This window comes from Thermogemmata fonticola (assembly GCF_013694095.1).
Taxonomy (GTDB): domain Bacteria; phylum Planctomycetota; class Planctomycetia; order Gemmatales; family Gemmataceae; genus Thermogemmata; species Thermogemmata fonticola.
Genome location: NZ_JACEFB010000006.1, coordinates 57,672 through 251,488, shown reverse-complemented (window position 1 = coordinate 251,488; position 193,817 = coordinate 57,672). Strand labels below are relative to the sequence as shown.

Genomic DNA, 193,817 nt, shown 5'->3' with positions numbered 1-193,817 from the left:
ACGTGATCTGGCTATCCGGTCGTAAGCCGCAAATTGAGTTTCCGTATCTAAAGCAAGCGGCCTTCAATTCATCCCGGAGCGCCCCTTGCATCTCGCGCGGCAGGGTGTAACTTGAATGCAGAAATGAGGCAGGCATGGCCTCGGTAGTCTCTCTGAGATTCCACACCTGGATTCGCTCCCAGCGATTCTCGTTACGAGCTTAGCTCCGGTGTAGCACGAGGGAAGATTCTGACAAAAGTCCCTTCCTCCCCCCGGTTCCACCTTGCAAGGAGCCATCAATGCGCGAAACGATTTCATTCCAGTGCCCCACCTGCCAGTCGTTAGTCATCCTGGAAAGTGTCGCCTGGCCGGAGGATTCGCTCCATTGCCCCCAATGCGGGCACGCATTCCCGGCTTTGACTCCGTTATCCGACCAACAAGAAGTTTATGCCGCGGAAATAGCCGAACCAACAGCACCCTGTGAAACCGCCCCACCGCCTGTCAACTCCCCCCTTCCCTGGTGGGGTTATGCCGCAGGCACATTAGTGCTAATCGGGGTGGTTGGGGGCCTGGCATATCTCTACTACCAGAAGATGGTTCCCCAACGGGATATTGCTGCTACCTCGGATAGCAACGCAACAGAACCTGTGTTCGGTCCTACCGATGATGGTTCCAATGCATCCAACAAATCCCAAGACCGTCCCGCTGCGAAACGGAGCGGCGGTATCCCGCCACCCCCGCCGATGCCCCCTCCGCCGAAGCTACCACCCTTGCCAGAAGATGTGGCACGGGCCATCATTGCCGAAAAACGCGAATTACTCCCCGGTACCTGGCACACGGACCTGCCTTATCCGATCACAATCGTATATGAGACGGACGGCCGCGTGAGCTTGACAATGTCGACACCGATGGGTCCACCTGACCACCGCTTTGAAGGCCGTTGGCGCATACTAGAAGCCATCAACCAGCGCACCCTGGCCATCGAATGGGAAGATAAGGCTCAGCGGCGTCAGCGCATGGAGGTGATCTTTGAATTGGATGGCGACATCCAACATCCCATTTGGGGACAGCCCCGTCTCATTCCCAAACTTAGCAAGCAAAAGTGAGGCCGGCCGGTAAGATGCCAGTGTGAATCCTCACCCCCTCCACCAAAGGCAGAGTGTAATCCCTACCTTTTTGTGCCCAGGAGGACGGGATCAATCCTGCGGGAATAAGGCGGTGGAGAGATAGCGTTCTCCGAGGTCCGGCAGGATGACAACGATCACCTTGCCTGCGTTTTCGGGTCGCTGGGCGACTTTCACCGCGGCAGCGGCGGCTGCCCCACAAGAGATACCGCAGAGCATTCCCTCTTCCTTGGCCAAGCGCCGGGCCATCTCAAAAGCCTCTTCATCTGTAACTGTCATAACTTCGTCAATGATGGACACATTCAAGACATCAGGAATAAAACCGGCGCCGATACCCTGGATTTTGTGCGGTCCGGGTTTGACTTGATCCTTGGGAATCCCCTGGACGAGATGTTGGGTGATGACAGGACTAGCCGCCGGCTCCACGGCAATGCATCGGACGCTAGGCTTCCGGGCTTTGAGCACTTCCCCGCATCCTGTGATGGTTCCCCCTGTGCCGACGCCGGACACGAGAATGTCAATCTGGCCATTGGTCGCCCGCCAGATTTCTTCCGCCGTCGTACGCCGGTGTATCTCCGGGTTAGCGGGGTTCTTGAACTGCTGGGGCATGAAGGCGCGCGGCTCACCTCCTAATTCTTCGAAGATCCGATTGGCCTCAGCCACCGCCCCGCGCATGCCCAATTCGCGGGGAGTCAGGACCACCTTGGCCCCGAACGCCTTGAGCAGTCGCTGGCGCTCCAAGGACATGCTCTCAGGCATTGTCACCATCAGCTTGTAACCGCGGGCAGCACAGGTGAATGCTAAGCCAATCCCCGTATTCCCACTCGTCGGCTCTATGATGATTGTCTCCGGCGTGATTTTCCCCGCCTTCTCCGCTGCATCGATCATTGCCACCCCGATCCGATCCTTGACGGACCACAGGGGATTGAAATTCTCCAGCTTCCCCAGCACCGTGGCTTTAGTATTCCCAACCACACGCCGTAGCCGGACCAGCGGAGTATGCCCTATCGTTTGGGTAATATCGTCGTATACTTGCGTACGAAAACCCGTTTCAACCGCCATGATCCCTTCCTCAGCTTTCCTGATACCCCAAATGCCACGCTAACCACACAAAGCAGACTAATGCTACTCATTTGGTGAACAATTTAGCAATCCAGGAGCCAAAAAACAAGACTAGTTTTTCCCAATGCTAGTTCGGCAGACCACGCGCCCTCGTGTCACGTGTCTTGTTTCCCATCCGTTTTCTTGGAAACCACAAAAAATTAGGAGGAAAATAGATTCACCAAGGCCAAAGACAAAGGATTAGGTTGGCCCACCGACTTCACCCGGTCTCCGCTTGTCAAGGTAGTGATGCTAATTTTCGGAAAAAACCGGAACGGGCAAACGAAATCCCAAGGTACCTCGTCAATACTATCGAGCATCGGTGAAAGGCAAGAAGCGGGCGCCCGGTAACAGAACAACTCATCCGTGCTCCGGCGTGTAATTTTCCCGAAGGTGAGCTACCCGCCGCTGTCCGTATGATTGAGGTTCAGGAGAAAAGCCATGTCAAAGACGTTGCGCCGTGCGTTGTTTGCCCTGAGTTTGGGAGCAGGTGTTCTGTTCGGAAGCAGTTATTGGCTGCAAGCCGACGAGAAGCCTGTGCGGCGTCCAGCACCGCCCGTAGCGCCGCGTGAAGGACCGCCGCCCCCGGCGGGTTACCCCTCCGGCGGGGGATTTGAGCTTATTCCCGGAGGGGGCGTAGTCGGTGAGCCTGCTCGTGAAGTATCGGATCACTATCTGCCCGAATCGAAGCCGGATAAATCCATTTCTCCGGTGAAAGTCACCAATGACATTGCCAAGACAGATTTTGCAGTCAAGCCGAAACCCCTCAGTCCTGCCGTCAAGAAAGGCTTGGAATACTTGGTGAGAAACCAACGGCCGGATGGCGGCTGGAATCAGGGGGGTGGCTGGCGCCAGAATATCGGCGGCGGACGAATTGAGGGACCCAATGTCGAGGACCCCTCCGATGTCGGCAATACCGCCTTTGCCCTGCTCGCTTTGATTCGAGCGGGTAATACACCGACCGAGGGCGAGTACCGGGAAGCCGTCCAACGAGGTCTGGAGTTCATCCTCAAGCACGTGGAAAAAGCGGACAGCGACTCGCTTTATGTCACCGATATCCGCGGCACGCAATTGCAGAGCAAGATCGGGCGATACGTGGACACCTTCATGGCGAACTTGGTGCTCGCCGAGTTGCGGGGGAAAGCCGGACGTTTGGAACCGCGGGTCGTGGCAGCTCTGGAAAAGACGATGACCAAGATCGTGCGGCATCAGGGACCAGATGGCAGCTTTGCGGGCAATGTCGGCTGGGCATCTACTCTCTCGATTGGAATTGCCAATAAGAGCGTAGCCCGTGCACGGGAGCGCGGCGCTCAGGTGGACGAGGTTGTGCTGAAGCGTATTGTGGCTCAGGCGAAAACGGCAGCCGACAACGCTGGCCGTGCGCCGGCAGGAGGCTTTGGCCTGGCAGGTGCCGACGGTGCTCGCCCCGCTCGCCCCGCTGCTGGACCTGCCGCGCCCTCCGACGCTGGCATTGCTCTCTACAGCGCGAGCCAGGGTGCTGGGAATCTGCAAGACGTGGTCAATAGCCTACGTCTGGATGCAGCCAAGGCCCGAGAAGTCCTCCAAAACAAAAATGCTCCACCCGCAGCCCGGCTAGCCGCGGAACGGAAACTGGCCGAGCTGGACCGCCTGGAACGGCAAAACGCCGCTGTCCAAGCCGACCTAACTCGCAACGCGAGAGATCAGCGCTTCCTGGCAGGCTTCGGCAACAACGGCGGTGAGGAATTCCTCAGTTTCCTCAACATCAGTGAAACCCTGGTGCTCAAAGGAGGCAAAGAGTGGGAGGAATGGGATGCCCGAATGACCAAGGGACTGGAAGCAGCCCAGGATCGCGATGGCTCTTGGCAAGGGCATCACTGCATCACGGGCCGCACATTCTGCACAGCTGCCGCTCTGCTCGTTCTCATGGCCGACCGTACTCCCTTCCCCGTAGAAGTCATTGCGGCGGAGCGGGAGAAACGGAGCCTTTCGCCCTCCCAAAACCAGGTGCCCAAATCGGACAAATAAAAGTCACCTGCTAACCGTAATGATTCGAGGGGATCGCCCAGTACACCAGACGAACTCCGCCCCTGGAGCGATCCCCTAAACCCAAATTCCATCACGTAGCCTACACCAAATCTAAATTCCATTAGGTCGGCGGGGTATCCCGCTACTCCACCCGATCCATCGCTAGCCATGACTCCGGCACGCCACTTGTTGCTCCTGACAATTCTGTCTTGGGGAGGGGTGCTGCTGACAGGATGTACCCCGCCGGGTCAACCCCCAGATTGTCCTGAATCCGCAGGTACGGATTCCCAAGCGGATCAATCCCCGCCAGCCAACTCCTTGTCCCAATCTGGAGTTGGAAAGGTGGAAGCAACCCGAACCGCGGCCGCCCTCCGTCAAGCCGTCATGTTCCTCCGCCAGCATCAGGACCAGGACGGAGCCTGGCGTTCCGATCTTTACGCTGTTTTCAAGGATGGCTCCGCTTTGACACCGTTGGTCCTCCTGGCGCTTCAGCACGCTTATGATGTAGACCCCGACTTGCCTGATGTGCTCCCCACATTGCAACGGGGATACCGCTTTTTGGCCCGTTGGAGTCAGCCGGATGGCACCCTCGGGCTGAAAGAGGACCAACTGGAATACCCGGTCTACACTGCGGCCTTAACACTGGAAGTCTTCTCCCACGCTACCGCTCAGGAAATGAAACCGTTACGCCAAGGTTGGGTCCGTTACTTGCTCCAACGGCAATTAACGGAGGCCAACGGCTGGAAACCGGAGGATGATCACTACGGCGGTTGGGGTTATTGCCGCCTCATCCCCTACAAACCGGAGCCGGGGAAGTTCGCACCAGCTCACACGGAGTCGAACCTGTCGGCCACACTTTTTGCCTTGCAAGGTCTAGCGCAAGCGGAGGCACTGGATACCGCCACAGCTCGCAAAGCGTTGGTCTTCATTCGCCGGATGCAGAATTGGGGCAGTGAGGTTCCCTCCCACGTGCGTGATGGGGGTTTCCGCTTCGTACCCGGCGACCCGGTCCGCAACAAAGCGGGTTTGGCTAACCCTCCGCTATCGACATCTTCGGCTTCCTCACAGCCCGCTGGCCCTGGCTTCCCTTCCTATGGGAGCATGACGGCAGACGGCTACCGCGCTTTGGCCCTTTGCCACAAAGTGCAGGCCACAGACCCTCAACTCCAGGACGATGCCCGCCTCCGAGCCGCTGCTGATTGGCTCCTGCGCCACTTCCAGGCCGCAGAACATCCCGGTGCCTACATCCCCGATCATGCCTCCAATCGCAACGCTGTGTACTACTATTACGCCAGTTCGCTAGCTCGCGCTTTCGCCGAGCACCGACTGGTCTTGCCGGGACAACGCCACTGGGCCCATGAGCTAGCACAGGCTTTGTTGAACCAGCAGAAACCAGATGGGCGTTGGGAAAATCCTCTGGAACTCGTGCGAGAAAACGAGCCTTTGGTAGCCACCGCGCAAGCTGTCATCGCTTTAGCATTGTGCCACAAGAATCTGCAAGTCCGGCGCTAATCTACCGGCCTTTGACCGACTCCCGCGGTTATCCTCCGGTAGGATCACGGTTTTTTCTTCGCCTGGCCGTAGCCGACGGCTTGCGCCGCGAGTGTGCCCACCTGCCGCCGCAAAGGAGTCACGTTCCCCTTTTCATCAGGATGGAGGCGATTGGTGAGCAGGATCACCGCGGTTTGTGTCGCCGGATCAAGCCACAGACTGGTGCCGGTAAAACCGGTATGTCCGAAGCTGCGGTCCCTGGGAAACAGATCACCTCGTGGTGCGGAATAAGGGGTATCCACGTCCCAACCGTAGGTTCGCAAGCCGGTGGTTACGGCACCTGAGGGGGATTGGCCCACTGTGACCTTGCGGGGAGTTGTCCATTGCCGGACGGTCGATTCGCGGAACAGTCGTTTCCCATCGAGTTCTCCGCCTTGCAGGAGCATGCGGCAGAATCGAGCCAGGTCCTGAGCTGTCGAAAACAAACCGGCATGGCCGGCGATGCCTCCGAGGAGAGCAGCTCGTGGATCATGGACCTCGCCCTGAAGCATCCGCTCTTGCCGGCGCCCTGTTCCAGCGGAGCGGCGCTTCTGATCCTCGGTTAGCTTATAGTCCGTGTCCTTCATTCCCAAAGGTTCCCAGAGCTGCTTGCGGCAAAAAACTTCCAAGGACTGTCCGCTGACAAGTTCCACCACGCGACCCAGGACGAGATACCCAACGTCCGAGTAACGGAACCGCTCGCCCGGCGGATTCAGCAATTTCAAGCGTGCAATCCGTTCCCAGGCTTGCTTCGCACCCGCCGCATAGTCCGCCAGGGGATTGTCCGCAATCAGCCCCGCTGTGTGGAGCAACAGGTGTTCGAGAGTGACCTTTTCCTTACCTTCTGCTGCAAATTCAGGCCAGTACCGGGCAACCGTGTCACTGACACGCAATTGTCCTGCCTCGACCAGATGCATGACGGCACTGGCTGTCGCCACCGGTTTGGTCAGCGAAGCCAGATCAAAGAGGGTGTCCATCGTCATCGGCTGCCGCTGGGGTTGTTGCAAGCGGTCGCCGAAGGCCTTGATATAAAGCGAGCGGTCCTTGTGTAAGATGTGCACGACGGCTCCCGCAGTTTCTCCCTGTTCGATGGCCTGCTGGACAGCTGCATCAATTTGCTTCAGCACCTCCGAGACACCGGATGGGAATAACCCCCCTGCCAAGCTGGAGATAGCGGTATAACCGATCGGTGCCGCGGTACCGCCCGATTTCCCACCTGATAGGTGAGCCAATACGGCAAACAATGAGCTTCGTAACCACTCACGCCGTTGCATGTCTCCGCCTCCCCCTCGAACTGAAGCATTGCTTCCCAATAACGGTACCTCCCCTAAGTCATACACTGCCCTGCTATTGGTTCCCCGATGCGGGCGTATCCCCAAAAGCAACGTTACGAGCACGCCTTGCCGCATGCCGAAAAGCCCGCGCGGTTCCGCTGGCGTTTAGCCGGCCATCACGGGGCCAGACGGCAGCGCTGCCAGGGAGCGCCTACCCGGCTGCGGGAAAACTGGATGCGGTCATGCAGGCGGTTGGGTCGTCCTTGCCAGAACTCGAACACGAAAGGCACCAGGCGATATCCCCCCCAATGGGGCGGGCGCGGAATGTTCCCATCCGGATACCGAGCCATCCACTCCGCATGCAGGCGTTCCAGATAGGTCCGATCCGGAATGACTGCACTTTGTTCGGATGCCCAGGCCCCCAGGCGCGAACCCAAGGGACGGGTTCGAAAATATTCATCCGATTCTTCCGCGCTGGTCAACTCTACGATTCCTTCCACACGTACCTGCCGCTCCAGAGGGTGCCAGGGAAAAACCAGGGCGGCCTGCGGATTGGCGGATAATTCGCGGGCCTTGCGACTTTGATAGCTCGTGAAAAAGGTCAGACCCCGTTCATCGAAACCTTTGAGCAGGACCATGCGGGCGGAAGGCTTTCCGTCTGGAGCCGCCGTTGCCAGAACCATGGCATTCGGCTCCGGCAAGCCTGCGGCCAAAGCCTCCTCGAACCACCGTTGAAATAATGCCAGGGGATCGTCTCCGGCTTGCTCTTCCGACAAACCACCCTGGCTGTACTCCTGGCGTAACTCTGCGAGTGAGCGGCCCAAACCCGATCCTGATGGATTGGTGTGTTCGACCATCGTGATTCCCTGAAGTCGGCATTTACCCCTTCGAGGAAGGGCGATTTTGACTCCGCCCCACCTAGCCGTAACGTCCTCCCTCCGGCTTGCAGCAACCTGCGCGACATATCATTCCTAGACATACCATCACTATATTCCCAACCCAAGAGGTGGAATACCGAGGGCCGTCCAGATGCCAGCGGAAGCAGCCACGGGACTGGTAGTCCGAGCCAGTGACTGGAGTGAAACCAGCCGCATCGTCACTCTTTTCACACGCGAATGGGGCAAGATACGCGCCTTGGCCAAAGGCGGGCGGCGCTTGCGCTCCAATTTCGAGATCGCTTTCGACCTGCTTACTGTCTGCCGGGTGATGGTCATTCGCAAAGGTCACGGCGGACTCGACCTGCTCACGGAAGCACGGGTAGAACAGCGCTTTGCCATCCTACGGAAAAGCTTGGCTGCTTTATATGTCGGCTACTACTTGGCGGAACTGCTCGCAGAAGGAACCCAAGATTACGATCCGCACCCGACCCTCTACGACACCGCCATTTCCGCCTTGGAATCCCTCGAAGCCGGTAGACATCCTGCCCTAGTCGCCACGGAATTTGAACTTGCTTGGTTGCGGGAAGTTGGTTATAGCCCACGCCTGGATGCCTGTGCTGTCTGCGGGGGGTCCGTCGGGGGGGAGGATGTGGTATGGAGTCCGGCAGCGGGTGGAGTGGTCTGCCCTCAATGCCGCAGCCGGGTTTTGGAAGGAGTACGCCTCTCCCCCGGTAGCTGGTTGTGGTTGCAGCGGTTGTCGCAAGGGGAAGCTTTACCCGCCTCCCTCCCCCCGCCCTGTGATGTCCGCCAGGCTCTGGGTCTGGCCGTTACCCAGGTACTGGGCCGGCGACCGAAAATGCTGAGGTATCTGGATGGCCAGTAACACAGCCAGAACAAAATATCACCGTCTAGGCGCTCCCCGCACGGTGCTCCTCCTCTGGTGTCTGCTAGCCGCCCTTTGGGTCGGCACCACTGGCTGCCACAGTTGGCAGAACTTCCGCGAGCGGGCTGTCCAGTTCCGCCATGCCGTCTTCGATAGCAGCTATCAGGACCCTAAAGCCCAGGAGAAAATGACCGAGGCCGACCGCCTCTTCGCCGAGGGACGTTACTCTCAAGCCCGCAAAATCTACAAGAAACTGGCCGACAACCAGGGCAATCCGACTGACCTAGCCGAACGGGCACGTTTCTTCCAGGCCGAGTGCCGCTTCCACGAAGGCCACTATCCGGAAGCTGTGGATACTTATCACCGGCTACTTCTGGACTTCCCTGCTGGGGCTTATCGCCGCGATGCCTGTAACCGCATGTATCAGATTGCCGACTACTGGCTCAACGATTTCCGCGATGAACTCGCTCGGCGCAAAGACGAATCCGGCATCCTCTACTGGCGCCCCCGCTGGCCGAACCCCTTCGATCGCACTCGGCCCGCTATCGATCAGGAGGGGCGGCTCCTGGAAACCCTCAACAACATCTGGGTGCAGGACATTTCCGGCCCTTACGCCGACAAGGCCATGTTCTGGTGTGGTTACATCAACTTCGTCCGGGGCAACTTTCAGGAAGCCGATCACTGCTTCAGCCAACTCGTCGAATTCCACAAGGACAGCCCCTTGCTGCCGCATGCGCTCCTCTATGCCGTGCAAGCCAAAAATGCCGCCACCGGAGGACCGGATTACGACATCCGCCGCGCCGCCGAAGCTCTACACCTGATTCACATGGCAGAAACGAGCTTGCCGGAATTCACTCAGGACCCGCAGCTCTCCGAACGCCTGCGCCGCGCCAAACAAGCTATTCGCCAGCAACAGGCAGAACACGATCTGCGCACCGCCGAATACTACGAGCGCACCGGCCATCCCGGATCGGCGGTTTTCTACTATGAACTCGTCCGCCGCCGCTATGCCGGCACCCGCTACGCCGACCTCGCCACACAACGCAAGGAACATCTGCTCGCGCTCGCCCAAGCGGGGCGGCCTGCACCAGGGAATGACCCTTGGGCCATTCTGCAAGCCAAATGGAAAGAATGGTTCGGGGATCCTCAACCGGTGATCACGCCAGCTTCTAGCCAAGTGCCCGCTCCCACGGCTCCCCCTACTCCCCCACAGCCAGCGTCCCCTCCTAGCCCATCCTCCCCTCAGCCTTCTGCCACGGAGATGAAGCCAGAGGCGCCCAACCCACTTCCCGGCGATCTTCCAGATCGCGGGGCTTCCGTTCCTCCTCCGGGGAAGATGCCATGAAGCCGATCCACGCCTTCCACCCTGCCCCCGCCCAGCGATGCCATCCTCGGCGCACATTCCTGTCTTGGCTCGGCGGAACCGCTCTCGCATTCGTTGGTTGCCAGAACACCGGCCCGATCCACATTTTCGGGTATCGCCTCGGTGCAGATGCACTTTATGATCCCAACATCCGCACTGTCTACGTCCCAGTCTTCGCCAACCGGGCCTTGCAAACGACCCCCTACCGCGGCTTTGAAGTGGACCTGACCCAGGCCGTCATTCGGGAGATTGGGCGAACCACTTCCTTCCGGGTTGTCTCCGATCCCGAACGAGCCGACACGGAGTTGATCGGAGTCATCGTCGGCATCCAGAAGCAAATCCTCAATCGTACCCAACAGAACATGGTCCGGGATGGCGACTTGATTGTCACCGTCGATGTGGTCTGGCGCGACTTGCGTGACGGCACTATCCTCTCCGCCCCCCGCAAAGGAGCACGTCCCCCAGCAGCTCCCTTACCAGGAGACATCCTACCCATCCCCGGCCCCTTTGATCCCAATCTCCCCCCTCCAGCTCCCTTGCCCGAAGCACCTCAAGTCATCCCCACGCGCTTGGTCGCCGCCGGACGATACTTGTCCGAATTGGGCGAAACCAGTAGCTCCGCTGCCAAACGGGTCCAGGATCAGCTCGCCACGCAGATCGTCTCCATGATGGAACGGCCCTGGTGATGACCGCCCCAGACACCATCCTTACTTGGACACAACCCACCGACCCACTGACGAACTTATTCCGCCCCAGCAGATAAGGCGCTTCCCGCACATCCTGCCTCGCTCCGATCGTATTTCCAGACGATTTCGTTGCCCGCTTGGGGGATGCTACCTCTTCGGACACCACAATGTTCCCAGACTTGAGAAATGTAGGATTCCTGGAGCACAGAGCTGCTTGCCAACATCCGTAGAACAACAACGACGATCTTCAGGCTGCTGGTGTAGAAGCAACCGGAGAGTCCAGACTGATTCGGCGGTACAAATCATCCACCACCCAATGGAAGGCGGTCAGATGGATGGATTCGACGATCCCCATGTCATCTAGGGGAACATGGAGGTTATGATGAGCCAATTCCTTGAGCCGTCCCCCCGAAAACCCCGTACAGCCGAAGGTGGTCAATCCATGAGCGTTGGCCCACTCGACCGCCCGCAAAATGTTTGGGCTGTTCCCCGAACCGCTGATGGCAATGAGGAGATCACCCGCGCTGGCCAAATTCTTCAACTGCTCAACAAAGACTCGCTCGAAACCCTCATCGTTCCCCCAGGCGAGAATGTAGGGAGTGTTATCCGTCAGGCTCAGCACCTTCAAGCGCCGTTTGCTGGAGTCGTCGAAAAATCGGCGGTGAAGCGTCCCTTTGCCTAAATCCTCGCAGAAGTGCGAAGCGTTCGACCCACTGCCCCCGTTACCAATGATGAACACGAATCGCTCGCGGCAATAACACTCATAAATCAAGTCGGACAACCGTTGCACCTGCGCTGGATCGATCCGTTGCAGTTCGGCCGCTACTCGGTCCAAAAATTGTCGTGGATTGAGCGTGACACCTAACATCGCTTTCCTCTCGCCAGTCCGTTTGTCCGAAATGGGATAGTTTGCTATCCGGTTACCGTGGTATATGGTCGATCCAGCCGTGGGGTTCCAAGTGCGTTCACTTGCTCGATGGCATTCTAAGAATCGGTGTGATAATCGGGAGAGGCTATGCCGTCAACACCGCTTTCCGTACGCCATCCCTTCCTGAAGTTCTGGCACGGGATCCGTTCCCGCCTCCTGTCGCTGCTAGTGGAGGGACGTCACTCGAAGGGTAACCTAAGCACGCTCCTGATCTGGATAGGACTATTCGCTCTGGTGACCTATGCCGCTCTGATAACGCATCGCCATTATGTGTCTCACCTGGATCTGCGTTGGTCCAGCATTTACCATGATCGCAATGCTCATTATCAAGCTGCTCTTTGCATCGCGTGTGAATTGCGGCAAGGGCACATCGGGAGGGCGTTGCTCGATTTGGATGCAGCGAGTGTCGCTTGGCCCGTTTTGCATCCCCTGCTACTGGGTCTGATTCTTACGGTTGTGGGACTGATTCCCGAAGCTGCTGTCCTACCGAGTTTATGCGGTTGGATGTTGACCGCCGTGCTGGCTTTCTGGCTCGTCCGGCGATTGGGGGGGCCAAGTGGATCGATCGGCGGACTTGTAACTGTTGGCTTGATCCTTACCAGCCCGGCTCTGCGGGTGATGGCCACCGATGTGATGCTGGAAAGCCTCGGGTTAGGTCTCACTTTGACCGCGGCGGTTGCTTATGCCGCATGGGTCCAACATCCGACGTCCAAGCACGCTTGTTGGCTGGGAGCTTCGCTCTCCGCTTTGTTCCTGCACAAGTACAACTACTGGGGACTAGTTGTCTTTTCCCTCAGCATACATGAAGCCATCCGCAACAGAAAAATTGTATTACAATATACTGTGCAGATATTGAATTATATCATTGATGAAAAATTTCTAGTAAGACAATCGAAAAGTTTAGTTAACTATCTGATTTTGGTCCTGCTAATACTCAGCCTAGTCATTATCTATTGCAATGGTATATCAATGACCATTTTTGGTCATCGGATAGGAATACAAAGACCAAGATTATTGATCCAAGCAGCCTACATACTAAGTTTGATACGTTTGGGAATGTGGTGGAGCACACGGGGACGGTACACGGTGGAACAGCAATGCGGCCTCCCCCAAAGGAAGCTCTTGGAGTGGGCCACGATTCCCCCCCTGCTTTGGTTAGCCCTCCCTTTCCGCTTGCAATTCTTCGTGTGGTACGCAGGTCCGGGAAACGATCCGGGCATCCTGCATCATACTTTCTGGCAAAAGTGCCATTACTATTTCGACGGTATTTATAATAATTACTTTATTCATCACTGGATAGCAATTATTAGCTGTATATTATCTGCTATCGGAATGGCACATTTTATTCTCAGGAACAATAATGATTTATGGAAATGGATTATACCTTTATTGTTTATTGTATCATGTATTCTAACACTATTACATCCCAATGAGCAGATGAGATTTGTTCATACTTGGTTTCCTCTGTTTTGGCTGATGTCTGGCATTGGTTTTGCCACCATGATGAACGGCATCATCAGAACAATTCCTCCGTTTATAAACACCGTTTTGGCTTCCGCGGCGGTGCTCTTGATCATCGGGGGTATACTGGCAGGAATGTTGGAGCCGCCGCAGGTCCGGCCCGACTTCGGACGTGGTTACGGTAATCCCTCCCAGAGCTTGCGGGTGGTGTACAACGCCTACCTGTCCCATTTGAGCGGTCAAGAAGAGACCGCCATCCTTTGCAATCTTCCAGAGGCTTCCTGGCGCTGGCCGTTTCTAGAGCGCTTCGGCCACAAAAACGGCTTGCGCCACAATCTGCGGGAAATCGGCTGCTTCGATCCCGTGTCGCTGGCAGACGCGCGACGCTGGCTTGCAGCAACCACCTCTCAAATCATCGTGTATGTCGAAATCCCTCCCCATAGTCCGCTTTACGAACCTCCACCTCAGGGGCGAGATAATTCGGCGATCAAGATGGCATTACTTGAACAGGATCGATTCCGCCAGGTTCACGCCATCACCCTGCCTCAGCTAGGAACTGTCTCCATTTGGCATCGCTGAACTTCCAGGCCCGATTAGCCTACCAGTACAATGAAAGATCGGGCAGAACCAACAGGGACAAAATCCATGCCACGCGACGTAATCCTGGGCACAGCCGGGCATATCGATCATGGCAAAACCACTTTGATCAAGGCGCTAACGGGTATCGATTGCGACCGCCTACCTGAGGAGAAGGCTCGCGGCATCACCATTGATATCGGTTTTGCCCACTTGGAACTCGGCGACTACCACCTGGGAATTGTGGATGTCCCCGGTCATGAGCGCTTTATTCGGAACATGCTCGCGGGTGCCACGGGCATCGATCTGGCTTTGCTGGTTGTGGCCGCTGATGATTCCGTCATGCCTCAAACCCGCGAACATCTCGCTATCCTCCGCTTGCTCGGTGTACGCCACGGCTTGATTGCGATGACGAAAGTCGATCTGGTAGATGCGACGACCCGTTCGGTGGTGGAAATGGAAATCCGGGATCTGGTCCAAGGCACATTCCTGGCGGACGCTCCGATTGTCGCCACTTCCGCCACCACGGGCGAAGGATTGGAAGAACTTAAGCGTCATTTGCTGCACCTCTGCGAACAGGTAGAAATCCGCGCTCAGGATCAGTGGTTCCGCATGCCCATCGACCGGGCGTTTGTCGTCCAGGGTCACGGGACAGTCGTCACAGGCTCTGTGCCGTCCGGACGTGTACGTGTGGGGGAGGAGTTGGAGTGGCATCAAGGCGATGGCAGGGTGGAGCGCGTTCGGGTGCGGAGCCTGACCAATCATGGCCGAGCGGTGAGCGAAGTGCAGCGCGGGCAGAGGGCTGGCATCAACCTGGCGGGCGTCCCCCATGAACTGGTCCGCCGAGGTCAGGAACTGTTCACACCGGGCTATTTGCGCCCTAGCCGCGTGCTGAGCGTCCGGGTCGAAGCAGCGACGTTGCATCCGCGGGGTTTGCGGCACCGCCTTCCCGTCCATTTCCATGCGGGTACTGCTGAGGTGATGGGAACGCTTGCGCTCTTGGATGCCGACACGGTGCGTGCGGGGGAACAAGCGCTGGCGCAAGTGTTCCTGGAACAGCCCATTACCAGTGTGTGGGGTCAACCCTTTGTCCTACGGGATGTCTCGGCCACCTACACTTTAGGCGGGGGAAGAGTGCTCCAGCCGGTGGCCCATAAAATTCGCCGCCGCCATGTCGAAGTCATTGAACAGTTGGAAAAGCTGGAATCATCCTCACCCCACGAGCGCATGGCCACGGTGGCCTGGTTTGCCGGGCTGAAGGGGGCGGAATTGGCGGATTTTATTCGCGATGCGGGGGTCACACCAGCGGAAGCCCATCAAGGCCTCGCCCAACTCCAACAAGACGGGACTCTGATATCTCTCGCTTTACCATCCCGCCATCAACCTTTGCTTGTGCATGCTGGGCGGCTTAAGGAAGCAGAAGAACGTATCCTCACCTTAGTCCAGAGCATGCACCAGCAGTATCCGCTCTTGACCAGCCTGGATCGGCAAAAAATTGTGGCACAACTCGGCTACTTGGGGGATGTTGAGCTAATTCAGACTTTGATCGACCGCCTGCTGGCTGCCCATACTTTGGTGGGAGATGCCCATCGCATAGCCCACGCTGCGTTCAAACCGAAACTGAGTGCGAATCAGCGCAAACTCAAGGATCGTATCGTGGCGGCTCATCAGGCCTCTCCCTTCCAGCCGCCGGAACCGAAGGAATTCATCCCCTTGGCCGGTGGGAATGCCCACGCGCTCAAGGATATTTACGAAGTCGCTGTGGCCGAGGGATTGTTAGTCCGCATCAACGACCAGTTATATCTAGCAGCGGAAGCGGAGGCTGAGATGCGGCGCCGTATCCTAGCTCGCTTGCAACAAGGTACCGGCATAACCGTCGCCGAAGTTCGCGACTTACTCGGTACGACTCGCAAATATGCTGTTCCGCTCTGCGAGTACTTGGATCGTTGCGGGCTGACCCGGCGAGAAGGGGACCTGCGTTATTTGGCCTCACCCGCGGAAGTGGAGGGAAAGGGCGGTATTCCCGCCACACCAACAATACTACCTACTACGCCATCCCCACGAGCGGTTTCTTCCCGCGAGGATAGCGACTGTGCGTCATGAAGTCGGTGGCAACCCGTGAAATACACTTAAGGGGGATACATCCAACAATCCCGCCCCGGTGTATTCACGGATCGTCATCCGCTGGCTGGATGGGGAATTAGTAGCGATCTCTGTCGCCGTAGCCGCCACGGCCGCCGCGGCCACCTCCATAGCCACCGCGACCGCCACCGTAACCCCCTCCATGACCGCCACGGGGGCGCTCCTCGCGCGGCCGCGCCTCATTGACAGTCAAGCGGCGCCCGCCATACTCATAACCATTGACGGCAGCGATGGCTTCCTCCGCACCACTGCTCATTTCCACGAAGCCAAAACCGCGGCTCCGTCCCGTCTCGCGGTCCACAATGACCTGGGCCTTGACGACCACACCGAACTGGGCAAACAGCTCAGTTAGGTCCTGATCGGTGGTCCCGAACGGCAGATTCCCGACGTACAAATTCTTGCTGGCCATAACAACTTACCTCCCCGGTCCTGTTTACGGTGCTGCCGGGATGCACACCACTAAACCTTGCTCAGTTGCTCGGAGCAACCGGGAAGCTCATAGCGACTGAAACTCTCCCCCAGACAACAGCACACCGGGGATGTGAACTACCGCAGCTCACCTCTCAACCCACGGAGTGGTTTCCGAGCAGAAACGTACCGGAGATAGGCCAGCGTGATACGCTTCAGAGCGAAGGCAAGGCAGGGAATGACCTGTCGCAAGGCTCGTCAAGCTAATCGTCCGCTTCATCCGACCGAGTACGCCAATTCAGTTCTGAGCTTCCTCGCCATCTCGGTCCACCCAAGATGGTTCATTGCAATATACGCTTCCTTTCGGAAAAAGGTAGTCGAAATCCAAAATTTTTTTGGATGGCTAGTGGTTCCAGGTACATTCGGTCCAAGTGCCGTCGGCGGAAAACTGGATAGAAACCGACTTCCAACGGAGACGGCCTACCCATCGACCCAGCGCCACCTCGACCATTGCTCCCGCCAAATTGTCCAAACAAGCGACCCGCAGTCCGATGTAGGACGTCGTCAAGCGCGGATTGATCTCGATGGCGTAATCTTGGCTGCCATCGGCGGCCTCGCCCAATACCACGTCCACTCCGACATAACCGAGCAGACCCGAAAGGTGTGCCAGCGCACGTTGACCCAACTCAACCGCTCGCTGGGCCAACTCCGCAGGCAATGGCAAGGCACCGCCCTGATAGCGAAACCGACCATCGGTGCTCAGGTGCTGATAGGCCGGAAGGAGGGGCAAGGTTGTCTGCGGCCCGCACAAAAACGCTACGCTGGCTGCTTGGCCGGGGACATAGTCTTGCACGATCATTTCGCACCCCTCCACTTGGGACTCCAAACCGCCCACCTCTTCCCAACGATGCACCAGGAAAGTGGCCTGGGAGCCACACCCATCCCGTGGTTTCCACACGAGGGGGTATCGGTCCTGCGGGCGAGGCTGGCCTAAGCGCACTAGTGGAGTCGGCACTCCCCTCTGACGCCAGTGTTCGGCCAACGCCCACTTGTCACTCGCCAGGCGGATGGTTTCCCGCGAAGGCCCCAATCGCCAAACGCGCCGGCGATCCCACCCTGCCGACAACTCGGCGAGCACCCCTCCTGTCTCCGGGGCGATCACCACCACCGCTTCCGCCGCGGCCGGATCATCCACAACGTCCAACCCCGAAACTTGACGCAAATCCGCCTCTAGTGCCGACCGCATCGCCCAGCCCTCCCGGTACATCCCGTGCTCTGCCGAGTCCGGTTCCTTCCCTAATCCTGTTGCTGTCAGATGCTCATAGACGTAGATTTTCATGACTGAATCCTCCAGTTTTTTCTGAATGCTTTCTAGCCCATCGCTCTCCTAATCTCTCAAATTTACAAAAATCCATGAGACATTACCTTATTGACGAAGGTTGTACCGAAAGCAATCGGCCGTTTGCCATGCCACTGCACGTGCTCTCGCCTCTCTGAATGGGTATCTCTCACTTCCATCGGCGGCACTTCCTGATAGCCAACTCCGGACAGTCTCTCTTTCACCGACAGATTTAGCCGTTGGTATTGTGATCTCCACATTCCCATCATCCTCCGTCATCCAGCATTCGATCGCTTCCCTTACCAGTCAGCTTCACCCCTCTTTCTCGCACTCTAACTATAAAAATGTACTATAAAATCCCGGAAGTCAAGTAAAAAATTCCACTTTTTTGTTTTTTTGTACAGATGGCCGCCCATGAGGAGCCTTTCCCGAGGTCGAGGGGGGTATTCTTCCCTTCTGATCCAGCCGGTGGAACACCGTCCCAGCCGATGCCTGCACCGACGCTTCTTCCCAGCCGGTTCAGGAAAATTGGAGTGGGTTCCCTCTTGAATTCCGGCGGGCGGGGGATATACATTAGGCAATGAACGGCATCGCATGCGGGTGTAACTCAGTGGTAGAGTACCTCGTTGCCAACGAGGCTGTCGTGGGTTCGAGTCCCATCACCCGCTCTGTAGCAATTATCATGTCCGAGAGGTGAAACAAAACCGCGAGGATCAGTTCTTTTTCCATCACTTAGTGAACGCCCACTTGCACCCTTCCCTTATGAGCACTAACCCATCACAGTGAGCACTGCCCCATCAACGCTCCAAGGATCATGGGGGCTTCTCCTGATTGAGGTCCATACGGCAAACATTCATCGAACGAAGATGATAACTTTTTCCGTAACCGGAACGCTGTGGGCGGCTTTCCGGCTTTTCGGGTTTCTCGTAAAATCCCCTTTCCTAGGCGATGGAGACTGTCGGCTTGCGGAGGATGGAAGGCACGCTGGCAGGAGCTAGGAGCAAGAACGGGTCGGTACAAGGAAGTCAGGGCGGATCGGAGCGTGGAGGGAAGCGCGTCCAATCCCTGACCGATCCTGAAGACACCGGGGGAGAGGCTAGCCCCAGTAGGGAGAACCAGCGATGTTACCTGACGACGCCCAGAGACAACAAGGAGAGGCATCCGAGGCGGTAAGCAATGATGCGCCGGGGGATGCGGCGTCGGTCGCGGTCGCCGAGGCAGGGACGGCAGACTCACCGGCATCCGGCCCCACGGAAATGGCACCGAGCGTTGGCAAGGACGATGGCGTGCCACCACGCTTGCAGCAGACTGTCGAAATCACCGACGTTGGGCCGTGCAAAAAGCATGTCAAGGTGATTGTTGATCGTGCTCAAATCGATCAGCGGATGGATGAAAAGATTTCCAAGCTGATGCTGGAGGAACGCCCGGCGGTGCGGGGTTTCCGGCCTGGCAAGGCACCCCGAAAGTTGGTCGAGCGCATGTATCGGGATCAAGTCGCGGAGGAAGTCAAAAACGAAGTCCTCATGGCCAGTCTGGAACAATTGGCTGAGGAGCAGAAGCTTGCACCCCTCAGCCCGCCGAATCTCGATCCCTACGCTTTGACCCTGCCGTCTGAGGGACCATTCATCTATGAGTTCGATGTGGAAGTGCGGCCGGAGTTCGAGTTGCCGGAATACAAAGGCCTCAAGATTCGTCGGCCGGTGCACACTTTCACCCCTGCCGAAATTGAAAAGGAAGCGAAAGCCTTTCTGGAACGTTACGGCCAGATTGTCCCCAAGGAAGGACCGGCGGGCAGTGAGCCAGTGGTCGAATTGGGCGATCATATCAGTGCCACCGTGGAGGTGTTCGCGCCCGACGGCAAGGAACTCGCCCACTTGGAAGCCCAAGTTTTCAAGGTGCAGGAACGCTTGCTGCTCCGACCGTTCGGCGTGGTGGAAGACTTCGGCAAGCTCATAGGCGGCCGACGAGCCGGAGATGTGATCGAAGCGGAGATTAAGCCAACAGACCGATTTCCGCTCGCCAAACCCGGCACCCGATTGCGCCTGAAGATTCAGGAAGTCAAGACAGTGCGCCTGCCGGAACCCACTCCGGAGTTCCTAGCCAGTACCATTGGCGTCCATAGTTACCAGGAACTGCTTGATATCATCCAGAATCTGCTGCAAGAGCGCTTGGAACAGTACCAGCAGCAGGAGGCACGTCGGCAGGTTCTGGAGCAATTACTGCAATCGGTGCGGTTTGACATCCCCGAGGACTTGCTCGAACGGCAAACGCGCCGTCTGCTCCAGCGTCGCATTCTGGAGTTGCACCAAGAGGGCAAGAGTGAGCAGGAAATACGGGCCCAACTGCGACAACTGCGCCGGGAAGCCGCATTGACAGCCCACCACGAATTGCGTTCCTACTTCCTCCTGCAAAAGATCGCAGAAGTGGAAAAAATCGAAATCAGTGATGAAGACATCGATCAGGAAATCCAGCGTCTGGCGAGGACACAAGGCATCAGCTATCGCAAAATGAAAGCACGGGTGGAAAAGGAAGACCTTACTGAAGCGATCGCCAACATTTTGCTGGAACGGAAAGCGTTGGAAGCCGTGCTCCGACACGCCCAATTTGAGGACTACGAATGGCACATGACCGGGGTGACGGAGCAATTGGTGACAGAAGAAGGGGAAACCGAGCAGGAGGCCAGTGAGACTGCCGGCCAGGCAGCAGACGGCGGGACCAGTAACCCTGCCAGTGCGTCTTCCGCACCGTCGTCCCAGACGTCGGCAGGTTAAGTTTCTCCGCCGCCCAAGTTCCGCGGCATCGTGAAAAAGCGGAGCCAATCCCCTCCGTCAGAGGCTGCATCAATCACAATCCGGCGGGGAACCCTACGTTGGGCCGATCATCACCTTGACCCTCTGGCTAATTGTTGGGGGGAGGGAGGAAGCGAGAGGATTCAGAGCGCGAGCAGGTCCAATCGTGGAGGCATGGCGAGGGTGGCAGGGACAGGTCTTGACGGACTCGATAGCATGCCAGGAAAGGGACCTGGATCTCCTGCACACGTGTGCGGGTCTAGAAAGGTAACACGGTTATGCCCACACTTTGGAACCCTATGGAAGCAGTAGCAGGACCGCTGCAACCGCTGTTGCAACGCAGCCAATACTCCCGGCAGCGGATGATGACGCTGGGGGACTTGCTGCTGGAAAACCGGATCATTTTTGTCGGTGCCAGCCCCGATACCGGGGGGAGTCCGGTGATCACCGACTTTCTGGCCAGCGTGATCATCCAGCGGCTGTTGTACTTGCAGTATGAGAACAAGACCGCCGACATTCACATGTACATCAACAGTCCGGGAGGGAGCGTATCGGCCACTTTGGCGGTATACGATACCATGCAGTTTCTGGAGGCACCGATCCATACGTACTGCATGGGTCTGGCCGCGAGCGGAGCCGCCATCCTCCTGGCAGCCGGCACAAAGGGGAAGCGCTATTGTCTTCCCAACTCCAAGGTGATGATCCATCAACCCTACGGTCAGGTGGCTGGGCAGGTGTCGGACATCGAGATTCAGGCCAACGAGATTTTGAAGGAGCGGCAACGCCTCAACGAAATCCTTGCCCGGCATACGGGCCAGCCGTTGGAGGTGATTGCCCGCGAGACGGATCGAGACCGCTACTTCCATGCCTATGAGGCCAAGGCGTTCGGACTGGTCGATGAAGTCCTGACGCGACCGGAGGACAAGAAGTAAGGTCAACGGCCGGCATATGCCGCACAAAAAGAGTCTCAGCAGTCTGGGCGGAAGAGCGGTGTTGCTATCCGCGCGCAAATTGCAGGGTTGCCATCCGCAGCATAACCGCTCCTGTTTCCCCAGCCCCTATCCCAACCTCACGGAAGTGTTGACCTGGGCCGCGTGTATACAGGTTGTTTCATCAAGGGCGGGCCGCCAATCCGATCTACCCTTCGGACGCGACGGCGGTTCGCAGGAGGAGTGACCTCAATGCCTTTGATACCGATCGTCGTGGAAAGCCATGGCCGCGAAGAGCGGGCCTATGACATCTATAGCCGCCTGCTGAAAGACCGGATCGTTTTCTTGCAGGGTCCTGTCACAGATGAGTCGGCCAACCTGGTGGTGGCCCAACTCCTGTACTTGCAGTTTGAGGACCCGAAAAAGGACATACACTTGTACATCAATAGTCCCGGCGGCAGCGTCACAGCCGGCATGGCCATTTACGACACAATGCAATTTGTGACCTGCGACGTGGCCACCTACTGTATCGGCCAAGCTGCCAGTATGGGTGCTATGCTGCTGACGGCGGGAACCAAAGGGAAGCGTTATGCTCTGCCCCACGCCCGGATTATGATCCACCAACCGTTGGGTGGCACGGAGGGAACAACCGAAGAAATCATTATCCATGCCAAGGAGTTCCTGCGGACTCGCGAGATGCTCAATGAGCTGCTCGCCAAACATACGGGCCAGTCGATCGAGACGATCCGCAAGGGGACCGATCGGGACAATTTCATGTCCCCGATGGAGGCCCTGAATTTTGGGCTAATTGACAAGGTGTTGGAGCGGATTCATCCGGAGCAGATCGGCGTCACACCGGGTGGAAGCGGCTGACCATCCTGAAACTACCAGCGGGGATCGCCGTGAGGGAGGAGATCAGCAACTGCCGGACGTTCGGGGGGTACTGCTATACAGGTTCCCAGGCGTTTTACCGGTGGTTGATCTTGGTATGCACGGCGGCGCTCCTCGTTTCCGCGGCCTGCCGTCCTCACAAACGTTACGACCTACTCGAAGCGGAACTGCGGCAGCGCGAGCGTGAACTGGCAGAGACCCGCAGCGCCTTGGAACAGGCCCGCCATCTCAACGAGGCGTACGCCCGCCAGCTACCGTGCCCGCATCCTGCCGGTGCAGTCACTGGTTCGACCGCTCCTCCGTCATCCATACCCCTCCGGCAGGTCACTCTGGCTCGCGGCACGGGGGGCATCGACGAAGACGGGGCACCAGGAGACGAAGCCCTTATGGTCGTGGTGGCCCCCAAGGATGAAGACGACGCGGTGGTGAAAGTGCCAGGCCGCGTGGAAGTTTGGCTCTGGGAGGTGGCTCCCTCCGGACAAAAAGAGTTCCTCGGTTCCTGGGCCATCTCCCCAGAACGCCTGCGCCCCACTTGGCGGCAAGGGTGGATTAGTAGCGGCTATTTTCTCAGTTTACCCTGGCCGCGTTATCCCCGCTACGAACGCCTGCGGATCGCCGTCCGCTTCACAGCACTGGATGGAAGAGTCTTTGAAACGGACCGGGACATCCGCATCAAGCCAGTTCCGACTCCCGTTTTACCGCCCCAACCTGGCTCTCCTCTGCCTCCTCCGCCGGTCTCTGGACAGCAACCGCTTTTTCCTGAGCCTTTACCGCCGGGCACACCTCCACCTGTCGAAGAGCTGCCGCCTCCGGGCAGTATGTCCTTCGATCGTGTACCGTCACCGCAAGGCGGCGTCGGAACGTTTCCACTTTTTTCCGTTTCCCCGCATTGTTTTCTGCATTCTCCCTCCTCCTGTCATTCGCTTTGATTGGATTTGGCAGCGAGCAACCGCAAATTTCCTAGGGTAGAAAGTGGGACCTTGACAGAAGGTTCATTGGAGTCCGGGAATCGGACAGGGCCAAGCGGGCACCAGCCCGGCAGAACTGATCGCGTTCCCAAGAGTGGGAGGGGCCATACGATGTCCGAAGCATCGTTCAGTCACCTGGATGCCCAAGGTGCAATCCGCATGGTGGACGTGGGCGATAAGGAGGTGACAGACCGGCTAGCGCGGGCCTCGGCACGAGTCAGGATGCAGCCCCAGACCCTCCAAGCCATACGCGAGCAGCAGCTTCCCAAGGGAGCTGTCCTCGAAACCGCCCGGTTAGCAGGGATTCTCGCGGCGAAAAAAACGGCGGAATTGATTCCCTTATGTCACCCCCTGCCGATCACTGCCATCCACATCGACTTTGCCGAAGAAGGAGAAGACTCCTTGCGAATCGAGGCCACAGTCCGGGTTCGCGGCCAGACCGGTGTTGAAATGGAAGCCCTGACGGCGGTTAGTATAGCGGCCCTGACCGTTTACGACATGTGCAAGAGCCTCGATCGAAGCATGAGCATCGAAGATATCCGCTTGGAGGAGAAGAGCGGCGGCCGGAGCGGCCACTATCAACGGGCCAAAACAGACGTCGAACCGCCAAGGGAGTAAACCATGCGTCCAGCAACCCGCAGCGGACTTCGCAGCCAACCCACGACCATCCACCGGGACACGGACACCCAGGTCAATCCGCACGACAGCCACGGCTCTCCCCCGCACGCATCTCCCTCTCCGATTCCGGCACCTCCCCCCAGGAAGATCGACTCCCTGCTGGCCCCACTGGCTGAGGAACTCGCCGCTGTGGAAGCGGTTCTGCACCAGGAGTTATCCCCTTATCGAGAACGCTTCCCAGAATTGCTGAACCACCTCCAGGCCTACCAGGGAAAGCGCCTCCGCCCTGCCCTGTTGCTGCTTGTGGCACGCAGTTGCGGGCATACCGTGCCGGCCCATTACACCCTGGCAGCAGTGGTCGAAATGATCCACACCGCCACGCTGATCCACGATGACGTGCTCGACGAAGCTGCGCAGCGCCGGCATCTTCCCACCGTACACGCTCGTTGGGGGAACAAGACAGCGATCCTCCTGGGAGACCTGCTTTTCACTCACGCCTTTCATCTGGCCGCTTCGGTGGATCAACGGGCTTGCCGGCTTATTGGATCGGCCACCAACCGCGTCTGTGCCGGGGAACTGCTCCAATGGGCCGAGCGCGGGCACTGGCATTTGCCGGAAGCGAAATACCTGAGAATCATTGATGACAAAACAGCCGCCTTGACCGAATGCGCAGCCCAGCTCGGCGCCGTTTACGCCGGGGGTACCGAGGAGATGGTCCAAGCGGCCTGCCTTTATGGACGTTCCCTCGGCCGAGCCTTCCAGATCATCGACGACCTACTCGATCTGACCGGCCGGGAAGATACCGCCGGCAAGACACTTGGTACCGATCTTATCCAGGGTAAAGCGACTTTGCCTATAATCCATGCTCTAAGTCAGATGCCACGGAACGAAGCCGAGGAGTTCTGCCAGATGTTGCAGAATGGCCAGTCCGAGCGCTACTCCTACATTCTGGCCGTTTTGCAACGCCAAGGTTCGCTGGAGTACGCCCGCCGCCGGGCTGAAGAGGCCCTTCATACTGCCCGCGCTGCTCTGCTAGCGTTTCCCCCATCCACTCATCGCGATCTCCTCGACTCCCTCATCGATTGGTCCTTGCAACGGAACGTTTGACGGCTGTCAGCCTCATCCCCTGCCAAACTGTTCTCCCCATCCCATTGTCGTTCCCTCACTGCTCAGATATGTTGGCGTCAACGGAAGATGTGAACCTGCCCCCCTGAACTCCAATTGTTCCCACCATGAATCCCCTTCTGATCCGGCGGCGTGTTGTCTGGACCATGGTGCTGCTCTTGATGGCAGGGATCGCCGGAGGATGGCGAGTTTCAGAAGTGCCCGCCGCTCCTTGGGAAGCATCCGCCGCGATGCAAGCACCGGCTTCCGATTCGCCCCTCCTCAAGGGCCAGTACGTCAAAAAAGGGAATCGCGCCGATACCATCCGTGCGACGCTTGCCGCCTTCGGCTTACCCAATTTGGAGGGGGAATGGTACCACATCGGCCCGTTTGACAACACGGACAACGCTGGTTTCGACACCCCGTATCCACCGGAAAAGAAATTTGATCCGACAGCCAGTTACTTGGGGAAAGGCAACCAGAAGGTCACCTGGCAAAAGTTGGAAGGTTTTACTCCGGGCCGGATTTTCGATCTCATCCGCTTGTATCCGCGTTATCGAACCAACACTGTGGCCTATTTGTACCACCGCTTCGAGTCTCCCTTGGCCTTCCGGTTGGCGGTGTCCTTGGGCAGCGACGATACACTGAGTGTGTTTTTCAATGGCAAGCGCTTGCTCCATGAACCGTATCATCGGGCGGCGGCTGCGGACCAGGACTTTGTCGAATTAGACATCCAGCGCGGCAGCAATGAGTTGCTTCTCAAGATTGGGCAAGCTGGCGGTGATTGGGCCGTTTATATCAATCCCGCTCAACTTCCCACGGTCCTACCGGCGGGAGTTCGTCAGCAATTGGACAAGGACTTTCCCTTCCAACGGACAGCTACTCCCGCTATTGCCCGTGGTGGACGCGAGGCGGAACATTACCGTTTGCTGACCATTCCTTTGCCCAGCGATTGTGTGTTGGAGGTCGGCGGGCTAGGGTTTCGGCCAGACTCGCAGCTTCTGGCCTGCACTCGGCGCGGGGAAATCTGGCGGATTGAGAATGCCCTGGCGGAGGACCCCCAGCAAGTCCGCTTCCATCGTTTTGCTTCCGGCCTCCATGAAGCCTTGGGACTATGGGTGGAAAGCAATCAAGTGGTGTACGTGGTCCAACGTCCGGAGTTGACCCGCATCCGCGATGTGAATGGGGACGGGCTAGCCGATGAGTATGTCACGGTGTGTGACCAATGGGGAGTTTCCGGCGATTACCATGAGTTCGCCTTCGGTCCAGCGCGTGACAAACAGGGGAATTTTTACATTACCCTCAACGTCGGTTTTGGCGGCGGGCATCAGGCCAAGGTTCCCTGGCGCGGCTGGTGCGTCAAGGTCACTCCGCAGGGGCGGCTTGAGCCGGTGGCTTGCGGATTGCGTTCGCCCAATGGCATCAACTTTTCTCCCGACGGCGAGTTGTTCTACTGCGACAACCAAGGGGAGTGGGTGGCGACCAACAAGATGCATCACATTCGCCCTGGTCGATTTTTCGGCCATCAGGCTAGCCTGCGCTGGGTCAAAGATTCCCCTTTCGCTGGTCTTCTGCCAGATAAAGCAGCGAGTGGCATGCGCTACGATGGGGTTGATGGATCGGGCCGCTTCACGGGCCGCTATCCCCCGCATGACCCTCCCGCCATCTGGTTCCCTTATGGCCGCATGGGCCAATCCGTAAGCGAGCCGGTTTGGGATACCACGGGAGGAAAATTCGGCCCCTTTGCAGGTCAATGCTTCGTCGGAGACCAAACACGTGCGACGGTCATGCGAGTGGCACTGGAGCAAGTCAACGGGGTCTATCAAGGGGCATGCTTCCCCTTCCGTTCCGGATTACAATGTGGTGTCAATCGGCTGTGCTTCGCACCCGACGGTAGCTTGATGATCGGGCAAACCAACCGCGGCTGGGGATCGCTCGGAGGCAAACCCTACGGCTTGCAACGCCTCATCTACACCGGTAAGGAGCCATTCGAGGTTCACCACATCACCCTCACCCCCCAAGGTTTCGATTTGGTGTTTACTCAACCACTCGACCCGGCCAGCATTGCCCCGGCTCAACCGCGTCCTCCGATCACGGTGAGTTCCTTCACCTACATCTACCACAGTAACTACGGCTGCCCGGAAATTGATACCCGTGCGGAAAAGGTCGGAGCGCTGGTCCTCTCGCCCGATCGCCGCACTTTGACCGTGCCGGTCGAGGGATTACGGAAAGGCCGCGTTTACGAGATCCGCCTGGAAGGAATTCGGAATGCCCAAGGTGAGGCCCTCCTGCATCCCGAGGCCTATTACACCCTCAACGAGTTGCGCCGTTAGAATGGCGCCGCTAGAAGAGAGAGGGAGAGCGGTACTTCACGGGGAGGAGAACCCTCCCGGATTACGTTGCAGTACCTTGGCTAGAGCCACATCTGGTTCCGCGTGTCGCAGGTTGGTTTCTGACACCAACTTGGATCAGTCATTTGCGGACAAACTCGTAGGCCCCCGCCGGGTAGTTCCCGTAGGCGGTGCTGTTGATGCCATTGCGGTAACTGGCGATAAATTGCGGGGGAGATTGCACAATGCGAACGTGGACGACGGCCGTCTTACCCGGCTGGACTACACCGGCATGGACTGCCGCCGCTGCCAAGTGGGAATCCAGAGTGTACACATCCGTGCCCCAGACATTGGCCTGACCGGTACCCGGCGTGTAGCCCGTCAAGGTATAGGTCAATTCCTTGCCAAACTGGTGCTGGAAGGCCATCAGATTGGTAGGAGCCGGGGGAGCGGTTGCGGTCTCACTCGCGGTACTACCAGCGCTAAGAACGCGCAAATCCGACAGGCGTAGCAACTGTTCGCCGAACTGAGTGGTATGGACGCGCAGGGCCGACGTGGTCAAGCGGCCGACGATCTTACAATCCTCGGTGGTGACCAGATCGTACTCGCGGGATTCCAGCAAGGCGGCCGGTACGCGGCTTTGAATGGCCCGGATCGCTTCCTCCGCTCGCCGGCTAACTTCCGGATTGTCGCTTTTGGTCGCTCGGAGCAGAAACGGATAAGCCCGTTCCCGGAATGTGAGCAACTCCGCCGAGGCTCGCTCCCGGATCTGGTAGTCCGGATGAGAGAGGCGCGAAATCGCCAAGGAGATCCGTTCAGCATCGGCGGGTGGAATCCGTGGGGCAAACTCGATGCGCCGGATGTCCGCCGCCGGAATACTCAGCACCCCATATTTGGTCTGCAGCTCCAGTTTCTCATCCAAGAGCCGCAATTTGAGCACACTGTCGTCGCAACACTTGACTTCGACCTCCACGCCGGCCGGAGTGGACCGATTCCCTCCCTCCGTACCCGGCGGTTGTGAAGCCATTCCGCCTTGGGAACTCCAAGCCGTTAGCCCCAAAGTTGCCACTGTTGCGCACACAATACCTGTCCGGCTCCACGTCTGGGGCATACGATTGCCCTCCGCTTGATCTACGGATCCCTCCGGTATAGGAAGTGACCGCTTCCTGCGGTGGAGAGGTCAGACGTTACCCTTACCCGAACGACCGCTCTCTTGCCAAGCCCAAATTTGAGTAGGGGGGAGAGAAAGGGCTTATACTATAATCTGGCCTCCAAAATGTCCATTGTCAAATCCAGAAATTCCCGCCTGCCGGGTCTGAAACGCATTTTTCCCCCTCCCAATCGGCAATCTCGCTCTCGTGATTTCCATCCGTATTGTTGGCGTTTGCTAATGCGAAAATATGAGGGACTATGAGGAGAAAGGCTTCGCCGAGAGATTCCAATCTAACGACGAGCTAATGTCCGGCCGCCGGAACCGTAAAGAAAAGTTGGCTCAAACCATATAGGACGATCAACAAGACCAATCCCAAAAGCAACGAGCCAACGATCAATTTCTTTTCCGCTCCCAGTAAGGGTTCATAGGGAATGCGTGCCATCTCCTGAGCGAAAGTGGGAGCATGCTCCGCCGCGGAAGGCTGAGACTCCGCCGACGATCTGCCCTCCCCTTCTCCTCCGGGATCCGGGGAAGTCACCAGCTTGTCCCCTGCCGGTGTATCGTGCGTCGGTGACATAAGTGTCGCTCCTAATAATCCGGCTTGTGCAATCTTCCGCCCACTGATTGATGCAGGCCGGTGTTGTTCCTAGTTCCCCTGCACGATCGGCGGATAAACTCCGTGGAAAAAGAGCCAGGAGATTGCCAATCCAATCCAAAGGATAAACCCAAATAAGCAGATCACATACACGAGGGCCAATCGCGCGAGTCCTTCCTCTCTCAGTTTGCGGAAATTGGAGGTCATGCCGATGGTGAAAAAGGTCAGGACGAAGAACAATCTGCGAAAAATATCCACCTGTTCGATGGCGGTTTTGAGTTCTCCTCCCCGGTGAGTGAGGGTGTGAGCCAAAATGAGGGCCAGTGCGAACGTGGCGAGGTAGCCGAGGACGAATTTCGGGAATCGCTCCCAGATCGCCCGCAGGGGAAGTCGTTCTCCCGGCTTGGGATCGATCGCACAGGTCCAGATAATTGCGAGCAGGAACGCCCAGATGCCGATGAAAATGTCAATGAAGACCTTGACGGTGGTTGTGGTCATGAGCATCCAACCGCGATCGTAGTAGAGACCGGAAGAGGAAGCCTGAGCGTATACCAGAGCTTCCGTAATCGCTCCACTGGCCACCGCTGCTCCATCCGTTTTGACGGCCAATCCCATCCAGGCGGCTGCGACCAGAGGTTCATGGACCAGCAGGTGGCTAGCGATCCAGGGGAGTATCAGCAATTCCACCACCGAAAAAATCACCACGAGCGAAGAGACCAAAATGGGGACCACGGGACGCGCGCGGATGGCTGCCCCTGTGGCGATGGCTGCTGAGACGCCGCAAATAGAAATGCCCGAAGCCAACGGCGCCGCCCATTCCCGGCTGAAGCCGAAGTAACGGCGGGCGACAAAGTACACCAGTGCCCAATAGATCAGATAGGCTTCGACAATTGCGGCGAAGCCCCGGAAGAGGATCGCCGCGGCCAACCCGCTAGCTTCGGCGGCCTTGACCCCCACCGCCGCTCCCATCACCACGATGGCCGTCTTGATGTACCACTCCGGGCGGATCGCTTCCTGCAGGGTCGCCGCAGCTTTGGGCCAGAAGTTGCCGAGGAGTAATCCCGCGATCAAGGCCAGCAAGTAACCGGCCTCGCCTGTCAGTCCTAAGGACCAAGATACCCCCCAAGCCGGTCGCTTATCCGGAGTCGCGGCGATGTAGACCCAATGCCCCAACCACCAGCAAAGAAAACTCAGGCCGAAGACCACAGTAAAAGCTGGCACAAAGCGGCGCACCTTCCCACCCATGAGCATCACGGCGACCGTGAGCACGCCGAGCAGGAACAGAAAGGTCAGCCCAAGCGCCGCTCCGCCGCCCCAGGAGGCGTATCCTTTCGACACCGGTTGTATGGCTCGAACGGGTTCGCGCCAAACTTGCGTCGCTACGGCCCAGCCCAGAACATCCATCCCCACGATCGGCCCCAGCGCGAGCAGAAAGAGGCCCAGTCCGAGGACGAGTGCCCAGCCGTCTTCGTTGTTCCAGACGCTTTTCATCGCCTGCCGTCGCCCCATGAGACCGGCTGTTTGCAAGAGAACCTACGCTCTGCCGTTTTACAGATCACCCTGAAGCGGCGGGTAGATGGGCGGTCTTGGCTCGTGCCCCTAACTTTTGCTGTTTGTCCAGTTCGTCTTGACCCCCTCTCTGGTAGGGCTATAATTCACGCAGCATCAACGGATTGATGCGCCGACCTTATGGTTCGTAAACGAGCCGCGGCATCGCTCGAGGTCCACCCCACCCCATATTTCGGCGCTCATTACGGCGATTCACGTGGGTGAATCGAAAGCAACCGTAACGCCACGCTCAGAATGCAGCCGGGGTAAAGGGAACCCGACTACCGACCGCAAAGGCCGATGTGCATTGAGGTGTCATGGATCCGTGAGGATGTCACGGGATGGGTTTCCAGAGGAAGCCGTTCCGAGACACGGATGTACGGACTTTGCAATAAGGGCGTGCTGTGCCGTCCGACCCGGTGGAGTTGACCAAAGCGATCAAGGCAGCCTGCGATATTGTTTCCGTCGTAGGCTCCTATCTGACCCTCAAGCCAGCAGGGGCCACGTTCAAAGGACTGTGTCCGTTCCACGATGACACACGTCCGTCTCTGGATGTGGACCCGCGACGGCAACGCTATCGCTGTTGGGCTTGCGGTGCCTACGGCGATGTCTTCCAATTTGTCATGGCCATGGAAAAAGTGGATTTCCGGGAAGCACGGGCTATTCTGGCCCGGCGGGCCGGTATCCGCTTGGAAGACGAATCCAGCTCCGGACCGGCTTCCCAGCGTCGCCGCTGGCTGGAGGTTCTCCAATGGGCCCAGCAGCGCTACCACGAATGCCTGCGGGAGTCCGATTTGGCAGAAACCGCCCGCAAATACCTGGGAGAACGGGGCCTGCATGGGGGCACGGTGCGCGATTTTGGCCTCGGTTATGCCCCGCTCGCAGGCGAATGGCTCCTCCAACAGGCCCGGCGTGATCTCATCGATCCGCAAATCCTCGTCGAAACCGGCCTGCTCTTGGCACGCCAGGAAAATCGCGGCTGGTTCGACCGCTTCCGCGATCGGATCATGTTCCCCATCCGCGATCCCCGCGGCCAAGTCATCGCTTTCGGGGGCCGTATCCTTCCAAGTTCGCCACTCGCCACCCGTGCCCCCAAATATTACAACTCTGCCGAAACACCGCTGTTCAGCAAAAGTGAAGTCCTCTATGGACTGGACCGCGCCCGCCCTGCCGCAGTTTCTGCCGGTTATCTCGTCATCGTCGAAGGATATACCGATGTCCTCATGGCCCACCAATGCGGCTTTGCCCAGGTGGTTGCCACGATGGGCACCGCTCTGACCGCCCGACATATCAGCCTGATCCGGCGCTTTGTCCCCAAGGTCATCCTGGTCTTTGATGCCGATGCTGGCGGCCTGACGGGTACCGATCGCGCTCTGGAGTTGTTCCTCACCCATGATCTGGAAGTCGCCATTGCCACGCTTCCGCCGGGACTGGACCCCTGCGATTTGCTAGCGCAAAGTCACGGTCCGACGCTCTTCGCTCAGGCTCTCGCTTCGGCCTGCGATGCCTTGGAATTCAAGCTGCACCGCCTCTTCCAGCAGTATGACACGACCACGCTCGAGGGAACCCGCCGGGTGCTCGATGCCATTCTCCAGGTCATCGCGGTGGTCCCAGAGCATTCCAGCCCAGAATTACGGGTCAAGAAGGAATTGATGATCAACCGGCTGGCCCACCGCCTGCGCCTGCGGAGCGAAACTGTTTGGGACCGCTTGGAGGAACTCCGCAAGCACCGGCAGACTACCCCACCGGCCGCCTGCGAGGAACCGGTGACTGCCTCGACGCCTTCTGCGGCACGGGTCGATCCGCAGGTCGTAGCCGAAAAGCAACTCGTGGAAATCCTGCTAGCGGACCCCGCCCTCCTTCCCCAAGCGTGTGCTGTTTGGCCGGCGGAAGCCATGCGCCATCCCCGCCTGCGCCGCATTCTGAGCGAGTTGTACGCCATCCACCACAGCGGCGGGATCCCGGACCTGGATGCTCTGCGCGAACGCTTGTTCGACCGGCCTGATCTCTATGATGACGCCTGCCGTTTGCATTTGGTCGGACAGCATATGCAGGATCGCGGCCAATGGTTGCAACGGGTCCTGCAGCGCTTGCAAGAGCTGCGACTGGCTGCAGAACGGCAGGCCCTCAAGGAACAACTAGCCGCCGCCGATGCGGAGCAAGCCGTAGCTCTGCTCCGCCGTTGGCAGCAAACCCATCGGGGAGTCCAGGGGTCACCGGGCCTTTGACTGCCCTAACCTCGGACCAGGACCCCAAGCCTGGACAGGAACAGGACTTCCGACCCTCGTGTTGTTTTGGGAGGCATGCGGATGGATAACACCGACGATCGAATCCTCAAAAATCTCATCGCCAAGGGGAAACAAACCGGCTCCCTGACCTACGACGATCTCAATGCCGCTCTGCCGGAGGGAGTCGCTGATCCGGACCGCTTGCAAGATATCCTCGAACAGCTTGACAAACACGGGATCAGTGTGATCGACTCCGAGGACGAAGAACCCTCTCCTGAAGGCGGCGACGCTGCGACGGAGGATTTGCTCGCGGACAGCGATAGCTTCCTGGAAGATGCCGACGGCGATGGGCGCCATGTCGATGACCCCGTGCGCATGTACCTGACCCAGATGGGTCAGATCAAGCTCCTCGACCGCAAGCAGGAAGTCCAACTGGCCATGCGGATCGAGCTGACGCGCCGGCGGTTCCGCCGCAAGGTCCTCGAATGCGATTATGCTCTCCGCCAAGTGGTCGAAACTCTCAAACGCGTACACCGCGGCGAACTTCCCTTCGATCGCACGATCAAAATCTCTCAAACGGAAAATCTGGAAAAGGACAAAATCCTCGCCCGAATGCCCCACAATCTGCGGACCCTCGAACCCCTCATGGAGGCTAACTACGAGGACTTCTGCCGGCTGATCGACGAGCGCACCCCACCGGAGGAAAAGGAACGCCTGCGCGAGCGACTCCGCCGCCGCCGCCGCAAAACCGCCACGCTGGTCGAGGAATTGTCCATCCGCACACAAAAAGTCCAGCCGCTCATGAAAAAGCTGGAACAGATCAGCCAGCGCATGGATGAATTGGAAGCCAAAATCGCCGCCTTAGGGCAGGATCGCGCCCGCCGGGAAGATCGCGCCAACGCGGAACGCGAACTCCATGATCTGATGCTCATGACTTTGGAAGAACCTGCCACTTTGCGCCAGCGGATCGCTGTCATTCGCAAGCGCTTCGCAGAATACGAACAGGCCAAGCGCGATCTCTCCGGCGGCAATCTCCGCCTGGTGGTTTCCATCGCTAAAAAGTATCGCAATCGCGGCTTGTCTTTCCTGGACCTGATTCAGGAGGGAAACACGGGCTTGATGCGGGCGGTGGACAAGTACGAACACCGCCGGGGTTACAAATTCAGCACCTATGCTACCTGGTGGATCCGCCAGGCGATCACACGGGCCATTGCCGATCAAGCCCGGACTATCCGCATTCCCGTCCACATGATCGAAACCATGACCCGTCTCCGCAATATCAACAAACGCCTCGTGCAAGAGCTAGGGCGAGAGCCGACCATGGAGGAGCTAGCCAAAGCGGCCAACATCCCCCCGGACGAATGCGTGCGGGTCCTCCGCATCAGCCGGCCTCCCGTCAGCTTGGACCGCCCCGTGGGCGAATCCGACGATTCCACTTTTGGCGAGTTCATTCAGGATGAAACCGCGGAATCCCCTCTGAACGCCGCCGCTCAGGAAATGCTCCGCGACAAGATCGAAGGCGTGCTGAAGACCCTCACCTACCGCGAACGGGAAATCATCAAACTGCGCTATGGCCTGGGTGACGGCTATTCCTACACCCTCGAGGAAGTCGGACGCATCTTCAAAGTGACGCGGGAACGCGTGCGCCAGATCGAAGCTAAGGCCGTCCGCAAACTCCAGCATCCGGTCCGCAGCCGGCAACTCGAAGGCTTCCTGGAGGCCTACCGGCAGCACTCCACTTGATTCCTCGATTCCACAAACGCTTCTCGATACCCTAGCATCCTCTTCCCGCGGGACATTTCCCTCAACCTAATCAGGCCGTCCCCTCGGTTCCTGTTGTAGCAGTTCCCGCGGCGGCCTCCTGCATCCGCTACAATATGCCGGGAAGGAGGTTCTCGCCATGACGCCTCTGATCACCGACATTATCCGGGAATGCCACCGGCTTCGCTCCCACATCCATCACTTGCAACAGGAGATCGACCGCGGACCACGGGTCCTGAAAAGCCGCCAGGAAGAACTCGAACAAGAACGTCGAGCTTACGAGGGGCACTTGGAAACCATCAAACGCCTCAAGCTCAAGCAGCGCGAAGACGAAGGATCCCTCAAACAGACAGAGGCCCGCCTTGCCCGCCTGGAGGAACAGCTCCTGAGTATCACCTCCGCGAAAGAGTACCAAGCCAAGCTATCCGAAATCGCCCAAGCCAAGGAGAAAAAAAGCGCCCTAGAAGACGCCATCCTGGCAACCATCATGGAACTGGAAGAGAAGACTGCCGCGACGGCAGAAGTGGAGAAGCGTTGGGCACAGGCTCAGGCAGATTATACTGTCTTCCAACGTGAAGCTGAGGAACGCTATGCTCGCCTGCAGCAAGACCTGCAACTGAGCCAACAGGAGTTGAACCGCTGGGAAGAACAGATTCCCGAGGATTTGCGGGAGCGTTACGACAAGCTGGTTCGTGCGATGGGTCCAGACGCCTTCGCCGCTGTCAAGCACCGCTACTGCCAGGGCTGCCACACGCAAATATCGGAGCAAACCATCCTGGAATTACGAAGCGGCATCTTCCACCGCTGTTTCAATTGCGGCCGGATGCTTTATTATGCTGAGGATGCCTGAAGCCACTCGTTATTCTTCTATCGGCCAACGTCCGGCGAAGCACTCTGCAGCCTGGCGGTGACGATTCGCACGCTCGTAGGCTCGACCCAGCAACAGTAGCGCCGAACGCTGCAATTCCGGCGCAGCGCGGCGCAGCCGTTGGGCGTAGTGAATACACTCCTCCACCTGACCCTGCTGCCAAGCAGCCTCGGCCAAACGCAAAGCCGCCCTTTGGCCCCAGCCGTCCGGATCCACCGCCAACAGGGCCAAGTCCCGCTGCCGGGATTGGGCAATCAGTCCCAATCGATGATAATGGTCGGCCACAGCATTCCACATCCGCAAGACCCACGGATTGCGACCACGGAGTGCTTGATTTTCATAACACCGGATCATGTGGTCCGGCTGTCCCAGTGCATACCACACCTGACCGGCCCAAAAGCGGCCCGCAGCACCGAAGGCTGAGGCTTCCGCAACCCGTTCCAGCGCATTCGCCACCGTCTCCGCCCGGCTTGGCGTAGGATGGCGTCGATAATGCCCCCACCCTTCCAGCAAGTCAGCCCAGGCTACGTATGGCTCTCGTCCCGGCAATCGTTGGTGCTGAAACAACCGCTGCACCTGATGCATATCTTCCCGCAGCAGAGCCACGAATGCTAATCCCAACAGGGCCGCTGACTGCCATTCCGCATTTTGGTCTCTGAGCACTGCCTGCCAATGGTGTTCCGCTGCCGTCAGGTCCCCGTTCTCGAGGGCGACTCGGCCTAACCACCAATGCGCCCGCGAAGCCCAGAGGGTTCCCGGCGCACTGTCCAGCAGGTCATACCACCTGGCCCGTGCTGCAGCATAGCGTCCCTGCTCCCACTCCAACACGGCCCAATTGTACAATGCCAACCGCTGCACCTCTGGCGTCCCCCGTTCCAGCACGTGGCGGTACAGCCTCCGGGACCATTCCCCCTCAGCAATATCCCGGTACTCCTGCGCCAGGAGCAGCCCAACTGCATCCGTCCAAGGATGTTCGCCTCCCCAGAACCAGGCACGCCAGAGGACAGCCGCCTCATCCCTTGTTTCCTTCCTCTGCACAAAACACCGCCATTCCTCCCGCCGCCAATGGAGACCCGCACAATCGGCCAGAGCCGAGAGAACTTCTCCCAATGGAACCGAGTTCACCTCCACCACAGTTCGGACGGTCTCGAGGCGACTCAGTGTGTCGGGGTCCCCTCTCAACTCCCATCCCAAGGTGGCGCAGAGCCGTCGCAACTGCTCTCCGACCGTCGCCTCGCCCCAACGTGCAGTTAGCATCAGTTCGGCCACTTCGTCCCGCAGTGCCATCTCCACACGTGCGAATCCCCAGGGCCACCTGACTGTACCGCTTTTGTGGGCCGTGCGTCCGGGATGATGCAAGTACCATTCGCAAAGCCGCTCGTGCACAGGGCGAGATGTTGGCCAAGCCCACTGTCCCTCCGTCAGGGGATCCAAAGGGTCAGGTTGTCCCTGGCGTTGATACCACTCCTGAGCACGCAGGATCAGGCACTCCTCCACAACACGGCGATCTCCTTCCCCAGACCGTAGCAATACCTTCGCCCTCCACCGCCGTGCTTCCTCCCAGTCACCTTTAGCCATCCGGCACCGCACCTTTCCCAAACGCATCCAAGCTTGCAAATCGCCATCCACTTTCCCTTCCCATTCGTCATACAGTTTCTCCGCCTCATCCCATCTTCCCAACCCTTCCAGGGCCAGCCCCTTGCGCCATTCCTTCTCAGGCACTCGTTCCTCACCACTCTCCCCGGCGTAGTGCTGGAGCGCCTTTTCAAACTCCCCCAACGCTAAAAGCAAGTCCCATGTCTCATCACCGTCGTTCGCCTTTCCCGGTAATGTTCCGGCAGTGGCCGAGGCGGTTTTGTGTAACGGACTCGGATGAGTGCCCCCCTCTTGAACCCTGGTGCCTGCCGCGACAGATGTCCTCTTTTCCCCAGGCTCATCCATCTCATTGGTGGAACTTGCTAGCACCTCGGCATCCGAGTCCGACGAGCTTGGCGTCCCAGCATGCGTTTTCCACCACCAACTCGCCCCAAGTCCCGCTGCAAAGCAGACGCCGAGCAACGCCCACCAGCGCCATATCCCCTGGCGCTGTCCATGTTGGACCGCCTTTTCTTCCGTTCTTATCACGACTGCCTCCACAAGCTAAGTGCCGTCAATCGCGCATGGCGACCTTGGTGGCATGCCCTCGGCAGCATTCCCGCTCTCCTGTCGTTGGCCAAACTGGAGCCAATGGACCTAGCTTCAACGAAAAAACTCCCTCAGCGAAAAAAATAGAGCAAAAAAACCGGTTGAAATGACGATAATCTTTTTAGCAGAGGCAAAGTTCCTTGCCCCCAAGCGAAGCGGAGTGCTAACATATGCAGGTTCACCCCTCCGGCTCTCATCCGTATGTGAACCGCCATCAGCCGGAATTGACTCCACCTGCCCGTGTCGGCGGAGCCGACACGGTGGGAAGTCCCGCTGCACCGTTAGCCAGCCACCCGTTTTCACCCACCGAACAATTCTCCCAGCTTTTGCTCGCGTTGCAGCAACTTCCCGATGTTCGCGCCGAAGTGATCGAAGCGGTCGCTGCTCGCTTGGCCAATGGTGAATTGGGATCTCCCCAAGCCGCTGCCGAGACCGCTCGCGCTCTTCTTCAGCATTCCGTGAACGAATCGCGCTCCTGAATCTCCGGCATGCTGTTTCCCTCATTGCTCGTGACGTTATGATGACACTTTCTGCCCTTCTTTCCGCTCCCGTGGTTACTGGCTTTCTCCCCGAAATAAGAAGGCCATTCGTCTCCATGCGTCGGGGGAATGTGTGGTGCTGGATCAGCCCCCTGTTCCGCTGCAAAAAGCTCGGTTGGACCAGCAAAAAGTCCCGCTCCACTTCGATAACCTCTTCAGACGGGACGGACGTTCCGGCCCGGAAAGTTCCGATGATCTCAGCATGAGGTGTGCGCCATGGGTTTGGCTCTCAACAACAATGTTTCCTCGCTCACGGCCCAACACAATCTGTTGGCCACCAACACCCAACTGTCCCGGTCGTTGGAGCGGCTCTCGACCGGTCTGAAAGTCAATCGCGGTGCAGACGGACCTGCTGCCCTTGTCATCTCCGAAAAGCAGCGAGCCCAAATCGCCGGCTTGAAACAAGCCATTGACAACACCAACAAAGCCATCTCCGTCATTCAAACAGGGGAAGGCGCCCTTAACGAAATCAACAGCCTGCTCAACAAGATCCGCCGCCTCGCACTTGATTCCGCCAACAGCGGCGTCAACGATGCCGACTCTCTGGCCGCCAACCAGGCCGAAATCAACAATGCCCTCAACACCATCACCGACATCGCCACCCGAACCCAATTCGGCTCCAAGAAACTCCTCGATGGCAGTGCCGGTGTTCGTGTGGTCTCCGCTCCTGCTGGTGTCAGCGTCTCTGCCACACCCGGCGCTGGTGCAGCCACTGGAAACTACACCATCGTTGTGGATACCGCAGCCGTGCGTGCCAATACCTCCGGCGCCGTGACTGCTTTCACCGGCACCCAATCGGCCACGCTCACCATCAATGGCGTGAATATCACCCTCAATGCTTCCAATGCCGGTAGCCTCAACGATATGGTCAGCACCATCAACAAGTACACGGGACAAACCGGGGTCGTCGCCTCCATCGACAGCAGTAGCGGCGACCTCGTACTTGCCTCGACAGTGTACGGTACCCAAGGCAACTTCGTCGTGGCGGCTAGTGGTCCCAATGCGGCCAACATCAGCAGCTTGGCTGGTACCGTGAACAATGGAGTCGATCTCGTTCTTGACATCACGGGACCAGGTGGCGCCTTGACCGGTGTGGTGGGACAGGGTAATACTGTCAATGCCATGGGATTGTCCATCACCATCGCGGATGATCCGACCACTCCCTTCACCACGCTAGATGCTTCTGTGGATAACGGAATCATCCAAATTGAGAACAACGCTCTGACTTTCCAAATCGGGGCCAACGCGAACCAAACCGCTACTATCTCCCTGGGGGATGTTCGGGCATCGGCGCTGGGTCAAGGAGTTGCAGGATCGCAATTCGCCAACTTGGCCATGATCAACGTGACGACTCAAAGCGGTGCTCAAGACGCCATCCGCGTGATCGATAAGGCGATCTCTGACGTAGCCAACCTCCGGGGTGCCTTGGGGGCCTTCCAAGCCAACACACTGGAATCAAATGTCAACAACCTGAAATTTACCCTGGAGAACACCGTTTTTGCCGAATCCGTCATCCGAGATACGGACTTTGCGCAAGAAATCTCGAACTTTACGAAGCTGCAAACGCAAATGCAAGCCGGCGCGACGGTGCTTGGCAACGCCAACCAGTTGAGCCAACTGATCGCCGGATTGCTCCGCGGCTAATGCGAGATTTGCAAACAAACTCGACGCGGGATGGCTGCATTCGAGTCATCCCGCGTCCCTTGACTTGGGCGAACGACTAGCTCTGAAAAATGTAGCGAGTTGGTGTCGTGGTGAGAGGACCAAGCCGTGGCATCCATCACAGGACTTAACACAAACGGCATCAATTTCAGCGGCCTCGCAACCGGTATCAATACGGATGTACTCATCGAAGGGCTGACTCGCATCAACCAGCAACGTATCGATCGTCTGAAGGCAAGACAGGCGGATGTCATGGCCAAGCAATCGGCCATCGCCACGCTGAAAGGATACCTCTACGATCTGCAAAGCAAAACCTCCCTGTTGGCTCGCTCCATCGGCAGCATCTTCGATACCACAACTGCCACTTCAAGTGACCCGAACACCCTCACTGTTGCCGCTAGTTCTAGTGCCACTCCAGGAAGCTACATTGTTAGTGTCGAGAGCATTGCCAAGGCGCATATGGTCGCCTCTTCTGGGTTCAACGACCCGAATACACAACTCAAACAAGGGACTATTACAATACAATTTGGAAATGGACAGTCAACAACAATCAATGTCGATTCTACGAATAATACTTTACAAGGCGTAGTCCAGGCGATCAACTCAGCGACTCAGGACCTGCGCGCATCAATTATCAATGATGGATCAAATCTTCCATACAAGATAATACTTACAGCAAAGAACACGGGCGTAAGTAGTGCTTTTACTATTACAAGCAACCTTACAAATGGTGACGGTGAGGATATCAATTTTCAGGAAAATACATTGCAGCAAGCCTCAGACGCTATCCTCCGACTTGGCAGCGGAGAGGGTGCTCTCACTATCCGAAGCTCTAACAACAAAATAGAAACAGTAATCCCCGGAGTCACAATCAACCTACTGAAGGCAGAACCAGGAAAGCCAATTAACATCGATATATCGAGAGATATAAAAAAAATCCAGGATGGAATTAAAGATTTTGTAGACACATATAATAAGGTAATGGATTATATTAATGAACAAAGCAAATATAACGTAGAGAATCAACAAGCCGGTGTACTACTCGGAAATCGCGAAATACAGGATCTAGTAAGCGATATAGTTACAACGCTGATGACGACTCTCGAATCATCAAGCACGGGAATCAACAGATTAAGTAAAATAGGAATTGCACTGACTGATAATAATAAACTAAATCTAGATCAAACTAAGCTAGAACAGGCATTATCAATGGGAAATACCCAAGTTATTGCCGACATAAAAAAGCTTTTCGCAATCACAGGACAAAGTACAAACCCTACTATCGAATTCGTCCAAGGTACCAATAAAACAAAGTTGTCCACAACAGCATACGAAGTACATGTCACTTCACCGGCAACACGTGCGAGTGTCACAGCATCGAATCCGCTGAGCGGAGTTATAACTATTCAACCGCCAGATAACACCTTAGTGATTAAATTGAATAATGTAGCACTGCTGAACATAATCGTTGAACCTGGTACATATACACCAGAAGAGCTGGCGGCACTATTACAAAGACTCATTAATACCCATCCAAACAATAATAATAATCATGTAAACGTAGTATTGAATAATTCCAATCAATTGCAAATAACATCACAAAAGTACGGATCATTGTCACATGTAAGTGTGGAAGGAGGCACAGTCCTCCCGCATCTAGGATTCATTGGTGGTGAATCCGCCCGGGGTGATGATGTGGAAGGTTACTTTGTGGTCAATGGGACATCAGAGCTTGCATCTGGAAGCGGACAAATCCTAACTGGAATGAATGGAAATCAACATACTGATGGATTGCAAGTCAGGGCAACCTCACCTACATCGACTATCGGGAACATATTTGTCACAATCGGAGTATCAGCAAAACTCAATTCAGTACTAGACAAATATCTAAATCCAGCATATGGAAGGTTAAAAGATACACAGGATAATTACCAAATACAAATTGATAATATTAATAAAGAAATAGATAAACAGAATCTTATATTAGAAAATCGTAAAAACGAACTCATTAAACAGTTCGCTGCAATGGAATCCGCTGTAAGTAGCCTCAAAAACCTGCAAAGTCAATTGGTAGCTCTCATGCCTATAACTCTGATGAACACTACACGTAAGTAAAGGAATATAATATATGTTTCAATATTATAAACAAACACTGTCTGATTTTACCAATTGGAATTATATTGACATCACATTAGAAGCTTACGATAAACTAGAAAATTTATTGGAAGAAGTAAAGAATACATATATAGAATATCCTACGATTGCACGTGGAAAAATAATCAAATGTCGCCTAATAATAATGACACTCGCATATACTTTAAATAATACAGCAACTAATAACATAATGTCTAATAGATTGAAGCTTATCTATAGTATTATTAATAATAAATTAGAGATGTGCGACATTAAACAAATTGATATAATAATTCGATCTATTCAGATATTACGAGAATCAATCACTAAATTGAAAGCAAATAGTATAAATAATAATATAGATATAGATGTCCAAGCATTTCAATCAACAGAATTTGAGGCATAATCGATTATACTAAAGATCTGCTACTAGTCATACCGATATATAAGGCGATAGTAATATGCGATATATAGGCAGGGATTACAGTGATGATAAGTGGTATCTATTCCGCAACATCTGGCTTGATAACAGCCTCAGAACAGCAGGATGTCATTTCTATAAATTTAGCGAATATTAATACTCCTAGTTTTAAAGAGATCCAGATGACATTTAATGAAGTAGATAGTGCTGCTTCTGCAAGTGAATTAAACGGTGTAAAAACGGGAATCATCTGGGATAGAAATGAAATAGGAGGATTTGTACAAACCGGGAGATCATTAGACTTAGCTATCGCAGAACCGAATCGTTATTTTTTACTTCTTAGCAATAATGGACAAGTTGTCAGTCGCTATGGTCACTTTATGCGTACACCTGACGGTTTATTAGTAGATTCTAATGGTTACCTATTATTGGGTGCCACTGGTCCAATCCGTATATCCGCTGATGCCAGCAATATTTCTGTAACTAGTAATGGTACGCTAATCGCAGATGGAGAAGAAGTCGACAAGATACGGATAGTAACAGCTATAAATAATAATTCAATTAAAAGGATAAGTGCCAACATATATAAACCTGATAGTGAGTTAAGTATCCAAGATACAGAATCTCGAATACTACAAGGATATCTCGAAACATCAAATATAAATATAAATGATATATTTGTCAAAATGATATTAGGTAGTCGCTATTATGAAGCTACGCAAAAAGCCTTACGTTTAATTGCTGATATAATACAACTAAACACTAGGGTATAATATACCGAGGTAAAAAATATGATTCGAGCATTATATACTAGTGCTACCGGAATGAATGCACAGACAACAAATTTAGATAACACCGCACATAATTTGGCAAATGTCAATACGACTGGTTACAAAAAGGGCGAGGTATCATTTCAGGATCTATTATATTACAACCAACAGACACCTGGAGGCGTTGTAGCACAAGGATTACAATCACCAATAGGAATTCAGATTGGTAGTGGGACTAGAGTATCAGGAATTACTAAGATATTTACGCCCGGAGCTATAATTAATACGCAAAATCCTTTAGATATAGCAATTGAAGGTGAAGGTTTTTTTCAAGTGCTCCTCCCCAACGGTGAGGTCCGCTATACCAGGGATGGCTCTTTCCGGATCAATGCACAAGGTAGCCTTGTAACAAGTGATGGCTTTTTGGTTTCACCACAAATTACTATCCCTCCACAAGCAGTTTCAATCACTATTGGTTCGGACGGTACCGTTTCAGTTCAAAATGCTGGGGCACTCAACACGACCACGGTAGTTGGTCAACTCACATTAGTACGATTCCAGAACCCAGCAGGATTGAGTGCCGAAGGGCGCAATCTTTTTGCCGAAACAGCTGCCTCAGGGCCACCGATAATATCAGTACCCGGACAAAACGGCACAGGCTTCACTCGACAAGGTTTCTTAGAGCGTTCAAATGTAGATGTAGTAAGTGAATTAATTAATCTGATTACGTCACAAAGGGCATACGAGTTCAATACACGTGCAATACGCACTGCTGATAATATGCTTGCCGCTACAACGGAATTAGTAAGATGAATTATATATATACTATAGTATCAATATTATGTATTGGAAATACAGTAGATTATTTGTATGTATCTAAACAGAGTATTACTTTAATTCTAAAAAAAAATATAACAATATCAAAGAAAATTGTAAATCTTTATGATGTGACAATTGTAAATAATTATATCAAAAATATAGATATAGCTGAATTGAAGCCTAATCAGAATACTCTAATTATTAGTAAGAAACATATATTACTGCGGCTAATGCTATATGACAATCGTTACAATTATGATATTCTCGGACCTGATTATGTCGAAGTTAAATATATAAGTGATTCTAATATTAACAAATATACATTTTTACCTGGGAAAAAAGTAACGTTATATTACAAAAAAAATGGAATTGAGATAATAACTACGGCTGAATTAATTCAGGCGGGCAAGATAGGAGAGATGGTAAAGCTACGCATTGGCGATACATCGAGAATTATAACAGCATTACTTATTGATGAAAATAATGCGATTATAGAGTAAATAAATAATATGTTTAATTCACTATTATTTATTTTAGCGTTTGCGAAAATATCTGGCAATTGTGATTCAATTTGGGATAGACACAATCCCAGATACGGATATTTATTTCAAGACAATAATGCTAGGCGTATAGGCGATCTTATAACAATTATTGTTGATGAAATAACCATCCTTCAAGAACAAGACAAGCGCGAGTTAGGAAAGAATAGTAGCGCAAATGCTGGGTTGACGTTTGGCAATACTAACAATCCTGCACAATTATTGACAACTGATAATAGATATGCGTTTAATGGCAATGCTGCTAATACTACTAATCATACGTTCACTGATAGATTAACTGCTGTCATAATTGATATATTACCCAATAATAATTTAGTGATAGAGGGATATAAGCGCAGAATAATAGCAGGTGAAGAACGAATTATATATATAACAGGTATAATAAGGCCTGCTGATATCCGTGTAGGAAATACTATAACTACTGATAAAATTGCTAATCTACGAATATATTATTTAGGTCGTGGTATAATATCCAGATCAAATAATCCTAACTACTTCAATAGAATATTTTATCAAATTTGGCCTTGGTGATTTATCATGAGAATGATTGCCGCTTTATTTATTGCTTTTATTAGTCCAGATATAATCTATGCTCAGGTGCGAGTAAAAGATATTACTGACGTCGCTGGTGCCCACCCAAATCAGTTATTTGGCTTTGGGCTTGTAGTAGGATTAGATGGAACTGGAAGCAGGAGCACATTCACGCAGCAAGTTGCCGTAGAAATGCTACAGCGTCTCGGAACAACCACGCAAATATTCAGCCAACTGCCAGCAGAATCGGTCATTAGATCTACTAGTATATCGGCTGTTATGGTAACTGCTGAACTAAGTCCATATTCACGTAAAGGAAGTAGGATCGATGTTACTGTATCTGCCATAGATGACACTCGTAGTTTACAAGGTGGAATCCTAATACTTACACCATTGCGAGGTGTGGATGGTGAAGTATATGCCATTGCTCAAGGTCCAGTATCCGTAGGAGGATTCTCAATCGCGGGACAGGCAGCTTCCGTTCAGAAGAACCACTTAAACGTCGGACGAATACCTGCAGGTGGTATAGTAGAAAAGGAGGCACTAGGGGACATTATTAAGCACGGGAAGCTTACATTACTGCTAAAGACGCCGGATTTTAACACTGCAAGAAATATATGTAATGTAATCAATAAAAAATACCCTGCGTGTTCGATACCAATTGATGCTGGAGCTGTTACAATCTTTATTCCTCGGAACAGGTTAAACGAGCCGATAAACTTTATTGCTGAGATTGGGCAACTCACTATATCACCTGATAATGCGGCAAAGGTAGTAATCAATGAAAGAACTGGAACAGTAGTTGCAGGCGAGCATGTAACTATATCGCCTGTTGCTATATCGCATGGGAACTTGTATCTTGGGATTAGCGAACGCCCCATTATATCCCAGCCGACTAGTTTTGCCACAGGTCAAACTGCAATAGTACCGCGTACGCAAATAGGTGCTGTGGAGCAGCAAGCTCGGTTCGTCGCCCTACCGCCCACAACAACCGTAGGTGATGTAGCTCGTGCACTTAATGCTTTAGGTGTATCACCAAGAGATATAATAGCTATATTTCAAGCGTTAAAGCAGGCAGGCGCACTGCATGCCGAAATCATCGTTATGTAACTAATAATTGTTACTACGAGTGAAATATGTTTGATCACTTACTGATTGGTCTTTCTGGCATTACTGTAGCTAATGAATCAACGTATGTAATTGGTCAAAATATTACTAAGTCTGATATGCCACAATACCATAGAAAAACGGCAAGGCTCTCAACTTTACCTAACGACAACGGCGTGATTTATAGCTATACACATAGAGAAACTGAAGATATTTTACAAAAACTATATTATAATAATTTAAGCGACTTTTCATTTTACGATGAATTATACAATTATTATTCATTATTAGAATCATATTTAACAATTGGAGATTATGTGGCAAAATTTAATGATATATATAATGTACTATCACAGTTAACTGGAAGTAGATATAGGATTAATGATCTTATATCTAACATGCACGATCTAGTGATGTCTATCCGGAGCACTAGCGATGCCTTAGATACCTTAAAAATTAACATTGAACACCAAATAACGTCGTATGTAGAACAAATAAACAATTACTTAACAAATTTAACTAGACTGGATCATAATTTATTGGATAATAGAGATCAAATTTTAGAACATTTATCCAATATTATGAATACAAATTTAGTACAAACTAATAAAGGTATTAACATTCTTTCAGATAACGGTTTGCCATTGATTTTAGATAATACAGTATATCACCTGAAAATACAGTATAATAATAACAATATTAATCTTATTAATGATATAGGAACTATAGATGTTGATTCTGGAAGACTTGGATCTTTGATTTATATGTACAATCAATATATACCAAAAATAAAAAACGAAATTAATTATCTTGTTTCTGATTTTATTAGGAATATAAATCAAATACAGGCAACAGGGTTAGGTATTGCTGGAGAATACGAAAGTGTAGACTCTCGTATCGCCGTTCCAGATGTCTTTGCGCCGCTAGCCACTCAAGATTTACCGCTAGAAATTTTCGAGGGCGATATAACTATTAGCATTACTGATATAAATTCATCGACAAGAAATAATTATACATTTCATATCAATCCTAATATACATAGCCTATATGATATTAGTAATTTTTTATCTTCACTTCCTGGCATATCTGCATCTGTCAACACTTCAACAGGATTAATTAGCATAAGTGCGTTACCTGGGTATAAATTCGACTTTGCAGGAAGGGATACAATACCAGCGACTAACACTTCTGTTACAAATCCTGATACTTCAGGTCTACTCTCTGCGCTAGGTATAAACGGCATATTTGATGGTTATAATGCAGATACAATAAGTCTTCGACAGCAGTTCATTGATAATCCAAACTTATTTGCATTCTCTAAAACTGGTGAGATCGGTAATAATGATAATATAATTCGTTTGTTAGATGTATTTAAATCTTCATTATTTACTCAAAACAATTTTATTCAGCGTATGTCGAAAATTATAACGGATATAGGAAACTTTGGTACAACTGTAACAAATAGCAAAAATTATTCAAAAGAAATTTACAATGATACGTATACCAAATTAAGTGAAATCATAGGTGTTGATACGAACGAAGAATTCATTAATCTTTTAAAATTTCAAAAAATGCTAGAATCATCGTCTAAATATATATCAATTGTTAACCAAACAATTGATACCTTACTTAATATGTTTTGATAATGTGGAGTGGTGGTATGAATCTACGAACTACACAGCTAAATATTACATCTCAAATTTTATCGCAAATACAAAGGTATTCATATACATTATCTCAACATTATAGAGACATATCATCTGGTGTTAATATAACTAGGCCATCAGAAAATATTAATAATTATAATAAGATATTATATCATAGTACAGAAAGCAAACGCATTTCATCAACGATCGATAATATTCATACGCTGAATAATACTCTCGATTATATAGTAAATTCATTGCTTGATATAAATAATGTATTACTACGTGCTTCTCAAATCGCTTCAACTGGTTCCGATACTACATTGGACCAATCTACAATGCGGGCATTGGCAGACGAAATAGACGTTATGATTAACAACATATTGAATATTTCCAATAGAAAAATGTATGATAATTATTTATTTTCCGGGGCGGCTCTAAATATAACTCCATTTGTTATTAGTTCTTACGATATAAATGGTAGAATTAATAACATCACGTATATGGGATCTACTAATAATAGTAATGCATTTATTAGTGATGATATCATTATACCTCTCTACTATACAGGTAATGTATTCCTACAAAACAATGGTAAAAATATATTCCAATCCTTAATAGATTTACGTAATGCATTATTAGCTGACTTACCCCAACGGTCGTCTCTATTAGGCTCAGCCATGCAAGACATCGAATTAGCTCGCGATCATATTACTGGTGTCATCGGAAGTATTTCCTCTCATTTATCTGGATTGCGTAGTTATTCTGAGCAGTTAGATAAACTTTTATACGACCATCAGGTCATGCAATCTGAATTGCAGAGTACGGATTATGCTGATGCTATAGTCAGAATGAATCAATCTCAATATTTATTACAGGCAAGTATGGCTATAATAGCACGATATTATAACTTTTCTTTTCTTGATTACATTACTTAATTCACTTTTTTTCTGTATTTAATATTTTATTCAGTATTTCTTGGGCAACTCGTCGTACATTCGTATCAGTATCATTTCTTAACTTGTCCACTTCATCGGCTACTATAGCAGATGGACTGCCAATTTTACCAAGACGGTATAGGGCCAGCAATCTTCGCAATGGATCAGACTCATTCAAGTCCTTAGCAATCGCGCGAATTATCGCATCGGGTATTTTTCTATCTCTTGAAATGGTCAGCAAAGCTTCTATTGCGGCATTTCTGACCGTGTAGTCTGCATCGTCTAGTAACTCCATCAATGCAGACGATGCCTCTTTTGCTTCATCACCTAACCGCCTTAAAGCGTCAACGGCACGAAGTCGCTGACTCGGATCGCTTGATCCTAGCTGTTTAACAAGTGATGTTACATCGTGCTCATCTGTTGTACTCAGTATGGCTTTTGTTGCGCGCTTGATCGCTAGATCTATATCTATGCTTCTGCCACTTGCCATTGTTAGTGCTGGGAGCGCGATACGTGCGGTATATCCCATTTGGGCCAATGAATCGATAATTGCAATTTGCAGTGGTTCTAATTCTCTGCCCTGAAGTCGTCTCAGCACAGTGATTAAGTGTGGAATAGCTTCCTTCGCTGATACTCCTAATTTTCCAATAAGGTATGCAGCCTCGATCCTCGTATCTAAGGGTTGACTTGGATCGTCGACTATTTTAATAAGCTGCTTAATTGGATTATTCTCATCACCTGATTCGTGATAAAAAAATACCACAAGTATACTAATCAAATAAAGCACAAATGGCGTGCGGCAGTATATTACTATATTCCTATACATAGCATTGGCCCAACAACTTTTACTAGACTTGTCCTTTTATAGACTCTCTGGCAACTTGCCGACGTTAGCTTCGATAATCTACTAGGAAGGCAGCTCCCTGGGCTGTTTACATCGGTTTTCATCCGAGGCTAGTCGTGGTCGTTATCGTAGGTGGAATTATCGTTCTCTCCGCAGTGGTGGTAGGATTCACGATGGCGGGGGGAAAAATTGGTGCCCTTATACACATATCAGAATTTATTACTATCGGCGGAGCAGCGTTTGGTGCGCTTATCATAATGTCCCCTCCTAAGGTAATGAAGGATCTTATTCGCGGATTTTTACAGGTACTTAAAGGATCATCATACGGTAAATCTACCTGTATTCAGATGTTACAGGTCATGTATGCGTTCGCACGTTTGGTGCGACAAAATGGTTTATTAGCCCTTGATTCTCACGTGACTAATCCTGAGCAAAGCGAAGTTTTGCAGCAATATCCGAAAATTTATAATAACCATCATATACGACATTTTCTATGTGATTCTTTGTCATTGATTATCGATGGTACAGTTGAATCGGAGCAGCTGCGTAAGTGGCTTGAGGAAGAAATTCTCGTTCTTGAGCGCGAGCATCATGCTGCGGTCATGGCTATGTTACGTACAGCAGATTCATTACCCGGTTTTGGCATAGTGGCTGCGGTTTTAGGTATTGTCGTCACCATGCAGGCAATCGGTGGCCCTGTCGAAACCATTGGGTACAAAGTTGGTGCTGCGCTAGTTGGAACTTTTTTGGGAATACTGATGGCATATGGATTCTTTGCTCCAGTTGGTGCTCGAATGGAAGCGTTAGGCGAACAGGAACTTTTATTCTATCGGGCATTATCTGAGGCTGTAATAGCTATTAATGACGGTGCAAGTCCCAAAGATGTTGTGATGCGTGCCCGCCGCATCATTGGGACAGATTGTCGTCCTACTCCGTCCGAAATGAAAGAGCTGTTTGGATAAGATAAGGAGTGGATCCCGAATATGGCTGCTGGAAAGTCCGGCGGATCATGGAAGGTAGCTTATGCGGATTTTGTAACCGCTATGATGGCTTTTTTTCTAGTTATGTGGATTGGTGCACAAGATGAGAAGGTGCGGCAATCCGTGGCCAATTATTTCATTGATCCATCTGGAGTCAGCAAACACGCTGTTCAGAGTGGTGCCGCCATGACCATCCCCACCTATGGCACCATACCGGATGAGAAAACGCTGCAAATGGATAACGGCCGCCATCAGTACACCCCCAGCGACCAGATGAGTCCTGCCACCAAGGCGATCATCAATTGGATTCAATCAGATCAAAAACGCTATCGTTATTGGAAGGCCCAGGCTCAAAAGGCGCGTGAGGCAGTAGCGTCTTCAGCACCCTCTCCAGCTATTGCAAAATCTCCAGATGAGTTGGCTACACAGCATCTCGCCCAGCAGTTGCGAGCCGAGTTCACCGGGGAAATTCCACCGGAGACACCGGAAGTTTATAAGAACTTGATTCTCTACTCTTTTCATGAAGTGAACTGGACTCAAATTGCAGAGGATTTGTTGCGCGCGTAAACCGGTGAGGCGAATTGATGGCGTTGGGGTGGTTAGCCATCACGATCCCCTGCTATACTGCTAGGGTAGTCCAAGGGACAGTGAGTGAAAGGAGGGTTGACGCACGCGATGGACAAAGTTAGGTGTGGGAAATTCCCCTCACAGGAGGATGAGTTGTGCAAGGATTGATACCTGCAAGGGTCATTTTGGGGGTTGCATTGGCGGCATTGGCTTGGCCAGTGGGCGCTCAAGAGCCGGCCCGAGATTCGAAAGCGGCGCTAGAGAAACTCAAGGCCGAGGTCGATGCATTGCTCAAACTCCGTGAGGGAATCGAGAATGGAAAAGCCGGCGTGGGTAGGCATTCTGAGCGCAACCGTCTGCAACAGGAACTGAAGGAGCTGTTGCAAAGGATCGAGTCCCGCCCTCCCGCGACTCCTCGACCTAAAGGGAGCGAAACACCGGCGAAAAAATTCGAGATCGGAGCGGGAGACAAGCCACTGGATTTACTTCGTTCTGCCACCAATCTTTATAAGGATGGGGATGTAGACGCAGCCTTGCGAACCTTACGGATGGTCGATACATCGGCGCTAGGTCGTGAAGACCGTGCTTACGTCAAGTACATGATTGCAACATGCTTGCGACGAACCGGCCGCGTCAGTGAAGCGGCAACCTTGTACCGGGAGGTGGCCGAAAGCCGCGAGGATGACTTCCTGGCCGAGTGCGCAATTTGGCAATTATCCATTATTCGCTTCACTCAGGAATTTCAGGGGTATCTGGATCGCCTGCGAAAAAAATGAGATAAGTTACGGAAGAAACACAAAAAGAGCAGAAAAAATAGCTTGGTTGGAGAGGCTAGCGCATGGGTGAACGATACACTCATCCGAGGATAATCCAAAAAATGCTCCAACAGCGCCTGCGCGAGGCTGTAGAGCGAACCCAGCAGTTAATGGAACTATGGAAAGGTGGCCAAGTAGCCCCCGAATTAGTTCAAACTGTTGTGGAGGCAGGACTAGAGCTGCGGGAAGTGCTAGTACACGAAGGCGGACACTTGCCGGAAGATATTCGAGAGGAAGCCATTAAGTTCCTAGGTTGTATCGAAGAAGTTATTCGCTGTGGTGAAGAATGGCTCAAAAACAGCGGGGGTCCACAATTGGCAGAGACGGCATGGCGTGAACGGCTCGGCAAAGCCTATGGTTTGACTTCAACGTTGCCAAACATGCCGCGATAGAGTTATGCCACCAATCGAAGCTGTCACGAGCGTTACCGATGCTCGCGGTGCTGGAGCCGCAGACAACGAATTATTGTCTGCTCTCACCATGACTGCGTCGTCGCCGTTCCGCACAGTACTGGAAGCGAACTCACTTCAGAGCACATCGCTAGCAGAGGCTCTTGAGGCAGTAAATCCCCTCGGTGAAACGAGCCTACAAACCTTGCAAGACCCTTCGGACGGGGAAACACCACCGGCTGAGTTACTCGCCATTCTTTTGAACATGCTCGCTCCTGCCGTGACAGGCCTCCCGTCTCAATCGAATACCGCAGATTCACCTCCGGTAGTGCTCCCCAGCGGTGCGAGTCAATCTTCAGAGAATCTGACAACAGCGGCTTTGGCTTTGGCAAACGACCGGCAAGACGGCGAGACAATTGCGGAGGGCACACCGGCACAAATATCCCTAGGTGCAAACCCATTTGACACCAGAACAGAGATGGCACAAGATGCAACTAGCGCAGTTATCACAACACCACCTCCAGTGAGTTTGTCTCCAAAAGGCACGGAAGGAATGAGGGAGGAAATACCCCAAGTTACCCTTCCTGGTGCAAGACATGCATTCATTCATATCCCTGCCCAAGCTCCTGTTGTTAGCAATCTTTTGCCGTCCTTAGGAATACCTGGAGAGGTGGTTCTCGAAGTTCCTGAGCCTGTGGGTGCTGTAGAAGTTCAGATTGGGCTACCTTCGATGCAAGTTGGGGAACGTCCCAGTGTAGCAGGCAATCGCATCGCCTTAGTGGCGGAAATGGGAGCGCAACTAGCGTCCTCGACTCCGGTCGATTCTTCCGCCTTCGTCCAGCAATTCCATCACCTCAGTTCTCATCTTCCCGAAAACTCCGCTGTTGCTGGAGGTATATCGTTCCCGACAGAACTACCTGACAGCCCTGGAAGTGAGGTGATTGCCGCTCAGGGGGGAGCGAACAATTCCGGCAGCGGACCTGTCGCTGCTAATCCCCAAGGGACATTGGGTTGGGCAGAGGGCACAACCCCAACCAGCACTGTCCTCCTCGCCAACAAGCCGATTACGGGGGGGGAGATACCCGAACAGACACTGACCGCGATCAAAGCGCATCTGCATCAATTGAATCAGGAAGGAGAAGTGGAGTTCCGCATGCATTTGCATCCAACGGAACTGGGACCACTCCGGGTCCATCTGAGCGTGCGGGAAGGTGAGATTCACGGCCAATTGTACGTACTGGACGACACTCTACGCCGCCTGCTGCAAGATCAGCTTCCGGAATTGCGTCACCGCCTCGAAGCGTTAGGATTAAGTCTAGGCCAATGGGAAATTGCTCCGGACCAAAGCAGCCACCAAGCCGACACGCTTTGGTCGTCATGGCAGGAATCTGACGCGACACCCAAAGAAACACCAAGTATGGGGGACAACCGAAAGGATTTCAACCTGGCCACTACCAGATGGACTTCCCATGGCCACGTCTATGCCGAAGATGATGGTCGGGAATCGAATCACGTCGATGTTATCGTGTGATCCAATGAGGGACACTCCAGGGGAATGGCAAATAAGGGACATGTAACACGTAAAGCTAGACGGTACATACATATGTGAAAAACGCTGAGGAGGAAGGCATATGGCAAGTGTCGCGGCCATCAATACCATCACGCAAGAGCAATTTCTGAAGTTGCTCATTGCGCAATTGCAAAACCAGAATCCGTTGGAACCGATAACTGACCAGCAGTTCATATCTCAATTGACGGCCTTCAGCACGTTGCAGGGGATTCAGTCCCTGAATGTCAGCTTTGAGCAGATGTTACGTTTGCAACAGTTGATGGGGGGAGCTAGCTTGATAGGCCGAAGCGTCACCTACGAGCGTACACCGGGCGGCCCGACATCGAGCGGCTCCGTCAGCGGTTTGAGCGTGCAAAACGGCCAAGTGGTTTTACTTGTTGGAGCGGATCGAGTTAGTCTTGATCAAATACGGTCTGTTTCGTAGGCTTGTGGAGTCGATAGCAAACAGATTTCACCTTTATCTTGGAGTACGACACCATGGCATTGACAGCTTTATTTACAGGTTCCACAGGTTTATTAACCTTTTCACGTGCGCTCGACGTCGTGGGTAACAACTTAGCCAATCTCAATACCACTGCCTACAAGGTTCAGCGCACATTGTTCAAGGATATTTTTTATCAAACTCTCAATCCCGGTTCCGCTCCAGCGGGAAACTTTGGGGGAACCAATCCCAGCCAACTCGGATTCGGATCAGCGGTGGGGGTTATTGATAGCCTGTTCTTGCAAGGTTCCATCAACCCAACAGGCCGAACATTGGATGCCGCGATCCAAGGGAAAGGATTTTTCGTAGTGACGGATGGCACTTCCACCTTCTACACGCGGGCCGGCTCGTTCACTGTGGATGCCGCAGGCTTTCTGGTGGACCCGATCACCGGCTTTCGTGTCCAGCGCATAGGCACTGTGGGTGAGCCACAACCCGGCCAACCGGGGTTTCAAACACCTGGAGTGCTGAACATTCGTGTGCCCTTTGGCGCAGGATTATCCGGTGTCCCCACAGCCAACGTGGTGTTGCAAGGTAATCTCAGCAGTACGCTCAACGTCGGCGACAGCATTTCCACTTCAATCCAGATCTACGATACGCAAAGCACGCTCCATGCCTTGACCATTACTTTTACTAAAATCGCGGTCAACCAATTTCAGGCTTCCGCAACCGTTACAGATGGTACGGCAACTGTCCCGCCCACGCCTATAGTCTTCGACACCTCTGGTTTGCTGGTATCCCCCGCTACCCTTACAGTCAACATTACCGGCATTCCGGGAGCTGCGGCTCAAAACATTGTGTTGAACTTGGGCACACCCGGCACATCATCGGGATTGACCCAATTTGGCGGTTCTTCCACCGCCGCCGCCGTTACTCAAGATGGCTTCGCCTCGGGCACGTTGATTAGTGTGTCTTTCAACCAAAGTGGTGAACTGGTCGGGCAATTCAGCAACGGGCGAACCCAACCCCTGGCCCAACTGGCCATTGCTGGCTTCAACAACGAGGCGGGTCTGCTTCGGAGTGGGAATAACTACTATGCCGCATCTCCATCCTCAGGTGAGGCCGTCATCGGAGCGGCCGGTACAGGAGGATTAGGACTCGTGCAAGGGTCGGCTCTGGAAGGCTCCAACGTGGATATCGCCACGGAATTCGCCCGGTTGATCATCGCTCAGCGGGGTTTCCAGGTCAATGCTCGCTCCATTACCGCCGCCAACGAGACTTTGCAAGAGTTGGCCAACTTGATCCGCTGAGCCATTTTTGAGAGCGTAACGACCTCCAAAGGACAAGCCGTTTCCTTAAAGAGGGTGGATTAGGCAGCTTTATTCTCCGCGGCTCCCGGTATGTTGGCCGGTGACGCTCCTTGGAAACTGAGGACCTCTGCCGACGAATGGATAGGTTCGGAATCCGCAGAACCTCTCAACGATCCGGAGGTTACCGGTCCGTCCCCCGTGGTGTGAGCTAAGGTATCGGTAAAAGTCGGACTGAGCAGGATCAAGGTGCGAAGGCCGCCCGCATCGCTGGCTACGGCGACAGTCTGTTCTTCTACTTGCACAAGGTACAACTTGGCCCGATATGAGAGCGGGACAACCGCTTGGAGACGGAGCGAGTTCGTCTGTGTAGCCAATCGAGAACGGCGCCGGGCTTTGCTAACGAGCAACATCAACAGACACATCGCCATTAGAAAAATCGTCCACATGACCAGGCGCCAGAGCAGCTCATAGAAGTGGAACGAAGGCGCAACGGGCGGGGTATACGTGTCAGGCAATGATAGATTCGCCAGTAGGATTGACATCATAGCGTGTCTCGCGACGGAGGCGGGGCATGCAAGCGGGTGATACGCACAGCGAAGTGATCATTGACAACCACAATTTCTCCTCGTGCGAAGGGAATCCCCCGGACGGTTAGCTCAACCGGCGTACCGACAGTTTCTTCCAGTTCCAGCACAGCTCCTGGCCCTAGTTTCAGCAAGTCACCAATAGACAACACCGTATGGCCCAATTGGGCCGTAATCGTAATCGGGACATCTCTGAGGGCCTCCAGGGGCGTAGGAGCAGAAGCAGCCGACGGACCTTGGGATTCCAAAGGTTCCAGTACTGCCGGCTGAACATCGACAGTTGGCTGAGGCGCAGTCGGTGAAGTAGCTTGAGGGTTCGCCATAGCGTTGGCTCATGACCGAGGAGAATCCGACCCAAGGGCATCGATGAGGATAGCGGTCCGTGCCCCGCGTCGGCCAGGCCAGGCTCGGAATTTCGGCACCCCACCCACCCAGGTTTGTAATGGCCGATGCACTGACTGCTCCAGGACCAGAACATCTCCCACTTTCAGTTCTGCCAGTCGCTGCATGGTGGTTTCCACCTGTCCCAAAATGACGCTCAGCTCCACGGGCAGGTTCTGCACCAGCAATTCTAATTGGGCACGCCAGGCAGCAGAGGGCGGAGTCGCTGGTACTGAAGGCTGAGAAGTACCGAGCTGCTCCCACCGTCCTTGGCGGGGGGCGCACAACCAGAAAGTCTGCTGTCCCCAGGGTGCCGTAATCTGGATTGCCGCGCAGAGTGCCAATTCCGCCTCGTGACGACGCAGGACTGCACGTAGGGTTTGACTCGTCCCTGCTGTCAGAGACAACGGAGCGTCGGGCCAGGATTGCTCCAGCGGGGTCAAGAACAGCTCCCGGAGCAGATAGTCGACAAGGGCGGCCTCTAAGTCCGTAGCCTCTCGATCCTCCGGCCATTTATCTGGGATTTCACCCAGCAACCCCATCAGCAAGGTGAGCTGGACAGACCGCGGCAGCACCAGCCAGAGAGCGCCATCATTAGGATCATCGGTGGTCAGGGGAAAGCATGCCGCTTCATCCGGCACAGCAGCCGTCAGGTGTGCGAGTGTCCCCGTTTCAACACTAGCCAGTTCCAAAGAGAGAGAAAAGGGCAAAAGCCGGGATGACTGGTGGGCGAAACGCCGGAGTGCTTGCTGTATCCATTGACCGAACTGGCGTTCCAGCGCTCCCGGCGGGGGGTGGCGGAAGTCCAAGGGCTGGGGTGTCGTCATTGCACTACGTATTCCTCAAACAAGATAGCCCGGAGGGGACTATGGCCATCGGGATAGAGCACCTCTTCAAAACGTTCGAGTATTTCCCGCTGCAACCGGTTGACCCCCACGGTACCGCTCACATCTTTGAGGGTTTTACCTGCCAGATGGCTGATCAATTTACTCTTGACAGCCGGCTTCTTTTTCGCCAACAGGTCGGCAACCTCCTTCTCTTGATCCGCATCGACGAGCACCGCTAGCTTGACCCGCAGGTAGCGCATGGCGCGCTCATCCGCGAGATTGACCACCATGTCTCCAAAAGGAACGATAGCGGTCTTGGTTTCGGCGTGCGGCTTGTCCTGAGTTCCCTCCTTTGGTTTGCCCAGTAACGAGGAAATATCCACTACGAGCGGTAACGCCGCGCCTGCTAGGATGGCTACCACTCCGACAGCGGCGAAGAGCAGTTTGCGGTTCTTCTTACCGCCAGGCGCAACGTCTTGGGCCGTGGCAACAGGTGCAGCAGCGGACATGGTGCAAACTCCTGGAGAATATCAGCCCCTGCGTCCTTGCTGCGTGCGGTCGATCCGCCATCCGTGCCGGACCTGGATTTACTCAGTCCCGTGCCTCATCGCAAGGTCAAATGCGCCTTCGGCTGAGTCCTACCAAAGGTGCTTCTCTTAGCGAATAGTTCCATCCTTCTCCGCAGGCTACATCCCCCGCAGTGCAGGATCATGGTGCGGCATTCCCTCACCCTCCGGAAAGGACGGCACCATCGGCGGCAAAGGTTTGCTATCCGTGCCATAAGTCACCCCAGGTACCCGGTAACCTAGGAGTATGATGGCGGCTTCCCAACAAACCCACCGCTGGAATAAGGTAGGAGAATCCAAGGCCAGTTCTTCCAGATAGATAGAATCGTGGACGATGAAATTGTTGCGGATGAAGGCAGGCAATGGCCGCGGGCGCTGGCGATAAAAGGCACGGCAGCGTTCCGCCAAAGTGGCATCCATGGTATCCCACAAACCATCAACCGAGGCCACGACCTTTCCGAGCTGCGGGGCCACGGCTTGCAGGACAAGTCCCAGGCGAGGCCGAGGATGGAGGGCATACTGGCTGACGATCCCATGGACGAGCACATCGGCACTGCTTAAGCGGGCAATATCGAGCAGAATCGCCTCATCAAACCGACCTCCCCGACGAACCGATGCCGCCAACGTCGCTCGATCGTCGGCGGGTGCCGGTATCACTTCAAATCGTCCCAAACGTTGCAACTCACCGAGGAAATTCTGCTGTACTTCATCTGCGACGCGAGAAAAGGCCGTCTCATTCAAAAACGGGAGCACAACAACGCGCTGGACCGATTCCCACGTCCAATCGGGCAGGTGATAGTAGCTGAATGTGGGTGGACCTGGCGGCGGTGGCCGAAAAGGCCGAGGCACACTGGATAACAATTGCTGGCATCCCGTCAGCAGGGAACCGCCGAGCACACTCAGACAGAATCCCCGGCGATTCATGGCCCCCTCCGTTCTCCGAGCAATTTCTCCAAAGTGCTGATCACCGCCCGCAGCAATTCGACATCCTCCTTTTCCATCTGTCGGATTTGAGCTTGTAGCATCGCCACTTCGTTTTGCAACTGTTCAATCTGGCTGCGGGATCGAGTGACTTCCTGGGTGGCTGTTTCCACCTGTCGCACGGCTTCGGCCAGAGCCTGCTCGCGCACCTGCTGTTGGGTTTCCAACTGCTGGATCCGTTCCTGAAGCGAACGATTGTAGAGCGATAAGGCCTCCAACTCGCGGGTCAACTCGACCACTCGTTCCAGAGGGTTTTCGCCTGGTCCCAATTCCAGCCGGTCCCCCAAAACCGTCGGGGTGCTGCGTTGATGAGGGTCGCCTCCCGGCCAGGGTGTCGGTGGTGGCAAGGGCTGGGGGGGCACCTGCGGACCTGGACGGTATTTGGTGTTCTCTCTGGCTAGCCAACGTCCGCCTGCTGGCATGACCTCCGGTGCATTCATTCCCCTTGAGGACAAACCCGCCTGAGCAACAATGCTCCCTTCGCCATTATCGATGACACGCTGGGAAAATTTGCCGGCAGCCTTCTCGTAGGGCAGCGGTACAGGAGCCTCGACATGATCTCCCTTAGGAGGAAGTCGGCAACCCGCCGTCAGCCCCATCAAGCCTAGGAATATCCACCTTGTCCTGCTCGCCCAGCGCACCCCAGCACTCCTTGCCCGTCCGCCCTGAACTCTCGGAACACTTGACATCCTTGCCGGAACACCGACCAGTTATCCCTAAGCCGTTATTCCCAAGTCGTTCGCCTAGCAAGCGATCCACGCACCCGCATGGCCCCTTTTGCCCCGTGTGTTGTTTTCCGGTAATTCCTGCGGGGAAAGAGAATCAATTCACGACACTCGAATGATTCTGCCTAACCGCGACGGTAGCCCATCTTCCCTTCACATAGGTAGCTCAGTCAGGCGATCCCCTCGTCCAGAGGGCGGTTCCTAGGAGGTTGTTACATTCGACAGCTCTTCCTCACACCAAATCCGATACGAGCGGCCGCACACACACGTCAGATCCACCGCGCGCACCACATCGTTTTCGCGATGCACCACAATAGTCGGCTCTTCTACTGCACCCTCCGGAGGAGGCGGTCCCACACGCACTGGCTCCGGAATCAGCCGCACACACTCGGCCGGGATCACCCAACCCCTGGCCTCGCCCCGCACTGCCATTGTGGTACTCCCCCAATGTACCCTGCCTCGCTAACCGCTTCTCCTCAGTCGGAGAAGTGATCCACAACACATTTTCACCCGCCAGGTTACGGAGACCATAACGTCGGGTCCTTTCGCAATGCTCGAAATTGCGCTGGGGAACCTGCTGTACTTTATCTTCTGCACACCGTCCCCTTACCTCGTCCTAAGTAACACAACGTCAACTTCTCTTGAGGTCGAGCACTTACGGTCATCTGCTACCATGTTCCCCCACGACGGCCTGCTATAAGCAGTTCATCAGATCATGTCAACGTAGCCCTGAGGTGGGAAAACCATGGTCCAGAACTACCCCCGCGATGCAAGAGTGCTTCTGGTCCAAGGCAATGATGAAATGATTCCTGAAGAGTGAGACAATCTAATATCACGGCCGCCGTCGTGAACGGTAACGGTAAACATCAGCCATGAGATTGTCCACGGGTGCATACTGATCCGTCAGGATGATTTTCGGTTCTGCCTCCAGATAGGGGCGAATCACCTCCGGATCGGCTCGCACAGTTCGGATTCGTGCGGGCACAGCGTCTAGCCAATCCCTTGTCAAGGCACACATCGGCGCACAAGACAACAGTGTCTGAGGGATTATGACTCCCCCGCTTACCCAGGCCGTGATCATCGCAGGCCGTGCTTTCTCCAAAAGCGGCGCCAAATGGCGTTGTTGGTGCGCTGTAACACCCTTCTGGACTGTTTGCAAATCCAGCGGCTTATTAGAAGCATAAATCACAAACACTTGCCGATCCTGGACATTGATATCGTCAGCTCCGAGCAACTCGACGTGAGGAAACGTCTGGCGGAGGGTATGCATGGCTGCTCGCCACAGTTGTCCATACTCCACAGCATCGATCACCGTCAGAAGGTAGACTCCATCCGGCTTGAGAGCAGCGCGGACCGCATCATTGTACTCTTTAGTCAGCAAATGAGCGGGTACCGAGAGATCGTTGACAGCATCCTGAACGATGACATCATAGCTTCCCGGCGTCGCTTTTTCTGCCACGTATTGCCGGCCATCCATGTGGTAGATATGCATGTTGGGATAATCTTTCAGGCCGAGATAATCACGGGCCACCTGAGTGACAGCCGGGTCGATCTCCACCACATCCATTTGGGCTTCCGGCATGACTTCCATCACATAACGAGGGAAAGTATATCCCCCTCCGCCAATCACCAAGACGTGAGGTTCTGGCGTGGACAAACGTGCCGCCTGGACAAACTCCATTTGCACATACTCGTGGGTGTAGTGCAGTATTTCGGGATGGGCGGGATCCACACTCGAATGCAGCAGCATATCCAACGATAGATTCAAAAACCCTGTGGGCCGATAGTAACGGTTTCCTTCTTCATCCACAAAGTATGTGCGATCCACAGTGACGCGAATGGTGTAATAATTCGACTCTGTCTTCACCACAAGGAAAGGATCATTATCCCCTCGATAGTTCAGAATGACCCCTCCCGTGACACCACCGATGACCAGACTGGCGAAATAAAGGAGCACGCTATGTTCCCAGATACGCATGATCAGGACGCTAGTCAGCGTCAAAGTGGCGGCAACCCCTAATAACGTCGCCGTCGCTCCAAATTGGGATAGCAGCACATACCCTGTAGCAAAGGTACCGGCAATCGCACCGCCCGTGCTCCAAGCATAAATCCGTCCGGCAACTCGCCCCGCTTGTGCCACGTCGGGCATCGCCAAACGAATCACCTGAGGCGACACCATCCCCAAGACGAACATGGGTAAAAAGAAGAGACTGAAAGTCCAGCCCAGAACCTGATACATCGGCTCCCAATCCGCGAAGGGACTAAACTCATTGACCAGAAACCGCGTGACAAACAACAGCACCGTCCCTGCCCCACCGGCGATCAGGGTCGCTGCCAAGGCCACGCGTGGATTGCGGGACCGCCCCGGTTTGTTCATAAAGTCTGCCAGAAGCCCCCCACTCAGATTGCCTAGCGCTGTTCCTGCCAGCATCACTCCGATAATACCCGTCCAGGTGAAGAGGGACACACCAAGTTCTAGGGCGAGCACGCGGGAAGCGGTCAGCTCCAACGTCATGCCGCAGAAGCTGGCCAGGAATACGATGAGGTAGGCCAGGCGAATGTTCCGGATCGCGTAAGGTGCGATACAGACCGTAGTGCCGTCCATGGGGTTCCCAGCAACCGCCTCTGTCCCTTCCACACGTCCCTCGGTGACGGGAGCTTCATGGGAAGTTGAGCGGCCGTTGCTTGCCTCCATCGTTGAGGGATTTCTCCGCATAGCCAGTCCCACCCAACCCGCAAGCACCAACAGGGATGCCGCTGACATGAGCACAAGGGTGGTAATTGTGAACCATCGCATCAGATAAAAACCGGTCAAATAATTTCCCAGAAGGCAACCGAGAGTGCTCAGCGCGAAAATGAGACCAGCCACCCGCCCTGTTTTGGACACATCGGGCAAGCCCAGCTTGATGGCCAACGGGGTCAGTAAACTAAGAGTAAAGCCAGCGGGCAGACACAACAGCACGGCTAAAAGAGGAATGCGTGGTCCGAGAGGAATTGCTTTGTACAGGCCGCTGAGTTGCAACAGAAGAGGCAACACCGCCATCCAGATGGCTGTCACCGCACTGATGAGCAGAACCAGCATCAAGGTCCGCGGTTGGGGAAACCGATCCGCCACGCGTCCGCCCCAACCGTTTCCCAAGGCAATACCCGTCAGAAACACCCCGATGATCGAGGTCCAGGTTTCCAAACTGGAGCCGACGAACGGCGCGAGCAGTCGGCTGGCGGTAAGTTGTAACACCAGCAGGGCAGCATTGGCTACAAAAACGATCAATCCTACCCCCGCCAAACGGCCGAGCGGCAGGGCAGAAACTCCGGCGATGGTTGCAGTGCTCATGGCTACTCATTCAGAGAAAGAAACTGTCACCTGTGCACCAGGTTATCCGATTCTACCCCTTTCGGCCATCCGCTTCCGTAACGCGTGTACAATTCTCAGCATACCGAGCGGAAAATTCCATCTGGGAGGGACCGGGCACTAACTTGGGGCGGACCGGGCACTAATTGCCCGAAGGGTAACGGAGCCTGACGCTTGATCAAAGGCATTTGTTCAGCCTCCGTCACCGCTCCTCCCTCCTAGCTTAGGAATCGCCCACAGGAGACGGGGATATGACTTCACGTTTTGTCGTCGGTATCGATTTAGGAACGACCAATTGCGCCTTGGCCTATGTCGATACAGGAGCCGCTAGCCCGCCTCGTGTTCAGGTTTTGCCCATCCTCCAATTGATCGCACCAGGAGAGGTGGCAGAGCGCCCCCTGCTCCCATCATTTCTGTATTTACCAGCCCCAGGTGAGCAACCTGCTGGAGCCTTACAACTGCCTTGGGACAAACAGAGGGACTACTGCGTCGGCGAATTTGCCCGGCAATTCGGGTCACAGGTACCGACCCGCTTGGTAGCATCTGCCAAGTCGTGGTTATGCCATCCCCATGTCGATCGCCGAGCTGCATTCCTCCCGTTGCGTGCTCCGGACTCTGTGCGGAAAGTTTCGCCTGTGGAAGCCAGTATCCGCTACCTCCGGCATCTGGCAGAAGCGTGGAATTATACGATCGGCCGCGATGTTCCAGATCACCGGCTGGAACTTCAAGAGATTATCCTAACCGTTCCGGCTTCCTTCGATGCGGCAGCCCGTGACCTGACCGTCGAGGCCGCACGGGCCGCCGGCCTCGAACATCTGACCCTCCTGGAGGAACCGCAGGCCGCCTTTTATGCCTGGATCGACCATTGCGGCGACACTTGGCGAGACTTGGTCCACGTCGGCGATCTGGTCTTGGTCGCAGACGTAGGCGGCGGCACTACTGACTTCACTCTCATTGAAGTTGGCGAAGAAAATGGCTCACTCGTTCTGACCCGGCTGGCGGTTGGCGAACACCTGCTCCTGGGCGGCGATAACATGGACCTGACGCTGGCCTATCATGTCGCCCAGCAACTGCAAAAAGAGCGCGGCCTGCGGCTAGATGCTGTACAACTGGCCCAACTTACCCACGCGTGCCGGATAGCCAAAGAGTCGCTCCTGGCATCCCCTCAATTGGGCAGTGCACCGGTCACCTTGCTGGGCAAAGGGCGCGCTGTTGTGGGAGGCACTATCACCTACGAATTGCCGCGATCCCTGGTGGAACAAGTGATTCTGGATGGTTTCTTCCCCTATTGTCCGCCCGATGCTACCCCACAAACCGGAAGTGCCGTGGGCTTGGAAGAGCTTGGCCTCCCTTATGCCAGCGATCCTGCCATTACACGGCATCTGGCAGAATTCCTCCAGCGTCACGGGGAAGCTCTCGCCCGCCGGGAAAGCAAGGGCCGCAAAAAGACGGGGCGGCTCCTCCCCACGGCTTTACTCTTCAACGGGGGAGTCTTCAAATCCGACTTACTCCGGCAACGACTTTGCGAGGTGCTTCACCGTTGGAGTGAGCCAGAAAACTCCGAAACGCCACGAGAACTTCCCGGAGCGGATTTTGATCTCGCCGTCGCACGGGGAGCTGCCTACTACGGATTGGCACGCCGCGGCAAAGGGGTACGCATCCGGGGCGGTACCGCCCGTGCCTACTACATCGGTGTCGCTGCCAATCTACCGGCTGTGCCGGGTTTTCCCCCACCCATCAAGGCCCTGTGTGTCGCCCCCTTTGGGATGGAAGAAGGGAGCCAGACCGATATTCCCGGTTATGAAGTCGGACTGCGAGTTGGAACCGAAGCTGAGTTCCGTTTCCTCGGCTCCACCACGCGCCGTGAAGATGTCCCCGGCACTCTCGTCGAGGATTGGGAAGGACAAATCGAAGAGCTGACACCGATCCGCGCCACGCTCGATCCCCAAGGCGCTGCTGCCGCCGGCCAGATCGTTCCCGTCCACCTTCATAGCAAGGTGACACCTGTGGGCCAACTCGAACTGTGGCTCCACTCCCGCGATGGTTCCCACCGCTGGAAGCTTGAATACAACGTGCGGGAAAAGCCTCGTTCGGGCTGAGGAAACGCAATTGTCCTTCCCGCCTCTCTATCGCCTCACCCGCATAAGTCAGCGGAGATGAAACACGGAGACAATCGGCCTCTGCTGCGAACCGACTGTCGGTGAAGAACGCCTAGCTAGGGAACATTTCCGCGGACTAGGAATTGAGGACCGGCTTGCCGGCCCCGTTCGTCACACCGGCCTGATCCAATAGCTCACACTCGTGGCATCTTTCTGGCTACCCGGTACCGCCCATGCCCTCTCACCCTCATTTCGGCAGGCCGTAGAACTTCACCGCATTATCGTGGAACAGCTTGCGTTGCACCTCTTCTGGTCGATCGCGGATGACTTCCTTGAGAGCGTTGACCCAGTCGGCGTACTTCTCGACCCCCAACAAGCACACCGGCCAATCTCCACCAAACATAACACGGTCCGGTCCGAATACATCAAGGGTGTGATGAACGATATCCGCCACATCTTCCAGTTTCCACTCACCTCGTTTGGGAGCCGAAGCCAAAAAACCACTGACCTTGCAAACGATATGCTTGCGCTTGGCGATCTCCGCCATGTCTTTTTTCCACTTTTCCCGCTGCTCACGGGTGTGTTTCAGGTCGGCGTTCCCACAGTGATCCAGAATGAAACGTGTATGCGGACATTGGTCAATCAGCTTGACGTAGTCAGGCAATTCGGCTGGGCGAATGCACAAGTCGAAACTCAAACCTAGCTCCCCCAGCAATCGGATGCCCCGAATGAAAGCGGGCTGCAAGCAGTACCCTGGTGGCGTATCTTTGACATGCAACACCTGGCGTAAACCTTTGACATACTTGTGATCCTTAAACTGGCGCACGTAGGCAGCGAAATTGTCGGCTGCGGGACGTCCAGAGACCACAGCGGCACATGTCGGGGTCTTGCCACTCTCACACAACGCGATGATATAGTCAGCCTCTGCTTGCTGTTGTTCCGGCACTACATCGACCTCCATATACACAGCTTTGACCACATTCAACCCCCGCGTCGCTTCCTCGTATTCCTTGGGCGTGAAATTACGGCCTAGTATTTTCCCGGCATCCGTGTTAGGGTCTAACCACGCCAGCCGGAACTTGCTCAAATCCCACAGATGCTGGTGCGTGTCCACGATCGGAATCATGGCGCTCTCCTTGGATGAGGATGTCGGGCTGGATAGAACCTGTTCTGCCCGGACCGGAAAGCCCGTCATTGCCGTTGTCATACCAACTCCAGACATCACCAGAAACTCCCGCCGTGTCAGATCATGTTGGAATCGCTGCATGTCTTCAACTCCTTCGTTTGGGACACAGTCTCCATACTTCACTTGGAACCTCACCGTCAGGCCGCATTCCTTCTCGATGGTAACACGACCGATGCTCAAAACAACCGTTTACGCCACAAAAATAATTAATCCTCCTACGAGCGAGATGAGCCAAGAGCAAAGTTGGGAAGCTGGAAACATGGTGTAATCTCTGCGACAGACTATGTTCCCCCCAAAGGATGGCTCACAAGCCGGAGGACTAGCCATTTTCCGCTACCCATTGGCACCTTTCTACGATAGGATTTTTCCATTCTCCGCGGTGTAACTCCAGAACCAGCAGACGACCACAAGGAGCCGCTTATGCGTACCGAGTATCTGATCATGGCCATCGCGTGGCTAGTAGTTGGCATCTGGGTCGCCTTGGTCATTGCGGCGAATCGCAAAGTTCATCCCAAAGTCTTGTTCCTGCTGTTCATGGTCGAGTTGTGGGAGCGTTTCAGTTACTACGGAATGCGGGCCTTGTTAATCCTCTACTTGACCTCCCTGGCTATTACCGGCGGCTTCAACATTCCCAAGGACCAAGCTTATGGCATATACGCCGCCTACGGTGCACTGGTGTACCTGACACCCTTGGCCGGCGGCATTCTGGCCGACCGGATATTAGGCTTCCGCAAAGCCATTTTCTGGGGCGCCGTCCTCATGGCTGCTGGCCAGTTCACCCTGGCTCTGAGCACAGGCCAGCAGAAGATACCTCAAACGGACGTACAAGCCCTGCCCGCCCTGACTGGTAACACTGTCCTGGCGGGAACTACGGAGGGAAGCGGTAATTTTTTGCTCATGTACCTGGGACTGGCACTACTGGTTTTGGGCAACGGCTTTTTCAAACCGAACATCTCCAGTCTGATCGGCCGGTACTACGAACAGGGGGACCCACGGCGGGATGGAGCTTTCACCATCTTTTACATGGGCATCAATATCGGCGCTTTCCTGACCCCCTTGACGTGCGGCACCATCGCGGAGATCGAAGGCTGGAGTTACGGTTTTATGACCGCCGGGCTGGGAATGTGCTTGGGACTGACCATTTTCTTGTACACCGCTGCTCAGGGATATCTGGGTCCCCATGCCGAACCGCCCATGCCTGCGGCAGGATCGGCGACATCCTCGACAACCAACGAGGAAGTAGCAAACCTTGAGGGAAACAACACGCAAAGCTTCGCTACTACGACTCCCGCCCAACCGTGGTATCTGACCGCCAGCGTTGTCTATCTCGGTACCTTCGCAGCGATTCCGCTGGCCATGTGGCTGATCCACCACAATGAAGTGATGGACTGGATTCTGCTGGGCCTAGGTTTGATCACCGTGGCGTACATGATCCGCATTTCCCTGGCTTACGATCTGGTCGAGCGGCAACGAATGTGGGTCATCATTCTGCTTCTCTTTTTCACCACAGTTTTCTGGAGCTTCTTTGAACTCGCCGGCAGCGCCATCAACATTTTCACCTTACAGAACGTGAACAAGAACCTATGGTGGGGCATTCAGTTGACAACGAGCAATTTCCAGGCGGTGAATCCTCTGTTCATCATGGTGTTCGCTCCGTTCTTCTCCGTCATGTGGGTCTGGCTGGCGCGTCGGGGATGGGAACCAGCCGCCCCAGTGAAGTTTGCCATCGGCTTGGCCCTCCTTGGCGCTGGATTTTTAGTGCTCAATTTGGGGAAAGCCGCCGCTGTGGAGGCGATGGTCCCGGCCTTGTTCCTCATCCTCATGTACTTGCTACACACGCTCGGAGAATTGGCCCTTTCGCCTGTCGGACTATCTCTCGTGACCAAACTGGCTCCAGCCCGCATTGCGGGGTTATGCATGGGCTTCTGGTTCCTCTCCTCTGCCATCGCCCATCAGGCAGGCAAGTGGATTTCCCGCTTGACAGTGGTTCCGGAAGGCTCCAGCCGAGAGGAAAGTTTGCAGAAATCCATCGAGGTGTTCAACATGGTCGGAATGTTCGCGCTGGTTTCGGCGGGGATACTGCTGGCTCTGTCACCGATCATCAAGCGATGGATGCATGGCGTACGGTGAGGCAAAGAAACAGTAGTCCGCCTCCTAGCGCCGAACATTCAAAAAGTTGCAAAACAGAAAAGAGGCTAGTACCGTGGCATGGAAGGATCAATCTGCACAGACCAACGGTCAATTCCGCCAGCCAGTGAAGCAACCTTAGGAAAACCGGCTTGGAGCAGGATGGCCGCCCCACTCAAACTCCGAATGCCGTGGTGGCAATACACCACCACGAGTTCCTCCCCGACGTTCAATTCTCCAACCCGACTCGGTAATTCCCCCAAGGGGATATGGAGACTGCCTGGCAGGTGACACCAGGCATATTCCTGAGGTTCTCGAACGTCCAGCAGCAGCACGGGAACACCGCGCTCTAAGAGAAGTTTCAATTCCTGGGGCTGAATCTGCGGGATCATCGCTGGTCTGTGTCGTCAGAATGTGTAATATCCGGCCAACCGAGGAGGAGTAAATAGTGGCGTTCACGCCCCCGCATAGCGGCAGCCGAGGGAGTTGTGGTATCGTCATAGCCGCAGAGATGCAAGCAACCGTGGATCACGTACAGGCCCAATTCGGCATCGAGAGGGTGCCCGCGTTCCTGCGCCTCTCTCTGGGCCGTCTCGTAGCTGATCACCACCTCCCCTTCCAATCGTGCGGCGGAAGGAGAGGAATAAGGGAATGTCAAAACATCGGTCGGCTCATCATGTTGAAGGAACTGCCGGTTTAACCGATGAATATGCTCATCGGTGACAAACGCCAAAGTGAGGACAGCAGTGCTGATTTTTTCGCCTTCCAGGACTGTTCGGGCCGCCGCCTTGAGGCGCGCATAATCTAGCGGCCATTCGTAGGGGTTCGCTATTCGCACACGGATCATACCCTCATTATAGAAGAGGACTTTCTGAATCCGATGGTGAATTTGATCATGTTTTGGGGTATTAGCCGGGAATGCTCAGGGACGGCAAAGCTCCCTGAGGAGTAGCACTTGGCAAGAGTTGCTCCGTCGTTTCCGGGTTAAAGTGGTTGTTCTCTGGCCCTGGTGGGAAAGGTTTTTCTGCAATCGTCTCAAGGGTGGTTCTCTCCAGGGTCGCGGAGAGTTGTACCGGTCCCAGAACAATCCCTGTTCCATCTTCTGTGGATCCGCCAAGCGGTGCGTCCTGAGCAGAATACTTTTCTACCTCCGTCGCCGACATGCCAACGGGGAAACTGGTCGCGCCAGCCCCGTCGATTTCCTCGGCCAAGGCGGCATAATCAGCGGCACCTGGGCTTTTCGGAGCATAGGAGAAAATCGTCTGCCCATGGCTAGGGCATTCAGCCAACTTGATGTTTCGCCGGATTTTGCTCGCGAAGATCCGGGCACAAGACCAAGGTAATCCCTGCCCGCGACTACGCTCTAGGAAGGTGTGGAGGTCTGCTACGACTTCCTGGGCCAAACGGGTGGAGGAATCGAAGAGGCAAATGACTATGCCGGACACCCGTAAACCCGGATGGATGCGACGAGCGACCAAAGCGGTTGTCTCCAGGAGCTTGGACAGGCCATGGAGGGCCAGAAAATGCGGTTGGAGGGGAATAAGCACTTCATCCGCCGCAGCCAAGGCATTGAGAGTCAATACTCCCAGGGACGGGCCGCAATCCATGAGCAGATAGTCAAACGTTTCCTCATCCTTTTGCAACGCTTCGCGGAGAATGACTTCCCGGCCCACTACGCCGGCCAATTCCACCTCCGCAGCGGCCAAATCGAGATCAGCAGGGACTAGCCACAGCCCCTCGGCCACCTGCCGGCGCACCTGCTGAATGTAGCACTGGCCCAAAAGGACATGGTAAATTGAAGGTTTTTGGCCATCCGGTTCCACTCCTAAGTGGGTCGTCGCATGGGCTTGCGGATCCAAGTCCACCAGGCAGACCCTCCGCCCTCGCCGAGCTAAGGCCGCTCCCAAGTTGACTGTTGTCGTAGTCTTACCTACGCCGCCTTTTTGATTGATCACTGCGATCCGTCGCATGGTATTCTTCATCCCCCCGTTGCATGGGATTCGTCCGAAACTGCCGGCCTGCTCAGGTTCCTGGGGCGGGATAAACCGCCTGCATGCAGCCGCACATACCCCCTCATCACCAAACAGACCGATCATTTTTCTCGATGCCGCTTGCCACGGCGGCGAGCATCCTTATAACCACAACAGCCTCTCCACGACTAGGCCAACCGCGGGCAACAAGCTGATGTCGGTTGGCAAGTTGAGCGTAACCTCACCCCTTTTCCCTCCGCTGCTCTCGCGCTTGAGGAGAGTTGTATACATGGCTAATTTGCGTCAGCAGGCGATTATTGCTATCGCTAACGCCCGTTACCAACTCAACCGGATTGACTTCCGGACCACCCATTTGAAGGAACTCTTCGGCGAACTGGTTTTTAGCGAAGAAGAACAGCGGGCGCGCCTGCCCAAGCCGGTATTCAAGGCCCTGCAGCGCACAATTCGCCAGGGTGTGCCGTTGGACCCTTCGATGGCTGACACAATTGCCGCCGCCATGAAGGACTGGGCTATCGAACACGGTGCCACTCACTTCACCCACTTGTTCCAGCCCATGACGGGCCTGACTGCAGAAAAGCACGATAGTTTCCTCACTCCGACGGGAACGGGCCGCGCTATCGCGGAGTTCAGCGGCAAGGAGCTGGTCAAGGGCGAACCCGATGCCTCCAGCTTTCCCAGCGGCGGCCTGCGAGCTACCTTCGAGGCACGCGGCTACACGGCTTGGGATCCTACCTCCCCGGCTTACATCCGGGAGGCGCCAAACGGGGCTACTCTGGTGATCCCCACTGTGTTCGTTTCCTACACAGGCGAAGCACTCGACAAAAAGACCCCCCTGCTCCGCTCGATGGAGGCTCTCTCCACTCATGCCCTGCGTATCCTACGCCTCTTCGGCAACACTGAGGCCCAAAAGGTTTTTAGCACGGTGGGACCAGAACAAGAGTATTTCCTGATCGACAAGCATTTCTTCTATGCCCGTCCCGACCTGGTCAACTGCGGGCGGACCCTCTTCGGAGCCAAGCCCCCCAAAGGGCAGGAGCTAGAGGATCAATACTTCGGTGCCATTCCGGAACGCGTCTTAGCCTGCATGGCCGATTGCGAGGCCCAACTCTTCCGCCTCGGTGTACCGGTCAAAACCCGGCACAATGAAGTGGCTCCGAGCCAATATGAAATCGCGGTCACCTATGAGGACGCCAACCTCGCCTGCGACCACAATCAACTCGTGATGGACATTCTGCGGCAAACCGCGGATCGATATGGCCTGGTATGCCTGCTTCATGAGAAGCCATTTGCAGGGATCAACGGTTCCGGCAAGCACAACAATTGGTCTATGGCGACAGATACAGGAGAAAATCTGCTCAATCCGGGGGATAGCCCCCACGAGAACGCTCAGTTTTTGGTCTTCTGCGTCGCCGTCATCCGGGCCGTGGCCCGCTATCCGGAACTGCTCCGCGTCTCCGTAGCCAGTGCCGGCAACGACCACCGTCTCGGAGCCAACGAAGCGCCGCCGGCGATCATCTCCGTGTTCCTTGGCGAACAGCTTCAGGATGTTATGGATCAACTCGAACGAGCTGACCTGAAAGGTACCCGTCAAGGCGGCTACATGGAAATTGGTGTGAGTGTCCTACCCAAACTCCCCCGCGATGCGGGCGATCGCAATCGAACTTCTCCCTTCGCCTTTACGGGGAACAAGTTCGAGTTTCGTGCAGTCGGCAGTTCGTTCAGCATCGCTGGTCCTAATACAGTTCTCAACACGATCGTCGCCGAATCCCTGGATTACATCGCTACCCACTTGGAGGCGGCGGTCAAGGCGGGCAAACCGCTCCACCGAGCTATCCAGGAATTGTTGCCGGGAATCATCAAGGAATCGAAGAAGGTGCTGTTCAACGGTGACAATTACTCCGAAGAGTGGCACCGCGAGGCCGAGCGGCGCGGCTTGCCCAACTTGCGCAATACCGTGGACGCCATCCCGGTCATCATCCGGAAAGACTCGGTGGAACTGTTTACTAAATACAAGGTGTTCAATGAACGCGAACTCCAGAGCCGCTATGTCATTTTCAGCGAAAAGTATGTCAAAGAGGTCACCATCGAAGCCAACATGATGCTGATGATGGCGCGGACGATGATCCTACCGGCTGCGTTAGAGTATCAGGGGCGAGTGGCCCAAACTGTGGCCACGGTTAAGTCCGCCGGAATTGATCCCGCGGCCCAAGCCGAGCATCTCCGCGAGTTAACCGAGGCCATATCTCACTTCCAGGCCGCTATTGCTGCCCTGGACAAGGCTGTCCATTACCATCCGGAAGGTGATGCCTACGCCCATGCGAAGTACGTCAGGGATGCTGTCTTACCCAAGATGGCCGAGCTTCGCAAATGGGGGGACACACTCGAAACCCTTGTCGCCGATGAACTCTGGCCTCTGCCCACCTACCGGGAAATGCTCTTCATCAAATAAAAGACACACAGGTCGGACTGCCGTCGCTGGGTGGCGGGTGGGTTCTCCTTCCCTCCCCCCTCGAATCCCTCTATTCAACATCCCTCCTCCCTGACCCGGAACGACCCGTTCTCAGAATGGCTTGGAAATGGATGGGATTGTTCCGAGCAAAGCGGACACACTTCAGCTCCAGTTTTGCCGTCATTAGGGAACTTCATACTGGCCTAACTCCGCCGCAGCCCGACCTTTCTCCGTAATGCGATACCAACCGTTACCCAAGTCCTCAAAAAAGCCGTTCTCCAGGAGCCATTGGAAGTGTTGCTTGTCATTCCGGCTCATGTTGCGAGCCTCTTCAAAGCGGAAACGTTTCTTTCGCAATACCCGCCGCAACATACGCCATTTCAACTCTCCCAGCCCCAAGAGCGCCATCGCAGCTCCTCCACTGTCGAATCATGGTGCCAACTTCGTCATCTACTTTCCCCTCAAAAGATAAACGCTACGAATGCCAGAGATGTACCAGATATTCTGAGATGATTCGTTTTTTCGCTGTTGGTCGGAAATGAAACCCAAGATGGAACAGGCCATAGTCAAGATAGCTGGATTCGGCTTTCCCCTGCGAACATTGGCATAGCTCACAGATTCAGTGTACAATGGGGAAGTCTGCTGACCGCCAAGCATTGTCCCGGGTAACCAAAGGATTTACCAGGACAGGAGAAGACATGGCACAACACAAATTCCAGGTCCATCTGCGTGGGATCATCGACCTGTTGTCCGAGCATTTATACAGTGGCCCGGAGGTTTATATTCGCGAATTGTTACAAAATGCAGTGGATGCCATCACGGCTCGGCAACAGTACGAACCGGCTATGCGGGGCGAGATCGTCATTGAATGCCACAGTCCGAGCACGGGGCGACCGCCTACGCTGAGTATACGGGACAATGGTATCGGCCTGACTTTGGAAGAAGTCCATCACTTTTTGGCCACCATTGGCCGGAGTTCCAAGACCTCCGACAATTGGACCCAGCCGGCGGATTTTCTCGGTCAGTTCGGGATCGGCATATTATCCTGTTTTATCGTAAGTGAAGAGATCGTGGTGCTAACCCGATCCGCCCGTAACCCCACCGCAGCCCCCGTGGAGTGGCGAGCACGTGCCGATGGTTCCTACACCGTGCGGGAATTGGAACGGGACCTGCCAGTCGGTACGCAAGTCTGGCTGACGGCGCGGCAGGATAAAGAGCGTTGGCTCACCGCCGAGGAGGTGCGCCGCCTCGTCCTGCACTATGGCAGCCTGTTACCTGTGCCGTTGCATTTTCATGCCGGAAGGGTCCAGGAAATCCTCAACACCCAGACGCCCCCGTGGCGCAAACATTACGCCACACCCGCCCAACGACATAAGGCTTTGCTCGCTTACGGACGCGAAACGTTTGGCATCTCGTTCTTAGATGCCGTGCTCTTGTCATCCGAAGTGGATGGCTTGGATGGGGTGGCCTACATACTTCCCTTCACTCCCCCATTATCGGCCCGCCATAAGGGACACCGGATTTATCTCAAAAACATGTTCCTCTCGGAAACCGCCGACAATCTTCTGCCCGAATGGGCTTTTTTCGTCCGCGTGATCCTCAATGCCACCACCTTGCGGCCGACAGCTTCCCGCGAGTCGTTTTTCGAAGACGAAAATCTGGCGAGGACTCGCACTCTCATCGGCGAGCGCCTGCGCCGTTATCTTGTCAATCTCGCAGAGCAGCAACCGGAGAAACTCGAACAGTTCGTGCAACTGCACCACCGTGCCCTCAAGGCGCTGGCTGCCGAAGATGACAACTTTTGCGCTATGATTCTAGATCATTTGCCGTTTGAGACCTCGCTGGGCACGATGACCTTCGGAGAATACCGGCAGAACTATGCGATTGTTCGTTATGTAGCCGACGTGGATACCTTCCGGCAACTGGCCAATGTCGCCGCTGCCCAGAACTTGTGCCTGCTCAATGCCGGATATGCTTATGACCTCGATCTGATCAGCCGAATTCCGGAACTCTTCCCGGATTTGAGTTTGGAAGAGATCAACAGCGATACCCTCACCCAAGAGTTCGACGAGCTGACTGTCGAAGAGCAAGCCGATTGCGAGTCTTTTACCCTACAAGCAGAGAAAATCCTGCGTCCCTTCCGCTGCCGTGCGGATATCAAGAAGTTCCAACCGGAGGACCTCCCCGCGCTTTACAGCATCAGCCGAGAGGGCCGTTTCCAGAGACAGGTGGAACACACCCGTGCGCTCAGCAATACCCTCTGGTCCAGCGTGCTGGATGGACTTGTTCAGCGGGACATTGTGCAAGCTGGGACCTTGTGCTTCAATTTCCGGAATCCCTTGATCCGCCGCCTGCTGTCGTTGCGTTCGCCCCAACGCCGCCAGCGCTTCATCGAAATCCTTTACGTTCAAGCCCTGCTCTTGGGTCACCACCCCCTCAACGCCCGAGAATGGCAACTGTTCAATCAGGGTCTCCTTCATTTACTGGACGATCTCCTGAACTCCTGAAGTTTCCCATCGCCTATCTTCTTCTTCCCCTCGGAGAGCTAACGCTATGGCCAAGAAGAAAGAGACCCAGGAGTACGTTCAACGCATCCACGAACTGTGTGATGCTGCTTTTGAGCTAGATTACGGACCGGCAAAAATTGCTCTTCTGGAAGAAGCTGTCCAACTGGCGGACGCCCATAACGATGTTGAGCTGGGATACGAGGTCCGCCAATATCTGGTCGACGCTGCTACGTTCGGCGGCTCTCCCGACATCTCCCTCGTAGCCTTTGCTTGGTGTGTAGCCCGCTACGATGAGGATCCAGACAGTTTTGACCCGGAGCCTCTCTACTGGAAATACAAGTGGATTGCCACAGCGGCGCCGAAATTCCCTACGATCTCCCGCGTCCAGATTGAGCAGTTGCTCGACGACATGTATCGACGCTATGTGGCCGCCGGCATCGGGCTGCATCCCTTCTATCAGACCCGGCGCAACGCCCATCTGTTCATGGGCGACATCCCCGCAGCCCAAAAGGACCACGAACAGGTGTTACGCCATGAGCGCAACTTCATGAGTGACTGCATCGCCTGTGAGCAAGATTCTGTCGTGCGACTCCATCTGGAAACCGGCGATTTGGCTCAAGCGGAAGCCGCCGCCAAACCTATCTTTGAAAAACGCTTGAAGTGTGCAGAAGTACCTCATCGCACCTACGCCATGTTCCTGCTGCCTCTTCTGGAGAACAATGCTGCGGAATTAGCGAAGGCGTACCACCGCAGCGGATTACGCCTGATCAAAGTCCAGCCCGGTTTCCTCCAGGAAGCCGCCCGACATATTCTCTTCCTAACCATCACGGACAATCTTGCCGCCGCCGTTCGCCTCACCCAACGGTACTTGCCGATCTACGCAGCCAGCCGCTGTCCAGCCTGGCGTTTCGATTTCGAACGCATTCTGGCTTTTGTCTGCCAGCGTCTCGCTCAGGTTTCACCCTCCCTCCGCCTACGTTGGCCCGCGCATTTCCCCCTCCCGGAGGGTCTTGATCCCCAGGATTATCTCTCACTCGCCCAATACTTTCGCAACCAAGCCCAACAAATGGCTCAAGCTTTTGACGCGCGTAATGGCAACAACTACTACCACTCTCTCTGGACACAACTGGACACTTGGTCCCAGAGACTACGGCCCCTCACCCTCTAACCAGACCGCTGCCATCACTACTATGGTGCCTCTATCGTCGTTGGGGGTATCTGCTTCTATCGCTGTTAGGCGTTCAAGTATTGTTTCCGTCTATTCCAGCTCAACCGATCCACCTGATAAACGCACTCCCAGAAACTGTCCTACGGCCAGCTGCTGGTCCCTACGCTTACTTGGGGATTTCTCCCGATCGCTCCTGGTTACGGCTACCGTTATCGCTTCTGCTCATGGCTAGCGCCGAGTTCCAGTCATAGCTACCGCCGATTACCCCATCCCCTTTGTCACGACAAAAAACATCTGCTGAACGCTGATTTGGTCTTGACTGATTGATCAGGCGCGTTATGCTAAGCGAGTAAAATTGTTCTGAACCGTCAATTCCTTGGCAAAGGGTCGCCCATGAACCAAGAAATGCTACTTTCCCCTTACATTTCCCGCCGGATCCACGGTTGTGTTTTGCGCTGTGAGCGCTTGGAGGACCGGCTTGCATTCTCGATCAGCGGTGTTCAGTCTTGGTGGGGATTGGGGGGAATGATTGACTTGGCTCCTGTCGAACCCACGCCTATAGTTGACGAAATACCCGAAGCTGTAGACATAGGGATCGTGGAAGAGCCGGAAGCTTCCCAGCAGCCGGGTGACGAGGTTCCGCCATTGGGTGTCGATTCCGGTTGGGAGGATGAAGACCAATGGTTCACTGAGGATGACCAGATCGTTTGGTACATGCCGTGGTTTGGCGATGAAGAGGACGGAGCGGGCAATACTCTTTGTGACGATACAGGAATCATCGTGGATGTTCTTCCGCTCATGGTCGAGGAAGGCGAGGACACCTACGAAGTCCCGAATTTTCCCCTTGTTCACCCCAACGGTTCGTTGAAGGAGGTAGTTCCTCCGACCTTGGAGCTGCCGAGACTGGAGTTGTTGTCCTCTTTCCCAGACGAAGTCATGGAGGTTCCAAACTTTAGTATCCGCCGTGCGGGAGATTTAGGAACAACAATCATTCCCGAGGTGGATCCCTCTCTATCATCATCGCAGATAATAACAATGAATGTGCTGCCTATCAAAGTCCCCGAGGTATCGTCTCTTGTACCAGTAGCTCCACAATCGTGGATAGCTCTCGCCCCTGAATCGAATAACATACAATTTTACACACTACCAACAATTCAGTTCCCGGAAGACCCAGAGGACAGGGAGCCGCTGTTTGTAACCGAAACAGCATGACCGGAGGTTGAACCGAACTCCGGGGGATCTCCTGCCCGTTTTGGGAGGAACCCTCAATAGGATATCCACCCACGCGATCCTGCTGCGCGGAACGAAACATCACGCCAACGTAGCGACAGGTGTGCTGTCTGCGATCGGATTCCGTGATTGGGAACGGAGGACTGGGCGGTACAGGGTGTCTCGTTCAACGGGAATACGTCCCGCTTCGCGGATCAGCCGCTCTAACTCGGCCACAGTCAATTCCTGCGGTGCGTCGCTTCCCGCGGCATGATAAATCCTCTCGTAAACGACTGTCCCATCGATGTCATCCGCTCCCCAACTTTGGGCCACCTGAGCGGTTTTGACACCCAGCATCTGCCAATACGCCTTGATGTGGGGAAAATTATCGAGCATCAGTCGAGCTATGGCGATCATCTTCAGGTCCATCATCCCCGAAGGCTTGGGGAGATTGCGACCTAGCGGATTGTTTGCGGGGTGGAAGGCCAAGGGGATGAATGTTTGGAATCCGCCAGTTTGGTCCTGCAAAGCACGTAAGCGGAGCAAGTGATCAATCCGGTGATACGGTTTCTCGATATGGCCGTAGAGCATGGTAGCGTTCGACTTCCCGCCCAGTTCGTGCCATTGCCGATGCACCTCCAGCCATTGCTCCGCGTCAGCCTTGTAATCGCAGATCTGGCGGCGGATTTCGGGATGGAAGATTTCTGCCCCCCCTCCCGGCAAGGAACCTAAACCCGCATCTCGCATCTCGAGCATCAATTCTCGAATGGGTCGTTTCGTCAAGCGGGAGAACCAGTCCCACTCCACCGCGGTCCAGGCTTTCAAATGCAACTGAGGATAATGCCTGTGGATATTGGCGATGATGTTGTAGTACCACTCGTAGGGGAGCAGATGATGCAATCCGCCGACGATGTGCAGTTCTGTCGCTCCGCGTTCCGCGGCCTCTCGAGCACGGGCTAAAATTTCCTCATCCGTCATCACATAGGCATTCGCAGCTTTCAAATCGGCGCGGAACGAACAGAAGGCACAACGGTACACACACACATTCGTCGGATTGAGATGCATGTTGACGTTGTAGTACGTCACATGTCCGTTTTTCTGCTCCCTAACATAGTTGGCCAGTTCTCCTAGAGTCAGCAGATCGTGCGTCTCCTCGAGTAGCAGACCATCTTCAAAACTCAGGCGCTGGCCGGAATACACTTTCTCACGAATCGGTTCCAGCCGCGGGTCACGCCAGGGAGGAGTCGCCCCAGGCGGAACAGCACCAGGGGGCTTTGCACTGGTAGGGCTTGTCATCTTCAACACATCCCTAATCTATGGCACCCGAAAATCCAGGCGGTGATCTCACACTAAACCTTCCTGAGTGCGACCGCCATAGTCCATTCGAGGAAAATAACCGTAGCCAGGACCAAGGAGATAACTACCCGGTCCGTTTGGGGCTGGACGGACAGTTATTGGACGGACAGCCAGTCGGGATACCTGCTGGAGAGTGTTATTCCAGTTCAATCGTCCCGGAATTTATTGTGGCAATCGGTGCATTTGTTGTTGATCTTGCTGAGCAGGCTCGCCATAGCATTCCCATTAGCGGACTTGCCTTTTGCCGCCTCTTCCGCCAATTGCCGGCTCAGGTCGATCAGCTCTTGCGAATACTTTTTCCATTGCTCCAAATTGGCCTTATTCACATCAGCCTTATCGTTAGGCATGTGCATAGTGTATTCGCTAAGGAGGGCTGTGCGAGCCGCGAGGATTTCTACCGCGGCGGGATCGAGTTTGACTCCCTTTTTGCTCCAATCCCGGATGTCCTTTTCGATGTTTAAGCCCCCGCTACGACCCAAGCGATAGGGGGACATCACTTCTTCCAGGTGGAAGTCGTTGAGTTTATGAAGGGGTTGGCTAGGCAACGGCGCCGTACCCGGATTGGCCTTGAGGCTCTTGGCCAGCTTCTCCGCAGCGGCAAAATCCTTTTTGTTGAGGACTTCGGCAATCTGTAAGGCTTGCTTTTGCAAGTTGGCATCACCGAGCGCTTCCGCCTCTAGAACCAAGAGCATGGCAAGAGCACGGGCTGTCGGGAGATTTCGCCGGGCCTCTGCCGCACTTTCCTGACACTTGGCAATGCTGCCTTGCAATTGAGCGATATCAGCCGCCGCCAGGCGCTCGTAAGTTCCCCGGCTCAATTGGGGTGGAGCTGCCCACATCGATACCCCCCCGGCAACAACGGTTAGGATACCGGCCCCCAACCACACACGCAGACGGTTCATCATCGCTTGTGCTCTCCCTCGATTCAACATCTTGCGCGAGACACAGACAGTAACTTCTCCGGGCAAGCTGCTCCCGGCAACCCAATCGCCGGCGCCTGCCAAACCACCATACCCCATCATCTTAGAAAACAGGTGGGATGTAGTCACTTGCCCAAGGGGGGTTTTTCCCATTTTGTTGCTTGAGTTCATCGCTCCCCTGATGCCATTCTCGTGATTTCGCCATCTCCTGCGTTTCGCCTGTTGTCACTTGTCTGGTATTTATCCCGTCTTCCCTCCTCAGAACTCAATGATTTCCGGCCAAGCCAGGGGTATCACAAAGATTTTTCCGTCGCCGATCCGGCCTGTCCGCGCTGCTTTGGGAATACGTTCCAGCAATTCAGCCACTTGGTCCTCGGTTGCCCACACCGTGATTTCCACCTTGGGCAAATAGGCTGTACTGAACTCGGAACCCCGGTAGCGATCCAGATAGCCCTTTTGTCGTCCAAACCCCTTCGCCTCGCGCACCACACAGGCTGCCACACCCACCTCGGTCACGACCTGCAGCACTGCCTCCGCTCGAAACGGCTTGACGACGATGATCAACTCTTTCATCGCCATGTTCTTCTCCCATCCCCTCCTCTGAGCGGCCGCTCCTTCCGCCTTCGTCTCCAGGGATGCACCACCGACGGCCTTTCAAGACCAGGCTCAGTATCAGGATCAGGGAGGACCACCTGCGGGACGCACCTCCCCATTCCTCATCTGGAGCGGAAGCTCCTGATAATACTGCATAATCCTGCGAGCCAGCGCATCAGGGTCTGTCCGAACTACGCTCTCCACCCAAGGGGGGCATAAGGAGCGGCGCTGGAGCCGGAGTTCCGCCACGGCACGCACGGCTGCCACCCGCACCGCGGCCTCCGGATCCCGCACGAGGTAGTGCAACCACGGTTCCGGATCCGCCACCCCATCATCATAACGCAATTCTGCGATGAGTTTGAGCCGCTCCTGGGCATCCGGATGAGTCAAGCGGCGGCCCAAATCGATCTCCAGCACTGTGCGTCCGCGGGACAAAAGAGCATCATGACAAATACGGCGTACCCCCTCATCGGGGTCGTGCAACCAATGGAACAGTTCTTCATCCGCAAGCCATACGGACGAATCACCAAAGGCCGCCACTGTAAACAGCGCCGCCCGCCGCACCTCCGCTTCCGAGTCCTTCAGCAATTCCAGCCACTGCTGACGCAACTGGGAACCGTAATGCCGAGCCATTCCCACAGCGTCTCGTCGCACCGAAGCATGCCTACTGCTCAATCCGCAGCAGACGATCCGCCGGCATGCTGGGACCTCCGCCCATCCTGGCCGCCCCAACACGGGCCGGGCCATTTCTAAGAGGGCTTTCTGTCCCTGCTCATCCGCTTCATCCCACACCGTCGCGGCCGCATCCAACCATTTCTGGATCACTTCTTCAGGCCACTCCTCCACCCGGCATTGCCAGGCGTGCAGCACGGCCTGGCGGGACGTCTCATCCCCGGCGATGAGGATATTAAGCACCCTTCGCTGCCCTATCTCTTGGAGTTCCATCAATCGCTCCGCTGCCCGCACTTTCTGCGATAACTCCGTAGCCGTCCGGAGCTGATGGGCGGCGTACCACGCCTGCAGGTGCTGTCTCTGTGCCAGCACTACCGCAAGGATCACACCGAATAGGAAGCCGCCAGCCAAAATGCCGCCGTATTTCCATCGCCTCGATCCTAAACCCGACATCGCTGCCACCTCCTCGGTTCCCCGAATTTCAGGGGATAACCAGAGTCTGTTTAACAAGAAATCACTAGCTATCTGCGAACATTTCCACAGCTTTGCACACTACAGAGGGCACCAATATCCCTCTCTCACACGAATGATCTCCAGAAGCGCTTGCATATGGTCAGCGGCGACCATATCGCCCCAGGCTTCGGGACTGCAAGGGGAATCGAAGCGGTGAGTCACTGTCAGGGCTTTCCGTTCTCCCCGAATAGCAGTTGGATTTTCGAAAAAATAACTCTTGACACAGTGTGTCAACAGCGATATGCACCCATCTCAATTACCACCGAAACAGAAAAAGCACGCTTGGGATAAGCATGAATGGTCTCGGACATCAATGGCTGTGGATGACGAGCCAGGGAAAAGCCGAACTGTCTCCAGCCTTTGATCTCGATGAGAGTGACAACCGCGAGGCGGTCATCTTGGCTAATCAGGAGCTGATCCGCCCCATTGAGTATCGCAGGGCTGCACCGGGATTAGTCCCCTTCTCGTCGGCGTGGTTTGATGAGTTGGAACAAAAACGGTACCAGCGTCACGGCTGGTGGCTACCCCACGCCTTGGAATTCGACCGTCATCCTGGCGAAAGCGTTCTCCTGCTTGGAGCGGGGCTGGGCAATGACGCCATCCGCTACGCACGCAATGGGGCAAAGCCAATCATCGCCGTCTACCCTCAGGACCCGGTCGCACGATTGCATCAGAATCTTTCTCGCTATAGCTGGCCGATCGACATCGTCCAGTGGGACGATGGGATACTTTCGCCTTTCCCCTCAGCGTCCTTAGACGTGATCTGTTGGAATGCGCTCTATGACCCCTGGCAACTCCAATCCAGCCGGGTCATAGAGGTGCGCCGTCTGCTCAAGCCTGGAGGAAAATTGATCTGCCTTACCCCGGCTTATTACGATGTGGCGTATTGGCAAGACCTTTTGTTGCCATTCCAGCGAGTGTATTGGACCCGCCCCCCTGACCCAACAACAGCCCCGAAACTGACCTCCCGACAACTAAGACACATGCTCGATGGCTTCTCGGAGATCACAATCACTCGGCGCCACCTCCGGCGTTCTGAATTGCCACATCCCTGGAGGCTACTACCGCTGAGTTTACTGGAAAGATTGATGGGACGCGTTTATGTTGTCAAGGCCGTAAAACCCATCGCACCTAGCAATCGCGCCCCGTAAGTCTGGCAATATCACTATGCCGACTGAGAGGGGGATTCAATCCATCTCAATGGCTGGCGGCGGTCACCTTTTCTTCCGACGCCTCTTCGGCTCCTCTGTGGACGGCTTGGTATTTCGTATTTGGCGCTTGGCCTGTTCATCGGCCTGGCGCTGCAACTCCTCTAAACGTTCCTGAAGCCGCGCTTTAAGTCTTCCCAAAAATCCTACCTGTTGTTCGGAAACGCTACTGCTGTCACGAGAAGCGTTCGCACTTTTGACACCACTGACTATGGGCCTACCATCGCTCACAACCGAGGTGTCTGACAGCTTCGGAATGAATTGCCGTTCGACCATTCCCCATATTGTGCTAATGATGAAATAAAGAACCAATCCCGCAGCAATTTTATAAAAGAATATTCCCATAAGGATCAACATGATTTTCATCATTTGCTGCTGCTGTGCCATTTGTTCATCAGTGGGTGGCGGCATCATTTTGTTCTGCTGCCAAAGCATCAATCCTACAGCAAGGATAGGTAGCAAATTGAAATAGGGACCAAGATAAAAGATACTTCCGATGTCCTCAGGAGTGCTGATAAATGGGATTTTCTCACCCCACCAAAACAACATATCCGGAGCTGCCAAGTTCTCGATCCACAAAAACGACTGCAAGCGGAAGAAGATACTCTCTTGCAAACAGAAGTAGAGGCCCATCATCACTGGCATTTGCGCCAGCAACAGCAGGCAGCCCCCCATTGCCGCAAAGGGATTGACACCATGAGCCATGAGGAGCCGCATCTTTTCCCTGTTGAACTCTGCTGGATCATGGGCATATTTCTTTTTGAGTTCCTCCAATTGAGGTGCCAACTTCTTTTGGACTTCCATCATTCGCAGATTCATTTGCGTCTGCTTCTTACTAGGGATGAAGAGAATCAGACGCACCATAATGGTCAGTATGAAGATACTCATTGCCCAACTGGGTATAACCTTGTGAATTGTCGCTAACAGCCAATGCATCAGATTAGTAAAAGCTATAACCAAATCACTCCAATATATGGCATATGCAAACCGTCCTAACCACGAAGGTGAATGGAAATCCGTAATGGTGCGCAAATCGAGTTGATTCTTATATCGTTCTACCAACTGCGGGTCTACCTCGTTGGGCGCATTCATCAGACCCAACAGTCCCACCTTGGCGGGTCCGTTGTAAATGAGGTACCGATGGGTGATGGTTTCACCCGGCGCAGGGTTGAGCGCTTCCGTCGCCGCTCGTATAGTGAGATCCGTGAAAAAGGGTTGGTTGGGGTCAGCTTGTTTGTCGAAGGGCAGCTCCGTGGTAGCACGAGCATAGGCCCATGGCTGCTTTACGGCCCCGTGTTGCTCTGCTTCATCATCAATCGCCAAAGCTGATGTAAAATATGGTGACATTATGGCAATGTATTTGAAGGTGTTTTCACCTTTTAGTACAACCTCTCCTCCCCGGCGCACAGCCACTGTAGCAGCATCTTCGTATTGGCGATGCATTCCACCTTTGCTGTCCCGCCAGCCAATCAACGCTACTCGATAAATCCACGTGTACCACTCCCCTTCGATCGGAAGACCCCGGGGTCCTTCTACTTGAAGGCGGATAGGTACGCGTGCTACCCCAGAGTCTGGCAAAGGCAGGCGCGTGATATCCAGTTGAAAGCCTATATGGTAGTCCTTGGGACCCAATGTATAGGTCTTGCGGATACGCAAGTAGTAGGGATCGCCCAACTCTTTTTCAAAGACCACTTTATGAATGCCATTTTCCGGATAGTCTTTTTCCACAACACGCCATTCTGTTTCCCCCAAATATGGATCCGGATATTTGTCCTCGGGGGTACTATAGTGAAAAACACGATATGAAGGTTCCGCCAATTTGTATGGTTCCGTGACAATTCCAGGTGTCAGAATTGGTTCCACATAGTCTTCGCGCAGGTATTTGGTCCGAACAGTACGCACACCGGGGATGAGGTACAGCGGCACCTTCTCGCCTGTCGGCTGGCCATTGACATCTTTGCGGCGGACTTCTCGCCCCAACCGATCTGCCGCGTCAAAGCGTGTCAGCACCACCTGTTGCACTCCCCCGCCGCGGGTGCTAAGCAGGACTTGCAAGTAGTAGTCAGCGTTGCCAAGGGGGATGAGGGTGGGCGAGGGAGGAGGCGGAGGTGGAGGAGCGGCGACCCGCTGGGGGACAGCCACACTCGCTACGGCACTGGCAATTGCGGCGATCGCCTGCCGTCTTGACTCTTCTGGCCGCTTCTGGGAATCTTCCTGGGAGGGGCGGTCTGGCGATTGTTTTTTCGCCGCTTGGGGTTTAGGGCGAGGAATCCAGTGTTTCTCGGCATACTGCCAAAGGAAGGTCAGAATTGCAGCCGCCACCAGAAATAAGCCAATATTGATGAGATTTTGACGCATGTGCTGGTGAACCCAGGGGGCGAGGCGTGGCTTTCAACTAGCGTTATCTTACGAATCCCCGCAGCAGGGTCACGATCTCCCATTCCCACACTTAGACACCGCCAATCGTTTACTTGCCTTCGCCCAGTCTGTCCCCTAAGAAGCGATCCAATTCGGGAATGGCGTAAATCTTGTCGCGTGTCTTCTGCCAGTCATATTCCACACGCCGAAACTGAATCGTATCATCATCATGTAAGACAACATAACAAGCACGCCAATTGCCATCACGAGGTTGGCCGACAGAACCTACATTACACAAGGTTTTTCGACCATCGAGCTTATAGACATGGTCTACATCTTCGGGGCTGAGGAATTGCAAATCTTCTGTAAATATCCCAGGGACGTGTGTGTGTCCTTGGAAACAATATCGTTCGACTAAAGCAAATATGCGTTCCATCTTACGTTGATTGTAAACATCCTCTGGGAAAACATATTCATTGAGAGGATTGCGAGCCGACCCGTGGACATACAAATAGCCGTTTTCCTTGTGGGTGCGCGGCCGTTCGGCCAGAAACTCCCAGCGGCGCTCCCGCACCTGGCGCGGCTCCGGAGAATGCTCCAGTTGCGAACGGGTCCAAAATATCGCCCGTTCCGCGGATTGGTTGAACCCATCGGGGTCGAACATGGCTCCCTGATCGTGGTTTCCCAACAGAACCACTTTGCAGGTTTCCATCACGCGATCGATGCACTCCCGCGGATTTGGGCCATAACCCACGATATCTCCTAGGCAATAAATGTCCGCGATCCCTTGTGATCGGATATCGGCGAGCACCGCCTCCAAAGCTTCTAGGTTCCCGTGAATATCGCTGATGATTGCCTTGCTCACGCCTGCTTCCCGCTGAGTACCCTGAACCAACACTTCCCCATTTATCTACTATACTCTCCCCACTTGTTTTCCTGCAACCCCGCTCCCTTATGGCACCAGCGGCATCCCACTGTCGACTTCGTGGGCAACCTAGTCGACTGATTCTCGATCATCACGTGCCGTATTCGCACGCACTGATTTGTTACTTGGAGTACCCCTCCGTCTGGGACCGAAATGCGGAATGAGGTCAGGCGGAGGAACGGAACCAGTGGACAGTGCGTTCCAGACCTTCCTCAAATGAGACGGTCGGTTGATAGCCGAGGTCCTTCTGGATTCGTCGGATGTCGGCACAGGAATAGCGGACATCGCCGGGTCGGGGCGGAGCAAAGCGTGGCAGAAGATGGGTGCCAAGTATGCGATTGAGAGCATCTACGAGCTGAAGGATCGAGATGGAACGCCCTGTGCCGACGTTGTAGGTGGGAGCGGGCAGGGATGGGGTGAACGCAGCACGCAGGAGGGCCTGGACCGCATTCTCCACATACGTAAAGTCTCGTGATTGAGTGCCATCCCCGTAAATGGTAGGAGGCTGGTGTTGTAACATAGCGGCGATAAAAAGCGGGATGACGCCGGAGTAAGGACTATCGGCGCGCTGCCGCGGCCCGAAGATGTTGAAAAAGCGTAGAGCGACCGCTTGCAGTCCAAAGGAGTGGGCAAAGGCCTGGAGATACAGTTCCCCGGCGAGCTTGGCAGCCGCGTAGGGGGATTTGGGCTGAACAGGTAGGGACTCACTTTGGGTTTGGTCCGCTCCCTGCAATCCACCATACGCACTGGAACTGGCAGCATAGACGATACGCTGGACGCGGTGCCGCCGGGCATGATCCAGGAGCAAAAGCGTACCGGTAGCACAAGCATGATGGGTGGCAGCGGGATGTTCTATACTGCGGGCCACAGAAGCCAACGCGGCAAGGTGGAATACAATGCGGACATTGCGTAAAGCTTGGTCCAAGGCATCAGGGTCTGTAACAGATGCCTGAATCAGTTCCGGGCGGGAGGGTAAGTGCCGCAGGTTATCAAGATGACCCGTGCTCAGATCGTCGAGAATGCGGACGGCGTAGCCGCGGTGAATGAGAGCTTCCACCAGATGCGAACCGATGAAACCCGCGCCGCCCGTAACCAGGATGATGCCGTCCATGTCTGGTCCGTTTATGCTCCTGCGGGATCGCCTCCTTTACCCGCAGCTTTACCCCCAACCGCTGAGGCAAGGACTAATCTAGAGGACAGGAAGGAACAGGGGAAGCTGGTGCATGCAAGGAAAAGATGGCAATCTCTGGGCGTGAGTTGAAACGGAAGCGCCAACCGTAGCCGATACCTTTGTTGACATAAAGATGGCCGTGGGGAAGTTGAAACAATCCGGCCGCATAGCGGCGAGCTTGACGCGGAAGCATAAACCGCCCCAACCCCGGCCAGTTGATTTGCCCGCCGTGGGTGTGTCCAGCTAGGATCAGATCGCAGCGGTGCGGGTGGAGGAGTTCCACAGTCCGTGGATTATGAGCCAAGACCAGACGCGGTGTGGCAGGACATGCTTGGGCAAAGGTCGCATGCGGATCCACCGTACCGCTCCATAAATCATCCAAACCGGCGACTAGGAATCGCGCACCTCGATACTGCACCGTCACAGCCTGGTTCCGCAACACCTGAATCCCGGCGTGGGTCAAAGCCTCAGTTACCGCTTGGTGCAAGCGAGGATAACGGCGCCACCCCAAGGCATTGCGCACTGCAAAATCATGATTGCCGAGGACAGCAAATACCCCGAGTGGCGCTTGTAATTGGCCAAGCAAGCGAGCGACTGTGGATACGTATCGATACCCCTTGTGGATGTAATCCCCCGTAAGAGCAATCAGGTCCGGTTGTTCTGCCACGGTGCGGGCCAGGGTTTCCTCCAGGTAGCTTAGAGGAAGATGTTTACCACAGTGAAAGTCGGTCAGATGAGCCACCCGCAACCCATCCAAGGTCGCCGGCCAATGGGGAAGAGCCAGCCGGTGATAGTTGATTTCCAGCCAGGTCGGTTCCACACAATAGGCATAGTGCAGCCGTGCCCAGGTTCGGCCCACCGCTCGTGCCAAGCGACCTGACCAACGCGACAGGGGGGTGTGTATCTCAGGCACTTACTTCTCTGCTCCTCTGATTCATCCGGTCAATTGCCACTTCCACCGTTTAGCTGTCATTGTGCGGGTCTTCACAAGGGAGATAATAGCAGGTTTGGCGACCGAAGCTTTAGGAAACCCGCACGGGGCACTTCATCACAGTTCATTCTAACATACTGAGTCAACGAGAAGCGTCGGGCTTGAAAAAACTCTTCCGTTATTCCCCATTCCCTCACTTGGAATCGTTCTCCGGCGAGCGAGTGAAAACGAACAGTGTTCCACGACCACCCATCAGACCAGAATCATAATGCGAGAATTCGCCTCACTTCGCTTTCAGATGTAAAAGGTACTGGCGACACCTCATGAAGTGGAAGATTCCGATAACACCCCCAAATGTCCAAAAACTGAACAGGCGGTAGGCAAAAATGGCCTTTAAACCGTGCAAGGGGCAAATTTTCATGAATTTGGCACGAAGTGGTCCTTGACGACTCCTTGGACACTGCTTTACAGTGGTGTAGGACGGCCTTTGTATCTCAGGTATGAACAAGGAGATACATAGGCAGGAAACTAAAATGGTGCCGCCTCCCTGGTGGAAGGGCTGCGATTCACCTGCGGATTCTATTACGAGTGCACTCACGGAGGGAGTCGCGGCGGAGCGACTGAACCACCTCCTGAGCCAATATCGAGGAGCTGGCGGTATGCCGCAACCGTCTCAACGCCCTGTTGGGAAAGATAGACACCTATGCTCGTACTGTCCAGAAAAAAGAATGAATCGGTGATCATCAACAATGACATTATCATCACGGTGATCGAGATCCGGGGTGATAAGGTGCGGCTGGGAATTGTTGCGCCTAAGGATGTACCGGTGCATCGGGAAGAAGTCTATGAGGCGATCCACGGTCCCGGTAGCGTACCATCTATTGTAACAAAACACGAAGAGCCGCCCCGCTAACACTGAGGATCGAAACACCGAAGTTTGTGCTCAACTCCTGAAACTATCAGGAGCACCGATGAGTTAGTACCTCCTCCCGTTTTCTTGCAAAACTATCGACCACTCGCCCACATCATTTCCATCAAGCCTTTCGGTGATTGACTATTCATCTGGACTCAGACCTTGAGCGGCTTTTTCAGCGAAGCCGAGCACTTATTCCAAAGCTTTTCGGTCATTCAATTCGGCGTTTCACTTCTAACGGAACAGCAGCAGGATGATGATAGTAACGAGCGCCAGAAAGAGAGCCGCCGAGAGAATAAGAATGACGAGGCGTACGTAAGGTGACGTAGGAGGGGGTGGGGAAGGGGCATGTACAGGAGCAGCTACGACAGATGAGGGTTGAGGACGAGGCGCAGCAGGCTGGGTTTCCTCGAAACTCAAGGAAGAAGTCGTTGGGGCCGCAGGACGGGGTTGAGGCCGAATGCCACTGCTCGGGGGTCCGGCAAAAGAGGGGGGATTACTCCGTAAGGCCGCCACGAGAACTTGGGAAGCGGAACCAGCGAAGCTAGCCGGACCCGGATTAGTCGAGAGACGAGCTGCCACTCGTCCTGTACGATCGGGAAACCAAGCTGGGTCTGGTAACGGCACTTCCGCAGGTACAAAGGGAGCTAGAGCCTCTAAAAGTTCCGTGGGGTGTTGATAACGCTCCTCAGGTTTTTTCCGCAGCAGGCGGTGGAGGATGTCTGACAGTTCTCGTGGCACTTCAGGCCGGATCTCGTGGATTGGCGTTGGCTCACGCATCTGTTGCCAAAGGAGTTTCTGGGCCGTCTTGCCTTCGGGAAACAAAGGGTGGCCAGCCAATAAAAAGTAAAAGGTGGCCCCCAACGAGTAGAGGTCTGCTCGCACATCGACCGTCGAGCTATCGATCGCTTGTTCCGGTGCCACGTAGTCCGCGGTTCCCAAAACCGCATTATCAAGGCGGCGGGTAATCCCTCCATCTCCGTCATGGAGAGAGCGCACCAATCCAAAGTCCAGGATTTTGATGATGCCGTGCCGGTCTAACAGTAGGTTGGCAGGTTTAATGTCCCGATGGACAAATCCCAGCTCCGTGGCGTGAAGTAACCCAAAGGCCGCTTGGCGGATGTAGTCGCAAGCCAAGGAGACAGGGAGCGGTCCATGGCGGGCTACAATGTGTTGCAAACTGGTACCATCCACGTATTCCAGAACCAGGAATAGGAGGCGGCCTTCCTCGCAAAGGTCATAGATGCGGACAATGTTGGGGTGATCCAATTGGGCGGCTGCACGAGCTTCGCGGAAGAAGCGGGTGCGAGCTGTGTTGTCGTCATAGGCATGGGGCGGCAGAACTTTCAAGGCCACCAAACGCTGCATGCGGACATGCTCGGCCAGGAAAACCTGACCCATCCCCCCGCTGCCAATTTGCTCCAGAATGAGATAACTGCCGAGGATGAAGCCTTTGTACTTCCCCGCAGCCAGCTTCTCAGCATGGAAGGCTGTGATCAACCCTGCGGCTTGTAAACGCTCCAGCAGTTCCGAAGGTGTGGTGGGAAACTGTGACTGCTGGGTCAGAAATTGTTCCAGCCGCTCAGACGGGATTATGCCGCTGCGGCGGACGCGATCCAGCATCTCTTCCACAGTCGTCGGCGGCGGCATGTCATTCCCCTGCCACGACAAGACCGTAAATCGCTATCTATTTCAACGAAAGTTTAGAATATTTTTACTCCGCTGGGGAGAAGTTTTTCGATCTTTTGGCTAAAAAATCGCGTCGATTCTCGCACTTCTGCAAAATTTATGCTAACCGCACTAAAGCATAAAAAGATGTTTTACCCTCATTCGATGGAAAAGTTTGCTTTCCAGAACCTTATCAAAAAGTATGCAGGGAGAATGACATTATGTTTTGGAATGTCACTCTGGCGGTGCTGCGCGCTGATCCGCGATGGTAGCCAACCTCAGGAGAATTTCCGGCGTCGTGTGAATACTCAGGAATCGAACGGAGCCGTCACAGAGGGCGAAATGGCCGCCGTGCGGGAAAAAGCCACCAAATTGCCCCTTTGTTCCCAGAAATGGCGGTGCATCTTCCGTGGGATCTATACCACGAGTCGTCGCCCAACCTCCCCGCAGCCACGGGCCGTTCTCATGTGCTGTCTCTGCCAAAAGAAGTGTGTTGCTCAGCCCCTTTTGAACACGCGATAGGGGTGTGGGAGCATCATAGCGCCAGGCACCCGCCTGGGGAGATGGAGGGGCATTTTCTGGCAAAGTCAAGAGGGCAGCCTCGCGTCCGATGCCCGCTATGGCGACGTAATGGGCAGGAGCCGCTCCACCAGCAGGAAAGGTTTCATCGCGGAGCGGTGCGAGCGGATTTAGGGCACAACGCAAACGGACCGTACTGGCTTGTTGATTGGCCTCTGCCGACCATGGCGCTTCTCGATCGAGTAATGCCAAAGCTTGAGCTGCTCCCGACGTCTGTTGATCCAATCGAGCCAGAATCAGAGCATACCAACTGAGCCGATCCTCCGCAGGAATGCCCGCCAATACTACAGTCGCTGGTGGAATCGCTTGGCTAGCCGCTAATGATGCATCGTTCCTCTCGGTTTGCACTTCCAGAGCCGCAAGGGCTAACTGTCTCAAGTTATGTTGGCTTTGCATGCGTGCAGCATCCAACCGGAACCTCTGCGTATAGGTCAGCACAAAGGATGCCACCAGGAAGATGAGCAATCCTCCGACACTAACCGCCACGAGGGGACGCATGCTGTCTCCTCCATGCTCCGCTTTGTGCCTACACTAATTACGCCTGCAATGTTGGCGCGGGTCGGCTAGCGGGGCCTGTCCCAGCGCTCACTGGTTCTGGAACCCGTGGCCTCAAACTCTAAGGAGAACACCATGCCCCACACACTCCCTGCTTTGCCTTACCCCTTCGATGCCTTGGAACCTTACATCGATGCCCGCACGATGGAGATCCACTCTCAAAGGCACCACAAGGCTTATGTGGATAACCTGAACAAAGCTCTCGAAAGCGCACCGGATTTCGCCCAACTCGACATCGTGACTTTGCTACGCGAGATCAAGAAAGTTCCGGAATCCATTCGTCAGACGGTCATCAATAACGGCGGTGGGCATCACAACCACTCGCTATTCTGGGAGATTATGGGACCCAAATGTGGGGGCGAACCCAGCGGTCAAATCGCCGAGGCCATCCGCGAGGCATTCAACGACTTTGCCAACTTCAAACAAGTCGTGAAAACTAACGGTTTGACCCAATTCGGCAGCGGCTGGAGCTGGGTGGTCTATAACCCTGCCTCCGGCAAGCTGGAAGCCATCAAACGACCGAATCAAGACAGCCCTCTCATGGAAGGGTTGATTCCCGTTCTGGGCGTCGATGTCTGGGAACACGCCTACTATCTGAAGTACCAAAACCTGCGGGGGGACTACATCGATGCCTGGTGGAATGTCGTCAACTGGAAAGCCGTGGAAGATCGCTATATCGCCGCCAAATCAGGCAAAGCCCTCTAACACGTAGGGTGAGGGACTTCCTGATCTCGCATGGCGGTAAGGCTACTTCCTTTTCTCTGGCGGAACACTTTGATCCATCCGCCGGCAAGGCTGGCTGCCTCTATTGCCGCTGCCGGCGGAGAAGGGATGACGCGTAATTCCATTTTCAGCCAACTCTCCCACTGACCCGCCAGGGAGTACTTGCCCGTTCGCTTTGGCAACGTTGAGGAAGAATTGTTTCCCTTATTGGCCCAGCAGGGGTAGTGCCCCTTCTCATCTCCCATTTATTTAGATTTTCGGGATCGGGACGACTCAATCCCGACTTATCGAGAATAGGAGTGGAAACGAGACGGGAGGGGAAAGGTCGTTTGCTGGAACGTCTGGCTTGCCTACTGACATATCGAGCTAAGCCGAAGGTGTGGTAAAAGGAACGCAGGAGCCGCCCTGATGGAAGCGAATGTCCGGTGGGAGTGGATGTCATGGTGGCGTTACAACGGCAGCGGTTGATCCCGCATCTGGTCGTAGCGGATGTGGCACGAGCCGTGGAGTTCTACAAGCGTGCCTTGGGGGCTGAAGAAGACACTCGATCTGCCCTGGAGAATGGAGGCGAGCCGGCATGTGTGGCATTGCGGATTGGCCCGGCTATGTTTCATGTATGTGATGTTTTTCCGGAAGGGGGTTGCGGACCGGAATGGGAAAAACATTCCCATGTTTCTGTGACTCTCCATCTGGAAGTAGAGGACTGCGATCATGTGCTGGCGCGGGCTGTCGCCGCTGGAGCGGAGGTGATCTTTCCTCCACGGGATATGAGCTGGGGAGACCGCTATGCCCGCATTCGGGATCCCTTCGGGCATGAGTGGTCGTTTGCACACTCCGGGACACAACAGCAGCGATTTGCTGCCTGATCCTCAACTCCGTTGGACGTTGTTGATTTTCTCCAAAGCTAGCAGGAGTGCTTGGGTTCCTTTGCGGCCATAACCGTGAGCACGGACAGCTTCGTACAACTGCTTGGCTAGGGCTAGCCCAGGAAGGCAGAGGTTCATCCGTTCCGCCTCAGCTAAGGCGATACCCATATCTTTGATGAAATGCTCGACATAGAAGCCCGGCTCGAAATCTCGCTTGAGCAGGCGCGGCCCATATAGGTCCAAGGAACGACTCCCTGCCGCTCCCACACTCACGCTTTGCAACACAGTTTCCAAATTCAAGCCGGCTTTGTAGGCGTAGAGCAACCCTTCACACAGCGCAATCATGGTGGAGGAGATGAGAATCTGATTGACCATTTTGGTATGCTGCCCGGCGCCAGCAGGCCCCTGGTGGACGATGGTCTTCCCCATAGCTTCCAAAACAGGGCGAACAGCTGCCACCGCCTCGGCATCACCGCCGATCATAATCGACAACGTAGCGTTTCTGGCTCCGAGGTCTCCGCCGGAAACCGGCGCATCCAAGGCGGCAACTCCGCGGGCTTTAGCTGCCTCATAGATTTCGACCGCCAGACTGGGTTCGCTGGTCGTCATATCCACCACGACCATCCCCGCTCGGCTGCCCGCCAGCACTCCTTGCGGACCCAAGAACACTTCCCGAACATCCTTCGGATAGCCGACGATGGCGAAGACCATATCACTTTGCTCCGCCACCTCTTTCGGCGAAGCGGCCAATTGTGCTCCCTGGTCCAATAAGGGTTGGGCCTTTTCCACACTGCGGTTATACACCACGGCCTTATAACCCTTGTTCATCACATGCTGGCACATCCACCGGCCCATCACACCCGTGCCAATCCAGCCGATGCGAGTCTTTCCAGGTTGGGCTACATTCACGTTCATGGGTCAACTCACATTGAGGGAACAATGGGTGTTCTACGGCGGCTTCCAACGGTTGCGGGGGCGAGCAAGCTACCCCAAGCAGCGCACGTCAGCACAAGCCATCCCGAAGTTTTCAGGCCTTCTACTCAATCCCGTTTTTGGGGACTCGGAAGCCCGACCGCTTGTGAGAATCATGCTAACAATTGGTCCGCCTAGCGACCAGAAGCGAAGTTTCCGGCTAAACGACGGCTTCAATAGGGTAGGATGTTTCTGGATAAACCTAGCCTCGGAAAAAGTCGCATTCCGTGTGTTCGCAGGTCAAAACAGGCAGAGGTGGGTATTCCCGATCTTCCTCGCATAGACGAAGGTTGCGGTCACGCCTTTGTCTCGTCTCCTGTTACGGGAACAGCGCCGGTACAATCCCTCTCTCCCGCAGAGTCAGCAGGATACAGAAAAAGGAGCGAACCGTTGCAGACAGTGCGTCTGACGTGAAGTGTCGGCATCAGGAGGCAATGTACACAATCGGGAGACGAAAGTGTGATACTCTCACTCACCCCGGCCGATGGGAACAAAGACCGCAGTGGAAAGACGGTCCATCTTCCGAATCTTGAGAAAGGAAGCTTCCGATGATCACAATGCGACGATTCCTAGGAACATTGGGTTTGGGGATAGTGGTGCTCTGGCCAGTCGGGTCGGCCCAAGCTCAACAGCCGGCTCCGGTGATCATTCCGCAGCCAATGCCGGCGGGGATACCCCAAAATAACGCCCCTGTATTGGCAACACCAGTTCCGGTTGCGGTTCAGAGTCTGCCGGCAGTACCCGCGGCCCAAGCCGGAGCGGTATCCACCCCATCTCGGCTACTGGTAAACGGGGGAAATGGTTCCGCTCTGGGTACGAGCAGTGGCACGGCTTGCAATGGCGGGCCAGGCACGGCTTTGGGTGCCGGTAAAGCCCACATTCAGTTCGGTCAGTATGGGCGGCAGTGTGCCAATGGTTGCGGCAGTTGGGCAGGCAATTGCGGCTTCATTTTTGGGTCGTGTCGATCCTTCTTCGACCCCTGTGGACCCCTGCCGCTTGGATGCAAGAAATGTCCCACTTCTCCTTTTGGCCATCCATATGGCACGGGCGCCAATCGCTGCACTTACGATTCGTATCTCAACCACTGATGCGGCCCTAACGCCCGAACAATCCGAGGCCTTGTAGAGATGCCGTGGATTTCCGCTCCCCCTGTCAACCCCCTGAGCTGCTAGCGGGGAACGATTCGGTGGAACTTCAACCTCGCGGGATGCCGACCTGACGCATGAGTCGGTCGGTGGCCACATAGGCTTCTTCGACCCACTCCACAATTTTGTCCGGTTCCGGAGAGTATTCCAACTCGATGCTCATGGCTCCATCCTCAAGCCCCAGAGCAGCAATCTCACGCAAATATGGCTCGAAAGGAACCACACCTCGTCCAGGTGGCAGGTCCCCGTGAACCTTCCCGTCGCAGTCCGAGATGTGCACGTGGATCGCCTTCCCCTTGAGCGCGCGCAGTTCTTCGGGCTTCGTTCCAGAAAGCTGCAAATGGCTGATGTCAATGTTGGCTCGTACCGCCGGATGGTTCACCTCATCCAAAAAGCGGACCATGTTCGGTACGTTGTTGAGCAAAGACAAGCGGAAAGGTTCCAATTCCAAGGCGATTTGCAATCCCAGGTCCGCCGCGTAATCGCCCAAGGATTGCAGGTGACGCACCGCAGTACGCCATTGTTCAGCCGGCGGGATAACCTGCTGCTCCCAGATATACTCTCCTAGCACCAGAAGCAAATTGCGGGCTTCCAGTTCGTAACAGAAATCCAGATACGCCTTGCAGCGTTGCCAATGGAAACGCTGGACACTGGGATTGAAGTCGATCAAACCGACTGCCACGCAAGCCACACTGATGACAGGTAAACCCGCTTGATTACACTCCTTGCGGATCAGCCGCCGTTCTTTCGCATCAATCTCCAACGGATCAGCAAATATGTCGATGCTGTCGAACCCAATGGCCTTGGTCTGGCGAATGCCCCAGGCCGTTCCTTTACCCGCTTGCACCCATGCGGAATTGATCAGCCCCAATTTCATGGCGACAGCCCTCACGTACTATTGGCGGACCTACAGATATCCCCCTCCGTCGTACCTCTTAATGCCCTCTGGGCATCGCTGAATATGAGTCGATTTGCTGGCCTCCAGTTTATCTTTTCCCCGGTTACAAGTTATGAAACGGCAAACATGGAGTAAATGGGAATGGTAGATAGGACAAACCGAGCGGAAAGAACCTCACTCGTTCCGTTCGTACTATATATCTGTTCCGAACATCTACAGTAGGATGTGCAATTGCTAGCTGCAGTCGTTATTTGAGGCTCCTGGATCTGCTGGTATGATCAATCCACCATTACACCATCAGGAACACATAATCCACGGGTATAACGTGAAAACCATTCCTGACCCCGTGCGACAATCGTTGACCGCACCAATGGCAGGGTGGAGATGGGAATTATGCCGCGGGGGTCTAAGCGGTGCCGTTATCTGGCAAGGTTTAGACCCAACGGGACATATTCGTGTTGCCTTGAAATGTTGGCCCGCAGAGATGACACCCCAACGCCTTGCACAAATCCACAAGTGGATGCAGCAGGCGCATCACCTTCCTTTCGTCCCCCGCATCCATACTTGGGTGCATGGCGGAACCATATGGACACATGAGGGTGTTTGCTGGGACCTCACCCGTTGGCAACCGGGACAACCTCGCGACAAGCCCACGTTGAAGGAAGTGGAATTGGCTTGTCAAGCCGTCGGCCTCTTGCACACCGCTTGGCCTGTGCAACGGTATGGCCCATGTCCTGCTATTCAGTCACGCATGGATTGGTTGAGCCGGTGGCTCAGATCGCCTCGCCTGAGCGAGGCATTGCTTCGCCGCTACCCTCGGTGGGAATCCATTCTCCGCGACGCCGAACGGATCCTGCGTGAACATGCAGAACCCGTGTTGAAGCGGTTGGTATACTGGACAAAATTAGAAGGGCCATTGCAAGTGTGCGTGCGTGACCTGCGAGCGGAACATGTGCTTTTCACCGATGTCGAGGGAACACTGATGGTCAGCGGAATCGTGGACTTCGGGGCCGCCCAGGTGGATCATCCCATCGTCGATCTCGCCCGTCTGCTTGGAGATTATGCTGCCTCTGCTCCAGCTCAATCCGATGAGTTTTTCGCGGCAGGAGTGCAAGCCTATGAAACCACAGGACGATACCTGGGACAGTGGCGGGATTGCGTGTCGCTTTTGAGTCAAGCTGGAGCACTCGCTGCTGGGATCCGTTGGTTAGACCGACTGGAACGCGATATGGCGATTCCGGCTTCTACCGAGGTTGTCTTCCAGCGCATACACGAATTGTTTCGTCTCTGGTTGTGATCGGCTTCCGAAGCGCCTGACCACACGTCGCAAAGAGCTGTTCTACCCTCCAGCAGCGCAATTCCCCGTTCAGATACCGGCAGAGTGTCCGAATCTCCTGCAGTAACCGCTGTACTTGGCCGCCTCAGGAGAAGGTGGGATTTCGATGGGCGCATAGACTCTTTCTCGGATCGTGTCTGGGATCGCAAACTGTCAGATATCTCGGAAGAACCGGCATTTTTTTACCTTCTTGCCGTTTGACAGCTTGGCAAGACGCACTAGGGTTGGTGTGGGGATGAGAGAGTGGAGTCCATCACCCAGCAGAGCAAACGGAAGCCGACGGGTGATTGATGCTCCACCGGGCAGTGAACGACGCGGAAATACCCCTGCCCCGACCCACGCCCGACTATGCGGGAGCCAGCCATGCTCGGCCGGATTGTCCAAAGAGCGTACGCCTTCTTGCACAGCGAGGATGGTCCCACCGCCGTGGAGTACGCCGTTATGCTTGCTTTGATCCTGATGGCGGTCTTCGCCGCTGTCACCCAAATCGGCGGTTACACCAGTGACATGTACAACGACCTGTCCCTCCAAGGAGTCAAGGTCAAGGTGCCTTAGAGCGCCCACCCGCTGACGCGTGTCGGCGGATTGTACGCTCGCAGGACGGTACTGTGAGCGATTGTTTCAACGGTCCGTCTGTACCTAAAGGAGTTGTTGCCATGCGCAGCCTGTTCCACAGCGTCGTGTCGTTCCTCAAGAAGGAAGATGGCCCCACCGCCGTCGAGTATGCCGTGATGCTGGCCCTGATTATCGTCGTCTGCATTGCGGCCATTACCACTCTCGGCCAGAACGCCAACGACACCTTCAGCTTCGTCGGTTCCAACATCGCACCCAAGACGAACTGAGTTGTGGCTCACCCCCCTTCCTGTTTCTCTCCTGGGTTAGCCATAACCTCTCGCGACAGCCATCGAGGCACGGGTCAGATCCGGATCACACCGACAATCTGACCCGTGAGCTTTTTTCAGAAGATGAAAATATTGGCTCTGTCACTTCACCCCAATACCCAAGGCCAAGGTTGACCCTTCTCAGTCATGTCGAGCCTGTGGTCAGACTTAGTGTTAGGCAGAAGACAAAAACTTCCAGTACTGAGCAGAAGACAGAAACTTCGACCCGGCGTCAAACTTTTGCGCGAAGTGGAATAGGTGTCGGTTTTACCGGCATGGCTGCTGGGAAACGCATCACTTTCCTTTGCGAGTCGGTGAATCGCGCTCTAGGGTTGCGTCGGAGGTAATCCATCAATGAGCATGCCAACGACGTCCCCGCTCAGCAGCGCCGTGGCAGTCGCCCAAACGGAGCCGGGGTGGGATCGGGAACTAGGACGCCAACTGTCGAGGGTACCGCTATGGGCCTTGCTCTGGCTCCTGGCATCGGTTTTGGCCCACCACATGTGGCAATGGTACTGTCCCGTGGGACTCAATGCTGGACCTCTACTCGTGGTCAGTTTCGGGATGATTCTGGCTGCGATTATCGACGGTTGGGCTTTCAAGGTTCCGAACTGGCTGACCCTTCCCCTCATCCTCAGCGGATGGCTGGCTGGTCTGTGCCATACTCTCGGCTGGTCCATTGATTCGGGCACAGGCGGGCTTGGCATCAGCTTGCTGGCAACCTTGTTCGGTTTCGGTTTGCTGCTGCCCATGTTGGTTCTTCGCGGGGTAGGCGAAGGGGATGTCAAGATGCAGATGGGATTTGCCGCGTGGATGGGGGCGTACTTTGGCACAGGCGATACAACCTTAGCCGCCGGTATGGACATCCGTTTGCACGCTCTGGGAGTCGTCTTCTGGGCTTTTACCTGCGGAGCACTTTTCGGTGGCCTATTCGGCTTGGCCATGATCCTTCTGCGACGGCGCTTCCGCGACAATGCCCAGATGTTCCAAGCTATGGCTCAGGACCTGTTGTTGGTAACCCAAGGGCAATTGCATCAGGCCACTATCCAGGCTGAGCAGCGACGAAGCCGCTGGGTTCGCTTGCCCTATGGAATACCGCTCTGTGTCGGCTTCCTTTTTTATCTGTGGGTGGTGCTAGTCGCCTTAAGAAACTGAGACTGCAATGAGACTCTGGCCGAAAAGCGACTTTTGTATTGAGCTGAGCCTTCTCCCAGATTAATCGGGAAAACATGTATGACTCGCAATGCTGGACAACATCGAGACGTTGGAAAAACAGTCAAGTTAAACTTGTTCCGGACAACTGGAGCAACCGGAAAAAAGTGAAGCGGCACCGGAAAGGCGGTCGAAGTTATGGACAGGACGGACAGGTCAGGGTGCGGCAAGGAAGAGGAGAACCGATCGGCACAGCAACTTCGGTGAAAGTGAATCGGCCGCCGAAAGGTATGCCCACGGGCGTGATTGTACTGGAAAACTCTCCAGGACACCGCAGGTGAGTTTGATTGGCGGGGAAAAGGTGCCTTCGATTTACGGCGAGAAGGTGTCAAGGAGAGAGGGCAACGCGCCTAAGCGAGCATCGCTCAGCGATGGTAGGGAGGTAAAGTTCGCGGTCATTCGTCGATCGCGGATTTGCACATGACGAACCGTTCGCCCGCTTGTGAGGGTTTGCATCTATGGCACAACGCAACTTACTTCTTATGGTCGTCGCGGTGGGATGCGGTTTGGGCGCCGCTTTCCTGACCACCCGCATTAGCGCCAAACCGAAGATCGAGCAGATCGAAGTCTATGTAGCAGCCAAAAATCTGCCTGTGGGCACTGTGCTGAGCAAGGAAGAATTGCAAAAGAACCTGGTTGCCAAAAAGGCTGTTCCCAAGGATGCTTTACCCCCCACAGTTGTGTTGAAAGAGGAGGATTTGCTGGATCGCCGTCTGACTCGCTCGATCCAAGCTGGCGAGTTTATCACCAGCAACGCTTTGACAAAGGGTAGTGTCATTACCCTGCCGGACGGCATGGACATGGTCACACTGCCGGTCAACACGACGGCAGCGGTTGCCGGCTTCGTCGGGCCGGGTACGCGGGTCGACGTACTCGCCACTTATCGCCAGGGGAACCGGCTGGAAGCTTTCCCATTACTGGTCGATATGTTGGTGCTAGCCGTTGACACTCACGCCTCCTACGAATCCACCCCGAATAAAGGAGGCGGAGCTTTCACCAATGTCAGTTCCGTTTCCTTCGCCGTAACTCAAGAGCAAGCCCTCATTCTCAAGATGGCGGAGCATGCGGGCTGTCATCTCTCGCTCCTCCTGCGCAATCCAAACAAAAAAGAGGAGGAGGCATACGATCTGGAACAGGTTAAGAAGCGGTTGCGGGCGTTGATCCTACCCAGCCGTGTCGAAGAGCCATCTTCCAGCGGCGATAGCAGTGCTCCCACTCCCCCGGCATCATCGCCTCCCGTGGAAACGGTCAAGGTGTGGGTCGCGACCGACGAAATACCAGCAGGGACCTTGCTTACCAAAGAGTTGCTCAAAGAGAAATTCATCGAAAAGGAAATACCCAAGGAGTTTGCCTCCGGGGCCATCAGCGATCCGTCCGCCGCTATCGGCCAACTCGCCCTGAAAACAATGGTCACGCGGAACCAGTGGCTCGCAGAGGGAATGCTTGGTCCTCCCCCGCCCAAGCCCGCACCACGCGATGAATTCCAACCCCCCAAAACCGAGGTGGCCGGGCCAACAAAACCACCCTCAACCCAGCCCGAACCCAAACAACCCGCGGCTCCGCCACGCCGGCCTATCCGCGAAATTGCTGTCCACACGGCCAACCGCACTGAGATTTACCGCTACGAGGAGGTCCGGCCTGGTGAATGGCGACTCAAAGAAAAAGTGACCCCGGAGCAAAATAATCCGTCCTCGGCTGGGGACACACACGAACAGCCCAAGGAAGGCTCGTCTCCTAACACTCAACCTAAACCCGACGATAAGGCCGGAGGATCGAAAGTGGAGTAAGCCTTGCGCTGGCGGGTGAGCAATCCTGTCGCAGACATTCGCCCCAAAGTCAAGTGTTTTGAACCGAAGGTGGCTCGATGCGGATTGCTCCAGGAGGTTGTGACAAGCCTGGGTCTGGGGTATTGGTGAGAAACCATGAGGGACGACTCTGTAACACGCCCTTCCAAGCTCACTCATCGGTTTTCTCTCCAGTCCCCAACGGCATGAACGTGATGGGTGATCGAGTGTATCGGGCGGAAAACTAAGGTCCGCCCTTGTCCAAAAGGGAGGAGAGGTGAGAGGATGCACCCGAAACTATACCAGAAAAGCCTTGGGGGATTGACGCTGGCTCTGGGCCTGTGGATGACGGCCCTGCAGGCCCAGCAACCCCCTGCTCCCGCGCCCCAACCTGCACCGGCGGCTCAACCACCCGCTGTCCCTAAACCGCCGGCTGCCCAAGTGGACCCCAAAACCGGTGCCGTTATTGTCCCCTTGGGTGGTGTTGTCTCTTTCAAACCAGATACCGGCAAAGACGCGTTCAGCGACGTGGTCGTCAGCCGGGAAGATATTCTCCAGGTTCGCGTCAGCGCTACCGATCCTCGCGAATTGCTCTTGACTGGACGGACCACCGGTCAGGTCCAGCTCACCCTCGTCTTCAAGGAACGACCGCCGATCGTCTACGACGTCGTAGTGCAACCCGACTTGGCACTCTTGCGAAGCTTGATCCGTCGAACTGTCCCGACTGCCAATGTCGAGGTGACTCCTGGTTTAGGGAATACGATCATTCTCAGCGGCTATGTGACCAGTCCGCAAGACGCCGAGATTATCCTGCAACTGGCGGCCAATGCCGCGGGACAGGTCCCAGGCCAAGCTGCGGGGGGACAACCCAATATCATCAATGCCATGCAAATCGGCGGCGGCCAGCAGGTCCAAATCGATGTTGTGGTCGCCTCAGTAGACCGCAATCTGTTACGCCAGCGAGGCTTCGACTTCGCAGTGAGCGGCACTACCGTACAGATCAGCAGCCTAGTCAGCGGCTTAATCGGCGTCCAGCAACAGCAGCAGCAAAACATTCCAGGCCGGATACGAGGTGTCAGTCCCAATGCTAACTTGCAATTGGGGATCACACCCGCCAGTTTCATTGCCGGTTTGCAAGCTCTGCGCAATGAAGGGGTGGCCAAGTTCATTGCTGAGCCGCGTGTGGTTACCCAGAGTGGGCGTCCGGCCTTCTTCCGAGCGGGAGGACAGCAGGCGATTGTCAGTCCGCAGGCAGGGCTAGTCGGGCCCGGTGCCCAATTGCAACCCTTCGGTACGGAACTTGAGGTTCTGCCCATCGTCTATGGCAACGGCATGATCTGGTTGGAGATTCAACCGCGCATCTCCGCCGTCAACTTCGGCTTGGGGATCATCATCAATGGCCAGGCCACTCCCGGTTTCACCGAGCAGTCGGTACGCACCGCCGTGATGCTAGAATCCGGGCAGACCTATGCTATCGGCGGGCTGATCCAGAACAGCATCGAAGCCAACAATTCCAAAATCCCTGTTCTGGGTGATCTGCCGTTTATCGGCGTGGGTTTCAGCCGGCTACGTCACGAAATTCGCGAACAGGAATTGATCATTCTGGTCACACCTCGGCTGGTAGGACCGCTCAATTGCGATCAGGTTCCTCAACGTGTACCAGGTCGAGAGACCCGCGAGCCGGATGATTATGAGCTATTCTTGGAGAACATCCTGGAAGCACCCCGCGGCCAACGCAAGGTGTGGAATGGACGCTGCTACAACGCGCCCTACAAGTGCGATCCAACAGCGGCCATCTTCCCTTGCGTCGGCGATGTGTGTACCGGACAAGGTGGTGCCATGGGGACAGGACAACCCAGCCATAACGGTACGGGCAAAGTTGCTACCCCGGCTCCCGCTCCATTACCCCCCTTGACACCGCCTAGCACCACGGGAACACCCCTTGGTTCCTCTGCCAACCCTAATCTCTCGCAGGAAGCAGGAGGGGGAACATCACCCCAATTCCAAGGGAGTACTTCCCAGGATCCTGTGCCCACCAGCGTTTCGGGGATGCCGCCGAAAATGGAAATCCCTGAAATGCGCCGGCAATGAATGCCGCTAGCAAACGAATGGCTAGCCGGTTCGGTCGTCGCCTGCCGGACCGGCTTTTCCCCGAGGCCGACACGGGGGACAAACCTCAGCGACCACTGGAAAAGGAACTGGGATTATGCAACGTGTCGCTATTGTCGACCCGAACGAATCCACCCGTGAGTCTCTGCGTACCCTGCTCATGGGAATTGACTTTATCTTCCTCGATGCGATTTGCTCGCGCTATGAGTATTTCTTCGATGTCGTGGCCGAGTCGGTCCCCGATCTAGTGGTGATCTCCCTGGATGCGGATAAGGACCGCGCATTACAGATGATTGCTCAGTTGGCGGCGGAGTATCCGCACCTGCCGATCATCACGGTCAGCCGGGATCATGGAGCCTTGCTGGAATCGCTTCAGCGCGGCGCACGCTACTTCCTGACCCAACCCATCGCTCTGGAAAACCTGCTGACCGCGTTGCGCAAAGCCTGCGGGCAAATCGGGGATGAAGTCAGCGGGGGCAGTGCGTACGGCTATCGAAGCGGCGGCGGGGGCGTTCTCGCCATTCTCGGCTCACGCGGCGGCGTCGGCTGTACCACTCTGGCCGTCAACATCGCTGCCACCCTAGCCGCCGAACCATCTCAGACTGCTGCTCTCATCGACTTGGACTTAGTTCTTGGAGATGCGGACGTTGTCTTAGAATTCCAGGCCAACGACAACATCAGCATCGCCGATCTATCCCGGAACTTCGAGCGGCTGGACCTGAACTTCCTTAAGCGGGCTATGGCCCCCTACGATAGCTCCAACTTGGCCATTCTACGCCATCCCTTGGAAATCATCGAATACACTGATGTTCACGAGCAACACGTCGAACGTATCCTCAACCTCCTTCGAATGAATTACAGCTACTTGGTGCTAGATTTAAGCAAAACCTTGCTCCCTACGGATCGGGCAGCTCTCCGGCAAGCCGACGTAATACTGTTGGTGGCTCAACTGACCTTGGGCAGTCTGCGCAACGTGGTGCGAATCTTACATTTCCTCAATCACGAGCCTGCCATTGCGGACAAAACCCGTGTGGTTATCAATCGTTATGGTGCAGAAACCATCGAAGAAGGGATCAGTCTCAAAAAAGCAGAAGAGGTCATCGGCAAGCCGATCTTCTGGCAGATTCCAGATGATCCTAAAGCAGTGCTCGGAGCACGCATCGCCGGCCAGCCCCTTCTCCGCTATGCCCCGAAAAGCAACATTCAACGGAGCCTTCACAATCTGGTGCAAACACTGATTGGTAAACCGACTACGCAAGATTCCCGTAGCAGTAGGAGTTTTTGGAACTTGTTTGGCCGCGAGGGAAGTAAGCATGCCTGACTCGCTGCTACGGAGCCGACCCATCTCACCGTTCAAGTCGGTGAGATACCTTGGGTGCCCAAAGGGAGTGTAATTTCTCTCGCGGCGAAATTGCTCTCGCAGTGGATCGGTTGCTTTTGTGTCACGAGCATCTGTGGAGATCGCAACCAGGAGGAGATGACCGATGAACAGCCGACTCCAGCAGGGTATTTCCAAGCTCAATCAGATGAGCAACTACGGGAGCAGCATCTCCCGCTTGTCCAGCCCTAGCATGGGTGGCAGCACCGGAAATGGCCGCAATTACGAAGAACTCAAGCGACAGATTCACGCCAAACTGGTCGAAAGACTAGACTTTACCCGCGTGCGTGATCTGGCCAGTGATGCCCTACGTCGCGATATCCGCCGGGTCGTCGAGCACCTCTGCGACACCGAAAACCCCCTGCTCAACCGGCTCGAACGGGAAAAGCTGATCGAAGAGATTTTGGATGAAACGCTGGGCTTCGGCCCCCTCGAAGTTCTTCTGAAAGACCCAACAATCAGCGATATCCTCGTCAATGGCCCATACCAGGTGTATGTTGAGCGCCGCGGCAAGTTGGAAAAGACTGACGTCAAATTCCGCGACAATGATCACCTGCTTCAGATTATCGATCGAATCGTGTCCAAGGTCGGTCGGCGCGTGGATGAAACCAGCCCTATGGTAGATGCCCGCCTGCCTGACGGTTCCCGCGTCAACGCCGTCATTCCGCCGATTGCTGTCGATGGCCCCTGCTTGAGTATCCGGCGCTTCGGCACCAATCCTCTCAAGCTGGAAGACCTGCTCAACTACAAGGCCTTCACTCCGGAAATGGCCATGCTCATGGAAGCGTGCATTAAAGCTCGCCTCAATGTCCTTATCAGTGGCGGTACCGGTTGCGGGAAGACCACGCTTCTCAACACCCTCTCCAGTTTTATACCCAACGATGAGCGGGTGATCACCATCGAAGATGCCTGCGAATTGCAACTCCAGCAGGAACACGTCGTGCGCTTGGAAACTCGACCTCCCAACATCGAGGGGAAAGGGGCGATCACCACTCGTGATTGTGTTCGCAATGCTCTCCGCATGCGCCCAGAACGGATCATCATTGGCGAAGTGCGTGGCGCGGAAGCCCTCGACATGCTGCAAGCCATGAACACCGGCCACGGCGGTTCGATGGCCACGCTGCACGCCAATAGCCCGCGCGAAGCCCTGAGCCGCTTGGAAACCATGATTATGATGGGTGGCTTCGAGCTGCCGGTCAAAGCGATGCGGCAGCAGATCAGCTCCGCCATCGATCTGATCATTCAGGCGAACCGCCTCCAAGGAGGACCCCGCAAAATCACCAGCATCACGGAAGTTCTCAATATGGAACAAGATATCATTACCATGCAGGAAATCTTCCGCTACCGCCAGTTGGGCGTGGACCAGAACGGCCGGGCTTATGGACAATTCGAAGCCACCGGTGTACGCCCGACCTTCATCAACCGCTTGGAAGCCAAAGGGATCAAACTACCGGCCAACTTGTTTGCCGAACGGATATTGCTCAAGGACTGAAATTCGGAATGCTAGGCCCCCCATCCTCACCGCCAATAACAGCAGGAAGGGGGTCACCATACGGGGGAAACCAGACAGAGTTTGCGAATCACCGTCGCCCCTCAAACGGGATGTCCACCATGAATGAACTGCTTCTACCGTTGCTTGTAGGATTGCTAGTCGTCGGTGCCATCACAGCCCTTTTCCTTGCCTTTCAATCCGGTAGCCAAGGGAAAGGGGACCGCCGCTTGGATGCACTGGTCGGCCGGAGCCGCCGCCATGACTCCTCCGCAGACATCCTGCTCAAGCAGGCCCTTATGGAGGCCGACAAACAAAACCTTTTGGATCGCCTAACACCTTCCTTCCTGAATCTGACCCGCCTGTTTGAGCAAGCCGACTGCAACATCAAACCCAGTGTACTCTTCGGCATCTCTATCCTCTTAAGTCTCGTGGGAGCAGCGCTGAGTTTGTGGCTCATCAACATCTACGTCTTGCCTGTGGTGGTGCTGATCTTTTTCAGCCTGCCGTGGATCTGGCTTTACAACAAACGGGCAACACGGTTGAAGAACTTTGCAGCTCAGCTTCCCGATGCTATGGAATTGGTGGCACGGGCCTTGCGTGCCGGTCACTCCCTGGCCGCTGGTTTGCATGTCGTCGCCGAGGAGATGCCTGATCCTATCGCCAAAGAATTCGCCCGCGTTTACGAGGAGCAAAACCTCGGCATCCCCTTGGAAGAAGCCTTGAAGAATCTCTGCGACCGCGTGCCCAATTTGGACTTGCGCTTCTTCGTGACCAGTGTCGCGATTCAAAGGCAAACTGGCGGTGATCTGGCCGAAATCCTAGACCGTATCGGACATGTCATTCGCGAACGCTTCAAAATCCTCGGTCAGGTCAAGGCACTTACCGCCGAAGGGCGGCTTTCAGGTATCGTCCTGATCGCCATGCCAATTGGCCTATTTTTCCTGATGCTGTGGATGAAACCTGACTACATCCGGCTGCTCTGGACTGACCCCATGGGCATCCGCATGTCTGTGGGTGCCATCGTATTGGTGATCATTGGCTCTTACGCCATCAAGAAGATTGTGGATATCAAGGTGTAGACTTTGCTCCGGAATGGAGGCTCCGTGGAAGGGGCACCGAACGGTCTGTGCAAACACTCCGCTTCGGAAATGGAACCGACAGGTTTCCGAACTGCAGAGCTAACAGCTCCAAGTTCACGGAAATACCAAGGACTCAAGGAAGGAAAATCCAGGCCATCAACCGTTGTTTGACATCAGGGGGGTAGCTACCGTGGAACTTTTCGCTTTCTTGTCCGCCGAAGAGTTATTGCCGGTACTAGTTTTTGGTGCCATCGTGGCCGGCGTATTCTGGCTGCTTTCCACCATCTCCCAACGGAACAGCTTAGCGGAGGAGCGGCTGGAACGCATCGGGCGTCCCAAATCATTGGTCGAACTGGAAGTCGAAGCCCACAAATCCCAGCAGCGTTTCGCCGGTCTCAAAGAACTCATCGGGCAGTTGGGCGGAGCAATGGATAGCGGCAATGAAATGGAGAAGAACTCGCTGCGTGTGAAACTGGCTAATGCTGGTTTCCGCAGTGACAGCGCCGTGGCGATCTACCAGGGCATCCGCCTTCTTTGCCTAGTCCTCTTCCTCATTCCCGCCATTTTCTTCTTCTTGCTCAAAGATGGCTTTACTCTTCGGTCGATTCAATGGGTAGTGATCCTCGGAGGTATCGGTTTTTATTTGCCCCAAGTAGCATTATGGTATTTGCGTACCAGCCGGCAGAAGGAAATTTTCCTGACCCTGCCAGATGCTCTGGACCTTTTGGTGGTGTGCGTAGAATCCGGCTTAGGATTGGATGCTGCGATGCGCAAGGTAACCGAGGAAATGAAGAACCACGCTAAGGTTATCTGCGAGGAGTTTTCCTTGGCCAATATGCAGTTGCAAATGGGGCGGCCGCGGCGGGAAGTGCTGCACGACTTGGGAGTTCGTACTGGGGTAGATGATGTCCGCGCTTTGGCAGCCATCCTGATCCAGGCGGACCGTTTCGGTTCCAGCATCGCCCACGCTCTGCGCGTCCAATCCGACTCGATGCGGACGCGCCGGCGTCAATTGGCTGAGGAAAAAGCCGCCAAGACTGCCGTGCAACTGATTTTCCCATTGGTGCTCTTCATCTTCCCGGCCATTTTCGTCGTCCTGGTGGGTCCAGCGGCCATTCAAATTCAAAAGGGACTGCTAAGCAAGGGAGGATGAACAGTATCGATAAGTCAAATCGATGTGACTTGACAGATGTGAGAAAAGGGCGCCGTCCACTCAGCCCTGCGCGAGTGATCGGAGGGGAAGGCGACCGGATGTGCCAAGGAAGCTACCGGCCGAACTGTTCGCAGTTCTGCCGTGAAACTCATGGAGGAGAAAGTGATGTCACGTTGTTGTTCCATACTGTGGGCGGGGGTGCTTCTCAGTGTTGCACCCCTTGGTTGCGTGCATAGCCAGAGTACCCTGGGAGACCACTATCGGAACTGGGTCGATCCAGCCTGGCCGCAACGTTACAACTATGCCGCTCGCCAAGCTGTATTAGCTCCGTTTGCCCAGCAGGCCCTCAACGGTCAGTTCCTGAACCATACGGTATGGAATTGGCACTTCGAGACGGGAACTGATCGCCTCAACGGAGCAGGAATTGAAAAACTTAACAGTCTGGCTCGGGCTACTCCTCAACCACCGACTCGTATCTACCTGCAAACGGCGCGAGATATTGCCCCCACTCCGGAAAACCTGGACAAGCTCAGCGCCCTACGCGACGATCTGAATGCCCGCCGGGCTGCGACCATCCGTAAATACATGACTACCCAATTAGGACCGAATGTCGAGATTGAAGTGTACGTCCACGATGCTCCACCGCCTGGCATGCCAGCCCGCTTCGGCGCTCGAGCCTTCGCAGACAGTGCCACAGGTTACCAAGGCGGCATCGGCGGAGGTTTGGGCGGCGGTGGTGCTGGTCCCACTACCGGTGGAACATCTACTGGGGGAGCCACTCCCGGCACCGCGGGCGGAACCACAGGTAGCATGGGACGCTAGTCCCCGCTTTCCCATTGATCATTCAAGCTCTGTCTACAGCACTGTTAAGCCCCTGAGCGGTAAAACCTTGCCCCGCTCAGGGATTATTTGCATTTTCTCAATTCTTGGACCTGGCACCATCATCTGCCGCCTTTGTCCTCCTTATCCCCGGCCATGCTAACGCAAACGACGCAGCCGCATTCTATGCTTGAAACAGGAGTTGTCGAATTCCTGGCCCAGGGGCATGAGCCACTTTCAAGTTCCGATTTACACTGCCACAGCCCCTGCGATTCCGAAAAGTTCCACAATTCGGACTGAGGATGCTATGAGATGCCTGGGTAGTAGAACTCGCACGGCCGGTTTTGTTTTCGCCATCGCTGCCTTAGGGATGCTGCTGAGTGCATCTCCCTGTTACGCAGGATCAGCCAACCTCTGGGCTAGCGGCTATTGGCAGGAGTTTCAGGACTATTGGGAGGGGATATTCCGACGGCAAGATGGCGTGATTATGACCGTACTCATTGCCGGAGCTATAGCCCTCTTCATCATTACCCGTGTCAAGGGAAACAAGGGTTAGGACGCAAAGCACATCCACGGACGGGCGTGCTGGCATATCGTCCAACGGCATGCGGGATTGACTTCGATCCACGGGGTTAATGCACCACCACCCGAGGGAATAGGCTCGTTCCACGAACGAACTGTTAGATGGTGAAGGGGGAACGGGGCGAACGGTGGTCTTGGCGAACATGGTCCGTCCAGGGGAGGGAATCGAACATGGCCTTATCGCATCATTCAGCATCCGAATGGGAAATGAATCCGACGCCGGAAGCGCCGACAGCACCCGAGACACTCCGTGAATCCGGCCTCAGCCAAGGATTCTTATGCGACATGATTCTGCGGACAATTTACACCCGCGGAGCCATGTTAGGGCGAGACTTGGCCCAATTCCTCTGCTTGCCTTTCAAAGTGATCCGTGACAGTCTCAAGTTCCTCAAAGACGAGAAGGCTTTGCAGGTGGACGGTGGCGATCTGGTCGGCGAGGTGAGCTATCGGTTTAGCCTGACCGACCTTGGTCGCAAACGGGCGCAAGAGGCTATGGAGTTTTGTGCCTATATCGGTCCGGCACCTGTTCCTCTAGAGGATTACGTGGAGCAATGCTACCGCCAAACCGTGGTGGGTTTGAATTGTTACCCGGAAGCATTGAAGGCTCCCTTCAGCCATCTGGTGCTCAAGGAAGAGATGTTCAATGCCATAGGACCGGCGATCGTCAGTGGCCGCTCCGTATTCATCTATGGTCCTCCCGGCAATGGTAAGACGGCCATCGCACGGGCGATTGGAGAATTCATGAATAATGTCGGGGGATCGATCTATGTTCCTTATGCGTTCCTAGCCGACGAAAACATCATCACAGTGTTCGATCCGTCTCTGCACGTCGTCGATGACACTGCCACAGATGGAGAAGAAGACACGGATGCTGCTGTAAGGAGGCTTTTGACCACCGGTTCGTATGACCGGCGCTGGGTCCGCATCCGCCGCCCTGTTATCGTTACGGGGGGTGAATTGACCCTCTCGATGCTGGACTTGCGCTACTTCTCCGACTCCAACTTCTACCAGGCCCCTATCCACTTCAAGGCCAATGGCGGGGTCTTCCTGATTGACGACTTCGGGCGGCAGCAATGCAGTCCCCGCGAACTGCTCAATCGCTGGATTCTGCCTCTGGAAGATCGTCACGATTTCCTGACCGTCGCCAGTGGTAAAAAGTTCCAGGTTCCCTTCGAGCAATTGATCATTTTCAGTACTAACTTGGACCCGAAGCAACTGGTGGACGATGCCTTTCTCCGCCGTATTCGCCACAAGGTGGGTGTTACTGCACCGCCCCGTGATGTTTACGAGCGTATCTTCCAGTATCACTGCCGCCGTCTGGGAATGAATTATGATCCGTCAGCGGTCGATTACTTATATGAGCGGTATTACAACCGTGGTCGTGCTCCGCGGGCGAGCGATTGCCGTGATTTGCTGGAAATTGTCCAGTCGATTTGTCGATATAGACGGCAGCCAGTGCATTTGACGCGAGACCTTATCGCCGAGGCCGCCGCTAGCTTCATCGCCGAGTTTCAATAAGGATTGTCCGGCCTAATCACTAAGCTGCCGCCCCGAACTCATGGAATACCGAGGATGGACATGGAAGGCCAGGGATGGCGCCGCAGAGAGGGCAGGAAGGGGGGGTGGGGCTGCTTCCTTTGTCTCATCCTGATCGGCTGCAATCATTCCCCTGTCCAACCCCCACTTGACGTCGCCTTGCAAACCCCTGCATTTCACTCCGCGACAACCTCCCGCGGAGGTCTGCGCTCCTTGTGGGGGCAGTCACCGCAGGTCTCGGTGCAGTTACCGCACCTCACCAGTAGTAACTCCTCGCAAGGACCGCCGAAACCTGAAACTATCGCGATTCTGGCCCAGGTCCAACTAGACGCCGCTTTCGCAGAGGAAACCGCCCCAGCCAGCCGGGAATTGCTTTTGGACCAAGCCCGTCAAGGATTCCAAAAAGCCCTGCAACAAGACCCCAAAAACCCCACAGCACTACTGGGGCTAGCTCAATATCATGCCCGCTTGGGAGAACGGCAGAAGGCCTTGGATGTGTATCACCGCTACTTGCAATACTATCCCCAGGACATCCAAGCCCGTTACCAAATCGCTTTGGTTCACGCCCAATGGAAAGACTGGGAAGGGGCAGTGCGGTGGTGCGACGAAGCTTTACGCGGGGATCCCGAAAGCCGGAACATTCGTAAGACTAAAGGCTTCTGCCTAGCTCGCGCCGGACGTTATGACGAAGCCTTAGCAACCTTCCGAGAAATCATGCCAGAGAGCTTGGCCCGTTATCACTTGGCCCGCGTGCTAGAACATATGGGATATGTGGAGGCCAGCCGGCAACAGCTTCACCTAGCCTTACAATCGGACCCGAATTGTGAACAAGCCCGACAGTTTCTGACTGAATTAGAGGTCGCCTATTCCCTTCCAAAACCATCCAGCTCCGCACCGGCTGTCTTACCTGCCGGGCATCTGCACTCTGACCCGGCGTCGGTCCAACCGCCGTCATCCTCTCCAGAAACAGGAAACGGAACATCCCTGCTGCCCCTCGGCGGTGTCCCTCTCTCACCTGCCATACAAAAATAAGAGCGCCTAACAAAACCAGGTTTGGATGAACTTCCAGCAAATCAAGGCACAACCGAGGCCAAGGAATGCCAGAGGAATATCCGACCGAAGCTCAAAGCGAATCCTCAGACGTCACAACCGGTTCAACCAGGAATGCGTCCGCTCCGCCACCCACCGGGAACGCCCCAGTCTTCACCGGCTTTCGATTCCCCGTCGCGCCATCCTCGGCTGAATCCCCCGCTTCCGCAAAGCCCAGCGCTTCTCCCACCAAATCCTAGGTATTAGCCGCGTGCAGCTTCTCAGACCGCTTGCGGGGGCGCCCTCCACGCCGCCGGATCGGATCGGCTCAACGGCCTCGAGGGTCTCTTCCATCCTCTGACTGTCATGGACGTGGGCCGCCCAGACAGTCACGGCCAACGGGATGCCGTCCGCATCGACCACCGGATGACGCTTCGTGCCCGTTCGGCCGCAATCCGTCAGATTCGGCCCGGCCGCTTCGCCCCCTTGGAGGCAGGCGCCGTAGCGGAGTCCAACGACGCCCGCGACCAGTCTATCTTGTCCGCCTCGCCCAGACGGTCCAGCAGTGCCTGGTGGAGACGCTTCCAGACCCCGACCTGTTGCCAGCCTCGGAGTCTTCGCCAACAGGTCATGCCGCCGTCTCAGGCCATCTCCTTGGGCAGCTTCTTCCAGGGAAGGCCGGTCATCAGCACGAACAAGATGCCTGTCAGCACCTGCCGGTCTGGGAGAGGCGGTCGCCCTCTCCTTGGGTTGGGCTTGCGAGGCGGAAGAAGCGGCTGGATCACCGCCCATAGTTCCTCCGAGACAATCTCTGTGGTCGTGGTGCATCCCCTCCTTGGCTCCCGTTATGCCTTGCCAAGAGAGGTTTTATTAGGCGCTCGAAGATGCCTCCTGCATTTTCTCAACAAAATAGCCTGCTCACTTTACTTTACCAAATTATTCGCCAACTATTCGACTCTCCAACCCAATTCGAGATTAGCCATAAGCAAGAAATCATACCCCCATCCCATCCATCTTTTATCGGGCGATCAAGTGAGACACGCGGCCACCTCTTGGAACCCAGGTTGAAGTGAAAGATAAAAGCCATATAAAGGAGAGATAAGCGCTAGGCCATCGATGCCATGACGGCAAATAAGCTCACCCTCCCCAGGACAGCGCAATTCTTCGAGGGGGGTGATTATTGTTGTTTGCAACGTGACATGACTGCGGCGAGGGAAATTCCATGCCAATAGTGAAGCTGCGGCGGATTGATCTGAGCACCCCCTCGGCCACCCAACAATTGTATAAACTCCGTGATCAGTTACGGTGGGATGCAGAAGTTGTCACTCCCGCTGGGAAAAAGCTAACCCAAGCAGTGTTTGGGGAAGCCCTGACACCAGCCCGTGCCGTGGAACGCATTTGCCAAGCCGTCCGTGACAAAGGCTTGGCTGCTGTCCTCCATTTTACTGAACAATTGGACAAAATCAAGCTGAAGCCGGAGCAGATTCGCGTTCCCGCCGAAGAGATGGCCGCAGCCCATGCGCAAGCAGAATCCGAGTTTCTAGAAGTTATCCGGCAGATTCAATACAACGTGGTGCAATTTCAATCGGGATTGTTGCATCGGGATGCCGAGATGCGCGTGTCCGGTAAGCACGAATTGCACGTGCGGTACCGTCCGATGCAGCGAGTGGGCATCTATTGTCCGGGAGGAGCCGCGGCGTATCCGTCCACTCTTTTGATGACCGTCTGCCCAGCCCAGGCAGCAGGGGTGGAAGAAATTGCGGTGTGTCTGCCACCGACTCCGAGCGGCGCGTACAACCCCCGCATGCTAGCTGTATGTCACGAATTGGGAATTCGCGAAGTCTATCGGTTGGGAGGTGCCCAGGCCATTGCTGCGATGGCCTACGGAATTGAAGGGCTGAAGCCGGTGGATATGATTATCGGTCCTGGTTCGCAATATGTAGCCCTAGCTAAGAAATATGTGTTCGGGCACGTCGCCATCGACTGCCTAGCAGGGCCTAGCGAGATCGTAGTCGTAGCGGACGATTCCGCACACCCGGATTACTTGGCCCTGGATATGATTGCCCAAGCGGAACATGCACCCGGTGTCGCTATCTTGGTCACGTGGTATGCGCCGCTGTTGGATGAGGTGGCAGCCGCCTTGGATAAACAGTTGTCCCGATTGGAACGTGGCGATCTAGCACGTGAGAGCCTGGAGCGATATGGGGCTTTAGTCCTGGCCCCAGATAAAAAGGAAGCCTTGCGCTGCGTCAACACCCTAGCTCCGGAACATCTGCATATCCAGACCCGCGACCCTGAAGCATTCGCGGATGACGTTCAGCATGCGGGAGCGATCTTTTTAGGACCGTTCACTCCTGTAGCGCTCGGTGACTACGCCGCAGGACCATCCCATGTCCTGCCCACGGGGGGAACAGCTCGTTTTGCGAGCGGTCTCAACGCCAACGATTTCCGCAAGCGAACCAGCATCCTCCGCTTCACGCGCAATGGACTCAAGGAAATTGCCGAGGACGTGATTTACATGGCCAAAGTGGAAGGCCTCACAGCTCACGCAGCCAGTGTGGAAATTCGAGCGAACGACAGAGGGCCGGAAGCTCGCCCGAAACCGAAAGCCGTCAAAAGCCAGGTTTCACCCACGAACACGAAGAAGTCATCAATCTCCTAACATGAGCTTGCCGCCTGCTCCATCATCCGAGCCGTCCTCGCCGCTGACCGTTCTCAGCGCCTTGCGGCCCGACATCCGCGCGATGCAGGGGTACGTCCCCGGTGAACAGCGCAACAACCCTAACGTTCTCAAGCTCAACACCAACGAGAATCCTTATCCGCCCAGCCCGCGTGTCTTCGAGGCCATTCGCGAAACCCTCACCGCCGAAAAACTCCGGAAATATCCCCCTCCGCTCGGTGATAACTTCCGGCACACAGCGGCCCGTATCTTCCAACTGGAACCGGATTGGTTCCTCATTGGCAATGGTTCCGATGATCTTCTGACCATCCTGACGCGTGCTTTCGTTCCAGCCGGAGGGTATCTGGCAGCTCCCATGCCCGGTTATCTGCTCTATCGCACGCTCGCTGAGATTCAAGGAGCACGCTTTGTTCCTGTGCCCTTCACCACCGATTGGCAACTCCCCGATCCCTGGCCTGCACCCCACGCCCACTTAACCTTCTTGGCCAATCCCAACTCGCCCTCGGGAACAGTGGTCCAACCCCAAGCGATCCGTCGCTTGGCAGAAACCTTGGCTCCGGCCCCTCTTGTTTTGGATGAAGCCTATGCTGACTTCGCCGATTGGAACGGCCTGGCGCTGCTTCCTCACTTACCCAATCTGATCATCACCCGTAGCTTGAGTAAATCATATTCCCTTGCGGGCATCCGCTTCGGCTTTGCCATTGCTCGTCCCGAATTGATCCGAGAATTGATCAAGGTGAAGGATTCCTACAATTGCGACGTCTTGAGTTTAGCTGCCGCATCCGCCGCCTTGGAGGATCGGGAATACTTCGAGCAAATCCGGGGAAGAATTCGTGCAACACGCCAACGTCTTACCCATGCCTTGGCAAATCTAGGGTTCGATGTGACACCCAGTCATGCGAACTTTCTCTGGTGCCGTCACAGGGACCGCCCCGCCGGGACTATTGCCCAGGAGCTAGCGAGCCGTAACATCCTCGTCCGTTACATGAATTATGACGGCTATGACGGACTCCGTATCTCCATCGGTACCGATGTGGAAATGGATCGGTTGGTGGAAACCCTGGAACTGATCCTCCAAAGCTAGGGACTCCACCCCTCCCAGCAATCCCCATACCCATACTCGGCGGAGCACTGCTTCTATGGCACGCACAGCGGTTGTTGAACGCACGACCCGGGAAACGACCATCCACCTTCAACTGAACCTCGATGGCCATGGACAAGTGCAGGCAACCACCGGAGTCGGCTTTTTTGACCACATGTTGGAGCAACTCGGACGGCACAGCTTATTCGATTTGCAGGTGAGTTGTCAGGGGGACCTGCAGATCGACGCCCACCACACCGTGGAAGATGTCGGTATATGCCTGGGTCAGGCTCTGCATCAGGCTCTCGGAGACAAGGCGGGCATTCGCCGTTTCGGCCATTGCATCTTGCCCATGGATGAAACCCTCGTAACCGCGGCTATCGATTTGAGCGGTCGGCCAGCATGCGTTTGGCATGCCGTGCTTCCCTCGGTGCAACTCGGCGCGTTTCCTGCCGAATTGGCCGAGGAATTCTGGCGAGCCGTTGTCCATCACGCCCACTTCAATTTGCATGTCTTGCTTCACCACGGCCGCAACGTCCACCATATGGTGGAAGCCATTTTCAAGTCCTGCGCCCGCGCCCTACGCATGGCGGTGGAACTGGACCCCCGCATTCGCGATATTCCCTCCACCAAAGGGGTGCTCTGAATCATTCGATGGCCACCCACAGGACCGCACTTCCCGGCCCTCCTAACGGCGCAGGTAGGGAGGCGGAATCTCCGGCAAATCCTGATTCAAAGCCAATTGGGGAGCTTGTACGCGCAGAAGGAGTAATCGCAAACCGGAGGGAGTAGCAACCTCTGGTGAGACAGGAGCGGGAGAAGCTCCTGAACCGAACAATAACGCCCCCAAGTTCGTCTCAGCACCGCTCCAGGTTCCGAGGATAAGATAATCTTCGGAGGTCAGCTCAACTTCCATTTGCAAGGTGGGAAACCGTTCGAACAACGGCTCTTCACTCCGGAGGAATCGGCTGGCATCCGGCGCAGGACGGATCCAACTGTGCCGCTCCTCGTACTGCAAGCGGGGTTCGCAAAGGAGCAGAACAGCGCGTTTGTGTAGGCGAGGCTGAAGCCAAATCCCACCGACAATCTGTTCCCATTCCTTTTCCACCGCAGGAGCAGCCAAGTCCGTGCTCAAACGCAGGCGACAACGTTCGATGAGGGGAGTCGTTGTCAGAAATACCTCCTGCCGCTGGTGAAAAGTCTGAAGCGAGCCGGACAAATGACCCGATTGGTTCTCCAGCCATTGTTGCAGTCGAGCGGGCAAAGGGGAACGGAGCACACCAAGACGCAGTCCGTTTTCACTCCATAGGGTAATGCTCTCCGGTGCACCAACGGGTCGCACAGACTGCCAAAGCGAGTCATACTCCTCCCTATCCTTGGCAGGGCAAGCCAGCACCACGCTTTCCACCGCTAGCTCCACGGGTAATTGGGGGAGAAAAGAACGGCTCGCCATCGCCCCCTTGGACGCTGTCAGTCCCCCCTGCCAGCAACCGCAAGCGAGAGACAAGACCACTCCCAGGATCGCCACTATCCCTGTCCGCTCCCAATGCATCCCTGCCGCCTGTGGTTCAAGGTGACGATACTCATATACCCCCGGAAACGCCCCCCAGACTCTCCCCTCCGCGCGTACTGTTACACTCAATCAACGATGGGGCTGCTCTTCGCTTTACGCCAATACCCATCGCCCCGGCTATTGTCAAGGGATAATCACCCTCCCTATTTGAGCCGTAACATGTTTTCTTTCATGCCTGTCGGCGGAAAGCCACCACCCGCGGATGACCTGCCATATCTTTGAAGGTCGGCCCCACCTGCCATTGAGGGAAATCAGCGAAGATGTTTTGGACCGCGCTCTCCTGTCCGGCACCAATTTCCAGAAGCATGCAACCCCCGAGGGCTAGGTACGGTGCAACACTTCCGGCGAGGCGGCGATAGAACGCCAAGCCGTCGGCTCCTCCATCAAGGGCGATCCGCGGTTCATGGTCGCGCACTTCCGGGGCGAGTTGTGCCAGCTCACCTTGGGCCACATAGGGCGGATTACTCACAATTAGATCAAACACCTCACCCGGCGGAATTGGCGCCGCCAGATCCCCGCAGAGGAAACGAACTCGCTCGGCCACACCGTGACGCAGTGCATTGCGCTGTGCGACCTCCAGGGCATCCGGCGAAATATCGCTTGCCGTGACCTGCGCATCCTTTTTCTGATGAGCAATACTCACCGCGATACATCCCGAACCTGTACCGATATCCCAGACACGGGGCGCCTTCATCGGCTTGAGGATTTTGAGGGCTTCCAGCACCAAAGTTTCCGTATCGGGTCGAGGGATCAGTACAGCGGGCGTCACCTCGAAGGTCAGCAGATAAAAATCGCGACTTCCGATGAGATAAGCTGTAGGCCAACCTGCCACCCGCCGCTGGATCAGTTCCCGATATTGACGGCGGTGATTTTCTCCGGGCACCTCGTCGTAGCGCACCAGCAGGTCTACACGTTTGCAGCCCAGAACATGGGCTAGCAGAAGCTGAGCCTCCGTCCGCGGCGATTCCACCCCCTTGCGGGTCAGATAGTCAGTCGTCCAGGTCAGTAAGGCCTGGATAGTCCAGACTGTTTCACCGGGGGTCGTCGGCGTGGGAGTTGACGAGGAAGCTGGAGCTAATGGCGAGGAATCAGCCATGGGTCGTGCTCGTTTGTAAGTGGGAAAGCGATTCGATACGGCTTCACTCCGCCTCTTGCGGATACCGAGCAGATAGAAAGTCAGGCCCCCAAACTGGCCAACTTTTGCCGCTTCCAGTGTTCGCGTAGAGGCTCAATAATCAAGTCCAGATTGCCACCGAGTATCTCGTCGAGCTTGTAAATGGTCAAGCCGATACGGTGATCGGTCACGCGACTTTCCTTGAAGTGATAGGTGCGGATCTTCGAGCCGCGCTCTCCACTGCCGACTTGGACTCGCCTCAGATCGGCGCGCTCCTGCTGGAGTTTCTGCTGCTGGCGTTGGAAGAGGCGGGTCCGCAAAATGCGCATGGCCCGCTCGTAGTTTTTGTGCTGGCTTCGTTCATCCTGGCATTTCACTTCCAGCTCTTCTGGCGTCCCTTTCTTATACCAGATCCGGACAGCCGATTCGGTTTTGTTGACATGTTGTCCGCCTGCGCCGCCAGCACGCATTCGTTCCCATTCTATGTCCTCGGGCTTGATCACCACCTGAACTTCATCAGGCTCCGGCAGCACAGCCACAGTGGCTAAGGAGGTATGAATCCGACCCATCGTCTCCGTAGCCGGAACCCTTTGCACCCGATGCCCGCCGGATTCGTGCCGCAGATAACGGTAAACGTTCTCCCCTTCGATAGCAAAGATCACTTCCTTGAACCCACCTGCATCCCCCGGCTGGTGAGCAATATCCTCAACGGTCCAGCCTTTGGAACGGGCATAGCGAATGTACATGCCGTATAGATCACCGGCAAACAGGGCCGCTTCATCGCCTCCTTCGCCGGCGCGAATCTCCATGATCACTCGCGAGAAATCTTCGGCCGGATCAATCAACAATTCTTCTTCCAAACGCTGCCAGATCTTCTCCCGCCGTTGCCGCAAAGCAGCCAGTTCTTCTTCAGCCAAGGCGCGAAGCTCGGCATCTTCCTCCTGATCAGCCAAGGTTTGGGCTTCCTGAATGGCTGCGTCCAGCTTTTGCAGTTCCAAATACGGCTCCACAATTTTAGCCAACGCGCCGCGCTCTCGTGCAACGGCGGCTGCGCGTACGGGATCTGCTGCTGTGGCTGGATCGTACCACTGTTGCTCCAGCTCACGGTAGCGGGCCAGTTTCTCATCCAGTGCTGTGTGCATCAATCGGTTAGCCTGACCTTACACTGGCATGGGAACGTTTGAGTGAAAGGACCATACCACCACGGAGGGACTTTTTGTACTCCTATTCTGCTGAGACTGGTCGTCTATCCTGAACTTCTACGCCGCAGGTCGAACATCACACACTAGCGGGATACCGCAGCACGACCCAACATGCAAAAAGCACTTGATCTTTCTTAGCTCTTTTCCCCTTCGCTGGGGCCTTTGCCACGGGCATAGCGGGCGTTCTTGTACTTGTCCTGGAATTTCTGCACTCGTCCCGTGGTATCCACAAACTTCATTTTGCCTGTGAAAAACGGATGGCTAGCGCTGGAGATTTCCAAACGATAGAGAGGATACTCCTTCCCATCCGTCCAAACAATCGTTTCCTCGGTCTCGACGCACGACCGAGTCAGAAAGGCGAAGTTGGCCGAGGCATCCTGAAAGACCACGGGCCGATAATTCTGGGGATGAATTCCCTTCTTCATATTCGCACTCCTGTCGTATCTTCCTATCGCTTGCAAACTTACCCAACGGTTCCGAAACCGCCATCAATCTCTCAAATAGTTTGGGATGAATACCCTCCTCTTGGGACTCATCTAAGGACAGCCAGTTTGAGCAAGCCGGTCTTTCCGAACCTTACCTCCCCTTTCACGCACACCAGGTAGGTATTCTTGGCCGTCTGACAGGATCCCTCCCCTTCGGACTTACTTCTTTTTGTCATCCTTCTTGGGCAGGTCCGCCAGCTCGATCGGTACCGGGGCATAATGGCTGAATTCCATCGAGAAGCTCGCTGTACCACCCGTGGCACCCCGCAAATCATTAGTATACCCAAACAGGTTGGCTAAGGGAATCTTGGCAACCACCTGAGCGATTCCCTTGTCTTCGCTGGTTTCCTCGATCATACCCCGGCGGCGGCTGATGTCACCGCTGATAGCACCCTGATATTGCTTGGGGCAAACCACGACCACCTTCATGATCGGCTCCAGCAATACAATGCCGGCCTTTTCCTCGGCGTCCCGGAAGGCCTCTAGAGCGCACAGATAGAAGGCATCCTGCGACGAATCCACAGGATGGTACTTACCGAAGTGCAGCTCAAATTCCAGGTCCACAAAGGGGAAGGGGTACTTGTATCCCCGCTTGGCGGCATCACGGAGTCCTTCCTCCACCGAAGGAATATATTCCTTCGGAATCACCCCTTGAGTGATGGAATTAACGAAGTAGATATTGTTGGGGTCGGGTTTGATTTTCGGATCATTCCGTTGCTCGATCTCCCGAATGCGGTCTGCAATATCCTCCGCCGAGAGGGGCTTATACCGTACATTGATGACAGCATACTTCCCGCGCCCACCCGTCTGTTTGATGTAGCGGTACTCCAGATCGACCTCCTTGGCGAAGGTCTGGCGATAGGCCACACGGGGCTTACCCAACTGCACTTGGGGGTCTCCCTGCGGCAAGTTCAGAGAACGACGCAGTTTCTCCAGACTGATTTCCAGGTGCAATTCCCCCATGCCGCTGAGAATGGTTTCTTTCGTTTCCTCATCGGTATGGGCCTTGAGGGTCGGATCATCGCGCACCAAACGGGACAGGGCTTCGCCCACCTTGCCGCTGTCTAAGGTCCGCGCGAAGGACAAAGCGGCAGACACCACCGGCTTGGGGAAGGTGATCGATTCCAAGGCAATTGGTGACTCGGGATCGCAGAGGGTATGCCCCGTCGCCGTTTGTTTTAGACCAATCGCGGCGACAATATCTCCCGGCCCTGCCGATTCCAGCTCGATCCGTTTATCTCCCATCATGCGATAGAAGCGGACCACCCGTTCGGATTTGTTCAAGGTGGTATTCAGGTAGGTAGCACCCGGTTTCATCTCACCGGAATAAATCCGAATATAAACGAGGTCGCCCGTGGACTCCGCGACCGTTTTGAAGGCCAGCGCCGTAAATGGCTCCGAGGCATCCGGACGGCGATATTCCACTTCCTTGGTCTTTGGATTGATCCCTTCCACCGGAGGACGATCCACGGGACTGGGCAAACAATCGACGATCAAGTCCAGCAATTGCTGCACGCCTTGGAAGAGCTTGGACGAACCGCAGTGGATAGGAGTAAACTGGCCGCTGAGAGTACCCCGCCGTAATGCTTTACGGATCAATTCGGCGGGTACGGGCTTACCCTCCAGAACCAACTCGGTGATTTCGTCACAGGCCGCCGAGACGACATCGAGCAGTTGCTCGCGGGCTTTTTCTGCCTCGGCTCGATACTTGTCCGGTATGGGGTGGACAAAGAAGTTGCGCTTCGTGACGTCGTTTTCGTCGCGCGTGATGAACTTCATTTCGATCAGATCAATCAACCCCTCGAAGGCGGAATCCTGACCCGCCGGAATGGTGACCACGGCAGGCTTGGTGAGCAGCTTCTCTTCGATTTGGCGCACACATCCCCAGAAGTCCGCCCCCATCCGATCCAGCTTGTTGACGTAGGCAATCCGGGGCACTTTATATTTGTTGGCCTGCCGCCAGACCGTCTCCGACTGAACCTCCACGCCCCCCACAGCGCAGAATACACCGACCGCTCCATCGAGGACGCGCAGGGAACGCTCCACTTCTGCGGTAAAATCAACGTGACCGGGAGTATCGATGATATTGATGGTGTGATCACCCCACTCCACGGAAACAGCCGCCGAATTGATCGTGATCCCTTTCTGCTTCTCCAGCGGATCGAAGTCGGTGGTGGTATCCCCTGTATCGACATCGCCAACCTTATGCTTGGTTCCGCTGTAATACAGAATGCGCTCCGTGGTCGTAGTTTTCCCTGCGTCCACGTGAGCCATGATGCCAATGTTGCGTACTTTGTCAAGTTTCAGCATCGTTATGCGACCAGTTCGTGCACCGGTTCCTCAAAAGACAGAAAATCCCCTCCCCTTGCTGGATAGAAGGGGAGTGTTATTGGGCTGCAGAAGCGCGTAGACTGAGCAAGCAGTCCTCCGAAAATTAGATGTGGCCGCCGACTGACCGATTCAGCCGGGGCCACGCCCTCTGCAACCGTTTGTTTTTATCGTAAGCACTGCCGCTGCCAGCGTCCAGCGGTGCAACGGTGAAATTGTGTGAAGAAGCCGGGAAGTTGCGGTTTGGCTCGAATGCCTGGTTCTGAATTGGGTCCGGTTTTGCTACGGATTGTTCCATTGATTGTTCCATTCCTGAGCAAATCCAAGGTTGCGTTGCCACAATGGAGAGATGCTGGGTTGTTTTCTTCGTTGTGGCCCCATTCCGCGGTCGCAAATCCGCGGCGGTAGCCAACCGGTTGACAATCACCACTGCGGGATAGTTCAGCCTCCGAAGACTGGACACTTGGGGAGGGCCAAGATCAATCCTGTTCATCGTCCCCTCTGCGGAAATGGCGGGGCGATCGCCCCAAGCGCGGCCATTTTCGATGAGAGGCTTTCCGGGGTGATTCGTCCAAATCGCCGGCCAAGCGGAAATCCAACAGTCGCCGGACCAAGTCCACGCGGGCCACTTCGACACGGACGCGATCTCCCAATCGAAAGCGGCGGCCGGTACGCTGCCCCTGCAAAGTGTAGCTGTCGGCATCGTACCAGTAGTAGTCGTCCACCAGCGAGGAGATGTGCACCAACCCTTCGGCAGGGAATTTTTCTGCCTGGGCATAGAAGCCGTAATCGGCCACCCCAGTAATGACGGCGTCAAAGCGTTCGCCGATCCGTTCGCTGAGATAGGTCAGCACCTTGAGCTTGACAAGTTCTCGCTCCGCCAACTCAGCTCGGCGCTCCATTTTGGAGCAATGATCACCGAGGGCGATCAGTTCATCCTTTTGTGCCACAGGTTTCTTGCGGCGGAGCAAGCGGTCGAGCTGACGATGGACTTGCAAATCCGGGTAACGGCGGATGGGCGAGGTGAAGTGGCAATAGTGACGGAGGGCCAAGGCGTAATGTTCCTCGGCAATGGGGGAATAAACCGCTTGTTTGAGGCTGCGGAGGAGGGCATAGTGCAAGGCGGCACGTTCCGGCTTGTCGGCGGTTTCTTGCAGGACCCGTTGCAACTCGAAGCGATCCTGGGGCCGGCGGAGGGGATAACCAAGCAAGGCGGCGAATTGGGCGAATGCCGCCAATTTATCCTCTTGTGGCGGAGGGTGAACCCGGCGCAAGAAGAGCACCCCATGGGCCGTCAGATGCTCGGCCACTGCCTCGTTCGCCGCCAACATGAACTCCTCGATGATCCGGTGGCTGAAGGTGTGGGTAGCGTAGTGAGCGCCACAGATTCGTCCCTGATCATCGTATTCCAGCACAGTCTCCGGCATTTCCAGCTCCAGCGCTCCCCGGCGCAGCCGCTTTTTCCGCAGTAAGCGAGCCAAGTCTCGCATGCGGCGGATCAAAGCCACCAACTCCACCTCGACTTGGCCCACCGGTTCTGCAATCACTCGCGCCGGTGGCCAGCCTGCCTGTTCGCGCCGCTCCAATTCGTCCAGGACCGCTTGGACTTGATCGTAAGTAAACCGGCGGCGATTGCGGATTACCGCATTGTGAAACGTCACACTTCCTTTCTGCAAGTGAGGGGTGTACTCCAAGCGCACCGTCTTGACCCACCGGACTTTCCCTTCCTGTAATGAGGCCAAGCCGTTGGACAAGACTTCCGGAAACATAGGCAGGACTTTTTGGGGAAGGTAAACGCTGGTTCCTCGCCGCCGGGCTTCCTGATCCAGGGCACCTCCTGCTTTGACAAAGGCCCCGACATCTGCGATGTGCACGGACAGTATCCAATGCCGGCTCTTTGGATCCACACTGACACTAACAGCATCGTCAAAGTCCTTGGCATCAGGGGGGTCAATAGTGACCACCAGCTCGTGGGTGAAGTCCTCACGGCCCTGCAATGGCATATCCTCGAACTGCGAGGCGACTTGCCGGGCTTCCGCCAGCACCTCGGCTGGAAAGGTGTCGGGCAACCCAAACGCCCGGATCACTGTCAGCGTATCCACACCGGGCTGATGTAAAGGACCCAGGACCTCCGTGATGACCCCTTCCCCGCGCTCTTCCGGTGTGGGAAAACGGAGCATTTCTACCACGACCTTATCGCCAGCTTTGGCTCCTTTGGCTCCAGCATCCCCGACGGATACGCTATGCGTAAAGACATTGCCATCGACCCGCACGAACCCTTGCCCTTCCCGCTCGAAGTAAGTACCGACAAAAGTCCGTGTGGCCCGTTCCAGGACCTGAACAATTTCTCCGGAGGCATCGCGTGTCTTGCTGGCTGGCCGCAGGACACGCACCAGAACCTCGTCGCCTGTGGCAGCATCCAAAGCGCGATCCGCACGGATGAAAATGTCGGCAGCTTGGGGCGTACCATCCACAGCGTGAGGGCGTACATAACCATGACCCGTCGGGACGCGGCGATAAATCCCCACCACGGTTGCAAACGGCTCTGCCGGACGGATGGTATGCCCGCGGCCTATTACCACCTGGCCTGTTTGGACCAGCCGCTTGAGCGTCTTGCGAAATGCGGCATACGCCTCACCTCCCAACTTCAAGCGGGAAAAAAGAGCCTTGGCTTTGAGCGGAGTATAATTGGCCGCCGTAATTACCTGAAGAATGCGAGTTGCTAGGTCATTGGTACTCATGATGTGGAGGGAGTATTCCCCGCGGTGAAGAGTGCTGGAAATTTTGACCTTTCTGCAAAAAACAGCACGGGGGAAGCTCCTCGCTCCCCCCTGCCACCTATTATACCAGCTCTCAGATTTGGAGCAGTGTCGTCCAGGGAGAGTTATTGCCAGATCCCAGCAAAACTTTCACCAACCCGCCCTTGTGGGGGAGATGGGGCTTTTTATACGCCTGGCTACTATTTTTTGTTTTCGGGAGGAGGCGTTTCTTGCGGTTTCTTGACGATCCATAGGTGAAGGACATACTCATCGCCATCCTGTCCCATGACAGTGATGGTCTTATCCGGTTTCCAATCTCCCATCGTAAAGCGGTGGGAAACAATCCGCGTGCCCGGCTTGAGTTGTTTTTCCAAGAGGGGGCGTAACAGATTATTGAACTCATCGCCCATATACAACATGATGACCGTGGCATTGCCGTAGTCTTTGACTTGCAGGGCATCGCCGACACGGATTTCCACTTTGTCTTCTACACCTGCCTTTTTGGCATTGGCTCGCGCTTCCTCGGCCTTTTTCGGATCCAATTCAATGCCAACGGCCTTATCGGCACCGCTCTTGACACAGGCGATGAGAACGCGCCCATCCCCTGGCCCTGGCTCATACACAACGTCTCCCTTCTTAACCCCCGCGAGTTTGACCATCTCTGCCACAATGTCATCGGGTGTAGGAACCCAACGCACTTTGGCTTTATCCGGATTGTTGGGATCCGGCTTGCTCAAATCCACCTGAATGAGGTCCCCACCCTTAAAATTGACCACCTTCGTGCGGGTCAGCTCTGTGTAGTTATTGGGCCGCCAGATGACTGTAAACTCGTAGATATACGCTTTGCCTTCCTCAATTTCTGGCGTTACAAACTCGCGGACCAATCCTGTCGGTTTGGTCAATTTTCCTTCGATCTTCAGTTCAGCATCCTCATCGGGCACCTTGACGATGATTTTCGATTTGACCTTCTTTACTTCCGTTTTCTTATCGCCTGTCTTGCCCTCTTGTTTTTTGTCCTGAGGGGTGAAGCTGGGGGAACCCTGCGCTGTCAAGGTGGTGGAGCCGAAGATAACAGCCCAACCCAGCACCAATCCAGCCAGAATCAGGCCGGTGAACCCACGGTGTGTACGCATGGCATAACCTCGTAAATCTAGGGATAGAGAAGGTATACGGGGGGCAGAACCACTCCAGCAATGCAAGGCAAGGATGGAACTAGCCGCTGTTCCCTCAGATGGCAATGGTGCAGGATAGAAAAAACTCGCCGGTTCTGCCAGTCGGCCAAGGATGGAAAAAAGTGGTTTCCGCTGGTCTCATCTCTAAGGTAAAGGTTCCTCGACATCAGAGAGATTAACCATTTGCAGAGCATTCTTCGGACACACTACAACGCAGGCTGCGCAGGCGAGACAATCCAGCGGTCGGATCAACCACGGTCCTAGGCGACTGCCGCGCAGGCATTGAGTGGGGCAGACTATCACGCACAAGCCACACGCGTTACACCGCCGGAGATCCAACACAGGCAACTCCCACGCCGGGATCAGGTGAGGAGTCATACCTCATCCTCTTCCTGGGCCAGATCGATGATTTCGTTTTTCTTCGGCGACGGTACAATTGCTGAACGATCTTGAGCTACTAGTTCGGAACGGGCCGGTCGGGTTATTTGGGACGCTTCCTCCTCTCCGATCACGCGCCGTAGGGTAGCCAGCATCAGTCCACTGACCACATCCTCCAAGACTGGCTTTGTCAGCGGTGGAAAGAGGACATAGCGTGCTCCCAAATCGAACAAGGCGGCTGTCCAGGCGGCGCGTTCAGCTTCCGGAAGCTTGACATCCGACACAGCGACCACCGCCACATCCGGCCAACGAAGGTGCATCTCGGCCAATAGTTCGATCGGTTCACGTCGTTCCGACCATGGCTCGAATTGGAGCAAGCACACACCGCAAACTCCGCCGGCATTCAATACCTGGCGTAACCGTCGGGCAGAACGAACGGAACGAAGCAACCAGCGGTTCTCTGCGGCCAGTTCGCGCAGTTGCCGGGCCATCCAGCCATCTGATTCCCACACCATGATCCGAGGCAGACGCATGATAGCCAAGCCTCCCCTCGAAGGCCCGTATTCGTTCGGCTGTTACCCTGTCCGCATCATCTGGGATTCCACATCGTACAAGGGAGTATCCTGCCGCCCCGAAATAACAATAACTATGACTTCGGAGTCTCAGGCGGCACTGATAAGCCTAGGGCTTCGATCCGCCGCAGGAGGCGATTGCGGGGAATGCCCAAGCGTTCCGCAGCCGCGGTCTGATTGTAGCGGCATTGGCGCAATGCCAATTCAATCAACTGTCTCTCAACAGCTTGCAGGATCGTATCCAAGGAGGGCAAGGGAATCGGCTGCTGGACAACGGGAGCATGTTCAGCATGCAAGCGCAAAGCTAAAGGAAGATGCTCTCGTTGAAGAGGTTGGTCTTGCGCGCGGAGATGCGCTTGCTCAAGGACCTGACGTAATTCCCGCAATCCGCGCTGCCAAGGCCACGCCTGCAACAGTTCCACCACTTCCTCACTCACATGAGAGCGTGCACACCAGCTTTGCAGCCAATGGCTCAAGCAAGGCCAGCGAACCGAGAGTGGGGGAATATGGATTTCGAGTATAGCTAGGGTGGTTGCCAGTTCCGGCAGAATTAGTCCTGCGGTTGTAAGCTCCAGGGCAGGACGGTCAGTGCCGACCATCCAACGGACAGACCCCGCGAGATTCTGGGCCAGTTCAGCAATCTGTTGCTGTAAATCGCGGGGCAATAACTGAGGGGATTTCAGGTAAATCGTCCCAGCGTGTCCTCCCTCTAGGACATTTCCAGGAGCGAACAGGAGAGCTTCCACCAAGTAAGGTTGCAAGCCCGCACAGTCTAGAGCCACAAATGCAGCCAAACGCCGAGGGCTGTAGGAATGGACGATCCGAGCGGTGGTTTCCTTTCCGCTCCCCGCCGGTCCCACCAGCCACAACGGAGCCTCGACTGCCGCGGCATGCCGCAATTGCGACACCCAAAGCTGGAGGCGTGTTTCGTCTCCCTCCAGTCCCTCCCAACGGAAGGCGTCAGCGTGCCGCGCTCGGATCTCAGCCAGGAAAGCCGGAAGTTTGCGGGTTGCTCCCGTTGCTTTTTCCCCGATGACCTCAATGGACCCCAGCCAGCCGTAGAGGCCCTGGGCAGAAGGGAGGGGCAGAAAATGAATGTCCCACCATTGCGTGCCCGGTCGAGCGTGGGGAGCCGGACGGCGGACACGGTCTGGCCGACCTGCTAAAGCTTCAGGAGTCGGGGCCAAAGCTGCGGCCAGAGCTGTACTATGTCGCCGGCGGCTACATACCAAACCGCGGACTGCTTCTGCCTTCTGGCCCGTCAGCTCTTCCCATGCTGCATTCACAAAACGGATGCGCCGCGAGGAGCCGAGCACGAACAACGGTCGTGTCGTCTGCTGAAAAAAGGCCCGCCACGCAAATTTGCCTTGATCCCCCGCTTGCCCTCCCCTTGTATCCTCCGGCTCTGACATGTTTCTGGCTCCCCAGCAACTCCAGCTCTGCCATGTGTCCGCCTTCTCAAAGATCAACTGACTCCATTGGAGACTTTTCCCTTCCTATTTGCAGGGTAGCCTAACCAAACCCCTATACCAACCTATAACCAGCTTACTCTCCACAGGTCGTGAATAGCAAACATCCACTCAGGATGGAGGTGATGATTGAGGGGGAACCACTTGGCACATCCCGTTATGGCAAGGAACGAGTTGGTAACGATGTCGAGCCACCCATCGATACAGGCGCTGACCTACCCAGGGGACACCGGGAAGGTATAGCCACGGCGCCCAAGGTATGAGCAAGGGCAGTCGCCAGGCGATCCAACGAAAGGCACGGTATCCCGCATAAACACGCCGTCGATCCGGAGTAATCACATGCATCTCTTCGAGGAGGCGATCGAGGGAGAGAGGCACAGGGGCAGGCGGCCATTCATCTACCCGGCGGCAATCCTGAAAGTGTAGCTGTCGTAACCAGTCGAGACGCTGCAACAACCGGACCGTCGCCCGGCAAAGGGGACATTGGCCATCGTACAGGACGATAGCACGCCGCGCCGCAGGATCATGAGATCGGCCTTCGTCTGCCTCTATCCGAGTCTCTGATCGGGTAACAAGAGAGGAAGCCATAACGGTGGCTCGCTGCGGTGATTGGTCATTTTGTTCCTATGGTATTCTATCACATGCTCCCACTCTGCCTCGCTTCTCCCATGAATCGGTACAATGACAACAAGTTATTTCCATTTTCGAGGCCCGGACTGCTATGAGTTCCCCTCTTACCTCTCGTCCAGTCACCGTTCCGGACTTCCGCGCAGCCAAAGGACAAGGGCGTAAACTAGTAGTCGTCACGGCTTATGATTATACCTCCGCCTACTGGTGCGATGCGGCAGGGGTAGACGCCATTTTAGTGGGCGACTCATTGGGCATGGTGGTGCAAGGCCACTCCACGGCGCTACCCGTTACTCTCGGGCAGATGATTTATCATACTCGCTGTGTGATGCGGGGGGTTCGTCAAGCATTGGTCATCGCTGATCTTCCCTTTCTCAGCTATCAGATCAGCCCAGCCCAAGCCGTGCGAAGTGCCGGCAAACTCCTCAAGTCCAGCGGTGCTCAGGCTGTGAAGCTGGAAGGCGGCGTCCGCACAGCACCTATGATCCGCGCCTGTGTGCAAGCCGGTATTCCTGTGATGGGTCATGTGGGGCTGACACCGCAGTCCGTCCATCAGTTGGGGGGCTTTCGCGTCCAGCGTGATCGGGACGCACTCTTAGCGGATGCTCAAGCCATCGTTGAGGCAGGCGTCTTTGCCGTCGTTCTGGAAAGTATCCCCGCCGCTCTCGCTGCTGAAATCACAGCCGCTATTCCTGTCCCAACGATTGGCATCGGAGCAGGATCCCAATGCGATGGCCAGGTCCTCGTCTTCCACGATTTGCTGGGATTGTACCCTGATTTTCAACCCAAATTCGTCAAACGCTATGCCGACTTGGGTAACACGATCAAAGCCGCGATCGAAACTTTCTGCCATGATGTCCGTAGTGGGGCTTTCCCTACTCCCCAACACTCTTTCCGGTGAAAACTTATGCCCCCGCAGGTTCAACCCAAGTCTCCCTGACCTGGGTTTGGGCGGAAGGCACTTTCCCAGGGCAAATATGATCGATGTCCCGGTTCACTACGATCCTAGCGCTTTCTAAGCGGCCAGCCCCAAGAAATTGTCGCCGAGTCGTACCTGCCTCCTGGGACGCAGTCCGTTTTGGAGCGGGAATTGCTCAATACACCTTCTCGATTGGTGCATAAACACTCGGCAAAATCGGGGTAGGCCGGTTGCTGACATCATAGACCATGCCGTGCGGATCAATGCCCAAGTTCCGATAAATGGTGGCAAGAATGTTGGGGTAGGGAATCGGATCGTCTTTCGCTTCAGCAGCGGCACTGTCGGTGCTGCCAATCACTTGACCCGTGCGCATACCACCCCCCGCCAGCAATGCGCAGTTCACTCTGGCCCAATGGTCGCGGCCGGCATCCTTGTTGATCTTGGGCGTTCGGCCAAACTCGGTCGAAACGCAGATCGTCACATCCCGGTCCAATCCACGGGCATATATGTCTTCGATCAGGGCGGAAATACCGCGGTCGAATAAGGGCAGATGCTGCTTGAGATAGCGGAAGTTGCCACCATGTGTGTCCCAGAAACCATAGGCCACGGTAACCACTCGGCATCCGGCTTCCACCAACCGCCGGGCCATGAGCAATTGCTCGTTCCACATGGGTCCGCCGTCTCCTAGATGGCGGGGCGATCCTTTGCCATAGCGTTCCCGTACATGCAGGGGTTCCCGGCTGACATCAAGGGCTTGCACCAATTTCGGCGATGTCAGCACATCGAACGCCCGCTCGTGATAAGTATCAACGGGCAATCCCCCTGTCCGCTCTTGGGCTGTGCGGAAAGCATCAATGCGGGCTAGCAACGCACGGCGATCCTGGAGTTGTTCCACTGTCATGGTGAGGTCCTTCATAAGGCGGACTTCCTCACCGTCCACCTTGACCGCTGCCGCTGCGCGTCCCAGCAAAGCTGGACCGGGGGAGTTGTACGGCTTATGCTGCATCGTCGGAGACAAATCGACGAAAGGCGGGATCACGGGGTCAGTCGCTCCTTGTAAGCGAACCACGACGCTGCCGAAATGCGGCCGATGCTCCCGTCGTGCCACATCCATTGTCGTCCCCGTGTAGCTTTGCCAGCTACTATGTTCATCCCTCTGACCCACCAGGGAGCGGACGATGATGAACTTGTCCATACAGCGGGCCAGTAGCGGTAGATGCTCACAGATTTGAATCCCCGGAACTTTGGTGGCAATGGGACGGAATTCACCGCGCACTTCCGGCGGAGCCTGAGGCTTTAGATCGAAAGTATCCTGGTGTGCCAATCCTCCCGTGAGATAAATCATAATCACAGCTTTGTGCGATCGCCGACCACTGACGGCCTCCGCGCGATACAAATCCGCCAGTGTCAACCCGCCTAACGCCAGAGTGCCGATCTGCAAAAAGTTCCGGCGGCTCACTCCATCACAGTAACGAGATTTGGGTCCGAGGATCGTTAGCATGATTCAAGCTCCTTCACAGTGAGGCGCTAATACGGCGGGAGGAGGAAAAGCATAACCCGCATTCCTGGGATGACTCTTCCTCCGTACACTGGGGTGGGGTGAAGTTACTATACCACGGGAAAAACAATCCTCAACTGGAAATTACCGGAGTTTTGCATCCGCCATCCCCCCAGAAGTGAAGGATAAAGAAAAAACGAGCATGCATGTGACTTGGGAGAAGATGGAACGGGTATGGTCAAGAGGCTGTTTCGATGTACCGAACGATCGTGGGAATAGTGTGGATAGTCATCCTACTGAGCGTAGCGGGAGGAACTTTGACGTGTTTCTCCCCTTCATTCCCGTATCCAAATCCTGGTTCAGCACCATCGAGGGTTTCGGACCTTCCTCTGTCCGCTTGTGCATGGATACGAGCGGGCCATACGAGTGGAGCTGGCGTACTCATTGACGGAAAGCGACGATGGCTGATCACAGCACGCCACGTGGTGGGGGAACAAAAGCAAGTCGAGGTTGTTTTTCCCGATGATCCAACTCTCAGCGAACAAGCGGATCGACTCGCTTATCTACGCCGGCGTGAATCCCTACGGCAGAGCCGGCATTGGGTCGCCGGTCGCGTGCTTCGGGTGTCTGAGGAGTTGGACGTCGCCCTGATCGAATTGGAAGACTTGCCAGCGTCCTCAACTGCCGCGCGATGGGTCAACCGCACTCCCGCTCTTGGCGAACTACTGACTCTGATTGGTCATCGCGCTGACCTGCCCACCTTATGGAATAGAAGTGCCGGCAGAGTTCGAGCCTATGGTTACGTCCAGGAGGGTTACTTTGCGGGGGGCCGGAAGGTGGCTACCGCCGCTCATCTGCTGCTTGTTCAATTGCCTATCGAGGAAGGAGACAGTGGCGGTCCTGTGTTCGACGTACGGGGAGAGTTGGCGGGTTTAGGTGTGGCCGTGCGCCGGGTCGCCGCTCCTGCTGCTCTCGTCGTCTCCGCGGAGGATATTGAACGCTTTTTGCGTGGCGATGTCCGTCCAGCCCACTCGTTTCCAAGGGCCGCTTTCCAGCACCCCATCGATCGGCTTATTCAGGCCACTGTTTGGGTTCGACCAGCCTCGGCGAATCGACCATTCGCAGGATTCCTCGTAGATACTCGTCACGTTGTTACTGTTGCGGCTGTGGGAACACGGGTTGGAGAAGCAGTGGGAGTAGCCGCTCCTCTCTTCGTGAATGGCAGATGCCAACAGCAGCGGCATAGTTATCAAGACAATTTGGACTTACATCATCGCAATCTGTGGCGCTGGGCGACTATCGTGGCCTCCGACCCCGTGCGGCAAATCACGGTGTTGCGATTGTCGGCTCCTTTTGCCCACATGCAACCTTTGACTCTAGCTTCCCAACCCCCTCGTGTGGGAGAAGCAATACACGCCATGAATCACCCGGCAGGAGTGGAATTCGCATGGGTCTACGCTCAAGGAATCGTTCGACAACGAGGTTTGTCATCCCTCGCCGAGAGTCAACCCCCTGTGCGACTGCTCATTGGGCAACTCCCTTCTCATGCGGCCTGCCCCGGCGGACCAGTGGTCAACGATCGGGCTGAGTTAGTCGGTGTGTGGTTGGAACGAGAGGGTCCTGCTCAGGCGGCTTACATCTTGCGGGCGGAGGAAGTTCGCCACTTCCTCAATGTGCTAGGAGTGGATGGCCGCGGCCCCGATAGTGGGGAAGCCTTATGTTTCCGGGTCGCGCAACGGCTTAGTCATATCATGCAAGCGGTCGCACGAGGTCTGCTCATTCGAGCAGAAGAAAAGATGCGCAACGGCCAGAAACAGGCGGCTCTGGAGGACCTTGCCCTGGCTATCCGCTGGGACCCGACCTGCTTGCCCGCCCGGAAATGGCGATTGCAATTACTTGAGGGCGAGGCCCTGGAAGCAGAATGGCATACGGCCATCGAACAGGGACCGTTCGACAGCGATCTGCTCCTGCAACGCAGCCAGCGCGCGGTGGAGCGCCGGGATTGGCGCCTGGCCCGTGGAGACTTGCAGCGGCTTCTGGCCATTCGTCCGGAAATCGCTGAAGCCCACCGACTTCGCATCCGCGTCCTTCTAGAGTTGGGGGAGCACGAGCAAGCGGCAGCCGCGGTGCGAGACACCTTGCGGGCGGATCCTCGTCAACTTCCCGCCGTGGCTCGACTCCTGGAACAACAAACGGAAGACTTGCTCCGAAAATATCCCCTCCAGCCTCAGGTGGCACGAGACTGGCTTCGGCTAGCCATGCAACGCTCCGGCTATCAGCCCTGGCAGGAAGCTATTCGGAAAGCTGCCACTTTCCAGGAAGCTCGGCAGCAAATCGAATACCTGATCCGCGCCTTGCAGCGAGAGCAACCATGAGTTCAACGCAGAATTACGACGTAATCGTCATTGGGGTGGGCGCTATGGGAGGAGCCGCCTGCTGGCAATTGGCCCAGCGCGGCTGGCGAGTCCTGGGACTAGATCAGTTTGCTCCTCCCCATAACCGAGGCAGCTCTCATGGCCGCACACGCGTCATCCGCACCGCCTACTACGAGCACCCCGCCTACGTTCCCCTCGTCCGCCGAGCCTTCCTTCTGTGGTACGATCTTGAGCAAATCACCGGCCGCCGCCTACTGACGCCATGCCAGTGCCTCAACCTCGGACCAACGGACGGTACCCTGATCCCCGCCCTTCGAGTGACGGTGCAACAACATCAACTGCCCGCCCGACTTTTGTCGGCTACGGAAATCCGCCAGCAATTTCCCCCCTTGCGCGTACCCGAACATTACCAGGGACTACTGGAAGACCAGGCCGGCTTCCTGGCCGTTGAGGATTGCGTGGCGGCTCAAATTGAGGCGGCGCTCAAGGCCGAAGCCAATATCCACCTCAACGAACCCGTCCAAGACTGGCAACTGGATCGTGACACTTACCTGGTCACGACTGCCGCCGCTGCTTATCGCGCGAAGCGCCTTGTGATCACTGCCGGCGCCTGGGCGACTCGCCTCCTGCGACGCCTCCAGATACCTCTGACCGTCATGCGGCAGGTCATGCTCTGGTTTGATGTGGAAAAACGCCGCTGTGACTTCCGGCGTGATCGCTTTCCTATCTTCATCGCCGAAACAGCCTATGGCGACTTCTACGGCTTGCCAGCGATTGACCCGCTTGGAGTCAAAGTGGCGCAGCACTACGGTGCCCCAGAATATGCCGATCCGGATGCCATATCCTGGCAAACCTCAGATGACGATGCCACCCCCGTGCGCTGCTTTGTGGACGAATTTCTCCCCGGGTTAGGCAAAATCACTCAGATGCAAGTGTGTCTTTATACCCTCACGCCGGACCGTCATTTTGTCGTAGACCTGGAGCAGACCGCACACACCAGCCTAGCCATCGCTGCTGGCTTCTCCGGTCATGGCTTCAAGTTTGCTCCCGTGATTGGTGAAATCCTCGCAGATTTGGTCACTACCGGAAGCACACCGTACAACATCGACCTATTCCGCCTATCTCGCTTCCACCAGGGAACGCGTACCATCCCCTCTTAGAAGGCCAAGGCCACAGAGTTCCAACCTGGCTTATTCTGGGTCGGGTCCCCATGCAGCCTCAGGAGTGGTCGTCATGTCAGTTTCTCACGTTTATGAGCGATCAACTGAAGGAGGGCCTTATGGGGATCGGCAAACTTAGCGATCCCTTCCGACATGAGGACATTCTCCAGATGTGTTGGGTCCACGCGAGCCGCGATCTCATCCAAAATCTCCTGCGGCGGCAGTTCATCGATCTTGCGTGTGAAGAGAAGTCCGCTCTGATGCACGGCTCGGTTGGTGGCCGGCGGATTGGTTTGAATGTCATCCCCGGCGAAGGCTTCCACGTACTTCCAGGGCGGATCACCCGGCTTTTTCACCCCGGTGCTGGCAAAGACAATCTCGTGATGTAACTTCAATCCCTTATCCGCCCAGAATGCCTTGTTTTTTCGCCACAATAACTTGGCATTGACGATACCGACCTGCCCTTGAGCCGCTGGTGAGAGTTGGGGACAATACTTCTCGGTGTAAACATCGATCCGGCTCACAAAGATACTATAAACGGTCTTGACGCGCACAGCTTGCGGGCAACGTTGCAATCCGCGCCAACAAGCTTCGCGGGCCAAAGTGTATTGACGATCGGTGAACAGTAAGGTGACATTCACGGATACGCCAGCGGCTACAAGTTCCTCCAATGCTGCCAAGCCCCCTTCTGTTGCTGGCACCTTGATCAGCCGGTTGGTCTGTCCGGCTGACCACCGTAACCCCTCCTCAATGTAGCGGCGTTTCTTTTCCTCTACGCTCAAGGCCGCCGCAGGGTCCTCGATGAGCGGATCCACCTCGAAGGAAACCCAGCCGTCATCCCCTTCCGTTTTACGCCACACAGGCTCGAAGACGGCCTGAGCCTGCCGCACCAGGTAGTCCGTCATGCGCCATGCGACGGCGGTATCGTCTCTTTCCTCGCGCAACAAAGCCCGCAATCGATCATCGAAACGGCCGCTGCTGATCAAATCCGCGATGATAATCGGGTTCGACGTGGCACCTGTGGCACCTTGGGAACGATTGAAGGCGATTTCGTCTGGGTCCACAGAATCTAGCCACAGCTTGGTTCCACACGCCACCAATGACTGCAATGGTGTCATTCCCTTCCTCCTCTCCAGTCCTGGAGTCCGAGCCTATGCCGGCTTGCGTTCCAATCGACGTTGGGGGGCGAGCCTACCTCCTGCCTCCGTTTCAATCGACATCGTGAGTTCCGCACCCCATCCGCATCCCAAACTACATTGCTTCATAGATGTGCCGTCTTCTGCTGATTACCAATAACTTACTGGCCCCGAAGGTACCGGAATAGCTGTGGCTTGTGTTTCCTGTTCTGTCCAGCCCGGAGGGGGTCCCTTCTCCGCGAAGGGAGCAATCACCTCTTCAAATTCCTGAAGATTCGATAGCATCACCAGACGCTGTTGCACCTTCTTAGGCAATCGGAGAGCTTTGCAATACCAAGTAGCAACCTTGCGGAACTGGATACAGCCGTACTTTTCATCCCCCTTCCATTCCACCAGCCGCCGCAGATGTAAGCGCATGAAATCGAGTCGTTCCTGATACGTAGGTCGAGGTGCGGCTCGCCCTGTTCGGATCCAGTAGTCCAAATGGCGGAAGATCCAGGGATCAGCCAATGCTCCACGCCCTATGGCGATACCGTGGCACCCACTCTCCGCTATCATCCGGGCAGCATCGGCAATGGTGCGGACATCGCCATTGCCAAAAACCGGAATTCTCCGGACCGCCTCCACCACTTGCCGGATACCTTCGAGCCGAACCGAGCCGGAGAATCCCTGGGCGCGGGTCCGGCCGTGAATGGTCACCGCAGCAACCCCAACCTCTTCAAATGCTCTTGCGAAGTACGGTGCGGTCCATTGCTGGTCATCCCACCCCAAGCGCATCTTCACGGTAACCGGAGCAGGAGCCACCGCTTGCACTACGCGGCGCACCATTTCGATCGTCGCTCCGCTGGTATCGCACAAGAGGGCGGACCCCCCGCCAGTTTTCACAACCTTCCGCACCGGGCATCCCATGTTGATATCCACGCCGTCGGCCAGTCCCCGCTCCATGAGCCAGCAAGCTGCGGCTGCCAGTTCCTCGGCTTTACTTCCAAATATCTGCACAAACAGGGGGCGTTCCCGTGGATCATTCGCTAGCAAGCTGAGCGTCTTCGGCACACCCTCCAGAATCGCCCGCGCATTGATCAAATCCGACGTGCACAGACCGACCCCTCCGATCTCACGAACCGACAGGCGAAATGGCCAATTGGTATAACCCGCCAACGGCGCCAGATGAAATCGCGATGCCACCTGCACGGTGCCGATCGCCAACGGGACCCGATAACTTGCGGGCGGCGGAGGTAATGCCGGCAGGTGCTCCCCTTGGGCGGGACGTGCCGGAGCGGCTACTTCCACCATAAATATCTCTCCCAGGTATCTCTCTCACGTGTCTGCATCAAACCAATCCTTCCGCTTCCGCAGGCATTCCCATTTTATGAAATCCTCCCCAAGGCAAAGGGAATGGCAAACCTTAGGTTTGACTAGAATCTCTGGGTTCAACGCTCAGAATCGAGGAACCCAGATAACCAAGGCAGGCCTAGAGCAAATAGCATATGCAGAACAGCAAAAACCCCCAGGGTCTAGACGTTCGGGCCAGAACCGACCCCAGTAAATATAAACCTGGCATAGAGTGCGCGAATGGAATTAGGTGATAGCCCCTCCGAGGTATGACACACGATGAATCTGTTTGATAAGTTCTCCTTGGCCCTGCCACTCCAGGAGTATTTGCAACACTACGGCACGGACACTGACCGGCAAAAGTGGCAACGTATGGCGGAGTTGATCCAACTCACGGACGAGCAACAACAACTGTTACGCTCTTTCCGCCGACAGATGAATGTATTGGTCCTTGCAGGTGCCTGGTGTGGCGATTGCGTCAATCAATGTCCGATTTTTGAGCGCTTCGCAGAAGTCGCTCCGGTGATTGTGACCCGCTATTTGGACCGGGATGCCCATCCTGATGTCCAGGAAGCTCTATTGATCAACGGCGGACGGCGCGTCCCGGTGGTGGTGTTCTTCTCCGAAGACGGTTACGAGGTGGCTCGCTATGGTGATCGGACCTTGAGTCGATACCGGCAATTGGCCGGCGAACTCCGCGGCGTAGGATGCCCCACTGGTTTGGCTCCTACGGACGACCCTGCATTAGGCCAAGTCGTCCAGGATTGGCTCAATGAGTTTGAACGTGTCCAGTGGATACTCCGTTTATCCCCCCGGTTGCGGCAAAAACATGGGGATTAGAAAGAACCACGACAGACCATAAACCGCCTCGCTACTCCCCTTCCATCGCCTCCCCTAGAACGGATTCATTGACGTAAATGGGCACCCCCACTGTCACGGCCACGGCAATCGCATCGCTAGGCCGGCAATCCACTTCGATCAGCTCGCCTTCCCTGCGAATTCGCAATCGCGCATAGTAAGTACCTTCGATCAGGTCGCTAATCAGAATATCCTGTATCTCCCCGCCCATCTGTTCAATCACAGATGCTACCAGATCGTGCGTCATAGGGCGTGGCGTACTGATGCCGCGAACCCGTCGATCGATACTAGCGGCTTCGTAGGTGCCAATGACGATGGGAAAACCGCGCTCGCCATCGACCTCTTTGAGGACGATGATCTGCTGCTCTCCCAATTCATTGATAATGATCCGGCGAAGCTCCATCTGAATAGGCACGGGATATTCCCTCCTGCAATTTTTCAGACCCACGTTGCAAAGTTCTGGGATGAAGTGTTCCCTGCACCTGTCGCAATGATCCTCATGCATTGTACACCCCAGGAGCATGCATGCTACGACTGCTACGAATGGGTCACACCTCACCGGACACAACCCCCAGACACACCGGCCTTCTCCCTCCCTCCCTTTCAGGAGGGCCATAGTGGAAGCAACATAGCTGGCTTCTGCCTGATTCGGGATTGCTGGCTTCTGTATCATATTTCGGGAAGAAAGAGCTTCCCCGCTGCCGCTGCAAACTGCCATCGCCCCTTCGATCCGTGACAGTCAGTCTGGAACCCTTCCATCTTGTCACATTCCCTGGGGAGTTCCTAGGATGACGTTTCCAGAAGGTGGAAGCTGGACAGGAGCAAACAGGACGAGTCTACCTACCGGACAAAGGTATTGTAGCCTGGCTTGAATGCAATCGGATGTAGATCAGACAGACGGCAATCTCAATAATAACAATTGGAAAGTCATCCTCAGGAGGTTCCAGTTATGGCTAAGCAATGCGTATTCACAGGCCGTAAGGCGGTCTACGGAAATAAGAAAACATATCGAGGTAAAGCCAAATATTTGGGCGGCGTCGGTAAGAAAATCACAGGAATCGCCCGGCGTAAGTTCCGGCCCAATCTGCAAAAAGTCCGCTGCATTGTGGATGGCCAAGTGAAGCGTGTTTGGGTGTCTGCTGCTGCTATTCGGAGTGGACTGGTCGTCAAACCCGTCAAAGTTAAGCCTTTTGAAAAAATCGTGGTCTGATCGAATCCGTAGTTCCAGCAAACGTCGTTCTCTTGCGGGACTGGAGCTTCTGCTGGGAGACAATCTACCTTAGAGCAGAAAAGTTGAGTTCCATCCGGCGGTTCTGGAGCGCACTCTGCCAAATCCAGGCGTGAGGATGCCAACATGTCGCTGACCCAAGAGGAAGTACGCAAGGTTGCTCGATTAGCACGCTTGGAACTCGCGGAGGAGGAAATTGAATTATTCCAAGCTCAACTCTCCGCCATCCTCGATTATGTGGCTCAATTGCAACAATTGGATACAAGCCAGATCGAAGAGCTGGCCCACCCTCTGCCGCTATCCAACGTTTTCCGGCCCGATCAGGAGCGTCCCTCTCTCAGCGTGGACGAGGCATTACAAAACGCTCCTCAACGCTTGGGAGACTACTTCGCCGTTCCAGCTATATTTGGCCCCGATGAAGGTCCGATCAGTCATTGATGGTGGAGATCTGCTCCCGCCAGCAACCTAATCCCGGTGAAACGCCGTGGTTCGTGATGAACATTCAGAACATCCAGGGATCCCTCTGAGCCAGAATCGAACCCAATATGACGTTACTCTCTACCATGGCCCGATCCATTCCGGAAATGACAGCGGTAGAACTGCTGCATTTGCAGCAGAAGGGAGAGTTAACGGCTCAGACCATAGCCGAAGCCTTCCTCTCGGCTGTCCAGCAGAGGGAACCTACCCTTCGCTCTTTCCTGTGGATGGACTCGGAGGATGTGTTGCGTCAGGCGGCAGCCGTTGACGCTAAACGCCGTGCAGGTCAACCTTTAGGGGCATTGGCAGGCGTGCCCGTCGCTATCAAAGACGTACTTTGCACCAAGGGGGTGCGCACCACCTGCGCCAGTAAAATCCTTGCCAATTTTATCCCTCCGTACGACGCCCACGTTATTGAGCGGCTGAAAGCTGCTGATGCCATCCTGTTTGGGAAAACCAACATGGACGAATTCGCAATGGGTTCGTCCACAGAAAACAGTGCCTTTCAACAGACCCGCAATCCCTGGGATAGCACACGGATTCCCGGTGGCTCCTCCGGGGGAAGTGCCGCCGCCGTGGCAGGATGTCAAACCCCTCTGGCTTTGGGAACCGACACAGGAGGCTCGATCCGCCAGCCGGCCGCTTTGTGTGGAATCGTCGGGCTTAAGCCCACCTACGGACGTGTCTCCCGCTATGGATTGATCGCATATGCTAGCTCTTTGGACCAGATTGGACCTTTCGCGCATGACGTAACCGATTGCGCCCTTCTCCTTCAGGTCATCGCCGGGCATGATGCACGGGATAGTACCAGCGCCCCCCTTCCGGTGCCCGACTACCGAGCTGAGCTGGAAAACCCAGTTCGCCCGCTCCGTATCGGCATTCCGAGGGAGTTTTTTGACAAAGGGCTTGACCCAGAGGTTGAGTCGCTGGTTCGCCAAGCGTTGCGCGAGTATGAGAAATTGGGGGCGACCCTGATCGATGTCTCCCTGCCGCACAGCCCCTATGCTCTGGCTGCCTATTACATCGTAGCGCCTGCCGAAGCCTCCAGTAACTTGGCTCGTTATGATGGCATGCACTATGGCCACCGCACGTCGCAGAAGTCCGACCTGATCGGCACTTACGCCAAATCGCGTGGCGAAGGTTTCGGCAAGGAGGTTCAGCGGCGCATCATGATCGGCACCTATGTCCTCAGCAGCGGTTACAAGGATGCCTACTACCGCAAAGCCCTGAAAGTCCGCCGGCTCATCAAGCAAGACTATGACCATGCCTTCCAAGAGTGCGACGTTCTGATGGGTCCGACTTCTCCTACGGCGGCTTTCCGCATCGGCGAGAAAGTCAACGATCCCTTGGCGATGTACCTGTCCGACGTTTACACCGTCGGCTGTAACCTGGCAGGGTTGCCAGGGTTGAGCATCCCCTGCGGTTTTACGCGCGAAGGGCTACCCGTCGGCTTGCAACTCATCGGGCCGCCATTTTCGGAAGAGAAATTGCTCCGGATCGCCCGCATGTATGAGAAGGTCACCGACTGGCACACGAGACGACCTCCCTTGATCTCTGCGAAACCGAATCCCGCCTAATTTGCATCCCAGAGGGTGCAAGTCCTCATTATCTCTCCAACGCTTGTCTTCTCAATCTTCACCCACATGATGAATCCAGTTGTGACTCCACATGGGTACATCGACGATTGGAAGGGAGACCAGAATGGCGTCAGATAACGAGGGACATGACCCACTACCCTTGACTTCGGCCTCCTGTGGAGAGATGCTAATTATTGCCGCCAAACTCATGATGCTTCTCAGTGGACAACGCTATCCAGTTTCATGGAACCGTTTGTTGACTGGCACACGTTTCAACCCGCTAACGCTACGGACACCGCGAGGTGAAAGGCCAATATGAATACATTATTCTGCCGGGATCCATGGCAGCAGCGCAGGTGGAATCGGGTGGTATCGCCAGCTCGTGGAGTCTGGCTCTTGGCGGTGTTGACCCTCCTTGGTAACGGGCTAGCGGCTACAGGCGCAGAAGAAGCTCCGGGAGCAAAAATTTACAAGCAGATGTGTTCCCGCTGCCACGGCCCCCAAGGGGAAGGTACCGCCAAGTATAGCTACCCCCTTACGGGAGATTGGTCCCTGGAGCGCTTAGCCGCCTATATCGATCGAGCAATGCCGGAAGACGATCCGGACAAATTGGATGCCCAAGGATCACGTCAGGTCGCTGAGTACATCTATCAGGCCTTCTACTCCCCAGCGGCGTATGCCCGCTTGAAGCCGCCTCGGCGGGAACTTGCTCGACTGACAGCACGTCAGCACCGGCAAACGATCGCGGACCTGATCGGAACCTTTCGCCCCCCCGTACGCCTCAACCAGCAACAAGGACTACAAGGTCGATACTACAACGGCCGCAATTTCAACCCCAAATCTCGCCTGTTGGAGCGTGTTGATGCTGCGATCGATTTCGATTTCGGAACGCGCGGCCCCGACACGGAGAACGCCAAATTTGACCCCCATCAATTCACGATCCGCTGGGAAGGAGCCGTACTAGCTCCGGAAACGGGTCATTACGAATTCATTGTGCGCACGGATCATGCCGCTCGCTTGTGGGTGAACAACCTGCGCCAGCCCTTGATCGATGCTTGGGTCAAGTCAGGAAATGAGACCGAATACCGGGAGCGAGTGTTTCTATTGGCCGGGCGGTTTTATTCAGTGCGATTGGAGTTCTCCAAGGCAAAACAGGGGGTGGATGACAGCAAGAAAAATCTGTTCCTCAAGCCTCGTCCCGCCTTCATCAGCTTGCAATGGCGTCGGCCTCAAAGGGGAACCACTGAGGTCATATCGGCACGCTTCCTTCGCCCCCAACTGGTCCCGGAAGTGGCCGTAATCGATGTTCCCTTCCCCCCAGATGATCGCAGTTTCGGGTGGGAACGTGGAACCGCCATCTCCAAGGAGTGGGAGGCGGCTGTCCTGGAAGCAGCGATCCAAACGGCGAATTATGTGGCGGACCGAATCGATGAGTTAGCCGGACCCCCTGGAGGAAATCGCTCCCAAGCTATGCAACGCTTTGCGGAACGATTTGTGCAAACTGCATTCCGACGCCCCCTCAAACCTGAAGAGAAAGAGCTGTATGTGCAGAGGCAATTCGCGGCGGCTGCGGGAGACGATCGGCTAGCTATCAAACGTGTTGTCCTGCTGACCCTGCAATCTCCTCGTTTCCTATTCCCCGAAGCAGGGGAGTTGACCGAAGATTATGCCATAGCTGCCCGCTTGGCCCTGATCTTGTGGGATTCCTTACCCGACCAGGCTTTGCTGACAGCAGCAGCGGCCGGACAGCTCCGAAACCCCGAGGAAATTCGGCGCCAAGCCGAACGTATGCTCAACGATCCGCGGGCTAAGGCCAAGTTGCGCGATTTTCTCCTGACCTGGCTCCGTGCCGATACGCCCAAAGAATTGAGCAAAGATCCTCAGAAATTCCCCGGCTTCGACGCAACTCTGGCCGCGGACCTGAGAACATCCTTGGAATTGTTCCTGGAAGATTGGCTGGAGCGCCCCGATGCAGACCTCAAGGAGCTTTTCCTGAGCACAGAGGTCTTTTTCAATCGTCGTCTGGCCGATTTCTACGGCGTTCCCTGGCCAGCAGATGCTAAAGGATTCCAGAAATTCCCCTTTGAACCGCAGCATCGTGCGGGTGTTTTGACGCATCCCTACCTGCTCGCCCTGTTGTCCTACAGCAAGGAAAGTTCACCTATCCACCGCGGGGTGTTCGTGGGGCGAGCCTTATTGGGATTGCCAATTCGCCCCCCCATGGATGCCTTTACCCCCCTGCCGACGGAATTGCACCCTAAACTCACGACCCGCCAGCGTGTCGAACTGCAAACCCGACCAGCGGAATGTGCCAAGTGCCATGCTGTGATGAACCCTTTGGGCTTCCCCTTGGAGCATTTCGATGCCGTCGGGCGATTCCGGCCTCAGGACAATGGACAACCCGTAGACCCTTCCGGTCAGTATGAAACTCGGAACGGGCAGATTGTCCGGTTCCAGAATGCCCAGGACTTGGCTCGCTTCCTGGCGAATAGTCCGGAAATGGATCAAGCCTTCGCCACACAATTGTTCCATTATCTGGTCCAACAATCAATCCGGGCTTATGGGGTCGACAAACCGGAACAATTACGGGATTTCCTCTCGCACAATGGACGACGATGGCGTAAATTAGTAGTAGAGATAGCGGTAACAGGCGCATTACCTCCTAAATCTAAACTGGAATCACCACCTGCCGAAAAACCCGCCTCGTAAAACCGGTTGGTTTGACAACTGGGACCGGTACCCGCCTGAAACCCAATCATTCCGACAGGAGCGCGATATGGCGATACTACATCAGAGCCGACGGGAATTCCTCCGAGACTTGGGACTAAGCAGTGCGGCCCTGCCGTTTATACTGAACCTGCCCGCTTTAGGTTTCGCCAATCAGACCCAGCGGAAGCAGCGTATTGTATTCATGTTCAGCCCCAATGGAGTGGTTCCGTGGAATTTCTGGCCAGACGCAGAAGGTCCCTTGACAGAGCTGAAGGAGAGTCTCAAACCGTTGGAACCATTCAAAGAGCGCACCCTCATTCTCCACGGCTTAGCGGATCGTATTCGGGGAGACGGGGATGGTCACATGCGCGGCATCGGCTGTCTCCTCACGGGCATCGAATTATTCCCCGGTAACATCCAAGGCGGTTCCGACACTCCGGCGGGCTGGTCCAAAGGCATATCGATCGACCAAGAGATCAAGAACTTTCTCCAGAAAAATCCCGCCACGCGTACTCGTTTCGGTTCCTTGGAATTCGGCGTAATGGTTCCTGAACGGGCGGATACTTGGACTCGTTGGGTCTATGCCGGTCCGAACAAACCCATTGCGCCGATCGACGATCCCCAGCAGATGTTTAACAAGCTCTACGGGCGCGCCAAGGATCACGCCTTGGCCAGCAGTCTGCTGGACGACCTGCAGACAGATCTAAACAAATTGCGATCCGTACTGCCTGCGGAAGACCGCCGGCTGCTTGATGAGCACGCGACTTTCGTCCGCGAGATGGAAAAGGAATTGCAGGTCACAAAACAGGAATTGCAACACCCTGTTCCCCAATTGGAGCCGGGCTTACGGCGCGATAACGATCTTATGCCAAAGATCAGCAAACAACAGATCGATCTGCTCGTGGCGGCATTCCAAGCGGACTTTGCTCGAGTGGCCACGATCCAATACACGAACTCCGTCGGGATGGCACGCATGAAGTGGCTCGGCATCACGGAAGGGCATCATACCCTCTCCCACGAGCCGGATAGCAACAAGAAGGCCCAGCAAGAACTGACGGCCATCAACAAATGGTTCTGCGAGCAACTGGCCTACCTGGCCCGACGCTTGGCGGAAACTCCCGAACCCGGTGGCTCCGGTAGTTTGTTGGACAACACGCTGCTGATCTGGACTAACGAATTGGGTAAGGGGAACTCCCATACGCTGGACAACATCCCCTTCGTACTGGTGGGGAATGGCTTAGGCTTCCGTATGGGGCAATGCATCAAATACAAGCGGGAGCCTCATAATCGCCTGCTGTTGACTCTGGCCCACGCTTTCGGGCATCACATCAAGACCTTCGGCAACCCGACTTTCTGCGGTTCTGGCCCCCTGGTGCTCACTTGATTACAAGCTGAGCTGTCTATCATTTATCACGGACGTGATTCTTCCGCATCCTCGGCTTGGGAGGGAAGCGGAGAGTGTTGGGCTGGCCTGTGGGCCATAGCATTATCTTGGACTTCGGCTCCAGCGGGATGGGAAGGTACTGCCGGCGCCGGCGAGGATTGTGCTCGCGAAAGAGAAGGAGGGATTGTGGAGGGCGGATAGGCTATCCCTGCTTCGTGCCTGGCTTCGTGGGGCAAACGGGATGTTACGGCAGTTTCATCAGCCAATTCAAACTCGCTGAGCGGCTCATCGGCCAACTGGGCCGTAACGCGAACAGTGAAGGTGCTGCCTCGACCAAGCTCGCTATGAAGCGTCACATCTCCCTGGAGCAGCCGAGCCAATTCCCTCACGATGGATAATCCCAGGCCTGTACCCCCTTGCTCGCGAGTCATGGGGTGGGCAGCCTGGCGGAACTTGTCGAAGATCAACTCCTGTTCTTCCGGCGCGATACCCACACCGGTATCCGACACGGTCAGAGTCAGATCACGACCATCGGTTTCTGCTTTGAGGGTGACCCGCCCTCCTTCCGGGGTGAATTTGATCGCATTCGAGAGAAGATTCGCCAGGATTTGATGAATTTTACCGGCATCTTGCCGGATGGGGGGAGCATGCGGATCGACCTGGATGCGCAGATCGATATTCTTCTTCTCGGCCTGAGGGCGGAACATGGCCACAGCATGTTCACAGATGGCGGCGAGGTTGAGGGTTTCTGGGTGGAGCCGCATCTTCCCCGCTTCCAACTTGGCCAAGTCCAGGATGTCGTTGATTAAAGCCAGAAGTCGCTGTCCGCTTGTCATGATGTGACTGACATAGCGGTGTTGTTTGTCCGTCAGGTTGTCGGCCGCAAGCAAGGTTTCGCTGAAGCCGATGATGCTGTTGAGCGGAGTGCGTAACTCGTGGCTCATGGTGGAGAGGAACTCGCTTTTGAGGCGGTTATTCTCGAACAAGGCCATATTGACCCGTGCCAATTCATCGACTTTACGGTCCAGGTCTGCGATAAGCTTACGGTTACGATCCTGAATGTTGATGAGATTCCGGAGCATGCGATTGAAGGCATGCGAAAGGTCTTCAAACTCGTCACCGGTGTGGATTTCGCTCCGCACATTCAATTCCCCATTGGCGATAGCCTCGGCGACGTCCTTGAGATGTTTGACTGGCTTGACGATGACATAGCGGATGATGAGATAACTGCCGGCGATAATCAGCAGGCTGGTCCCCACAGCAAAAGCGATCAGGATGGCCCGGTTCGTGTGAAATCCCTCTTGCAAAGGCAGGGTGGAGAGGCGAATGCGAACCACCGCCATCAAGTCCCCTTCCTGCAAGTGGGGTTGTGCCTGTTTGACTCTGTCCGGATCCCGATGGCAACCCAGGCACGCCGTAGCCGCCCGCAAGGCTCCGTAGTAGTAGAAAGCGTTCTCGTGGGGAGCAGGGCGGCTGTCTTCCATCCATCCTTCCTGGAGAATGCGATGCAGAATAGGCAAGTCCTCGCTTCCAGGCTTATCCGCTGGGTCCGTGGCATCTAGACGCAAAAAACGCGCACTGTAACTTTCCCGAACCACAGGCCAGTGCCGCTCGCTCAGCGTCTCAAATGCTTCGGCACCCTCAGAACGTTCCTGAGGGAGATGAACCCGCTCCACAAATGGGGCCATCAATGTGCGGCCTGTGACCACGAATTGCTCCAAAGCCAAACCTCGAGTTTGCTCCGAATAAACCCAAAAGCTACCGGTCATCAACAGCAGGACGGCCGCACCAAGCAACCAACGGCACTTGCGTTCCAGATTAGTTTCGCCCAACAGACGCTTGAAGCCGCGGTATGACATAGTTCCCTGTACCTCTTCCCGCCTCATTTTTGGCAAGCGGGACAAAAATGGCTGGTGCGACCCGCTAGTCTCAGGTGAGCAATCGGGGTCTTACATCGCGAACATGGTCCACCTCGCCGCCCATACACCATTAATCGCTCTTGATACTTTCCTTGAAGACCAGAACCGCCAATGTAATCTCGGATTGTTGAACCGCGAGCTTGGACCGCCTGGCGGAGGACATCTCGAATGGCACGGCGGAGTTGCTCCCATTCTTGAGCAGATAGCGACACAGCTCGACGTGCCGGGTGTAAACCTGCCCGGAATAGCGCTTCATCAGCGTAGATATTACCGATTCCTGCCACGATTCTTTGATCTAACAACACCGCTTTGAGGCAACGATGCGATCGCCCGACTATACGCGGTAAATATCCGGCGGGTAATGCCAGCGGTTCAGGACCCAATTTCTGCTCCAACTCCGCAAGGGCCTCCTCCCTCTGAGCAAACCATTCGACTGAGCCGAATCGCCGAACATCTCGCAGGCGCCATTGCCAGCCGTTGTCGAGTTCTGCCCACCAGTGGATGTGGTCGAATGGCGGCTCCGAGCGCGGTACTACGGTCAGTTGCCCTGTCATTCCCAGGTGGATCCGCAAGGCCTGACCCTGGTCGCAGAAAACGAGAATCCACTTGCCCCGCCGCTGGATGCTTTCCACACGCGATCCCCGCAGTCTTTGGACTGCCACAGCGGGCCAACTCCGTCGCAAAGGTTTGGGGCCCCAATGTACGCTCACCAGCCGACGCCCGACCAGACGAGGCCGCAGGTCTCGCACTACTGTTTCCACTTCCGGCAGTTCCGGCATGGCCTTCCTCCACACCCGGAAATTGCAAGGACAGGTTCCTTCCCTATCATTATTGTGCAATACGACTCTCAATGGTCATACTCCAACCCTGCTCCCTTCTCTCCTATCCTCATGGAAAATGACCAATGTGTTCGCGCTTTGCCCAGGTGTCTTCGTTTTTTTCAGTTCCGCCCACCCAGGTAGGAGACCCGGTGACTACAATGATCATGTTGACGTAGAACCACGGCGGTTCGCGTCCCCACAGACAAGAGAATTACGTGATTGACCTATGTCATCGATATTTTCCCCCCCGCCAGCTAATGAGAAGGTTCATGATCATTCCCTGCTCCAGCTTCCCGATCCACGGGGGCGTTTTGGACCCTACGGCGGCCGGTACGTTCCCGAAACGTTGATGTTTGCTCTCGAGCAACTGGAGCAGGCCTACCGGCAGGCCCGGACAGACCCGGAGTTTCTCAGGGAGTTTGAGCGATTATTGCGAGAATACGTGGGTCGGCCCTCCCGGCTGTATTTTGCCGAGCGTCTGACCAGGGAGGCAGGAGGCGCTCGCATTTATCTCAAACGCGAAGACCTGAACCACACCGGCGCCCACAAGATCAACAACGCCTTGGGACAAGCGTTACTGACCCGGCGGATGGGCAAGCGACGAGTCATAGCCGAAACGGGAGCTGGAATGCACGGCGTGGCCACAGCCACCGCCGCAGCACTGTTCGGCCTCGAATGCCGGGTGTACATGGGGAAGGAGGATGTCCGCCGCCAGGAATTGAATGTTTTTCGTATGCAGGCCATGGGGGCCGAAGTGTTCCCCGTGACCAGCGGGAGCCAGACCCTCAAAGACGCTACGAATGAAGCTTTGCGAGATTGGATGAGCAGCGTTGAGAACACCCATTACATCATCGGCTCGGTCGTTGGTCCCCATCCCTTTCCGATGATGGTGCGGGACTTTCAGAGCGTCATTGGCCAGGAAACGCGGCAACAGTGCCTGGAGCAATGCGGCCGGCTGCCCGATGTCGTCGTGGCCTGTGTCGGAGGAGGGAGTAACGCCGCCGGGATGTTCTATCCCTTCCTTGGGGACACTGAGGTCGAATTGATCGGTGTCGAAGCCGGTGGGCGCGGCCGCTCGTTGGGACAGCACGCCGCGACCCTCAATTACGGTTCTCCTGGTGTCCTCCACGGTACATTCAGCTACGTCTTGCAAGACGAGGATGGCCAAACTGCTGAAGTCCATTCCGTCTCTGCCGGTCTAGATTATCCAGGTGTCGGCCCCGAACATAGTTGGTGGCGCGATACAGGGCGCGTTCGTTACTGTTGCGTGTCTGATCAAGAAGCGCTGGAAGCTTTCCACCTCTGTGCCCGCCTGGAAGGCATACTTCCGGCGCTGGAAACGGCCCATGCCATCGTCGAAGCCTTGCGCATCGCAGCACGCAAATCCCCTGACCAGATTGTCGTCGTCTGTTTCTCCGGCCGTGGCGATAAAGATTGTGCGGAGGTCGCCCGTCTGTGCCGTTCATCTCCCAAACTATCCCCAGAACTACACTCGAAGCCCCCGCCGCTCTCGGTTACTCAGCAGATTGCTCACCCCCCTTCATAACTTGCATTATTTGCTCCAAGAGGCCAACAACGCCACAGAATTAATTGTCTGGATTAACGTGGTCTCAGGCGCAACTTAGCAAGGTCTTGGTGTACTGTTCCCCTCCCTTTGAGGGATAATCCAAACAGTGGAGGAGTGGCTGCCTCCTTGATAGACTCTCGGGACTCAGAATCGATATGATGCACCGGAACATGGGAACAACCATAATTCTGATTCTGCTGGCCTTGCTGACCGGTTGCTGTATCGCCCTCCAGGCTTCAGCCAACAGCAGTTTTCGGAGCAACCTAGGCAACCAACCTCTCTATGCGGCGTATTTTTCCATCTGTGGCACATTTGTCACGGCCAGTTGCGCTCTGGCTCTCTTACAACCACCACCCCCCTCATGGTTAGCCATTCAACAAACACCGTGGTGGAACTGGATCGGCGGGCCATTAGGTGCTCTGATCGTGCTCGCAGGCGCCACTTTGACACGGGAATTGGGAGCAGCTTTGTTCATTGCCTTGGTGATTGCGGGGCAACTCCTCTGCTCCCTGATTCTGGATCATTTTGCCTGGATAGGTTTACCCCGCCACTCTGTGACGCCAGGGCGCTTGGTGGGCGCTTTGCTTGTGCTAGCCGGAGTTATTTGCATCAAATATCTGTGACACAGCAACCACCAGAAAACTGGCAAGGACTGGATAGCAAGTAGTAGCAGGAAATCAATTCGATGGCCCAATATCAGGAGCGAGACACCATTGAGCACTCCCCATCCGATCGACGCTGTTTTTCAGCGCCTGCGTGCCCAACACCGAGCGGCGTTCATTCCCTTTCTGACCGCCGGAGACCCGGACTTAGCGTTTACCGCTGAGGCATTGCCCGTCTTGGCCCAAGCAGGCGCCGATCTAATCGAAGTCGGTTTTCCTTTCTCCGATCCGATTGCGGATGGCCCGGTGATCCAAGCCTCGTATAGCCGGGCTTTGCAACGCCAACTGAAGCTGACTCACGTGTTCGAGACTTTACAGGCTGTCGCACATTCGGCCGATTGGTCCACGCCGCTGCTCGCCATGGCCTCCTACTCGTTGATTTACCGGAAAGGAATCAAGCCCTTTGTCGCTGCCGCTCAACAGGCGGGAATCTACGGCCTGATTGTACCCGATCTACCAGCGGAAGAAGCCCAGGAGTTGGCCGAGGTCTGTCGGGAGCAAGACTGCAAACTGATTTTGCTGGTTACGCCGACCACCACACCGAAACGGGCAGAACGCATCGTGCGATTATGCAGCGGCTTCGTGTATGTAGTTTCCGTCGTAGGCATTACAGGGAGCCGGGAACAATTGCCCGCTGGCCTGCGTGCTCTGTTGACGCGCCTTCGCACATTGACTGATTTGCCCCTGTGTGTCGGCTTTGGAGTCAGTAAACCTGAACATGTGCAGGAATTAGCGGAAGTGGCAGACGGCATCATCGTCGGTAGCACCCTGGTGCGTCTGCTCGAAGGAGCAACTCTGGACCGGACTGGCACGCTCCAGGCCCTCCGATCTTGGGTGTGTCAGCTCAGCCAGCCCCTCCACGCCCGCCCATCTCTTACCTAGCAAAGATGAGGGCAACGGTTACACCGGAAGAGCCACTAAGCGGCATTACGAAGGATGGATTGAATGTAATGCCGCACTTCCGCCACGGAGACGTTTGTTACCAGACGAGCATTGGCCCGGCTGCTGCGGTTGGGCCGAGCATCGACGACCGTCATTCCACGGGTCAACTGGCCGCGGGTTTCTACGTCGATGGGAAAGGCTTCGCTGGTCAATGAATCCGGATGCACTGCAGCCACGATTCCTAACACATCCTTGAGATGGAATCCTTCGATACCGTAAAGATTCGAACTAGCCCGTATGCCGTACGGAACTATCTGCCGCAGGAACTGACAGGTGCGAGAGTGAGGATTGGGCATTTCCAGCAAGTCCGCGGGTGAAAAAATCAACTTTCGAGTAACATCCAAGGGGATCAGCAGAGGATGCAAATCGGAGTGGAGGACCAATCGGGCCGCTTCAGGATCCAATGCGATATGAAATTCTGAGACAGGACCTGCATTGCCAGGTTCCCGCCAGGACCCGCCGACAATGACAGTTTCTAAGATCACGGTAGGCAAGGCGGGGTCCCGCTCTAAAGCTGCAGCCAGGGTTGTTAAGGGCCCCAAATTGATGAGCGTCACCTGTCGAGGAAACTCACGGACCAATTCGACCAGCATTTTATCGGCGGGATGCAGTGTGTGGCGTAAGGCACAAGGAAAAGACACTCCGCCCAGTCCCCCTGGTCCATGCAGGGCCAACCCATCAAAGTCGTAACGAATGGGCAGAGCCGATGCCAACCGCGGCCACCTGGGCGGATCAATCACATCGATGAGGACGTGGACATTCGTGGTGGCTTGTTCTGCCGTCACATTCCCGGCCGTCGGTAGCAACCCCACGACTTCCAACGCGGGATCATTCAAAGCCAAAGCAACGGCAAATGCTGTGTCAATGCCGGGATCGGCAACGATGATCACTTTTCGCTTCATGCTGCTCGCCGCCTCGCTTAGGGCGAATCCTTACCCGCAGCGAGCCGTTGCGGGCGGACAACGTTACCACGCCACAGGTCATTCTCCCTGTCGAACGAAAAAAATCCTCACTCCCCATCATACAGCTAGACACATCCAAATGAAATGTTCTCTCGTCGGAAAAGTAACGGCAGGATACCTCGGAATGACGTAACATACCACCCTACCAGCTTCGCAGGGTCTAAATGCCATGAGAAAGGGACCTATGTTAGCCGTCCCCCAATTGCAACATCCCTCAGAGTGGGCGGCACAGATGCCGAATCAATGACGCAAAAGGAAGGGTAAACCCTCAGACTTCAAACCTTCAGACCTTCGGACTTTTGGTTTGACAGCTTGGCTTCCGAGAAGTTATGATAAAACTTATAATCAACCAGGGAGACCGTCTGAAAAGGTGAACAAGATCAGAGCCGGAGGCTAGAAGTCCCAATAAGGGAACAAGCCCCAGAGAGAGCAAGAGGAGCAGACAAACTCTTCGCAGCAACTTTGGGAAAAGGGATTCGTTAGGGTGCAGAAGTGAAAGGGCCGAGTATCAAGGAATGACTTTAGATCAGGACCGCGAATTTGATACTGGGAATGACTCTGACAATCGGTTCGTAAATAGGGGATGAAAGGTCAGCCGTGCGAACCATTTTATTTGCATTTGCGGTGATAGGAGCGTGGTACGCTACCGCTCCCGCAGTAGCCGAGGGACAAACCTCCCTGCCCTCAGGAGTTGCGGTTGTTCCGGATGGCCGGCAGGCTGTCGAGCAATTGCGGGCCGCTGCGGAGCGAGCGGAACGCCTCAGAGATTGGGAAGCGGCTTTTACTCTTTATTGCCAACTGTATCTGATCGATCGCACAGCCGCAGACCTGCGAACCCGGTTGCACCAGACCTGGCGCCGCCTGGATCAGTATCGCCGACTGCGCAACCCTGACTATCTCCGTTACGCGCAAGAGCTGGCACCCGGCGAAGCACTCCAGCTTCTCGCAGAGGTCATGACAAAAGTTCCCCTGCTCTATGTGGATCGCCAGCGGGCACATTCCCAACAGTTATGGCAAAACGGACTCGAAGAACTGTGCCACGCTCTGGATGATGACGCCTTCTACAATCGGGTATTCCCCCAAGCCCCAGCAGCACTTCTTCGGCAGTTCAAAGAAGAATTGCAACACTACCGCCAAACGCCGATTCACAACCCCCGCCAGGCGCGGCAAACTCTCCGCCGCCTGTTGGCACACTGGCAAGAGCAAACTCTGATTGCTGAACCCGCGGCAATCGTCCTGGAAGTGGTTCACGGTACATGCAACGGCTTGGATGAGTCCTCCTCCTTTGTCCCTCCATTGCCGCCATTGCCAGAAGACTTGCAACCCCAAGGGGTATGCCTGCGATGGAACAATGGCGTGTTATCGATTGACGGTATCATTCGCGGATCATGGGCGGAACAACATACACCCCTGCAAGCAGGGCAAATCATCACGCAGATCAACGGCTACGACCTCACTCAAGGCGAGGTGAGTTGGGACATCATTCGGGAAGCTCTGCAACATCCTCAGCAAGACTGGCACGAAATCACAATAGTCACAGGAGATTCCGCCATCCCCGAATTGGTGGTCAGTCTGCCTGTACGCCCCCCCTCGGTTTATGGCAAAGCGCTGAAGATCAACCGTGATGGTATTCGTGTGGGATACTTGCGCCTAGGATCCTTGCGGGACTCAACTCCTCGGGAACTCGATGATGCCCTGGCGTCCTTGCAACAAGAGGGAATCCAGGCGCTGGTTCTGGACCTTCGCGGCAATGTCGGAGGCTCATTTACAGCCGCTTTGGAAGTAGCCCGCCGCTTCCTTCCGAGAGGCACCATCGTCACGACCCAGGGACAAGTACCGGAAGTGAACAATGTCTCTTTTTCTTCCGAAAGCGGCATGGCCGCCTCAACGATTCCGCTAGTAGTTCTGATCGACGGCGAGACAGCCTCTGCAGCCGAGGTACTAGCTGCCGCCCTCAAAGATCAACAACGTGCCACCCTGATCGGAGTACCTACTTTCGGCAAGGGCACGCTCCAGTATCCCTTGGTATTGGAATGGCTCAACACTGTTCCTTCCGGCGCGACAAGCTCGGATTCCCAGAAAATACCTAAGTCTCCAAAAGGCGGGACTGTTCGCCTTACAATCGCCCGTCTGATCTCTCCCGCCGGTTATCCGCTCCATGCGACCGGCGTTCAGCCCCATCTGCTGGAAACCGACCCCAACCACCAGCTCACACTGGCTTTTCAAAAAGCCGTGGAAATAGCACGAATGGCTGACTCGATGCCTACTCCCATGCCCCCTTCAGATGCCCCTGACTCACGTTCAATGCTTCCCTCCCCGCCTCCGATGTACGAGGTACCAATGCCTGACCCCCCAGATGTACTCCCTCTTCCTGGACCGTGAACTCCTTGCGATTGTCCTCCCTCACCCTGCGTACAACCTCTCCCTCGCCCTCCCTCTCTGTACCACGAAGTCTCCCAGGCAACTCGACAGCCAGTAGCTATTCACCTCCAGGACATGCGGGCCATATCCGGTTCGAAGCAGCCGTCGATCCCATCGTGTGCCGGATGACCATATCCTTCCCACCAGCCAGATGGACCGGGGAACTGCTAGAATAAAAGTCAAGATGAGTAAAAAGATGAGACGGAGCGGCGGATCGCCTCACGAGATGAAACCCCAGCCAACACCTCCTCCGTGGGGTCATCCAGAAACCCTAGCTTGCCGGCGTTTAGTCGAGTTGGCCTTGGCCGAGGACATCGGGCCAGCGGGAGATCGCACCAGTTTGGCGCTGATCGACTCTGAGGCAGAAGCTACCGCCGCATTTGTGGCTCGCCGCGCCGGTGTCGTCGCGGGACTACCTGCTGTTGAACTGGTTTGCCTAGCGGTCGATCCTAAATTGATTCTCTCCCCTCGCGTGGCGGACGGGACGCTCCTGCGACGCGGAATGATTTTGGCCACCCTCAGCGGCCCCTTGCGCTCCATTTTGAAAGCCGAGCGGACCGCTCTCAACTTTCTGCAACATCTCAGTGGTATTGCCACCTTGACCCGACGTTTTGTCCGACGGACTCAAGGAACACAAGCCAGAATCTATGACACGCGAAAAACCTTGCCAGGTTGGCGCGTACTCCAGAAATACGCAGTGCGCATGGGTGGAGGATACAACCATCGCATGAGCCTGTCGGAGGGTATCCTGATCAAAGATAATCACCTCGCCGCCTTGGGTGGACAGGTGCAACGCGCGATCGAACTGGCTCAGCGTTACTCTGGCAATGTGGAGCTTCCCGTAGAAATTGAGGTGGAAAATTGGGAACAATTTGAGCAAGCCTTAGCTGCCCGACCGGACATTATCATGTTGGACAACATGAGTGTCCCCTGGATCCGACGGGCGGTACGACGGCGCCAGCAAGCTGCACCCCAAGTCCAACTCGAGGCTTCTGGGGGAATCACTCTAACCACAGTCCGCGAAATTGCTCGAACCGGCGTAGATCGCATCAGTGTCGGCGCTTTGACTCACTCGGCTCCGGCGTTGGATATCGCCTTGGATTACAACTCTTCCCCCTAAATGCCCCGATTGCAACCATGTCTGCTCGCGAGTCTGCCCGCGAAATCTGGCATTTCCCCACCCAACACGTCGGCAAGCACGTGGCGGTGTATACCACAGTCTCCAGCACCAACACCGTGGCTGCCGAGTGGCTGGTTCGCTCCTCGGAAAACTGGGATGGTTGGGCCATTCTCGCTGAAGAGCAAACGGCTGGCCGGGGACAGTATCATCGCACCTGGCAGGCGCCTTGCGGAAAAGCACTGTTGTTATCTATCATCCTTCAACCCCCGGCCGAATTGGCACGGCCCTCTTTACTGACCGTATGGGTGGCTGTCGCTGTGGCAGACGCCATCCAGAAGCTGACCGAGCAGGATGCCATTATCAAATGGCCGAATGATCTACTGCTCCAGGGCCGCAAAGTCTGCGGTATCCTCATCGAATGTCACGGATCGGCTGTCGTCGCCGGCATTGGCCTGAATCTGAATCAACAAACAGAAGATTGGACCAACCTAAATCTGCCTCATGCGATTTCGTTGTATCAAGCCACTCACAGAAGCATCACGATCCGCCAGGCCGCAGAACAGGTTATTGACTGCTTGGACCATTATTACAGCGTGCTGCTGAAAGGTCAAACAGACCTCCTTACCCGCCAGTGGCGCAGGCGGTTGGGGTTACTCGGACGCCCTGTGCAAATCGAACTGGCGGGTGGTAATACCGTGGCGGGAACATTACAGACACTTACTTTTGACAGTGTTATCGTGGCCACATCAGGGGGGGTGCAGTCCTGGCCGCCGGAAAAGATTTTGCACCTCCATCCCTTAGAAGTAGCGTAAAACCTCGGGAATTTCATGGTAAGCTCTTGCAGAAAGGGTGGCTATGCTGGAGAACATCTTCAGAAACAGAATAAGGTGACGGACCGGCGCAGCGGGGCATTCATCACTATGGGCTGGACGGAAGCCGCCACGGTAGCAAGCCTGCCGACCCATTTACTCACCGCATCGCGGGATGAGTTGCGCCATTGGCAATGGCGGCGGCTGCATCAATTGTTGACAACCGTACTGCCCCAAAACCCCTTTTATACTCGCAAGTATGCGGGACTCTCCGCTGATGCCATTCGAGATTGGGCGGATTTCGAGCGATTACCCTTCACCACTAAGGCAGAATTGGCAACCGATCAACAAGAGCATCCCCCCTATGGTAGCAATCTGACATATCCTCTCCAGCAGTACAGCCGGTTGCACCAGACATCAGGGACAAGCACCGGGTATCCCCTGCGTTGGTTGGACACAGCGGAAAGTTGGGCATGGCTGCTCCGCTGCTGGCAATGGAACTATTTACTTCTGGATTTGCGTCCTGAGGATCGGTTGTTTTTTCCCTTCTCCTTCGGGCCGTTCCTGGGATTTTGGACAGCATTTGAAGCCGCTGGGCTTATGGGCCGCTTTTGCCTACCAGGCGGGGGAATGAGCAGTACAGCACGTTTGCGCCTGCTCCAGGAACACGGATGTACCGTAGTGTGCACCACACCTACCTATGCTCTGCATCTCGCCGAAGTCGCAACAGCGGAGGGTATCCCCCTGGCGGATTCTCCTGTGCGCGCTTTGGTAGTGGCGGGAGAACCCGGCGGCGGAATCACCGCCACGCGTCAACGCTTGGAAAGCGCTTGGGGATGCCGTGTCTTTGATCATTATGGCTTGACAGAGATTGGCCCCACCGCGATGGAAGCCGTCGAAACACCAGCCGAGATGCTTCTGCTGGAGACGGAGTACATTATTGAGGTAATCGAAGTGGGCGGGGAACGTCCGGTCCCTCCGGGTCAAGAGGGCGAGTTGGTGATTACCAACTTGGGCCGGTGGGGAAGCCCACTGATCCGTTACCGCACGGGCGATGTTGTTCAAATCACCGACAAAGTAGACAGTTGTGGCCGGACCTGGCGGCGGATCGTCGGTGGTGTTCGAGGCCGCGTCGATGATATGATCCATGTACGCGGGAATAATCTTTATCCGGCCACGTTGGAAGCAATCTTGCGCCGCTTTCCGGAAGTGGCCGAGTATCGTATCGTTGTCGATCAGAGGGGGCCGCTGACGGACCTGAGGATCGAAGTGGAGCCACGCGAATCTGCCGCTGGAGACCTGGCAGCCGCCGTGGCACGGGCCATCCGGGATGAACTGCTCTTTCGGGTCGACGTCGTGGTGGTTCCCCCGCAAAGCCTTCCGCGCTTTGAGATGAAAGCCCGCCGTGTGTGCGTGGTATCTTCCTCGTGCTCAGCCACGCAGTTGAGGAAAGACACTCTCAACTGCCTGTAGGAGTCCGCTATGCTGAAGCCCCTCCATCCTCTACCCCTCGCTCTCTTCAGCCTGTGCGTACCACTGCTGCCGCTGTCCGCAAGGGATTGGGTCCACTGGCGAGGACCGGAACAGAACGGCTTTTCCCGCGAGAAGAATCTGCCCGGCGATTTTGATCCGGCACAGGGAGTTCGAGGGAACGTTCTGTGGAAGCAACCCTATGGCGGGCGTTCAGCCCCTCTCGTATTATCGGGCAAATTATACATCATCCAGGGTACTGGGGAAGGACTCCATGAAGGCGAACAGGTGGTCTGCTTCGACGAAAAAACAGGGAAAAAGCTGTGGGAATACCGGGTCAACGTTTACCACACCGACATTGTCTCGTCACGCTTGGGATGGACTACACTAACAGCCGATCCGGCCAAGCAGTACATTTACGCCCACACCACAGCAGGTGAATTGCTTTGCCTCGATAGCCACGGCAAGTTGGTATGGCGGCGGCAATTGACGGAAGAGTTTGGTCGTGTCACCGGCTATGGCGGCCGAGTTGTCACCCCCATTTTCGATAGCGGTCTTGTCATCGTGGGAATGCCCAATGCCTCATGGGGAGACCAGGCACGTGGGCTTAACCGCTATGTGGCCTTCGATGGAGAGACGGGGCAAGTGGTGTGGTGGTCCACTCTCAGTCCGGATACGCTCTATGGCACTTACTACTCCAGTCCTGTTATCGCTGTCATCAATGGACAGCGTCTGCTGATCACGGGCGGTGCAGACGGCGCATTGCATGCCCTTAAAGTGCGCACCGGCGAAGTCGTTTGGAGCATTCCCTTCGCCAAAGGGGTCATTAACGGTTCCCCTGTAGTCTCTGGCAACCTGGTGATCTGCACGCACGGTGAAGAGAACCCGGAAGGGGCGCCGATCGGCCGGATTATTTGCGTGGATGCCAGTCAGGTGGATCCGCAGACCCGGCGGCCCAAAGTCGTCTGGGATACCTTTCGCCGCCCCTACAAGGCGAACCGCAACCAACCGTTGGCAAACCGCTTTGGCCTGGCATCCGCTGCTCTCGCTGACGGCTTGCTCTACGCTCCGGATGATAGCGGGGAAATTTTCTGCTTCCGCGTCAAGGATGGCGAATTGCTCTGGCGTTATCGCTATGCCACAGAAGTTCGCGGTTCGCCCCTCATTGCCGACGGCAAACTCTACATTTTCGATGTCAAGGGCCGTATGGTCATCCTGACGCTACGGGGCGAACAACGGCCGGACGAGGAGGAAACATTCACCTACCGCTTCCCAGGTCCCGGAGGCACGCTCAACGAAACCAATGGCACACCTATTGCCGTCAACGGTCGCCTCTATTTCACGACACGTACTGATCTCTACTGCATCGGTTACCCCGACGCCAAAGCCGAGTGTGATCCGTACTCACCGCTGCCCCCTGAAACACCCTATCAAGCCGACTCGGTAGCCGGCATGCGATTGTTTCCTGCTGACGTCACCCTCCCTCCCAAGGGGAAGACTCAGTTTCAAGTCGTGTTTTATGATGCTAATGGCCGCACAGTGCCGGCCCCTAACGGGAAAGGGGTGTGGCGACTTCCCTTGCCACCCAAAACTCCTACTGGTGTCCAACCCCCTGCTTTGCAAGGAACTATTGATGAGCATGGAACCCTGATCGTCGGCCCTCAACCTAGCCAACAGGGATATGTGGAATACCAGTTTGGCAATTTCACGGCCCGGGCCCGGGTGCGCGTCGCTCCCCAAATCCCCTATCAACAGGATTTCGAGAAGGTACCGGAAAACGCGGTCCCTGGCGGCTGGGTTAATACAGCGGGGAAATTTTTTGTCAAAAAATTGGCTGACGGCAATCAGGTCCTGGCCAAGGTCAACACGGATTCCCGCCCCCCCATCGCCCGTGCCAACGCCTATATCACCTCGCCGGATGTCAGCAATTACACCATTGAGGCGGACGTCTTAGGGACACTTGTGCGCGAGAAAATGCCAGATGTTGGCATCGTCAATTCCCGTTACACTCTGATCCTTGATGGCAAGATAGACCCTGAGCATGGCCAGCGCACCCTTCGTATTACCTCTTGGGAAGCTCGGCCGCGAATTAACCACGGCATCGCCTTCCATTGGGAACCGAATGTTTGGTACAGCGTCAGACTGACTGTCCAGCAACAACCGGACAAAGCTGTGATTCGTGCCAAGGTGTGGAAGAAAGGCACCCCGGAACCGCAAGCTTGGACAATTAGCTTTGAGGACCCCAACCCCAACCGCCAAGGTGCGGCAGCCCTCTACGGCTATATTTCCAACATCGCCCCTCAACCGGATGGTCCGCCCCTACCGGGATCGGAAATATACTTTGACAACGTTCGAATCACCCCTAACACTACCACCCGGAACTGAAAAACACCCTACCCGACTCTGAAAAGAATAAGCTAATGATTGTGGGTGATGATTAACCCTGAGTTGCACAATCTTGATAGAGAGAAACCCGATGATGCCACACCTGCCTTGGTTTGCCCGGATTGCTTTGTTCGCCACGACCAGCTTCAGCCTTGTAGCGGCCACGGTCGCGATACACCGTTTGAAGGCCACCCCTTCCGATGCAATTCCACTCTCGAGCCGGTTAGAAACTCTTCCGGAACCAGCTCCAGCAGATTCACCATCTGCTCCAGGTGAGTCCCTCAGGCCGGTAAATGTCGGACCCGGCGATCATGTCATGTTCGGTGGTACGATCCATCGCAACATGGTCAACCTTCGGGAGAAAGGAGTACCCGACAACTTTGATCCCGAAGGCCCACGACTGCTTTGGAAAGCCCAATTGGGCAGCCGGGCTTATGGGGGACCAATTGTAGTCAATGGCCGTGTCCTGGTCGGAACCAATAACGAGTCCCCTCGCAATCCTCGCGATACCGACAAAAATGGTGAGCCGGCGGATAAGGGGATTCTCATGTGCTTTGACGCCCAGACCGGCAAATTCCTCTGGCAAGCGGTGCACGACAAACTGCCTAGCGGGCAGGTCAACGACTGGCCAAAGGAAGGTCTCTGTTCAACCCCCGTGGTCGAAGGGGATCGTGTTTACTACGTCTCCAACCGCTGCACCGTTGTGTGTGCAGACCTGCAAGGAATGGCCAACGGCCTGCAAGGCCGACCCCTGCGAGGGATCGACCCCAAAACCGGCAAGCAGATCGACTACGACTCCCCCACGGATGCCGACATTCTCTGGGAATACGACATGATCAAGGAACTAAACGTGTTCCCGCATAACATGTCGGCTTGCTCGCCCCTTCTGGTCGGCGACATTCTCTTTATCGTAACAGCCAACGGAGTCGATGAAGGACACATCAACATCCCCTCCCCTGAAGCTCCCAGTTTCATCGCCTTGGACAAAAAGACGGGGAAGCTCCTCTGGAAAAGCAACGCACCGGGAAAGAATATCATGCATGGTCAATGGTCTAACCCCGTCTATGCCAATATCGATGGCACTCGTCAGGTTATCTTTCCCGGAGGCGATGGCTGGCTATACAGCTTTGTGCCGGAAACTGGCGAACTACTCTGGAAATTCGACTGCAACCCCAAAGACGCCGTCTATGAATTGGGTGGAACAGGCACCCGCAATGATTTCATCGGAACACCTGTCGTTTACAAGAACCGCATCTACATCGGTGTCGGGCAGGACCCGGAACACACGACTGGCATTGCTCATTTCTTCTGCATTGCCCCGAAAAAAGACAGCCGTGGCGATATTTCTAAATACCTGGAAGTTCGCATGAAAGATGCCGAAGGGAAAGAGAAAATTGGCGAAAAACCCAACCCCAACTCTCATGAACTCTGGCGATTCGGCGGTGTTGATGATCGTAAGTGGGCGCCACGGGACTTCCGCTTCGGACGCACTATGTCAACCGCATGTGTCGTTGATGACATCGTTTACATCTCCGAACTCGCCGGCTTCCTCCACTGCCTGGATGCCAACACCGGCAAGCACTACTGGAGTTTCGACACTAAAGCTTCCATTTGGGGTTCTCCCTACTACGTGGATGGCAAAATCCTGCTGGCCAACGATCAAGGAGAATTGTTCATCTTCCGCCACCTCAAGCAGCATGAGGTTTATGACGAAGTCGCAGCAGCCCAAAATCTGACCGATCGCAAAGCAGCCCGTGCGGCCATGTTAGCTGTTCGCAAGCAGGTGAGCGATAAATACTTGCTCGCGAAAATCGAGTTCGACACGCACATCCGTTCCACCCCAGTCGTTGCGAACGGAGTGCTTTATGTGATGACTGAAAAGTCCCTCTACGCGATCAAATGCGGGAACTAAAAGGACCTAACGAGCGATGAATCCTCGACCTGCCACCCAATGCCTAGCCAATGAGTTATCAGACCACACTATAAATGAGACGAGTAATCCACGGCCATCAGTGGGACTTGACACCTAAGTGGCTTGACTCCCAACCGCCTAAGTGTCGCATACCTCTGATCGCCAGATACGCAATTAATCCCTAAATCACCCCCAAAATTGATGGATTCTGCTCGAAGTAGAGAGAGGAGCTATGTTACCCGACACCCCTGGAAAGCCTGCCCCGGTCACGGGCACCACTCTGGAAGAGCGCATCCGCAATGCCCAAGCCCAACTCGACGCCCATGTGCGCGAGATTGTGCGTTGGCATTTCTCCCCAGAAACGGGCACTCCTTTCTGGCTGGAAAAGGCCAAAGCTTTTGATTTTGATCCTCTTAAAGACATTCAGGGTTGGGAAGATATCAAGAAGTTCCCCTTTTTCGAGGATGAATGGCTTCGTGGCGGCCCGGTGGAGCGCTGGATTCCCAAGGGTATGAAAGACCGGGCGTGGTACGTCTTTGAAACGGGTGGCACCACGGGGATTCCGAAAAGCCGGGTTGTGTGCGACGACTTCCGGATTGATTACGAGATGTTTTCGGATACCCTTCCAGAAAAATATTTCCCCAAGGGAGCCAATTGGTTGATGCTGGGTCCCTCCGGACCGCGCCGCCTCCGCTTGGCTGTCGAACATTTGTGCCAGTACCGCGGCGGCATTTGCTTCTGCATCGACTTGGACCCCCGTTGGGTGGTCAAACTCATCAAAAAGGGTTGGATGGAGCACTTACGAGCCTACCAGGACCACTGCATCGATCAAGCTATGACCATCCTCACCGCCGGCCATAACATCCGCTGTATGTTTACGACGCCCAAACTCCTCGATGCGCTCTGCAAGCGTTTGGAAGAACAAGGTACCACCTTGCGGCAAATGGGAGTCACGGGCATCTTCTGCGGCGGTACAGAAATGACTTCCCAATGGATCCGCTTCATGATTGAGGAATATCTGGGACCGGATATCTACATTGCTCCCACTTATGGCAACACCCTTATGGGATTGGCAGCCGCCGATATGCCCACAGCGAAGGACAAATACAAAATCACCTACTACGCCCCGCAGCCTCGGGCCGTAGTCGAAGTAGTGGACTTCAAGGATTACAACAAGCTGGTTCCTTACGGCCAGTCCGGACGAGTTCTTTTGACCACCTTGACCAAGGAGTTCTTCGTCCCACGCTTCCCGGAGCGCGATGAGGGCGAACGTGAGCCTCCCTGTTTCAAGTATCCTTGGGACGGTGTCAGTGGTGTCCGGCCTTTCCACGAAATTGCGGCTCAAACCACAGTAGGCGTGTACTAACAAACCGTCTGAAACAAACGTGGTGTAAGGCTGTTGCGTTGCGGCTGTACGCTACAATACCTGTAACGCTGGCCTGTTCTCTGTCCAACCCAGAGTTGCAACCAGTCGAATGGCAAAAACATAAAGGAATTTGCACGAACCTGCCATCCGTTATCTCAACACCCGGTGAGTTTTTTCTCTCTCACCTTGTATTTCTGAAGGAGACCAAGCCGTGATCCGCATCCCCGTGCTCCGCTGGGGTGAGCCTTACGAAAGCCTGGAAAGCGATAAGGTCGTTCACTTTCTGACCGGAGAAGTGTTGGCGGAAGTAGGCCGGGCCAATGCCGCCATGGTCGAACGAGACATGCGCCATGCCCAACGCGCGCGGGATGTTCTGCGGCAAATTCCCATACAGGACCTGCTCCAAATGGTCAAAAAAGCGGCAGACCTCTACCTCAAAGCCGAATTGCCCATCGGTGATGGCACTCAAACGCCGGAGCAGTTCGTCCGCATGCAGTCCGCTACGACTGGCTTGCCCGAGCATATGTGCCGCTTTAACATGGAAAAAAATCATTTTGTCCTCACCAACATGGACAAAATCCTCGACTCCCTAACTCGCGGCTTGGACCTGAATATCCTCAGCCGAGGTTTTGGCGTCGAGCATCGCGGCGTCCCCGTCAGTTATCAGTGTCAATCCCCTGTCTTAGGACTGGTGCTGCCCTCAAATTCTCCAGGCGTGCACACTCTGTGGCTACCGATCATTCCGCTGCAAGTGGGCTTGGTTCTCAAACCAGGTCCCCAAGAACCATGGACGCCCTATCGCATGTTTGCCGCCTTTACGGCTGCGGGGATTCCCAAGCAGGCTATCTCCATCTATCCCGGCCTTGGAGATATTGGGGCGGCGGTCCTCAATAGCTGCCAAAGAAGCCTAATCTTCGGGAGCAGTGCCACTGTCGAGCAGTACAAGGGCAATCCGCGCGTGCAGGCACATGGCCCCGGTTTTAGCAAAATCCTTCTGGGCGACGACAAGGTTGATCAATGGGAAAAGTATCTCGACCTCATGGTGGATAGCGTTTATGTCAACAGTGGTCGGGGATGCATCAATTGCTCGGGGATTTGGGCTTCACGCCACACCCGTGCCATCGCCGAAGCGATTGCAGCCCGCATCGGACCGGTGCAACCTCTGCCTCCCGATGATCCTCAAGCCGGCTTAGCAGCATTCACGGTTCCGGGCCAGGCAGATGCCGTCAATGCTGACATCGACAATGCCCTCAAGGAACCTGGAGTCACGGACATGACCGGTCCCAAGTATGGACCGCGGCTCGTCAAAAAAGAGCGCTGCGATTATCTCCGTCCTACCGTCATTCATTGTGACCATCCGGACGTGGCCATGGCCAAGAAGGAGTATATGTTCCCCTTCTGTACGGTTGTTCAATGTCCCCAAGAAAAAATGCTGGAAAAAATTGGGCCTACCCTGGTGTGCACTGCGATCACGGAAGACCCGAAATTCCAGCGTGCATTGCTGGATGCCACCCACATCGACCGTTTGAACATTGGCCCCATCCCCACCATCAAACTGAATTGGCTCCAACCGCACGAGGGAAATATCGTGGACTTCCTGTTTCGTGCCCGTGCTTTCCAGTTTGAAGGACCAGTCCATGTATGACCCTAACCGGTAAGACCCCTGCCGTTCCGGATCCACGGAGACCCACGTCATGAGTGCACGCAGCGGCGTAGCCTTGGCAGCGCCGCCCCCCGCTTGGGACAGCATAGCCGGAGAACAGCTCCTTCCTTTCGACTTCCAGCCTCTTAACCGTGTGATTGCTGGACCAGGAGTGTTGCAACGTCTGGACGAAGCGGTTCAGTCGCTTGGAGGCCAGCGCGTTCTATTGGTCACGGATCCAGGGCTGGAACAGGCCGGTCACCCCCAACGTGCCCAAGCCATCCTGGAAGCGGCAGGTTTGAAAGTGGCGTTGTTCGATGGGGTCAAGGAAAACCCAACCGAACGCGAAGTGGAAGCCGGCACAGAGTTTGCTCGTTCCCACCAGATCGATTGCATCGTCGCTGTGGGAGGGGGCAGCGCGATGGACTGTGCCAAAGGGATCAACTTCCTGCTGACCAATGGCGGTCGCATGAGTGATTACAAGGGTTTTGGCAAGGCCAGCCGCCCTATGCTCCCCTCGATCGGTGTTCCTACCACCGCAGGAACTGGCAGCGAAGCCCAGAGCTACGCCCTGATCACCGATGAAAAAACGCATCTGAAGATGGCATGCGGTGATCGCAAGGCTGCTTTCCGAATCGTTCTGCTCGACCCTGAACTAACGCTCACGCAGCCACAGCAGGTGACCGCTGCCACTGGCATCGACGCAATCGCCCACGCTGTGGAGTCTTTTGTTTGCACGCGGCGGAATGCTTTCTCCCAAATGCTGTCGCGCACGGCTTGGCATTTGCTGTCCCAGCACTTTGAGACCGTCCTGCGGGAACCCCGTCACTTGCCGGCACGCTGGAACATGCTTCTCGGCGCCCATTTAGCTGGCATGGCAATTGAGAACAGCATGTTGGGTATCTGCCATAGTTGCGCCAATCCGTTGACCGCGCATTACGGTATAACCCACGGAGTGGCGATTGGCATCATGCTACCTCACGTGATTCGTTTCAACGGCGAGTGGGTGGAACCGTTGTATGCGGAGCTTTTGGCTCACGAATACGGCGGAAAGCAACGGGCAACGGATCAGCTAGTAGAACGCACCCTTCGCTTCACCCAGGCGGCAGGACTCCCGCAAAGCCTGCGGGATTGTGGTGTGAGCCGGACTATCCTACCTTTGCTTGCGGAGGAGGCGCACCAACAATGGACTGCACGCTTCAACCCCCGACCCGTTACCGAAAACGATTTACTGCGCGTTTACGAAGCGGCTTGGTAAACACCTGGCAACGGCTACTGTCTGCTGCTCTCTTCGTTCTCATTTCCACCCTTTTCTGCGCGTTGACGGCGGTCGCAGATTGGAGCTACTTTCGGGGTAATCCCGCGATGACTGGAGCCGTCGCCCATGCGCTTCCCCATCCCCTGGAGGAACGCTGGCAATTTCGCACGGGGGATGCCATCGAAGGGGCACCCGCGATCGTCGGCCAACAGGTCTTTGTCGCCTCATTGGACAAGCACTTATATGCCCTGGAACTCCCGACAGGCAAGCTGCTCTGGAAAACCCGCTTGGGACCCATGAAGGCTGCTCCGACCGTGCATAAGAACTTGGTTTTCATCGGCGATCTTGAGGGAACCTTTTACTGCCTCGATGCAACCACTGGCAAAATTCGCTGGAAATTTGCGGCTGATGGGGAAATCCACGCGGCAGCCAATATCTACAACGATCACATCATTTTCGGAGCACACGATTCCCAACTCTATTGTCTCAACAGCGAAGGGAAAAAAATCTGGAGCGTGTCGATTGACGGCCCCATTAACGCCGCCGCACCTATTCATGATCACCGGGCTTTTGCGACGGGATGCAGTGATGGGGTCGTCCACATTGTGGATCTGCGAACGGGCAAGGAAATCGGGTCTATTGCATTGGGGGGCGAAACCGTCTCCACTCCCGCCGTCGTTGGCAATCGCCTGATTGTCACTATGATTTCCCATCAGATTGTCGTTGCGGACATCCAAAAGCGGGACAAACTCTGGACTTTCGAGCCACCACGCCGGGCTATGCCGTTTTACTCCTCGCCCGCTGTCGCTCAAAACATCGTGGTGGCAGGCAGTCGTGACCGGAAAGTTTATGCCTTAGACATCACAACGGGCAAAAAGTTGTGGGATTTCGCCACGGAAGGGCATGTTGATGCTTCCCCGGTCATCGCCGCGGATAAAGTCTACGTCGGCTGTCTTTCGCGTGATGGCCATTTTTACGTTTTGGACCTGAAAACTGGGCAGAAACTTCAGGAGATTCTGCTCGATGCCCCAATCACATCCTCGGCTGGAATTGGTTCCGACTGCCTATGCGTGGGAACAGACCGGGGCGTCCTTTATTGCCTAGGCAAAAAGTAACCCGTTCACCGGCATGTTCTAGATTCCGGCAACTCGCTCCTTGCCCGCTTGATCGGAAAGCCGCGCTCTTGACTAGGAAAGCCCCAGCTGTAAACAATACTTCTAGCTTGCGCGCTTAGCTCAGTTGGTTAGAGTGCCACATTGACATTGTGGAGGTCACTGGTTCGAGTCCAGTAGCGCGCACTATCCCGTCACCTTCCTTCCTTGCTAAGGAGAGTTTCTGCGCCCCAATCCCACTCACGCCGTTCATCGGTGTCCAACCCCTATTGCCCCTTTCCGCGACGAACAATTCGATTGCATGAGATGAACCGAGGAAAAACAGGTAGAGTTTTACTCAGACTCTGAACATTCGATTCATGTTTTCGGACACCTCCTTCCTCAGGTGCTTTTCAACTCTGGCCTTCTACGGCCTGCGGAATTGAACACGACGGTGTTGCATAATGCAACAGACAGAATCTGGCGCCCGAAGCAGAAAGGGGGTTACCAAATCGATCTCGTTCACATTTGTCAGGACTTCGATCGATATAAAGTGTTATATTCCAGGATGTTATGTAATTTTAGAAGGAGTGGATTCGATATCCAAGACCCATTTGGCACGCCTCCTGCAATAATCGTTTTCAGCCGGTTGCGAGTCCCGGCTCCCAACGACCAAAATTCCTTTCTCTCAGGCACGAGACTAGCGCGGGTTGCGAGTCCCCGCGCCGAATCTCGTGCCTCACGTCTTTTATGTGGCGCATTTCAAAGTCCATTCCCAGAGCTTTCGGTGACCGAAAAAACTTCGTGTCTATTGACGGTGCATCACGTGAGTCGTGGTCATTGACAGACGCATCACGTGAAAAAGCTAGTATGTTGTTGTGTTGTTCGATGATGCTGGCGCCGAAATGCTGTAGCGCTGGTGGATGCGGGAAATAGCCCACAGGGCAGCATCCCGGACAAGGGGGTCTGCGTCTTGGGCTGCTTGTTGGAGAACCGGCAGCACCGAAGTATCTCCGCGATTGCCCAACACAATAGCAGCATTGCGGCGCAGGCCCCGGCGCTTGGCCCGCCACAGAGCGGTCGAACGGAATCGCTGCCGGAAGGTCGCTTCATCCATCCGTAAAATCGTCACGGGATCCAACCACTCCCACTCCGGATAGTGCACAAAGGGAGATTCACTGGTCTGCGGCTTGCGATTCCAGGGGCAAACTTGCTGACAGATATCGCAGCCAAAAAGCCAATCTCCTATAGACTCGGCCAGTGTCGCAGGTATGGCGGAACGATGTTCGATGGTCAGGTAGCTGATGCAGCGCCGAGCATCTAAGACGTAAGGGGCTGGAAAAGCCTGGGTGGGACAGGCTTGCAGGCAGGCCGTGCAGGTGCCGCAATGCTGCGAGGAAAAGGGGGCATCCGGCTGTAAGGAAAGGTCCGTGAGCAAGGCTGCCAAGAACAGAAAGCTACCGCGACGAGGATGAATCAGAAGGGTATTTTTACCGATCCATCCCAGACCCGCACGCCGAGCAAAGTCGCGCTCCAGAAGGGGGGCCGTATCACAAACCCCCACAGCCTGACATCCCGGCACCTGCTGCCGCAGCCAATCAGCTAGCAAGTTGAGTCTCTGCCAGAGAAAGGGATGATAATCAGGGGCGGCAGCGTAGAAAGCGACCCGACCGGGGAAAGAACCAACTTCGGAGGGCGGGAGCGAACGGTGCAGTGGACGGGGGCCGTAGTCCATCGCCAGCATGACGACAGACCGCACATCTTGGAGAATAGAACGGGGGTGTCGGCGGGCTTCCGCACGAGTATGCAAGTACTGCATTTCCCCCGCGTATCCCTGAGCTAGCCAATGTTGGTAGAAAGCATAAGTGTCCGCTTCGGTTGCTGGTGCAATGCCGCAGAGGGAAAAACCGAGCCGGCGGGCCTCGACTCGCAATCGTTCTTCCAAACGTTCCGGCAGCAGTGGAGGTGTTCGCGTGTTGGCAGGGATATTAGCAGGCACCGTAGCCATGGCTAGTCCGTCATGAACTTCCCCCTATTCATCTTCTCTTCAACCCAGCACTCAGACAAGCGAATCCAGGGGTACCAAAGACCTAGGGGGAATCCCATCAAAAAACTTCTTCCCTCAGTGTTCACGGTTTGACATTTTCCGCAGTGACTTGACAAAATGAGATCGCCAATATCGATGTCATACGCCGCCATTCCACTCAGTTCAGTATCGAGATGAAGTGATGAGGGGCCACCCGGCCTGGCTGATGCTAACGGTTCGGAATGGCCTGAACCGCTCCTTTCAGTTCCGCTTGCAGAAAAGCCACAGGAATCGGTAAATAAGGAACCATGGCCCAATGATGAGGACTGCGCCGGCCGTGGAATCGGTCGGGTGGGACCGAATGAAGGAGCAGGCATGGACTGGGGCATCCCGCCCGGCGGAGTGGTATCGTCGGTGGAAGTAGAGACAACGGTACCGGCGTTGGTATCGTGCGAAGTTAAGGCTTCTCCCGCCGGGACAGCTATCCGTCTGAAGCGGGCAGCAGGGCTGCGTCGCTGCAGCGGTGTGTCGGTCGTAATTGTCAATTACTACCAGTGGAGCAACACTCGGCAATTGTTACGGCAATTGCGGGATTGTTCCGCCTGGTCTCAGGGCCAGGTTCGTGTGGTGGTGGTGGACAACGGCAGCAGTGGAAATGTCTGGATCGACACGGTCGGTGGCATCCGAGTACGGTATGAGAGCCGAAACCTGGGGTTTGCTGCTGGAGTCAACCGAGGAGTGCGGGAACTCGATCGCTGGCGCTGGGGCATCTGGAAGAACGAAGGCCAAATCCAGGAATGGTTCCTTCTGTTGAACCCCGATGTCACTGTGCCTGCTGGTTTTCTGGATGCGGTGCTGGATATGATCGAAAAGCTGGACACTGAGGAACCGCGGGCCGGTGTGGTGGGCTTGCGACTATGCAATCCGGATGGCAGTCTCCAAGGGTCTTGTGGCCGCTTTCCGACGTTCGGAAGCACCCTGCGCGGTTTGCTTCGCCCTCGCGCCTGGCGTAAATGCCAGATGCTGAACACTCAACAGCGGCAAGAAGTCGATTGGGCCACGGGCGGTTGCCTATTGGTACGGCGGGACTGCTTTGAGCAACTAGGCGGCCTGGATGAATCGTTCTTTCTCTACTATGAGGACGTAGATTTCTGCCGTCGTGCCAAAGCAGCAGGCTGGCAGGTCTTTTACGAACCCCGAATAGCCGTGACGCATCACTGGCCGTTGCATGCTCGTTCCGTGCCTGCTCCGTTGCGCCTCATCACTCGCCATGCCCTCATGCAGTTCGCGCGCAAGCACTGGGGACGCTGGTCTAATCTGGGTTTACGCGGCCTGGTCTGGCTTGAGGCATTATGCCGTGAAGGATGGTCCCGGTTGCGCCGCCGCTATCGTGACAGTGCCTGTTATCATCAATTACGCCAATTGGTGGGCGACATGCACCGACAACGCCAGCAGTCCATCCGCCAGCAACTGGCCTTCGCGAGCCGTTACTTGCGAGCCATCGCGGCGGCCCAAGACCGTGTTCCAGCGGAACAAGATCATCTGGACAAGAATCTGTAAGCCCTCTGCATCCCATCCCTATGTCTGCACTAACAGTGATCATTCCTACCCATCGCGGAGGGGCGCTATTATACCGTTGCTTGCAGAGCGTACTCCGGCATGCGCCGTCGGGCACGGAAATTCTCGTAGTCGATGACGCCTCCCCCCAGGAAGCTCTTCAGTCCATCATCCGAGATTTTCCGACCATTCTTCTGTTCCGATTACCCCGCCGGCGAGGTTTCTGTTACGCCGCCAATATCGGAATTGAAGCGGCACACAACCCTATCGTGGAACTGCTCAATGACGATACCGAAGTGGCAGCGGGTTGGGCAGAGGCTGCCTTGGCACACTTCCAGCAATCCGATGTCGTGGCAGTAGCCCCCTTAATCTTACAATACCCAAAACGGAAAGGTGACTCCACCATCACCTACGCGTACATCGATGCAGCAGGTGATGATTATGATCCCGGCGGTTATGCCTGGAAGCGTGGACATGGCCTGCCGTGGTCCGACCAGCTTCCTCTCCACCTGCGGGTTGCCGGATCGGTTACCTCAGCGTCGGCCTGTGCTGCCTTTTATCGCCGGGAAGCAATTCGCGCCGCTGGTGGATTGGCCCTCTCCTTCAAGGCCTACTTCGAAGATGTTGATCTGGGTTTACGCCTACGCCAGCGGGGTGGTGAGATAATCTTCGAGCCGGCTTCCATAGTCTGGCACCACGGCTCGGCCAGTTACGGCCGCTCCCCTTACCGCCCTCTGTTGGAACAGCAATCCTGCAACGAGGAACGTCTCTTCTGGCGGCACTGGCGATATTACGGCGGCTGGCGCCTCCTGCCTCGTCACTTGGCCGTTTTGTTGGGCAAGTTTTGCCGCCGCTGGAGTGAAGGGCGACTCCTCCCTTGGACCTTCGGTCGTTTGCGAGCCTGGGGTGAACTCGTGGTCAAACCATAGGCGCCTCCGATGCGTACCTATGGCTCAACCCGGCGACGTTGCCCCTGCCGCTGTTCGGACGTTGGTATAATGAAAGCAACAGCCGCTTCTTGGTGGACTCCTGGAGGTAGCCAGGCACGCTGGACGCAGAGCTACCCACGCCACCCTAGGTGCCCCCAAAGGAGTTAGTCGCGTGTCATTACCCACAATCCCCGTTGCCCAGAGTCCGGAAAGCAAGTTCCGCGAATATCTGGCTAGCCGGCCCAAACCGCAGCGCTTCACGGAGCAACAGCGCTTGCTCCTGGAGCATATTTTCGCCAAACATAGCCATTTCGACGCGGAACAATTGATCGATGAGCTAAAACGGGCCGGACGACAAGTCAGCCGAGCCACCGTCTATCGTACCCTGCCCAAGCTCGTCGATGCGGGTCTTCTTCGCAGGATCGAATTGGGAAATCGTACCGTCTATGACCATGACTACGGTTACCCCTTCCATGATCATTTGCTGTGCGAAGAGTGCGGTGCGATGATTGAATTCCAGAGTGAGGCATTGGATGCTGTCTTGCGCGAGGTCTTGAGCCAGCATCAGTTCCGCGCGCGCAACCGGACTCTCGTCATCCGCGGAACTTGTGCCGCTTGTAATTCAGCGAAAGCCGCCAAACGGCGGCTGGTGATGTGATACCGACCCTCCAACTCAAAGGGGTGGATAACCAGAGACTTACTCTTCCATGCGAGTTGCCGCAGTTTGCTGCGAGGGGAAATCTCGTCTCGTCTGGCCATTGCGCTCAGATGATATAGTTCCATGCTTCGGGGTCTGCCCGACTGCCCCGCAATCGTAGCTTGGGCTTTTCCAGGACCACCGTCGTGTCTGGCGGAACACTTTCGGTCAACCAAACGTTCGAGCCGATGATGGAACGCGCCCCAATTACTGTCTGTCCGCCCAAGATCGTAGCATTGGCATAGACGATCACATCATCACACAAAGTCGGATGCCGCTTGTAGCTTCCGCGAACGAGTGAGCCATCCTCCCCTTTCGTGAAGCTAAGGGCACCCAGAGTCACACCTTGATAGAGTTTCACGTTCCGTCCGATCTCCGTGGTTTCTCCGATCACCACCCCAGTGCCGTGGTCGATGAAAAACGCCGGACCGATCCGGGCACCAGGGTGAATGTCGATGCCGGTGCGAGAGTGTGCCCACTCCGTCATCATGCGCGGGATGAAGGGGACGCCCAACTGGTGCAATTCGTGAGCTATGCGATAGACAGTAATCGCCTCCAAGCCGGGATAACAGAAGATGATTTCGTGATAACTTCGGGCAGCCGGGTCTCCTCGATATGCCGCCTCCACGTCCTGTTCCAGCACTTTCCGAATAGCGGGTAAACGCCGCAGCAATTCGATGGCTTTCGGTTGCGCCATCTGCTCGCAATCGACATGCGGCGACTCTTCGCATAACTCATGGCGGAGGGCACGGGCAATCTGGACCGTCAGCTTGTCATGCAAAGCATCAATCAAACTGCCGATGTAGTAGCCGACATTTCCCAAGTGCAGATTCTGCCGCCGTCCATATCCGGGGTACAACACCTCAAATAAGTCAGCGATGATTTCCGCCACTCCTTCTCGACTAGGCAACGGCTCATGGGCCAAATGATTCAGGCGGCTACACTCGGTGTAGGTTTCCAAGAGCTGATCTGTAATCTGAGGAAGTTCTTCCCGCAGGCGTAGGTCCGTAGCCATGGAAAACATGTCCCTATTGTGCTAAAACCCATCCCGCCGGCATTTATCCGCTCGCTGCCTGGGGCTGCCAATCCGGGCATTTCATCTTTTCCTACAGACATGCTAGTAAGGACAGGACCCTGATGAAAGCCCAAACAACATTAGGGCAACTGGCGAATATCGAGCGACAACGGTCCTTCCGCCCTAGAAATGACGGCCTCAATACCGCCCCAACGATCTTCAGCCTACGCTCTGAGCACTCAGAGATTCCCTCCTCATTCCTTCGGGAAAGACCACCTCTAGCCTTGATCTCCCCCTCCTTATAGATATGGGAGCAAGCGGCAGGTTCACCCCGGTCACGGATCGTGTCTGGGCAGGGCGTGGGATCATCGGCTTTGCTCCCACGCAAACTGGAACCAGGATCAGGGGTGAGGTAACAGGGAAGTCCGGTGCAAATCCGGCGCAGGGCCGCTGCTGTGATCGGCAAGAACCTGGTGCATCTGATGCCACTGTGACGACATCACGTCATGGGAAGGCTGCCGAGGTTCGCTTGAGCCGAAAGCCAGAAGACCTGCCTGCCGTGATCCCAAGCGACGGCACCCCGGAGCCGGGTCGTCGGCGTCAGTCGGTATTCATTTTCCCCGTGCGGTGCGGGAACTGACCGCCGTATGCCCACTCGATGAATAAGTGCCGTCCAGAATTCGCCCGTGCCGGCGAAGTGGAGGAAGTGCCGTGTCTGGATTGCCTGACCTGACTCCGTTCGCATCGTTCCCCAAAAATTGCACGACGCCCACAGTTCCACCCCACGCCTCCTGGTGCGCTACACTGAGTCAGCCCCGCTTTTGGCTCCTGGCTGCTCTCATCGTCGGAGCCGTTCTGGCACGCTGGATTCCTCACCCTCCCAACTTCACTCCCATCGGGGCATTGGCCCTCTTCGGGGGGGCTTTCTACGCGGATCGCCGTATGGCCTTGGCCCTTCCGCTGTCAGCGCTATTCCTGAGTGATCTCGCCATTGGCTTGCACCTGCTGATGCCGGTGGTCTATGGTAGTTTCGCGTGCAACGTCCTTCTGGGACGCTGGCTGCGCCATCACTGGGGAGTGGGGAATCTGGCGGCCGTCACTCTCCTCGGTTCCATCCAATTCTATCTCACGACCAACTTCGCATGCTGGCTGATGGCTTATCCCCATACGTTCGCTGGCCTGATCGACTGCTACGTCAAAGCCCTTCCATTTTTCCGCAATACCGTAGCGGGTGACGTCACCTTTGTGGTCTTCTTGTTTGGCACGGTGACACTCGCGGAAAGACTCTTCCCCCTGTTCCGCGAAAGGGCCGAACAACCAGCTACTCTTTGACGCCAAGAAGCACCGCCTGCTTCAAACAGGAGCACGAATTAGTCCATCTGTTTTCCAGCCCTATAGCTAGCTCTATGCAGTTTCTGTACTTCGAGGTAGGGTCAGACCTCCCTGGCGACCCTCGCACTCGGTAAAGTAGCCAAAGGTGCTGCTGCGGAGAGTAAGTTGTGCGCATCGTATCCTTGCTACCTAGCGCTACAGAAATCATTTGCCGGCTAGGTCTGGGCGATCAACTGGTAGGTGTTACACACGAATGTGATGAACCGCCGTTTGTCCGCCATCTGCCCCGCGTCACCCGCTCCTTAATCCCCGTGGACGCTAGTAGCCGGCAGATCGATGAGTTGGTGCGCGAAAAGCTACGCACCCAGCGAGCGCTGTATACCCTGGATTGGCCTGTGCTGGAATCCTTACGCCCGGAGCTATTGGTGACCCAGGCTTTGTGCGATGTCTGTGCCGTAGCGGAGGCGGAAGTCCGAGCAGCGGCGTGCACGCTGCCGGGGCAGCCCCCGGTCGTGAATTTGGAGCCGCAATCGCTGGAAGATGTATTTGCCACGTTCCATCAGGTCGCTACTGCTGCTCAAGTCCCGGAACGCGCCGCCGCTGTTGTGAGGGAATTGCGACAGCGAGTCCAAACTGTCGCCCGACGCAGTGAACAGCTAACCTATCGCCCCCGTGTTGTATTACTGGAATGGATCGATCCCCCTTTCTGTTGCGGACACTGGACGCCGGAATTGATCCGTCTGGCAGGCGGGCGCGAAATGATCGGGCGAGAAGGGTCCCCCTCCCGTACCTTGCGGTGGGAAGAGGTCGTAGCCGTAGAGCCAGAAGTGCTAGTGATTGCCTGCTGCGGCTTCGATATCGCTCGTGCTCAAAAGGACCGTCCTATTCTCCAAGCTTACCCCGGTTATGCGCAACTCCCCGCCGTGCGCAACGGCCGCGTGTACTGGATCGACGGCAATGCCTATTTCAGCCGACCTGGTCCCCGACTGGTCGATAGCCTCGAATGGCTCGCTCATCTCCTTCATCCGAATATCCATCCCCCACCGCCGCACGCCGCCGACTCTCCTCCTATCGCCTGTGCTCCGTAATCTTCAGTCACTCCGGAACACTCATCAGACCATCCGCTAATCCTAATCATGCCGCGATGTAACGCCCGGACTACTACACTCACATCATCCCTACCAGACGTGTAGAATCGATGGAATCACGGAAAAAGTGTGGTAAAAACTGTGTTTTTTCCTTGAACCCTTTCCATATCGATTTTAGTTGTAGAGTAAAGTTGTTTCGACGAAATTAGGGCACGAATCCTGCCTTCTCCCCCATGAGTGTGACCGCTATGGATCGCCGCACGTTTCTAACAACTACTCTAACTGGTGGTATTGCTGCCAGCAGTCCGTTCCTCTGGTCTGCATTCTCCGCCTATGCGGATAGGATCGAAGATATCGCCATAGCTCCTCCGCCACGGCCTGCTGAAAAACTTCCGCAACTCCACTCACCACGGGACACTTTGTTTCTGACTTGGCAGGGCGACCCCACCTCTACGATGACAATTCAATGGCTTAGCCGCTCAGAGACACCCACGGTGATCCGCTACGCTTCACTTGCGAGTGCTGCACAAGAGCAGAGTCTCCCCCACCCTCCAAGTCGGGAAACCGGTGGAGAAACACCACGTGGCATCGCTTGGCAGAAGGCAGTCACTCGCTGCCATTCCTTCGGACGCACTGACCTGAAGGTTCACCGCTGCGAATTGACTCACCTACGTCCTGGTACAGAGTACGTGTTTCAAATTGGCGAGCACCTCGGTCTTTACCGCTTCCGCACGATGCCGGCCAAGGCGAATGACCTGATCTCGTTTGTTAGCGGAGGGGACTGCGGCATCGGACCTGCTGCTATAGCTTCCAATCTGACCGCCGCCCGGCAAGACCCTTATTTCGTGCTCATAGCCGGCGATCTTGGTTATGACAATGGGACGTCTGCTACCACAGCGATATCCTTCATCAAAAATTACAGTAGTCAGATGGTCGATTCTCAGGGCCGCCTGATTCCTTTGATCACATGCATCGGCAATCATGAGGTTCGCGGGGGATACAAAGGGCAGCGGAGCGACGCCACCTATTATCTGCCCCTATTCGACGGCCTTTACCGTGAGACAACCTACAATGTCCTCGACATCGGAGACTATTTGAGCATTGTGCTGCTCGATAGCGGCCATATTAGTCCAATCCCCGGCGAACAAACCGACTGGCTCGCTTCAGTTCTCAAGGAACGGCAAGACCGCCCCCACCTTTATGTAGCCTATCACGTGCCGGCTTATCCTTCGGTCCGATCTCCCCAAGCCCTGATCGGCTTAGGTACGGGCGAACTGCAACGGCAACATTGGTGTCCCTTGTTTGAACGTTACCGGGTCGATGTAGCCCTAGAACACCACGATCACGTCTTTAAGCGAACTCATCCCCTGACCGATGGCTTGCGCGATCGCTATGGCGTGCCCTATTTGGGGGATGGTTCATGGGGCAAACTCCGCACTCCTGCCTCTCCAGAAAAGCGTCCCTACCTGGCTCGGGTCAGCCGGAATTACCATATCACCTTGCATCGTCTCGAAGGGGAGCAGCGCTTCCACCTCGCCTTGACTGAGAACGGAAAAGTCGCCGATGTTTACATGACTCAAGGCAAACGTCCCGCCAAGCGTGGTTAAGGGACAACGGCGGCTAAGGGACAGTGGATGGCCCCAATTCTAGGCCACCTTGGTTTTCCAGGCTTTCGTGCACAGTGTGCTCATCAGGAATCATACCGAACCCTCACGACTTTGTTTCCTCGTGATAAGGCGATAACGCTTCCGATGACATGTTCGCCGCTGCGTACTCCGGCACCCACCCCCAGACAACAATTGCAACAGAATGTACACTGACACCAGGAGCGGTCCAGTTCCCATCCCTGAGCAGTGCAATTTCGAGTGCTAACACCACGATGAGCCAAACCATAACATCCCCGTCCAACTCAGCAGCGACGGAAGCCCCGCCTCAGCAGGTGGTCGAGCGCATGCAAGCAATCGTAGGGGCTGAGAACGTCTTGACCACCTTAGCGGATCGGACGGTGTACGAATGCGACGGCTACACCCTGGCGAAGACACGACCTGACGTCGTGGTCTTTCCTCAGTCCACAGAACAGATCGTGGCGATTGTTCGAGCCTGCCGGGAATTGAACCTTCCCTTCCTGCCCCGGGGCGCGGGCACCAGCCTGGCCGGCGGTTGTGTGCCGGTGGGCGGAGGTGTGCTCATCGCCTTGGCCCGTATGAAACGCATCCTGGAGATCAACATTCGGGATCGCTATGCCGTCGTCGAGCCTGGCGTCGTCAATGTCTGGTTGACCAACGCTCTCAAGCCTTTCGGGTATCATTACGCCCCTGACCCTTCCAGCCAGGGAGCATGTACTATCGGAGGCAATGTGGCGACCAACTCTGGCGGCCCGCACACTCTCAAATACGGAGTTACGGTCAATCACATCCTGGGTGTCGAACTGGTCTTGCCCGATGGGCGAGTCATTACTTGTGGTGGACCTGTTGAAGACACACCTGGTTATGACCTAACAGGTGTCATCGTGGGCAGCGAAGGCACCTTCGGGATCGTGTCGAAAGTTTGGGTCCGATTGACTCCGAATCCACAAGCTTATCGGACATTACTAGGCGTGTTCGACTCGATCGATGATGCCACCAATACCATCAGTGCCATCATCGGAGCGGGGATCATTCCGGCAGCTCTGGAAATGCTCGATCGGACCATGATTCGCGCGGTTGAAGCCGCTTTCCATTTTGGTTTTCCGCTGGATGCGGAAGCAGTGGTCATCATGGAGGTGGACGGTCTGGAAGCTGGTCTCCAAGAAGAAGCCGACCGGATGGAAGCGATCGCCCGCGCTCATCATGCCCGTGAGGTCCGCAAAGCCAGCACAGAAGCAGAACGGGCCTTGCTCTGGAAAGCGCGCAAGCAGGCATTCGGCACCATTGGACGCCTCGGCTACCCCAGCTATTGCACCCAGGACGGCGTTGTTCCTCGGACCCGACTGCCGGAGATCATGCGCTTCATTCTCACCACCGCCCAGAAATATCACCTGGGAATCTGCAATGTCTTCCATGCTGGAGATGGCAACATCCACCCTATTCTCATGTTCGATGAGCGCGATCCGGATCAGGTGCAACGGGTACTCGCTGCCAGTCATGAAATCCTTGCGGAATGTATCCGTTTAGGGGGAAGTGTCACAGGCGAACACGGCATCGGTGTCGAGAAAATCGACTTCATGCCGCTGATGTTCACTCCTGACGATCTGCATTACATGGTCCGCTTGCGCTCAGCTTTTAATCCCCAGAACTGCTGTAGTCCCGGCAAAATGCTGCCAACCGCTGGGGGATGTGCAGAAGGACATACCGTGTTACAGACAAAGCCCGCCCGCCGCGCCGCTGTCTAGATTTTTCCCCTATCTTTGATCAGATTCCGCCTCCATTTATTCTTAGAAAATGGTTGGAGGCCGAGCCTACGGGGATGGTAACACGCGAGCATCAGGACCGCTGTGCCGCTAAAACCACGGGTGGGAAGGGAACACTAGCATCGGATGTGAGCTACTTCCTGAAGCACTGGAAACAATCATTGGAGGTCTGGAAACAACCGTAACAGCGGCAGGACTCGCGCCGGCGGCAAAGGACGCACTACCACCCCCTGGTCATTCCCGGACAGTGGCAACAATTCTGGGCAGGTCAGAGCGAAGCCATCGGCTGTGGTCAGGCGAGCGACCAGGGGGCGATGAGCAGTTCGCGGATCGGCTGGGCATGGCGGCGGTGCCAGCACCACAGCAGCACTGCCATCGCTCAGCTCTACGAGTGTACCGGTCGGGTAAAACGAGAGTTGAGCTAGCAGTGCGACGGCGCGCCCGTCGAGTCGCCCTTGTTCCGCCTCGAGAAGTACATCGGTGAGGGCTTGGCGGCTGTCTTGGACGGTGTCGCCATGCAAGGGTGCACGGCGGGTGGTATAGGCATCGGCGACTGCCAAAAGACGTGCCAGCGCCGGTATCGCTTCCCCATGCCGCCGGTGAGGATAACCGCTTCCATCGGGTCGCTCGTGGTGGGCTGCTACGATCGGCACCAGTGGGGCCAAGTCTGGAGCTGTTTGTGCTAGCAGTTCGGCACTGCGCAAAGGATGGCTTTCCACAGCCTGCTGTTCCTGTTGCGACCACTGCTGGGTAGGTTTGCTGGTCACAGACTCAGGAAGCGTCAACCAGCCAATATCCGCTACCAATGCTGCGGTGAGGACAGGAAGGGGATGCATCCGCCATTCCGCATCATGGAGAATCATCCGAGCGGCCACTTGCGCCATGTGCAAGGCATAGGATGCCACCCGATAACACATTGTTATCAATGGCTGATCGTTTCCTGGCGCTTCGTTTAGGGTTTGGGGCATCCCCATGCCTGTGTTCTGAAAAGGTTCCCAATGGATGGGCTGTCCCTGCTGAGCTTCTGCCAGCAATTCTTCGGCGAGGGCAGCCACCTCTGCCACCATCATCCTTGCCTCTTTCAGGCAGAGGTGATAACACCGGCTCAACCGAAGCAAACGATCTTCATGCTTCCGGACATGGTTCAACGCTATTTCAAATCGCCGCAGGCGATCCTGTAAGCAATGCCGGAGTTGTTCACACACTGAGGTGGAAATAACCCCCTGGTCCAACCATTGTTCCCATTGGGTTAGCAAAGCTCCCGTGTGCTGATGATGTTCCAGCCGAGGATTACTGCTGTGGCGCCAGCGAAGGGTTATGTTATCCGCCTCGCAAGCTTCCCATCTCTGCCGGAGGATCTGACACTGTTCCCGCCAAAACGCTGTCTCGGCTGTTGAAGCTGCACCGGACTGCCTTTCGCATTCATCCGCGAAATGGATCAAGGCATCATCGCACCTCGTTCCTTCTTTCTCTTTTGACTCGTCCGGCAACAACTGTTGGCAACCGTGCGATAAACCGCTAGGCAAGCGGGGTTGCCCGACGAGGAGCCGCCCGTCATCTGTCCCTTCCAAACAAGTGGGACCGGCTTCCATCCGATCCAACTTCTCACGAAAGTGCTCGATGCGCTGCAAGAGTATGCGCAAGTCGCTCATGATGCCGCATTCCTCCAAGCATGCTGCTCCCCATCGGGGAATTCGGCTGGGAAGAGAGCAAAACTTGAAGCAATTTGACACCTTTGACGGACGTGATACCTGAGACAAGTGCTGGGAAATCGATCACGGTGTCATCTGCAATGGCAGAGTTGGGGGAGGAGCGGCAGCCTGCATCACTCGTAACAGAGGTTGGGGATAAACTCCGAAAACCAACGTTGCTGTTGCGAGAACGATCGCCGTCAATGCGGGTAGCACGGCCCAGGTACGAGGCAACGGCCGCAGCGGTTCACGCAGGTAAAGAATACCGATCACCCGCAAATAATACACCGCTGCAACTGCCGCATTGATCGCTGCGATCAAGGCCAGAATCTGATAGAGTCGTCCTTGTTCGGTCGTCGTTGCTGGTGCTGTCAACGCTCCCACAAACAACAGGAACTTGCCCACGAAGCCCGTGGTGAATGGCATCCCGATCAGTCCTAATAAAACGATTGCTAACGCTAATCCCATCACAGGATGGGATCGTCCCATTCCGGCCAAATCATCCATATTGCTAACTGGGCGATCGGGTGTGTCCAGATAGGCCAGCACAGCAAAGGCGCCGAAGGTCATTATCGCATAAGTCACCAGATAAAAGAGCAGAGCCTCCATACCACCCACGAGCGGCGTTACCGGAAGGACCGATCCTGCCGCATCCGGCCACCCAGAAGCAATGACTACCGCAATGAGCATGTAGCCACTGTGGGCGATACTGGAGTAGGCCAGCATTCGGCGGAAATTGTCCTGACGCAGGGCGACGCAGTTGCCCATCGTCATCGTGATGACGGCCAAAATCCACACAATTAGCGGGAGTTGGGTCAGAGAGGGGAAGGGCAAATGCCAGGGATCTAGCGTAAACCAGCCGAAGATACGTCCCAATGCGATGAATCCGACTATCTTGGGCAGTACTGCCACCAGGGCCACCACGCCTGTTGGTCCCGCCTGGTATACATCTGGGGCATAAAAATGGAAGGGTACCACTGTCAGGCGGAAGCTCAATCCTGCCAGCACAAGCACGGCCCCCAATAACGCCAAAGGCATAACCGCATCCGTGTGCAGTTGTGCCAGCGCAGTCACAATGACGGGCAAGCGCAAGCTTCCCACCGCACCATACAAATAGCTGAAGCCAAACAGCAACACGGCGGAGGCTGCCACACTCAGGAGGAAGTACTTAATGGCCGCCTCCTGCGCAGTACCGGTCCTCCGAGGCAGGTAGAGGAGGACGTAGGTTGGAATACTTACCAATTCCAGGGCCAAAAACAACGTCAGCAAATCGTTCGCCCGTCCTACTAGCGATACTCCAGCTAGCAGCGTCAGCAAGCAGCCGTAGTATTCCGCAGCACGTTGGCTTGGTACTTCCGGCCAACTCAATCCAATGAGCACTAGACCTGCCAGCAAGGCGATCCATCGGCTGAGACTAGCCAGAGCATCCGCATACACTGGGGCCGCTTCCGCAGCAGTGGTCGCCGCTGGCTGGTGCAAGCTAGCGACCAGCATCGAAGTTAGAAGGCCAAGCGCGGTGACAAACCCCCATAACCAGCGGCGGTTATAGGCACAACCCACCAGAAACTGGAGGCAAGCTGTGGCCACCAGCAGCGTTTCCGGAACTACGTGGATGAATACGCTCCGGAGAGTATTCACCCATTGCCCATCACTCAATCCATTCACGATCGTACATCCTCATTCTGTTCAGAGGCGATTTCGAAAGTCTGCATTCATCCGACATAGTGGCAGCTATCTGGACCGATTCGGTAGGTGGAATGTTTTTGTAACTAACACCCCGCGATAGAGCGATGATCAGCATTGCCTTTTTCCCTATTGCCAATTGCTAGGGATTTGTGAGCATCACGGTTCCGGCTCCAAGCGGGAGGGCGGAAAAAGCCCTCCTTTCACTGGCGGCAATGGACCTTTGGGAATTCCGCCTCCTGGCCCCATTGGCGGCATAATCCCTTTGGGCACTCCACCGCCGCCCGCACCCGGGAGCATCATACCTGGAGGCATGTTCGGCGGCGGCTGTCCCTCAAACGGCCTGAGAGGCGGTCCGGGTTCAGGCGGAGGAGGCGGCAGACCCGCCCGCACCCGCGCCTGATCCCCGATGATAGATAGCAAGCAAATGTCCGATCGCATGGTATCTAATAGCCATTGCGGGTATAGACCTAATATCAGGCAGAGGACCGCTGGCACGCCGAAGGCCCACAATTCCCGCCGCTGCACATCGACCAGGGCTTCACCAGCAGTTGGGTCTCGCGGCGGCTCTTTCAACGGCTGGAAGAAAACCTGTTGGAGCATCGTCAGCAAGTACCAGGCACTCAGGAGTATCCCCAACGCTCCCACAATAGCTAGATTTATCCCAACACCCTCCGGATGTCGGGCATGAAACAGTCCCGCCAGAAGCAACATCTCACTGACGAAGTTATTCAGTCCCGGCAATCCCACGGCCGCCAGGATAAGCACAAAAGAGAGCACAGCATAGCGGGGATAGCGCCCCATCAAACCACCATATAGTCCTGTCTGCGTCGTACCATAACGTTCCAGCAGAAAAGCCGAAGCGGCGAACAAGCCTCCGGTTGTCAGACCGTGATTCACCATGTGCAAAACCGCACCACTCAAACCCTCACGATTGAAGGCAAAAAGCCCAATCACTAGCAACCCTAAATGAGAGATGGAACTGTAGGCGAATAACTGCTTGAGATCTTTCTGCTGATAAGCACACAAAGCAGCGTAAACAATCCCCACAGCTCCCAAAGTGCCTGCGATCGGTAAACCGTAGTGCAAAGCAGCATCGGGCACCAGCGGCAAGACAATACGGAGCATCCCATAGGTGCCCAGTTTGGCAAGCACTGCTGACAAAACAATCGTCACACCCAGAGGTGCGGCGGCATAAGCACGAGGCTGCCACGTATGGAAGGGCCAAACCGGTACTTTGACCAGAAAACCTGCAAGCAAAACCGCTAGCAACCAAAGCTGCTGCCGCTGAAGCTGCTCCAACAACTCCGGTTGGCCAGCCTGAGCTTGAGCATGCGCCGCCTGGAGGCGATTCTGGATATTTCCCATCAAATCTGGCAAGGAGAACGTCACCGTTCCCTTGGCATCAGGAAACAGAAACACCACTCCGATCAATCCCAACAGGGTCAACAGACTTCCCGCCAAGGTGTAAATGAAAAATGTCCGCGCCGCTTCCCGTCGTTCCGTGCCACTGCCCCAGCGGCCGATGAGGAAAAATGCCGGAATCAACGTCAGCTCGAAGAACAAATAAAACAGGATGACATCAAAGGCCAACAATGCCCCAATCGTGCCCGCTTGCATAAGGAACAAGAGGGCATAATACACACCGCGCCGCTCGCTAACAGTCTCCCAAGAAGCGAGTATGGCGGGAATCAACATGAAAGAAGACAACACTAGCAGCCACAAATTCAATCCATCAACGCCCAAGAACAACTGCACGCGAGGTCCGGGCCGGTCGTAAGGTCCGGATTGGAATGTGAAGAGATTCCAACGTGTCCGCCCGAATGCTCCTTCCTTGCCGCCGATGTCACCAGGAACATATTCCGGATGGAAACGTACGATTTCCTGAAAGTAGCGGTGCGCGTCTTGTTCCGTCCGATAGTACATGATCGGTACGGTCAGACCTGCCAGCGCAGCGGTTAGACCTAGATGAAGCAGAGCAAACAGTAAGGCGGGCCGGCGCGCATAGCGGCCAAACAGAGGCAGTAACAGGGCGGCCCCCAAAGGGAAGAGTACCAGAAGCAATACGAGAATACGACCAGTGACAACCATGTGTCTGTCCTAATATCCTTGTCCGCATTCTGGGGAATCACCGGGCGAGAGCTACCGTGCCACTCGCAGGATCACGAAAGTCATGAGCACTGCCAGGCCGAGCATCATCCCCACAGCATAAAATTGGAGCAAGCCGTTATGGATCACTCGCAACCACTGGCCAGCCATTCCAGGCAAAGCAGCGATCAGCCGAATCGTTTCCGACCAAGCGTTGTCGCATACTTTGGCCAGAAAAGCCAGTCCCTCGAGAGGCTGAACAATTAGCACATGGTAAACCCTCTCGATGTACAGCTCCCGGCGGGAGAGGCTCATGATTGGCTCTAGTATGGCGGGCAAATGTTGGGGTTCACCGCGATGGTACAACAGTGCCGCAGCTCCGATCCCAATAGCCGCCAACGTGGTGCTGATTAGCGCGACTGTCCAATCGAAGTGGACATGCCATTCTGTTGCTGCACTCCATTGCGCCGCTTGTTGCACTGTGGGTGTAGTAGCGAGGAACTGACTCAAGCTATGAGTGATTGGCTCCAGCAGTATCCCCGCCCCCAAGGCGCCCGCCGCTAGGATGATGAGGGGACCAGTCATCACCAAAGGAGACTCATGAGCATGCCCCTCTGCCTCGGAAGGAACACGTTCCGCGCCCCAGAATGCCAGAAAATAGGCACGGAAACTATAGAACGCTGTCAGCAGAGCTGTGACCAGAGCAATGAGTAACAATAGGTAGTATCCTCCGCTGTAAGGCCCGCCTTGTTCACTGGCAGCGACAACCGTTTCCAGAATCAGGTCCTTGCTCCAGAATCCAGATAACAAAGGTACCCCAGCCAAGGCTGCCGCACCACAAAGGAAACATAGGTGAGTGATGGGCATCAAGCGCCGCAAGCCCCCGAAGGCTCGTAAATCAATGACACCGCCCATAGCATGCATGACGCTTCCGGCGGACAAAAACAGTAAGGCTTTGTAAAAGGCATGGGTGAGTAGATGGAACAAGGCTGCCACAACTGCCAAGGCGGGATGAACTGTTCCCAAGGTTCCTAGGGCTAAAAACATGTAACCCAATTGGCTGACCGTCGAGTAAGCCAGAATCCGTTTCAGATCGGTTTGGGCCAGGGCCAACACGGCGGCGAGCAGAGCTGTGGTGCCTCCAATCCATGCTATGATGATCGGCGCTGTGGAAGACAAAACAAATAAGGGTGCACACCGGGCTACGAGATACACTCCCGCTGTCACCATCGTGGCTGCATGGATCAAGGCGGACACCGGAGTGGGTCCTTCCATAGCATCGGGTAACCAGACGTACAGGGGGAATTGGGCACTTTTCCCGATCGCTCCACACAAGAGGAGCAGGCACGCCAGGCTGATCTCTCCTTCTGCCGGGCGATGTTGAGCCAGGTAGTCCAGGATGGCCGATAGGTCCGTGTGCCAACCGCCCAGCTTCCAAAGCCAGAATATCCCCAGGACCAGACCCACATCTCCGAGTCGAGTCACGAGAAAAGCCTTGCGAGCGGCGGCGGCAGCCGAAGGTTTCGTGAAGTAGTAGCCGATGAGCAAGTAACTGCACAAACCCACCAACTCCCAGAATCCGAGCAAGAGGAACAAGTTATTGGCTAAAACCAAGCCACACATGGCGAAAACAAACAGGCTCATGATGGCGAAGAACCGGGCATAGCCACGTTCGCCAGACATGTAGCCAGTGGAGAAGAGGGCTATCCAAGCGGAAATGAACGTGATCATCGCCAGCATCGTGGCCGAGAGCGGGTCCAAAGCTAGGCTGACGTTCACCTGCAACTGCCCCGCTGCAAACCATGTCCACGCCTGGGAAACGAGCCTGCCCGAAGGTATGCGGTGCCACTGGGCCAGTAAGGTCACCGCCAATAGGGCAGCGCAGGCGCAAGCCACCACCAAGGGCACGTGGGCTAACGTCCGCCCGAACCGACTCGGCGACAATAAAGCTGCCGCTATGGCGGCTGCCAGCGGAAGACTCAGTATCAACCAGACCAAGCTCATCGGCTCAGACACCGGCATGTTCCTCCTTGCGGCTAATGGCCGGTCGCAATCCTGCCGGCGGGAGATGAACGATCTCTTCTTCCTCGGCCGCTGTTGGGGGCGGCAGCGGGTCTGGATCGACTGTTGCTGGCACCCCGGCTTCACGGAGGGATTGCCAAACGGATACATCCATCGAGCGAGCCTGCCGATATAAGGTTAGAAACAAGGCCAAGGCTAACGCTGCCTCCGCCGCCGCCACGGCTACAGCAAAGATGACGAAGACTTGCCCATACATCTGGGCATGCCAGCGGGCAAATGCTGCGAAGTTCAATGCCACACCCTGGAGCATCAGTTCCGCGCACAGGAACATAGTGATCAAATTGCGGCGTGTCAAAAAACCTGTCAGGCCCAGTCCAAACAGGATGGCTCCCACCGCGAGAAAATGCCACAGAGTGATCATCCACCTTCTCCCTTGTACCGCTGCGCCACCGCCACTGCACCAACCGTTGCTATGAGCAACAATACTCCAATGGCTTCCACCGCTAACAGGTATTCGCTGTACATCACGTACGCGAGATTGGATACAGTCCGAGCCGGCATTTCCCCATAACCGAGCAGCAGCACCAATTCTCGCCGAAGTGCTTGTATCTCCCGTTCCAGAGTTACTCTCTCGGGCCGTTCTGATAGGAGTTGCCCCTCGATCTGCTTGAACACCTCCCAATTCGTAGCACGTACCCGCCGAGCTTGAGCAATGATTCCTCGCACTTGCGGGTCCGAGCGATACAGTGGCATACTTACCCCCGTTGCGTGTACGGGCAAAAGCAGACGTTCTGAGAGCGTGCCTTCTATGGCCGCCCCCATCTCATCTTCTCGTGCGGCTCCCACCACCTGTACCACCAGGTCCTTGACCGCCTCAAAATACTCAATCCGCTTCTCACGGTCATGTCGTAGATCTCCCGCGAGCACCTCCCCCGCTTGGTCAAGTCGTCGCAAGGCTTCCTGGAGTTTCTGCCGCTCGGCATTCGTCAGTACGGTCAATAGATCCTTGTGTGCTCTAGCCGTTGTTGCTTCTGGAGCGGTTCCTTCCGATCGACTTTCCTTCCAGTTCCCAGTCTGGCCTTCATCAATTTTGGCCATTCCCCCTTTACGTTCTGTTTTCCATTCTGGAGCAGCCGTAGCAAACGCAGACGCTGACTCATCGCCAGGTGTGGATAGGTGCAACAACCAGAGCACCAAGCCAGCAAAAGCGAAGCCGGCCAAACTACCGAGAAGCGGTTCCCGGCTGCGATCGTTTTCATCCGAAGGTCCTGCGGTCCGTGAAAGCATGAGTACGAACAAGAAGGTGACGATAATCGCGCCAGCATAGACGATAATGGTCACCGCCATCAGAAAAGGAGCAGCTAGAAGCAGGAACAGGCCGCAAACACCCAAAATAGAAAAAGCGAAGGCCATAGCTCCGCGGGCGGGATTGCGTTGAACCACGAGAGTCGCTCCACCCAGCAGAGCAGCCAAGGCAAACAGAACGAACAAGAGACTGCCTACGGCATCTGAGGTTGGACGACCCCATCGCTCGTACAACCAAACTGCCAGGATCCCAACTGCTGCCACCCACGCTGTGACACCTCCCGACACGAATCGTCCCCGCGGGCGTGGCAACAACCAACTCGATCCGATGACAGCCAGCACCACCACCAGGGCAACTGGCCCGATCGAGTTCAACATCGTACTCAGTGAAGATGCTTCCATCGGGACTTCGTGCATTTTTTCACAAGGGATCGCGGATGGTATATCATTTCGCCTGCTAACGGCAGCCCCCCTGCGTACAGCTCTGAAGGAGAAGCGCGGGTGGGTTAGTGAGTTTGGCGAATTGTCCGATCCGGTGCGGGATATTACAGCAGCAAAGCAACCTTCAGGCACAGCCTTCAGGGCCTTCCCTCTTTTTGCTCATTGCGCTGACATTAACCGACGATGGCCCAGGCTCTGTTCCGCTTCCCGAGTCGGGATTTGTCCTGTCGGCGGAGGAAACATCGGAGACTGTGGGGGAATGAACGGTTAGACGTGCTACAGTGGGAGGAGAAGGAGATGACGGCGCTGGAACAGGGATTGCCGGCTCCGAGGCAGGCCCCAATCGACCAGATCGAGTCCGTATGGGATCGGTGCCTGTTTGCACCGTGTAATCATACACGCTAAGCAGTTTCTCTTTGTCGAAAATCAGCTCTTCGCGGGTGTAGCCGGTCAGATCATATAGAGTGGTCAATTCGATAGCATCGACAGGACAGGCTTCCTCACACATGCCACAATAGATGCAACGCAATTCATCGATGACGAAGGTCTCCGGATACTTTTCCCGTCCATCACTTTGCCATTCCGGCGGTGCTGGAGCGGCCACGATGTCAATGCAATGAGCTGGGCAAGCCGTGGCACACATGTAACAAGCCACGCATTTGACTCGGCCCTTTTCATCGCGATTCAGGCGATGCACCCCGCGATAATTCGGCGGCAATTGCGGTTCCTGCTCCGGGTACTCTTCCGTCACCTTGGGTCCGAACAAATGGCGCACAGTGGTCTTTAACCCTTCCACCACCGCCGGCAAATACAACTGTTCCCACAATCCTAAGGTGGGAGCCTGCACCCAACGTACTTCGTTTTCTGGGATTGGCATGGAAAGTGACTCCTGAATCGAAACGTCATTTCGTGAATCGAACTACGGATTCAGCAATGGGGCATAGCCTAAGGCCTCTCAGGGAATACGTCTCTCATCGACGGCGGCTCCCTCTGGCGGTTCCTTTGCGCGGCTTCATTGAGGACAAGCCTTTACCGCTGGGGTGCAAAGGTGACTCCCGGTGGCAAGCCAGGTGGCAAAGGCACCACTTTCCGCCGTGGCACAGTCACCGAACCCTGCCAGCGGGCCGACAAATATCCTGTTGCTACGAACAGCAGGACAGAGACCACTGTCAAGGTGATCCATGGGAGTTGCCATTGTAGGACCATCATCACGCATGCCAGATTCAACAGCCCTAACGGGACCAGCACCTTCCAGGCCAGATTCATCAACTGATCGAAACGGAAGCGTGGAATCGTCCAGCGGATCACCTGGGCGAACAACACGAGGAACAGCATCTTGCCGCAAATGACAAGGACTTTGACCACAGCCGCCCAAGGCGTCTCGCCCAACAGGCCTTCCAAGCCGAACAAGCTCCATCCCCCCAGAAAGACTACAGTGACCAAAAAACTGCTGATCACCAAATGGATATACTCTGCTAATAGCATCAGCCCCAACTTCATGCTAGAATACTCCGTGTGGTAACCGCCCACCAATTCCTGTTCCGCTTCCGCCAAATCGAAGGGGAGGCGGTTATCCTCGGCATAAAGACTGACTAGAAACAGCAGCATCGCCAGAGGCTGAAAGAAAACAAACCAATACGGTCCCTGCTGCGTCTGGCGAGCAATGATCGTTTCCAAATTCAACGACCCTGCCATGAGGATAACTCCCAACACGGCAAGACCGAGTGGAATCTCGTAGCTGACAATTTGGGCACTGGCCCGCAGGCAACCCAACAATGAGTACTTGCTGTTGGAACTCCACCCGGCGAGGATTACCCCATACACTGCCAGCGACCCCAAAGCAAAGACATATAACAGGCCGATATCCAATCCGGGAGCTAGTACATAGGAAGTGTACTGCTGGTAATCCGCTTGACGGCGCTGAAACTCATCCAGCAACTCGAACGCAGAATGGTCAGCCGTGAAAGGTACCGGTGCTGGTGGCGGCGTGGTGGGGCCAAAAGGGATCACCGCCAACGCCAGCAAAGCGGTGCTGACCGAGACAATAGGGGCCAGTAAGTAAAAAACTTTGTCCACATGAGCTGGGATCACCTCTTCCTTGAGAAACATCTTGGCACCATCCGCGATCGGCTGGAACAATCCTCCGGGTCCAACACGATTTGGCCCTCGGCGATCCTGAATCCATGCGGCAATCTTGCGTTCCGACAAGACCAGATACCCGGCCAGACCCAACGCGCCGGCCATCAAAGCGACAATGATCATCGCGGTTGTCGATGGATCAAACAAAGGCATATGTCACCCATCCTGTTCACACACCATTGAGCAAACTTGGTTCCAACCCTTCAAGAAGGCGGGGAAACGCCCCTAATACCCAAACTTGGTTTTCCCACACACTTCACGAAGGCGGAGGAACAAGCCGATTTCATCCGTACTGCCATTCAGTGCTGATCGACCTTACATTCACGCCCAGCGTTCACTACCCCGGCTGGTCTGTATTTGTCACACTGTTGGCAGTTCTACGCGCAGGCCATAGGGTGTCTGCTCTGCCATTCCCAAGTGAGCTAAAGCGGGGATCGCTTGGGCGGCTTCCCGGCGCACCTGGTCTGCTTGAACAAGGCCAGTTCGTCCCAGAAGATCGTGAGCCAATTGCAACTCGCTCCGTCCCTCCAGGGGGGGGCGTACCGCCCGGCGAAAAGTTTGGGCGACTCCAGCATGGTTGATGTAAGTCCCCTCTTTCTCAAAGCTGGTCGTCGCCGGCAGAAGGTAACGAGCGGCTTGGGCCAAGCGAGAGTTGAATAGATCTTGCACCACAAGCAAGGGCGGGGGGGACCACTCGACCGGGAGGGCAGCATCGATCACCGCCGCATCCGGGTATCCTCCTGCAAACCACAGAGCGTCCCATTCCTGTTCGACCACTTCTGAAAACGGGGTCACTCGAC

General features: G+C 55.4%; 156 protein-coding genes, 2 tRNA genes, 1 pseudogene and 1 riboswitch (1 of these 160 only partly in view). Of the genes and pseudogenes, 94 read left to right on the top strand and 65 right to left on the bottom strand.

All coding sequences use genetic code 11. The features are described 5' to 3' along the window. The first annotated feature begins 278 nt into the window (after window positions 1-278). Window positions 279-1,085 (top strand): BRcat domain-containing protein, encoded by an 807-nt coding sequence (locus H0921_RS10580; RefSeq protein WP_194538035.1) that lies wholly within the window; start codon window positions 279-281, stop codon window positions 1,083-1,085. A 90-nt stretch (window positions 1,086-1,175) separates the two neighbouring features. Here H0921_RS10580 and cysK read toward each other — a convergent pair whose 3' ends face one another. Beyond that, window positions 1,176-2,165 carry a cysteine synthase A gene (gene cysK, locus H0921_RS10575; protein WP_194538034.1) on the bottom strand — a complete coding sequence of 330 codons (990 nt, stop codon included), beginning with the start codon at window positions 2,163-2,165 and terminating at the stop codon, window positions 1,176-1,178. 480 nt (window positions 2,166-2,645) lie between these two features. Here cysK and H0921_RS10570 point away from each other — a divergent pair, with 480 nt between their 5' ends. Both H0921_RS10570 and H0921_RS10565 read left to right on the top strand, forming a co-directional pair. Continuing rightward, the gene (locus H0921_RS10570; RefSeq protein ID WP_194538033.1) at window positions 2,646-4,211 is read left to right on the top strand and encodes a prenyltransferase/squalene oxidase repeat-containing protein; all 1,566 of its coding nucleotides are present in this window, start codon (window positions 2,646-2,648) and stop codon (window positions 4,209-4,211) included. 342 nt (window positions 4,212-4,553) lie between these two features. Continuing rightward, complete coding sequence (locus H0921_RS10565; protein ID WP_194538032.1) at window positions 4,554-5,723, top strand: prenyltransferase/squalene oxidase repeat-containing protein; 1,170 nt, start codon at window positions 4,554-4,556, stop codon at window positions 5,721-5,723. 44 nt (window positions 5,724-5,767) lie between these two features. Here the strand turns inward: H0921_RS10565 and H0921_RS10560 are convergent, their stop codons facing one another. Together H0921_RS10560 and pdxH are read right to left on the bottom strand one after the other, a co-directional pair. After that, complete coding sequence (locus H0921_RS10560) at window positions 5,768-7,015, bottom strand: serine hydrolase domain-containing protein (protein WP_194538031.1); 1,248 nt, start codon at window positions 7,013-7,015, stop codon at window positions 5,768-5,770. Window positions 7,016-7,191: 176 nt separating this feature from the next. Beyond that, window positions 7,192-7,872, bottom strand: coding sequence for a pyridoxamine 5'-phosphate oxidase (gene pdxH / locus H0921_RS10555; protein WP_194538030.1), 681 nt, complete (start codon window positions 7,870-7,872; stop codon window positions 7,192-7,194). 172 nt (window positions 7,873-8,044) lie between these two features. Here pdxH and recO point away from each other — a divergent pair, with 172 nt between their 5' ends. The 3 genes from recO to H0921_RS10540 are packed head-to-tail and all read left to right on the top strand — an operon-like array spanning window position 8,045 to window position 10,825. After that, entirely contained in the window at window positions 8,045-8,776 is a 732-nt protein-coding gene (gene recO, locus H0921_RS10550; RefSeq protein ID WP_194538029.1) for a DNA repair protein RecO, read from the top strand. Beyond that, entirely contained in the window at window positions 8,766-10,121 is a 1,356-nt protein-coding gene (locus tag H0921_RS10545) for a tetratricopeptide repeat protein (protein WP_194538028.1), read from the top strand. Before recO ends, H0921_RS10545 begins: the two co-directional genes overlap by 11 nt. Next, complete coding sequence (locus H0921_RS10540) at window positions 10,118-10,825, top strand: LptE family protein (RefSeq protein ID WP_194538027.1); 708 nt, start codon at window positions 10,118-10,120, stop codon at window positions 10,823-10,825. The genes H0921_RS10545 and H0921_RS10540 overlap by 4 nt, the downstream gene beginning before the upstream one ends. A 247-nt stretch (window positions 10,826-11,072) precedes the next feature. On the opposite strand, the gene H0921_RS10535 is transcribed toward H0921_RS10540, so the two are convergent. Next, entirely contained in the window at window positions 11,073-11,693 is a 621-nt protein-coding gene (locus H0921_RS10535; protein WP_194538026.1) for a D-sedoheptulose-7-phosphate isomerase, read from the bottom strand. A gap of 147 nt (window positions 11,694-11,840) precedes the next feature. Between H0921_RS10535 and H0921_RS10530 the strand changes: the two genes are divergently transcribed. Then, entirely contained in the window at window positions 11,841-13,793 is a 1,953-nt protein-coding gene (locus H0921_RS10530) for a hypothetical protein (RefSeq protein ID WP_194538025.1), read from the top strand. Window positions 13,794-13,859: 66 nt separating this feature from the next. After that, on the top strand, window positions 13,860-15,893 hold the full coding sequence (selB, locus tag H0921_RS10525; RefSeq protein WP_194538024.1) for a selenocysteine-specific translation elongation factor: 2,034 nt from the start codon (window positions 13,860-13,862) through the stop codon (window positions 15,891-15,893). A 97-nt stretch (window positions 15,894-15,990) separates the two neighbouring features. On the opposite strand, the gene H0921_RS10520 is transcribed toward selB, so the two are convergent. Together H0921_RS10520 and H0921_RS10515 are read right to left on the bottom strand one after the other, a co-directional pair. Further along, complete coding sequence (locus H0921_RS10520) at window positions 15,991-16,341, bottom strand: RNA recognition motif domain-containing protein (RefSeq protein ID WP_194538023.1); 351 nt, start codon at window positions 16,339-16,341, stop codon at window positions 15,991-15,993. 402 nt (window positions 16,342-16,743) lie between these two features. Then, window positions 16,744-17,679 carry an ATP-grasp domain-containing protein gene (locus tag H0921_RS10515; RefSeq protein WP_194538022.1) on the bottom strand — a complete coding sequence of 312 codons (936 nt, stop codon included), beginning with the start codon at window positions 17,677-17,679 and terminating at the stop codon, window positions 16,744-16,746. 596 nt (window positions 17,680-18,275) lie between these two features. Between H0921_RS10515 and H0921_RS10510 the strand changes: the two genes are divergently transcribed. The 8 genes from H0921_RS10510 to H0921_RS10475 all read left to right on the top strand — a co-directional run bounded on the left by H0921_RS10510 (window position 18,276) and on the right by H0921_RS10475 (window position 27,311). Beyond that, a tRNA-Gly gene (locus H0921_RS10510) sits at window positions 18,276-18,347 on the top strand. A gap of 453 nt (window positions 18,348-18,800) precedes the next feature. Next, on the top strand, window positions 18,801-20,450 hold the full coding sequence (gene tig / locus H0921_RS10505) for a trigger factor (protein ID WP_194538021.1): 1,650 nt from the start codon (window positions 18,801-18,803) through the stop codon (window positions 20,448-20,450). A gap of 296 nt (window positions 20,451-20,746) precedes the next feature. Further along, window positions 20,747-21,400 (top strand): ATP-dependent Clp protease proteolytic subunit, encoded by a 654-nt coding sequence (locus tag H0921_RS10500; protein ID WP_194538020.1) that lies wholly within the window; start codon window positions 20,747-20,749, stop codon window positions 21,398-21,400. Between the two features lie 249 nt (window positions 21,401-21,649). Further along, window positions 21,650-22,270, top strand: a complete 621-nt coding sequence (locus H0921_RS10495; RefSeq protein ID WP_194538019.1) for an ATP-dependent Clp protease proteolytic subunit — start codon at window positions 21,650-21,652, stop codon at window positions 22,268-22,270. A 29-nt stretch (window positions 22,271-22,299) separates the two neighbouring features. Beyond that, the gene (locus H0921_RS10490) at window positions 22,300-23,217 is read left to right on the top strand and encodes a hypothetical protein (RefSeq protein WP_194538018.1); all 918 of its coding nucleotides are present in this window, start codon (window positions 22,300-22,302) and stop codon (window positions 23,215-23,217) included. 150 nt (window positions 23,218-23,367) lie between these two features. Further along, complete coding sequence (gene moaC, locus H0921_RS10485) at window positions 23,368-23,874, top strand: cyclic pyranopterin monophosphate synthase MoaC (protein ID WP_194538017.1); 507 nt, start codon at window positions 23,368-23,370, stop codon at window positions 23,872-23,874. Window positions 23,875-23,877: 3 nt separating this feature from the next. Then, complete coding sequence (locus H0921_RS10480; RefSeq protein ID WP_194538016.1) at window positions 23,878-24,981, top strand: polyprenyl synthetase family protein; 1,104 nt, start codon at window positions 23,878-23,880, stop codon at window positions 24,979-24,981. A 125-nt stretch (window positions 24,982-25,106) separates the two neighbouring features. Next, entirely contained in the window at window positions 25,107-27,311 is a 2,205-nt protein-coding gene (locus tag H0921_RS10475; RefSeq protein ID WP_194538015.1) for a hypothetical protein, read from the top strand. A gap of 139 nt (window positions 27,312-27,450) precedes the next feature. Here the strand turns inward: H0921_RS10475 and H0921_RS10470 are convergent, their stop codons facing one another. From H0921_RS10470 to H0921_RS10460, 3 genes are all read right to left on the bottom strand, one after another. After that, a complete protein-coding gene (locus tag H0921_RS10470) occupies window positions 27,451-28,419 on the bottom strand; it encodes an LCCL domain-containing protein (protein ID WP_194538014.1) in 969 nt (322 codons plus the stop codon). 343 nt (window positions 28,420-28,762) lie between these two features. Continuing rightward, on the bottom strand, window positions 28,763-29,038 hold the full coding sequence (locus H0921_RS10465; RefSeq protein WP_194538054.1) for a hypothetical protein: 276 nt from the start codon (window positions 29,036-29,038) through the stop codon (window positions 28,763-28,765). Window positions 29,039-29,107: 69 nt separating this feature from the next. Then, window positions 29,108-30,565: a putative sulfate exporter family transporter gene (locus tag H0921_RS10460; protein WP_228499366.1), complete on the bottom strand. Its 1,458-nt coding sequence runs from the start codon at window positions 30,563-30,565 to the stop codon at window positions 29,108-29,110. 443 nt (window positions 30,566-31,008) lie between these two features. On the opposite strand from H0921_RS10460, the gene dnaG reads away from it, so the two are divergent. The 3 genes from dnaG (at window position 31,009) to H0921_RS10445 (ending at window position 35,443) form a co-directional block, all read left to right on the top strand. After that, complete coding sequence (gene dnaG / locus H0921_RS10455; protein ID WP_194538013.1) at window positions 31,009-32,832, top strand: DNA primase; 1,824 nt, start codon at window positions 31,009-31,011, stop codon at window positions 32,830-32,832. 81 nt (window positions 32,833-32,913) lie between these two features. Next, window positions 32,914-34,575: an RNA polymerase sigma factor RpoD gene (gene rpoD, locus H0921_RS10450; RefSeq protein WP_194538012.1), complete on the top strand. Its 1,662-nt coding sequence runs from the start codon at window positions 32,914-32,916 to the stop codon at window positions 34,573-34,575. A gap of 157 nt (window positions 34,576-34,732) precedes the next feature. After that, a complete protein-coding gene (locus tag H0921_RS10445; protein ID WP_194538011.1) occupies window positions 34,733-35,443 on the top strand; it encodes a zinc ribbon domain-containing protein in 711 nt (236 codons plus the stop codon). A gap of 9 nt (window positions 35,444-35,452) precedes the next feature. Here H0921_RS10445 and H0921_RS18325 read toward each other — a convergent pair whose 3' ends face one another. Beyond that, a complete protein-coding gene (locus H0921_RS18325; protein WP_194538010.1) occupies window positions 35,453-37,585 on the bottom strand; it encodes a tetratricopeptide repeat protein in 2,133 nt (710 codons plus the stop codon). Window positions 37,586-37,815: 230 nt separating this feature from the next. On the opposite strand from H0921_RS18325, the gene H0921_RS10435 reads away from it, so the two are divergent. The 11 genes from H0921_RS10435 (at window position 37,816) to H0921_RS10385 (ending at window position 48,771) form a co-directional block, all read left to right on the top strand. After that, complete coding sequence (locus H0921_RS10435) at window positions 37,816-38,124, top strand: hypothetical protein (RefSeq protein WP_194538009.1); 309 nt, start codon at window positions 37,816-37,818, stop codon at window positions 38,122-38,124. A 276-nt stretch (window positions 38,125-38,400) separates the two neighbouring features. Next, window positions 38,401-39,828, top strand: coding sequence for a flagellin N-terminal helical domain-containing protein (locus tag H0921_RS10430; RefSeq protein WP_194538008.1), 1,428 nt, complete (start codon window positions 38,401-38,403; stop codon window positions 39,826-39,828). Window positions 39,829-39,954: 126 nt separating this feature from the next. Further along, window positions 39,955-41,961 carry a flagellar filament capping protein FliD gene (fliD, locus tag H0921_RS10425; RefSeq protein ID WP_194538007.1) on the top strand — a complete coding sequence of 669 codons (2,007 nt, stop codon included), beginning with the start codon at window positions 39,955-39,957 and terminating at the stop codon, window positions 41,959-41,961. Window positions 41,962-41,974: 13 nt separating this feature from the next. Then, window positions 41,975-42,385 carry a hypothetical protein gene (locus tag H0921_RS10420; protein ID WP_194538006.1) on the top strand — a complete coding sequence of 137 codons (411 nt, stop codon included), beginning with the start codon at window positions 41,975-41,977 and terminating at the stop codon, window positions 42,383-42,385. 83 nt (window positions 42,386-42,468) lie between these two features. Further along, entirely contained in the window at window positions 42,469-43,173 is a 705-nt protein-coding gene (locus H0921_RS10415; protein WP_194538005.1) for a flagellar hook-basal body protein, read from the top strand. A gap of 18 nt (window positions 43,174-43,191) precedes the next feature. Continuing rightward, the gene (gene flgG, locus H0921_RS10410) at window positions 43,192-43,983 is read left to right on the top strand and encodes a flagellar basal-body rod protein FlgG (protein WP_194538004.1); all 792 of its coding nucleotides are present in this window, start codon (window positions 43,192-43,194) and stop codon (window positions 43,981-43,983) included. Beyond that, on the top strand, window positions 43,980-44,489 hold the full coding sequence (locus H0921_RS10405; RefSeq protein ID WP_194538003.1) for a flagella basal body P-ring formation protein FlgA: 510 nt from the start codon (window positions 43,980-43,982) through the stop codon (window positions 44,487-44,489). The genes flgG and H0921_RS10405 overlap by 4 nt, the downstream gene beginning before the upstream one ends. Before the next feature lie 9 nt (window positions 44,490-44,498). After that, window positions 44,499-45,080 carry a flagellar basal body L-ring protein FlgH gene (locus H0921_RS10400; RefSeq protein ID WP_194538002.1) on the top strand — a complete coding sequence of 194 codons (582 nt, stop codon included), beginning with the start codon at window positions 44,499-44,501 and terminating at the stop codon, window positions 45,078-45,080. A gap of 6 nt (window positions 45,081-45,086) precedes the next feature. After that, window positions 45,087-46,190, top strand: a complete 1,104-nt coding sequence (locus H0921_RS10395) for a flagellar basal body P-ring protein FlgI (protein ID WP_194538001.1) — start codon at window positions 45,087-45,089, stop codon at window positions 46,188-46,190. Between the two features lie 26 nt (window positions 46,191-46,216). After that, entirely contained in the window at window positions 46,217-47,830 is a 1,614-nt protein-coding gene (locus tag H0921_RS10390) for a FlgK family flagellar hook-associated protein (protein ID WP_194538000.1), read from the top strand. A gap of 17 nt (window positions 47,831-47,847) precedes the next feature. Then, window positions 47,848-48,771 (top strand): hypothetical protein, encoded by a 924-nt coding sequence (locus H0921_RS10385; RefSeq protein WP_194537999.1) that lies wholly within the window; start codon window positions 47,848-47,850, stop codon window positions 48,769-48,771. Between the two features lies 1 nt (window position 48,772). Here the strand turns inward: H0921_RS10385 and H0921_RS10380 are convergent, their stop codons facing one another. Beyond that, entirely contained in the window at window positions 48,773-49,558 is a 786-nt protein-coding gene (locus H0921_RS10380) for a HEAT repeat domain-containing protein (RefSeq protein WP_194537998.1), read from the bottom strand. A gap of 173 nt (window positions 49,559-49,731) precedes the next feature. On the opposite strand from H0921_RS10380, the gene motA reads away from it, so the two are divergent. The 7 genes from motA (at window position 49,732) to H0921_RS10345 (ending at window position 55,667) form a co-directional block, all read left to right on the top strand. Beyond that, window positions 49,732-50,577: a flagellar motor stator protein MotA gene (motA, locus tag H0921_RS10375; protein ID WP_194537997.1), complete on the top strand. Its 846-nt coding sequence runs from the start codon at window positions 49,732-49,734 to the stop codon at window positions 50,575-50,577. A gap of 21 nt (window positions 50,578-50,598) precedes the next feature. Further along, window positions 50,599-51,162 (top strand): flagellar motor protein MotB, encoded by a 564-nt coding sequence (locus H0921_RS18210; RefSeq protein WP_194537996.1) that lies wholly within the window; start codon window positions 50,599-50,601, stop codon window positions 51,160-51,162. 155 nt (window positions 51,163-51,317) lie between these two features. After that, a complete protein-coding gene (locus H0921_RS10365; protein WP_194537995.1) occupies window positions 51,318-51,938 on the top strand; it encodes a hypothetical protein in 621 nt (206 codons plus the stop codon). Window positions 51,939-52,000: 62 nt separating this feature from the next. Further along, a complete protein-coding gene (locus H0921_RS10360; RefSeq protein ID WP_194537994.1) occupies window positions 52,001-52,369 on the top strand; it encodes a hypothetical protein in 369 nt (122 codons plus the stop codon). A gap of 667 nt (window positions 52,370-53,036) precedes the next feature. Continuing rightward, window positions 53,037-53,897, top strand: a complete 861-nt coding sequence (locus H0921_RS10355; RefSeq protein ID WP_194537993.1) for a flagellar hook-length control protein FliK — start codon at window positions 53,037-53,039, stop codon at window positions 53,895-53,897. Between the two features lie 100 nt (window positions 53,898-53,997). Next, window positions 53,998-54,360: a flagellar hook assembly protein FlgD gene (locus H0921_RS10350; protein ID WP_194537992.1), complete on the top strand. Its 363-nt coding sequence runs from the start codon at window positions 53,998-54,000 to the stop codon at window positions 54,358-54,360. Window positions 54,361-54,413: 53 nt separating this feature from the next. After that, the gene (locus H0921_RS10345; protein WP_194537991.1) at window positions 54,414-55,667 is read left to right on the top strand and encodes a flagellar hook protein FlgE; all 1,254 of its coding nucleotides are present in this window, start codon (window positions 54,414-54,416) and stop codon (window positions 55,665-55,667) included. 541 nt (window positions 55,668-56,208) lie between these two features. On the opposite strand, the gene H0921_RS10340 is transcribed toward H0921_RS10345, so the two are convergent. From H0921_RS10340 to H0921_RS10310, 7 genes are all read right to left on the bottom strand, one after another. Continuing rightward, window positions 56,209-56,574, bottom strand: coding sequence for a FliM/FliN family flagellar motor switch protein (locus H0921_RS10340; protein ID WP_194537990.1), 366 nt, complete (start codon window positions 56,572-56,574; stop codon window positions 56,209-56,211). A 9-nt stretch (window positions 56,575-56,583) separates the two neighbouring features. After that, window positions 56,584-57,459 carry a FliM/FliN family flagellar motor switch protein gene (locus H0921_RS10335; RefSeq protein WP_194537989.1) on the bottom strand — a complete coding sequence of 292 codons (876 nt, stop codon included), beginning with the start codon at window positions 57,457-57,459 and terminating at the stop codon, window positions 56,584-56,586. Further along, window positions 57,456-57,968, bottom strand: coding sequence for a flagellar basal body-associated FliL family protein (locus H0921_RS10330; protein WP_194537988.1), 513 nt, complete (start codon window positions 57,966-57,968; stop codon window positions 57,456-57,458). The genes H0921_RS10335 and H0921_RS10330 overlap by 4 nt, the downstream gene beginning before the upstream one ends. A gap of 177 nt (window positions 57,969-58,145) precedes the next feature. After that, complete coding sequence (locus H0921_RS10325) at window positions 58,146-58,949, bottom strand: hypothetical protein (RefSeq protein WP_194537987.1); 804 nt, start codon at window positions 58,947-58,949, stop codon at window positions 58,146-58,148. Further along, the gene (locus tag H0921_RS10320) at window positions 58,946-59,647 is read right to left on the bottom strand and encodes a hypothetical protein (RefSeq protein ID WP_194537986.1); all 702 of its coding nucleotides are present in this window, start codon (window positions 59,645-59,647) and stop codon (window positions 58,946-58,948) included. Before H0921_RS10320 ends, H0921_RS10325 begins: the two co-directional genes overlap by 4 nt. A gap of 285 nt (window positions 59,648-59,932) precedes the next feature. Further along, window positions 59,933-60,163 (bottom strand): hypothetical protein, encoded by a 231-nt coding sequence (locus H0921_RS10315; RefSeq protein WP_194537985.1) that lies wholly within the window; start codon window positions 60,161-60,163, stop codon window positions 59,933-59,935. Window positions 60,164-60,563: 400 nt separating this feature from the next. Continuing rightward, window positions 60,564-63,065 carry a fused MFS/spermidine synthase gene (locus tag H0921_RS10310; RefSeq protein WP_194537984.1) on the bottom strand — a complete coding sequence of 834 codons (2,502 nt, stop codon included), beginning with the start codon at window positions 63,063-63,065 and terminating at the stop codon, window positions 60,564-60,566. A 269-nt stretch (window positions 63,066-63,334) separates the two neighbouring features. On the opposite strand from H0921_RS10310, the gene H0921_RS10305 reads away from it, so the two are divergent. Continuing rightward, complete coding sequence (locus H0921_RS10305; protein WP_194537983.1) at window positions 63,335-65,182, top strand: Hsp70 family protein; 1,848 nt, start codon at window positions 63,335-63,337, stop codon at window positions 65,180-65,182. A gap of 247 nt (window positions 65,183-65,429) precedes the next feature. Here the strand turns inward: H0921_RS10305 and H0921_RS10300 are convergent, their stop codons facing one another. After that, window positions 65,430-66,308, bottom strand: coding sequence for an amidohydrolase family protein (locus tag H0921_RS10300; protein ID WP_228499364.1), 879 nt, complete (start codon window positions 66,306-66,308; stop codon window positions 65,430-65,432). 480 nt (window positions 66,309-66,788) lie between these two features. On the opposite strand from H0921_RS10300, the gene H0921_RS10295 reads away from it, so the two are divergent. Next, window positions 66,789-68,498, top strand: a complete 1,710-nt coding sequence (locus tag H0921_RS10295; RefSeq protein WP_194537982.1) for a peptide MFS transporter — start codon at window positions 66,789-66,791, stop codon at window positions 68,496-68,498. 65 nt (window positions 68,499-68,563) lie between these two features. Here H0921_RS10295 and H0921_RS10290 read toward each other — a convergent pair whose 3' ends face one another. The 3 genes from H0921_RS10290 to H0921_RS10280 form a co-directional block, all read right to left on the bottom strand. Then, window positions 68,564-68,887 carry a rhodanese-like domain-containing protein gene (locus tag H0921_RS10290; protein ID WP_194537981.1) on the bottom strand — a complete coding sequence of 108 codons (324 nt, stop codon included), beginning with the start codon at window positions 68,885-68,887 and terminating at the stop codon, window positions 68,564-68,566. Next, window positions 68,884-69,342: an rRNA maturation RNase YbeY gene (ybeY, locus tag H0921_RS10285; protein ID WP_194537980.1), complete on the bottom strand. Its 459-nt coding sequence runs from the start codon at window positions 69,340-69,342 to the stop codon at window positions 68,884-68,886. Before ybeY ends, H0921_RS10290 begins: the two co-directional genes overlap by 4 nt. Before the next feature lie 61 nt (window positions 69,343-69,403). Beyond that, a complete protein-coding gene (locus H0921_RS10280; RefSeq protein WP_194537979.1) occupies window positions 69,404-70,465 on the bottom strand; it encodes a ParA family protein in 1,062 nt (353 codons plus the stop codon). A gap of 289 nt (window positions 70,466-70,754) precedes the next feature. Between H0921_RS10280 and H0921_RS10275 the strand changes: the two genes are divergently transcribed. Beyond that, window positions 70,755-72,935, top strand: coding sequence for a glutamine synthetase III family protein (locus H0921_RS10275; protein WP_194537978.1), 2,181 nt, complete (start codon window positions 70,755-70,757; stop codon window positions 72,933-72,935). 183 nt (window positions 72,936-73,118) lie between these two features. Here H0921_RS10275 and H0921_RS10270 read toward each other — a convergent pair whose 3' ends face one another. Next, complete coding sequence (locus H0921_RS10270; protein ID WP_194537977.1) at window positions 73,119-73,343, bottom strand: helix-turn-helix domain-containing protein; 225 nt, start codon at window positions 73,341-73,343, stop codon at window positions 73,119-73,121. A gap of 290 nt (window positions 73,344-73,633) precedes the next feature. Here H0921_RS10270 and H0921_RS10265 point away from each other — a divergent pair, with 290 nt between their 5' ends. The 3 genes from H0921_RS10265 (at window position 73,634) to H0921_RS10255 (ending at window position 77,822) form a co-directional block, all read left to right on the top strand. Then, complete coding sequence (locus H0921_RS10265) at window positions 73,634-75,442, top strand: HSP90 family protein (protein ID WP_194537976.1); 1,809 nt, start codon at window positions 73,634-73,636, stop codon at window positions 75,440-75,442. Window positions 75,443-75,488: 46 nt separating this feature from the next. Next, complete coding sequence (locus tag H0921_RS10260) at window positions 75,489-76,610, top strand: hypothetical protein (RefSeq protein ID WP_194537975.1); 1,122 nt, start codon at window positions 75,489-75,491, stop codon at window positions 76,608-76,610. 525 nt (window positions 76,611-77,135) lie between these two features. After that, window positions 77,136-77,822, top strand: coding sequence for a hypothetical protein (locus tag H0921_RS10255; RefSeq protein ID WP_194537974.1), 687 nt, complete (start codon window positions 77,136-77,138; stop codon window positions 77,820-77,822). 99 nt (window positions 77,823-77,921) lie between these two features. Here H0921_RS10255 and mqnE read toward each other — a convergent pair whose 3' ends face one another. From mqnE to H0921_RS10235, 4 genes are all read right to left on the bottom strand, one after another. Continuing rightward, on the bottom strand, window positions 77,922-79,115 hold the full coding sequence (gene mqnE, locus H0921_RS10250) for an aminofutalosine synthase MqnE (RefSeq protein ID WP_194537973.1): 1,194 nt from the start codon (window positions 79,113-79,115) through the stop codon (window positions 77,922-77,924). Between the two features lie 206 nt (window positions 79,116-79,321). Further along, window positions 79,322-80,080 (bottom strand): cytochrome c, encoded by a 759-nt coding sequence (locus H0921_RS10245; protein ID WP_194537972.1) that lies wholly within the window; start codon window positions 80,078-80,080, stop codon window positions 79,322-79,324. 273 nt (window positions 80,081-80,353) lie between these two features. Then, a complete protein-coding gene (locus H0921_RS10240) occupies window positions 80,354-80,674 on the bottom strand; it encodes a P-II family nitrogen regulator (protein WP_228499362.1) in 321 nt (106 codons plus the stop codon). A 99-nt stretch (window positions 80,675-80,773) separates the two neighbouring features. Continuing rightward, a complete protein-coding gene (locus tag H0921_RS10235; RefSeq protein ID WP_194537971.1) occupies window positions 80,774-81,814 on the bottom strand; it encodes a HEAT repeat domain-containing protein in 1,041 nt (346 codons plus the stop codon). Between the two features lie 353 nt (window positions 81,815-82,167). Between H0921_RS10235 and H0921_RS10230 the strand changes: the two genes are divergently transcribed. Further along, window positions 82,168-83,025 carry a class I SAM-dependent methyltransferase gene (locus tag H0921_RS10230; protein ID WP_194537970.1) on the top strand — a complete coding sequence of 286 codons (858 nt, stop codon included), beginning with the start codon at window positions 82,168-82,170 and terminating at the stop codon, window positions 83,023-83,025. A 63-nt stretch (window positions 83,026-83,088) separates the two neighbouring features. Here the strand turns inward: H0921_RS10230 and yidC are convergent, their stop codons facing one another. The 4 genes from yidC to yaeI all read right to left on the bottom strand — a co-directional run bounded on the left by yidC (window position 83,089) and on the right by yaeI (window position 88,449). After that, window positions 83,089-85,440 carry a membrane protein insertase YidC gene (gene yidC / locus H0921_RS10225; protein ID WP_194537969.1) on the bottom strand — a complete coding sequence of 784 codons (2,352 nt, stop codon included), beginning with the start codon at window positions 85,438-85,440 and terminating at the stop codon, window positions 83,089-83,091. 109 nt (window positions 85,441-85,549) lie between these two features. After that, complete coding sequence (locus tag H0921_RS10220; RefSeq protein WP_194537968.1) at window positions 85,550-86,305, bottom strand: metallophosphoesterase family protein; 756 nt, start codon at window positions 86,303-86,305, stop codon at window positions 85,550-85,552. A gap of 226 nt (window positions 86,306-86,531) precedes the next feature. Next, window positions 86,532-87,476, bottom strand: a complete 945-nt coding sequence (locus tag H0921_RS10215) for an SDR family oxidoreductase (protein WP_194537967.1) — start codon at window positions 87,474-87,476, stop codon at window positions 86,532-86,534. Window positions 87,477-87,549: 73 nt separating this feature from the next. Beyond that, window positions 87,550-88,449, bottom strand: a complete 900-nt coding sequence (yaeI, locus tag H0921_RS10210) for a phosphodiesterase YaeI (RefSeq protein ID WP_315851877.1) — start codon at window positions 88,447-88,449, stop codon at window positions 87,550-87,552. Between the two features lie 721 nt (window positions 88,450-89,170). On the opposite strand from yaeI, the gene csrA reads away from it, so the two are divergent. Continuing rightward, window positions 89,171-89,380, top strand: coding sequence for a carbon storage regulator CsrA (csrA, locus tag H0921_RS10205; RefSeq protein ID WP_194537966.1), 210 nt, complete (start codon window positions 89,171-89,173; stop codon window positions 89,378-89,380). A 234-nt stretch (window positions 89,381-89,614) separates the two neighbouring features. Here the strand turns inward: csrA and H0921_RS10200 are convergent, their stop codons facing one another. Both H0921_RS10200 and H0921_RS10195 read right to left on the bottom strand, forming a co-directional pair. Further along, window positions 89,615-91,030, bottom strand: a complete 1,416-nt coding sequence (locus H0921_RS10200; RefSeq protein ID WP_194537965.1) for a serine/threonine protein kinase — start codon at window positions 91,028-91,030, stop codon at window positions 89,615-89,617. Window positions 91,031-91,282: 252 nt separating this feature from the next. Next, entirely contained in the window at window positions 91,283-92,125 is an 843-nt protein-coding gene (locus tag H0921_RS10195; protein WP_194537964.1) for a DUF1559 family PulG-like putative transporter, read from the bottom strand. Between the two features lie 132 nt (window positions 92,126-92,257). Here H0921_RS10195 and H0921_RS10190 point away from each other — a divergent pair, with 132 nt between their 5' ends. Both H0921_RS10190 and H0921_RS10185 read left to right on the top strand, forming a co-directional pair. Beyond that, a complete protein-coding gene (locus tag H0921_RS10190) occupies window positions 92,258-92,887 on the top strand; it encodes a superoxide dismutase (RefSeq protein ID WP_194537963.1) in 630 nt (209 codons plus the stop codon). Window positions 92,888-93,345: 458 nt separating this feature from the next. Beyond that, the gene (locus H0921_RS10185; RefSeq protein WP_194537962.1) at window positions 93,346-93,771 is read left to right on the top strand and encodes a VOC family protein; all 426 of its coding nucleotides are present in this window, start codon (window positions 93,346-93,348) and stop codon (window positions 93,769-93,771) included. 3 nt (window positions 93,772-93,774) lie between these two features. Here H0921_RS10185 and H0921_RS10180 read toward each other — a convergent pair whose 3' ends face one another. Continuing rightward, complete coding sequence (locus H0921_RS10180; RefSeq protein WP_194537961.1) at window positions 93,775-94,686, bottom strand: NAD(P)-dependent oxidoreductase; 912 nt, start codon at window positions 94,684-94,686, stop codon at window positions 93,775-93,777. A gap of 1,251 nt (window positions 94,687-95,937) precedes the next feature. Further along, window positions 95,938-96,765: a sugar phosphate isomerase/epimerase family protein gene (locus tag H0921_RS10175; protein WP_194537960.1), complete on the bottom strand. Its 828-nt coding sequence runs from the start codon at window positions 96,763-96,765 to the stop codon at window positions 95,938-95,940. Between the two features lie 295 nt (window positions 96,766-97,060). Here H0921_RS10175 and H0921_RS10170 point away from each other — a divergent pair, with 295 nt between their 5' ends. From H0921_RS10170 to H0921_RS10105, 14 genes are all read left to right on the top strand, one after another. Further along, the gene (locus tag H0921_RS10170; RefSeq protein WP_194537959.1) at window positions 97,061-98,083 is read left to right on the top strand and encodes a phosphotransferase enzyme family protein; all 1,023 of its coding nucleotides are present in this window, start codon (window positions 97,061-97,063) and stop codon (window positions 98,081-98,083) included. Window positions 98,084-98,485: 402 nt separating this feature from the next. After that, entirely contained in the window at window positions 98,486-98,677 is a 192-nt protein-coding gene (locus H0921_RS10165; RefSeq protein ID WP_194537958.1) for a Flp family type IVb pilin, read from the top strand. A 101-nt stretch (window positions 98,678-98,778) separates the two neighbouring features. Next, entirely contained in the window at window positions 98,779-98,964 is a 186-nt protein-coding gene (locus H0921_RS10160; protein WP_194537957.1) for a Flp family type IVb pilin, read from the top strand. Between the two features lie 393 nt (window positions 98,965-99,357). Beyond that, window positions 99,358-100,158: an A24 family peptidase gene (locus H0921_RS10155; RefSeq protein ID WP_194537956.1), complete on the top strand. Its 801-nt coding sequence runs from the start codon at window positions 99,358-99,360 to the stop codon at window positions 100,156-100,158. Between the two features lie 515 nt (window positions 100,159-100,673). Next, complete coding sequence (cpaB, locus tag H0921_RS10150; protein WP_194537955.1) at window positions 100,674-102,002, top strand: Flp pilus assembly protein CpaB; 1,329 nt, start codon at window positions 100,674-100,676, stop codon at window positions 102,000-102,002. A gap of 282 nt (window positions 102,003-102,284) precedes the next feature. Continuing rightward, a complete protein-coding gene (locus H0921_RS10145) occupies window positions 102,285-104,090 on the top strand; it encodes a type II and III secretion system protein family protein (RefSeq protein WP_194537954.1) in 1,806 nt (601 codons plus the stop codon). Between the two features lie 115 nt (window positions 104,091-104,205). Continuing rightward, window positions 104,206-105,429, top strand: a complete 1,224-nt coding sequence (locus H0921_RS10140) for an AAA family ATPase (RefSeq protein ID WP_194537953.1) — start codon at window positions 104,206-104,208, stop codon at window positions 105,427-105,429. 187 nt (window positions 105,430-105,616) lie between these two features. Further along, entirely contained in the window at window positions 105,617-106,978 is a 1,362-nt protein-coding gene (locus H0921_RS10135; protein ID WP_390622563.1) for a CpaF family protein, read from the top strand. 119 nt (window positions 106,979-107,097) lie between these two features. Continuing rightward, window positions 107,098-108,057, top strand: a complete 960-nt coding sequence (locus H0921_RS10130) for a type II secretion system F family protein (RefSeq protein ID WP_194537952.1) — start codon at window positions 107,098-107,100, stop codon at window positions 108,055-108,057. Window positions 108,058-108,247: 190 nt separating this feature from the next. Continuing rightward, on the top strand, window positions 108,248-109,210 hold the full coding sequence (locus H0921_RS10125; protein ID WP_315851876.1) for a type II secretion system F family protein: 963 nt from the start codon (window positions 108,248-108,250) through the stop codon (window positions 109,208-109,210). 165 nt (window positions 109,211-109,375) lie between these two features. After that, window positions 109,376-110,032 carry a hypothetical protein gene (locus tag H0921_RS10120; protein ID WP_194537951.1) on the top strand — a complete coding sequence of 219 codons (657 nt, stop codon included), beginning with the start codon at window positions 109,376-109,378 and terminating at the stop codon, window positions 110,030-110,032. A gap of 304 nt (window positions 110,033-110,336) precedes the next feature. After that, complete coding sequence (locus tag H0921_RS10115) at window positions 110,337-110,585, top strand: hypothetical protein (RefSeq protein WP_194537950.1); 249 nt, start codon at window positions 110,337-110,339, stop codon at window positions 110,583-110,585. A gap of 311 nt (window positions 110,586-110,896) precedes the next feature. Then, a complete protein-coding gene (locus H0921_RS10110) occupies window positions 110,897-112,129 on the top strand; it encodes an ATPase (RefSeq protein WP_228499358.1) in 1,233 nt (410 codons plus the stop codon). 258 nt (window positions 112,130-112,387) lie between these two features. Continuing rightward, on the top strand, window positions 112,388-113,179 hold the full coding sequence (locus H0921_RS10105; RefSeq protein WP_194537948.1) for a tetratricopeptide repeat protein: 792 nt from the start codon (window positions 112,388-112,390) through the stop codon (window positions 113,177-113,179). A gap of 6 nt (window positions 113,180-113,185) precedes the next feature. On the opposite strand, the pseudogene H0921_RS10100 reads toward H0921_RS10105, so the two are convergent. Continuing rightward, window positions 113,186-113,985, bottom strand: a pseudogene (locus H0921_RS10100) (IS5 family transposase). A gap of 413 nt (window positions 113,986-114,398) precedes the next feature. Between H0921_RS10100 and hisD the strand changes: the two are divergent. Genes hisD through hisB form a run of 3 tightly spaced genes read left to right on the top strand, consistent with a single transcriptional unit; the run spans window position 114,399 to window position 117,583 of the window. Beyond that, window positions 114,399-115,838 (top strand): histidinol dehydrogenase, encoded by a 1,440-nt coding sequence (gene hisD / locus H0921_RS10095; protein WP_194537947.1) that lies wholly within the window; start codon window positions 114,399-114,401, stop codon window positions 115,836-115,838. Window position 115,839: 1 nt separating this feature from the next. Next, window positions 115,840-116,940 carry a histidinol-phosphate transaminase gene (gene hisC / locus H0921_RS10090; protein WP_194537946.1) on the top strand — a complete coding sequence of 367 codons (1,101 nt, stop codon included), beginning with the start codon at window positions 115,840-115,842 and terminating at the stop codon, window positions 116,938-116,940. A 55-nt stretch (window positions 116,941-116,995) separates the two neighbouring features. Continuing rightward, window positions 116,996-117,583, top strand: a complete 588-nt coding sequence (gene hisB, locus H0921_RS10085) for an imidazoleglycerol-phosphate dehydratase HisB (RefSeq protein ID WP_194537945.1) — start codon at window positions 116,996-116,998, stop codon at window positions 117,581-117,583. A 42-nt stretch (window positions 117,584-117,625) separates the two neighbouring features. On the opposite strand, the gene H0921_RS10080 is transcribed toward hisB, so the two are convergent. The 11 genes from H0921_RS10080 to H0921_RS18530 form a co-directional block, all read right to left on the bottom strand. Continuing rightward, window positions 117,626-118,489, bottom strand: a complete 864-nt coding sequence (locus tag H0921_RS10080) for a hypothetical protein (RefSeq protein WP_194537944.1) — start codon at window positions 118,487-118,489, stop codon at window positions 117,626-117,628. 190 nt (window positions 118,490-118,679) lie between these two features. Next, on the bottom strand, window positions 118,680-119,606 hold the full coding sequence (prmC, locus tag H0921_RS10075) for a peptide chain release factor N(5)-glutamine methyltransferase (RefSeq protein ID WP_194537943.1): 927 nt from the start codon (window positions 119,604-119,606) through the stop codon (window positions 118,680-118,682). Between the two features lie 80 nt (window positions 119,607-119,686). Next, complete coding sequence (gene prfA, locus H0921_RS10070; RefSeq protein ID WP_194537942.1) at window positions 119,687-120,766, bottom strand: peptide chain release factor 1; 1,080 nt, start codon at window positions 120,764-120,766, stop codon at window positions 119,687-119,689. A gap of 194 nt (window positions 120,767-120,960) precedes the next feature. Further along, on the bottom strand, window positions 120,961-121,251 hold the full coding sequence (locus H0921_RS10065; RefSeq protein ID WP_194537941.1) for a type B 50S ribosomal protein L31: 291 nt from the start codon (window positions 121,249-121,251) through the stop codon (window positions 120,961-120,963). Between the two features lie 219 nt (window positions 121,252-121,470). Beyond that, window positions 121,471-123,621, bottom strand: coding sequence for an elongation factor G (fusA, locus tag H0921_RS10060; RefSeq protein ID WP_194537940.1), 2,151 nt, complete (start codon window positions 123,619-123,621; stop codon window positions 121,471-121,473). A gap of 497 nt (window positions 123,622-124,118) precedes the next feature. Next, a complete protein-coding gene (rnr, locus tag H0921_RS10055) occupies window positions 124,119-126,380 on the bottom strand; it encodes a ribonuclease R (protein ID WP_194537939.1) in 2,262 nt (753 codons plus the stop codon). A 218-nt stretch (window positions 126,381-126,598) separates the two neighbouring features. Further along, window positions 126,599-127,531, bottom strand: a complete 933-nt coding sequence (locus H0921_RS10050; RefSeq protein ID WP_194537938.1) for a TIGR03000 domain-containing protein — start codon at window positions 127,529-127,531, stop codon at window positions 126,599-126,601. A 183-nt stretch (window positions 127,532-127,714) separates the two neighbouring features. Continuing rightward, the gene (locus tag H0921_RS18535; RefSeq protein ID WP_194537937.1) at window positions 127,715-127,948 is read right to left on the bottom strand and encodes an ATP-binding protein; all 234 of its coding nucleotides are present in this window, start codon (window positions 127,946-127,948) and stop codon (window positions 127,715-127,717) included. Next, on the bottom strand, window positions 127,945-128,481 hold the full coding sequence (locus H0921_RS10040) for a hypothetical protein (RefSeq protein ID WP_194537936.1): 537 nt from the start codon (window positions 128,479-128,481) through the stop codon (window positions 127,945-127,947). Before H0921_RS10040 ends, H0921_RS18535 begins: the two co-directional genes overlap by 4 nt. 113 nt (window positions 128,482-128,594) lie before the next feature. After that, entirely contained in the window at window positions 128,595-129,932 is a 1,338-nt protein-coding gene (locus H0921_RS10035) for a sigma 54-interacting transcriptional regulator (RefSeq protein ID WP_194537935.1), read from the bottom strand. Window positions 129,933-130,100: 168 nt separating this feature from the next. After that, window positions 130,101-130,577: a thiol-disulfide oxidoreductase DCC family protein gene (locus H0921_RS18530; RefSeq protein WP_194537934.1), complete on the bottom strand. Its 477-nt coding sequence runs from the start codon at window positions 130,575-130,577 to the stop codon at window positions 130,101-130,103. A gap of 133 nt (window positions 130,578-130,710) precedes the next feature. Between H0921_RS18530 and panB the strand changes: the two genes are divergently transcribed. Then, window positions 130,711-131,517 carry a 3-methyl-2-oxobutanoate hydroxymethyltransferase gene (gene panB / locus H0921_RS10025; protein WP_194537933.1) on the top strand — a complete coding sequence of 269 codons (807 nt, stop codon included), beginning with the start codon at window positions 130,711-130,713 and terminating at the stop codon, window positions 131,515-131,517. 193 nt (window positions 131,518-131,710) lie between these two features. Here the strand turns inward: panB and H0921_RS10020 are convergent, their stop codons facing one another. Continuing rightward, the gene (locus tag H0921_RS10020) at window positions 131,711-133,036 is read right to left on the bottom strand and encodes a DUF1501 domain-containing protein (RefSeq protein WP_194537932.1); all 1,326 of its coding nucleotides are present in this window, start codon (window positions 133,034-133,036) and stop codon (window positions 131,711-131,713) included. A gap of 251 nt (window positions 133,037-133,287) precedes the next feature. On the opposite strand from H0921_RS10020, the gene H0921_RS10015 reads away from it, so the two are divergent. Then, a complete protein-coding gene (locus tag H0921_RS10015; RefSeq protein ID WP_194537931.1) occupies window positions 133,288-135,408 on the top strand; it encodes a S1 family peptidase in 2,121 nt (706 codons plus the stop codon). Next, window positions 135,405-136,568, top strand: a complete 1,164-nt coding sequence (gene solA / locus H0921_RS10010; protein ID WP_194537930.1) for an N-methyl-L-tryptophan oxidase — start codon at window positions 135,405-135,407, stop codon at window positions 136,566-136,568. The genes H0921_RS10015 and solA overlap by 4 nt, the downstream gene beginning before the upstream one ends. A gap of 71 nt (window positions 136,569-136,639) precedes the next feature. On the opposite strand, the gene H0921_RS10005 is transcribed toward solA, so the two are convergent. Together H0921_RS10005 and dusB are read right to left on the bottom strand one after the other, a co-directional pair. Beyond that, window positions 136,640-137,686, bottom strand: a complete 1,047-nt coding sequence (locus H0921_RS10005) for a transaldolase family protein (RefSeq protein ID WP_194537929.1) — start codon at window positions 137,684-137,686, stop codon at window positions 136,640-136,642. Between the two features lie 168 nt (window positions 137,687-137,854). Continuing rightward, window positions 137,855-138,997, bottom strand: a complete 1,143-nt coding sequence (gene dusB / locus H0921_RS10000) for a tRNA dihydrouridine synthase DusB (protein ID WP_228499356.1) — start codon at window positions 138,995-138,997, stop codon at window positions 137,855-137,857. Window positions 138,998-139,315: 318 nt separating this feature from the next. On the opposite strand from dusB, the gene H0921_RS09995 reads away from it, so the two are divergent. Further along, complete coding sequence (locus H0921_RS09995; protein WP_194537928.1) at window positions 139,316-139,876, top strand: thioredoxin family protein; 561 nt, start codon at window positions 139,316-139,318, stop codon at window positions 139,874-139,876. Between the two features lie 31 nt (window positions 139,877-139,907). Here the strand turns inward: H0921_RS09995 and H0921_RS09990 are convergent, their stop codons facing one another. Continuing rightward, window positions 139,908-140,297, bottom strand: coding sequence for a bifunctional nuclease family protein (locus H0921_RS09990; protein WP_194538046.1), 390 nt, complete (start codon window positions 140,295-140,297; stop codon window positions 139,908-139,910). Between the two features lie 546 nt (window positions 140,298-140,843). Here H0921_RS09990 and rpmB point away from each other — a divergent pair. The 5 genes from rpmB (at window position 140,844) to H0921_RS09965 (ending at window position 147,269) form a co-directional block, all read left to right on the top strand. Beyond that, window positions 140,844-141,104, top strand: coding sequence for a 50S ribosomal protein L28 (rpmB, locus tag H0921_RS09985; RefSeq protein ID WP_194537927.1), 261 nt, complete (start codon window positions 140,844-140,846; stop codon window positions 141,102-141,104). 144 nt (window positions 141,105-141,248) lie between these two features. Then, complete coding sequence (gene gatC / locus H0921_RS09980; RefSeq protein ID WP_194537926.1) at window positions 141,249-141,560, top strand: Asp-tRNA(Asn)/Glu-tRNA(Gln) amidotransferase subunit GatC; 312 nt, start codon at window positions 141,249-141,251, stop codon at window positions 141,558-141,560. A gap of 125 nt (window positions 141,561-141,685) precedes the next feature. Then, on the top strand, window positions 141,686-143,176 hold the full coding sequence (gene gatA / locus H0921_RS09975; protein ID WP_228499354.1) for an Asp-tRNA(Asn)/Glu-tRNA(Gln) amidotransferase subunit GatA: 1,491 nt from the start codon (window positions 141,686-141,688) through the stop codon (window positions 143,174-143,176). A gap of 315 nt (window positions 143,177-143,491) precedes the next feature. Next, window positions 143,492-145,885, top strand: a complete 2,394-nt coding sequence (locus tag H0921_RS09970; protein WP_194537925.1) for a DUF1592 domain-containing protein — start codon at window positions 143,492-143,494, stop codon at window positions 145,883-145,885. Window positions 145,886-145,952: 67 nt separating this feature from the next. Further along, window positions 145,953-147,269: a DUF1552 domain-containing protein gene (locus H0921_RS09965; RefSeq protein WP_194537924.1), complete on the top strand. Its 1,317-nt coding sequence runs from the start codon at window positions 145,953-145,955 to the stop codon at window positions 147,267-147,269. 26 nt (window positions 147,270-147,295) lie between these two features. Here the strand turns inward: H0921_RS09965 and H0921_RS09960 are convergent, their stop codons facing one another. Both H0921_RS09960 and mutM read right to left on the bottom strand, forming a co-directional pair. Further along, a complete protein-coding gene (locus tag H0921_RS09960; protein ID WP_194537923.1) occupies window positions 147,296-149,128 on the bottom strand; it encodes an ATP-binding protein in 1,833 nt (610 codons plus the stop codon). Window positions 149,129-149,151: 23 nt separating this feature from the next. Continuing rightward, the gene (gene mutM / locus H0921_RS09955; RefSeq protein ID WP_194537922.1) at window positions 149,152-149,967 is read right to left on the bottom strand and encodes a bifunctional DNA-formamidopyrimidine glycosylase/DNA-(apurinic or apyrimidinic site) lyase; all 816 of its coding nucleotides are present in this window, start codon (window positions 149,965-149,967) and stop codon (window positions 149,152-149,154) included. Between the two features lie 268 nt (window positions 149,968-150,235). On the opposite strand from mutM, the gene trpB reads away from it, so the two are divergent. The 3 genes from trpB (at window position 150,236) to trpA (ending at window position 153,120) form a co-directional block, all read left to right on the top strand. Beyond that, window positions 150,236-151,555 carry a tryptophan synthase subunit beta gene (gene trpB / locus H0921_RS09950; protein WP_194537921.1) on the top strand — a complete coding sequence of 440 codons (1,320 nt, stop codon included), beginning with the start codon at window positions 150,236-150,238 and terminating at the stop codon, window positions 151,553-151,555. Window positions 151,556-151,746: 191 nt separating this feature from the next. After that, window positions 151,747-152,199, top strand: coding sequence for a DMT family transporter (locus tag H0921_RS09945; protein ID WP_194537920.1), 453 nt, complete (start codon window positions 151,747-151,749; stop codon window positions 152,197-152,199). A 90-nt stretch (window positions 152,200-152,289) separates the two neighbouring features. Beyond that, entirely contained in the window at window positions 152,290-153,120 is an 831-nt protein-coding gene (gene trpA / locus H0921_RS09940) for a tryptophan synthase subunit alpha (protein WP_194537919.1), read from the top strand. 35 nt (window positions 153,121-153,155) lie between these two features. Here the strand turns inward: trpA and H0921_RS09935 are convergent, their stop codons facing one another. Next, window positions 153,156-154,082 carry a nucleoside hydrolase gene (locus H0921_RS09935; RefSeq protein WP_194537918.1) on the bottom strand — a complete coding sequence of 309 codons (927 nt, stop codon included), beginning with the start codon at window positions 154,080-154,082 and terminating at the stop codon, window positions 153,156-153,158. Between the two features lie 657 nt (window positions 154,083-154,739). On the opposite strand from H0921_RS09935, the gene H0921_RS09930 reads away from it, so the two are divergent. From H0921_RS09930 to H0921_RS09880, 11 genes are all read left to right on the top strand, one after another. Continuing rightward, window positions 154,740-156,524, top strand: coding sequence for a S41 family peptidase (locus H0921_RS09930; protein ID WP_194537917.1), 1,785 nt, complete (start codon window positions 154,740-154,742; stop codon window positions 156,522-156,524). A 235-nt stretch (window positions 156,525-156,759) separates the two neighbouring features. After that, complete coding sequence (nadC, locus tag H0921_RS09925; protein WP_228499352.1) at window positions 156,760-157,683, top strand: carboxylating nicotinate-nucleotide diphosphorylase; 924 nt, start codon at window positions 156,760-156,762, stop codon at window positions 157,681-157,683. A 17-nt stretch (window positions 157,684-157,700) separates the two neighbouring features. Next, window positions 157,701-158,495, top strand: a complete 795-nt coding sequence (locus H0921_RS09920; RefSeq protein WP_194537916.1) for a biotin--[acetyl-CoA-carboxylase] ligase — start codon at window positions 157,701-157,703, stop codon at window positions 158,493-158,495. Window positions 158,496-158,570: 75 nt separating this feature from the next. Next, window positions 158,571-159,965: a phenylacetate--CoA ligase family protein gene (locus H0921_RS09915; RefSeq protein WP_315851874.1), complete on the top strand. Its 1,395-nt coding sequence runs from the start codon at window positions 158,571-158,573 to the stop codon at window positions 159,963-159,965. 9 nt (window positions 159,966-159,974) lie between these two features. Further along, window positions 159,975-162,347, top strand: a complete 2,373-nt coding sequence (locus H0921_RS09910) for an outer membrane protein assembly factor BamB family protein (RefSeq protein WP_194537915.1) — start codon at window positions 159,975-159,977, stop codon at window positions 162,345-162,347. Between the two features lie 316 nt (window positions 162,348-162,663). After that, window positions 162,664-164,259 carry an outer membrane protein assembly factor BamB family protein gene (locus H0921_RS09905; protein ID WP_228499350.1) on the top strand — a complete coding sequence of 532 codons (1,596 nt, stop codon included), beginning with the start codon at window positions 162,664-162,666 and terminating at the stop codon, window positions 164,257-164,259. A 232-nt stretch (window positions 164,260-164,491) separates the two neighbouring features. Next, window positions 164,492-165,625, top strand: coding sequence for a phenylacetate--CoA ligase family protein (locus H0921_RS09900; RefSeq protein WP_194537913.1), 1,134 nt, complete (start codon window positions 164,492-164,494; stop codon window positions 165,623-165,625). Between the two features lie 211 nt (window positions 165,626-165,836). Next, entirely contained in the window at window positions 165,837-167,270 is a 1,434-nt protein-coding gene (locus tag H0921_RS09895) for an aldehyde dehydrogenase family protein (protein WP_194537912.1), read from the top strand. A gap of 49 nt (window positions 167,271-167,319) precedes the next feature. Beyond that, complete coding sequence (locus H0921_RS09890; protein WP_194537911.1) at window positions 167,320-168,525, top strand: iron-containing alcohol dehydrogenase; 1,206 nt, start codon at window positions 167,320-167,322, stop codon at window positions 168,523-168,525. A 107-nt stretch (window positions 168,526-168,632) separates the two neighbouring features. Next, window positions 168,633-169,640 (top strand): outer membrane protein assembly factor BamB family protein, encoded by a 1,008-nt coding sequence (locus H0921_RS09885; protein ID WP_194537910.1) that lies wholly within the window; start codon window positions 168,633-168,635, stop codon window positions 169,638-169,640. Window positions 169,641-169,749: 109 nt separating this feature from the next. Then, window positions 169,750-169,823: transfer RNA gene (locus H0921_RS09880), tRNA-Val, on the top strand. Between the two features lie 658 nt (window positions 169,824-170,481). On the opposite strand, the gene queG is transcribed toward H0921_RS09880, so the two are convergent. Then, on the bottom strand, window positions 170,482-171,624 hold the full coding sequence (gene queG / locus H0921_RS09875) for a tRNA epoxyqueuosine(34) reductase QueG (protein WP_194537909.1): 1,143 nt from the start codon (window positions 171,622-171,624) through the stop codon (window positions 170,482-170,484). A gap of 393 nt (window positions 171,625-172,017) precedes the next feature. Here queG and H0921_RS09870 point away from each other — a divergent pair, with 393 nt between their 5' ends. From H0921_RS09870 to H0921_RS09860, 3 genes are all read left to right on the top strand, one after another. Next, window positions 172,018-173,202, top strand: a complete 1,185-nt coding sequence (locus H0921_RS09870; protein WP_194537908.1) for a glycosyltransferase family 2 protein — start codon at window positions 172,018-172,020, stop codon at window positions 173,200-173,202. 20 nt (window positions 173,203-173,222) lie between these two features. Next, window positions 173,223-174,128, top strand: coding sequence for a glycosyltransferase family 2 protein (locus H0921_RS09865; RefSeq protein ID WP_194537907.1), 906 nt, complete (start codon window positions 173,223-173,225; stop codon window positions 174,126-174,128). Window positions 174,129-174,300: 172 nt separating this feature from the next. Continuing rightward, the gene (locus H0921_RS09860; protein WP_194537906.1) at window positions 174,301-174,786 is read left to right on the top strand and encodes a Fur family transcriptional regulator; all 486 of its coding nucleotides are present in this window, start codon (window positions 174,301-174,303) and stop codon (window positions 174,784-174,786) included. Between the two features lie 106 nt (window positions 174,787-174,892). On the opposite strand, the gene epsC is transcribed toward H0921_RS09860, so the two are convergent. Beyond that, window positions 174,893-175,840 carry a serine O-acetyltransferase EpsC gene (gene epsC, locus H0921_RS09855; RefSeq protein ID WP_194537905.1) on the bottom strand — a complete coding sequence of 316 codons (948 nt, stop codon included), beginning with the start codon at window positions 175,838-175,840 and terminating at the stop codon, window positions 174,893-174,895. 373 nt (window positions 175,841-176,213) lie between these two features. Continuing rightward, window positions 176,214-176,409: riboswitch (cobalamin riboswitch) on the top strand. A gap of 142 nt (window positions 176,410-176,551) precedes the next feature. On the opposite strand from epsC, the gene H0921_RS09850 reads away from it, so the two are divergent. The 4 genes from H0921_RS09850 (at window position 176,552) to H0921_RS09835 (ending at window position 181,630) form a co-directional block, all read left to right on the top strand. Continuing rightward, window positions 176,552-177,172: a DUF6580 family putative transport protein gene (locus H0921_RS09850; RefSeq protein ID WP_315851873.1), complete on the top strand. Its 621-nt coding sequence runs from the start codon at window positions 176,552-176,554 to the stop codon at window positions 177,170-177,172. A 167-nt stretch (window positions 177,173-177,339) separates the two neighbouring features. Beyond that, on the top strand, window positions 177,340-178,260 hold the full coding sequence (locus H0921_RS09845) for a cobalamin-binding protein (protein WP_194537904.1): 921 nt from the start codon (window positions 177,340-177,342) through the stop codon (window positions 178,258-178,260). A gap of 248 nt (window positions 178,261-178,508) precedes the next feature. Beyond that, the gene (locus tag H0921_RS09840; protein ID WP_228499349.1) at window positions 178,509-179,867 is read left to right on the top strand and encodes a purple acid phosphatase family protein; all 1,359 of its coding nucleotides are present in this window, start codon (window positions 178,509-178,511) and stop codon (window positions 179,865-179,867) included. Between the two features lie 344 nt (window positions 179,868-180,211). Next, window positions 180,212-181,630, top strand: a complete 1,419-nt coding sequence (locus H0921_RS09835) for an FAD-binding oxidoreductase (RefSeq protein ID WP_228499347.1) — start codon at window positions 180,212-180,214, stop codon at window positions 181,628-181,630. A 176-nt stretch (window positions 181,631-181,806) separates the two neighbouring features. On the opposite strand, the gene H0921_RS09830 is transcribed toward H0921_RS09835, so the two are convergent. From H0921_RS09830 to H0921_RS09790, 9 genes are all read right to left on the bottom strand, one after another. Beyond that, window positions 181,807-183,300, bottom strand: a complete 1,494-nt coding sequence (locus H0921_RS09830; RefSeq protein WP_194537902.1) for an HD-GYP domain-containing protein — start codon at window positions 183,298-183,300, stop codon at window positions 181,807-181,809. 123 nt (window positions 183,301-183,423) lie between these two features. Further along, complete coding sequence (locus H0921_RS09825; protein ID WP_194537901.1) at window positions 183,424-185,004, bottom strand: NADH-quinone oxidoreductase subunit N; 1,581 nt, start codon at window positions 185,002-185,004, stop codon at window positions 183,424-183,426. A 177-nt stretch (window positions 185,005-185,181) separates the two neighbouring features. After that, on the bottom strand, window positions 185,182-187,113 hold the full coding sequence (locus tag H0921_RS09820; RefSeq protein WP_194537900.1) for a complex I subunit 4 family protein: 1,932 nt from the start codon (window positions 187,111-187,113) through the stop codon (window positions 185,182-185,184). Window positions 187,114-187,164: 51 nt separating this feature from the next. Then, window positions 187,165-189,132 (bottom strand): NADH-quinone oxidoreductase subunit L, encoded by a 1,968-nt coding sequence (nuoL, locus tag H0921_RS09815; RefSeq protein ID WP_228499345.1) that lies wholly within the window; start codon window positions 189,130-189,132, stop codon window positions 187,165-187,167. Continuing rightward, window positions 189,119-189,553 carry an NADH-quinone oxidoreductase subunit NuoK gene (gene nuoK, locus H0921_RS09810; RefSeq protein WP_194537898.1) on the bottom strand — a complete coding sequence of 145 codons (435 nt, stop codon included), beginning with the start codon at window positions 189,551-189,553 and terminating at the stop codon, window positions 189,119-189,121. Before nuoK ends, nuoL begins: the two co-directional genes overlap by 14 nt. After that, window positions 189,550-190,839 (bottom strand): NADH-quinone oxidoreductase subunit J family protein, encoded by a 1,290-nt coding sequence (locus tag H0921_RS09805; protein ID WP_194537897.1) that lies wholly within the window; start codon window positions 190,837-190,839, stop codon window positions 189,550-189,552. Before H0921_RS09805 ends, nuoK begins: the two co-directional genes overlap by 4 nt. A gap of 163 nt (window positions 190,840-191,002) precedes the next feature. Continuing rightward, complete coding sequence (locus H0921_RS09800) at window positions 191,003-191,755, bottom strand: NuoI/complex I 23 kDa subunit family protein (RefSeq protein ID WP_194537896.1); 753 nt, start codon at window positions 191,753-191,755, stop codon at window positions 191,003-191,005. 152 nt (window positions 191,756-191,907) lie between these two features. Continuing rightward, on the bottom strand, window positions 191,908-193,170 hold the full coding sequence (gene nuoH / locus H0921_RS09795; RefSeq protein WP_194537895.1) for an NADH-quinone oxidoreductase subunit NuoH: 1,263 nt from the start codon (window positions 193,168-193,170) through the stop codon (window positions 191,908-191,910). A gap of 207 nt (window positions 193,171-193,377) precedes the next feature. Then, on the bottom strand, window positions 193,378-193,817 hold the 3' end of the coding sequence (locus H0921_RS09790) for a molybdopterin-dependent oxidoreductase (RefSeq protein ID WP_194537894.1). 1,288 nt of this gene lie beyond the right edge of the window; the window shows 440 of its 1,728 coding nt (coding positions 1,289-1,728); its start codon lies beyond the right edge, outside the window; the stop codon is at window positions 193,378-193,380.

What these genes read in the sequence shown, in the direction of transcription:
- H0921_RS10580 (WP_194538035.1), top strand. Translation starts at nt 279, where the DNA reads ATGCGCGAAACGATTTCATTCCAGTGCCCCACCTGCCAGTCGTTAGTC.
- cysK (WP_194538034.1), bottom strand. Translation starts at nt 2,165, where the DNA reads ATGGCGGTTGAAACGGGTTTTCGTACGCAAGTATACGACGATATTACC.
- H0921_RS10570 (WP_194538033.1), top strand. Translation starts at nt 2,646, where the DNA reads ATGTCAAAGACGTTGCGCCGTGCGTTGTTTGCCCTGAGTTTGGGAGCA.
- H0921_RS10560 (WP_194538031.1), bottom strand. Translation starts at nt 7,015, where the DNA reads ATGCAACGGCGTGAGTGGTTACGAAGCTCATTGTTTGCCGTATTGGCT.
- pdxH (WP_194538030.1), bottom strand. Translation starts at nt 7,872, where the DNA reads ATGGTCGAACACACCAATCCATCAGGATCGGGTTTGGGCCGCTCACTC.
- recO (WP_194538029.1), top strand. Translation starts at nt 8,045, where the DNA reads ATGCCAGCGGAAGCAGCCACGGGACTGGTAGTCCGAGCCAGTGACTGG.
- H0921_RS10545 (WP_194538028.1), top strand. Translation starts at nt 8,766, where the DNA reads ATGGCCAGTAACACAGCCAGAACAAAATATCACCGTCTAGGCGCTCCC.
- H0921_RS10540 (WP_194538027.1), top strand. Translation starts at nt 10,118, where the DNA reads ATGAAGCCGATCCACGCCTTCCACCCTGCCCCCGCCCAGCGATGCCAT.
- H0921_RS10535 (WP_194538026.1), bottom strand. Translation starts at nt 11,693, where the DNA reads ATGTTAGGTGTCACGCTCAATCCACGACAATTTTTGGACCGAGTAGCG.
- H0921_RS10530 (WP_194538025.1), top strand. Translation starts at nt 11,841, where the DNA reads ATGCCGTCAACACCGCTTTCCGTACGCCATCCCTTCCTGAAGTTCTGG.
- selB (WP_194538024.1), top strand. Translation starts at nt 13,860, where the DNA reads ATGCCACGCGACGTAATCCTGGGCACAGCCGGGCATATCGATCATGGC.
- H0921_RS10520 (WP_194538023.1), bottom strand. Translation starts at nt 16,341, where the DNA reads ATGGCCAGCAAGAATTTGTACGTCGGGAATCTGCCGTTCGGGACCACC.
- H0921_RS10515 (WP_194538022.1), bottom strand. Translation starts at nt 17,679, where the DNA reads ATGAAAATCTACGTCTATGAGCATCTGACAGCAACAGGATTAGGGAAG.
- tig (WP_194538021.1), top strand. Translation starts at nt 18,801, where the DNA reads ATGTTACCTGACGACGCCCAGAGACAACAAGGAGAGGCATCCGAGGCG.
- H0921_RS10500 (WP_194538020.1), top strand. Translation starts at nt 20,747, where the DNA reads ATGCCCACACTTTGGAACCCTATGGAAGCAGTAGCAGGACCGCTGCAA.
- H0921_RS10495 (WP_194538019.1), top strand. Translation starts at nt 21,650, where the DNA reads ATGCCTTTGATACCGATCGTCGTGGAAAGCCATGGCCGCGAAGAGCGG.
- moaC (WP_194538017.1), top strand. Translation starts at nt 23,368, where the DNA reads ATGTCCGAAGCATCGTTCAGTCACCTGGATGCCCAAGGTGCAATCCGC.
- H0921_RS10480 (WP_194538016.1), top strand. Translation starts at nt 23,878, where the DNA reads ATGCGTCCAGCAACCCGCAGCGGACTTCGCAGCCAACCCACGACCATC.
- H0921_RS10475 (WP_194538015.1), top strand. Translation starts at nt 25,107, where the DNA reads ATGAATCCCCTTCTGATCCGGCGGCGTGTTGTCTGGACCATGGTGCTG.
- H0921_RS10470 (WP_194538014.1), bottom strand. Translation starts at nt 28,419, where the DNA reads ATGCCCCAGACGTGGAGCCGGACAGGTATTGTGTGCGCAACAGTGGCA.
- H0921_RS10465 (WP_194538054.1), bottom strand. Translation starts at nt 29,038, where the DNA reads ATGTCACCGACGCACGATACACCGGCAGGGGACAAGCTGGTGACTTCC.
- H0921_RS10460 (WP_228499366.1), bottom strand. Translation starts at nt 30,565, where the DNA reads ATGGGGCGACGGCAGGCGATGAAAAGCGTCTGGAACAACGAAGACGGC.
- rpoD (WP_194538012.1), top strand. Translation starts at nt 32,914, where the DNA reads ATGGATAACACCGACGATCGAATCCTCAAAAATCTCATCGCCAAGGGG.
- H0921_RS10445 (WP_194538011.1), top strand. Translation starts at nt 34,733, where the DNA reads ATGACGCCTCTGATCACCGACATTATCCGGGAATGCCACCGGCTTCGC.
- H0921_RS10435 (WP_194538009.1), top strand. Translation starts at nt 37,816, where the DNA reads ATGCAGGTTCACCCCTCCGGCTCTCATCCGTATGTGAACCGCCATCAG.
- H0921_RS10430 (WP_194538008.1), top strand. Translation starts at nt 38,401, where the DNA reads ATGGGTTTGGCTCTCAACAACAATGTTTCCTCGCTCACGGCCCAACAC.
- H0921_RS10420 (WP_194538006.1), top strand. Translation starts at nt 41,975, where the DNA reads ATGTTTCAATATTATAAACAAACACTGTCTGATTTTACCAATTGGAAT.
- H0921_RS10415 (WP_194538005.1), top strand. Translation starts at nt 42,469, where the DNA reads ATGATAAGTGGTATCTATTCCGCAACATCTGGCTTGATAACAGCCTCA.
- flgG (WP_194538004.1), top strand. Translation starts at nt 43,192, where the DNA reads ATGATTCGAGCATTATATACTAGTGCTACCGGAATGAATGCACAGACA.
- H0921_RS10405 (WP_194538003.1), top strand. Translation starts at nt 43,980, where the DNA reads ATGAATTATATATATACTATAGTATCAATATTATGTATTGGAAATACA.
- H0921_RS10400 (WP_194538002.1), top strand. Translation starts at nt 44,499, where the DNA reads ATGTTTAATTCACTATTATTTATTTTAGCGTTTGCGAAAATATCTGGC.
- H0921_RS10395 (WP_194538001.1), top strand. Translation starts at nt 45,087, where the DNA reads ATGAGAATGATTGCCGCTTTATTTATTGCTTTTATTAGTCCAGATATA.
- H0921_RS10390 (WP_194538000.1), top strand. Translation starts at nt 46,217, where the DNA reads ATGTTTGATCACTTACTGATTGGTCTTTCTGGCATTACTGTAGCTAAT.
- H0921_RS10385 (WP_194537999.1), top strand. Translation starts at nt 47,848, where the DNA reads ATGAATCTACGAACTACACAGCTAAATATTACATCTCAAATTTTATCG.
- H0921_RS18210 (WP_194537996.1), top strand. Translation starts at nt 50,599, where the DNA reads ATGGCTGCTGGAAAGTCCGGCGGATCATGGAAGGTAGCTTATGCGGAT.
- H0921_RS10360 (WP_194537994.1), top strand. Translation starts at nt 52,001, where the DNA reads ATGGGTGAACGATACACTCATCCGAGGATAATCCAAAAAATGCTCCAA.
- H0921_RS10350 (WP_194537992.1), top strand. Translation starts at nt 53,998, where the DNA reads ATGGCAAGTGTCGCGGCCATCAATACCATCACGCAAGAGCAATTTCTG.
- H0921_RS10345 (WP_194537991.1), top strand. Translation starts at nt 54,414, where the DNA reads ATGGCATTGACAGCTTTATTTACAGGTTCCACAGGTTTATTAACCTTT.
- H0921_RS10340 (WP_194537990.1), bottom strand. Translation starts at nt 56,574, where the DNA reads ATGGCGAACCCTCAAGCTACTTCACCGACTGCGCCTCAGCCAACTGTC.
- H0921_RS10335 (WP_194537989.1), bottom strand. Translation starts at nt 57,459, where the DNA reads ATGACGACACCCCAGCCCTTGGACTTCCGCCACCCCCCGCCGGGAGCG.
- H0921_RS10330 (WP_194537988.1), bottom strand. Translation starts at nt 57,968, where the DNA reads ATGTCCGCTGCTGCACCTGTTGCCACGGCCCAAGACGTTGCGCCTGGC.
- H0921_RS10325 (WP_194537987.1), bottom strand. Translation starts at nt 58,949, where the DNA reads ATGAATCGCCGGGGATTCTGTCTGAGTGTGCTCGGCGGTTCCCTGCTG.
- H0921_RS10315 (WP_194537985.1), bottom strand. Translation starts at nt 60,163, where the DNA reads ATGGCAGTGCGGGGCGAGGCCAGGGGTTGGGTGATCCCGGCCGAGTGT.
- H0921_RS10310 (WP_194537984.1), bottom strand. Translation starts at nt 63,065, where the DNA reads ATGAGCACTGCAACCATCGCCGGAGTTTCTGCCCTGCCGCTCGGCCGT.
- H0921_RS10305 (WP_194537983.1), top strand. Translation starts at nt 63,335, where the DNA reads ATGACTTCACGTTTTGTCGTCGGTATCGATTTAGGAACGACCAATTGC.
- H0921_RS10300 (WP_228499364.1), bottom strand. Translation starts at nt 66,308, where the DNA reads ATGATTCCGATCGTGGACACGCACCAGCATCTGTGGGATTTGAGCAAG.
- H0921_RS10295 (WP_194537982.1), top strand. Translation starts at nt 66,789, where the DNA reads ATGCGTACCGAGTATCTGATCATGGCCATCGCGTGGCTAGTAGTTGGC.
- H0921_RS10290 (WP_194537981.1), bottom strand. Translation starts at nt 68,887, where the DNA reads ATGATCCCGCAGATTCAGCCCCAGGAATTGAAACTTCTCTTAGAGCGC.
- ybeY (WP_194537980.1), bottom strand. Translation starts at nt 69,342, where the DNA reads ATGATCCGTGTGCGAATAGCGAACCCCTACGAATGGCCGCTAGATTAT.
- H0921_RS10280 (WP_194537979.1), bottom strand. Translation starts at nt 70,465, where the DNA reads ATGCGACGGATCGCAGTGATCAATCAAAAAGGCGGCGTAGGTAAGACT.
- H0921_RS10275 (WP_194537978.1), top strand. Translation starts at nt 70,755, where the DNA reads ATGGCTAATTTGCGTCAGCAGGCGATTATTGCTATCGCTAACGCCCGT.
- H0921_RS10270 (WP_194537977.1), bottom strand. Translation starts at nt 73,343, where the DNA reads ATGGCGCTCTTGGGGCTGGGAGAGTTGAAATGGCGTATGTTGCGGCGG.
- H0921_RS10265 (WP_194537976.1), top strand. Translation starts at nt 73,634, where the DNA reads ATGGCACAACACAAATTCCAGGTCCATCTGCGTGGGATCATCGACCTG.
- H0921_RS10260 (WP_194537975.1), top strand. Translation starts at nt 75,489, where the DNA reads ATGGCCAAGAAGAAAGAGACCCAGGAGTACGTTCAACGCATCCACGAA.
- H0921_RS10255 (WP_194537974.1), top strand. Translation starts at nt 77,136, where the DNA reads ATGATTGACTTGGCTCCTGTCGAACCCACGCCTATAGTTGACGAAATA.
- mqnE (WP_194537973.1), bottom strand. Translation starts at nt 79,115, where the DNA reads ATGACAAGCCCTACCAGTGCAAAGCCCCCTGGTGCTGTTCCGCCTGGG.
- H0921_RS10245 (WP_194537972.1), bottom strand. Translation starts at nt 80,080, where the DNA reads ATGATGAACCGTCTGCGTGTGTGGTTGGGGGCCGGTATCCTAACCGTT.
- H0921_RS10240 (WP_228499362.1), bottom strand. Translation starts at nt 80,674, where the DNA reads ATGGCGATGAAAGAGTTGATCATCGTCGTCAAGCCGTTTCGAGCGGAG.
- H0921_RS10235 (WP_194537971.1), bottom strand. Translation starts at nt 81,814, where the DNA reads ATGTCGGGTTTAGGATCGAGGCGATGGAAATACGGCGGCATTTTGGCT.
- H0921_RS10230 (WP_194537970.1), top strand. Translation starts at nt 82,168, where the DNA reads ATGAATGGTCTCGGACATCAATGGCTGTGGATGACGAGCCAGGGAAAA.
- yidC (WP_194537969.1), bottom strand. Translation starts at nt 85,440, where the DNA reads ATGCGTCAAAATCTCATCAATATTGGCTTATTTCTGGTGGCGGCTGCA.
- H0921_RS10215 (WP_194537967.1), bottom strand. Translation starts at nt 87,476, where the DNA reads ATGGACGGCATCATCCTGGTTACGGGCGGCGCGGGTTTCATCGGTTCG.
- csrA (WP_194537966.1), top strand. Translation starts at nt 89,171, where the DNA reads ATGCTCGTACTGTCCAGAAAAAAGAATGAATCGGTGATCATCAACAAT.
- H0921_RS10200 (WP_194537965.1), bottom strand. Translation starts at nt 91,030, where the DNA reads ATGCCGCCGCCGACGACTGTGGAAGAGATGCTGGATCGCGTCCGCCGC.
- H0921_RS10195 (WP_194537964.1), bottom strand. Translation starts at nt 92,125, where the DNA reads ATGCGTCCCCTCGTGGCGGTTAGTGTCGGAGGATTGCTCATCTTCCTG.
- H0921_RS10190 (WP_194537963.1), top strand. Translation starts at nt 92,258, where the DNA reads ATGCCCCACACACTCCCTGCTTTGCCTTACCCCTTCGATGCCTTGGAA.
- H0921_RS10185 (WP_194537962.1), top strand. Translation starts at nt 93,346, where the DNA reads ATGGTGGCGTTACAACGGCAGCGGTTGATCCCGCATCTGGTCGTAGCG.
- H0921_RS10180 (WP_194537961.1), bottom strand. Translation starts at nt 94,686, where the DNA reads ATGAACGTGAATGTAGCCCAACCTGGAAAGACTCGCATCGGCTGGATT.
- H0921_RS10175 (WP_194537960.1), bottom strand. Translation starts at nt 96,765, where the DNA reads ATGAAATTGGGGCTGATCAATTCCGCATGGGTGCAAGCGGGTAAAGGA.
- H0921_RS10170 (WP_194537959.1), top strand. Translation starts at nt 97,061, where the DNA reads ATGATCAATCCACCATTACACCATCAGGAACACATAATCCACGGGTAT.
- H0921_RS10165 (WP_194537958.1), top strand. Translation starts at nt 98,486, where the DNA reads ATGCTCGGCCGGATTGTCCAAAGAGCGTACGCCTTCTTGCACAGCGAG.
- H0921_RS10160 (WP_194537957.1), top strand. Translation starts at nt 98,779, where the DNA reads ATGCGCAGCCTGTTCCACAGCGTCGTGTCGTTCCTCAAGAAGGAAGAT.
- H0921_RS10155 (WP_194537956.1), top strand. Translation starts at nt 99,358, where the DNA reads ATGAGCATGCCAACGACGTCCCCGCTCAGCAGCGCCGTGGCAGTCGCC.
- cpaB (WP_194537955.1), top strand. Translation starts at nt 100,674, where the DNA reads ATGGCACAACGCAACTTACTTCTTATGGTCGTCGCGGTGGGATGCGGT.
- H0921_RS10145 (WP_194537954.1), top strand. Translation starts at nt 102,285, where the DNA reads ATGCACCCGAAACTATACCAGAAAAGCCTTGGGGGATTGACGCTGGCT.
- H0921_RS10140 (WP_194537953.1), top strand. Translation starts at nt 104,206, where the DNA reads ATGCAACGTGTCGCTATTGTCGACCCGAACGAATCCACCCGTGAGTCT.
- H0921_RS10130 (WP_194537952.1), top strand. Translation starts at nt 107,098, where the DNA reads ATGAATGAACTGCTTCTACCGTTGCTTGTAGGATTGCTAGTCGTCGGT.
- H0921_RS10120 (WP_194537951.1), top strand. Translation starts at nt 109,376, where the DNA reads ATGTCACGTTGTTGTTCCATACTGTGGGCGGGGGTGCTTCTCAGTGTT.
- H0921_RS10115 (WP_194537950.1), top strand. Translation starts at nt 110,337, where the DNA reads ATGAGATGCCTGGGTAGTAGAACTCGCACGGCCGGTTTTGTTTTCGCC.
- H0921_RS10110 (WP_228499358.1), top strand. Translation starts at nt 110,897, where the DNA reads ATGATTCTGCGGACAATTTACACCCGCGGAGCCATGTTAGGGCGAGAC.
- hisD (WP_194537947.1), top strand. Translation starts at nt 114,399, where the DNA reads ATGCCAATAGTGAAGCTGCGGCGGATTGATCTGAGCACCCCCTCGGCC.
- hisC (WP_194537946.1), top strand. Translation starts at nt 115,840, where the DNA reads ATGAGCTTGCCGCCTGCTCCATCATCCGAGCCGTCCTCGCCGCTGACC.
- hisB (WP_194537945.1), top strand. Translation starts at nt 116,996, where the DNA reads ATGGCACGCACAGCGGTTGTTGAACGCACGACCCGGGAAACGACCATC.
- H0921_RS10080 (WP_194537944.1), bottom strand. Translation starts at nt 118,489, where the DNA reads ATGCATTGGGAGCGGACAGGGATAGTGGCGATCCTGGGAGTGGTCTTG.
- prmC (WP_194537943.1), bottom strand. Translation starts at nt 119,606, where the DNA reads ATGGCTGATTCCTCGCCATTAGCTCCAGCTTCCTCGTCAACTCCCACG.
- prfA (WP_194537942.1), bottom strand. Translation starts at nt 120,766, where the DNA reads ATGCACACAGCACTGGATGAGAAACTGGCCCGCTACCGTGAGCTGGAG.
- H0921_RS10065 (WP_194537941.1), bottom strand. Translation starts at nt 121,251, where the DNA reads ATGAAGAAGGGAATTCATCCCCAGAATTATCGGCCCGTGGTCTTTCAG.
- fusA (WP_194537940.1), bottom strand. Translation starts at nt 123,621, where the DNA reads ATGCTGAAACTTGACAAAGTACGCAACATTGGCATCATGGCTCACGTG.
- rnr (WP_194537939.1), bottom strand. Translation starts at nt 126,380, where the DNA reads ATGAGTACCAATGACCTAGCAACTCGCATTCTTCAGGTAATTACGGCG.
- H0921_RS10050 (WP_194537938.1), bottom strand. Translation starts at nt 127,531, where the DNA reads ATGCGTACACACCGTGGGTTCACCGGCCTGATTCTGGCTGGATTGGTG.
- H0921_RS18535 (WP_194537937.1), bottom strand. Translation starts at nt 127,948, where the DNA reads ATGACTCCTCACCTGATCCCGGCGTGGGAGTTGCCTGTGTTGGATCTC.
- H0921_RS10040 (WP_194537936.1), bottom strand. Translation starts at nt 128,481, where the DNA reads ATGCGTCTGCCTCGGATCATGGTGTGGGAATCAGATGGCTGGATGGCC.
- H0921_RS10035 (WP_194537935.1), bottom strand. Translation starts at nt 129,932, where the DNA reads ATGTCAGAGCCGGAGGATACAAGGGGAGGGCAAGCGGGGGATCAAGGC.
- H0921_RS18530 (WP_194537934.1), bottom strand. Translation starts at nt 130,577, where the DNA reads ATGGCTTCCTCTCTTGTTACCCGATCAGAGACTCGGATAGAGGCAGAC.
- panB (WP_194537933.1), top strand. Translation starts at nt 130,711, where the DNA reads ATGAGTTCCCCTCTTACCTCTCGTCCAGTCACCGTTCCGGACTTCCGC.
- H0921_RS10020 (WP_194537932.1), bottom strand. Translation starts at nt 133,036, where the DNA reads ATGCTAACGATCCTCGGACCCAAATCTCGTTACTGTGATGGAGTGAGC.
- H0921_RS10015 (WP_194537931.1), top strand. Translation starts at nt 133,288, where the DNA reads ATGTACCGAACGATCGTGGGAATAGTGTGGATAGTCATCCTACTGAGC.
- solA (WP_194537930.1), top strand. Translation starts at nt 135,405, where the DNA reads ATGAGTTCAACGCAGAATTACGACGTAATCGTCATTGGGGTGGGCGCT.
- H0921_RS10005 (WP_194537929.1), bottom strand. Translation starts at nt 137,686, where the DNA reads ATGACACCATTGCAGTCATTGGTGGCGTGTGGAACCAAGCTGTGGCTA.
- dusB (WP_228499356.1), bottom strand. Translation starts at nt 138,997, where the DNA reads ATGGTGGAAGTAGCCGCTCCGGCACGTCCCGCCCAAGGGGAGCACCTG.
- H0921_RS09995 (WP_194537928.1), top strand. Translation starts at nt 139,316, where the DNA reads ATGAATCTGTTTGATAAGTTCTCCTTGGCCCTGCCACTCCAGGAGTAT.
- H0921_RS09990 (WP_194538046.1), bottom strand. Translation starts at nt 140,297, where the DNA reads ATGGAGCTTCGCCGGATCATTATCAATGAATTGGGAGAGCAGCAGATC.
- rpmB (WP_194537927.1), top strand. Translation starts at nt 140,844, where the DNA reads ATGGCTAAGCAATGCGTATTCACAGGCCGTAAGGCGGTCTACGGAAAT.
- gatC (WP_194537926.1), top strand. Translation starts at nt 141,249, where the DNA reads ATGTCGCTGACCCAAGAGGAAGTACGCAAGGTTGCTCGATTAGCACGC.
- gatA (WP_228499354.1), top strand. Translation starts at nt 141,686, where the DNA reads ATGGCCCGATCCATTCCGGAAATGACAGCGGTAGAACTGCTGCATTTG.
- H0921_RS09970 (WP_194537925.1), top strand. Translation starts at nt 143,492, where the DNA reads ATGAATACATTATTCTGCCGGGATCCATGGCAGCAGCGCAGGTGGAAT.
- H0921_RS09965 (WP_194537924.1), top strand. Translation starts at nt 145,953, where the DNA reads ATGGCGATACTACATCAGAGCCGACGGGAATTCCTCCGAGACTTGGGA.
- H0921_RS09960 (WP_194537923.1), bottom strand. Translation starts at nt 149,128, where the DNA reads ATGTCATACCGCGGCTTCAAGCGTCTGTTGGGCGAAACTAATCTGGAA.
- mutM (WP_194537922.1), bottom strand. Translation starts at nt 149,967, where the DNA reads ATGCCGGAACTGCCGGAAGTGGAAACAGTAGTGCGAGACCTGCGGCCT.
- trpB (WP_194537921.1), top strand. Translation starts at nt 150,236, where the DNA reads ATGTCATCGATATTTTCCCCCCCGCCAGCTAATGAGAAGGTTCATGAT.
- H0921_RS09945 (WP_194537920.1), top strand. Translation starts at nt 151,747, where the DNA reads ATGGGAACAACCATAATTCTGATTCTGCTGGCCTTGCTGACCGGTTGC.
- H0921_RS09935 (WP_194537918.1), bottom strand. Translation starts at nt 154,082, where the DNA reads ATGAAGCGAAAAGTGATCATCGTTGCCGATCCCGGCATTGACACAGCA.
- nadC (WP_228499352.1), top strand. Translation starts at nt 156,760, where the DNA reads ATGAGACGGAGCGGCGGATCGCCTCACGAGATGAAACCCCAGCCAACA.
- H0921_RS09920 (WP_194537916.1), top strand. Translation starts at nt 157,701, where the DNA reads ATGTCTGCTCGCGAGTCTGCCCGCGAAATCTGGCATTTCCCCACCCAA.
- H0921_RS09910 (WP_194537915.1), top strand. Translation starts at nt 159,975, where the DNA reads ATGCTGAAGCCCCTCCATCCTCTACCCCTCGCTCTCTTCAGCCTGTGC.
- H0921_RS09905 (WP_228499350.1), top strand. Translation starts at nt 162,664, where the DNA reads ATGTTCGGTGGTACGATCCATCGCAACATGGTCAACCTTCGGGAGAAA.
- H0921_RS09900 (WP_194537913.1), top strand. Translation starts at nt 164,492, where the DNA reads ATGTTACCCGACACCCCTGGAAAGCCTGCCCCGGTCACGGGCACCACT.
- H0921_RS09890 (WP_194537911.1), top strand. Translation starts at nt 167,320, where the DNA reads ATGAGTGCACGCAGCGGCGTAGCCTTGGCAGCGCCGCCCCCCGCTTGG.
- H0921_RS09885 (WP_194537910.1), top strand. Translation starts at nt 168,633, where the DNA reads ATGACTGGAGCCGTCGCCCATGCGCTTCCCCATCCCCTGGAGGAACGC.
- queG (WP_194537909.1), bottom strand. Translation starts at nt 171,624, where the DNA reads ATGGCTACGGTGCCTGCTAATATCCCTGCCAACACGCGAACACCTCCA.
- H0921_RS09870 (WP_194537908.1), top strand. Translation starts at nt 172,018, where the DNA reads ATGGACTGGGGCATCCCGCCCGGCGGAGTGGTATCGTCGGTGGAAGTA.
- H0921_RS09865 (WP_194537907.1), top strand. Translation starts at nt 173,223, where the DNA reads ATGTCTGCACTAACAGTGATCATTCCTACCCATCGCGGAGGGGCGCTA.
- epsC (WP_194537905.1), bottom strand. Translation starts at nt 175,840, where the DNA reads ATGGCTACGGACCTACGCCTGCGGGAAGAACTTCCTCAGATTACAGAT.
- H0921_RS09840 (WP_228499349.1), top strand. Translation starts at nt 178,509, where the DNA reads ATGGATCGCCGCACGTTTCTAACAACTACTCTAACTGGTGGTATTGCT.
- H0921_RS09835 (WP_228499347.1), top strand. Translation starts at nt 180,212, where the DNA reads ATGCAAGCAATCGTAGGGGCTGAGAACGTCTTGACCACCTTAGCGGAT.
- H0921_RS09830 (WP_194537902.1), bottom strand. Translation starts at nt 183,300, where the DNA reads ATGAGCGACTTGCGCATACTCTTGCAGCGCATCGAGCACTTTCGTGAG.
- H0921_RS09820 (WP_194537900.1), bottom strand. Translation starts at nt 187,113, where the DNA reads ATGGTTGTCACTGGTCGTATTCTCGTATTGCTTCTGGTACTCTTCCCT.
- nuoL (WP_228499345.1), bottom strand. Translation starts at nt 189,132, where the DNA reads ATGCCGGTGTCTGAGCCGATGAGCTTGGTCTGGTTGATACTGAGTCTT.
- nuoK (WP_194537898.1), bottom strand. Translation starts at nt 189,553, where the DNA reads ATGATCACTCTGTGGCATTTTCTCGCGGTGGGAGCCATCCTGTTTGGA.
- H0921_RS09805 (WP_194537897.1), bottom strand. Translation starts at nt 190,839, where the DNA reads ATGGAAGCATCTTCACTGAGTACGATGTTGAACTCGATCGGGCCAGTT.
- H0921_RS09800 (WP_194537896.1), bottom strand. Translation starts at nt 191,755, where the DNA reads ATGCCAATCCCAGAAAACGAAGTACGTTGGGTGCAGGCTCCCACCTTA.
- nuoH (WP_194537895.1), bottom strand. Translation starts at nt 193,170, where the DNA reads ATGCCTTTGTTTGATCCATCGACAACCGCGATGATCATTGTCGCTTTG.